Source organism: Paenibacillus oryzisoli (genome assembly GCF_050467285.1).
GTDB classification, from domain to species: domain Bacteria; phylum Bacillota; class Bacilli; order Paenibacillales; family NBRC-103111; genus Paenibacillus_E; species Paenibacillus_E oryzisoli_A.
The window spans coordinates 1-230,686 of the sequence record NZ_JBCMUN010000004.1 but is presented as its reverse complement, the minus strand read 5'-3'; the positions used below and the strand labels follow the sequence as shown (position 1 = coordinate 230,686).

Annotated in this window: 221 protein-coding genes, 3 tRNA genes, 2 pseudogenes, 1 riboswitch and 2 other annotated features (1 of these 229 cut by a window edge); of the genes and pseudogenes, 183 read left to right on the top strand and 43 right to left on the bottom strand. The window is 52.9% G+C overall.

From position 1 onward, the window contains the following. The 36 genes and pseudogenes from ABE504_RS05720 to ileS all read left to right on the top strand — a co-directional run. Positions 1–1,376: the 3' portion of a peptide ABC transporter substrate-binding protein gene (locus ABE504_RS05720; protein WP_430085679.1), read on the top strand. The gene continues 307 nt to the left of window position 1, outside the view; the window shows 1,376 of its 1,683 coding nt (coding positions 308–1,683); the start codon falls outside the window, past its left edge; its stop codon occupies positions 1,374–1,376. A 90-nt stretch (positions 1,377–1,466) separates the two neighbouring features. Beyond that, on the top strand, positions 1,467–2,399 hold the full coding sequence (locus tag ABE504_RS05715) for an ABC transporter permease (protein ID WP_430085676.1): 933 nt from the start codon (positions 1,467–1,469) through the stop codon (positions 2,397–2,399). A 2-nt stretch (positions 2,400–2,401) separates the two neighbouring features. Beyond that, positions 2,402–3,331, top strand: coding sequence for an ABC transporter permease (locus ABE504_RS05710; protein WP_430085755.1), 930 nt, complete (start codon positions 2,402–2,404; stop codon positions 3,329–3,331). 16 nt (positions 3,332–3,347) lie between these two features. Beyond that, positions 3,348–4,382 (top strand): ABC transporter ATP-binding protein, encoded by a 1,035-nt coding sequence (locus ABE504_RS05705; RefSeq protein ID WP_430085673.1) that lies wholly within the window; start codon positions 3,348–3,350, stop codon positions 4,380–4,382. Then, entirely contained in the window at positions 4,375–5,337 is a 963-nt protein-coding gene (locus ABE504_RS05700; RefSeq protein WP_430085670.1) for an ABC transporter ATP-binding protein, read from the top strand. The genes ABE504_RS05705 and ABE504_RS05700 overlap by 8 nt, the downstream gene beginning before the upstream one ends. Positions 5,338–5,476: 139 nt before the next feature. Then, positions 5,477–7,111: a bacillithiol biosynthesis cysteine-adding enzyme BshC gene (bshC, locus tag ABE504_RS05695; RefSeq protein ID WP_430085667.1), complete on the top strand. Its 1,635-nt coding sequence runs from the start codon at positions 5,477–5,479 to the stop codon at positions 7,109–7,111. A 12-nt stretch (positions 7,112–7,123) separates the two neighbouring features. Next, positions 7,124–8,386, top strand: coding sequence for an adenosylhomocysteinase (locus ABE504_RS05690; protein ID WP_430085664.1), 1,263 nt, complete (start codon positions 7,124–7,126; stop codon positions 8,384–8,386). Between the two features lie 119 nt (positions 8,387–8,505). Then, positions 8,506–9,167 (top strand): annotated as a pseudogene (locus ABE504_RS05685) (transcriptional regulator). A gap of 578 nt (positions 9,168–9,745) precedes the next feature. Then, positions 9,746–10,843, top strand: a complete 1,098-nt coding sequence (locus ABE504_RS05680; protein ID WP_430085661.1) for a DUF4349 domain-containing protein — start codon at positions 9,746–9,748, stop codon at positions 10,841–10,843. A gap of 123 nt (positions 10,844–10,966) precedes the next feature. Beyond that, on the top strand, positions 10,967–11,404 hold the full coding sequence (gene mraZ, locus ABE504_RS05675) for a division/cell wall cluster transcriptional repressor MraZ (RefSeq protein ID WP_430085658.1): 438 nt from the start codon (positions 10,967–10,969) through the stop codon (positions 11,402–11,404). Positions 11,405–11,433: 29 nt separating this feature from the next. Next, positions 11,434–12,384: a 16S rRNA (cytosine(1402)-N(4))-methyltransferase RsmH gene (gene rsmH, locus ABE504_RS05670; RefSeq protein WP_430085655.1), complete on the top strand. Its 951-nt coding sequence runs from the start codon at positions 11,434–11,436 to the stop codon at positions 12,382–12,384. Positions 12,385–12,405: 21 nt separating this feature from the next. After that, positions 12,406–12,855, top strand: a complete 450-nt coding sequence (gene ftsL / locus ABE504_RS05665; protein WP_430085653.1) for a cell division protein FtsL — start codon at positions 12,406–12,408, stop codon at positions 12,853–12,855. 15 nt (positions 12,856–12,870) lie between these two features. Further along, positions 12,871–15,195 carry a penicillin-binding transpeptidase domain-containing protein gene (locus ABE504_RS05660; protein WP_430085650.1) on the top strand — a complete coding sequence of 775 codons (2,325 nt, stop codon included), beginning with the start codon at positions 12,871–12,873 and terminating at the stop codon, positions 15,193–15,195. Positions 15,196–15,293: 98 nt separating this feature from the next. Then, the gene (locus ABE504_RS05655; RefSeq protein WP_430085647.1) at positions 15,294–17,225 is read left to right on the top strand and encodes a stage V sporulation protein D; all 1,932 of its coding nucleotides are present in this window, start codon (positions 15,294–15,296) and stop codon (positions 17,223–17,225) included. A gap of 111 nt (positions 17,226–17,336) precedes the next feature. Continuing rightward, positions 17,337–18,827 (top strand): UDP-N-acetylmuramoyl-L-alanyl-D-glutamate--2,6-diaminopimelate ligase, encoded by a 1,491-nt coding sequence (locus ABE504_RS05650; RefSeq protein WP_430085644.1) that lies wholly within the window; start codon positions 17,337–17,339, stop codon positions 18,825–18,827. Beyond that, a complete protein-coding gene (locus tag ABE504_RS05645) occupies positions 18,824–20,245 on the top strand; it encodes a UDP-N-acetylmuramoyl-tripeptide--D-alanyl-D-alanine ligase (RefSeq protein WP_430085642.1) in 1,422 nt (473 codons plus the stop codon). Before ABE504_RS05650 ends, ABE504_RS05645 begins: the two co-directional genes overlap by 4 nt. A gap of 75 nt (positions 20,246–20,320) precedes the next feature. Next, a complete protein-coding gene (gene mraY / locus ABE504_RS05640) occupies positions 20,321–21,256 on the top strand; it encodes a phospho-N-acetylmuramoyl-pentapeptide-transferase (RefSeq protein ID WP_430085752.1) in 936 nt (311 codons plus the stop codon). A gap of 3 nt (positions 21,257–21,259) precedes the next feature. Next, positions 21,260–22,645 carry a UDP-N-acetylmuramoyl-L-alanine--D-glutamate ligase gene (murD, locus tag ABE504_RS05635; RefSeq protein ID WP_430085639.1) on the top strand — a complete coding sequence of 462 codons (1,386 nt, stop codon included), beginning with the start codon at positions 21,260–21,262 and terminating at the stop codon, positions 22,643–22,645. A 42-nt stretch (positions 22,646–22,687) separates the two neighbouring features. Continuing rightward, entirely contained in the window at positions 22,688–23,785 is a 1,098-nt protein-coding gene (spoVE, locus tag ABE504_RS05630; RefSeq protein ID WP_430085636.1) for a stage V sporulation protein E, read from the top strand. Positions 23,786–23,792: 7 nt separating this feature from the next. Next, positions 23,793–24,863: an undecaprenyldiphospho-muramoylpentapeptide beta-N-acetylglucosaminyltransferase gene (locus tag ABE504_RS05625; RefSeq protein WP_430085633.1), complete on the top strand. Its 1,071-nt coding sequence runs from the start codon at positions 23,793–23,795 to the stop codon at positions 24,861–24,863. A 209-nt stretch (positions 24,864–25,072) separates the two neighbouring features. After that, entirely contained in the window at positions 25,073–25,978 is a 906-nt protein-coding gene (murB, locus tag ABE504_RS05620; RefSeq protein ID WP_430085631.1) for a UDP-N-acetylmuramate dehydrogenase, read from the top strand. A gap of 15 nt (positions 25,979–25,993) precedes the next feature. Further along, positions 25,994–27,262 carry a UDP-N-acetylglucosamine 1-carboxyvinyltransferase gene (murA, locus tag ABE504_RS05615; protein WP_430085628.1) on the top strand — a complete coding sequence of 423 codons (1,269 nt, stop codon included), beginning with the start codon at positions 25,994–25,996 and terminating at the stop codon, positions 27,260–27,262. A gap of 93 nt (positions 27,263–27,355) precedes the next feature. Continuing rightward, positions 27,356–28,183, top strand: a complete 828-nt coding sequence (locus ABE504_RS05610; protein ID WP_430085626.1) for a cell division protein FtsQ/DivIB — start codon at positions 27,356–27,358, stop codon at positions 28,181–28,183. A 297-nt stretch (positions 28,184–28,480) separates the two neighbouring features. After that, a complete protein-coding gene (gene ftsA / locus ABE504_RS05605) occupies positions 28,481–29,728 on the top strand; it encodes a cell division protein FtsA (protein ID WP_430085623.1) in 1,248 nt (415 codons plus the stop codon). Between the two features lie 30 nt (positions 29,729–29,758). After that, positions 29,759–30,880 carry a cell division protein FtsZ gene (gene ftsZ / locus ABE504_RS05600; RefSeq protein ID WP_430085620.1) on the top strand — a complete coding sequence of 374 codons (1,122 nt, stop codon included), beginning with the start codon at positions 29,759–29,761 and terminating at the stop codon, positions 30,878–30,880. 268 nt (positions 30,881–31,148) lie between these two features. Next, positions 31,149–32,093 (top strand): sigma-E processing peptidase SpoIIGA, encoded by a 945-nt coding sequence (gene spoIIGA / locus ABE504_RS05595; protein ID WP_430085617.1) that lies wholly within the window; start codon positions 31,149–31,151, stop codon positions 32,091–32,093. Positions 32,094–32,129: 36 nt separating this feature from the next. After that, positions 32,130–32,852, top strand: coding sequence for an RNA polymerase sporulation sigma factor SigE (sigE, locus tag ABE504_RS05590; protein WP_126144361.1), 723 nt, complete (start codon positions 32,130–32,132; stop codon positions 32,850–32,852). Positions 32,853–33,012: 160 nt separating this feature from the next. Continuing rightward, on the top strand, positions 33,013–33,795 hold the full coding sequence (gene sigG, locus ABE504_RS05585) for an RNA polymerase sporulation sigma factor SigG (RefSeq protein WP_126144362.1): 783 nt from the start codon (positions 33,013–33,015) through the stop codon (positions 33,793–33,795). 139 nt (positions 33,796–33,934) lie between these two features. Then, positions 33,935–34,237 (top strand): YlmC/YmxH family sporulation protein, encoded by a 303-nt coding sequence (locus ABE504_RS05580; RefSeq protein WP_126144363.1) that lies wholly within the window; start codon positions 33,935–33,937, stop codon positions 34,235–34,237. A gap of 112 nt (positions 34,238–34,349) precedes the next feature. Then, positions 34,350–35,216 (top strand): peptidoglycan editing factor PgeF, encoded by an 867-nt coding sequence (pgeF, locus tag ABE504_RS05575; protein WP_430085612.1) that lies wholly within the window; start codon positions 34,350–34,352, stop codon positions 35,214–35,216. Positions 35,217–35,254: 38 nt separating this feature from the next. Next, positions 35,255–35,944, top strand: a complete 690-nt coding sequence (locus ABE504_RS05570; protein WP_430085609.1) for a YggS family pyridoxal phosphate-dependent enzyme — start codon at positions 35,255–35,257, stop codon at positions 35,942–35,944. A 12-nt stretch (positions 35,945–35,956) separates the two neighbouring features. Next, entirely contained in the window at positions 35,957–36,379 is a 423-nt protein-coding gene (locus ABE504_RS05565) for a cell division protein SepF (protein WP_430080047.1), read from the top strand. 66 nt (positions 36,380–36,445) lie between these two features. Then, positions 36,446–36,685 carry a YggT family protein gene (locus ABE504_RS05560; protein WP_126144369.1) on the top strand — a complete coding sequence of 80 codons (240 nt, stop codon included), beginning with the start codon at positions 36,446–36,448 and terminating at the stop codon, positions 36,683–36,685. Beyond that, positions 36,686–37,471, top strand: coding sequence for an RNA-binding protein (locus ABE504_RS05555; protein WP_430085606.1), 786 nt, complete (start codon positions 36,686–36,688; stop codon positions 37,469–37,471). Between the two features lie 158 nt (positions 37,472–37,629). Continuing rightward, positions 37,630–38,112 (top strand): DivIVA domain-containing protein, encoded by a 483-nt coding sequence (locus tag ABE504_RS05550; RefSeq protein WP_126144368.1) that lies wholly within the window; start codon positions 37,630–37,632, stop codon positions 38,110–38,112. 80 nt (positions 38,113–38,192) lie between these two features. Next, positions 38,193–38,439 (top strand) — a binding site (T-box leader). A gap of 70 nt (positions 38,440–38,509) precedes the next feature. Next, complete coding sequence (gene ileS / locus ABE504_RS05545) at positions 38,510–41,278, top strand: isoleucine--tRNA ligase (protein WP_430085603.1); 2,769 nt, start codon at positions 38,510–38,512, stop codon at positions 41,276–41,278. Between the two features lie 61 nt (positions 41,279–41,339). On the opposite strand, the gene ABE504_RS05540 is transcribed toward ileS, so the two are convergent. After that, on the bottom strand, positions 41,340–42,074 hold the full coding sequence (locus ABE504_RS05540; RefSeq protein WP_430085600.1) for a TraR/DksA C4-type zinc finger protein: 735 nt from the start codon (positions 42,072–42,074) through the stop codon (positions 41,340–41,342). Between the two features lie 123 nt (positions 42,075–42,197). Between ABE504_RS05540 and lspA the strand changes: the two genes are divergently transcribed. From lspA to ABE504_RS05515, 5 genes are all read left to right on the top strand, one after another. Beyond that, positions 42,198–42,728 (top strand): signal peptidase II, encoded by a 531-nt coding sequence (lspA, locus tag ABE504_RS05535; RefSeq protein WP_430085597.1) that lies wholly within the window; start codon positions 42,198–42,200, stop codon positions 42,726–42,728. Beyond that, positions 42,703–43,653 (top strand): RluA family pseudouridine synthase, encoded by a 951-nt coding sequence (locus ABE504_RS05530; protein WP_430085594.1) that lies wholly within the window; start codon positions 42,703–42,705, stop codon positions 43,651–43,653. The genes lspA and ABE504_RS05530 overlap by 26 nt, the downstream gene beginning before the upstream one ends. Positions 43,654–43,685: 32 nt before the next feature. Next, a complete protein-coding gene (locus tag ABE504_RS05525; RefSeq protein ID WP_430085592.1) occupies positions 43,686–44,843 on the top strand; it encodes an aminotransferase A in 1,158 nt (385 codons plus the stop codon). A gap of 150 nt (positions 44,844–44,993) precedes the next feature. Beyond that, the gene (locus ABE504_RS05520) at positions 44,994–45,440 is read left to right on the top strand and encodes a MarR family winged helix-turn-helix transcriptional regulator (protein ID WP_430085590.1); all 447 of its coding nucleotides are present in this window, start codon (positions 44,994–44,996) and stop codon (positions 45,438–45,440) included. A gap of 26 nt (positions 45,441–45,466) precedes the next feature. Beyond that, the gene (locus ABE504_RS05515; protein ID WP_430085587.1) at positions 45,467–46,687 is read left to right on the top strand and encodes an MFS transporter; all 1,221 of its coding nucleotides are present in this window, start codon (positions 45,467–45,469) and stop codon (positions 46,685–46,687) included. Here ABE504_RS05515 and ABE504_RS05510 read toward each other — a convergent pair. Beyond that, positions 46,671–47,543 (bottom strand): LysR family transcriptional regulator, encoded by an 873-nt coding sequence (locus ABE504_RS05510; RefSeq protein ID WP_430085584.1) that lies wholly within the window; start codon positions 47,541–47,543, stop codon positions 46,671–46,673. The two genes, ABE504_RS05515 and ABE504_RS05510, sit on opposite strands and share 17 nt — an antisense overlap. A 134-nt stretch (positions 47,544–47,677) precedes the next feature. Here ABE504_RS05510 and ABE504_RS05505 point away from each other — a divergent pair, with 134 nt between their 5' ends. Continuing rightward, a complete protein-coding gene (locus tag ABE504_RS05505; protein WP_430085581.1) occupies positions 47,678–48,592 on the top strand; it encodes a DMT family transporter in 915 nt (304 codons plus the stop codon). Positions 48,593–48,649: 57 nt separating this feature from the next. Here ABE504_RS05505 and ABE504_RS05500 read toward each other — a convergent pair whose 3' ends face one another. The 4 genes from ABE504_RS05500 to ABE504_RS05485 all read right to left on the bottom strand — a co-directional run bounded on the left by ABE504_RS05500 (position 48,650) and on the right by ABE504_RS05485 (position 54,179). Continuing rightward, positions 48,650–49,771, bottom strand: a complete 1,122-nt coding sequence (locus ABE504_RS05500; RefSeq protein WP_430085579.1) for an N-acetyldiaminopimelate deacetylase — start codon at positions 49,769–49,771, stop codon at positions 48,650–48,652. 21 nt (positions 49,772–49,792) lie between these two features. Beyond that, positions 49,793–50,503: a 2,3,4,5-tetrahydropyridine-2,6-dicarboxylate N-acetyltransferase gene (gene dapD / locus ABE504_RS05495; RefSeq protein ID WP_126144415.1), complete on the bottom strand. Its 711-nt coding sequence runs from the start codon at positions 50,501–50,503 to the stop codon at positions 49,793–49,795. A gap of 71 nt (positions 50,504–50,574) precedes the next feature. Then, entirely contained in the window at positions 50,575–52,458 is a 1,884-nt protein-coding gene (locus ABE504_RS05490) for an ABC transporter ATP-binding protein (RefSeq protein WP_430085576.1), read from the bottom strand. After that, the gene (locus ABE504_RS05485) at positions 52,455–54,179 is read right to left on the bottom strand and encodes an ABC transporter ATP-binding protein (protein ID WP_430085573.1); all 1,725 of its coding nucleotides are present in this window, start codon (positions 54,177–54,179) and stop codon (positions 52,455–52,457) included. Before ABE504_RS05485 ends, ABE504_RS05490 begins: the two co-directional genes overlap by 4 nt. Before the next feature lie 361 nt (positions 54,180–54,540). On the opposite strand from ABE504_RS05485, the gene pyrR reads away from it, so the two are divergent. The 8 genes from pyrR (at position 54,541) to ABE504_RS05445 (ending at position 63,653) form a co-directional block, all read left to right on the top strand. After that, complete coding sequence (gene pyrR, locus ABE504_RS05480) at positions 54,541–55,098, top strand: bifunctional pyr operon transcriptional regulator/uracil phosphoribosyltransferase PyrR (protein WP_430085570.1); 558 nt, start codon at positions 54,541–54,543, stop codon at positions 55,096–55,098. 5 nt (positions 55,099–55,103) lie between these two features. Then, positions 55,104–56,003 carry an aspartate carbamoyltransferase catalytic subunit gene (locus ABE504_RS05475; RefSeq protein ID WP_430085568.1) on the top strand — a complete coding sequence of 300 codons (900 nt, stop codon included), beginning with the start codon at positions 55,104–55,106 and terminating at the stop codon, positions 56,001–56,003. Positions 56,004–56,022: 19 nt separating this feature from the next. Further along, positions 56,023–57,306: a dihydroorotase gene (locus ABE504_RS05470; RefSeq protein WP_430085566.1), complete on the top strand. Its 1,284-nt coding sequence runs from the start codon at positions 56,023–56,025 to the stop codon at positions 57,304–57,306. A 185-nt stretch (positions 57,307–57,491) separates the two neighbouring features. After that, the gene (carA, locus tag ABE504_RS05465; RefSeq protein WP_430085563.1) at positions 57,492–58,670 is read left to right on the top strand and encodes a glutamine-hydrolyzing carbamoyl-phosphate synthase small subunit; all 1,179 of its coding nucleotides are present in this window, start codon (positions 57,492–57,494) and stop codon (positions 58,668–58,670) included. After that, positions 58,657–61,866, top strand: a complete 3,210-nt coding sequence (gene carB / locus ABE504_RS05460; RefSeq protein ID WP_430085561.1) for a carbamoyl-phosphate synthase large subunit — start codon at positions 58,657–58,659, stop codon at positions 61,864–61,866. The genes carA and carB overlap by 14 nt, the downstream gene beginning before the upstream one ends. Positions 61,867–61,919: 53 nt before the next feature. Next, entirely contained in the window at positions 61,920–62,609 is a 690-nt protein-coding gene (gene pyrF, locus ABE504_RS05455) for an orotidine-5'-phosphate decarboxylase (protein WP_430085748.1), read from the top strand. A 25-nt stretch (positions 62,610–62,634) separates the two neighbouring features. Further along, on the top strand, positions 62,635–63,288 hold the full coding sequence (gene pyrE, locus ABE504_RS05450; protein ID WP_430085558.1) for an orotate phosphoribosyltransferase: 654 nt from the start codon (positions 62,635–62,637) through the stop codon (positions 63,286–63,288). Between the two features lie 53 nt (positions 63,289–63,341). After that, positions 63,342–63,430: riboswitch (cyclic di-GMP riboswitch) on the top strand. Between the two features lie 19 nt (positions 63,431–63,449). Further along, positions 63,450–63,653 carry a putative motility protein gene (locus tag ABE504_RS05445; RefSeq protein WP_126143419.1) on the top strand — a complete coding sequence of 68 codons (204 nt, stop codon included), beginning with the start codon at positions 63,450–63,452 and terminating at the stop codon, positions 63,651–63,653. Between the two features lie 62 nt (positions 63,654–63,715). Here the strand turns inward: ABE504_RS05445 and ABE504_RS05440 are convergent, their stop codons facing one another. Then, a complete protein-coding gene (locus ABE504_RS05440) occupies positions 63,716–64,600 on the bottom strand; it encodes a LysR family transcriptional regulator (protein WP_430085554.1) in 885 nt (294 codons plus the stop codon). 119 nt (positions 64,601–64,719) lie between these two features. On the opposite strand from ABE504_RS05440, the gene dapA reads away from it, so the two are divergent. Both dapA and ABE504_RS05430 read left to right on the top strand, forming a co-directional pair. Continuing rightward, the gene (gene dapA, locus ABE504_RS05435; protein WP_430085551.1) at positions 64,720–65,598 is read left to right on the top strand and encodes a 4-hydroxy-tetrahydrodipicolinate synthase; all 879 of its coding nucleotides are present in this window, start codon (positions 64,720–64,722) and stop codon (positions 65,596–65,598) included. Between the two features lie 21 nt (positions 65,599–65,619). Continuing rightward, entirely contained in the window at positions 65,620–66,003 is a 384-nt protein-coding gene (locus ABE504_RS05430; RefSeq protein ID WP_430085745.1) for a RidA family protein, read from the top strand. A gap of 334 nt (positions 66,004–66,337) precedes the next feature. Here ABE504_RS05430 and ABE504_RS05425 read toward each other — a convergent pair whose 3' ends face one another. Continuing rightward, positions 66,338–66,844 (bottom strand): N-acetyltransferase family protein, encoded by a 507-nt coding sequence (locus tag ABE504_RS05425; RefSeq protein WP_430085742.1) that lies wholly within the window; start codon positions 66,842–66,844, stop codon positions 66,338–66,340. 4 nt (positions 66,845–66,848) lie between these two features. Further along, positions 66,849–68,240, bottom strand: a complete 1,392-nt coding sequence (locus ABE504_RS05420; RefSeq protein WP_430085549.1) for a dipeptidase — start codon at positions 68,238–68,240, stop codon at positions 66,849–66,851. Between the two features lie 199 nt (positions 68,241–68,439). On the opposite strand from ABE504_RS05420, the gene ABE504_RS05415 reads away from it, so the two are divergent. The 5 genes from ABE504_RS05415 to ABE504_RS05395 all read left to right on the top strand — a co-directional run bounded on the left by ABE504_RS05415 (position 68,440) and on the right by ABE504_RS05395 (position 70,091). Further along, positions 68,440–68,604 (top strand): hypothetical protein, encoded by a 165-nt coding sequence (locus ABE504_RS05415; RefSeq protein ID WP_164716669.1) that lies wholly within the window; start codon positions 68,440–68,442, stop codon positions 68,602–68,604. A gap of 93 nt (positions 68,605–68,697) precedes the next feature. Continuing rightward, positions 68,698–68,774: transfer RNA gene (locus ABE504_RS05410), tRNA-Met, on the top strand. Positions 68,775–68,785: 11 nt separating this feature from the next. Continuing rightward, positions 68,786–68,859: transfer RNA gene (locus tag ABE504_RS05405), tRNA-Ile, on the top strand. A gap of 75 nt (positions 68,860–68,934) precedes the next feature. Beyond that, positions 68,935–69,210 carry a DUF2277 domain-containing protein gene (locus tag ABE504_RS05400; protein ID WP_430085546.1) on the top strand — a complete coding sequence of 92 codons (276 nt, stop codon included), beginning with the start codon at positions 68,935–68,937 and terminating at the stop codon, positions 69,208–69,210. Positions 69,211–69,341: 131 nt separating this feature from the next. After that, on the top strand, positions 69,342–70,091 hold the full coding sequence (locus tag ABE504_RS05395) for a DUF1906 domain-containing protein (protein WP_430085544.1): 750 nt from the start codon (positions 69,342–69,344) through the stop codon (positions 70,089–70,091). 37 nt (positions 70,092–70,128) lie between these two features. Here ABE504_RS05395 and ABE504_RS05390 read toward each other — a convergent pair whose 3' ends face one another. Together ABE504_RS05390 and ABE504_RS05385 are read right to left on the bottom strand one after the other, a co-directional pair. Further along, positions 70,129–71,274 (bottom strand): hypothetical protein, encoded by a 1,146-nt coding sequence (locus ABE504_RS05390; RefSeq protein WP_430085542.1) that lies wholly within the window; start codon positions 71,272–71,274, stop codon positions 70,129–70,131. Between the two features lie 259 nt (positions 71,275–71,533). Next, a tRNA-Val gene (locus tag ABE504_RS05385) sits at positions 71,534–71,606 on the bottom strand. Between the two features lie 364 nt (positions 71,607–71,970). Here ABE504_RS05385 and ABE504_RS05380 point away from each other — a divergent pair. Next, positions 71,971–72,165 carry a hypothetical protein gene (locus tag ABE504_RS05380; RefSeq protein WP_430085539.1) on the top strand — a complete coding sequence of 65 codons (195 nt, stop codon included), beginning with the start codon at positions 71,971–71,973 and terminating at the stop codon, positions 72,163–72,165. Between the two features lie 115 nt (positions 72,166–72,280). On the opposite strand, the gene ABE504_RS05375 is transcribed toward ABE504_RS05380, so the two are convergent. Further along, positions 72,281–72,490 (bottom strand): alpha/beta-type small acid-soluble spore protein, encoded by a 210-nt coding sequence (locus ABE504_RS05375; RefSeq protein WP_126143428.1) that lies wholly within the window; start codon positions 72,488–72,490, stop codon positions 72,281–72,283. Positions 72,491–72,941: 451 nt separating this feature from the next. On the opposite strand from ABE504_RS05375, the gene ABE504_RS05370 reads away from it, so the two are divergent. From ABE504_RS05370 to ABE504_RS05360, 3 genes are all read left to right on the top strand, one after another. Then, positions 72,942–73,268 carry a hypothetical protein gene (locus tag ABE504_RS05370; RefSeq protein ID WP_430085536.1) on the top strand — a complete coding sequence of 109 codons (327 nt, stop codon included), beginning with the start codon at positions 72,942–72,944 and terminating at the stop codon, positions 73,266–73,268. A gap of 112 nt (positions 73,269–73,380) precedes the next feature. After that, the gene (locus ABE504_RS05365; protein WP_430085533.1) at positions 73,381–73,932 is read left to right on the top strand and encodes a superoxide dismutase family protein; all 552 of its coding nucleotides are present in this window, start codon (positions 73,381–73,383) and stop codon (positions 73,930–73,932) included. A gap of 23 nt (positions 73,933–73,955) precedes the next feature. Beyond that, complete coding sequence (locus tag ABE504_RS05360) at positions 73,956–74,651, top strand: hypothetical protein (RefSeq protein WP_430085530.1); 696 nt, start codon at positions 73,956–73,958, stop codon at positions 74,649–74,651. 79 nt (positions 74,652–74,730) lie between these two features. Here ABE504_RS05360 and ABE504_RS05355 read toward each other — a convergent pair whose 3' ends face one another. Beyond that, positions 74,731–75,162, bottom strand: a complete 432-nt coding sequence (locus tag ABE504_RS05355; protein WP_430085527.1) for a CBS domain-containing protein — start codon at positions 75,160–75,162, stop codon at positions 74,731–74,733. Positions 75,163–75,261: 99 nt separating this feature from the next. On the opposite strand from ABE504_RS05355, the gene ABE504_RS05350 reads away from it, so the two are divergent. Next, positions 75,262–75,720: a divergent PAP2 family protein gene (locus ABE504_RS05350; protein WP_430085524.1), complete on the top strand. Its 459-nt coding sequence runs from the start codon at positions 75,262–75,264 to the stop codon at positions 75,718–75,720. 81 nt (positions 75,721–75,801) lie between these two features. After that, positions 75,802–76,239 carry a GNAT family N-acetyltransferase gene (locus ABE504_RS05345; protein WP_430085521.1) on the top strand — a complete coding sequence of 146 codons (438 nt, stop codon included), beginning with the start codon at positions 75,802–75,804 and terminating at the stop codon, positions 76,237–76,239. 5 nt (positions 76,240–76,244) lie between these two features. Here the strand turns inward: ABE504_RS05345 and ABE504_RS05340 are convergent, their stop codons facing one another. Continuing rightward, a complete protein-coding gene (locus ABE504_RS05340) occupies positions 76,245–77,849 on the bottom strand; it encodes an ATP-binding protein (RefSeq protein ID WP_430085739.1) in 1,605 nt (534 codons plus the stop codon). A 174-nt stretch (positions 77,850–78,023) separates the two neighbouring features. Beyond that, complete coding sequence (locus ABE504_RS05335; RefSeq protein ID WP_430085518.1) at positions 78,024–78,773, bottom strand: MBL fold metallo-hydrolase; 750 nt, start codon at positions 78,771–78,773, stop codon at positions 78,024–78,026. A 136-nt stretch (positions 78,774–78,909) separates the two neighbouring features. Here ABE504_RS05335 and ABE504_RS05330 point away from each other — a divergent pair, with 136 nt between their 5' ends. From ABE504_RS05330 to ABE504_RS05320, 3 genes are all read left to right on the top strand, one after another. Then, positions 78,910–79,794 carry an alpha/beta hydrolase gene (locus tag ABE504_RS05330; RefSeq protein ID WP_430085516.1) on the top strand — a complete coding sequence of 295 codons (885 nt, stop codon included), beginning with the start codon at positions 78,910–78,912 and terminating at the stop codon, positions 79,792–79,794. A gap of 79 nt (positions 79,795–79,873) precedes the next feature. Next, positions 79,874–80,488 (top strand): stalk domain-containing protein, encoded by a 615-nt coding sequence (locus ABE504_RS05325; RefSeq protein ID WP_430085513.1) that lies wholly within the window; start codon positions 79,874–79,876, stop codon positions 80,486–80,488. Positions 80,489–80,579: 91 nt separating this feature from the next. Next, positions 80,580–80,891, top strand: coding sequence for a DUF1292 domain-containing protein (locus ABE504_RS05320; protein ID WP_126144431.1), 312 nt, complete (start codon positions 80,580–80,582; stop codon positions 80,889–80,891). Positions 80,892–80,957: 66 nt separating this feature from the next. Here the strand turns inward: ABE504_RS05320 and ABE504_RS05315 are convergent, their stop codons facing one another. Then, positions 80,958–81,377: a DUF1885 family protein gene (locus tag ABE504_RS05315; protein ID WP_430085510.1), complete on the bottom strand. Its 420-nt coding sequence runs from the start codon at positions 81,375–81,377 to the stop codon at positions 80,958–80,960. A 103-nt stretch (positions 81,378–81,480) separates the two neighbouring features. Next, positions 81,481–82,950 (bottom strand): aminotransferase class I/II-fold pyridoxal phosphate-dependent enzyme, encoded by a 1,470-nt coding sequence (locus ABE504_RS05310; RefSeq protein ID WP_430085507.1) that lies wholly within the window; start codon positions 82,948–82,950, stop codon positions 81,481–81,483. Positions 82,951–83,122: 172 nt separating this feature from the next. On the opposite strand from ABE504_RS05310, the gene ABE504_RS05305 reads away from it, so the two are divergent. Together ABE504_RS05305 and ABE504_RS05300 are read left to right on the top strand one after the other, a co-directional pair. Next, on the top strand, positions 83,123–84,364 hold the full coding sequence (locus tag ABE504_RS05305; RefSeq protein ID WP_430085504.1) for an MFS transporter: 1,242 nt from the start codon (positions 83,123–83,125) through the stop codon (positions 84,362–84,364). Positions 84,365–84,397: 33 nt separating this feature from the next. Continuing rightward, entirely contained in the window at positions 84,398–85,570 is a 1,173-nt protein-coding gene (locus tag ABE504_RS05300) for an MFS transporter (protein WP_430085502.1), read from the top strand. A gap of 67 nt (positions 85,571–85,637) precedes the next feature. Here the strand turns inward: ABE504_RS05300 and ABE504_RS05295 are convergent, their stop codons facing one another. The 5 genes from ABE504_RS05295 to ABE504_RS05275 all read right to left on the bottom strand — a co-directional run bounded on the left by ABE504_RS05295 (position 85,638) and on the right by ABE504_RS05275 (position 89,706). After that, the gene (locus tag ABE504_RS05295) at positions 85,638–86,294 is read right to left on the bottom strand and encodes a TetR/AcrR family transcriptional regulator (RefSeq protein ID WP_430085499.1); all 657 of its coding nucleotides are present in this window, start codon (positions 86,292–86,294) and stop codon (positions 85,638–85,640) included. Between the two features lie 39 nt (positions 86,295–86,333). Beyond that, positions 86,334–87,362 (bottom strand): ABC transporter permease, encoded by a 1,029-nt coding sequence (locus tag ABE504_RS05290; RefSeq protein ID WP_430085496.1) that lies wholly within the window; start codon positions 87,360–87,362, stop codon positions 86,334–86,336. Further along, the gene (locus ABE504_RS05285; protein ID WP_430085493.1) at positions 87,359–88,087 is read right to left on the bottom strand and encodes an ABC transporter ATP-binding protein; all 729 of its coding nucleotides are present in this window, start codon (positions 88,085–88,087) and stop codon (positions 87,359–87,361) included. The genes ABE504_RS05290 and ABE504_RS05285 overlap by 4 nt, the downstream gene beginning before the upstream one ends. A 184-nt stretch (positions 88,088–88,271) precedes the next feature. Further along, entirely contained in the window at positions 88,272–88,958 is a 687-nt protein-coding gene (locus tag ABE504_RS05280) for a hypothetical protein (protein WP_430085490.1), read from the bottom strand. A gap of 112 nt (positions 88,959–89,070) precedes the next feature. Further along, positions 89,071–89,706: a YktB family protein gene (locus ABE504_RS05275; protein WP_430085488.1), complete on the bottom strand. Its 636-nt coding sequence runs from the start codon at positions 89,704–89,706 to the stop codon at positions 89,071–89,073. Positions 89,707–89,903: 197 nt separating this feature from the next. Between ABE504_RS05275 and ABE504_RS05270 the strand changes: the two genes are divergently transcribed. The 8 genes from ABE504_RS05270 to gndA all read left to right on the top strand — a co-directional run bounded on the left by ABE504_RS05270 (position 89,904) and on the right by gndA (position 98,125). Then, positions 89,904–90,761 (top strand): stalk domain-containing protein, encoded by an 858-nt coding sequence (locus tag ABE504_RS05270; RefSeq protein WP_430085485.1) that lies wholly within the window; start codon positions 89,904–89,906, stop codon positions 90,759–90,761. 20 nt (positions 90,762–90,781) lie between these two features. Beyond that, positions 90,782–91,027, top strand: a complete 246-nt coding sequence (locus ABE504_RS05265) for a DUF6953 family protein (protein WP_430085482.1) — start codon at positions 90,782–90,784, stop codon at positions 91,025–91,027. 193 nt (positions 91,028–91,220) lie between these two features. Then, positions 91,221–91,817 carry a hypothetical protein gene (locus tag ABE504_RS05260; RefSeq protein ID WP_430085479.1) on the top strand — a complete coding sequence of 199 codons (597 nt, stop codon included), beginning with the start codon at positions 91,221–91,223 and terminating at the stop codon, positions 91,815–91,817. A gap of 172 nt (positions 91,818–91,989) precedes the next feature. Next, positions 91,990–93,015 (top strand): LacI family DNA-binding transcriptional regulator, encoded by a 1,026-nt coding sequence (locus ABE504_RS05255; protein WP_430085476.1) that lies wholly within the window; start codon positions 91,990–91,992, stop codon positions 93,013–93,015. Next, on the top strand, positions 93,012–94,310 hold the full coding sequence (locus ABE504_RS05250; RefSeq protein ID WP_430085473.1) for a lactate racemase domain-containing protein: 1,299 nt from the start codon (positions 93,012–93,014) through the stop codon (positions 94,308–94,310). Before ABE504_RS05255 ends, ABE504_RS05250 begins: the two co-directional genes overlap by 4 nt. Further along, entirely contained in the window at positions 94,279–95,871 is a 1,593-nt protein-coding gene (gene gntK / locus ABE504_RS05245; protein WP_430085470.1) for a gluconokinase, read from the top strand. The genes ABE504_RS05250 and gntK overlap by 32 nt, the downstream gene beginning before the upstream one ends. Before the next feature lie 34 nt (positions 95,872–95,905). Then, positions 95,906–96,673 carry an SDR family oxidoreductase gene (locus tag ABE504_RS05240; RefSeq protein WP_430085467.1) on the top strand — a complete coding sequence of 256 codons (768 nt, stop codon included), beginning with the start codon at positions 95,906–95,908 and terminating at the stop codon, positions 96,671–96,673. 36 nt (positions 96,674–96,709) lie between these two features. Beyond that, positions 96,710–98,125: an NADP-dependent phosphogluconate dehydrogenase gene (gene gndA / locus ABE504_RS05235; protein WP_430085465.1), complete on the top strand. Its 1,416-nt coding sequence runs from the start codon at positions 96,710–96,712 to the stop codon at positions 98,123–98,125. Positions 98,126–98,140: 15 nt separating this feature from the next. Here gndA and ABE504_RS05230 read toward each other — a convergent pair whose 3' ends face one another. Then, on the bottom strand, positions 98,141–98,455 hold the full coding sequence (locus ABE504_RS05230) for a hypothetical protein (protein WP_430085463.1): 315 nt from the start codon (positions 98,453–98,455) through the stop codon (positions 98,141–98,143). Between the two features lie 279 nt (positions 98,456–98,734). Here ABE504_RS05230 and ABE504_RS05225 point away from each other — a divergent pair, with 279 nt between their 5' ends. Next, the gene (locus ABE504_RS05225) at positions 98,735–99,238 is read left to right on the top strand and encodes a shikimate kinase (RefSeq protein ID WP_430085460.1); all 504 of its coding nucleotides are present in this window, start codon (positions 98,735–98,737) and stop codon (positions 99,236–99,238) included. A gap of 127 nt (positions 99,239–99,365) precedes the next feature. Here ABE504_RS05225 and ABE504_RS05220 read toward each other — a convergent pair whose 3' ends face one another. Continuing rightward, positions 99,366–99,656, bottom strand: a complete 291-nt coding sequence (locus ABE504_RS05220; RefSeq protein WP_430085457.1) for a rhodanese-like domain-containing protein — start codon at positions 99,654–99,656, stop codon at positions 99,366–99,368. A 235-nt stretch (positions 99,657–99,891) separates the two neighbouring features. Here ABE504_RS05220 and aroA point away from each other — a divergent pair, with 235 nt between their 5' ends. Genes aroA through ABE504_RS05205 form a run of 3 tightly spaced genes read left to right on the top strand, consistent with a single transcriptional unit; the run spans position 99,892 to position 102,486 of the window. Beyond that, entirely contained in the window at positions 99,892–101,187 is a 1,296-nt protein-coding gene (gene aroA, locus ABE504_RS05215; protein WP_430085454.1) for a 3-phosphoshikimate 1-carboxyvinyltransferase, read from the top strand. Between the two features lie 29 nt (positions 101,188–101,216). After that, positions 101,217–102,044 (top strand): C39 family peptidase, encoded by an 828-nt coding sequence (locus ABE504_RS05210; RefSeq protein WP_430085451.1) that lies wholly within the window; start codon positions 101,217–101,219, stop codon positions 102,042–102,044. A 16-nt stretch (positions 102,045–102,060) separates the two neighbouring features. Next, the gene (locus ABE504_RS05205; protein WP_430085448.1) at positions 102,061–102,486 is read left to right on the top strand and encodes a CoA-binding protein; all 426 of its coding nucleotides are present in this window, start codon (positions 102,061–102,063) and stop codon (positions 102,484–102,486) included. 59 nt (positions 102,487–102,545) lie between these two features. Here the strand turns inward: ABE504_RS05205 and ABE504_RS05200 are convergent, their stop codons facing one another. Further along, entirely contained in the window at positions 102,546–103,112 is a 567-nt protein-coding gene (locus ABE504_RS05200) for an NAD(P)/FAD-dependent oxidoreductase (RefSeq protein WP_430085445.1), read from the bottom strand. 226 nt (positions 103,113–103,338) lie between these two features. On the opposite strand from ABE504_RS05200, the gene ABE504_RS05195 reads away from it, so the two are divergent. The 6 genes from ABE504_RS05195 to ABE504_RS05170 all read left to right on the top strand — a co-directional run bounded on the left by ABE504_RS05195 (position 103,339) and on the right by ABE504_RS05170 (position 110,061). Next, on the top strand, positions 103,339–105,228 hold the full coding sequence (locus ABE504_RS05195) for a glucose PTS transporter subunit IIA (RefSeq protein ID WP_430085442.1): 1,890 nt from the start codon (positions 103,339–103,341) through the stop codon (positions 105,226–105,228). Next, positions 105,225–106,964, top strand: coding sequence for a phosphoenolpyruvate--protein phosphotransferase (gene ptsP, locus ABE504_RS05190; protein ID WP_430085439.1), 1,740 nt, complete (start codon positions 105,225–105,227; stop codon positions 106,962–106,964). Before ABE504_RS05195 ends, ptsP begins: the two co-directional genes overlap by 4 nt. Before the next feature lie 3 nt (positions 106,965–106,967). Further along, positions 106,968–107,501 carry a type 1 glutamine amidotransferase domain-containing protein gene (locus tag ABE504_RS05185; protein WP_430085436.1) on the top strand — a complete coding sequence of 178 codons (534 nt, stop codon included), beginning with the start codon at positions 106,968–106,970 and terminating at the stop codon, positions 107,499–107,501. A gap of 133 nt (positions 107,502–107,634) precedes the next feature. Beyond that, positions 107,635–108,042, top strand: coding sequence for a hypothetical protein (locus ABE504_RS05180; RefSeq protein ID WP_430085433.1), 408 nt, complete (start codon positions 107,635–107,637; stop codon positions 108,040–108,042). A 212-nt stretch (positions 108,043–108,254) separates the two neighbouring features. After that, positions 108,255–109,262, top strand: a complete 1,008-nt coding sequence (gene ccpA / locus ABE504_RS05175; protein WP_430085430.1) for a catabolite control protein A — start codon at positions 108,255–108,257, stop codon at positions 109,260–109,262. Positions 109,263–109,359: 97 nt separating this feature from the next. Beyond that, on the top strand, positions 109,360–110,061 hold the full coding sequence (locus tag ABE504_RS05170) for a 5'-methylthioadenosine/adenosylhomocysteine nucleosidase (protein WP_430085427.1): 702 nt from the start codon (positions 109,360–109,362) through the stop codon (positions 110,059–110,061). A gap of 755 nt (positions 110,062–110,816) precedes the next feature. Here the strand turns inward: ABE504_RS05170 and ABE504_RS05165 are convergent. Then, entirely contained in the window at positions 110,817–112,001 is a 1,185-nt protein-coding gene (locus tag ABE504_RS05165) for an acetoin utilization protein AcuC (protein ID WP_430085424.1), read from the bottom strand. Between the two features lie 42 nt (positions 112,002–112,043). Then, positions 112,044–112,682, bottom strand: coding sequence for a GNAT family N-acetyltransferase (locus ABE504_RS05160; protein ID WP_430085421.1), 639 nt, complete (start codon positions 112,680–112,682; stop codon positions 112,044–112,046). Between the two features lie 224 nt (positions 112,683–112,906). On the opposite strand from ABE504_RS05160, the gene acsA reads away from it, so the two are divergent. Continuing rightward, complete coding sequence (gene acsA, locus ABE504_RS05155) at positions 112,907–114,631, top strand: acetate--CoA ligase (RefSeq protein WP_430085418.1); 1,725 nt, start codon at positions 112,907–112,909, stop codon at positions 114,629–114,631. Positions 114,632–114,754: 123 nt separating this feature from the next. Here the strand turns inward: acsA and ABE504_RS05150 are convergent, their stop codons facing one another. Beyond that, positions 114,755–117,913, bottom strand: coding sequence for a transglycosylase domain-containing protein (locus tag ABE504_RS05150; RefSeq protein WP_430085415.1), 3,159 nt, complete (start codon positions 117,911–117,913; stop codon positions 114,755–114,757). A 128-nt stretch (positions 117,914–118,041) separates the two neighbouring features. Beyond that, positions 118,042–118,317, top strand: a binding site (T-box leader). A gap of 48 nt (positions 118,318–118,365) precedes the next feature. On the opposite strand from ABE504_RS05150, the gene tyrS reads away from it, so the two are divergent. Beyond that, on the top strand, positions 118,366–119,625 hold the full coding sequence (gene tyrS, locus ABE504_RS05145; protein WP_430085412.1) for a tyrosine--tRNA ligase: 1,260 nt from the start codon (positions 118,366–118,368) through the stop codon (positions 119,623–119,625). Between the two features lie 108 nt (positions 119,626–119,733). On the opposite strand, the gene rpsD is transcribed toward tyrS, so the two are convergent. Beyond that, positions 119,734–120,333: a 30S ribosomal protein S4 gene (gene rpsD, locus ABE504_RS05140; protein ID WP_430085409.1), complete on the bottom strand. Its 600-nt coding sequence runs from the start codon at positions 120,331–120,333 to the stop codon at positions 119,734–119,736. Positions 120,334–120,672: 339 nt separating this feature from the next. Between rpsD and ABE504_RS05135 the strand changes: the two genes are divergently transcribed. From ABE504_RS05135 to ABE504_RS05120, 4 genes are all read left to right on the top strand, one after another. Continuing rightward, the gene (locus tag ABE504_RS05135; RefSeq protein ID WP_430085405.1) at positions 120,673–122,640 is read left to right on the top strand and encodes a sensor domain-containing diguanylate cyclase; all 1,968 of its coding nucleotides are present in this window, start codon (positions 120,673–120,675) and stop codon (positions 122,638–122,640) included. A gap of 144 nt (positions 122,641–122,784) precedes the next feature. After that, positions 122,785–123,468, top strand: coding sequence for a TVP38/TMEM64 family protein (locus tag ABE504_RS05130; RefSeq protein ID WP_430085402.1), 684 nt, complete (start codon positions 122,785–122,787; stop codon positions 123,466–123,468). Positions 123,469–123,586: 118 nt separating this feature from the next. After that, positions 123,587–123,835: an HPr family phosphocarrier protein gene (locus tag ABE504_RS05125; protein ID WP_126144468.1), complete on the top strand. Its 249-nt coding sequence runs from the start codon at positions 123,587–123,589 to the stop codon at positions 123,833–123,835. 123 nt (positions 123,836–123,958) lie between these two features. Further along, a complete protein-coding gene (locus ABE504_RS05120; protein ID WP_126144469.1) occupies positions 123,959–124,252 on the top strand; it encodes a YlaN family protein in 294 nt (97 codons plus the stop codon). Positions 124,253–124,270: 18 nt separating this feature from the next. Here the strand turns inward: ABE504_RS05120 and cax are convergent, their stop codons facing one another. Next, positions 124,271–125,317, bottom strand: coding sequence for a calcium/proton exchanger (cax, locus tag ABE504_RS05115; protein WP_430085398.1), 1,047 nt, complete (start codon positions 125,315–125,317; stop codon positions 124,271–124,273). A gap of 175 nt (positions 125,318–125,492) precedes the next feature. On the opposite strand from cax, the gene ABE504_RS05110 reads away from it, so the two are divergent. Beyond that, positions 125,493–125,873: an Asp23/Gls24 family envelope stress response protein gene (locus ABE504_RS05110; RefSeq protein WP_430085395.1), complete on the top strand. Its 381-nt coding sequence runs from the start codon at positions 125,493–125,495 to the stop codon at positions 125,871–125,873. A 13-nt stretch (positions 125,874–125,886) separates the two neighbouring features. Here the strand turns inward: ABE504_RS05110 and ftsW are convergent, their stop codons facing one another. Both ftsW and ABE504_RS05100 read right to left on the bottom strand, forming a co-directional pair. Then, positions 125,887–127,053: a putative lipid II flippase FtsW gene (ftsW, locus tag ABE504_RS05105; RefSeq protein ID WP_430085391.1), complete on the bottom strand. Its 1,167-nt coding sequence runs from the start codon at positions 127,051–127,053 to the stop codon at positions 125,887–125,889. Between the two features lie 14 nt (positions 127,054–127,067). Then, on the bottom strand, positions 127,068–127,415 hold the full coding sequence (locus ABE504_RS05100) for a YugN family protein (protein ID WP_126144473.1): 348 nt from the start codon (positions 127,413–127,415) through the stop codon (positions 127,068–127,070). A 205-nt stretch (positions 127,416–127,620) separates the two neighbouring features. Here ABE504_RS05100 and ABE504_RS05095 point away from each other — a divergent pair, with 205 nt between their 5' ends. From ABE504_RS05095 to ABE504_RS05080, 4 genes are all read left to right on the top strand, one after another. After that, entirely contained in the window at positions 127,621–128,799 is a 1,179-nt protein-coding gene (locus ABE504_RS05095) for an amidohydrolase (protein ID WP_430085388.1), read from the top strand. A gap of 175 nt (positions 128,800–128,974) precedes the next feature. Then, a complete protein-coding gene (locus ABE504_RS05090; RefSeq protein ID WP_430085385.1) occupies positions 128,975–130,750 on the top strand; it encodes a PAS domain S-box protein in 1,776 nt (591 codons plus the stop codon). Positions 130,751–130,843: 93 nt separating this feature from the next. Then, entirely contained in the window at positions 130,844–132,013 is a 1,170-nt protein-coding gene (locus tag ABE504_RS05085; RefSeq protein WP_430085382.1) for a Gfo/Idh/MocA family protein, read from the top strand. Positions 132,014–132,052: 39 nt separating this feature from the next. Then, positions 132,053–133,126, top strand: coding sequence for a Gfo/Idh/MocA family protein (locus ABE504_RS05080; RefSeq protein ID WP_430085379.1), 1,074 nt, complete (start codon positions 132,053–132,055; stop codon positions 133,124–133,126). Here the strand turns inward: ABE504_RS05080 and ABE504_RS05075 are convergent. Continuing rightward, complete coding sequence (locus ABE504_RS05075; RefSeq protein ID WP_430085376.1) at positions 133,104–133,997, bottom strand: LysR family transcriptional regulator; 894 nt, start codon at positions 133,995–133,997, stop codon at positions 133,104–133,106. The two genes, ABE504_RS05080 and ABE504_RS05075, sit on opposite strands and share 23 nt — an antisense overlap. Positions 133,998–134,113: 116 nt before the next feature. On the opposite strand from ABE504_RS05075, the gene ABE504_RS05070 reads away from it, so the two are divergent. After that, positions 134,114–134,305, top strand: coding sequence for a hypothetical protein (locus tag ABE504_RS05070; protein WP_430085373.1), 192 nt, complete (start codon positions 134,114–134,116; stop codon positions 134,303–134,305). Here ABE504_RS05070 and ABE504_RS05065 read toward each other — a convergent pair. Further along, positions 134,275–134,787 carry a thermonuclease family protein gene (locus ABE504_RS05065; RefSeq protein WP_430085371.1) on the bottom strand — a complete coding sequence of 171 codons (513 nt, stop codon included), beginning with the start codon at positions 134,785–134,787 and terminating at the stop codon, positions 134,275–134,277. The genes ABE504_RS05070 and ABE504_RS05065 overlap by 31 nt on opposite strands. A gap of 94 nt (positions 134,788–134,881) precedes the next feature. Between ABE504_RS05065 and ABE504_RS05060 the strand changes: the two genes are divergently transcribed. The 3 genes from ABE504_RS05060 to ABE504_RS05050 are packed head-to-tail and all read left to right on the top strand — an operon-like array spanning position 134,882 to position 139,111. Beyond that, positions 134,882–136,600, top strand: coding sequence for a DNA repair helicase XPB (locus ABE504_RS05060; RefSeq protein WP_430085736.1), 1,719 nt, complete (start codon positions 134,882–134,884; stop codon positions 136,598–136,600). Continuing rightward, positions 136,557–138,611 carry a helicase-associated domain-containing protein gene (locus ABE504_RS05055; RefSeq protein WP_430085369.1) on the top strand — a complete coding sequence of 685 codons (2,055 nt, stop codon included), beginning with the start codon at positions 136,557–136,559 and terminating at the stop codon, positions 138,609–138,611. The genes ABE504_RS05060 and ABE504_RS05055 overlap by 44 nt, the downstream gene beginning before the upstream one ends. 50 nt (positions 138,612–138,661) lie before the next feature. Further along, entirely contained in the window at positions 138,662–139,111 is a 450-nt protein-coding gene (locus ABE504_RS05050) for a YlbF family regulator (RefSeq protein ID WP_430085366.1), read from the top strand. Positions 139,112–139,206: 95 nt separating this feature from the next. On the opposite strand, the gene ABE504_RS05045 is transcribed toward ABE504_RS05050, so the two are convergent. Further along, complete coding sequence (locus tag ABE504_RS05045; protein ID WP_430085364.1) at positions 139,207–140,214, bottom strand: asparaginase; 1,008 nt, start codon at positions 140,212–140,214, stop codon at positions 139,207–139,209. A gap of 48 nt (positions 140,215–140,262) precedes the next feature. Between ABE504_RS05045 and ABE504_RS05040 the strand changes: the two genes are divergently transcribed. The 17 genes from ABE504_RS05040 to ABE504_RS04960 all read left to right on the top strand — a co-directional run bounded on the left by ABE504_RS05040 (position 140,263) and on the right by ABE504_RS04960 (position 159,407). Further along, entirely contained in the window at positions 140,263–140,526 is a 264-nt protein-coding gene (locus tag ABE504_RS05040; protein ID WP_430085362.1) for a YlbG family protein, read from the top strand. A 244-nt stretch (positions 140,527–140,770) separates the two neighbouring features. Then, positions 140,771–141,208 (top strand): hypothetical protein, encoded by a 438-nt coding sequence (locus tag ABE504_RS05035; RefSeq protein WP_430085359.1) that lies wholly within the window; start codon positions 140,771–140,773, stop codon positions 141,206–141,208. A 115-nt stretch (positions 141,209–141,323) separates the two neighbouring features. Continuing rightward, positions 141,324–142,235: a selenium metabolism-associated LysR family transcriptional regulator gene (locus tag ABE504_RS05030; protein ID WP_430085356.1), complete on the top strand. Its 912-nt coding sequence runs from the start codon at positions 141,324–141,326 to the stop codon at positions 142,233–142,235. Between the two features lie 83 nt (positions 142,236–142,318). Further along, positions 142,319–143,176: a PHP domain-containing protein gene (locus ABE504_RS05025; RefSeq protein ID WP_430085352.1), complete on the top strand. Its 858-nt coding sequence runs from the start codon at positions 142,319–142,321 to the stop codon at positions 143,174–143,176. Further along, the gene (galU, locus tag ABE504_RS05020; protein ID WP_430085349.1) at positions 143,173–144,048 is read left to right on the top strand and encodes a UTP--glucose-1-phosphate uridylyltransferase GalU; all 876 of its coding nucleotides are present in this window, start codon (positions 143,173–143,175) and stop codon (positions 144,046–144,048) included. Before ABE504_RS05025 ends, galU begins: the two co-directional genes overlap by 4 nt. Positions 144,049–144,086: 38 nt before the next feature. After that, positions 144,087–145,430, top strand: a complete 1,344-nt coding sequence (locus ABE504_RS05015; RefSeq protein WP_430085346.1) for a UDP-glucose dehydrogenase family protein — start codon at positions 144,087–144,089, stop codon at positions 145,428–145,430. A gap of 113 nt (positions 145,431–145,543) precedes the next feature. Then, on the top strand, positions 145,544–147,769 hold the full coding sequence (locus ABE504_RS05010; protein ID WP_430085343.1) for a sensor histidine kinase: 2,226 nt from the start codon (positions 145,544–145,546) through the stop codon (positions 147,767–147,769). A gap of 1 nt (position 147,770) precedes the next feature. Next, a complete protein-coding gene (locus tag ABE504_RS05005) occupies positions 147,771–148,493 on the top strand; it encodes a response regulator transcription factor (RefSeq protein WP_430085340.1) in 723 nt (240 codons plus the stop codon). Positions 148,494–148,750: 257 nt separating this feature from the next. Beyond that, positions 148,751–148,987 carry a hypothetical protein gene (locus ABE504_RS05000; RefSeq protein ID WP_430085337.1) on the top strand — a complete coding sequence of 79 codons (237 nt, stop codon included), beginning with the start codon at positions 148,751–148,753 and terminating at the stop codon, positions 148,985–148,987. Positions 148,988–149,371: 384 nt separating this feature from the next. Then, complete coding sequence (locus tag ABE504_RS04995) at positions 149,372–151,330, top strand: carbohydrate-binding protein (RefSeq protein WP_430085335.1); 1,959 nt, start codon at positions 149,372–149,374, stop codon at positions 151,328–151,330. Positions 151,331–152,033: 703 nt separating this feature from the next. Continuing rightward, positions 152,034–153,857, top strand: coding sequence for a sensor histidine kinase (locus tag ABE504_RS04990; RefSeq protein WP_430085332.1), 1,824 nt, complete (start codon positions 152,034–152,036; stop codon positions 153,855–153,857). Further along, positions 153,841–155,463 carry a response regulator gene (locus tag ABE504_RS04985; RefSeq protein ID WP_430085329.1) on the top strand — a complete coding sequence of 541 codons (1,623 nt, stop codon included), beginning with the start codon at positions 153,841–153,843 and terminating at the stop codon, positions 155,461–155,463. The genes ABE504_RS04990 and ABE504_RS04985 overlap by 17 nt, the downstream gene beginning before the upstream one ends. 140 nt (positions 155,464–155,603) lie before the next feature. Next, on the top strand, positions 155,604–156,998 hold the full coding sequence (locus ABE504_RS04980; RefSeq protein WP_430085326.1) for an ABC transporter substrate-binding protein: 1,395 nt from the start codon (positions 155,604–155,606) through the stop codon (positions 156,996–156,998). Positions 156,999–157,109: 111 nt separating this feature from the next. Then, complete coding sequence (locus ABE504_RS04975; protein ID WP_430085323.1) at positions 157,110–158,006, top strand: carbohydrate ABC transporter permease; 897 nt, start codon at positions 157,110–157,112, stop codon at positions 158,004–158,006. Positions 158,007–158,024: 18 nt separating this feature from the next. Further along, positions 158,025–158,915 carry a carbohydrate ABC transporter permease gene (locus ABE504_RS04970; protein WP_430085320.1) on the top strand — a complete coding sequence of 297 codons (891 nt, stop codon included), beginning with the start codon at positions 158,025–158,027 and terminating at the stop codon, positions 158,913–158,915. Between the two features lie 14 nt (positions 158,916–158,929). Then, a complete protein-coding gene (locus tag ABE504_RS04965) occupies positions 158,930–159,130 on the top strand; it encodes a hypothetical protein (protein ID WP_430085317.1) in 201 nt (66 codons plus the stop codon). After that, positions 159,087–159,407, top strand: a complete 321-nt coding sequence (locus ABE504_RS04960; RefSeq protein ID WP_430085314.1) for a hypothetical protein — start codon at positions 159,087–159,089, stop codon at positions 159,405–159,407. Before ABE504_RS04965 ends, ABE504_RS04960 begins: the two co-directional genes overlap by 44 nt. On the opposite strand, the gene ABE504_RS04955 is transcribed toward ABE504_RS04960, so the two are convergent. From ABE504_RS04955 to ABE504_RS04945, 3 genes are all read right to left on the bottom strand, one after another. Beyond that, complete coding sequence (locus ABE504_RS04955) at positions 159,363–159,989, bottom strand: YncE family protein (protein WP_430085312.1); 627 nt, start codon at positions 159,987–159,989, stop codon at positions 159,363–159,365. The two genes, ABE504_RS04960 and ABE504_RS04955, sit on opposite strands and share 45 nt — an antisense overlap. Positions 159,990–160,141: 152 nt before the next feature. Next, positions 160,142–161,611, bottom strand: a complete 1,470-nt coding sequence (locus tag ABE504_RS04950) for an S-layer homology domain-containing protein (protein ID WP_430085309.1) — start codon at positions 161,609–161,611, stop codon at positions 160,142–160,144. A 171-nt stretch (positions 161,612–161,782) separates the two neighbouring features. Continuing rightward, on the bottom strand, positions 161,783–163,519 hold the full coding sequence (locus tag ABE504_RS04945) for an Rqc2 family fibronectin-binding protein (protein ID WP_430085306.1): 1,737 nt from the start codon (positions 163,517–163,519) through the stop codon (positions 161,783–161,785). A gap of 182 nt (positions 163,520–163,701) precedes the next feature. On the opposite strand from ABE504_RS04945, the gene ABE504_RS04940 reads away from it, so the two are divergent. The 19 genes from ABE504_RS04940 (at position 163,702) to spoVM (ending at position 185,371) form a co-directional block, all read left to right on the top strand. Then, positions 163,702–166,512, top strand: a complete 2,811-nt coding sequence (locus tag ABE504_RS04940) for a calcium-translocating P-type ATPase, SERCA-type (protein WP_430085303.1) — start codon at positions 163,702–163,704, stop codon at positions 166,510–166,512. A 203-nt stretch (positions 166,513–166,715) separates the two neighbouring features. After that, a complete protein-coding gene (dapF, locus tag ABE504_RS04935; RefSeq protein ID WP_430085301.1) occupies positions 166,716–167,558 on the top strand; it encodes a diaminopimelate epimerase in 843 nt (280 codons plus the stop codon). Between the two features lie 82 nt (positions 167,559–167,640). Further along, positions 167,641–169,518, top strand: a complete 1,878-nt coding sequence (locus ABE504_RS04930) for a bifunctional homocysteine S-methyltransferase/methylenetetrahydrofolate reductase (RefSeq protein WP_430085299.1) — start codon at positions 167,641–167,643, stop codon at positions 169,516–169,518. 29 nt (positions 169,519–169,547) lie between these two features. Then, entirely contained in the window at positions 169,548–170,432 is an 885-nt protein-coding gene (locus ABE504_RS04925) for a YicC/YloC family endoribonuclease (RefSeq protein WP_430085734.1), read from the top strand. 34 nt (positions 170,433–170,466) lie between these two features. After that, the gene (gene remA, locus ABE504_RS04920) at positions 170,467–170,727 is read left to right on the top strand and encodes an extracellular matrix/biofilm regulator RemA (RefSeq protein WP_009672664.1); all 261 of its coding nucleotides are present in this window, start codon (positions 170,467–170,469) and stop codon (positions 170,725–170,727) included. Next, the gene (gene gmk, locus ABE504_RS04915; protein ID WP_430085296.1) at positions 170,717–171,355 is read left to right on the top strand and encodes a guanylate kinase; all 639 of its coding nucleotides are present in this window, start codon (positions 170,717–170,719) and stop codon (positions 171,353–171,355) included. The genes remA and gmk overlap by 11 nt, the downstream gene beginning before the upstream one ends. Continuing rightward, a complete protein-coding gene (gene rpoZ, locus ABE504_RS04910; protein ID WP_430085293.1) occupies positions 171,356–171,574 on the top strand; it encodes a DNA-directed RNA polymerase subunit omega in 219 nt (72 codons plus the stop codon). It abuts the gene before it with no gap. Between the two features lie 76 nt (positions 171,575–171,650). After that, positions 171,651–172,871 (top strand): bifunctional phosphopantothenoylcysteine decarboxylase/phosphopantothenate--cysteine ligase CoaBC, encoded by a 1,221-nt coding sequence (coaBC, locus tag ABE504_RS04905; RefSeq protein ID WP_430085290.1) that lies wholly within the window; start codon positions 171,651–171,653, stop codon positions 172,869–172,871. Further along, on the top strand, positions 172,871–175,384 hold the full coding sequence (gene priA, locus ABE504_RS04900) for a primosomal protein N' (RefSeq protein WP_430085287.1): 2,514 nt from the start codon (positions 172,871–172,873) through the stop codon (positions 175,382–175,384). Before coaBC ends, priA begins: the two co-directional genes overlap by 1 nt. A 225-nt stretch (positions 175,385–175,609) precedes the next feature. Then, positions 175,610–176,089 (top strand): peptide deformylase, encoded by a 480-nt coding sequence (def, locus tag ABE504_RS04895; protein WP_430085284.1) that lies wholly within the window; start codon positions 175,610–175,612, stop codon positions 176,087–176,089. Next, positions 176,089–177,036 carry a methionyl-tRNA formyltransferase gene (gene fmt, locus ABE504_RS04890; RefSeq protein ID WP_430085281.1) on the top strand — a complete coding sequence of 316 codons (948 nt, stop codon included), beginning with the start codon at positions 176,089–176,091 and terminating at the stop codon, positions 177,034–177,036. The genes def and fmt overlap by 1 nt, the downstream gene beginning before the upstream one ends. 289 nt (positions 177,037–177,325) lie before the next feature. After that, positions 177,326–178,783 (top strand): 16S rRNA (cytosine(967)-C(5))-methyltransferase RsmB, encoded by a 1,458-nt coding sequence (gene rsmB, locus ABE504_RS04885; RefSeq protein WP_430085278.1) that lies wholly within the window; start codon positions 177,326–177,328, stop codon positions 178,781–178,783. 468 nt (positions 178,784–179,251) lie between these two features. Then, on the top strand, positions 179,252–180,322 hold the full coding sequence (gene rlmN, locus ABE504_RS04880) for a 23S rRNA (adenine(2503)-C(2))-methyltransferase RlmN (protein ID WP_430085275.1): 1,071 nt from the start codon (positions 179,252–179,254) through the stop codon (positions 180,320–180,322). Between the two features lie 12 nt (positions 180,323–180,334). Then, on the top strand, positions 180,335–181,099 hold the full coding sequence (locus tag ABE504_RS04875) for a Stp1/IreP family PP2C-type Ser/Thr phosphatase (RefSeq protein ID WP_430085272.1): 765 nt from the start codon (positions 180,335–180,337) through the stop codon (positions 181,097–181,099). Continuing rightward, the gene (gene pknB / locus ABE504_RS04870; protein ID WP_430085269.1) at positions 181,096–183,213 is read left to right on the top strand and encodes a Stk1 family PASTA domain-containing Ser/Thr kinase; all 2,118 of its coding nucleotides are present in this window, start codon (positions 181,096–181,098) and stop codon (positions 183,211–183,213) included. The genes ABE504_RS04875 and pknB overlap by 4 nt, the downstream gene beginning before the upstream one ends. Then, the gene (gene rsgA, locus ABE504_RS04865; protein WP_430085266.1) at positions 183,213–184,142 is read left to right on the top strand and encodes a ribosome small subunit-dependent GTPase A; all 930 of its coding nucleotides are present in this window, start codon (positions 183,213–183,215) and stop codon (positions 184,140–184,142) included. The genes pknB and rsgA overlap by 1 nt, the downstream gene beginning before the upstream one ends. Before the next feature lie 4 nt (positions 184,143–184,146). Next, entirely contained in the window at positions 184,147–184,797 is a 651-nt protein-coding gene (gene rpe, locus ABE504_RS04860; RefSeq protein ID WP_430085263.1) for a ribulose-phosphate 3-epimerase, read from the top strand. Between the two features lie 15 nt (positions 184,798–184,812). Further along, positions 184,813–185,070: a hypothetical protein gene (locus ABE504_RS04855; protein ID WP_430085260.1), complete on the top strand. Its 258-nt coding sequence runs from the start codon at positions 184,813–184,815 to the stop codon at positions 185,068–185,070. Between the two features lie 220 nt (positions 185,071–185,290). After that, on the top strand, positions 185,291–185,371 hold the full coding sequence (gene spoVM, locus ABE504_RS04850) for a stage V sporulation protein SpoVM (protein WP_014652194.1): 81 nt from the start codon (positions 185,291–185,293) through the stop codon (positions 185,369–185,371). A 99-nt stretch (positions 185,372–185,470) separates the two neighbouring features. Here spoVM and rpmB read toward each other — a convergent pair whose 3' ends face one another. Continuing rightward, positions 185,471–185,659, bottom strand: a complete 189-nt coding sequence (gene rpmB, locus ABE504_RS04845; protein WP_126142322.1) for a 50S ribosomal protein L28 — start codon at positions 185,657–185,659, stop codon at positions 185,471–185,473. 244 nt (positions 185,660–185,903) lie between these two features. Between rpmB and ABE504_RS04840 the strand changes: the two genes are divergently transcribed. The 14 genes from ABE504_RS04840 to ABE504_RS04775 all read left to right on the top strand — a co-directional run bounded on the left by ABE504_RS04840 (position 185,904) and on the right by ABE504_RS04775 (position 198,234). Continuing rightward, positions 185,904–186,263 (top strand): Asp23/Gls24 family envelope stress response protein, encoded by a 360-nt coding sequence (locus ABE504_RS04840; RefSeq protein ID WP_430085257.1) that lies wholly within the window; start codon positions 185,904–185,906, stop codon positions 186,261–186,263. A gap of 29 nt (positions 186,264–186,292) precedes the next feature. Next, positions 186,293–188,035 (top strand): DAK2 domain-containing protein, encoded by a 1,743-nt coding sequence (locus ABE504_RS04835; protein WP_430085254.1) that lies wholly within the window; start codon positions 186,293–186,295, stop codon positions 188,033–188,035. 54 nt (positions 188,036–188,089) lie between these two features. Then, positions 188,090–188,950, top strand: a complete 861-nt coding sequence (locus tag ABE504_RS04830) for a DegV family protein (RefSeq protein ID WP_430085251.1) — start codon at positions 188,090–188,092, stop codon at positions 188,948–188,950. A 3-nt stretch (positions 188,951–188,953) separates the two neighbouring features. Beyond that, positions 188,954–190,999, top strand: a complete 2,046-nt coding sequence (gene recG / locus ABE504_RS04825) for an ATP-dependent DNA helicase RecG (protein WP_430085248.1) — start codon at positions 188,954–188,956, stop codon at positions 190,997–190,999. A gap of 127 nt (positions 191,000–191,126) precedes the next feature. Then, on the top strand, positions 191,127–191,393 hold the full coding sequence (locus ABE504_RS04820) for a DUF1294 domain-containing protein (RefSeq protein WP_430085245.1): 267 nt from the start codon (positions 191,127–191,129) through the stop codon (positions 191,391–191,393). 72 nt (positions 191,394–191,465) lie between these two features. Then, positions 191,466–191,753 (top strand): stage VI sporulation protein F, encoded by a 288-nt coding sequence (locus ABE504_RS04815; RefSeq protein ID WP_126142316.1) that lies wholly within the window; start codon positions 191,466–191,468, stop codon positions 191,751–191,753. A 208-nt stretch (positions 191,754–191,961) separates the two neighbouring features. After that, positions 191,962–192,330, top strand: a complete 369-nt coding sequence (locus ABE504_RS04810) for a hypothetical protein (protein WP_430085242.1) — start codon at positions 191,962–191,964, stop codon at positions 192,328–192,330. Between the two features lie 2 nt (positions 192,331–192,332). After that, entirely contained in the window at positions 192,333–193,598 is a 1,266-nt protein-coding gene (locus tag ABE504_RS04805; protein WP_430085731.1) for a DNA polymerase IV, read from the top strand. Next, positions 193,595–194,077: a hypothetical protein gene (locus tag ABE504_RS04800; protein WP_430085239.1), complete on the top strand. Its 483-nt coding sequence runs from the start codon at positions 193,595–193,597 to the stop codon at positions 194,075–194,077. Before ABE504_RS04805 ends, ABE504_RS04800 begins: the two co-directional genes overlap by 4 nt. 126 nt (positions 194,078–194,203) lie before the next feature. Continuing rightward, the gene (locus ABE504_RS04795) at positions 194,204–194,884 is read left to right on the top strand and encodes an SOS response-associated peptidase (RefSeq protein ID WP_430085236.1); all 681 of its coding nucleotides are present in this window, start codon (positions 194,204–194,206) and stop codon (positions 194,882–194,884) included. A gap of 37 nt (positions 194,885–194,921) precedes the next feature. Next, positions 194,922–196,124, top strand: a complete 1,203-nt coding sequence (locus ABE504_RS04790; RefSeq protein ID WP_430085233.1) for a metallophosphoesterase — start codon at positions 194,922–194,924, stop codon at positions 196,122–196,124. Next, complete coding sequence (locus ABE504_RS04785; RefSeq protein WP_430085230.1) at positions 196,087–196,644, top strand: hypothetical protein; 558 nt, start codon at positions 196,087–196,089, stop codon at positions 196,642–196,644. The genes ABE504_RS04790 and ABE504_RS04785 overlap by 38 nt, the downstream gene beginning before the upstream one ends. 54 nt (positions 196,645–196,698) lie before the next feature. After that, complete coding sequence (locus tag ABE504_RS04780; protein WP_430085227.1) at positions 196,699–197,709, top strand: CobW family GTP-binding protein; 1,011 nt, start codon at positions 196,699–196,701, stop codon at positions 197,707–197,709. A gap of 66 nt (positions 197,710–197,775) precedes the next feature. After that, on the top strand, positions 197,776–198,234 hold the full coding sequence (locus ABE504_RS04775) for a Fur family transcriptional regulator (RefSeq protein WP_430085728.1): 459 nt from the start codon (positions 197,776–197,778) through the stop codon (positions 198,232–198,234). 57 nt (positions 198,235–198,291) lie between these two features. On the opposite strand, the gene ABE504_RS04770 is transcribed toward ABE504_RS04775, so the two are convergent. Beyond that, positions 198,292–199,338 carry a polysaccharide deacetylase family protein gene (locus ABE504_RS04770; protein ID WP_430085224.1) on the bottom strand — a complete coding sequence of 349 codons (1,047 nt, stop codon included), beginning with the start codon at positions 199,336–199,338 and terminating at the stop codon, positions 198,292–198,294. Between the two features lie 237 nt (positions 199,339–199,575). On the opposite strand from ABE504_RS04770, the gene ABE504_RS04765 reads away from it, so the two are divergent. Further along, positions 199,576–199,854 (top strand): hypothetical protein, encoded by a 279-nt coding sequence (locus tag ABE504_RS04765; protein WP_430085222.1) that lies wholly within the window; start codon positions 199,576–199,578, stop codon positions 199,852–199,854. Positions 199,855–199,915: 61 nt separating this feature from the next. Here the strand turns inward: ABE504_RS04765 and ABE504_RS04760 are convergent, their stop codons facing one another. Further along, positions 199,916–200,092 carry a hypothetical protein gene (locus tag ABE504_RS04760; RefSeq protein WP_430085219.1) on the bottom strand — a complete coding sequence of 59 codons (177 nt, stop codon included), beginning with the start codon at positions 200,090–200,092 and terminating at the stop codon, positions 199,916–199,918. A 213-nt stretch (positions 200,093–200,305) separates the two neighbouring features. On the opposite strand from ABE504_RS04760, the gene ABE504_RS04755 reads away from it, so the two are divergent. Both ABE504_RS04755 and ABE504_RS04750 read left to right on the top strand, forming a co-directional pair. Beyond that, complete coding sequence (locus ABE504_RS04755) at positions 200,306–200,596, top strand: hypothetical protein (RefSeq protein WP_126142308.1); 291 nt, start codon at positions 200,306–200,308, stop codon at positions 200,594–200,596. An 80-nt stretch (positions 200,597–200,676) separates the two neighbouring features. Beyond that, entirely contained in the window at positions 200,677–202,383 is a 1,707-nt protein-coding gene (locus tag ABE504_RS04750) for an AAA family ATPase (protein ID WP_430085216.1), read from the top strand. Between the two features lie 33 nt (positions 202,384–202,416). Here the strand turns inward: ABE504_RS04750 and ABE504_RS04745 are convergent, their stop codons facing one another. Continuing rightward, positions 202,417–202,935, bottom strand: a complete 519-nt coding sequence (locus ABE504_RS04745; protein WP_430085213.1) for a CBO0543 family protein — start codon at positions 202,933–202,935, stop codon at positions 202,417–202,419. A gap of 287 nt (positions 202,936–203,222) precedes the next feature. Between ABE504_RS04745 and ABE504_RS04740 the strand changes: the two genes are divergently transcribed. The 5 genes from ABE504_RS04740 to coaD all read left to right on the top strand — a co-directional run bounded on the left by ABE504_RS04740 (position 203,223) and on the right by coaD (position 207,990). Further along, a complete protein-coding gene (locus ABE504_RS04740) occupies positions 203,223–204,824 on the top strand; it encodes a copper amine oxidase N-terminal domain-containing protein (protein ID WP_430085211.1) in 1,602 nt (533 codons plus the stop codon). Positions 204,825–204,991: 167 nt separating this feature from the next. Continuing rightward, entirely contained in the window at positions 204,992–206,107 is a 1,116-nt protein-coding gene (locus ABE504_RS04735) for a hypothetical protein (RefSeq protein ID WP_430085208.1), read from the top strand. Between the two features lie 57 nt (positions 206,108–206,164). Next, positions 206,165–206,623, top strand: coding sequence for a YbjN domain-containing protein (locus ABE504_RS04730; RefSeq protein ID WP_430085205.1), 459 nt, complete (start codon positions 206,165–206,167; stop codon positions 206,621–206,623). 285 nt (positions 206,624–206,908) lie between these two features. Continuing rightward, positions 206,909–207,472: a 16S rRNA (guanine(966)-N(2))-methyltransferase RsmD gene (rsmD, locus tag ABE504_RS04725; protein ID WP_430085202.1), complete on the top strand. Its 564-nt coding sequence runs from the start codon at positions 206,909–206,911 to the stop codon at positions 207,470–207,472. A 5-nt stretch (positions 207,473–207,477) separates the two neighbouring features. Then, positions 207,478–207,990 carry a pantetheine-phosphate adenylyltransferase gene (gene coaD, locus ABE504_RS04720; RefSeq protein ID WP_430085198.1) on the top strand — a complete coding sequence of 171 codons (513 nt, stop codon included), beginning with the start codon at positions 207,478–207,480 and terminating at the stop codon, positions 207,988–207,990. 17 nt (positions 207,991–208,007) lie between these two features. Here the strand turns inward: coaD and ABE504_RS04715 are convergent, their stop codons facing one another. Further along, positions 208,008–209,255 (bottom strand): nucleoside recognition domain-containing protein, encoded by a 1,248-nt coding sequence (locus tag ABE504_RS04715; RefSeq protein WP_430085195.1) that lies wholly within the window; start codon positions 209,253–209,255, stop codon positions 208,008–208,010. 94 nt (positions 209,256–209,349) lie between these two features. On the opposite strand from ABE504_RS04715, the gene ABE504_RS04710 reads away from it, so the two are divergent. The 24 genes and pseudogenes from ABE504_RS04710 to ABE504_RS04595 all read left to right on the top strand — a co-directional run. After that, entirely contained in the window at positions 209,350–210,492 is a 1,143-nt protein-coding gene (locus ABE504_RS04710) for a SepM family pheromone-processing serine protease (RefSeq protein ID WP_430085192.1), read from the top strand. A 71-nt stretch (positions 210,493–210,563) separates the two neighbouring features. Next, complete coding sequence (locus ABE504_RS04705) at positions 210,564–211,073, top strand: YceD family protein (protein WP_430085189.1); 510 nt, start codon at positions 210,564–210,566, stop codon at positions 211,071–211,073. A gap of 43 nt (positions 211,074–211,116) precedes the next feature. After that, positions 211,117–211,290, top strand: a complete 174-nt coding sequence (gene rpmF, locus ABE504_RS04700) for a 50S ribosomal protein L32 (protein WP_126142291.1) — start codon at positions 211,117–211,119, stop codon at positions 211,288–211,290. Positions 211,291–211,407: 117 nt separating this feature from the next. Continuing rightward, positions 211,408–212,019 carry a transcription factor FapR gene (gene fapR, locus ABE504_RS04695; protein ID WP_430085185.1) on the top strand — a complete coding sequence of 204 codons (612 nt, stop codon included), beginning with the start codon at positions 211,408–211,410 and terminating at the stop codon, positions 212,017–212,019. Next, positions 212,003–213,007, top strand: coding sequence for a phosphate acyltransferase PlsX (gene plsX / locus ABE504_RS04690; RefSeq protein ID WP_430085183.1), 1,005 nt, complete (start codon positions 212,003–212,005; stop codon positions 213,005–213,007). Before fapR ends, plsX begins: the two co-directional genes overlap by 17 nt. Continuing rightward, positions 213,004–213,990, top strand: coding sequence for a beta-ketoacyl-ACP synthase III (locus ABE504_RS04685; protein WP_430085180.1), 987 nt, complete (start codon positions 213,004–213,006; stop codon positions 213,988–213,990). The genes plsX and ABE504_RS04685 overlap by 4 nt, the downstream gene beginning before the upstream one ends. Before the next feature lie 48 nt (positions 213,991–214,038). Then, the gene (gene fabD / locus ABE504_RS04680; protein ID WP_430085177.1) at positions 214,039–214,986 is read left to right on the top strand and encodes an ACP S-malonyltransferase; all 948 of its coding nucleotides are present in this window, start codon (positions 214,039–214,041) and stop codon (positions 214,984–214,986) included. Continuing rightward, positions 214,973–215,713 carry a 3-oxoacyl-[acyl-carrier-protein] reductase gene (gene fabG / locus ABE504_RS04675; RefSeq protein WP_430085174.1) on the top strand — a complete coding sequence of 247 codons (741 nt, stop codon included), beginning with the start codon at positions 214,973–214,975 and terminating at the stop codon, positions 215,711–215,713. Before fabD ends, fabG begins: the two co-directional genes overlap by 14 nt. Positions 215,714–215,797: 84 nt before the next feature. Beyond that, positions 215,798–216,031: an acyl carrier protein gene (gene acpP, locus ABE504_RS04670; protein ID WP_126142285.1), complete on the top strand. Its 234-nt coding sequence runs from the start codon at positions 215,798–215,800 to the stop codon at positions 216,029–216,031. 95 nt (positions 216,032–216,126) lie between these two features. Beyond that, positions 216,127–217,362, top strand: coding sequence for a beta-ketoacyl-ACP synthase II (gene fabF / locus ABE504_RS04665; protein ID WP_430085171.1), 1,236 nt, complete (start codon positions 216,127–216,129; stop codon positions 217,360–217,362). Positions 217,363–217,423: 61 nt separating this feature from the next. Beyond that, positions 217,424–218,125, top strand: a complete 702-nt coding sequence (gene rnc / locus ABE504_RS04660) for a ribonuclease III (protein ID WP_126142283.1) — start codon at positions 217,424–217,426, stop codon at positions 218,123–218,125. Positions 218,126–218,227: 102 nt separating this feature from the next. Next, a complete protein-coding gene (smc, locus tag ABE504_RS04655) occupies positions 218,228–221,803 on the top strand; it encodes a chromosome segregation protein SMC (RefSeq protein ID WP_430085168.1) in 3,576 nt (1,191 codons plus the stop codon). A 33-nt stretch (positions 221,804–221,836) separates the two neighbouring features. After that, the gene (gene ftsY / locus ABE504_RS04650) at positions 221,837–222,826 is read left to right on the top strand and encodes a signal recognition particle-docking protein FtsY (RefSeq protein WP_430085165.1); all 990 of its coding nucleotides are present in this window, start codon (positions 221,837–221,839) and stop codon (positions 222,824–222,826) included. A gap of 81 nt (positions 222,827–222,907) precedes the next feature. Further along, positions 222,908–223,258: a putative DNA-binding protein gene (locus ABE504_RS04645; protein ID WP_430085162.1), complete on the top strand. Its 351-nt coding sequence runs from the start codon at positions 222,908–222,910 to the stop codon at positions 223,256–223,258. 30 nt (positions 223,259–223,288) lie between these two features. Then, entirely contained in the window at positions 223,289–224,653 is a 1,365-nt protein-coding gene (ffh, locus tag ABE504_RS04640) for a signal recognition particle protein (RefSeq protein ID WP_430085159.1), read from the top strand. Between the two features lie 49 nt (positions 224,654–224,702). Beyond that, a complete protein-coding gene (gene rpsP / locus ABE504_RS04635; protein ID WP_126142278.1) occupies positions 224,703–224,975 on the top strand; it encodes a 30S ribosomal protein S16 in 273 nt (90 codons plus the stop codon). 26 nt (positions 224,976–225,001) lie between these two features. Beyond that, the gene (locus ABE504_RS04630; protein ID WP_126142277.1) at positions 225,002–225,232 is read left to right on the top strand and encodes a KH domain-containing protein; all 231 of its coding nucleotides are present in this window, start codon (positions 225,002–225,004) and stop codon (positions 225,230–225,232) included. 79 nt (positions 225,233–225,311) lie between these two features. Continuing rightward, complete coding sequence (gene rimM / locus ABE504_RS04625; protein WP_430085155.1) at positions 225,312–225,827, top strand: ribosome maturation factor RimM; 516 nt, start codon at positions 225,312–225,314, stop codon at positions 225,825–225,827. Continuing rightward, positions 225,824–226,597 (top strand): tRNA (guanosine(37)-N1)-methyltransferase TrmD, encoded by a 774-nt coding sequence (gene trmD / locus ABE504_RS04620; RefSeq protein WP_430085153.1) that lies wholly within the window; start codon positions 225,824–225,826, stop codon positions 226,595–226,597. The genes rimM and trmD overlap by 4 nt, the downstream gene beginning before the upstream one ends. A 168-nt stretch (positions 226,598–226,765) precedes the next feature. Continuing rightward, positions 226,766–227,107, top strand: a complete 342-nt coding sequence (gene rplS, locus ABE504_RS04615) for a 50S ribosomal protein L19 (protein WP_126142274.1) — start codon at positions 226,766–226,768, stop codon at positions 227,105–227,107. A gap of 136 nt (positions 227,108–227,243) precedes the next feature. Then, a complete protein-coding gene (gene lepB, locus ABE504_RS04610; protein WP_430085150.1) occupies positions 227,244–227,858 on the top strand; it encodes a signal peptidase I in 615 nt (204 codons plus the stop codon). A 12-nt stretch (positions 227,859–227,870) separates the two neighbouring features. Then, complete coding sequence (gene ylqF, locus ABE504_RS04605) at positions 227,871–228,731, top strand: ribosome biogenesis GTPase YlqF (RefSeq protein ID WP_430085147.1); 861 nt, start codon at positions 227,871–227,873, stop codon at positions 228,729–228,731. Between the two features lie 212 nt (positions 228,732–228,943). Then, entirely contained in the window at positions 228,944–229,597 is a 654-nt protein-coding gene (locus ABE504_RS04600) for a ribonuclease HII (protein WP_430085144.1), read from the top strand. A gap of 57 nt (positions 229,598–229,654) precedes the next feature. Continuing rightward, positions 229,655–230,686 (top strand): annotated as a pseudogene (locus ABE504_RS04595) (hypothetical protein); the annotation flags it as partial.

The window sequence follows — 230,686 nt, the reverse complement described above, 5'->3', positions numbered from 1 at the left end:
AAATTTCAGCTGACGGTTTGACATATACCATCGACATTCGCGACAACGCAAACTGGTCCGATGGACAACCTGTTAAAGCACAAGACTTCATATACTCTTTCAAACGTACGTTGGATCCGGCAACGAAAGCGCAATACAGCTTCGTAGTTGCATGGATCAAAGGCGGGGAAGCCGTAACGAAAGCGAAAACGCCTGAAGAAGTGAAAAAAGCTCAAGACGCGCTTGCTGTTAAAGCAATCAGCGACAAACAGCTTGAAATTACCCTTGAAAAGCCAGTTGCCTTCTTTACCCAAATGCTCGCTTTCGGCGCTTTCTTGCCGCAACGTGAAGATTTTGTAACGAAAGCCGGCGACAAATACGGTGCTGAAGCTGACAAAGTTATCGGTGCAGGTCCGTTCCTTTTGAGCAAATGGGATCACGGTCAAACGCTTGAACTTGTTAAAAACGACAAGTACTGGGATGCAGCGAACGTTAAAATTACAAAAGCTACAATCAACATCGTAAAAGACCCTAACACAGGTCTGAACTTGTACGAAACGGATGCAGCGGATTTGACAGAAATCAACCGCGACCAGTTGACATTGTACAAAGGCAAACCGGACAATATGCCAAAACCGGAGCTGACCAACTCCTACCTGATGTACCAAACGAAAAAGCAACCTGCGCTTGCGAACAAAAAAATTCGCCAAGCTCTAGGAATGGCGATTGATCGTCAAGCTTATGTCGACACTGTGCTCGCGAACGGCTCCGTTCCATCCACAGGCCTGGTTCCTGGCGGTACTGCTGACGGTGCAGGCGGCGAATTCCGTAAAACAGCGGGCGACACGCAGCCTCCATTCGACGCGGCGAAAGCTAAGCAATTGCTAGCTGAAGGTTTGAAAGAAGTAGGGCTATCTGCTCTGCCAAAAATGAAAATCAATGCGGATGACACGGAAACTGCGAAGAAATCCCTTGAGTTCATTCTTGCACAGTGGAAGCAAAACCTTGGCTACGAAGCCGAAGCGAACCCAGTTCCGCATGCGCTCCGCATCGAGCTTTCTTCCAAGCATGACTTCGACATCGCACTTTCCCTATGGGGCGCTGACTACAACGATCCAATGACATTCCTGGATATGTGGATAACTGGCGGCGAGTTCGACGAAGGCGACTACAGCAATCCGCAATACGATGCACTGGTTAAACAAGCTCAAACGGAAGTTGATACAACCAAACGTGCGAAAGCATTGGTTGAAGCTGAGAAAATCCTGATGGATGATCAAGGTGTATCCCCGCTTTACTTCCGTACTCGCGCTTACTTAAAGAAACCGAATGTTGAAGGCTTGATCCTTCCTTCCTTTGGACAAGAGTGGGAATTGAAATGGGCTTCCATTAAATAAGAAGAAGCAGACAAAGAAGGGGCCGTTCGCACCTCATGGGCGCGGCCTCTTCTAAATGTCTCACCTGTACATTAACAAAGGAGGAGCATTATGGTTAAGTTCATTCTTCGCCGTTTCCTATATGCGCTTATTACGCTATGGCTGATTGCATCATTCACATTTGTCTTGATGAAAAACCTTCCGGGTAATCCGCTCGGGGAAGGTGCGGAAAAAATCCCTAAAGCCACAAGAGATATGTTAATGAAGCAATACGGTTTGGATAAGCCATTGTGGCAGCAGTACTTGACGTTCCTTAACAACATCATCCACGGCGATCTAGGAGCTTCCTTTCAATTTCCTGCTCACAAAGTTACCGACATTATCAAGCAAGCTTTCCCTGCATCACTTGAGCTAGGTTTAATTGCGATTGTGATTGCAATTGTTGTCGGACTGGTACTCGGGATTATTGCAGCGCTGAATCACAATAAAGCCGGCGATTACACGGCTATGTTCATTGCGATTGTTGGCGTATCGATTCCATCCTTCGTTCTGGGTCCGCTGCTTTCATACTATGTTGGCGTTAAATGGGGCATTTTGCCTGCTGGATTATGGAAAGGCCCAAGTTATAAAGTGCTTCCGGCCATTGCGCTTTCGTTCGGTACGATTGCCATTCTTGCGCGTTTGATGCGTACGTCGATGCTGGATGTGCTCAATCAGGATTATATTAAAACAGCGAAGTCGAAAGGTTTATCCAGCCTTACGGTTGTCGTCAAGCATACGATTCGTAATGCGATATTGCCGGTTATTACGATCATTGGTCCAATATTTGTAAACGTCATCACAGGCACACTCGTTGTTGAACAAATTTTCGGTGTTCCAGGCCTTGGGAAACACTTCGTATCTTCCGTGTATTCGAATGACTATACCATGATTTCGGGTTTGACGATTTTTTACTCGGTCATTTTGATTGTCGTCATTTTCATTACGGACATCGTTTATGGTTTTGTAGATCCTAGAATTCGTCTTGGGAAAGGCGGGAAATAATGATGCAAACTCCGCAGGATGCAGCTAACAACTACAAGTTTGCTCCCGTATCCGATAAGAGCTTGGCGAGTGAGGTTATCGTTCGACCATCGCTGAATTATTGGCAGGACGCTTGGAGACGACTTAAGAAAAATAGACTGGCTATGGCCGGCTTGATTATATTGGTTCTTTTAATCATTCTCGCGATCGTTGTGCCTTTTGTTTCTAATTATGACTATCAAACGCAAAATTTAAAAATAAAAAATATCGGACCTTCCGCAGAGCATTGGTTCGGGACCGACGACTTCGGCCGCGATCTCTGGACACGTGTCTGGTGGGGAACGCGCATTTCCTTGTTCATCGGGATTGTCGCGGCATTGATTGACTTGGTAATCGGCGTGATTTATGGCGGTATCTCCGCTTATTACGGCGGGAAAGTCGATGAGATCATGCAGCGCTCCATTGAAATCGTTTATGCGATTCCGTTCCTCTTGATTGCGATCTTGTTGATCATGGTCATTGGATCCGGGATTTCGTCCATCATTATTGCTTACAGTATTACCGGCTGGGTACCGATGGCGCGTCTTGTCCGCGGGCAAATGCTTACGCTGAAAGAGCAGGAGTTCGTCCTGGCTTCCCGCACACTCGGGGCATCGCCGATGCGCATCATTATGCGCAGCCTGATTCCGAACGCGTTGGGCATTATTATCGTACAAATTACGTTCGTTGTCCCTTCGGCGATTTTTACAGAAGCGTTCCTGAGCTTTATTGGTCTCGGCGTAAAGCCGCCGTTGGCTTCGCTCGGTAACTTGCTGTCGGACGGCGCGAACTATATCCGTCTGTTCCCGCATCGCCTGATTTTCCCGACGATTATTTTCAGCTTGATTCTCCTGAGCTTCAATCTGCTCGGCGATGGGCTTCGTGATGCGCTTGATCCGAAAATGCGCAAGTAAGAAGGGGTGAATGTTGATGAGCACCAATAACAATTTGCTGGAAGTAAAAGATTTGCGTGTTTCCTTCCGTACGTATGCGGGGGAAGTACAAGCCGTGCGCGGCGTATCGTTTTCTTTGAAAAAAGGTGAAGTATTGGCGATCGTAGGGGAATCCGGATGCGGAAAATCCGTTACCGCGCAAACGCTGATGCGTTTGGTCCCTACGCCTCCTAGCTATATAAAAAGCGGCTCGATTATTTTTGATGGCAAGGTCGACATTACCAAGCTGTCCAACCGTCAAATGGAGAAAATTCGCGGCTCCGAAATGGGAATGATTTTCCAGGATCCGATGACTTCTCTCAATCCAACGATGAAAATCGGGGATCAAATTACCGAGGGCTTGATGAAGCACCAAGGTCTTAGCAAGAAAGTGGCTCGCGAGAAAGCGATAGAAATTCTTAAGTTGGTCGGTATTAACTCGCCGGAAGGTCGGATTCATCAATATCCGCACGAGCTTTCCGGCGGTATGCGCCAGCGAGTCATGATCGCCATCGCGCTCGCGTGCTCTCCGAAACTGCTGATTGCGGACGAGCCGACAACGGCCCTCGACGTGACGATTCAAGCTCAAATTATTGAGCTGATGAAGAGCATTTCCGAGAAAACGGAATCATCCATCATTATCATTACGCATGACCTGGGCGTTGTTGCGGAAATGGCGCAGCGCGTCGTGGTGATGTATGCAGGTAAAATTATCGAGCAGGGCACCGTAGATGAAATTTTCTACGAGCCGCAGCATCCGTATACATGGGGCTTGCTCCGTTCCGTACCGCGTTTGGATACGAATAGTGACGAAGAGCTTGTACCGATTCCGGGCACGCCGCCGGATCTATTCGCACCTCCGAAAGGCTGTGCGTTCGCGGCGAGATGTCCTTACGCCATGAATCACTGCTTGGAAGAGGATCCGGAGCATACAATTATTTCCGAGACGCACACGGCGGCTTGCTGGTTGCAGCACCCGGATGCGCCGAAGGTTGAACGCCCTGCCGGAGTGGGAGGTAGACAACATGTCTAAGTCTGAGCAACCGATTTTGCAGATCCGCGATATGAAAAAGCACTTTAATCTCGGCAACGGCAAGATTTTGAAAGCTGTTGACAATTTTTCGATCGAGATTAAGCGCGGTGAAACGTTTGGTCTTGTCGGCGAGTCCGGCTGCGGGAAATCCACAGCTGGCCGTACGATCATTAACTTATATAAAGCGACTTCCGGCGAAGTGCTGTTCGAAGGCGAGAACGTGCACGAGCTGAAAGGGAAAAAGTTGAAGGATTTCAACCGGAATATGCAAATGGTATTCCAGGATCCGTACGCATCTCTGAATCCGCGGATGACGGTGGGCAATATTATCGCCGAGGGGATCGATATTCACGGCCTGTATTCCGGCGCGAAACGCAAAGAACGCGTGATGGAACTGCTGCGCGCCGTCGGTCTCAACGACGAGCATGCAAGCCGTTTCCCACATGAATTCTCCGGCGGTCAGCGTCAGCGGATCGGGATTGCCCGCGCTTTGGCGATTGAGCCGAAGTTCATTATCGCGGATGAGCCGATTTCAGCCTTGGACGTATCCGTCCAAGCGCAAGTCGTCAATCTTTTTAAACGTCTGCAAAAAGAAATGGGTTTAACGTATCTGTTCATCGCCCATGACCTTGCCATGGTGAAGCATATTTCTGACCGTATCGGCGTGATGTACCTGGGTAACCTGGTTGAAGTCACGACGTCGGAAAATTTGTATGCGAAGCCGCTGCATCCGTACACGCAATCGCTGCTGTCCGCAATTCCGATTCCGGATCCGGAAGTCGAGCGTACGCGTCAGCGGATCATTCTGGAAGGCGATGTGCCGAGTCCGCTCAATCCGCCCAGCGGCTGCCCGTTCCGTACGCGCTGCCCGCACGCAATGGAAAAATGCGCGGGGTCCATGCCGCCTAGCATCGAAGTGGAACCGAACCATTTTGTCGCTTGCCATTTATATTAATTGTCCGAGCCGTCCCAAAAGGGGCGGTTTTTTGGATGTGAATTGTAATTAATTCAAATACAGTTTTGACGATTGAGAACCTAACGTGTACAATCAAAGGATGAGAGTTGAATTGGGATGAAGAGGAGACAGATGTCGCATGCAAATAGATTCATTTCATTGGAAGAAATCCCAACCGCTGGCGGAGGATTACGTTGCGGGTTCGGAGGCTGTGCGGACGCTTTATCCGCATCATTTTGCGAGTGCTGAGAGTTGGGATGCGCGGGTCAATTGGCTGGATGAGGCTGTAGGGAGACCGCAAGCCGACCGCGAGCAGCTCGTGCAGGTTTTGCGCACTTATAATGAAAGGATCGGCAACCACGATCAGGCTTTCGCTTCGATTGCGGCGCTGCATGATGCGAAGACACTGGCGATTGTCGGCGGGCAGCAGGCGGGGCTATTCGGCGGGCAATTGCTAGTGCTGTATAAAGCCATTACGCTTATTCAAGCTGCGCGTGAGTGGAGCGGGAAGCTGGGGCGAAGCGTGGTGCCGATTTTCTGGATTGCGGGCGAGGATCACGATTTCGACGAAGTGAATCATCTGTTTGCTCTGACGCAGGCGCAGCAGATTGAGAAAATCAAAATTGAGCATCCGACCGGACAGCGCACGTCGGTCAGCCGGCTTCCGATATCGCCGGAAGCTTGGGAAGAAGCTCTTACAGCGCTGGATCACACACTGATGGATACGGAATTCAAGGAAGCGCTGCTTGTGAAGCTACGCGCTTCGGTGGAGCAGGGGGCGACGCTTAGCGAGGCGTTTGCACGCTGGATGGCGATGCTGTTCGGCGAGTACGGCCTTGTGCTAATCGACTCCGATGAGCCGGCGCTGCGCAAGCTGGAAGCGGGTATGTTCGAGCAGCTTGTCGTACGCAATGAAGAACTGGCACAAGCGCTGGTCGCGAGCAAGGAAGCGGTTGTGGAGGCCGGTTACGGAGCGCAGGCCGACATTCAGGAGAATGGCGCGAATCTGTTTGTTTTTGCACATGGCCAGCGGCTGCTGCTTCATCGGGAAGACGGCGTGTATGCGGATCGGAAAGGCACGGTTCGGTTTACGTCCGAGGAACTGCGTGAGAAAGCGCTGCGGGAACCGGAAACGCTCAGCAACAATGTTATGACTCGGCCGCTGATGCAGGATTACTTGTTTCCAGTGCTGGCGACGGTGCTTGGGCCGGGGGAAATTGCTTACTGGTCGCTGACGAAAGAAGCGTTTGAGCGATTCGGCCTGCAAATGCCGATTGTGCTGCCGCGGATGGAGTTTACGCTGATTGAAGGTACGATCAAAAAGCAGATGGATAAGTATGATTTTTCTTTGAATGATGTGATTGAACGCTACGAAGAGAAAAAGCAGGCTTGGCTGGCTGAGCAGGATACGCTGCAGCTGCCGGAGCGGTTTGAGCAGGTGAAGGCGGTTTTCCGTGACAGCTATCAGCCGTTGGTCGAATCTCTCGGGTCGATTAATCCCGGTGTGAAGAAACTCGGGGATACGAACATGGCGAAAATTTTGGAGCAGATCGATTACTTGCAGTACAAAGCGTCCGAAGCGCATCAAACGCAGTTCGACAGCGCCATTCGGCAGCTTGAGCGCGTTCGTTTGACGATTATTCCGTTCGCCAAGCCGCAAGAAAGAGTGTATAATGGTTGTGCTTATCTGAATCGCTATGGGGACGGCTGGCTGCATGCCTTGCTGGATACGCCGATTCCTGTAGACGGCGTGCATCGCGTATTTTATTTGTAGGAGGAACTGGGAATGTCCACATTGGAGAAAAGCATCGTAACGGACATGGCGCTTGCGCCGGATGGCCATTTGAAAATTGATTGGGTGCAGGCGCACATGCCTGTATTGAACCGTATTCGCGAACAATTTGAGAAGGAACAGCCGTTCAAGGGGTTGAAAGTGACGATTTCCCTTCATCTTGAGGCAAAAACGGCCTATTTGGCGAAAGTCGTCAAAGCCGGCGGCGCCGAAGTGACGATTACGGGCAGTAATCCGCTCTCCACGCAGGATGATGTGTGCGCGGCGCTGGTGGAAGACGGCATTACGGTGTTTGCGAAATACAATCCTTCTCCGGAAGAGTACAAAGAGCTGCTGATTAAATCACTCGAATCCAAGCCGGATTTGATTATTGACGACGGCGGCGATCTCGTGTCCATTCTTCATTCCGAGCGTACGGACTTGGCTGTCAATGTGCGCGGCGGCGCGGAAGAAACGACGACAGGCATTCTGCGACTGAAAGCGATGGAAAAGGAAGGCAAGCTGGCGTTCCCGATGGTCGCGGTGAATGACGCGTTCTGTAAGTACTTGTTCGACAACCGCTATGGCACGGGGCAATCGGTTTGGGATGGGATTAACCGGACGACGAACCTGGTTGTGGCCGGGAAAACCGTTGTCGTTGTCGGCTACGGCTGGTGCGGCAAAGGTGTGGCGATGCGTGCCAAAGGGCTTGGCGCGAACGTCATCGTAACGGAAATTGACGCGATCAAAGGCGTCGAGGCATATATGGATGGCTTTGCCGTTATGCCGATGAAGGAAGCGGCGAAGCGGGGCGATTTCTTCGTGACGGTCACAGGCAATCGCGACGTGATCCGCGGCGAGCACTACGAAGTGATGAAGGATGGCGCAATTCTGTCGAATGCCGGACATTTCGATGTGGAAGTGAACAAGCCGGAGTTGGCGGCTTTGTCGACGTCGATCCGGACGGTGCGCCGCAACATTGAGGAGTACCAATTGAAAGACGGCCGCAAGCTGTATGTGCTCGCGGAAGGCCGTCTTGTGAACCTGGCAGCCGGCGACGGCCACCCTGCGGAAATTATGGATATGACGTTCGCGCTGCAAGCGATGTCGCTAAAGCATGTGAACGAGCAGTATCAAGCGCTCGGCCAAACGGTCGTGAACGTGCCGTACGTGCTCGACGAGCAAGTGGCGCGTTACAAGCTGGAGTCGCTGGGCACCTCCATCGACAGCTTGTCGGATGAACAGAAGCTGTATCTGGACAGCTGGGCGGAGCATTAAGATTATACGTTTGATGTAACGGTGTGAAGCACATGCCGCTTTGATATGTGGTGTTCGAGAGAACATTGGCGTATCGAGGCGGCTTTTTATTTTGAATAAAATGGGCAGGGGATGAATGGATGAGCAGTTTTGATGAGATTTATCCACAGTGGTTGGAGGGGCAGATTGCTAATGAGGGCAGCCCAAGGCGGCGAGAATTGCTGCAAAAGGGGCTGAGCCGAGGTTCAATGGATTTCCTGAGGTTGATCTGGTTCCCTGTGTTCGGGAATCTGGATTACTTATTCCCTGAATATGAGGTCAGGGATTTTAACAATGGCTATCGTTACCTAGACTTAGCTTATATGCCGGGAATTCCAGGGGCTGCATCGAAGTGCAGGATTATCGCAGCCATGCGCGGGATATAGAAGTCAGTCGCTTCAAAGACCTGTGCATGAAGCAGGCGCTGCTCGTGTTGGATGATTGGCATTTTCTGCCGATTGCGTACTTGTCCATTCGCGATGATCCGGGAGTGTGCAAGCAGCTTGTGTTGTCTTTTGTTGGAAAATTTCTTGCTGGATCTCCTGCCTCGGGACTGAACTGGGCGGAAGCGGAAACGTTGCGTCTAGGACGCCGCTTGCTGCGGCCGTTTACACCGGGTGAGTTGGGCGAGCATTTGTGTCTCTCCGAGAATCGGACGAGAACCATCCTCCGCAGTTTGGTTGATAAGCGATTGCTTGAGACGGCTAGCGGCACAATGCGGTACCGCACGTATCGGCTGAAGGAGAGCGGGGGAATGGATTGAGCGAGGAGAGGAAGCAATTTAATGGTCAGTTGGCGTAAGGGTTGTCATAGAGCTTATTTCGCCTAAATCATCCCTTTTCGGCAGCTAACGGTTGCAGTGGAGGCTATTTCGTCTGTGAAGCAAGCAATTCATGAGAAATCGGGCGAATAAGCCTTGGGGCAACCGTTACAGTTTGAAACGGGGCAAATTGAGGTAAATAAGCCCTGTGGTGAGACTGTCGATTAATTGTTTATACTTTGGGAATCTGCGAGAGAACACAAAATGTATACGAAAAATCATATATAATGTGCTGCATTCACATAAAATCAANNGATTTTGAATATGTATTCGAAAAATCATACACATTCTCTACACGTGTCCGTTCACGGATAAAACTGTCCACAATTAATCGACAGTCTCGTGGTGACCGCTAGAATCGGCTGCGTCTCCTTCGAGATTCGCTGCGATGCAAGCTGCCCCGCTTGGTTGCGGCAAGCGGAGGCACAGTGTAAAAACATTCGTGCATGCCATGCAACATTGGAGCGCCTTCTTACGTTAAGAGGGTGTCATGCCAAATATTAACAGAGGGGGCGCGTCAAATGTTCGCAGCACATAAGGGGAAATGGTGGCTTGCAGGGGTGTTTATCGCTCTGCTGCTGCTCGCCGGGTGCGGCTCTGCCCAGGATTCAGGCAGTTCGGCAGCTTCAAGCGCGCAAGAAATGAAAGCGGTTCAGCCAGTAAAGGCGGAGGGAGCCACGACGGCAATGGCAGACCGTGCAGTCGCATCGGGCCAAGCTGGTCAATCCGGCGTGACGTCCCAGTCGCAGCCTGTAGCGCAAGCCAATACGGCCAGCGCGTCGTCAACGGCGGGCCAACCTGCGCCGAGCCTGGTTGTGACGCCGACAGGGACCGATGGCGTGGACGGTTTTAACCGGAAGCTGATCTATAAGGCTAACTTGGTCATGCCGGTGGAGGACTACGCCAAGGCGCAGACGGCGCTGCGCGATCTTGTGGCACTGAGCGGGGGCTACATTTTGCAGTTTTCGGAGAACACAACCACCGGTGAACGAGGTGGGACGTACACGATCAAGATAGCGGCAGACGGTTTCGTCTCGCTGCTCGACGGGCTGGAGAAAATCTCGCCGACGCTGCAGCGGAATGTGCAGGGGCAGGATGTCACGGAAGAATACGTTGACCTCACATCTCGACTTAAGGCGAAGCAAGTGCTCGAGGAGCGATTGCTGAGCTTTATGGAGAAGGCGACGAAGACGGACGATCTGCTTGCTTTTTCGAATGAGCTGTCCAAGGTCCAGGAGGCGATTGAGCAGATCAAAGGGCGCATGCGCTACTTGGATCAGAACGTCACGTATTCCACAGTCGAGCTGCGCATGTACCAGGCAACGGGCAAGAAGCCGTTGCTCTCCGATCCGAATGAGTTGACCTTGAAGGATCGCGTGCAAAAGGCATGGCAGTCCAGCCTCAATGTGCTGGTCGCTTGCCTGCAGGGCATTCTCGTATTTCTGGCGGCTGCGTTCCCGGTGCTGGTCATTTTGCTGCTGCTTGGCATCCCGTTCTGGGTGTACAGAAGCAAACGACGCAGCAAGTTGGAAGCCATTCGCGCTGCGCTCCAAAGGGACAATGCCGTGAATGTGGAACAGCCTGTGAGTGAAACGGAGACGAAAGACGTACAATCCTAGTAAAAAAATGAAAATTATTTTGAAAATCCTGCTGCCGAAGCAGGATTTTTCTTATTTTTAGCGAATATTGATTCAAATGTGGTGGAAAGTGGTACAAAGTGGAGGAAAAGGGGGCCGGGTGCTGTGTTCATGGGTGAATATCAACATAGCATCGACGAAAAGGGGCGCATGATCATTCCCGCCAAATTTCGGGAAGCCCTCGGCGAATCTTTTGTTATCACTCGTGGACTGGACCAGTGCTTGTTCGTCTATCCGCAGTCGGAATGGCTGATCCTCGAAGGCAAGCTGAAAGCTCTGCCGCTGATGAAGTCGGACGCGCGTGCGTTCACCCGGTTTTTCTTCTCGGGCGCAGCGGAATGTGAGCTGGACAAGCAGGGCCGGGCCAACATTCCGGGCAACTTGGTCGAGCATGCAAAACTGGAAAAGGATTGCGTCGTGATCGGCGTTTCCAACCGCGTTGAGATTTGGAGTAAGCAAATTTGGGAAAGCTATGCCAATGAGTCTGAACAGTCTTTCAATGAAATTGCGGAGAAGCTGGTCGATTTTAATTTTGATTTATAGAAAAGGCAATAGTTGTAGGAGGACATCCAGTGTTTCATCATGTGACCGTACTTAAAGAAGAATCGGTAGAAGGACTACATATAAAGTCAGACGGCGTTTATGTCGATTGCACAATGGGAGGGGCAGGGCACAGCTCGCTGATCGCGTCTAAGCTTGGACCGAACGGCCTGCTGATTGCGCTGGACCAAGACGACGTTGCGCTCGCGAATGCGCAGACGGTGCTTGCTCCTTACGGAGATCGCGTCTCCATCGTCAAGAGCAATTTCCGCGAATTGGAAATGGTGCTGCGTAGCGAGCCCAGAGCGATGAAGGAGGGCAAGCCGCAGGTGGACGGCATTTTGTTCGATCTTGGCGTATCGTCCCCGCAGCTCGACGAAGGCGAACGAGGGTTCAGCTATCATCAAGATGCGGAGCTCGACATGAGAATGGATCGATCGACGGAACTAACCGCCAAAATCATCGTAAATGAGTGGCCCGCTGACCAAATCGCGCGAATTTTGTATGAATATGGCGAAGAGAAGTTCTCGCGGCGCATCGCCGCCGTCATTGTAGAAGCTCGCAGCAAGAAGCCGATTGAAACGACCGGCGAGCTCGTCGAGCTGATTAAGGAAGGGATTCCCGCTGCGGCAAGACGCACGGGAGGTCATCCTGCGAAGCGGAGCTTTCAGGCGCTGCGGATTGCAGTGAACGATGAGCTTGGCGCTTTTGAAGAGGCGCTCGAACAGTCCATACGCTGCCTCGCACCGCAAGGGCGCATTGCCGTCATCACGTTCCACTCGCTCGAGGACCGCATCTGTAAGCAGTTTTTTACCAGCCAATTAGAAAAATGTACATGTCCGCCGGATTTTCCGATGTGCGTCTGCACCAAATCCGGCACGCTTAAGTTAGTAACCCGCAAACCTATCGTAGCCAGTCAAGAAGAACTGGACGTCAACCAACGAGCACGATCAGCGAAGCTTCGCATTGCAGAGAGGCTTTGATCCAAGGGAGGAAAATAAACGATGCCAGGATACATTCAGGGCAATCTCGCCCTCGACCCCAAACGCAAGCCGGCGGCACCTCAACGCGTAAAAATCAAAGAGACGACGAAGGTGATGTACCGTAAGTCCGCCCTTCCTGCACAGGAAAAGCTGCTGTATCTGTTTACCGTGGTGTTGTGCATTATCGTAGCTGGCGTCATTGTGTGGCGCTATGCAGCAATCTACCAAATGAATGCGGATATTAAAGTGATGCAGGAGCAGATTAAGGAAATTGAAGCGCAGAACAGCGCGCTCAAGCAGGAAGTGTATAAGCTGCAAAGTCCGGAGCGATTGAAGGAGGAAGCGGCACGGTTAGGATTTAATGTCACCGACGAGAAGCAGAGCGCCGTTGCGACGACTTCCGGAACGAAAGCGAAATCGACGACGGTTGCCACGAACAGCAAATCCAGCAAAACGTCTTCTAAACCGTAACAGGCAGGTATTCCTATGACAAAAAAAATTAAGCTGCGCTCTTTACTGATCGGAGGGTTTTTTACCCTTCTTTTTGTTGTCCTCATTGCGAAAGTCTATTGGATTCAAGTCGTAGAAGCCTCTTGGCTGCTAGAAAAAGCTGAGAAGCGTTGGGAGACGGACAAAATCATTGCCCCTGTACGGGGGAGTATCATGGATCGAAACGACAAGCCGCTCGCGCTTGAGGCGACGGCTTATACGATCGCACTCGATCCCGAGGTGTTGAACAACTATCAAATTGTCGAGGATGTCTCTCAAGGGTTGGCTGATATTTTGAAAGATCCTGACGGGGATCGTGCCGTTCTTGTGAACAAGATTCGGGATAGGGCGACCAGGAAAAACTTGGATGGAACGAAGCTGGCCCGAAATGTCGAGATTCGCAACGAGGGTTGGAAGATCGATAAGGATAAAGCGGATCAGGTTCGCGCGCTGATTACGAATTTGCAAAACAAGCTGAATACGAATTCGCAAGGCAAGCTGAAGCTAAGCTCGAAATCAAATATTGGCATTTATATTTTAGAAGACAAGAAACGCTACTATCCGAACGAGACGCTGGCGGCGCACATTCTCGGGTACACGAACAAAGAAGGCGAACCGTCGCTGGGGCTTGAGCTTAAGATGAACGACGTGCTCAAAGGCGTGCCGGGCAGTATGAGCTATGAAAAGGACGGAAAGGGCGTCGAGTTGCCGGAAGGGAAAGTCGATTTTAAACCGGCGGAGGACGGCAGCGACGTGCGTCTGACTATCGACAAGAACATTCAGTACTATCTGGAAAGCGCGTTGGCAAAAGTAAATGACCAGTGGCATCCGAAGAGCCTTACAGCGATTGCGGTCGATCCGAAGACGATGGAAATTTTGGGCATGGCGAATACGCCGACATTTAATCCAAATACGTACGGCTCCACGAAAGATCAATCGGCGTTCATTAACCGGGCGGTGTCATCGCGTTACGAGCCGGGTTCTACGTTCAAGCTTGTCACGCTGGCCGGCGCGGTGGCGGAAGGCGTATTTAACCCGAATGAAATGTACCAATCCGGGGAAATCCGGATTTCGGACCGTATTCTCCATGACCACAACAATGTAGGCTGGGGTAAAATTTCATTCCTGGATGGGTTGAAGCGCTCAAGTAACGTTGCGTTTGTGAAGCTGGGGATCGAGAAGTTGACGACGCCGAAATTCCAAGATTACATAGAGAAATTCGGTTTTAATACGAAAACGAATGTCGATTTGCCAAACGAAGTGTCAGGACTTATTGATATGCAATATCCGTCGGAATTCGCGACTGCGACGTACGGACAAGGAAAGGTCGTCGTCACGGCCATTCAGCAGACAGCGGCCTATGCGGCGATTGCCAACGGCGGCAAGCTTATGTGGCCGCACATCGTAAAGGCGATTGTCGATCCGAAAACCGGCAAAACCATCTCCGAAGTGCAGCCGCAGGTGATCCGGCAGATTGTCAGCCCGGAAGTCGCCTCCCAAGTAAGCGGCTATCTGGAGCAGGTCGTCTCCGACCAGGAGATTGGCACGGGCAAGCTGGCGTATATGGACGATTATCGTGTCGCGGGAAAAACGGGAACGGCGAATATCGTATTACCAGGGGATAAAACGTACTCCCCGAATACATGGGTGATTTCGTTTATCGGCTATGCGCCGGTTGAAGATCCACGCATCCTGATCACCCTCATCGCCGACCAGCCGGAACTAGGCGGAAACTACCACCTTGGCGGTCAAGTGCTGGCGCCGGCGTTCAAAGAAATTGCAGGCGAATCGCTGCAATATATGGGGGTTCCCTCCAGTAAGAAGCCGGCGAAGGTGATCAAGAAAGAAACGAGCCGGCTGACGATGCCGAACTTTGCCGACATGTCGCAGGACAATGCGAAAAGTACGGCGAAGGATACTGGCTTGACGCTCGAGGTTTTCGGGCGCGGAGACAAGGTCGTTAACCAGTTCCCGAAAGCGGGTACGGAAATTTTATCCACGCAGCATATCTATGCTGCGATGCAGGACGTCATCGGCATGCCGCTGCCGAACCTGATCGGCAAATCGCTGCGCGACGCGCTGGAGGTGTGCTCCTTCTTCGGTACGGAATGTCAGACGACTGGTGAAGGATACGTCACCGAACAGACTACAGCGGATAGCGGCCAGCCGGTCAAGCTGACCTTGCGGCCACTCGGCGTGAGTGAAGAGGAGACAACCGCACCGCCGGTTTCGGACGGTGACGCAGCGGGTACACCGCCGCCGTCCCCGACGCCGCCACCAGGCACGGCTGCCAAGACGCAAAACAAATCGAAAACGCCTTAAACCGGAAGCTCGCATGAGAGCTTGTTCTAACCCCTGTTTGTCCCGAATATTCATGTTAGGAATAGTCCTGACAGGTTGGGAAGGGAGACTGAACGTTCATGCGAGCTTCTAACGTTACGCTGCGCCGCCGATTGTTTATGGCGTTAATTATCGGTACGGTTATTTTTACAGCGCTGATCATCCGGTTGGCCTATGTGCAGCTGTGGATTGGACAAGAGTTGGCGGACAAAGCCGATGACAGTTGGCGAAGAGAAATTTATTACATGCCGAAACGGGGCGAAATTCAGGACCGAAACGGCGTTGCCCTCACGTACAGTATAACGACGCCGACGATTGTTGCCATTCCCGTACAGGTCAAAGATCCGCAGAGCACGGCGCAGAAGCTGGCCGAGGTGCTGGAAGGCAATGTCGATGATATTTACAAGCAGATCACGAAGAAAGCGTCGCAAAATTACATCCGCCCATCAGGCCGCAAGATTACGCTGGAAAAGGCGGAGGAAGTCCGCAAGTTGAATCTGCCCGGCATCGTAGTGGCAGAAGACAATAAACGCTACTACCCGTTCGGCTCGCTCGCTGCGCATATTCTCGGGTTTGCCGGCATCGATAAAGGGCTTACGGGCATTGAAGCCAAATACAATGAGCAATTAACCGGCCTTAGAGGCAGCATCGCTTATATGACGGATGCGGCAGGCCGCACCTTGGAAGGCACGACAGAGACGTACACGCCGCCGAAAGACGGTCTCAACGTCAAGCTGACGATTGACAGCCATCTGCAGTCCGTAATGGAGCGCGAGCTCGATCAGGCGATGGTGCAGTACCAGGCGCAGAACGTTGTCGCGATTATGATGGACCCAAATAACGGCGAGATTTTGGCGATGGGTTCACGCCCGACGTACGATCCGGCGAAATATCAGGAGTATCCGGCGGAGACGTATAACCGTAACCTGCCGATCTGGAAAACGTATGAGCCTGGTTCCACGTTCAAGATCATTACGCTGGCGGCGGCGCTCGAAGAGAAGAAGGTCGATCTCAAAAACGAGCAGTTTTTCGATCCTGGCGCCATCGAAGTCGGCGGCGCGCGCTTGCGCTGCTGGAAGCGCGGGGGCCACGGCAGCGAGACGATGCTGCAGGTCGTGCAGAACTCGTGCAACCCTGGCTTCGTCGTGATGGGACAGCGGCTTGGCAAAGAGAAGCTCTTCGATTATATTAATAACTTCGGCTTCGGGAAGAAAACAGGCATTGACCTCGCCGGCGAAGAGAACGGCATTCTGTTCAAACCGTCGCAAGTCGGACCGGTCGAGCTTGCAACAACCGCGTTCGGGCAAGGTGTATCCGTGACGCCGATTCAGCAAATTACGGCGGTATCGGCGGCGATCAACGGCGGCAAGCTGTTCAAGCCGTTTCTGGCGAAGTCGTTCTCGAACCCGGACACGGGCGAGGTCGTCGACGTCGTCGAGCCGCAGCTCGTGCGCAACGTGATCTCGGAGAACACGTCCCAACAAGTCCGCGAAGCGCTGGAAAGCGTCGTGGCCAAAGGAACGGGGCGCAACGCGTTCATCGACGGCTACAGGGTCGGCGGCAAAACGGGTACGGCGCAGAAGGTCATCAACGGCCGGTATTCACCGGATGAGCATATCGTGTCCTTTATCGGTTTCGCGCCGGCGGATAATCCGAAGGTGATTGTCTATGCCGCAGTGGACGATCCCCAAGGTATTCAGTTCGGGGGGCTGATCGCAGCGCCGCTCGTCAAAAACATCATGGCCGACGCCTTGCGTTACATGAAGGTGGAACCGGACAAAAATCAGCTTGACAAAGATTACCGCTACGGCGAAACGCCGATTGTGGAAGTGCCGGACTTGGTTGGCGCATCAGTTGATGATATATTAGAAGATCTGAACATGAATTTTAAGCTGGCGAAATCCGGTAACGGGAAATATGTCATTTCCCAGGCGCCGAAAGCGGGGACGCGTGTCGATCAAGGCTCAACGATCCGGATTTTCCTTTCCAATGTAGAGCCGCCTCAGCAATAACGGAACGCTTGCCCAAAAAGATTTTGCGAATAAGACATGTTTCACTTTTCTACTTGCATAAAATTGTCCATAATAAGATAGTGAAATTAGGGAAGGAAGAGAGGGTTGCTCATGAAATTGATCGAGCTTGCTTCCGCACTGCTCATCACCCGCATCATCGGAGACGCTGACACAGACATCACAGGGATTGAGGCAGACTCTCGTAAAATAAAGCCGGGGGATCTCTTCCTCTGTATTCCGGGACTCACCGTAGACGGCCATGACTACGCCCCAAAAGCGCTTGCGCTTGGGGCTTCTGCGCTTGTCACTGAGCGTGAACTGGATCTGCCGGTTCCTCAGCTCGTTGTGAAAGACGCTCGCTACGCTATGGCGGCGTTAGCCGCGCGTTTCTACAGCTATCCGAGTGAAGCGATGAAGATAATCGGCATTACAGGAACGAACGGGAAGACGACGACAACGTATTTATTGGAAAAAATATTGGCGGATCAGGGCTTTACGACGGGCCTGATGGGCAACATTCATATTAAGATTGGCAATGAATACCACGAGAACAAGGCGACGAACACGCAGGAGGCGCTGGAGCTGCAGCGCATTTTGCGGCAGATGGCGGATGCCGGCACGGAGTACTGCGTCATGGAGGTGTCCTCGCACGGTCTCGCCATGGGGCGAGTCAAGGGCGTATCGTTCCGGACGGGGATTTTTACGAATTTGACACAGGATCATCTCGATTATCATAAAACGATGGAAGCTTACGCGGAGGCAAAAGGCTTGCTGTTCGCACGACTCGGCAACAGCTTCGACGGGGAGCCTGCTAGTCGCAAGTATGCCGTCTTGAATGCGGACGACGCCGCTTCTGAGCGGTTCGAAGAGCTGACGGCGGCGCAAGTAATTACGTACGGTATTGATCAGCCGTGCGATGTGCAGGCGACCGACATCCGAATGACGTCGCAGGGCACGGCGTTCGAAGTGCGTACGTTTGCCGGAAACCGGAGCCTCCAGCTGCGCTTGGTCGGCAAATTTAACGTTTACAACACGCTTGCGGCGATTTCCGCAGCGCTTGCCGAAGGCATCTCGCTTGACGCGATCTGCGCCAGCCTGGAAGCTGTTCAAGTCGTGGAAGGCCGCATGGAAGTGGTCGATGAAGGCCAGCCGTATCTCGTACTGGTGGATTATGCGCATACGCCGGACGGCTTGGAAAATGCGCTGTCGACCGTTTGCGAATTTGCCGAGGGCCGGGTCATTACCGTGTTCGGCTGCGGCGGTGACCGCGACCGGACGAAGCGGCCGGTGATGGGCAAAGTCGCGGCTTCGTACAGCGACTATGTGTACGTGACGTCGGACAATCCGCGGACGGAGGATCCAGAGGCCATTTTGCGGGATATTGTGCCTGGCCTAGAGGAGCTGCATTATCCAGAGGATCAGATCACACTCATTGCGGATCGCCGAAAAGCGATACAGATGGCTATTGAAGGGGCAGGCTCCAAGGATGTAGTATTGATAGCGGGTAAAGGCCACGAAACGTATCAGGACATTATGGGAGTTAAGCACGATTTTGACGATCGCTTGATCGCCAGGGCAGCTATTAGGGGGAGAAACCAGTGATTCAACGAACGTTAGCGCACATTGCGGCGATGATTCATAGCGAAGTGTCCGGGACGGCGCAGGAAGTGCGGATTACCGGCGTTTCGACGGATACACGATCCATCCAGGCTGGGAGTTTGTTCATCCCGCTGATCGGGGAGCGGTTTGACGCGCACGATTATGTGGCAGAAGCTTGTGACAAAGGGGCTGCGGCTGTACTCTGGCAAGCGGACCACGGCGCAGGACCTGCGGACATTCCGCATATCGTGGTTGCGGATACACTGCTTGCGCTTCAGCAGTTGGCCAAAGCTTACAAGAATGAGCTGACTGTGAAAGTGATCGGCATTACCGGCTCCAATGGCAAAACGACGACGAAGGACCTGGTCGCCGCCGTGCTCGGCAGCACGTATGCGGTGCATAAAACGAAAGGCAACCTGAACAATCACATCGGTCTGCCGCTGACGCTCCTCGCGCTCGAAGAAACGACGCAGTTCGCAGTCGTGGAAATGGGCATGAGCGGGCGCGGTGAAATCGCGCTCCTGTCCCAGCTCGCGGAGCCGGACGCAGCGATCATCACGATGATCGGCGAATCGCATATGATGCAGCTCGGCTCCCGCGAGGAAATCGCCCGGGCGAAGGCCGAGATCGTCACCGGCCTGAAGCCCGGCGGGCTGCTCGTCTACAACGGCGACGAGCCCCTGATTGCGATGGCGCTAACGGAACGCAGCGCCGGCGGCAGTACCGTGACGGCGACCGATGGTCTGCCGGCCAACCTGGAGCGCGTCCGCTTCGGCCGTGAGGCGGACAACGACCGCTACCCGACCGGCATCCGGATGGATGCGGACGGGGCGTACTTCACGATCAATTCCCCAGACTATCCGGAATTGTTCGTGCCTTTGCTCGGCGAGCACAACGTGGTGAACACGCTCGCGGCTATCGCCATCGGCGAGCGCTTCGGCGTCTCGCCGGCGAACGTGTCAGCGGGGCTGAGCTCGCTGCAAATGACCAGCATGCGCATCGAGAAGCTGACGGCAGCCTCCGGGCTGACCGTGCTCAACGATGCGTATAACGCCAGCCCGGCCTCGATGCGGGCAGCGATTTCCTTGACCGAGCAGTTGAGCGGCTTCGGTCGGAAATTCCTCGTGCTCGGCGACATGCTGGAGCTTGGCGAGCACGAAGAGCAGTTCCATCGCGGCATCGGCGCGATGCTGTCGCCGGAACGTGTCGACTACGTCTACACGTTCGGCCGTCTCGGGCGCTTCATCGCCGAGGAAGCGCAGAAGGCGTTCCCGGCGGCGCACGTGCGTGCCTACGACGACAAAGCGCAGCTGGCGGAGGAACTCGCCGCCGAAGCAGCAGCTCAGGATCTGGTGCTGGTGAAAGGCTCACGCGGCATGCGGCTCGAACAAGTCGTGCAGATATTGCTTGAAAAGTATTGAACATGCATTGAATGGACAATAGAGTGACGGAAACGAGCAGGGGGAACCGATGTGGAAAACGAAGTGTTATTTACCATGGGTGTCGCATTTGTGCTGGCCTTGATTATGGGCCCGCTGTGCATTCCGATATTGCGGCGGATGAAATTCGGCCAGCAGATTCGGGAGGAAGGCCCGAAGGCGCATCTCAAAAAGCAGGGCACACCGACAATGGGCGGTATCATCATTTTGCTGGCGCTTTCGCTGGCGACGCTGCGCTTTGCCGAGAAAAATATGGATTTGCTCATATTATTGATCGCTTCACTGGGATATGGACTTGTCGGCTTTTTAGACGATTATATTAAAATTGTGTTCAAACGCTCCTTGGGGCTGACAGCCAAGCAAAAGCTGTTCGGCCAACTGCTGATCTCCGCCATCGTCTGCTATTTGCTAATTGTGCAGGGACACAGCACGGAATTTTACATTCCTTTCGTCTCGTTTCACATCAATGCAGGCTGGCTCTACTTCCCGATTATGGGGATCATTATGCTGGGCGCTTCCAATGCGGTCAATTTCACAGACGGCCTCGACGGCTTGCTCGCAGGGACAAGTGCGATCGCGTTCGGCGCGTATACGATTATCGCGATGAACAACACGCAGCCGGAAGCGGCGATTTTCTCCGCGGCCATGGTAGGCGCTGTGCTGGGCTTCCTCGTGTTTAACGCGCACCCGGCGAAGGTGTTCATGGGCGACACGGGCTCGCTCGGGATCGGAGGGGGGCTAGTGGCCGTTGCGATTTTGACGAAAGCGGAGCTGCTGCTGGCGATTGTCGGCGGTGTGTTCCTGATTGAGATTTTGTCGGTTGTGATCCAGGTGGTATCTTTTAAAACCAGAGGCAAACGCGTATTTAAAATGAGTCCGATTCATCACCATTTTGAATTGGTCGGCTGGTCCGAATGGCGAGTTGTCATCACATTCTGGGTTGTTGGCCTCGTGCTTGCTGCACTCGGACTTTATATGAATGAGGTGTTATAGAACATGAAGCATCCGCGGGAATATCGTGGACTGGAAGTGGTTGTCCTTGGGCTTGCGCGCAGCGGTGTCGCTGCGGCGAAGCTGTTTCACCAAATCGGTGCTGTTGTAACGGTAAATGACAAAAAGGACCGGACTGCATGCCCTGAAGCCGACGAACTGGAGGCTCTGGGTATTTCTGTTGTTTGCGGGTATCATCCGGACTCCCTCGTTCACGAAGGTGTGGCGCTCGTCGTCAAAAACCCGGGCATCCCGTATTCGGTCGAGCCTGTCCGTAAAGCGGAAGCACTCGGAGTTGAAGTTGTCACCGAAGTTGAGGTGGCGTATTTGTTCTGCGAGGCGCCAATTATCGGGATCACCGGCTCCAACGGCAAAACGACGACGACGACGCTCATCGGCCTGATGCTGGACGCAGCGGGGCTTAAGCCTGTCGTGGCGGGCAACATTGGCCGCGCTTTGACAGAGGCGGCGCCGGAAGTAACGGCAGAGAACACGATGGTGGTGGAGCTGAGTTCCTTCCAACTGAAAGGGACGACGTCGTTCCGGCCGGCGATCGGTCTGCTGCTCAACCTCTACGAGACGCATCTGGACTACCACGGCACTATGGAAGACTATATTACTTCAAAAGCCAAATTATTCGCCAATCAGACGCAGGACGATACAGCGATTCTGAACTGGGACGATGCGGTGTGCCGGGCGATTATACCGAACCTCAAGGCGAAAGTGCTTCCGTTCTCCAGGAAGGAGAAGCTGAGCGAAGGCACCTATCTGGATAACGGCATACTGGTTTATGCAGACGGGCAGGGCAGCGTGCAGCCGATAATGCCAGCCAGCGAGATCGGCATCGCCGGCAGTTTCAACGTTGAGAACGCGCTGGCGGCTGCTGCAGCGGCGATTACGGCCGGCGTGCCGCTGGAAGCGATTGCGGACGTACTGCGCAGCTTTGCGGGCGTGGAGCACCGTCTGGAGCTTGTACGCGAACTGAACGGCGTCTCGTTCTACAACAATTCCAAGGCGACGAACGCTGTCGCTACGATCAGTTCGATTGAGGCGCTCGACCAGCCGATCGTGCTGATTGCGGGCGGACTCGACCGCGGCTCGGACTATATGGAGCTGCTGCCAACGTTTCGTGAGCGGATCAAAGGTGTCGTCACGCTGGGCCAGACCCGCGAAAAAATTAATCATATCGCTGCGCTGGCAGGGATTAGCCACGTGCAAACCGTCGATACTGCTAATGCAGCGGACGCGGTTGAACAGGCCGTACAACTGGCTTGGCAGATGAGTGAACCGGGAGACATCGTGCTCCTGTCGCCTGCCTGCGCCAGCTGGGATATGTTTCCATCCTATGAGATCAGGGGGGGCATGTTTAAGGAGTCTGTGCATAACCTTTAAGTAGGGCTTATCCACGCCCAGTACTTACAAAGAGGTGTTTGTATGGGGAAAGCACGTTCCGCTCCTGATATTTGGATCATCATTCCGACTCTGATGCTGTTAACGATCGGCGTTATTATGGTATATAGCGCCAGCAATGTCCTCGCGTATCGCGAATTCGGCGACTCGTTCTATTATTTGAAGCGGCAGCTTATTTTTGCCGTGCTCGGCATCGTAGCGATGTTTTTTACAATGAATGTCGATTATCTGGTATGGAAAAAGTATGCGAAAATCGCCTTGTTCTTGTGCTTCGGACTCCTCGTTATCGTCTTGATTCCCGGCATCGGCGTCGTGCGCGGCGGTGCGCGAAGCTGGTTGGGGATCGGCGCTTTCGGCATTCAGCCGTCGGAGTTCATGAAGATCGGCATGATCCTGTTTCTTTCGAAGCTGTTGTCCGAGCAGCAGTCCAAAATTACGCTTTTCACAAAAGGCTTGCTGCCGCCCCTTGGCATCATGGGGCTTGCTTTCGGACTGATCATGCTGCAGCCGGACCTTGGCACAGGGGTCGTGCTCGTCGGCGCCTCTCTCTTAATCATTTATACGTCAGGCGCTAGATTGCTTCATCTCTCTTATCTCGGTATGATAGGGATTGCGGGTTTCGTTGGCTTGGTCATTGCCGCTCCGTACCGCCTCAAGCGGATTACCGCCTTTCTGGATCCTTGGCAGGACCCGCTGGGCGCCGGCTATCAATCGATTCAATCGCTGTATGCGATCGGGCCGGGCGGCTTGGTCGGACTCGGGCTCGGGATGAGCCGCCAGAAGTTCAGCTACTTGCCGGAACCGCAAACGGATTTTATTTTTTCCATTATTGCAGAAGAACTTGGCTTTATCGGCGGGACGCTCGTGCTGCTGCTCTTTACCATCTTGGTGTGGCGGGGCATGCGGGCGGCCATTACAGCGCCGGACACGTTTGCCAGCTTAATCGCTGTCGGCATCATCGGCATGATCGCCGTGCAGGTTATTATCAACATCGGCGTTGTCATTGGCATGTTCCCGGTTACCGGGATTACATTGCCCTTTATCAGTGCGGGAGGGTCATCCTTGACGCTTATGCTGACGTCTGTCGGCATCCTGCTCAACATATCGCGTTATTCGAGGTGACTGGGGAATGAAAACGATTATTTTTACCGGCGGCGGCTCCGCTGGCCATGTAACGCCCAATTTGGCGCTCATGAGCAAGCTGAAGATGAAGGGCTGGGAAATTTCATATATTGGCTCGGCGACAGGCATTGAAAAAGACATTATCGCCCGGGAGCAGGTGCCGTTCTATCCGATTTCGTCGGGGAAGCTGCGCCGGTATTTCGATCTGAAAAACTTGAAAGATCCGTTTCGCGTGCTGAAAGGTGTTTATGAATCGTATCGATTGCTTAAACGTTTGAAACCCGCCGTTGTGTTCTCCAAGGGCGGGTTCGTTTCCGTTCCGGTCGTCCTTGGCGCGAGAATGAACAATATTCCGGTCATCATCCATGAATCGGATATGACGCCGGGGCTGGCAAACAAGATTTCGATTCCGTTCGCGACGAAAGTGTGCGTGACGTTCCCGGAGTCGATGGCGCATGTCGGCAAAGAAAAAGCGCGGCTGACGGGCCTTCCGATCCGTGAAGGCATCCTGCAGGGCAAAGCGTCCAAAGGCGTCCAATTGTGCGACTTCCATACGCAAAAGCCGGTTATTCTCGTCATGGGCGGCAGCCTTGGCTCGCAGGTGCTGAACGGCGCGCTCAGAGCGAATCTCGACCGCCTGCTGGAACAGTTCCAGATCGTGCATCTGGTCGGTAAAGGCAACGTGGATAGCGAGCTTACCGGCAAACGCGGGTACCGCCAGTTTGAATATTTGAACGAAGAGCTGCCGGACGTGCTCGCGATGTCTTCGCTCGTGATCTCCCGTGCCGGCGCGACCTCGTTATTTGAATTTCTAGGCCTGAAGAAGCCGATGCTCTTGATTCCGCTCTCGCTGCAGGCGAGCCGTGGGGATCAAATCCTCAATGCCGCATCGTTTGAAAAAGCAGGCTACGCCGACGTGCTGCCCGAGGAGCAGCTGACGGCGGAGACGCTCGCAGCGCGCGTAGAAGCGCTGTACACGAATCGCGAGCGGTACATTACTGCGATGAGCGCCCGCCAGGACAGCGACGCTGTGGCGGCGATTGTGAGCCTGATTGAAGCAAGCTCCCTGAAAGCTTGATTTTTGTAAAGCCCATGGGCGATTGTCACACTCTTTCCGATTTTACATAAACTACACTATAACCGTGACAGACACCTAAGGCTCCATAAGCGGGAGGCAGCAAAGAACGGCCATCTTGCGTCAACCTGTCTTATGGATTGAAATGCGCTTAGCGAATCCCTGATTTCTAACTTGCATTTCCGCCTACGTTCTGTGAAGGAGGTTTTCCCATGCAGCAATTCATACTCGACTTAAAAGCGGCTGGTATTGGCGAAATTAAAACGAATGAACGACTGGCCCCGTATACGACGTGGAAAATCGGCGGTCCCGCCGATATTCTAATCGTACCGAACTCCAAGGAGCAGGCGGCAGGGGCCATTCGGTTCCTGCACGAGCGAGGCGTTCCGTGGACGGTGATTGGCCGGGGCTCGAACCTGCTGGTGCGTGACAAAGGAATTCGCGGTGTGGTCATTAAGCTGGGACCGACGCTGGATACGCTTCGTTTCGAAGGCACGACGGTCTATGCAGGCGCTTCGTACTCGTTTATCAAACTGTCCGTACTCGCAGCCAAAGAAGGGTTGACCGGACTGGAGTTTGCCTCAGGCATTCCCGGTTCCGTGGGAGGCGCCGTCTACATGAACGCAGGAGCTCATGGGTCCGATGTGTCACGCATACTCAAGCAGGCTGAAGTCATCCTGGACACAGGGGAATTGGTTGTTATGCAGGCAGAGGATCTCAAGTATGCGTATCGGCATTCGATTCTGCATACGCTGCCCGGCATTGTCACAGAGGCGGTCTTTGAACTACAGGTGGGAGATCGCAACGAAATCGCAGGCGCCATGGCGGCTTATCGCGACCGGCGGCTTCGCACGCAGCCGCTTCAATTAGCTTGCGCCGGGAGCGTATTCCGCAACCCCGAAGGGGGCTATGCTGCCAAACTGATTGAGGAAGCCGGCCTGAAGGGCAGGCGTGTCGGTGGAGCTGAAATCTCAACGCTCCATGCCAATTTCATTGTAAATACGGGAGACGCCTCAGCCGAGGACGTTCTCACCCTGATTGGCGAGGTACAGGAGATTGTGCTGAACAAGTACAATATTCGTCTCGTGCCAGAAGTGCTGGTTATGGGTGAGAGGTAAATCGGAGGTGTAACTTTGGAGAAGCTCGTTATCGAAGGTGGAAAATCCCTCACGGGAGCCATCCAGATACACGGCGCGAAAAACGCCGCACTACCTATTTTAGCTGCCTGCATGCTGGCAAGCGGCACAATTACACTGCACAACGTTCCTAATTTGCTCGACATTGACACGATGCTGCACATTCTGCGTGCGCTCGGCTGTCGTGCCGAGCAGCAAGGGGACACGGTCACCATTACAACCACCTCAGCTCATTCCTCTCACATCCCGGAAGAATTGATGGGGCAAATGCGCTCCTCGATCTTTCTGATGGGCCCGCTCTTAGCAAGATTCGGAGAAGTCACCGTGTATCAGCCCGGCGGGTGCGCGATCGGAGAACGAAAGATCGATCTGCACCTGAAGGGGCTTGAAGCCCTTGGCGCTACAATTGAAGAGTTTTCCAATAAAATCGTTTGTACGGCTGATCCGCTGCAAGGCAATGAAATTTTCCTTGATTTCCCAAGTGTTGGCGCGACTGAAAATATTATGATGGCGGCCGTAAAAGCGGAAGGCGTTACGACCATCTATAATGCGGCCCGCGAACCGGAAATTCAAGATTTGCAAAACTTTTTGAATGCGATGGGTGCTGACATCATCGGAGCCGGTACCGATACGATTACGATTCGCGGTGTGAAGACGCTCACGCCATGCACCTACCGGATCATACCCGACCGAATCGTCGCCGGCACTTTTCTTGTCGCAGCTGCCGCCACACGCGGGAATGTCACGCTCGAGAACGTCAATCCTTCCCATTTAACGTCGGTCATTCATGTCCTAAAGCGTGCAGGTGTTCAAATCATCACGGACGGTGATATAATACATGTAAGCTGTCCGACAAGACCCAAGGCGGTCGAACGCATTGTGACTTCGCCGCATCCATCGTTCCCGACGGATCTGCAATCGCAAGTCATGGTGCTGTTGTCTCTAGCAGACGGCATGAGCATTATGAAAGAAACGATTTTTGAAGGTAGATTCAAGCATGTGGATGAACTGTCCCGCATGGGCGCAGACATCCGCGTAGATATGAGCTCAGCCTTTATCCGCGGCGTTCCGCGCCTGTACGGCGCCACGGTGGAAGCGACTGATTTAAGAGCCGGCGCAGCGCTTGTGATCGCAGGTCTGGCTGCCCATGGCACGACGATCGTCGAGCAGATTCACCATATTGATAGAGGCTATGATAGAATTGAAGTGATGTTGTCGCGGCTCGGTGCGGCGGTTCGCCGTCAAGCGCCAGTTCCCAGTGAGTAAAAGGCTGCTTCTCGAACATCGTGATCCTTGCAGGCAAGAAGCGGGGGCACGATGTTCGTGCGTAGTTACATAATGTCATAGGTGGTGCCCATTTTGTCTGAAGACCGCAAAGTTCCCGCTTTGCCCGTGCCTAAGCCGCGCGCGCGCTCGAATCGGAAAATGCTGATCTTTTTAATTTTATTTTTCATCACGGTTCTCGTGGTGCTGTTCTTTCAGTCTTCGCTAAGCCGCATCAGCCAGATTGAGATTGAAGGCAATGAGCTTATTACGCCGGATGTGATTGAACAAGCCAGTCAGGTTGCGGTAGGAGATCGCTTTTTTGCGGTCAGCTCCTCGGCCATTGCCGCACGGATCGCCAAGCTGCCCATGATTCAGCATGCGGATGTGGACAAGCACTTCCCCGGCCTGCTGAAGATCACGGTGCAGGAATTTCCCAAGGTCGCGTTTCAACTGACGGCCGATGGGAAGAAGCAGGCTGTGCTTGCCGACGGAGCCGTTACGACGCTGCCACCGGGGACGAGTATTCCGCTCGACATGCCGATTTTGACGGGTTGGGAAGACAGCAATCCGAACAAGGCTGCGCTTTGCAAAGCGCTTGGCGAAATTCCGCAGAGCGCGCTTTCGGACGTATCCGAAATCAAACCCGAGCCCAGCGAATCCTACCCGGATAAAATCAAACTCTACACCCGGTCGCAATACGAAGTCATCACGACGATCGCATATTTGCCTGATAAGATTGACAGTTTGCCGGGCTATATCGCCTCTTTGCAGGAGCAGCATATCACCAACGGCGTCATTACGCTGTTAGAAGCTGAGTACCATACGCCGTATGAAACGGCGCCAGACGACACCAAAAGCGATGTGAAATCGACCTCCAAAGCTACACCGAAGAGCACACCGAAGAGTACCCCGAAGCCATAAAGTCCGGGAGGGCTCACGGTTACGGGTTTTTCCTCAAAAAAACGAGGAATAGACTACTCAATCTCTGAAATAAATGTTAAAATAAGTTTTATGGTTAAATAGGAATCTACTATTTCCTTCTAGCTTTTTTTCGTAATTACTAGCCATCATCGTGAAAGTCTACGGCTTTGTCGCTAACTCACAAAAATGCAAAAATAATGTAGAAAAAAGAGGGATAATGGCGGTTGTGTGGAATACGTATAAAAGTCTTGATGTAGGTTTTGCATTAATACCAAGGATACAGGAGGTGCCAGGGGCTTGAGCAACAATGACATCATTGTTAGTTTAGACATCGGTACATCCAAAGTTCGAGCTATTATTGGGGAAGTTGCTAACGGAACCATTAATATAATAGGAGTGGGATCTGCCGAGTCTGAAGGAATTCGTAAAGGCGCTATCGTTGACATTGATCAGACTGTGCATTCGATCCGCAGTGCGGTGGATCATGCTGAACGAATGGTCGGCATACAAATTTCCGAAGTTTATGTTGGAATTTCAGGCAATCATATCGCTCTGCAGTCGAGCCATGGCGTTGTCGCCGTCTCGAACGAGGACCGCGAAATCGGCGAAGAGGATATTGATCGTGTCATTCAAGCGGCCAGAGTTATCGCCTTGCCTCCCGAACGTGAAATAATTGGAGTTGTACCTAAGCAATACCTCGTTGACGGCCAGGAAGGCATCAACGACCCGCGCGGCATGATCGGCGTTCGCCTCGAAGTGGAAGCGACCATCATAACCGGCGCGAAAACGGGCATACATAATTTGACCCGCGTCGTTGAGAAAGCCGAGCTGAAAGTAGCCGGCCTCATTCTCATGTCGCATGCAGCGGGGCAACTGGCCCTGTCCAAAGATGAGAAGTCCGTTGGAACGATTCTTGTGGATATCGGCGCTGGCGCGACCACGATTGCTGTATTTGACCAAGGAAATCTTGTGGCGACGTCCACGATTCAGATCGGCGGGGAATATATCACCAACGACATTTCCATCGGTCTGCATACGCAGCTTGAGATCGCGGAGAAAATTAAACTGAAATACGGCTGTGCTTCTGTTGAGGATTCGGCAGCCGATCAAGTGTTTAAAGTAATGCGAATGGGCAGCAACGTCGAGAAAGAGTTTTCGCAGGTTGATCTTGCGAATATAATCGAGCCTCGCGTGGAAGAGATTTTCCAGCTGATTCGTGGGGAAGTGACCCGGCTTGGCTACAGCCATTTGGTTGGCGGTTACGTACTGACAGGCGGAACGGTTTGTTTGCCGGGCATGTTGGCCGTGGGACAAGCTGTACTGGGAACCTCGGTGCGCATCGCTGTTCCGGATTTTATCGGTGTTCGCGATCCTTCTTATACGAGCGGCGTTGGTATCATTACTTCCGTCTCCAAATCTATGAAAAACCGCGGTCCCGGCTTTACCAAGAAAGCAGTTACCAAAGCAGCAGTAAAAAAATCCTCCGAAAATCACAAGCCCGGCTGGGTTGAACGGTTTAAAAATTTCTTCAGTGAATTCATTTAGAGAATCAAAGTTAGGGGGATATGACTGAGTATGTTTGAATTTGATATCGACTTGGATCAATTAGCGCAAATTAAAGTCATCGGTGTAGGTGGCGGCGGCAGCAACGCAGTCAACCGTATGATCGAGAACGGGGTAAAGGGTGTTGAATTTATCACCGTCAATACGGATGCACAGGCGCTGCACCTCGCAAAAGCTGAGCAAAAGCTGCAAATCGGCGATAAGCTGACGCGCGGGCTTGGCGCGGGTGCGAACCCGGAAGTTGGGAAGAAAGCGGCAGAAGAGTCAAGGGAGGCTATTCTGAACTCGCTTCGCGGCGCCGATATGGTGTTCGTTACAGCCGGCATGGGCGGCGGCACGGGAACAGGTGCTGCGCCGGTTATCGCAGAAATCGCCAAAGAAGTTGGCGCTCTGACGGTTGGCGTAGTCACACGTCCGTTCACCTTTGAAGGTCGCAAACGTTCCCTGCAAGCGGAACAAGGCATTGCGGCACTCAAAGAGAAAGTGGATACGCTGATCATTATTCCGAACGACCGTTTGCTTGAAATCGTCGATAAGAAGACGCCGATGCTGGAAGCGTTCCGCGAAGCGGACAACGTGCTCCGTCAAGGCGTACAGGGCATCTCCGACTTGATCGCAGTGCCAGGTCTCATCAACCTTGACTTCGCCGACGTGAAGACAATCATGACAGAACGTGGATCCGCCCTCATGGGGATTGGCGTGGCAACAGGAGAGAACCGTGCGGCAGAAGCGGCCAAGAAAGCGATCTCCAGCCCGCTGCTCGAAACCTCGATCGAAGGCGCACGCGGTGTTCTGATGAACATTACCGGCGGTGTGAACCTGAGCTTGTACGAAGTCAATGAAGCGGCGGATATTGTGGCTTCTGCCTCCGATATTGAAGTCAACATGATTTTCGGAGCGGTCATCGACGAGAAGCTGAAAGACGAAATTCTCGTAACGGTCATCGCAACCGGTTTTGAGCATAAAGCAATGCCGCAACAGCAGCCTCAAAGACGTCCGAGTCAGGGACAGCAGGAAACGCCTGTCCAAGACAACCGGATGAACAACTTGAAGCCGTTTGGCGCGCAACCGTCGAACGACCAATTGGATATTCCGACGTTCCTCCGCAATCGCGGGCGGAATACCGACAAATAATTACAGTTTCTCGAACCAGAGACCGAAGCCCTACGTCATGTAGAGGCCTCGGTTTTTTTGTTTTATAGGGGATTTATGGGGCGGGGCGAGTCCGCGTTAATTGACAAAAAAAGTATCGCCCATCTAGCACGTTTAGACAGACTTTGAAATTTGAATGGCCTATACTGATTTAGAACCATAAAGTTTCGTCAGAAAAAAGGTAGTTTAAAAAGTCGTCTTTTGAAAACTCGACCTTTTTAAACTCACACTAAAATGGAAATTGAGCAGGATGTTCGGAGGTGAGGAATGTGTGGTCGTCTATGCGGATCTCATTTTCCTGCTGAATTTTCTCATTGATGCGGCCCTGCTGTTGGTTACGGCCAAGACGCGAAAAATCGCGTTTAGCTGGTGGAGAATCGCGCTGTCTGCTGCGCTTGGCGCCTGTTATGTGGTGATGATGTTTTTGCCGATGCCTCCACTGCTATTTACATTTTCTGTGAAATGTATGTGGTGCATCGGTATGATTATGACTGCTTTTGGCTACGGATCTCTTCAAAATTTATTGCGCAACGTCGGTACGTTTCTCGTGGTCAACTTTGTCGTGGCCGGAGGCATGTTCGGGATTCATTACGTTATGGCGTCGTCCTCGGATGTTATGCGAGCCATGGTGTTTACGCAGTCGGGAGCGGCCGTCTTCCAAGTTCAATTAGGGAGCATTGTGTTCGTGCTGCTTCTGCTTGCTCCGCTCATCTGGTGGTTCAGAACAGTGTTTCAAAGCGCCAAACAGCGGGAGGTCGTCGCTTCCTATTTAGCGGAGGTGACGATACATGTCGGTGAGTTTATCGCGACCTGCAAAGGGCTGATTGACACGGGCAATCAGCTGTACGACCCGCTTACGCGCACGCCTGTCATGGTGATGGAGGTGGCGGAGTGGGGAGAGGTGCTGCCGGGGAGCTGGCTGCAACGCATCCGCTCGGCCGATGTGGATCAGATCATTAACGGGCTGGGCGGCGACGATTTTGCCTGGCAGGACCGCTTGCGGCTTGTCCCTTATCGAGGTGTGAACCGGAACACCCAGTTTATGCTCGCGATTAAACCGGATAAGGTGGTGATCACGCATAATCAGACGCAAATGGAGGCAACCAAGGTCCTTATCGGGCTCGACGGCGGCAAGCTGTGCAGTGACGGCACGTATCAAGCCATTATTCATCCAGCCCTGATTTCGGCGGGGTAACGGAAAACTTAGCGAAGGCTTTAGGAGGAAACCAACATGATCTTAAAATGGAAAATGCGTTTTCAACTAGCGTACTATAAGGTATTGATGTGGCTCGGCCTGAAAGGCGAAGAAATCTACTACATTGGGGGCAGTGAAGCACTGCCCCCGCCGCTGACGCGGGAAGAGGAAGAATACTTATTGGAAAAATTACCGTCGGGCGACGCGGCGATCAGAGCGATGCTGATTGAGCGGAACTTGCGACTGGTTGTCTATATAGCAAGAAAGTTTGAGAATACAGGCATCAATATTGAGGATTTGGTTTCCATCGGCGCGATTGGGCTGATCAAAGCGGTCAATACGTTCGATCCGGAGAAGAAAATCAAGCTCGCCACATACGCCTCGCGTTGTATCGAGAACGAGATTTTGATGTACTTGCGCCGGAACAGCAAGATTCGTACAGAAGTGTCCTTTGACGAACCGCTGAACATCGATTGGGACGGCAATGAGCTGCTGTTATCGGATGTGCTCGGCACCGAGAATGATACGATCTACCGCAACATTGAAGAGCAGGTAGACCGCAAGCTTTTACATAAGGCCTTGGATAAGCTGTCGGAGCGGGAACGCATCATTATGGAGCTTCGTTTCGGACTCCAGGACGGCGAAGAGAAGACGCAAAAGGATGTCGCCGATCTCCTCGGCATTTCCCAATCCTACATCTCCCGCCTCGAGAAGCGGATTATCAAAAGACTGCGAAAAGAATTCAACAAGATGGTGTGAAAATTTTTTTATCGAACCGATCGTCAATTTGTGCTACGGACACGGGAGAGAGCGAGTCGCTCACCGTTTGTCAAGTGGGGAAGCCGGGCTTCGGACAGGAATAAATCGACCGCTCACGGGGATAATTAACAGTAATGTTTCTCCTTGGGAGGTAATCACGGTGACCCGAAATAAAGTTGAGATATGTGGAGTTGATACCGCCAAACTGCCTGTTCTGACCAATGCAGAAATGCGTGAGTTATTCACTGATTTGCAAACCAAGCAGGAAAGAACCGCAAGAGAGAAATTGGTCAACGGCAACCTAAGGTTGGTACTAAGTGTCATCCAGCGCTTCAACAATCGCGGAGAGTATGTGGACGATCTCTTCCAGGTTGGCTGCATCGGACTGATGAAAGCAATTGATAACTTTGATTTGAGTCAAAACGTAAAATTCTCAACCTATGCCGTACCGATGATTATAGGTGAGATACGCCGCTACTTACGTGACAACAACCCGATTCGCGTGTCTCGTTCCTTGAGAGATATTGCTTACAAAGCGCTGCAAGTCAGAGACAGCTTGACGAATCAAAATTCACGTGAGCCTTCCATCTACGAGATCTCGGAAGCGCTGAACGTGCCCAAGGAAGACGTCGTCTTCGCCCTCGATGCGATTCAGGACCCGGTTTCCTTATTCGAACCGATTTACCACGACGGCGGCGACCCGATTTATGTCATGGATCAGATCAGCGATGAGCGCAATAAGGACATGTCCTGGATTGAAGGCATCGCGCTGCGGGAAGCCATGCACAGGCTGAACGCCAGGGAGAAAATGATTTTATCGATGCGTTTTTTTGAAGGCAAGACGCAGATGGAAGTGGCCGACGAAATCGGCATTTCCCAGGCGCAGGTGTCCCGGCTCGAGAAATCGGCGATTTCGCAAATGCAGAAACACGTCAAAACTTGACTTGTCCCAAAGACTGAAACGGCTAAGATAGACAAGCTGTGACAGTCTTTTTTTACGCTTCAGGACATTTTACCCATGGGGCACATATACTAATACAAATCTGTTCAAAATCCCTTAGAGATTCGTGGTGAGCTTCCTGATGAAAATTTCTGATTTCCAGACCAAAGATGTCATTAACATCGTCGACGGCAAAAAGCTGGGGCAAATCAGCGATTTGGAGCTTGACCTGCGCCAGGGAAGGATCGAATCGATCGTCGTTCCGAATCAGTCGCGGTTTTTCGGCTTGTTCGGCACAGGCACGGATGTGATCATTCCTTGGAAGCATATCGTCAAAATCGGCGCGGATGTGGTGTTGGTGAAGTTGGAGGATGCCCGCCCGTATCGGCAAACGGATGACAACGAAGGCGGCGTCTACGAGTTCAATCGGCAGTACCGGAATTAAGGCTGGACACGCGAAGCAGCGGCTGCGGAGAAGAGGGCGGCCTGCTTGCCATCGTGTGTCTTTTTATTTTGTGGTACAGTAGAAGGAGTAGAAAGTCGGAGGGGGAAAAGGAATGAACAACGCAGAGCCATTTGTAGAGCCGGCATCGGCACGGACGGAGGATCGGCCATACCTTTTGCATTTGGCGGGCTGGGAGGCGGCGTTTCCGGGCTTGTCGGCGGGGTTCACCTCGCGGTGGGGCGGCGTCAGTGAGACGCCGTTCGGCACGCTGAATTGCGGGCTGCACGTGCGCGATGAAGCTGCCGACGTGGTCAGCAACCGACGCCGCATTGCCGAGGCGCTGGAGCAGCCTTTCGAGGCGTTTACCTATGCGGAGCAGGTGCATAGTGCAGATGTGGCGGTTGTCGGCTCAGCACTGAAGGGAGCCGGCCGGGACGCCAGAGAGACGGCGATTCAGGATCGAGACGGTTTCGTCACGAACGAGAAGGGGATCTTTCTCTGCACGCAGTATGCCGATTGTGTACCGCTCTTCTTCTACGATCCGGAGCATCAGGCCGTCGGCCTTGCGCATGCGGGTTGGAAGGGTACGGTCCTAAATATTGCCATGTCTACGATTTCCTTAATGACACATACTTTTGGTAGCCGGCCGGCGAACATTAGAGCGGCGATCGGTCCTTCCATCGGCCAGTGCTGCTACGAAGTCGATGACACAGTGGCGAGCCGCGTGTATGAAGCGCTGGCATCGATGCAAGCTTCCGAGGAAGCTGTGCAAACCATTATTACCTCGAAGCCGAACGGCAAATACATGCTGAGCCTGCAAGCTCTGAATCAGAAATTCATGGAACAAGCAGGAATTTTGTCGTCTCATATCGAAGTAACTCAGTTATGTACGAGTTGCCGCACAGACCTCTTCTTCTCCCATCGAAAAGAAGGTGGTTCCACGGGACGCATGATCGCCTGGATCGGCATGCACGCCTAAGTGTGTGGCTTTGATGTGAATTGAGGTGTTTGGCAGAAATGAGTTTGACTGACAGAATTGAACATGTAAAAACGCGTATTGCCGACGTATGCCGGCAGACGGGCCGAAGCCCGGAATCCATCCATGTGATTGCCGTCACGAAATACGTGTCGTTGGACACGACACGAGAAGTGCTGGACCTTGGGCTTGTCCATATCGGCGAGAACCGCTGGCAGGATGTGAAGTCGAAGTGGGAGGCGCTCCATGAGCGCGGCACATGGCATTTTCTTGGCCATTTGCAGACGAATAAAGTGAAGGATGTTATCGGCAAGTTCGCCTATATCCATTCCCTCGACAGGATGTCGCTTGCCAAGGAATTGGACAAGCAGGCCGCCCAGCGCGGGATCAAGGTCAATTGCTTTATCCAGGTGAACGTATCCGGAGAAGAGACCAAGTATGGGGTGTCGCCTGCCCAGTTGTTCGAATTTGCAACTGAGGTCAGCCTGCTGCCGAATTTACATATTACCGGGCTTATGACCATGGCGCCATATGAGCTCGAAGCCGAAGAGACGAGACCGGTCTTTCGCGGGCTGCGGGAGCTTCGCGACGAACTGAATGAAAGGCATATATTCCCTTACGAGGTAATGGATCTATCGATGGGCATGTCCGGCGACTTCGAAGTGGCCATTGAGGAGGGCGCGACTTGGGTGCGTCTCGGCACGATTTTGGTAGGCAAAGAATTGAATTAGGAGGTACCAACGATGGGCGTATACAATAAGTTTATGAATTTCCTGGGGCTTCAAGAGGAAGAAGAAGTTGTCGAGCGCGAGAGGATCGTAGAAACACCGGAAGAACCTGAAACCAATCCTTATGAATTACGTAATAAAAATAAAGCGAATGTTGTGAGCATCCACTCTCAGAAGAATGCGCGCGTTGTGCTCAGCGAGCCGCGTACGTATGAGGAAACGCAAGATATTGCGGATCACTTGCGTTCGCGCCGATCTGTGGTCGTCAATTTACAGCGCGTTCGTGGCGACATTGCGCTTCGCATCGTGGATTTTTTAAGCGGAACGGTCTATGCATTGAATGGGTCTATCTCCAAGCTGGGACCGAACATCTTTCTGTGCACGCCGGACACCGTAGACATTCACGGACACATATCCGAGATGGTCGGCGAGGAATAGACGCATACCCTACAACCGAGGTGAAAGACTGACGTGGACACTGTTTATAGCTCTTTATACTACTTGATGGAAATTTATTATTTCATGATTATCGGGTATTTGATTCTCTCCTGGTTTCCGAACGCGCGCGACAGTTTTGTCGGAGGACTGCTTGCGAAGCTGGTTGAACCGTATTTAGCGCCTTTCCGTAAAATCATTCCAAGCATCGGCTTCATCGATCTCTCGCCGATTGTCGCCTTGATTGCGCTGCGCTTTGTCGTGATGGGCATTGCGGCGGTTATCGGGTTTATCGCGGATCTGTTCTAAATGCTGCAGAAAGAACTATACGGGCATTTTCATTCCGACGAGCATCATTTTGTCGATAAAGCGTGGGATTGGGTCGAGCGGGCCGCTAGCAACCATGCGGTGAAATTAACGGATTTTCTTGATCCGAGACAAGCTTTTATTTTGAGTTCGCTGGTCAATCGCCATCCTGACGTACACTGTCGGATGGATGGCGGCTACCCGCAGGCGGAACGACGGCGGGCGCTGATTGCCCCTGACTACCGGGTGCTGGAGGATGAAGACATGGAGATGGCGGTACTGGCCGTGTCTTCCGGCGATGGGAAGTTCCTGACATTAGAACATGGAGATTACATGGGCGCCATTCTTGGACTCGGCATGAAGCGGGACAAGATTGGCGATATTCATGTTATTGAAGGCGGTTGTCACTGCCTCATAACCCGGGATGCCGCGGATTATTTGCATCTGAACTTGTCGCAAGTGCACCGGGTGCATGTGCAGACTGAGCTGCTGCCGGTGGAGAAGCTGGTGCAGGCGAACGTTCAACTCGACGAAATCACGCTGTCGGTGGCTTCCATGCGGATGGACGGCATTGTCAGTGACGTGTTCCGGCTGAGCCGGGCGAAGGTGTTGATTCCTATCCAAGCAGGCCGCTGCCGAGTGAACTGGAAGGTCGAGGAAGATCCGAGCAAGCCGCTCAAGGAAGGCGATCTTATTTCAATGCAGGGTTTTGGCAGATTTAAAGTGCTGGAAGTGGAAGGCGTAACAAAAAAAGGGAGAATTCGCGTGAAAATCGGCAAGTACGCATAATTTGTGGAACATTTATCCACGAACGATGCAGGAATTGCCGAGTTTCTGTCGAATTTAACGGTATCGACAGGGGCTTATTTACGCTGCTCGCTTCGAACAGAGCGGCGGTAAGCTTACGAAGTCAGTTTTGCTGCGCAAAACGCTAAGGAGGGGCACTGATGCCATTAACACCGTTAGACATACATAATAAGGAGTTTACACGTTCTTTTCGCGGCTATGATGAGGATCAGGTCAATGAATTTCTGGACCAAGTCATTAAAGATTATGAAGCGCTGATTCGCGAGAATAAAGATTATCAGAATCAAACTATCGCGCTGCAAGAGCGCCTGGACCACTTCATGAACATCGAGGATTCGCTGAGCAAAACAATCATCGTCGCGCAAGAAGCGGCCGATGAAGTGCGCAATAACGCGAAGAAAGAGGCGCAACTGATTCTTAAGGAAGCCGAGAAGAACGCGGACCGGATCATTAACGAGTCTTTGACGCGTTCCCGCAAGGTCGCGCTGGAGATCGAAGAACTCAAGAAGCAAGCGTCGATTTACCGCACGCGTTTCCGGACGCTGCTTGAAGCGCAGTTGGAACTGCTGAACAACGAAGGTTGGCAGAGTATGCAGTTTGATCAGGAGAAGGTATCGGAGTAAGCAGGCAGCCTTCGGGCGCCTCGCTTATTGACTATGCCGTGTGAATTCGGTATACTCCTGTTAAGTTCAAGTTTCAAAACAACAAAGCTATGACTGGGACGAGTAGGTCGTCATCGCAGTGTCAGCGAATTAGGGTTGTGGTGTGAGCCTAATCACTGCATCGTACCGAATATCCCCCAGGAGCGTCTCTTGAAGTCTAGTAGAGAGAAACGGGTCATGCCGTTACCCATGATCGAGTGAGAAAGCTATCATTCGCTTGTTTCGGCATGGCGGATTAGTGCTTTTTAACGAGGGTGGTACCGCGAGCTAGAGTTTCTCGTCCCTTATGGGGATGGGAGGCTTTTTTTGTTTTCAGCGAAAATCAATTATTGAAGACGTGGAAGTGGAGTGAAATCGTATGGATTATGGTAAAACATTAAACCTGCTGCAAACCGATTTCCCGATGAGAGGGAATCTGCCGCAAGCCGAACCGAAGATGCAAGCGCGCTGGGAAGCGGAAGACATCTACGCGAAAGTGCAAGAGAGCCGCAAAGGCCGCGAGAAGTTCATCCTGCATGACGGGCCTCCGTATGCGAATGGCGACATTCATATCGGGCATGCGCTGAACAAGGTATTGAAAGATATTATCGTTCGTTTCAAAACGCTACAAGGCTACGACGCGCCTTACGTCCCAGGTTGGGATACGCACGGCTTGCCGATCGAGCAAGTGATCACGAACAGCGGCAAAGTCGACCGCAAAAAAATGACCGTGCCGGAGTTCCGGCAGTACTGCGCCGAATATGCGCTGCAATCCGTGGAAAAACAAAAAAGCCAATTTCAGCGCTTAGGCATTCGCGGGGACTTCAAGAACCCGTACATCACCTTGCAGCCGGAATACGAAGCGCAGCAAATCCGCGTGTTCGGCACGATGGTACAGCGCGGTTATATCTATAAAGGCTTGAAGCCGGTCTACTGGTCTCCATCCTCCGAAAGTGCACTCGCCGAAGCGGAAATTGAGTACAAAGAGAAAACGTCCACTTCGATCTACGTGGCTTTCCCTGTCAAAGACGGCAAAGGCAAGCTGCCGCAAGATGCGGCGATCGTCATCTGGACGACGACGCCTTGGACGCTGCCAGCGAACCTTGGCATCTCTGTCCACCCAGACTTTGAGTATGCCGTCGTACAAGTTGAAGGCAAGAAATATGTGCTGGCGCAAGGGCTGCTCGCCGCTGCGGCGAAAGAAATCGGCTGGAGTCAGTACGAAGTGCTCTCGACGGTGAAAGGCAGCGAGCTGGAGTTCGTGACGTGCCAGCATCCATTCTATGACCGCGAGTCGCTTGTGATGGTCGGCGAGCATGTCACGCTTGAAGCAGGGACAGGCTGCGTTCACACGGCGCCCGGTCACGGGGAAGATGACTTCGCGATCGGCCAACGCTATAACCTGGGTGTCCTGTGTCCTGTGGACGATCAAGGTCATTTTACAAGTGAAGCACCTGGCTATGAAGGCCTCTTCTATGAAAAAGGCGGCAAGCTGATTGTCGAGCAGCTGAAAGAAACCGGCTTGCTGCTCAAATCCGGCGAAATCCAGCACCAATACGCGCATGACTGGCGGACGAAAAAGCCGGTGATCTACCGAGCGACGGAGCAATGGTTCGCTTCGATTGATAAGTTCAGACAAGAAATGCTGGAAGAAATCAAAAAAGTGAAATGGACGCCGGAGTGGGGCGAAGTTCGCCTGCATAATATGATCGCGGACCGCGGAGACTGGTGTATTTCCCGTCAGCGCGCGTGGGGCGTGCCGATTCCGATTTTCTATTGCCGCAGCTGTAACGAGCCGCTCGTCAACGAGACGACGATCGAGCATGTTGCGCAGTTGTTCGAGCAAGAAGGCTCCAACGCTTGGTTCATCAAAGACGAGAAAGATTTGCTGCCATCGGGCACAACCTGCGCGAAATGCGGACACCACGAGTTCCGCAAGGAAACGGACATCATGGACGTATGGTTCGATTCCGGCTCCTCCCATGTGGCAGTGCTGGAAACACGCCCTGAGCTGCAATGGCCGGCCGACCTGTACCTGGAAGGCTCCGACCAATACCGCGGCTGGTTCAACTCCTCGCTGATCACAGGCGTAGCGACCCGTGAACAAGCGCCTTACAAAGGCATCCTGAGCCACGGCTTTACTCTTGACGGCGAAGGCCGTAAAATGTCCAAATCGATCGGCAACACCATCGATCCGAATGTCGTGTGCGGCAAGCTGGGCGCGGATATTTTGCGGTTATGGGTATCCTCCGTCGACTATCAGGCCGATCACCGGATTTCGGATAACATCTTGAATCAAACGTCGGAAGTATACCGGAAAATCCGGAACACACTCCGTTTCTTGCTGGGTAATCTCACGTCGTTCGACCCTGCGGCAGACCGCGTAGAAGTGGAGAAACTGTCCGAGCTTGACCGTTACGCGATGATCCGCCTCAATCGCATGATTGAGAAGGTTGTCAAAGCGTACGACACGTACGATTTCCACGTGGTGTACCAAACGATCCACCATTTCTGCGCAGTAGAAATGAGTTCGTTCTACCTGGACATTATCAAAGACCGTCTGTACGCAAACGCAGCGAACGATCCGGCCCGCAAAGCTTCGCAAACGGTGCTGTACGCCGCGCTGAACGCGATCACGAAGCTGATTTCCCCGATTCTGCCGCATACGGCGGACGAGGTATGGCAGTACATTCCGGGTGTAGAGCTTAGCTCTGTGCAAATGGCCGAGCTTCCTGAAGTTGACGCGGGCGCCTATGACGAGAAACTCGAAAGCAAATGGAACTCCTTCCTGGAAGTTCGGGATGAAGTGCTGAAAGCGCTGGAAGAAGCACGCACCCAAAAAGTGATCGGCAATTCGCTTGGCGCGGCGGTGCATCTGTATCCAAACGAAAGCATGGCGGCGTTCCTAGCCGGCTTTGACCAATTGGATCAATTGTTCATCGTGTCCGGTGTTGTCGTGCACCCGGCTGGAACAGCGGCTCCGGAAGGCGCGCATGAGGCGAAGGACGTCGCGGTAGCTGTTAAGGTAGCGGACGGCGAGAAATGCGAACGCTGCTGGATCGTGACGCCGGAAGTCGGGCAAAGTAAAGACCATCCGACGCTTTGCGTACGATGCAACGATGTCGTGACGACTCACTATCACGCGTAAAAAGAAACAAACGAGCTTTCGCAGATAGCGAAGCTCGTTTGTCCTGTTTTTCGGATAGCGGCTAATCATCCAGATCGGCGACAGGTTCCTTTTCAAGGAACGGATCTCCTTCGCCGTTGTCCATATAATCTCGGTACGCGCGGCTGCGAACAATGGTAACATGCTCGCCGTACAAGTCGGTGGCGACGAAGCTTTCGAACGGTTCGACATAGCCTTCAAGCTCGTCGGATTCGATATACATGTCGTCATAGTTTTCCACCTGGTTGGATTCCGCCATGGCTGGAGAATCCGAGTTGCCCCAGCGTTCAACGATTTGCCAGGCGTCTTCGCCGTCAAATTCGGTTTCATCGTTTCGCTCATCAAAGCTGGTTCGACCAAATGGCGGATAGAGCACCTGCTCTTCGACAGGCCGACGGAACGACTGTTCGGGATCAGGCACGTGCTGGATGCAGGTTAAAGCCGTAGGAATCGTCTGCAGCCGTTCAAACGGGATTTGGGCTCCGCAATAGACACAAGCCCCGTAATCGCCGCGATCTATGGCTGCGAGTGCCTCATTGATTTGTTCAAGCTGCTGCTCGGCGTGCTCATTCAGTGAAATATCTTTTTCGCGTTCATACAACTCTGTCCCGGTATCTCCTGGATGATTGTCGTAGGCCGACAAGTCCCCGGTTGTATCGGCGAGAGCGTTGCCGAGGCCGTAATGATCGTTTCGGGCAAAATGTTTTTCTAAACTTACTTTTTCCTCCAATAATTGCACATACAGCGAATGGATTTGTTCATCGGATAAATGGCTCATCAGTCCACAGCTCCCTTCTAACAGCTGATCCATACTGAATAGCATGCCGTGTGAACGCTTGTTTTAGTGAGGTAATTCCTTGTAAAAAAGGAACGTCAAGCTCGAAATTGCAGGAGGATGTCTATGAAAAAAGCTTATTTGTACGCACTTTATGCAGTGATTGTTTTAGCTCTGGACCAAATTTCCAAGTGGATCATCGTGAAAGAGATTCCGATTGGCGAAGAACGTCCAGTAATCGGGGATTTCTTCATGATTACCTCGCATCGGAACAGAGGCGCGGCTTTTGGCATTTTGCAGAATCAGCGTTGGTTCTTCATCGTCATTACGATTCTGATTGTAGCCGGCATTATCTGGTACATGTCGCGGACGATTCGCGAAGGTAAAGCGCTGCTTTCTTTTGCGCTCAGCCTGCTGCTTGGCGGCGCGATCGGGAACTTTGTCAACCGGGCCTTGTTCGGTGAGGTTGTTGACTTCTTGCAGTTTACGTTTGATTTTACACTGTTCGGCAAAGCGATCTACTATGTGTACCCGATTTTCAACATCGCAGATTCCGCGATTGTCGTCGGGGTCATCCTGATTTTCATCGATTCGATCCTGGCGGCACGCAAAGAGAAAAAAGGAGCTACCAATGAACACAAACCAGACCTCACCTGATGAAGCGGCATTCGAACTCCTCGAATGGACGGTGGAAGCCGAATTTGCCGGTGAACGCATCGATAAATTCATTACTGAAGCTGTGGAAGAGGATGTCTCGCGGACGCTCGTTCAGATGTGGGTGAAAGACGGTCACGCCAAAGTGAACGGCAAAGTAGTCAAAGCCAATTATAAGCTGAGCCTGGGAGATGTCATTGGCCTGATCGTGCCGGAACCGCAGGGCGTGGAGCTTGTGGCTGAGCCGATTCCCATTGAAGTCGTCTACGAGGACAGCGATGTGATCGTGATTAACAAGCAGCGCGGCCTTGTCGTCCATCCGGCGCCAGGGCATTATTCGGGCACGCTGGTGAATGCGCTGATGCATCACTGCAAGGATCTTTCCGGCATCAACGGCGAGCTGCGCCCAGGCATCGTACACCGCATCGACAAGGACACGTCAGGCCTCATTATGGCGGCTAAAAACGATAAAGCGCACGCCAGCCTCGCTGAGCAGCTCAAAGCACATACGGTAAATCGCAAATACATCGCCCTGGTACATGGCAATCTGCAGCACGACAACGGCACCATTGACGCGCCAATCGGCCGAGATTCGCATGACCGCAAAATGTATACGGTCACCGACAAGAACAGCAAGCACGCGGTCACGCATTTTGTCGTGCTGGAGCGTTTCGGCGATTATACGCTGGTTGAGCTTAAGCTGGAAACCGGACGGACGCATCAGATCCGCGTTCACATGAAATTTATCGGCCATCCGCTGGTCGGCGACCCGATGTACGGCAAAAGTAAGGGCATGCTAATGGACGGTCAAGCGCTTCACGCGGCGGTCCTCGGCTTCAAGCATCCGCGCACAGCGGAATGGCTGCAATTCGAAGCGCCGATTCCGGCAGATATGGAGCAATTGATTCAAACGATTCGCACGAAGTAGACGAGCATTCTGCATGAAGGGAGAACGGATCCGTGCTTGAGCATCTCATTAATCCGGAAGTGAAGGATATTCAAATTTCCGGTATTCGCAAAATTTCCAACCTTGTCAGCACCATTCCGGGTGCTTTGACGTTGACCATTGGCCAGCCGGATTTTCCGACGCCGCGCCACATTATCGAAGCGGGACAGCGGGCGCTGGATCAAAATAAAACCGTGTATACGCCAAATCCCGGCTTGCCGGAATTGCGTGAGGCGGTCTCTCATTTTGTGAACGTCAAATATGGACAGCAGTACCGCGCGGCGGATGAAATCATCGTCACCGCAGGCGCCAGTGAAGCGGTTGATATTACGCTGCGGACGATTTTGACACCGGGGGCGGAGGTCATCCTGCCCGCCCCGATTTACCCCGGCTATGAGCCGCTGATCCGGCTCGCCGGTGCGGTTCCGGTCTATGTGGACACGAGACCGAACGGCCTTAAGCTTACGGCGGAACTGCTTGAGCCGCATCTTACAGACAAGACGCGCTGCGTCATCTTGTGTTATCCGTCCAACCCGACGGGGCAAGTGCTCAGCGAACAGGAGCTGGCGGATTTGGCGGCGTTGCTCGCCGATCGGGAGCTGTTTATTTTATCCGACGAGATTTACAGCGAGTTGGTTTACAGCGTGCAGCATCGCTCGATCGCGACGATTGGCAATCTGCGTGAGAAAACAATCGTGATTAACGGCTTGTCCAAGTCTCATGCGATGACAGGCTGGCGGATCGGCTTCACGATGGCGCCGGCATATTTGACGGCCCATATGGTGAAGGTGCACCAGTATAACGTGACCTGCGCGAGCTCGATCAGCCAGTACGCCGCATTAGAGGCGTTGACCGTCGGCATCGACGATGCGCTGCCAATGCGCGAGGCTTATGTGCAGCGCCGCGACTATGTGTATGACCGGCTAATTGCGATGGGCTTTGAGCTGGATAAGCCGGATGGCGCGTTTTATTTGTTCCCGTCGATCGCCAAGTTCGGCCTGAGCTCGCAGGAATTCGCCATGCGGCTGCTCCAGGAGGAGCATGTCGCGGTCGTGCCGGGCGATGCATTTACCGCCTACGGCGAGGGCTACATTCGTATTTCCTATGCGTACGCGCAGGAAGTATTGGAAACTGCTTTGGAGCGCTTAGCACGATTCGTTCAGAAGCTATAAGGGAAAGGGACCGTAGGCTGTGAAAAAGCCGCGGTTCTTTTTCATTTTGCAGGAACAAGGTTGAATCTCGCTTGCTTTTCAGGTAAGATTAGAACATATTATTCATATAGTTGTCGTGACAACTAATTTGATAGGGGAGGCCGCTGTTTCATGGCTGATGACAATGCACTAGATCTTTCAATCGGGTTTCAAATGGGGGTAACGTATCGGAAGCTGTCCAATTATTTGCTGTTCCGGTTGAAAGAACACGAGATTACGCCGGAGCAATGGTCTGTGCTGTATCAAGTCGACCGCGAGGACGGCCTGATGCAAAAAGAAATTGCCGAGCGTTCGGGCAAGGACCGTCCGACGATTACACGCATTTTGGACCATTTGGAAAATAAGGGCTATGTGCTGAAAAAAACGGGAGATAACGATCGCCGCTCGTTTCTGGTTTTTATGACGGAGAAGGGGAAGGCGTTGATTGCGGAGACGCTGCCAATTGAACAGAACGTCATTCAGGAGATAAAGGGCTGCATGAGTGACGAGGAATACGCCCAGTTGATGAAGCTGCTTCATCGGATCAATCACCATGTGAATGAAATAATGCCACGGTAATCTGCCGTAACCAAGGAGGATACATCATGACCATCTCCGAAGAAAGGTCCCGCTTATGGACGACATCCTTCGTTTGTTTGACGATTGCTTCGTTTTTATTGTTTTTGAATTTGCAGGAACTGCTGTCTTCCTTTCCGGCGTATGCGAAAGAAACGTTCGCTGCCGGTGATGTGGCGGTCAGTCTCCTCACCAGTTTATTTGCGCTGTCTGCGATTGCCACGCGGTTTGCTACGGCCGCGCTGATGCGGAAGGTGCATCGCAATGTGCTGCTGTTCATCGGCTTGGGCGTGGCCGTGCTGATTACGCTCAGCTACATGTGGGCAGGCTCGCTGGGCTCCTTGCTGCTGATGCGCATTGGCTATGGCATCGGCTTCGGGATGGCGTCGACGATCATCCCGACGCTGGTATCGCAAATTATTCCGGCTTCACGCATTGGAGAGGGGATCGGCTATTTCGGCCTTTCAACTTCGTTGGCCATGTCCATCGGCCCGATGATAGGGCTGAACTTGATGAAGCATGCCGGCTGGCAGACGTTGACGATCACCGGCGCGGTGACGGCATTCGCGATCTTTCCGCTGCTGCTGCTTTCGCGCGCGATTCCGGCGAAACCGCAGGCGGTGGCGCCGGGCGAGGCCGCCAAGGCATCAGCCGCCGAGGAGGCAGCATCTTTCCGTAAAAACAGGCTGCTTTACCCGGCGCTGCTCAATGTCCTGCTGTCGATTACGTACAGCGGGCTGCTGAGCTTCATCGCTTTGTTCGGGCAAGCGGTCCACCTGGAGCAGGTCGGTTTGTTCTTCCTGTTCAACGCGATCACGATTGTCTTGATCCGTCCGATTTCCGGGAAACTGTTTGACCGCAGAGGCCCCGCAGCGGTGCTTATTCCCGCGGCTGCGAGCGTCGTCGCCAGCATGCTGCTGCTGTCGTTCACAACAACAACGCCGCTCCTGATCGCGTCTGCGCTGCTTTACGGGCTCGGTTTCGGGGCGATTCAGCCGACGATTCAAGCCTGGATGCTTCGCATGACGCCGAAAGCGCAGCATAGCATGGCGAACAGCCTTTTTTATAATTCTACGGATCTGGGCGTCGCAATTGGGGCATTCTTGCTCGGCTCGATTGCGGCAGTTACAGGGTACGCAACGATGTACAGATATTCCGCGGGCTTCATGCTCTTATTTTTGATTCTATTTATCGGGAGACTTCTGTTTGGAAGAAATCGGTCATCTGCGGTTATCAGTCTGCCTCAATAGCGGACGGTTCCTGCAGCAGACGAATCAGTTCGCGCAGCGCGCTGCTGTTAAAGGCGTCTTTTCGCGTGATGAATTCGGTGTTGATATAACGATAAGGGGAGGGAACGGTGTGCGTGCGCATCGTTCCCTCTTTGACGTATTTGTTCGCGACGGTTTTCGGGACCAAGGAAATACCCAGGCCAGCAGCCACACCGCCCAGAATCGCCTCCAAAGTGCCAAATTCCATCATGGGCGGCTGGGAAGGGCCGAGTGTGGCGAGCCATGCCTGTAAAATTTCCCGGTACGAGCAACCGGTTGAAAAGACGAGAACCGGCTTGCTCACGGCCTCTTCCAAGGCTGTGACAGCGGGCGTGGAAACGATGACCAGCTCCTCGGGGAAAGCGATGACTGAGGTGAGCTCGGGATGTTCGAAGCTGCCGCCGATAAAGGCGCCGTCGAGCTCGTAGTGGAGCATGCGGTCGATGAGATCGGCCGTATGTCCAGTGGTGAGAGACAGCTGAACGCCCGGAAACTGCTGATAGTATTTTGTCAGCAGCGCAGGCAGGCGCACCGCGGCACAAGTTTGCGTCGAACCGATGGCGAGCATGCCGTATGGTTTGTTCCGATCGGTGAGAGCCAGCTTGGCTTCATCCAGCAGTCCGATAATTTTATCGGCATAGGTCAGAAGCAGCTTGCCGCTGGATGTCAGCGACATGCCGCGTGGATGGCGATTGAACAAAGGTGAGCCGATTTCGGATTCAAGCGATTGGATGCGCGCTGTGACATTCGACTGCACATAACCTAACTGCTGAGCGGCCTTCGTGATGGTGCCTTCTCGCGCCACCATTTGAAACATGCGTAGCTCTGAGCTTTCCATGGTTGTGATTGCTCCCTTCTATTAGGTATCAGATATTGTGATGGATCTTATCAAATACAATCATTATACATAATAGGCAACCTCTACTACAATAACGGTAAACCAATAACAGATTGGAATCGGAGGTTGTGTGGATGGAGAGACAGACAAGATTGGCACCTTGGAAATTTGCTGTGCTGCTTATTTTAACGACGTTTGTGATGGGCATCGCATTCCCTATTGGCAAAATGGGACTTGCGTATGCGCCGCCTTTCTTCTTGATGGGGATTCGCTACGTGCTGGCAGGTGGATTGCTGGCGATATTGGCCGCACGGAGGCCACGGCCGAAGGGGAGAACGTCATGGCTGCAGGTGGCTGTGATCGGTTTATGCCAAACCGCGGGGGTTATGGGATTTTGCTACTACAGCATGCACTGGATTACGGCCAGCGAGTCGTCGATCATTACGTTTATGAGCCCATTGCTAGTCGTGGTGCTGGGAGCACTTCTGTTGAGAGCGGTATACAGCTTGCGTCAATGGCTGGGGGTAGTGGTCGGATTCGTCGGCGTTATCTCCACCCTCGGGTTCCAACTGCGGCTTCAGGGCGGCATCGTGCTCGGTCTTGCAGGGGCGTTGTGCTTCGCGGCGGCTACCCTGCTGATTAAGAGATGGGGAGCGGAGATCGATGCCATTGTCCTTGCTGCCTATCAAATGCTGTTCGGTGGAGTGATTTTGCTGCTGTTGAGCGTTGGGACTGAGCATCCGGCGATGGTGTTGACGCCTTCCTCCATCGGTATTCTGTTAGTTCTTGTTATTCTCTGCTCGATTGTGCAGTTTTCCGTTTGGTTTTATTTGCTTGGGCAAGGCGATCCGGCTAAGACGAGTTCCTTTCTGTTCTTGGTTCCGTTCTTCGGCGTATTGTCCAGTTGGCTGCTCTTAGGTGAGCAGATCCGTTGGTATGTCGGCGTCGGCGGTGCGCTGATTGGCGTTGGCATCTATATGGTGAATGGCGGAGGGCAGCGTGTGAAATCGAAGCAGACGGGGAGAGTGCGAGACGGTGCCGTTATATAAAAAAGAGGAGCAAGGTACCTGAGTAGGTATCTTGCTCCTTTTTGTTCACAGGTGAGATTAGACGGATTTGTACTCCAAATACGCCGTAATCGTAGTAATCGCCAAATCAATCGCATCCTCGTCGGGATTCAGCTTCGCATGATGCAGGCCATGCGGTGTATCGACGCCAAGCCAGAACATGAAGCCCGGAATCTGCTCCAGGAAGTAACCGAAATCTTCCCCAGTCATCGCCTCGGTGCACTCCACAAGCGTAACATTGTCCCGCCCTTTCAGCCAGTCCATGAACTCCCTGGTCACATCAGGCGTATTAAACACCTGCATGTAGTTCGAACCGTAGTCGATCTTCGCTTCGCATTCGAAGGAAGCCTCGATGCCCGCAGTGATCGCTTCGATCCGGCGCTTTACTTGCCGCATGGAATCGGCGGATAAGGTGCGAATTGTACCTTCCAGCCGCGCGTTCTCGGCGATGATGTTCTGCTTCGTGCCGGCCTCCAACTTGCCGATCGTAACGACGGCGGCGTCCAGCGGATTCACGTTCCGCGAGACGATCGTCTGCAACTGGCCGACCATTTGCGCCGCTGCGATAATCATATCGTTGGCGCGGTGCGGATATGCCGCATGGCCGCCTGTGCCGTGCAGGTCGATGAACAGCTCGGACGTGTTCGCGAACAAAATTTCAGGCCGCGTCGCAATCGTGCCGACCGGATATTCCGGCGCGATGTGCAGCGCCAGCATTTGATCCGGTTTCCAGTCCTGGAACTCTTCCGCGCCCAGCATCGGCAGTGCACCGCCAGGACCTTCCTCCGCGGGCTGGAACAACACAACGAGATCATCTTTCATGGGATGATGCACGAAGTGCGTGACGACACCCATGCCGATCGACATGTGGAAGTCGTGCCCGCAGGCGTGCATATAGCCGGGATGCTCGGAAGGGAACGGCAGTCCCGTATCCTCGGGAATCGGCAGCCCGTCCATATCGGCGCGATAGCCGAAACGCTTTGCAGGATTCAAACCGCGGATATAAACAAGAATGCCGGTACGCCAAGTGCGTATCGACATTCGGTGTTGAGGCAGCTTGCTGAGTTCGTCCAGCAGCAGCATCTGCGTTTTGAATTCCTGAAAGCCGGGCTCCGGGATTTGATGCAGCTTGCGCCGCAGTTCAACAAAGGGGCTCAGCATATCAGTATCCTCCGGTACGGCTTACAGCTTGCGAAGATCCGCAAGAATTTCCGTTTTGGATTTGGTTTTGTCGTCAACTTTCTTGATCACGCGAGCAGGAGCGCCTGCAACGACAGTGAACGGCTCAACATCTTGCGTTACGACCGCGCCAGCAGCAACAACGGAACCTTGTCCAATGCGCACGCCTTCGAGGATAACTGCGTTTGCGCCGATCAGCACGTCGTCTTCAACGACGCAAGGTTGAGCGGAAGGAGGCTCGATTACACCGGCTACAACCGCGCCTGCGCCGATGTGGCACATTTTACCGATTTGCGCACGGCCGCCAAGCACTGCATTCATGTCGATCATCGTGCCGTCACCGACGGATGCGCCGATGTTGATGAGCGCGCCCATCATGATGACGGCATTGTCGCCAATGTGCACTTTGTCGCGGATAACCGCGCCTGGCTCGATACGAGCGTTGATCGGTTTCAGATCCAGCGTAGGGATAGCGGAGTTGCGGCGGTCGGATTCAACAACATAATCCACGACTTTATCTTTATTGGCTTCCAGGACAGGCGCGATTTCGCTCCACTCGCCGAAAACGACGCCGCTTCCGCCGGAGATAAACGCTTGGCTGCCTTCGCCAAATTCAAGGCCGTCCAGGTTTCCTTTTACGTATACTTTGACAGGGGTTTTCTTTTTGCTGTCGCGGATAAATTGGATAATTTCCAGTGTGTTCATTTCAGACATGGTGACATCTCCTTCAAAAATATGATTGACTCTCCTATCTTAGCAGAAAGCCGACAGGAGAGCCAATATTTCTACACAGCTTTTGTCGCAAATTGGCTGTTGTACAGATCAGCGTAGAAGCCGTGCTGTGCGAGCAGCTCCAGATGCGTGCCTTGCTCAATGACCGTACCGTGGTTCATAACCAGGATCAAATCAGCTTCCCGGATGGTCGACAACCGATGCGCAATCACGAAAGACGTGCGATCCGCCATCAGATGATTCATGGCCCGTTGAATCGCCATCTCGGTCCGCGTATCAACGCTGCTCGTCGCCTCATCGAGAATCAGAATCGCCGGATCGGCCAGAATGGCGCGGGCGATGGTCAAGAGCTGCTTTTGCCCGTGGGACAGGTTGGACGCTTCTTCATTTAAAATCGTATCATACCCGTCCGGCAGCGTCCGGATAAAATGATCCGCGTTCGCTGCAATGGCTGCCTGCACGACATCGTGCTCGGTGGCATCCTTGCGGCCGTACGCGATGTTGTCGCGGATCGTGCCGTTGAACAGCCACGTATCCTGCAGCACCATGCCGAACATTTCACGCAGATGGCTGCGGGACATGTCGCGCGTATCGACGCCGTCAATGGCGATTCGTCCGCCGTTTAATTCGTAAAACCGCATGAGCAGGTTGACGATCGTGGTTTTGCCTGCGCCGGTAGGACCGACAATAGCGACCGTCTGGCCGGGCTTTACGTTGATGTTCATGCTTTCGATGAGCGGCTGATCCTCTTTGTAGGAGAAGGCTACGTTATCAAACTGAACATGGCCTTGTACGTGGGAGACCGTTTTCGCCACTGAAGCTTCCGCCACTTCCTCTTTTTCATCCAGCAATTCAAAAACCCGCTCAGCCGCCGCAATCGTCGACTGAATAACGTTCGCGATATTCGCCACTTGCGTAATCGGCATGCCGAACTGATTCGAATATTGAATGAAGGCGAGAATGTCCCCGATTTTAATCGCGCCGTGAGTAACCATGATGCCGCCGATGACGCTGACGAGCACATAGCCGATGTTGCCGATGAACGACATGAGCGGGAAAATCAGCCCGGAAATAAACTGCGCTTTCCAGCCCGTGTGGTAGAGCCGATCGTTGATCTCGTTGAATTTATTCACGGAGTCCTGCTCACGTCCGTATGCTTTTACAATCGAATGCCCGGTAAACATTTCCTCAACGTGCCCGTTGAGCTCGCCGATCGTCCGCTGCTGGCCGATGAAATATTTTTGCGAGCGGGAGGCGATCATCTTCGTGCCCCAAATGCTCAGCGGCAAGGTGATAATCGTCGCCAATGTCAGCAGCGGGGAGATCGTCAGCATCATGATGATGACCCCGAGAAGCGTCACAATCGACGTAATGAGCTGCGTCAAGCTTTGCTGCATTGTCGACGAGATCGTATCGATGTCATTCGTCGCGCGGCTCATCGTATCTCCGTGGCTGCGGGAATCGAAGAAAGAGAGTGGTACACGCGTCAGCTTCTCACTGATATCGCGGCGCAAGTTGAAGACGACGCGCTGAGCGACGTTGACCATGACGCGCTGCTGCACGTACGTAAGCGCTGCACTGAGCACATACAGGACGGCGAGAATCAGAATAATGTGCAGAATGCCGTCAAAATCGATTTTGGCTCCTGCGACACCTTTCATCTTCGCCATCGCGCCTTCGAACAGCTTGGTGGTGGCATTCCCCATCAGTTTCGGGGAGACGATGCCGAAGAGGGTGCTAAGGATCGCCGCTACGAGCACAATGGAGATGGAGACCCGGAACGGTTTTAAATAAGAAAGCAGCCGTTTCAGCGTGCCTTTGAAATCTTTGGCTTTTTGAACCGGACGTCCCATGCCGCCGGCGCCTCCCCGGCCAAAATGCCCCGGGTTTACGCCAGGGGGAGGGGAGGAACGGTGATCTTTCCCTTTGTCGCTCATGCGCTTTCCTCCTCCGATAGCTGGGAAGCTACGATTTCCTGATAAACGTCGCAGGTTCGCATCAGTTCGCTATGCGTACCGATTCCGGCGATGCGTCCTTCGTCCAGGACGACAATTTTGTTAGCGTCCATAATCGTGCTGACGCGCTGCGCGACGATAAGCATGGTTGCTTGCTCGGTTTCCGCTTTCAGCGCTGCGCGGAGCTTGGCATCGGTTTTAAAGTCGAGCGCGGAGAAGCTGTCGTCGAATACATAAATCGAAGGCTTTCGCGCAAGCGCACGGGCAATGGAGAGGCGCTGCTTCTGACCACCGGACAGATTCGTGCCGCCTTGGGCCAACAGGGAACTGTAGCCGTCTTTCATTTCTTCTATAAAATCTCTTGCCTGCGCCGTCGCGGCGGCATGCCTCATCTCTTCTTCCGAAGCGTCTTCGTTGCCGAAGAGCACGTTGGATGCCACAGAACCGGAGAAAAGAACCGCTTTCTGCGGCACATAGCCGATTTGCCCGCGCAAACTCTCCAGTGACAGCGCGCGGATCCCCGTACCATTCAGCGCGATTTCACCGCTGTCCGCGTCGTAGAAGCGAAGCAGCAGGTTCATCAGCGTCGTTTTGCCTGAACCTGTACCGCCGATAATGGCCGTCACTTCACCGGGCTCCGCCGTAAACGAAATGTCGTGCAGCGCTGGTTGCTCGGCGCCGGGATAGGAGAATGTCACGTCACGGAATTCGACTCTGGTTTCACGGCCTTTCAGCACTGCAGGCGCAGACGCATCATGAATCGTAGACTCAATCGCAAGCACTTCATTAATACGAGCCGCGGAAGCGGTTGCGCGCGGGATCATCATGAAGATCATCGTCATCATGAACATGCTGAACATAATTTGCATTGCGTACTGAATGAATGCCATCAGATCGCCGATTTCCATATGATTGTTATCGATCCGAATACCGCCGTACCAGAGAATAACGACCATGCCCATGTTAAAAATCAGCATCATCAGCGGCATCATCGTGACCATAATGGAGTTCACGCGAATCGCCGTTTGCGTAAATTCCTGGTTTGCCGTTTCAAATTTTTTCTTTTCGTGCTCGGAGCGGTTAAACGCTCGAATGACGCGAATGCCGGTCAAATGTTCGCGCAGGACGAGGTTGATGCCGTCGATTTTCACTTGCAGCGCTTTGAAAAGCGGCATGCCGGTACGCATAATGCCGACGATGACCAAGGCGAGGATCGGAATTACGGCTACTAATACAAGCGCCAAATGAGCATCTTTATAAGTAGCCATAATAACGCCGCCGATCAGCATCGTTGGTGCGCCGATGAACATCCGCATCATCACAATCACTTGCTGCACTTGAGAAATATCGTTCGTCGTGCGCGTAATGATGGAGGACGTGCCGATTTTATCAAATTCCCCCAGAGAAAAGCTTTCGACATGCGCGAACAGCTTGCGCCGCAAGTCTCTGCCGAAGCCGGTCGCCGTGCGGGCAAGCAGATAGCTCGCCACCATGACACAAGCCATTGCGCCCATAGCCACGAGGAGCATGTAGGCGCCGAATCGGAGAATGTATCCGACATCGCCTTTGACGACCCCGGTATCCACGATGTCCGATAAGAGGGTCGGCAAGTAGAGCTGCGCCAGCGACTGAAGGAGCATCAAAATAATGATGGCCGCAACTGATGCTTGGTACGGTCGTAACAACCGAAAAAGTTTAAACATAGGTTCCTCCTTCATCCTCGACAACTCGATAATTAGCATGGTAATTATATCATATCCGATCTTTATTACTCTAATTTGAGGAAAGAAAAAAATATTGACTTACGGTGTCGAAAATGGGATAATTCTTTCAATTACATAAGTACCTTTAAAGACAGTCCAGAGAGGCTGGCAAGGTGAACGATTGAAAGTCGGGATGGTCGAACTGCGGTTCGACTGTACCAGCTCGGATGCGCTGTATCCAGCTGACCCGCTCTGTCTCGTTGTGCGTTCGGAACTCCTTGCCGCAAATTGGCAAGGAGTTTTTTGGTTTCCGAACCCGAACCGGCTAATGGCTGAATCAGACGTTAAGGAGGCGAGAACGATGAGTGAGACGGCGGAACATACCGTCATTATGGACGAAATGGGTATTCGCAGAGCGTTGACGCGGATTGCGCACGAGATCCTGGAAAAGAATAAAGGGGTAGAGAACTGTACCCTGATCGGCATTCGTACCCGCGGCATTTATTTGGCCAAGCGTGTGGCGGAACGCATTTTGGATATTGAAGGCGTCCCGATGCCCGTGGGCGAAATCGACATCACGTCCTACCGGGATGACCGCGTCAAAGTTCGCTCCGTGGAAAACGCGCAGGAAGGCGGCAAGCTGCAAATCCAGGATCGCAAAATCATATTGTTCGACGACGTGCTCTTTACCGGTAGAACCGTTCGGGCGGCGATGGACGCCTTGATTGATCTCGGCCGACCGCAAATGATTCAGCTCGCTGTGCTGGTGGACAGGGGACATCGCGAACTGCCGATTCGTCCCGACTATGTGGGCAAGAACGTGCCGACATCCAAAAGCGAAAGCATCGAAGTGATGCTGACGGAGAAAGACGATAAAGATGAAGTCATCATTCGATGGTTGAGGGGGAAACAGGAGTGAGTATCGTGAGCACACAGCAAACAAAGCATTTCTTGGGTCTGAAAGGCGTAAGCGCCGCGGAGATCACAAGCCTTCTGGATCGCGCAGCATACTGGGAGCAGCATCCATCCAAAGTGACGAATACCCTGCAAGGCAAATTCGTATCGAATCTATTCTTTGAAAATAGCACAAGAACACGCTTCTCGTTTGAACTCGCTCAGAAGCGCCTCGGCGCGGGCGTGCTGAACTTCTCGGCAGCGGAATCGAGCGTGCAAAAAGGCGAGTCCATCTACGACACGGTGCGGACCTTGGAGTCTATGGGCATCGATGCCGGCGTGATCCGCCTCAAGCCAACGGGCGTGCTGCAAGAGCTCGCCGAGAAAATCAAAGTCCCGCTCATCAACGCGGGCGACGGTAACAACGAGCATCCGACGCAGGCGCTGCTCGACTTCTACACGATGCGCAAGCATTTCGGCGCCATCAAAGGATTGACCGTCTCCATCGTCGGAGACATCCTGCACAGCCGCGTCGCGCGCTCCAACCTGTGGGGACTGCTGGAGCTGGGGGCAAAAGTGAAGTTTTGCGCGCCGCCTAGCATGCAAGCGCCGGAGCTAGCACAGTTCGCGCCTTACGTAAGCTTCGAGGAAGCTTTGCAATCCGACGTCGTGATGATGCTGCGCGTGCAGCTGGAGCGCCACGACCATGGGCTGCTGCGCTCCACGGAAGAATACCGTGAGCAGTACGGCATGACGATAGAGCGGGCAAGCCGCATGGCGCCTCATGCGATTATCATGCATCCAGCTCCGGTGAACCGGAATGTAGAGATCGACGACGAATTGGTCGAGCACGAGAAGTCCAAAATTTTTACGCAAATTGCCCACGGCGTGCCGATTCGGATGGCCGTCATCGAGCGAGCGTTAACATAACCGAGGAGGCTACAAGAGCATGGGGATTTGGATTCTGAACGGATTAACCGTTGATGTCAATAATGAAACAGCGAAGAAACACATTTTGGTCGAAAATGACGTGATTACACAGGTGCTGGACGCCTCCGCAGGCGAGGCGCCGCAAACGGCAGGACACGAAGTGATCGACGCAGCAGGCAAGCTGGTAACGCCAGGCTTCATCGACATGCACGTGCATCTTCGCGAACCGGGATTCGAGCATAAAGAGAACATTGCGACAGGCACACGCTCTGCGGCGAGAGGCGGTTTTACAACGATCGCCTGCATGCCGAACACAAGACCGGTTATCGATACGGTCGACACGGTGAACTACATATATGATAAGGCGGCGACGGAAGGTGTGATTCGCGTCCTGCCTTACGGGACGATCACCAAGAACCAGCTCGGCCGCGAATTGACGGATTTTGCCGCACTCAAAGAAGCGGGCGTTATCGGCTACACGGATGACGGCGTCGGCGTTCAGAGCGCGCAAATGATGAAGGATGCAATGGCTTTGGCCGCTTCGATGGATATGCCGATCATCGCGCACTGTGAGGACGACACGCTGGTTGTCGGAGCAGCCGTAACGGAAGGTTCGTTCTCGAAGAAACACGGGCTCAAAGGCATCCCGAACGAATCCGAAGCGATTCACGTTGGCCGCGACGTGCTGCTGGCAGAAGCGACAGGTGTTCACTACCACGTGTGCCACGTATCCACCGAGCAATCGGTTCGCCTGATTCGCCAAGCGAAAAAATTCGGCGTCAACGTAACCGCAGAAGTGTGCCCGCATCATCTGGTGCTCTCCGACGAAGACATTCCGGGGCTTGACGCTAACTGGAAAATGAACCCACCCCTGCGCACACCGCGCGACGTGGAAGCGGTGATCGAAGCGTTGGAAGACGGCACGATTGACATCATCGTAACCGACCACGCGCCGCACGCAGAAGAAGAGAAAGCCAAAGGCATGATGATGGCACCATTCGGTATTCTCGGGTTTGAGACAGCGTTCCCGCTGCTCTACACGAAGTTCGTCGAGACAGGGAAATGGACGCTGGGCTTCCTGGTTGACCGCATGACGAAGAAGCCGGCTGACGTGTTCGGACTGCCATACGGCACCTTGAGCGTCGGAACCAAAGCGGACATCACCATCGTCGATTTGGACACGCCGCGTGACGTCAAGAAAGAAGAAATCGTCTCCCGCAGCAAAAACACCCCGTTCATTGGTTGGGAACTCAAAGGCTGGCCGGTTGTAACGATTGCATCGGGCAAAGTCGTCTGGTCATAAAAAGTTCGAAAAAGGCTCATTAAAGTGAAGCGAATTGCCCGGAAAGCCCTATACGGTTGGTCAAAAATCGTGTATATTTATACAAACAGATTGATTTTTATGCAAGTCCTTGCGGGAAGCAAGGCGAAAGGGATACGGCGGTTCGCAAGGGGAGTCGCCTGACAAATGCGAAGGAGTTGAACTACATGCAGGCAAGATTGTTGCTGGAAGACGGCACGCTTTTTACAGGTAAATCGTTCGGTAGTGAAGGTGAATCCGTCGGCGAGGTCGTTTTTAATACAGGTATGACAGGTTATCAAGAGGTGCTTTCCGATCCATCCTACTGCGGGCAAATCGTCACGATGACTTATCCGCTGATCGGTAACTACGGCGTGATCCGCGACGACTTCGAATCCGTGCGTCCATTCATCCACGGCTTCGTTGTGCGCGAGCACGAAGACATTCCAAGCAACTGGAGAGCGCAATACACACTCGGCTCCCTGCTTAAAGAGTACGGCATCGTTGGCATCTCCGGTATCGATACGCGTATGCTGACGCGTAAAATCCGCCACTACGGGGTCATGAAAAGCATCATTACCACTTCCGACAAATCCGTTGAGGAACTGATGGAAGTGATGAAGAATACAACACTGATGACGGACCAAGTTTCCCGCGTGTCCACGAAGAGCGTATTCGGTGCGCCTGGTCACAAAGAGCGCGTTGTTGTGGTAGACTTCGGCGCGAAAAGCGGCATTATCCGCGATCTGAGCAAGCGCGACTGCGACGTTGTCGTCGTACCACAAGACGCAACGGCTGAGCAAATTCGCCGCCTTGCACCGGACGGCGTGCTGCTGTCCAACGGCCCTGGGGATCCGAAAGATGTTCCACACGCGGTCGAAATGATCAAAGGCATTCTGGGCGATATTCCGCTGTTCGGCATTTGCTTGGGTCACCAATTGTTCGCACTCGCTTGCGGCGCCGATACAGATAAACTGAAATTCGGACACCGCGGCGGCAACCATCCGGTGAAAGACTTGATCTCCGGACGCTGCTACATCACATCCCAGAACCACGGCTACACGGTGAAAGAAGAATCCGTTCAAGGCACGGATCTGGAAGTTACGCACATCAACAACAATGACCGTACAATCGAAGGTCTGCGTCATAAAAACTATCCGGCATTCTCGGTGCAATATCATCCGGAAGCGGCTCCGGGGCCATTCGACTCCAGCTACCTTTTCGATGATTTCATCCAGATGATTCGCGACTATAAAACGAACAACCCTGAGCAGCCGCGCCAAGCGCAAATGCTGGCTCAGTGGAAAGCGTCCGCGCAAGCTAGCTCGGCAGCTGTCAAGGAGGAACTTCAATATGCCCAAAAATAATACACTCAAAAAGATTCTCGTGATCGGCTCCGGCCCGATCGTCATCGGTCAAGCGGCCGAGTTTGACTACGCCGGCACGCAAGCTTGCCAAGCACTCAAAGAAGAAGGCATGGAAGTTATCCTGATCAACTCCAACCCGGCGACGATCATGACGGACACAAACATGGCCGACAAAGTATATATCGAGCCAATTACGCTCGAATTTGTTACACAAATTATCCGTCAAGAACGTCCTGACGGCTTGCTTCCGACACTCGGCGGCCAAACAGGCCTGAACATGGCGGTTGAACTGGCCCGTGCAGGCGTTCTCGAGAGCGAGAACGTGAAACTGCTAGGTACGCAGCTGACAGCGATCGAGAAAGCGGAAGACCGCGATTTGTTCCGCGACTTGATGAGAGAGCTTGAGCAGCCGGTACCGGACAGCGTCATCGTGACGTCCGTTGCCCAAGCGGTTGATTTTGCCAACGAAATCGGCTTCCCGATCATCATTCGTCCTGCGTACACGCTCGGTGGTACAGGCGGCGGGATCTGTAACACAATGGAAGAACTGACGGACATCGTCGCTTCCGGTCTGCGTTACAGCCCAATCGGCCAATGTCTCGTTGAACGCAGCATCGCCGGCATGAAAGAAGTCGAGTACGAAGTCATGCGCGACGCGAACGACAACTGTATCGTTGTGTGTAACATGGAAAACTTTGACCCGGTTGGTGTACATACAGGCGACTCCATCGTCGTAGCGCCAAGCCAAACGCTGTCGGACCGAGAGTATCAAATGCTTCGCTCCGCATCCCTGAAAATCATCCGCGCCTTGAACATCGAAGGCGGCTGTAACGTACAATACGCGCTGGACCCACACAGCTTCCAATACTATGTCATCGAGGTTAACCCTCGGGTGAGCCGTTCCTCCGCGCTCGCTTCCAAAGCAACGGGCTATCCGATTGCCAAAATGGCGGCGAAAATCGCGATTGGCTACACACTGGACGAAATCGTCAACCCGGTAACGGGCCAAACGTATGCATGCTTCGAGCCTGCGCTGGACTACATCGTCTCCAAAATCCCGCGCTGGCCGTTCGATAAATTCACAGCGGCTAACCGCAAACTCGGTACGCAAATGAAAGCAACCGGCGAAGTTATGGCGATCGGGCGTACGTTCGAAGAGTCCATTCACAAAGCGGTTCGTTCCTTGGAAATCGGCGTACACCGCCTGTTCCTGAAAGAAACGGATCTGCTCGACAAAGAGACGCTGGAGTTCCGTCTGCAAAAGCCGGACGACGAGCGCCTGTTCTTACTCGCTGAAGCTTTCCGCAGAGGTTATACGATTGATCAACTGCAAGACATTACGAAAATCGACTGGTGGTTCCTGAGCAAGCTGAGCGGCATGATCACATTCGAGCAGGAGATCGCGGCTGCCGAGCTTACGCCAGAACTCATCCTAGACATTAAACGCAAAGGCTTCACAGACCGCGCGGTTGCGGAAATCCGCACACTTGCCGGCTGCGCGACTTACACGAAAGAGGCGGACGTTCGCGCTTACCGTCTGCAGCATGGCGTCAAACCAGTTTACAAAATGGTAGACACTTGCGCGGCGGAGTTCGAAGCTTCGACACCGTACTACTACTCGACTTATGAGCAGGAAGACGAAGTGACGGAAACAGAGAAACAGAAAGTCGTTGTTCTCGGCTCCGGTCCAATCCGTATCGGTCAAGGTATCGAATTCGACTACTCCACAGTTCACGCGGTGTGGGCAATCCAAGCTGCGGGCTATGAAGCGGTTATCATTAACAACAACCCAGAGACGGTATCGACGGACTTCAACACATCCGACCGTTTGTACTTCGAGCCATTGTTCTTCGAGGATGTCATGAACGTGATCGAGCGCGAGCAGCCAATCGGCGTTATCGTCCAATTCGGCGGTCAAACGGCGATCAACCTGGCAGCTCCGCTGCACAAAGCAGGCGTACGCATCCTTGGCTCCGATCTGGAAAGCATCGATACTGCTGAAGATCGCAAGAAATTCGAAGCTCTGCTGAAAAAGCTGGCGATTGCGCAGCCTCCTGGCGGTACAGTAACGTCCGTAGATCAAGCGGTAGGTACAGCGGCACAGTTCGGTTATCCGGTTATCGTACGTCCTTCCTACGTACTGGGCGGTCGTGCGATGGAGATCGTGTACTCCGACCAAGAGCTTTTGAATTACATGGACTATGCGGTTAAAATCAACCCTGAACATCCGGTTCTGATCGACCGTTACATGCTGGGCAAAGAAGTTGAAGTTGACGCGATCTGCGACGGCGAAACGGTTCTGATTCCGGGCATCATGGAACACATCGAGCGCGCAGGGGTTCACTCCGGTGACTCCATAGCGGTTTATCCGCCGCAGTCGCTCTCGGACAGCATCAAAGCGCAAATCGTCGATATCACGACGAAAATCGGTCTGGAACTGAAAGTGTTCGGTCTGGTGAACATCCAGTTCGTTATCCACAACGACCAAGTGTATGTGATCGAGGTTAACCCGCGTTCTTCCAGAACGGTGCCGTTCCTGAGCAAAGTAACGAACATTCCGATGGCGAACGTGGCAACACGCGTTATCATGGGGCAAAAGCTGACCGATATGGGCTACCAAAGCGGTCTGTGGCCTGAAGATGCGTATGTCTCCGTCAAAGTGCCGGTGTTCTCCTTTGCGAAACTGCGCCGTGTTGACACGACGCTCGGACCTGAAATGAAATCCACTGGCGAGGTTATGGGCCGCGACATCAACTTCGCGAAAGCTCTGTACAAAGGCCTCATCGGTGCAGGCATGAAAATCCCGGCTGCCGGCTCGGTTGTCGTGACGGTAGCGGACAAAGATAAAGAAGAAGCGATCGAAATTCTGAAAGGCTTCTACCGCCTGGGCTACAAGATCATCGCAACTGGCGGTACGGCAACGGCGATTGAGCAAGCGGGTCTGCCTGTAACGACCGTTAACAAACTAAGCGAAGGTTCACCAAATATCCTGGATCTGATTCGCAGCGGGGACGCGCAATTCGTGGTCAACACGCTCACCAAAGGCAAAGAGCCTGAGCGCGACGGCTTCCGCATCCGCCGTGAAGCGGTGGAGAACGGCGTCGTGTGTATGACATCCCTAGATACCGTAAGAGCGCTTGTGAACATGTTGGAGGCTATTAACTTCTCCTCCCGTTCCATGCCGGTCTACGCATAAGGAGGATCAACGACTTGACGACGTTAACCCGAGCTGAATTGACAGGCCGAATCATGGTCGCTTTGGATTACGCAAACGCGGAGAGTGCGGAAAAGCTGCTGACGCAGCTTGACGGCATTCCCTGCTTCGTCAAGGTTGGGATGCAGCTGTTTTATGCTGCAGGCCCAGCCTTTGTCGCGAATTTGAAGGATCGCGGCTACAAAGTGTTTCTCGATGTGAAGATGCACGACATTCCGAACACGGTCAAGGGCGGCGCGGAGAGCGTGACGCGCCTTGGGGTCGATGTGTTCAATGTGCATGCCGCCGGAGGCAAGCAAATGTTGGAGGCCGCCTTGGAGGGGGTCGACAAGGCGCTTGCAGGTGGGGGCGATCGACCGCAGGTCATCGCCGTCACGCAGTTAACCAGCACGAGCCAAGCCGTGCTGAATGAGGAGATCGGCCTCGCCGGTTCCATGGAAGAGGCCGTGCTGCGCTATGCGCGCCTGACGCGTGCGGCGGGCCTTGCCGGTGTTGTCGCGTCGCCGCACGAAGTGACGGCGATTAAAGCCGCATGCGGCGCCGACTTCGTCACGGTGACGCCGGGCATTCGCCCTGCGGGCGCCGACGTGGGCGATCAGTCACGCATCATGACGCCGCAGCAGGCGTTTGCGCAAGGCACGGACTACGTTGTGATCGGGCGCCCGATCACCGGCGCGGCGGATCCGCGCGCGGCGATCGAAGCGATCATCGATTCTGTAAACTAAACGATGGAAGGAACGGGGAATGAACATGAGTCAATTAGAAACGATTGCGCAGCATATTGCCGCATCTTTGCTGGAGATTGGGGCGGTAGCGCTCCGTCCGCAGCAGCCTTTTACATGGACATCCGGTCTGAAATCGCCGATTTATTGCGATAATCGCCTCACAATGTCCTACCCGGCGATCCGTGAAGCAATTGCCGACGGTTTTGCGGCGCTGATCAAAGAGAAATTCCCGCAAGCCGAAGTTGTGGCGGGAACAGCGACAGCGGGCATCCCGCACGCGGCTTGGGTCGCGCAAAAGCTCGGCCTGCCGATGATCTACATTCGCGATAAAGCGAAAGGGCACGGCAAAGAGAACCTGATCGAAGGTACTGTGAAGCCTGGTCAAAAGGTCATCGTCATCGAGGACCTCATCTCGACGGGCGGCAGCTCGCTGAAAGCGGCGCTCGCCGTGAATGACGCAGGCGCCGAGTCACTTGGCGTGCTGGCGATTTTCTCCTACCAGCTGGACAAGGCAACAGAAGCGTTCAAGGCGGCGAATATGCCGCTGGAAACGCTGTCCAACTACTCTGCGCTACTGGAGGTTGCGCTTGAAAAAGGCGCGATCCAAGCATCCGATATGGAGCTGCTGCGCTCCTGGCGTGCGAATCCTGCCGCTTATGGCGTGACCGTCGGAAATTGACGGATTTTGGCAGCGGCTTTATACTAGAGAAGTGTTAGGTTGTCGTTAACCTTTCACGATAAAGGCAAATGACGCGAAAGCGGCAGACGCAAAGCTACAGGGGCTAACCGGCGGGAACGCCGCATGCCTGCCAGCTACCGCATGGAGAGGAGAAACGAATTTTGAACATTTCCCCTATGTTGTCCGCGATCAATAGCGGCGACGGACTCAAGCAAGCGATCGGCATTCAACTGTTGAGCAAATCAAGCGATATGCAAGCCGGCTTGACCGGCACGATGCTGCAGGATTTTGCCCAAGCACAGGCGAAGGTCACCGCTGCATCCGTCACACCGCATCTGGGCGCGAATCTCGACATTCGCGTTTAACAAAAGAAGCTCTACCTTCTCGAGAAGGAGAGCTTCTTTTGCGTTAGAGGGCAACCGTTGTGCTACAGAGGAGCTTCTCCCTTCAAAATCTGCATAAACGCCTGCAGCGGCTGGGACATCCACTTTTTAGGATGAAGCAGTACTTGCAGGTCCATGGCTAGATGTGCATGTGGAAAAGGCAGCTGCACAAGTGTTCCCTGACTGAGCTCCACATCCGCCGCAATGCGGGGCAGCAGTGCGATGCCCAGCCCGTTCATGACGCAGCGCTTAATCGCCTCCAGGTTGCCCAGCTCAAAACCAATCCGGAGCGCGACATCGTGCTCTTTGAGCAATCGCTCAAACATGCCGCGGTACAGGCAGCCGTCTTCCGTTACGATGACTTCTGTACTTCGGAAGTCGGCGTAGGCAAGCCCTTCGCCGCGCTCCGCAAGCGGATGATGGGGAGGGGCGATGAAGACGAGCGGCTCTTCGCGAACCAGGGTGCAGGCGAGCGTTGGGTCCGCCGGAAAATGATCCAACAGGAGGCCGACGTCATAGTCGCCTTCGCGCACCTTGGTAAGGATGGAAGACTCGCTGTCGGGCACGAGCTGTATGTTCAGGCCGGGATAGGCCATTTTCAGCGTATGCAGATGGGAAGGTAAATAATAGGCGGCGAGCGAATGGATTGTACCGATCGTCAGCGTGCCGGTCAGTTGATTGGCGACGATTTCTTTGGACTGGTCATAGAGCTCCAGCATCTGAACGACGATCCCTAGCAGTGTTTCACCCGGAGCGGTCAGTCGCAGCTGGCGGCCGTAGCGCTCGAATAGCGGGACTCCGTATTCGCGCTCAAGCTTTTGAATTTGCATCGTGACGCTGGATTGCGCGTAGCCAAGCTCCTCCGCAGCCCGGGTAAAGCTGGCTCTTCGAGCGACTTGTCGAAACGTTCGCAAGTAGGTCAGGTCCATCTTGCCCCTCCTTTTCATCAATATTTTTGATGACCTTCATCATTTATTATAGCTAACTGTGATGGAATGTTCCATGCTAAAGTAAATGTACAAATTCTTTTTGCCAAGGAGTGGGAGCCGTGCTGCAGGAAAAAGACTTAAAAGGCATCTTCGTGCCGATCATTACCCCGTTTGACGAGGCGTTCGGCCTGGATGCCGGATCCTTTTACAATCATGCGTTGCAGTTGTTTCAGGACGAGATTCACGGGCTTGTCGTGGGTGGGACAACAGGAGAGTCGCCGACCTTGACCTCGGAAGAAGTGCGTGTGCTGGTTGCGACAGCGCAGGCTGCGAGGGAAGCGGCGCAATCCGCTGCACCGATCGTGGTCGGAACAGGGACGAACGATACGGCAGCTAGCGTGAGGAAGACCGAGCAAGCCGGCAACCTGGGCGCGGATGCCGCACTCGTCGTCGTACCTTACTATAGCCGGCCGAGCCAGCAGGGGATTATTGCGCATTTTAAGCGGATCGCCGAAGTGGGGGTGCCTGTGATTCTGTATGAGATTCCGCAGCGCACCGGGGTTAAGCTGGAACTGGATACGGTGAGAGCGATTCTGGAGCTGGACGGTGTCATCGGCATGAAGGACAGCACATCGGATACGACGTTGGTGACGGAGCTGTCGCGTCTCGGTTCCAAGCCAGTATTATGCGGAGACGATGCCTTGTTATACCGTGCGCTGGAGGCGGGTGCTGCCGGAGGGATGACGGCGTCGGCTAATGTGGAGACGAAACGTTTTGGCAAGGTATTCCGTCAGTTTAGCGAGGGTGAGCGCGAGCAGGGATGTAAAGCGTTTGAGGAGCTGCTGCCGCTCGTCCGCCTGCTGTTCCAAGAGCCGAACCCGGCGCCGCTCAAGTGGCTGCTCGCTGAGGCTGGTGTGATTGCTTCCGAGGCGCTGCGTTTGCCGAATGTGCCGATTACGGAGAGGCTGCAGGCGAAGCTGCGGGAATTTCAAGTGTGAAGGGAGACGCTGAATATGAGGATGGAGCGGAAAAAAGTGTTTACAGGTTCACCTTGGGAGCCGCAAGTCGGCTACTGCCGGGCGATTCGCGTCGGTGACCGGATTGAGGTCGCCGGCACGACAGCGATGAAAGACGGCGAAGTCGTGGGAGAAGGTGATGCGTATGCGCAGACGCGGTGCATTTTGACCACGATTCAGGAGGCGCTTCGTGAGCTGGGGGCAGAGCTGTCGGATGTCGTGCGTACTCGTATGTTCGTCACAGATATTTCGCAGTGGGAGGCGTATGGGCGTGCGCACGGGGAGTTTTTCTGTGATATTCAACCTGTGGCTACGATGGTGGAAGTACAAGCGCTCATCGATCCGAGGCTGATGATTGAGATTGAGGTCGAGGCTGTGGTGGGATGATTCAGGGGCAACCAGGGGTACAAGAAAAAGTGACCTCGTTAATGGAAGTCCAGTTGAACAAGAGCGCGTCTACAGGCTGATTTTCAGGACTGGGATGCATTCGGAGTGGGCATCAAGTCTGCAATAAAGCAGGAATTTTCCTTTTTCCCTTCCGGATTCGATGACATGCCTGCAGAATCGCAGGCATTTTGCGAAAAAGGTCATTTTTGTGGAAAAAGCCTGCCCATTTGCAGGAAATCGTCTGTCCTCCTAGCCGGATGCCCAAGCCATTACAGCACAAAGCCTCAAACAACGCGGCATGCGCAGTTTGAGGCTTTTAATGTAGGCGGGCAAATTACCCAACCCGCTTCCCCACAATAATCAAATCCCGCTCCAATCCGTCGAGCTCCGCAACTTGCGGGAGATGCGCCCAATCGGCGAAGCCGAATTTGCGGAAGAGCTGAAGACTCGGCTCGTTATGGCCGAAAATAAAGCCCAGCACCGTCTTGACCCCAATTCTGGGGCAAGCGGCGAGTGCCTGCTCCATCAGGTGCCGTCCGATGCCCTGTCCGCGATAAGTTTCGTCGACGTAGATGGAGATCTCGGCGGTAGCGTTGTAAGCGGGTCGGCCATAAAAAGACTGGAAGCTCAGCCAGCCGCAAAGCCCGCCACGCGCGTCCTCCAGCACCCACAACGGGCGAAAATCCGCCGAGTGCTCATAAAACCAGCGCTCCCGGCTGGCTGCGGTGACAGGCTCTGTATCGGCCGTGACCATGCGACCGGGGATTGTGGAATTGTAGATCCGAACGATGGCCTCCAAATCGGCGAGTTCAGCATCGCGGAGGCGGTAAGGCAATCCCATCACGTTACACCTTCTCTCCAAACGAAATCGCCGACAGCTTGTCCCAATAACGCGCGATCGTCGCCGTACCGTTATCCCAGTTTTCCAAATGGAAGTGCTCGTTCGGCGCGTGTAAATTTTCGCCCGGTACGCCAAAGCCCATCAGCACGACCGGCGCGTTCAGTACACGGCCCAACACCTCGATGATCGGGATGGAGCCACCGCTGCGTGTATACACGGGCCATACCCCAAATGTGGCCTCATACGCCTCTGCAGCCGCTACCATGACGGGTTCGTCGATCGGCGTGATAAAAGGATTGCCATACAGCTGGCGATCCAATTGGATCGTGACGCCTGGGAATGCCTGTGCATGGATATGCGCTTCAACCGCATCCATGATTTCTTCGGGCTGCTGTGCGGCGACAAGACGGCAGGCGATTTTGGCGCTCGCCCTGTTCGGAATGATCGGCTTAATGCCTTCGCCCTGGAAACCACCGCTGACGGAGGTAATCTCAAGGGTAGGACGGGACGTTGTCTGCTCGTAGAACGAGTAGCCTTGTTCCCCGTACAGCTCGGAGACCTGTAGATCCGTGCGAACTTTATTTTCATCCGGCGCGACCTGTTTGAAGGACTCCCGCTCTTTGTCAGAAAGCGCAATAACACGATCATAAAAACCTTTAACCGCCACACGTCCTTCTTCATCGTGAAAAGAGCTGAGCAGCTTGGTCAGCGCATGAATCGGATTCTGCACGGCGCCGCCGAACAGTCCGGAATGCAAGTCGCTATTTGCACCGTCGACGGTGATTTCAAATCCCGCCAAGCCGCGCAGTCCGTACATTAAGGCCGGTTTGCCCAGGCTTTGCATTTGTGTATCCGAGAGGACGATGGTGTCCGCTTGCAGGCGTTCTTGGTGTTTCTCAATGAAAGCAGGCAGATGCTTGCTGGCAATTTCCTCTTCACCCTCGATGCAAAATTTCACATTGACGGGGAGCGATCCGGCCGTTTTCAAGAACGCCTCAACCACTTTGACATAGAGAAGAACCTGGCCTTTGTCGTCCGTGCTGCCACGCGCATACAGCTTATTATCTTTAATGACCGGCTCAAAAGGGGGCGTTTCCCACAGCTCCACAGGATCTGCGGGCTGCACATCATAATGCCCGTAGACAAGAACGGTCGGTTTACCCGGCGCATGCAGCCAGTCGGCATAGACAACGGGATGGCCGCCGTCTGTGGGCAGAATGTCCACATGTTCGAGCCCGGCTTTGCTCAGGGAAGCGGCAATCCAATCGGCGCAGCGCGCCATATCCGGCGCATGCTGAGCTACGGCGCTAACGCTCGGGATTCGTAAAAACTGCTTGAGCTCTTCTATGTGTGCATTTTTGTGGGCTTGCAAATGCGTCAACACTGATTCTAACATAGGTCAATTCCTTCTTTCATGGACATGAATAAGTACCTTTACCATCATTTCTTTAACTTCCCCAAACAAGATGAAAATCCTTCTAATTTTACAATGAAAATATAGCAGAGTCTAATGCTGCAGCGCCCGGCTCATAACTGTGCCCTAAATTGGTTACATTAATAATAGAGAGCGAATCCAAATATGGGGTGAGTTTTTTATGAAATGGGTGTACTGGGCAAAACTCTACGATACCAAGTTCCAAGCGGGCTGTCTGGCTAAGCGCATGGAAGAGGACTGGTGGATCTACGGCTATGAATGCCCGCAGGAAGTTGAGGTCTATAAATCTAAAAAAGGCCGTTTCGGCGTACGCTACAATACGTAATCGCCTGTCGGCAGCTGGAAAAATAACGCTTGACTTCACTTTCCGAGGTAGTGTATATTTGTTTTTGTCGCACATGCGACATGAAGACTATATCGCGGGGTGGAGCAGCTCGGTAGCTCGTCGGGCTCATAACCCGAAGGCCGCAGGTTCAAATCCTGCCCCCGCAACCAAATTTTTATTTGGGCCTATAGCTCAGTTGGTTAGAGCGGTCGGCTCATAACCGATTGGTCGGGGGTTCGAGTCCCTCTGGGCCCATAGCACGGAAACCCTTGATTTGTAAGGGTTTTTTATTGTTTTTACAGGAAAAATGAACTTCGGGAGGATGTCCGTATGTGCCGTAATATTAAACCGTTATTCAATTTTGAACCGGTCGCAACGGAAGAAGAGATTCGTGCTGCCGCTTTGCAATTTGTTCGTAAAATTTCGGGATTTACTGCGCCATCAAAGGCGAATGAGGCTGCATTTGAAGAAGCGGTGCAGGGCATTACAGAAGTCGCTCAGAAACTTATGGACTCTCTCGTCACCCAGGCCGAACCTCGCAATCGCGAAATAGAGGCGCAGCGCGCACGGGAACGAAATGCGATTCGATTCGGGACAAAATCATAAGAAAAGGGCGGTTTCCTGGACTTCGGAAAGCGCCCTTTTTTGTTGTTTTGGCGACGTTGTCTATCAATCTGCGGAACGCCCCTGATCACTTCGCATAGTATAGAGTAGACGAAGAGAAAGGGTGACAACTCATGGCGAAAGGGTTTGATTGCGCAACGCGTTTAACGGAAGCAACGGCTGCTGCTTTTGCCCGGGACGGTTATGAATTTGCAGCCCGTTATCTTGTGCCGAGCGGCGCGAAGGCGCTGACGAAAGCGGAGGCGGATACGATCTCTAAGGCTGGGATTTCGATTATTTCTTGTTTTGAGACGACGGCGGATCGCGCATTAGGCGGCAGAGCAGCCGGGCTTGCGGATGGCAAGGCGGCGCTGCAAGTAGCTGCCAGCCTTGGTCAGCCATTTGGCAGCTGCATTTATTTCGCTGTCGATTTCGACGCTACCGCGGCGCAAATGCCGACCGTGATTGCGTATATTCAGGCGGCAAGCGAAGCGACTCCGAATTATACGACCGGCGTATATGGTTCTTATGCGGTAATTGAGGCTGTGTATGCGGCCGGCGCCTGCTCCCACTTCTGGCAAACGTACGCCTGGAGCGGCGGAAAAAAATCAACCCACATGCAGCTCTATCAGTATAAAAATGACGTGGTCGTGGGCGGCATTCCCATTGATTACGACGAATCTTATGGCAATGAAGGCTGGTGGCAGACGGATGCCGCACCGCAGCCAGGTCCTGATCCCGTCACCCTGGCGGCCAAAGACGCGAATGCGATCATCCCGTTCCTGTCAGCCGGATATATGGCGACAACGTCGGCCGCGGCGCGCGGGGAGTTCCACCGCTTGGCGAATGAGCTGCGCAAAGCCTCCGGCCAAGCGCCGCAATAGCAGAAGCCCGATCGCAGGACGATCGGGCTTTTCTGCGCTAGCGCATCTCGGCGCTGCGGATGTACCAGCGCTCCTCGAGCGACGCCCGCTCGAGGTGAAAATGAATCCGCCGATGCTTCACGGCGGAGGCGCCTTCCGGCGTCGTCGAGACGTCGACGTCGGTGTCGTACTGAAGGAGCCGGGAGACATCCGGCTCCTTCGCCTTGGACAGGCGGCGCATGCTGCGTACATGCACCGCCTGTTCTTCCCCTGTGGCGGCCTGCAGCAGCTGCAGGTCGCCTTGGTGGGCGGCGCTGATCCAGACGTCGATCAGCGCCAAAGGCGGGAGCTTGCTGACGTAGTCGTTCAGCAAGCCGGCGGCCCGGTGCACCATGACCTGGTGCGCCGGGTCCATGGAGCGGGAGCGGTGGGTCACGCTCCCGAGAAAATGGATGCAGAAATGACCGTTGAAGTCATTTCCGGGAATCCCGTCGCCGCCGTGCGGCATGCCGTGCATCGAGGCCGCGAGCGTGCGGCCCTCGTACTTGATGAGCACGGCGCGGCGGTTCCAGCTCCAGCTGCCGCCGTAGATCGATTTCAGCGTCGCGGAGTCCTCCTTCGTCAGCGGCTGCACATCCGCGTGGCTGGAGCCTGCGCGGCGCTGCCCTTCGAAGCTCAAGCCGCTCTCGACGTCCACGATGGTGAACGAGCTGAATTTGGGGATAATGCGATTCGCATCCTTCCAGGGGAGCAGTTCGCCGTAATGTTTTTGGCGCAGGGACTGTACTTGCATTTTTAATGTGTTTTGAGCCTCTGAATCAAGGACATTGAAATGGTGTCCGACAGGGTCGACCACTTGTCCCGTTGGTGTCACATAGACGCGCTGTTCTTGGCCTTTTTGCCTAAAAGTCAGGGCTGTATCTGGAAGGAGCGGCTCCGAATAGGCAGTGCCGGGCGTTCGTTCTTCCAGGGCGTGGAGCACTGCTTTATCCGTGAAAGTGGCTTCCGATTGATACTGCGCGCTCGGTGAGGCTTTGACCACGAGTCGGATCGTGCTGTCAGCTCCGGCGGCTTGAGGCGATGACGGTGGTTCTTCGAGAACAGCAGCGCTGCCGGACATCCATACACCTGAGCTCAACAGGAGGACGAGCAGTCCGGAAAGCAGGTATTGGGATCTTATGCGGAGCGCACAACGTACAAACATGGGACAGTTCCTCCTTGATTAATTGGCATAGATGGCTGTATTAAGTTTTTGCCAGTTTGGCTGTTTTTATCAAGGGAGAATTGGGCTTTAGGGGAAGAAATGAATCATGCATTTACAAGTGGAATGTTATAGACATGACAGAGCTTTCCGGGAAGAAGTCATAGCTTTAATGCAAGAGCATTAGTATTCAAACAGACATATGCCTAAAACTATCCCAGAGACAGCAAAAAACCCTTGATTCCTCAAGGGTTTTTTCGTATGACCTGTAGTGGGCTCGAACCACTGACCCCTACCCTGTCAAGATAGTGCTCTCCCAGCTGAGCTAACAAGTCTTAGAAATATAGCGACAAATAGTAATATACCAACTATAACTGATATTGTCAAGCGTTTAGCACTTATCGTTTAGCCCAAAAGAGAAAAAGTTTCAACAGGCGAGAACCTGTTCTCCGCGATTTTTTGGATCTTGGCAGATAGGGCGCATTGCCAGCCGTAGTTGGAACGCGATCGGTTTCAGGAGCAAGCAGCAGAGAAAGTTCCTCGTGGGTCAAGCCTTGCGTTGACATGATTCTTCATCAATCCTTCTGTGGTAGCATTGACGTTAATGTATCATATTTGCCTAACAATGCCTATAGGACTTTCATCTTATCTCAATTTGTGGTAACTTGATGTCATTAGAGTTTGGGAGGAACAGAGGAAATGACGAAACAACAGCATCGATGGAATTTGCGCTTGAAAAGCAGCAATATGTATTTGGGGACGGTCTACTTAAGCGAGCCGCTGCCGGAAGTCGAAGATGTGATTATGATCGGGGATAAAAAGTATTCGATTCTCGAAATGGGTTCTACGCGGGATGCCAGTGACGTTTTTGTGGAAGAAGTCAAAAAGAAGTAGGGGACAAGGGCCTTGTACGAGGTCCTTTTTTCATCCATACAAAATGGAAAAGACTGATTCACTCTAAGGAGGATCGAGTGATTCAGTCTTTTGAGCTTGCGCCTACATCAAAGGATTAGCGTTTGTAGCCGCCAAGGGATTGCTCGGCGATTTGCACTAATCTTTTTGTGATGTTGCCGCCGATGGAACCGGCATCACGTGTTGCCAAATTACCGTTGTAACCAGAAGGGGAGAGAGGGACACCTAGTTCTTGAGCGACTTCGTACTTCAGTTGATCCAGTGCTGCTTTTGCTTGTTGTACGACTAAAGTGTTTGATCTAGCCATTCAAAATCATCTCCTTTTTTATGGTACACCAGTATTATTTGAATGTTCAGATTATTTATGCATGACTTACTAAAAATTTTTTGAACATGTAAAAGCCCGCAGATTCAGGTCCGCGGGCTTACGTTGTTGTCTTATTAGGCGATGGCGCTGTCTGGCATGCTAGTTTTCTTCTTCACCGTTATCTTCCGTACCTTCTTCTTCGTTCTGATATACGATTACTTCGTCCAGCAACATGCGCTTCACCTCCTAGCCCTATATAAGCTCAATTATAAAATGGTTTGGTAACGCTTTCAATGGGGCAAGCCCTTTCATTCGAAATTTGATGAGATCTTAATGTTGTTGTCGAACGATGTCTATTTTCACCCCAATGCATGTTTTTCTATTCGATGAATATAGATGAGGCAAGACAGCAAATTTTCTTGAAGTTGTCAAGGGGATGGGAGGGGTCCGAATGAAACGGTCGGATGTGATTTTGGAATTGCAGCTTGTTCCAGAACTGCTCAAGCAGGCGGAAGCGATCTACACGGATGCGATTTCTGAGCTGAACTGGGCCAAGCATGCCTTGCTCTCGAAGGAGTGCGAGGTGATTGGCGAAGGTATGGTTACGGGCAAAAACGAGCTTCAGCGGCAAGCGGAGATGTGGCCGCATACGAAGGAGCTACAGGCCCAGGTATTGCGTAAGGAAGAGCTGGTCGAGCATACAAAGGTGGAGTTTCATTTCTATAAAAGGAAACTGGAAAATTTGCAGATTATTGCGAAGCTGATGACCATTTTATAAGAAAATATAAGAAAAATTGAAATTTTCGACGCAACTTGCGATTACCTTCCCGAGCAGTTGAGCATCCTAAGGGTAGATTTTGTCAAAGTTCAGTCTCGGGAGGACATACACAATGAATAGAGCTTCGCTTCTAATGACAGCTGGTATTGGCGTAATGATGCTGGCTGGCTGCAATCAAGTTCAATCGGTTTCCGGTGTCGAGGCGCCGGCCGCGCCAACGCCCATTCAAGTCAAGTTAATCGGCGCAAACGGGCAAAATGTAGGCAGTGCACAGCTATCGGCAGCACCGGAGGGCGTGCTGGTTCAATTGGAGGTCAGCGGTCTTCCTCCAGGCGAACATGGTCTGCATATTCATGAGAAAGGCGTTTGTACCGCTCCTAAATTTGAATCGGCTGGCAGTCACTTCAACCCTACAATGAAGGAGCATGGCTTCCTCAATCCGAAAGGCGTTCATGCCGGCGATCTGCCGAATTTGGAGGTGGACAGCCAGGGTAAAGGCGTGTTTAAAGCGGTAAGTCAGGCTGTCAGTCTAACCCCTGGCGCTTCGAACTCTCTGCTTAAGGCGGGGGGCACCAGCATCGTTATTCATGAGAAACCGGACGACCTGAAGACAGATCCATCTGGCAACTCCGGCAGCCGCATTGCATGCGGTGTTGTGAAGTAAGGGAAGGAGCGGTATAAAGTCTCATGATAAAAACACAGGATCTCAAACTTCAAATGGACGAGCTAACCAAACAGAATGATCTGGTGTTAATTGAATTGGAGCAGGTGAAACGCATGCTGCTGTCAGGCGGTCAAGGAGGTTCAGAAGGGCAAGGACAAGGGCAAGGCTCAGGTCAAAATCAAGCCCAAAGCCAAGTTCAAGCCCAAGGTCCGGGGCAGAACCCGGGTCAAAGACAAAACGATTACGGGCAGAGCCAATCGTATTCATCAGGCGGAAGCGGAGGCGGCAATGGCGGTGGCTCATCCGACGCAGACCGAAATGCAAATGGCCAGGGCGGTCAAGGTTTCAGCAATCAGCAGGATCAACAAAATCAATTCCGCTCGATTGGGCAGCAGCAGGATCAACAGCAAGGCGCGAATCAAAGCGGCGGCAGCAATAATGCCTACAATCAGAGCCAATCGGGTCAAGCCAATTCTAATGGACAGAGCCAAGGCCAAAGCATGACGAAAGTATCGGATCTTGCAAATGAATTGCTGAAAATCAAAGAGCTTGTTCTGCAGCTCGAAATAAAGACTTCACAATATGTCAGCAGCCAATCGAACGGTAGTCTGACGGAGAAGGATGCCGTTAACCTTATTCTGACCCTCATGAACGGCATGGTAGATTGGGCCAGCGAGTTTGTCTCTTCCAAAGCGGCATCGAGCGGTCAATTGCAATAGAATGTTTCGGCATAATAAAAAGACAAGGCGTCTGCACTTGTCTTTTTTGCTTGAATATGAAAATGATGGCGGATGGGAGTTACCGTTCATGAGAGACGGGAGCCGCTTTAAAGTTGAGCTGTTTGGCACAATACTCAATGATCTCGCTTCTTCGTACAATCCCAATGAACTTATCGGAATCGTCCACGACCGGCACAAAGTTTTGAACTTTGGCAAGATCGATAAGATCGACCATTTCGGCGTGAATGTGGACAGGCTTGTTATTAACGCGAAGCGGGACTTCCGACAGCACGTGACGATGGGCGTTATCGAAGCTGACCGTCTCCGAGTTTTTCAGAAACCAGAGCAGATCGCCTTCTGTAATCGTTCCCATATAATGGCCGTCATCAGAAATGATCGGTACTGCCGTATAACGATGAAACTCCATACGTTCAAGCGTTTGCCGCAGCGTCGCCTGAGGCGTGGCGGTGATGACTTCGGATTTGGGTAAAAGAAAAAAAGCAATATTCATGAGTGCACACTCCTAAAGCTGAGAATCGTACGTTTAGTATAGCAGACTTTGCGTATAGAATCTAAATCTGTGATGGATGATAGAAGTGAGGTGATCGCGATGAATCGAGCGTTAACAACGGCTTTAGTGGGAATTGGCGCGGCTCAGTTATTGAAAATTCCCATCCATTACCTGCAATTCCGCAAGTGGGATATTAGCCAAGCAGTGCAAACTGGCGGAATGCCAAGCTCGCATTCCGCCGGCGTATCGGCACTCGCATCTTATATCGGACTCAAAAAAGGATTTGCGGCTTCCGATTTTGCGATGAGTGCAATTTTTGGAGCCGTGGTCATGTACGATGCAATGGGCATTCGGAGAGCGGCTGGCGAGATTGCCGTGGAGGTCAACGATCTCGATGTGCAAGTGGAAAAACTGTCGAAACGCCATCCCGGCATATATCATATTCGCAGGCGCAAAGCGCTGAAAGAGCGGCTCGGTCATTTACCGCGGGAAGTGCTGGCAGGCTCGTTGTTTGGGCTTGCGATTGGCGCATGCAGCTATTGGATGGAGAAGAAGTAGAAAGATGACTCGCGATCCTGTGGACAACAGTTCGGGAATGGGATAAGATCAATAAACGATCTTAGAGAGGAAGTTGACCACATGGATACGATTCGCGTTACAACACGAGAACATCTAGAACAATGCTTTGCCGTCCGCATGGATGTATTTGTCCGGGAACAGCAAGTACCTGAGCATTTGGAAATGGATGAGAAGGACGCTTCGCCGGAAGCCTGCCATCATTTTCTAATCCTAAATGGCCAGGAGCCGGTAGCTGCCTCGCGCTGGTACGAATACCAGCCTCACATGGCCAAACTGCAGCGGGTTGCCGTATTGAAAGCGTATCGCGGCCGTTCGCTGGGCAAACAGCTTATTCTGGCGATGGAGCAGCAAGCCAAGGAACTCGGCTGCACCTCATCCATTCTCGATGCGCAGTGTCAAGCAGAGGGCTTCTATGCGCAGCTTGGCTACCAAGTGATCTCCGAGGAGCCGTTCTATGACGCAGGCATCCTTCACGTGCGAATGAAAAAGGTGTTGTAACCGGATCAGCTTGCGGCATTGTCTTTTAGCGTATCTCCTCTATCGGCCACAGGGAAGGTCAGAATAAAGCGGGTGCCTTTATCAAGCTCGCTCTCCACTTCCAGGGTCCCATGGTGATCCTGCACGATTTTATAGCAAATGGATAGCCCGAGACCGGTTCCCGTCTCCTTCGTCGTGAAAAACGGATGGAAAATCTGCTCCAGGTATTCGCTCGGAATGCCAGGGCCATTATCGGCAATAATCAAAGTCGCGTTCTTCGGATCGCGGCTTACTTGTATGTGGATGCAACCGTTTGTTTCCATCGCTTCGCATGCGTTTTTGATAATGTTCAGCAAGAGCTGCGTCATCTTGTCCTGATCCATGAGCATGAATATTTCGTCCGCCGCCATATCCTGAAAGTGAATCACATGGCCGGAGCTTGTAGCCTCCGATTCCATGAGGGAGATGACCTTGAGAATGCAATCATGCAAGGAATCCGTGCGGAAATCAGTACGATGCGGCTTGGAAAACTGCAGAAATTCCCCCGTTAAATCACTCATTCGGTCCACTTCATCCATAATCAGGTTGTACCACGTTTCAATGTTGTAACCGCTTGCTTTTGCCAATTGTAGAAAGCCTCTGACCGTCGTCAAGGGATTTCGGATTTCATGCGCCATACCTGACGCAAGCTCCCCGACGACTCGTAACTTCTCAGAGCGCTGCATATGCTCTTCCTGCTTCAGCAGCGAGTCGCGCTTCTTCATAAATAGATTATGCTCGGCGTGTAAAATAAGATCATCTTTTGTTTGCGCATCGCTTGGATATGTCGCGATACCGTATGTATTCTGGATGCCCGTCAGCTTGGGCAGCTCGGAATCGAGCTTGAGCTGGATGGAGGCGTTTTTCAGCGTGATATGGTCGAGCGGCATGACGACCGCGAATTCGTCACCACCGTATCGCGCGATGAAGTGCGCGTCTTTGAACAGGATTTGCAGCAAATCGGCCATTTGCTTGAGAATGAAGTTACCGGCCTGAAAGCCGCCGGACGTATTCATCGCCTTGAGATCGTTGCAATCGATAAGAATGAAAACGAGCGACTGTTTATTTAGAATTAATTGCTCCAGCCGTCGATGAGCTTCTTCAAAATTATAGAGACCTGTCAGCGAATCCTTCTGAGCGATAACCAGGGGCTCGCTGTGCAGACGTTCTTTTTTTAGAAACTGGGCGCTCGCCGTATTGCAGAGCAGTGCAACGGCCGAGAAATCCAGCAAGCAGTTCAGTCCGTACAGCCATGTCTTGGCTTCGGAATGAACAAAGATATTCATGATCAGAAGATAAGCAGCGGCATAAACAAAGGTGCCGGTCCAAAGCTTCTTTTTATCCGGCGTGATGAATGAAAAACGGGCGAGGGCTAAAACGTAGAGTGGATAGCATAGATTAGAGTGACCTGCCGCATGCAGCAGACAGATGCTCAGCAGATGAAGCCAAGGGATGATACGGTGGCTTTTTTGCAAGCGATACGTCAATAAACAAAGGATGAGTCCGGTCAACATCAACGGGATGCTGACGGCAGTGTCTTGATACAAGGCGAAAGCTGAATATAAGCAAGCATAGACATAATAAATCCACATCGTAACCACACAACGACCTCCTAGCAGATTGGCACCGTGCAAACACTTTTGTGTGACAATTTCTCTGTTTATCAGAAAATCCCTTCTCCGGACAGGAAACTTAATGTAAACTTAAGCAGAATTGGACAAAAAAAACCTTTAGACGCAAAAGTCCAAGGTTTTTGTCGAAAAAAACTATGTCAGGTCGATGATTTGATGCTGCAGGGCAAAGGTCATTTGGCCGGTCCGACCGATATAATCCTGCATCGAATCGTCGTAATGCATCAAGTAGATCCGCTGCTGGACCTCTTCCGGCAGTGTCAACAGTTCTTCTAATGTCGTGTGTACGAAGCCTTGACCGCTTAATTGACAATCATGGAAAATGGTGTGACAATTTCGTTGTTGAATCACTTCACCAAACAGCAGCTCGGGATTAAACCGGATGTCTGCACTGTAAAAGGTACGGTCATTAATGAAAAGCGAATAGCTAGGTTTCAGCTGGATATGCTCCGTCTGAATGATCTCTACGGTTAAACCCGGAAACAATTCGACGGGCGTACGCTCAGGCAGCAGGACGACATCGAAGTAATCTTCAAGGGTAAGGAAGTTTTCCGAAGGACTGTACAATCCGCCCTTGAGCGTGTTCTCCCAAAGAGGAACAGCCAGCGACTCCGCTATAAACAGTTTGGTGCGTTTGCGGCTAAATTCGTAGAGAAGACGGAAAGCCATTTCTTCCAGTCCGCCTACGTGGTCTGCATGGATATGGGTAATCAGGATACCATCGATCCGATCCGGCTGGATCTGAAGCTCATGCAGGGAGCGTGGGACCGATGAGCCGCAATCGATCATAACCTGCTTGTCCTGCGTGCGAAGCAAAGCACTATTATTATAGTGTTTCTTAGCAAACGCACTGCCGGTTCCCAACATCTGAATGTGCAAACTCATGAATCCGCCTCCGATTTTCGACAAAAATCCATCTTTTTCTAATGTAGCATGTGCGCTGGGAGACTTCAACCTTTATTCTTGACGAGACCGTGAAAAGGGATATTCAAATTGATTTCATTAAAAGGTGTTGATCTGCATGATTTGGTTAATCGCAGGGAGTATTGTGATCGTTGTAATCGCTTTGATCGTCGGCGTTTCCATCTTCGTGGGATGGCGGCTGACGCATCCGAAACGAAAGCCGTTGGAAGAAGGGCCAGCCGACTACGGACTCGCGCCTAGGCAGATCGTCTTTCCAAGCCGATTGGGGGATGTCAGTCTCGACGGCTGGTTTTTTGAAGCTGTACATGAGCCGCAAGACATGACAATTATCATGTCGCACGGCTATGCCGGCAATCGGCTGGAGATGGGGCTGCCTGCGCTATCGCTTACGCAACAGCTGGTGGAGGCCGGCTATCATGTGCTTATGTTTGATTTTCGCAACTCCGGGCTGTCGGAAGGAACGACGACCACCATCGGCTATCTGGAACAGCAGGACGTGCTCGGCGCGATTGATTGGGTGAAATCGCATATCGCTTCGCGCATCGTGCTGCTTGGCTTTTCCATGGGCGGCAGCGCCTCACTGCTGGCCGCAGCTGAGGAGGAAGCTGTCCTTGGGGTGATCACCGACAGCGCGTTCAGCCAGCTTCATCCTTATTTAGTGGAAAATTTGCCGGTGTGGTCAGGGCTGCCGCGGATCCCATTTACCCCGCTGATCTTGACGTTTTTGCCCCGGTTGGTCGGTATAAATCCGCACGCTGTGGACGGCCTGACGGCTGTCGACCGGATTGCCCCGAGGCCGGTTCTATTCATTCACAGCCATGACGACCCGGCCATTCCCAGCTCGAACAGCGTCCAGATGTATGACCGTCATCCGGCGCATTTTGAGCTGTGGACGACGACCGGCGCGGGACATGTTGGGAGCTACCGATTGTATGCTGAAGCGTACGTCAAGCGTTTGTTGAATTTTTTATCAAAATTTTAGAATTGACGCAACTCTTCCTCCTGGCCGGAGTATAAAGATGCAGACAGACAGATGACTAACGAGGCTGGAGGGCTAGAGAATGAAAGTTCAACGGATTTTTGCGTTGATGGTTGTGTTGTTTACATTGAGTACAGCCGTAGTGGTAGGCTCATCGATTTGGGGGGAGTATAAAGGATACAGTATTGCCCGTCTTGTTGTGAACGGGAATACCAAAGAGTTTGCCGATTCGGACGTCCCGCCGCTCATCATTGACGGGAAGACCGTTCTTCCGCTGCGCGCGGTGACGAATTCGCTGCAAGGTCTCGTCACTTGGGATGATGCCAGCAAAACCGCTTATTTGTATAAACCGAATGTGCATATGTTCTTTACAACGGAAGTGAAGAAAGATTCGGCCATTGTGCCGTTTGGTGTTGTGGAGCGGGGCAAGTCCGCGGACTTTATCGTCTTTGCGCAAGTGGATAATTTGAAAACGAGCATTAACTCGGTCAGAGTTTCCGTGATTTCCCCAAGCGGCAAAAGCGTTATCACGCCGGTCGAGAAATCCATTACCGAATCCAAGGAGTCGTTTTGGTTAAAAGTGCCGCTTTATGGCGTATCTTTCGATGAGTATGGCACCTATGTGGTCAGCTTTGAAATGCAGAGCGGAAGCAGCGACTACGCCGTCGTATCCGAGAAGCAAATTCAATCCGAATAGCATATTCCCTCACGCGAACTGGTTTGACCTCTATCTGCGAAAATGATAGGATATTGAGGTAACTATTATTTGATGAAATGAGGTTCTGCCTGTGAGCGATGAGAAGCATGATCATGTACACGGCCCGGACTGTGACCACGATCACGACCATGGGGAAGATGTTTTTATCGTAACGGACGAGAACGGGAAAGAGCATGAGATGGTGATGGTCTATACCTTCCAATCTCAAGATCAAGCTTACGCGGTATTGCTTGATCGCAACGATCCGGACGCTGATGGCGTCATTTTCCGTGTTGAAGAAGAAGACGAAGAGGCTTATTTGGTCAACATTGAAGATGAGCAAGAATGGGAGCGCGTCGTAACGATTTACAATGAAATCGTAGCCCAAGAAGGCGACGAATAAGCGCAATTCGTACATAAGCGATAAAGAAGACCCCCTAGCGATCTGTTAGGGGGTTTTAATTTTGCTTTATTTGCGAGGATTAAAATACATGGTCCGGCCATTGAATAAATGAAGTTCCGCTTTCAATAATTTGCTGAGATATTTGCAATATTCGTTGCCCTTGCTCTTGTCCCCATGGGTTGCGTTGTCGGGCAGGACGAACTGCACGTAATGGCGTTGCTCATCCGGGCTTCCTTCCGAGCCGACACCAATGACGATGTTGCGGTACAGCGCATTCGTCCCTTTCAGATAAAACCATTTGCCTTCGCCTTCCGGCTTCGTCTCGATGGTATACGGAAAACCGGCCTCGTCATATTCCCAGCCAAGCTGCTTGGCGGTTTGACCGAGCTGATCACGGTAATGCAACAGCTTTTCCTTGATTTCATCCAAGGTAAGAGCGGAGACGGCGGATCCAGATACGAATTTAATATAAGCGCTTTGAGCCATTCCTTGATCACCTCATTCGCTAAACATCTTCCCTATCATAGCATCCTGAAAACGGTTTTACAATATATCCCTGCAGGGAGCCGGTGGGCTAGGGACAACGAAGCTAGAAGATCGCTTGCGTCTCGACAATGACTTTGACGTTCTGAACGCTGCGATCTTCGGGACCTTTGACAGGCAGCCCTACTTCTACATGGTCGACGATGTAGTCGATCAGCTCTTGGGTAATAACCTCGCCTGGCAGCAAAATCGGAATGCCTGGCGGGTACACGTAGATGAATTCCGCAATGATCCGGTCGGCGGATTCTTTGAACGGGATGACTTCCGTTTCGCCATAGAACGCGTCGCGTGGCGTTAGCGTCAATTGCGGGATGGCCGGCACTTCAATGACCACTTCTTTGACTTCGGCCACGTCATCGTTAATGTGGGAAAGCTCGCGCAACGCCGTCAGCAGCGTCTCGACGTCCTCGCGGGTATCGCCAGGCGTGATCAGGCACAGAATGTTATACATGTCGCTCATTTCAACTTCGATGTTGTAATGCTCACGCAGCCAGTTCTCGACTTCAAAACCGGTAATGCCGAGCTTGCGCACGTGAACGCACACTTTGGTCGGGTCGTAAGTGAAAGTTGCTTCCTCGCCCAAAATCTCATCTCCGAAGCAGTACAGATTCGGGATTTCGTTAATGGCACATCGTGCATGCTGAGCAAGCTCGATCGTACGCTCCGCCATGGCACGGCCGTTCAAGGCCAAGTGGCGGCGGGATGCATCCAGTGATGCGAGCAAAATGTAAGACGTCGACGTTGTCGTCAGCATCGACATAATCGTTTGAATGCGCTTCGGATTAACGCGCGGCCCTTGTACATTCAGCACGGAGCTTTGCGTCATGGAGCCGCCGAGCTTATGTACGGAGGTGGCCGCCATGTCGGCGCCGGCTTCCATTGCGGACATCGGCAGCTTGTCATGGAAATGCGTCAGCACGCCGTGCGCCTCATCGACGAGCACCGGAATATTGTAAGTGTGGACAAGCTCCACGATTTCTTTCAAATTTGTACAGACGCCGTAATACGTCGGGTTAATGACGAGCACGGCTTTGGCATCGGGATGCTTCTCAAGCGCGCGGCGAACCGAGCGGACAGGAATGCCATGGTCGATACCGAGGTTTTTGTCGCGCAGCGGCTGAATGAAGACAGGCTTAGCGCCGACGAAAATAATCGCCGCCAGAATCGATTTATGCACGTTGCGCGGCACGATGATTTTATCGCCTTCGGAGCAGACAGACATGATCATCGTCATGATCGCTCCGCTCGTACCTTGGACGGAGAAGAACGTATGGTCGGCGCCGAACGCATCCGCAGCCAGCTTCTGCGCTTCCTCAATGACGCCCATCGGCTGGTGAAGGTCATCGAGCGGTGCTATATTAATGAGGTCGATGGACAGGGCATTGTCGCCGATAAAAGCGCGAAACTCCGGGTCCATGCCAACCCCTTTTTTGTGGCCAGGAATGTGAAACTGAATTGGATTTTTCTCTGCATGCTGAAGCAGTGCACTGAACAGGGGAGTAAGGGTATGATCCACCTGAATATCGCTTCCCTTCTATCGTAGATTGCTTGTCGAATAATGAACAAACTTAATTGAGTATAACAAAATGGGCCGCGCATGCAAGCTAATTTTTTGAAAATAGTTTGTACGATTTTAGGCGAAACTAACAGTCATCCTGCCAAATTCGTGAAGTAAAGGAGAAACCCGGATGGAAACCGTGACAAATAGGGCTAAAGCGGGGAAATTTTCCCCCTTTGTCATTGAATTATTAATCATTATGTTCATCGTTGAATTTGTAAAAGGGGCCTTGCTGATCACGATCCTGCCTGTGTATCTGAAAACGTCGCTCGGCGCCTCGGCCTTTATGATCGGCTGGGCGCTGGCGGCGCAGTATATCGGCGATAATGCGCTGAGAACGCCTGTAGGCTGGTTAATCGATCATTTAGGCTATCGGACGATTATGCTGTCAGGCGTCTTGTGCACGTTCATTTCCGTCATCCTGATGGCCATCATGATGAGCCCCGCCTGGATCGTGCTGGCGTGTGTGCTGCTCGGCGCTGGCACAGCACCGCTGTGGCCGTGCGTCATCACAGGCGCGACTGAGGTGGCCGGTGAAAACGGCAAAGCGACGGTGCTGAGCGTCGTTTATATGGCATGGCTGTCCGGCGTGGGGCTCGGGCCGGTTGTGATTAACTTCTTTATCCATGGCAGTGCATATGGACCTTCGTTTCGACTGCTGCTCGGCTGCATGACGATCGTAGTCGTGACGGCGCTGCTGCTGCCGAGGAAGAAAAGGGCGGAAACCCGGGAGCGACAGGTGGAGGTAGAAGGGACCAAACTGCCGCTCGGCGTGCGAGTTCGGCAGTATTTGCAGGAAGTTCGCCGCTCCATGACCGTCAGCCCGCTCATGTTTCCATTGATGTTCGCCCAGACGTTCGCGCTCGGCATTCTGACGCCGATATTGACGCTCTACGCCAAGGATGTGCTGAAGCTGTCTTCGCTTCAATATAGTATGTTTCTGATCGCAGGAGGCGCGATCACCGTCGTCTTCCTGCTTCCGATGGGCAAAATTGTTGATAAGACCGGCATTCGTCCATACCTGATCGCGGGCTTCTCCTGCGCTGCTGCAGCGCTTCTGCTGTTTACGTATGTGACGTCCATGACCTCACTCTACGTGCTTGTGGGACTGCTTGGCATCGGGTATGCGTTTATTATACCTTCGTGGAATGCACTGATTGCTTCGGCGATTCCGCCGGAGAAGCGGGGGGCGGTGTGGGGCTTCTTTCTAACAATAGAGGGCCTTGGCATGATTATTGGGCCGATTGTCTCCGGCAAGTTGTGGGACGTGTATGGCTACCACGCACCGTTTGTGATGAGCGGCTGCGTGCTCGTGGTGCTGCTTGTTCTTCAAATGTTCATTTCCATCCCCAAAAAAGGTATGGTACGATAATAAGAAAATGATAGGTTGGAGGCATTAGGCATCATGGGCAAACAGATTGGAGTCATCATGCTGCTGTTGATGACGATTTTCGTCGGCTTCGGAATCATTATTCCGATTATGCCGGAAGTGGTAAACGGCGCGGGCGCGCAGTACCATAATGCGCTGCTACTGTCGGTTTACTCGGCGGTGTCTTTTTTTATGTCGCCGTTTTGGGGCGGATTGTCGGACAGGATCGGGCGTAGACCCATTATTTTGATTGGACTCTTAGGATTTAGTGTCAGTTTCGTCATTTTTGGCGTGGCCAATGATCATCTGTGGATTATGTACGTGTCGCGGATTCTGGGCGGACTGTTCTCCGGTGCGGCAACGGCATGTGCCGTTGCGTACGTCGCAGACATTACAACCGTCGAGAATCGGACGAAAGGCATGGGGATGGTCGGGATGTCGATCGGTCTCGGCTTTATTTTTGGTCCGGCGATCGGCGGGATCGTCAGCAAGTGGGGAACGTATACGCCGTTTTTCGTGGCGGCTGCGATTTCCTTGGCTTCGTTCGTCCTTGCATTTACGGTGTTGAAGGAATCGCTTACACCGGACAAGCGCCGTTCTGTGAAAGAGAAAGCGCCTTCCCGTTGGACCGCTTTCTCCGGCTCGTCGAAGTATTTGTTCGTACTGTCGTTCTTCGTCACGTTCACGCTGGCAGGTCTGGAAGCAACGCTCCAGTACTACCAGATGGATAAAATCGGCGCAACGCCGTTCGACATCGGCATGATGTTCCTTGCCAGCGGCGTGGTCGGCGCGCTCATTCAAGGCGGCGTTGTGCGCCGCCTGGTGAAGCAAGGCTCCGAGCCGTTCGTGATCGGCGTCGGGCTCGTGTTGTCGGCGGCTGGCTTCTTCCTGCTGCTGTATTCCAGCAGCGTGGCGACGGCCGCGATCTACTTATCTGTGTTCGGCGCAGGCAACGCGCTCATTCGTCCATGCGTGACGTCGCTGATTACCCAGCGGACGACGGTAGGGCAGGGCGTCGCTTCGGGCCTGAGCTCCTCGATGGACAGCCTCGGCCGCATCATGGGGCCGCTGCTCGGCGGCGCCGTGTTCGCCATCGCGCACGAGCTGCCGTTCATCATCGGCGGCGTGCTGTGCCTCGCCGCACTGCTCTTGCTGCAGCGGTTCATCCTGACGGATCGCCGCAAGGTAAGAGCGCAGCAGGCTGTCTAGCTGCTCGCAAAAAAGCTGCACATCGCAACTCCGGTAAGCGGAGAGCGGTGTGCAGCTTTTTTTGTCTTTACCGAGGCGTCAAGCCATGTAAAATAAATTGAATCGTCCGTTCCAGCTCCAGCTCATCGTCCCAGTCATTCTCAGGCAGCAGCAGGAAGCGGAAAATGACGAAGCCGATCATGGTCGTGGCCACCATTCGCATGGTGGCAGGAGGCGGCAGCTCGATGAGCTGGCCTTGCGCCTGAAAGTGGCGAATGGCTTTATACGCCTTTTCCAACACGAGCGGAGCGACTGTGTCCTTGAACTGCTCGCGCAGCTCAGCATGGAAAGGAATCTCGTGCAAAAAGATTTTCAGCACATGAACATGCTTGCGGGCAAATTCAAACCGGTTCCGCAGCACAGCGCGTAAAAACTGCTCGACGTCCGGGTAATCAGCCTCGAGGACCTTGGTAAAATCTTTGACAGCAAATGGCGCGACAAGCTTTGCCATGATCGGCGCCACGATCGAGAGCAGCAGTTCTTTTTTCGTTTTATAGTGGCGGAAAATGGTTCCCTCGGCTACGCCAGCTTTCTGCGCAATCTCGCTGGTGGAGGAGCCGGCAAACCCTTTTTCCGAGAAAATCTCGACAGCGGCTTGCACGATCTTGATCTGTTTATCCGTCATTTTCTCTTCTTCATCGTTCAGGCGCAGCAGCTCCGCCAGCCACGGCTCTATGTCAGACATTGCCCTTACCTCGCTTCATAAACTTTCGACATCGCTCTATTATATCTTACGATGTTTCTTGAGCGCCACTATATTCAGTCCCATGAAGACGATGGTGAACAGCGCAAGCACCAGGACATCGAACCAGATGCGGTCCCAGCCAGCGCCGCGTATCATGATGTTCCTAAGTGCGTCAGCACCGTATTTGAGCGGCATGATCGTGCCAATCCAGCGCAAATAGACGGACATCGTATCTAGGCTGAACAAGCCGGAGAAGAACACTTGCGGGACGATAATGAGCGGGATGAACTGAATCATCTGGAACTCGTTATTGGCAAAGGCCGAAATCAGCGTGCCCAAGGACAACGCGGTTAACGCCAGCAGCAGCGTAATGAGCAGCACGTACCAGAAGGAGCCGACCAGCATCAGGCCTAGCACGCTTGTGGCAAACCAGGCGATGAGCGCCGACTGCAGCGTCGTAAAAATGCCGAAGCCGAGAATGTACCCGACGACGATTTCCCATCTGCGCAGCGGGGTGGCAAGCAGTCGCTCCAGCGTGCCGCCGGTTCGTTCCCGCAGGAAGGCGACGCCGGACAGCAGGAAGACGAAGAAGAACACGAAGAAGCCGATGAGCACAGGACCGAAATTGTCAAAAGCCGCCATATCGGCGGAGCCGTGCAGATACGTAATGGTCGGCATGGCGGCAGCGGCGCTTGCTGGGACAGCATTTTGCACGGCCTTCTGCAGCAGGAACAGGATGGCTCTATTCTTGCTCGGATCGCTGCCTTCCAGCTGGACTTGCGGCGCTGCGCCGTTCATGGTGATGACCGCATCCAGCCGGTTGTGGTCGAGCTCGGTTTGAGCATCTTCGGACGAATAGGCGATGACTTCCGTGTTCAAGTCCTGAAGCTTGTGTACAAACGGAGCGGGCACGTTCACAGCACCAATCTTAGGCACGTACGTATCGCCGTTAAAGACGAGCGACATCATAAACAGAATGAGCATCGGGGCGACGAGCATCATCATGAGGGTACGTTTATCATGGAAAAATTGTCGTAAAATCCGAATCACAATGGCCCGTATTCTCATGCGCGTGCACCTCCGTAAGACAGGAACGCTTCTTCAATGGTTGCAGATCCCGTTGCCTGTTTTAGCTCAGTTGGCGTACCGACAGCGGTAAGGCGTCCGTCGCGAATCATGCCGAGCACGTCGCATTTCTCCGCTTCGTCCATGACGTGCGTCGTCACGACGATAGCGGTGCCTTGCTTGCTGAGGTGCGTGAGCTCCTCCCAGATCGATTTGCGCAGCACGGGGTCGATGCCTACGGTCGGCTCGTCGAGAATAAGCAGCTGCGGTTCGTGCAATAGCGAAATGGCGAGGGAGAGGCGTCGCTTCATGCCGCCGGAGAAATGGTGGATCTGCTTTTTCACGTGCGCGCTCAGATCGACGAGTTCCATGACGTCCTGAATCCGCTGCTTGCGCTTGACACCGCCCAGCCCATACAACGAGGCGAAAAACTCCAAATTCTCCTGCGCGGTCAACTCGGCGTAGAGCGCATCCGATTGCGCCATATAGCCGATGCGCGAGAGCATGGCGAGCTGCGGCATCCGCTGGCCCAGCACATCGACGGAGCCGGAGGTCGGGGCATCGATGCCTGCGATCATTCGGACGAGTGTCGTTTTGCCGGAGCCAGAAGGTCCCAGCAGACCGAAAATTTGCGCACTCGGGAGCGTTAAGGTGATATGCTCGAGCACGACCTTGTCGCCAAACTGCTTGGAGACGTCCTGGACTTGAATCAAGGGCGGGGTTGGCAAAGTGAAGCACCTCTTCCATTAAAAGTGAGTAATCACTCATTTTTGTATTGCCTCCATCATACGCGATTTACTGAATTTTGTGAAGTGAGTAATCACTCATTTTTATAAAAGTATAAAAAATGCCTCTGCCGGAAACACACTTCTTAAAGTGTATTCCGCGTCAGAGGCATTACGACCAGACGCGCTACGATTTCTCGTTAGCTTTCGGTACGCGCTTATGGTCCACCCATTTCTCGATGGATGGCGTCAACTGCTCTTTGATATTCGCGACGAGCTTGTCCTTGGACACGCCTTTCGCTTGGGCGATTTCGGCGAGCGATTTGCCCGAGCGGAGCTGCGCGCGCAGCTCGTCTTTGGTCAAACCAAGCGACTTCGCCAGCTTGTCCGTATCCGGACGCAACCCGAACTTGTGATGCTTGCCATGGCCGCTGTGCCGATCAAGCAGATTCTTTTCGTTCAGGATGAACTTCAAATGCTGCCCGAGGCCCTGCTTCATATGCTCGCCTTGATCGGCGGTCAGCTTGCCGTCCTTGACGGCAGTCTCAATCTTACTTGTCCGCATCGCCATCAGCTTCGCGGTCAGATCCGCTTCGGAGATGCCTTTCTCGGCCGCAGCCTCGACGATGCTTTTGCCGCCTTTCAGCGTCTTGAACAAGGCTTCCTTATCCACACCAATGACGGTCGCGGCTTCTTCAATAATTGGCCATTTGCGCTTGTGCTGGCCGCCGCCTTTCTCATCCGCTTGTTTCGCGGAAACAGAGGACTGATTGGTGGATGCCGGCTCCTGTGCGCCCGCCTGCAGCGCGCCGCCCAGCAAGAACGCCAGTGCGACGGAGCTGACGAGGAGCTTTTTCATCGGTAAAGCTTTCATTGCGAAAGCCTCCTTTCCTGTGAAATGGAAGTACAGGACATAGTCTGCACAGGAGGCTTTCTTTTTAGTTTAAAGGAACCTTAGGCTAATATAAATTTTTCATGAAAAAGAATTAATTGGCAGCGGCGTCTACCGCCAGATGGTATAAAGGCATGAGCGTATGGAAAGTCTCCGCAATGAAAGCTTCCAGCTTGTCTGGCTGCACAAGCAGCGGATCGGTGGCTGGCAAGTTGCGGCCCAGCAGCAATTCGGCTTTTTTCACGTCGCGGAACCGTTCGAGCGCAGACATCCAGCCGGCATGGTCCAATTCGGCCAGCGGAGTAACGTCTTTTTTCATATGATCGAACGAAAGGACGAAATCGGCAGGCAGCTTTGCCACGGTGTCCAGATGGTTCATGTAGCTGGTAGCGATCTGGCTTTTGCTCGGAAGCTCATAGATCAGGGCGAGCCAAATAAAGACGCGATCGTCAAACAAGCCGACCTGAAAATGCGGCACCTGCTTATATCCGCGTTTGTTCGGACAGATTGCGAGCCAGGTGTCGACAGGGGGATTGATTTTGCGGCGAAGGTGCTTGGCGATGTGCAGGAACATTTCGCTGCCGGCGTGCATTGAGAGATCGGCGGTCAGCGCGTCGCCCAGCGTCTTGAATTTAGGCTGAATACGCTCGCGGATCGCTTCCATGCGGCCGTCAAGCCCCTCAATTGAAAAGGTATCAAAATCGTGCGAAGTAAACCCGGTAAAACTCATAAGGCATAGCCCTCTTTTCCAAATAGCATGTTTTCAATTATTTTAAAGGATAAGCCCTTTTCTCGCAATCGGATCGTGCTACCGGCAATCAGAACTAGGCCAATAGTTCGATTTTTGTCGAAAAAAGCAGGGAAATTCAGCCATTTGCCGAAATAAATGGAGATGGCACTCGTGCACGAAGAGGAGGAAATACCGAGATGAAGCTTTCGAGAATGTCCAAAATTGGGATCGCCGGCGCTGTGATGGGCACCTGTTTTACCGCAGGCGTGTATGCGCAGGATGTGCTGCAGCGAGTCGATGCTTATTTGCGGCCGGACTTTAAAGTCGTTGTAAACGGTCAAAATATCCAGTTGGCGAACCCGCCGCTGATTTATAATAATGCGAGCTATTTGCCGGTGAAGGAACTGGGCGGGTATTTGAACGCCGTCGTCAACTGGCAGGAGAGCACGAAAACGATTTACGTGAATCCGCGCATTAATGAGAACCAGCCTGCCCAGGGCAATGAGACGAACTATACGGAAATCGTGCTCCAGTCTCCCTATGCATATTATATGGATTATCGGGGCGGCACCTATCCTGTGCTCATGAACATGACGGTGGATCAGAATTATTACCGGCTCTCGGACATTACCCGCATGGGCGTGGATACGAGCGGGCTTCGCAAGGCAAAAGAGAAATATACGCAGGAGCTGTACGTCGGGGAATCGGAGCTAAACAAAGTCTGGGGGAACCAGCCGCCGCAGCCTTCGATGACCACTTTCGAACCAATCGTTATCAGCGGAGAGAATGATCCGATCAAGCTCAAAACACTCAGGGAATACGTAGAAAGCTTCCGTTACTACCAAATTAACCAGACGGCATATTATTCAACTCCGCTCATTATCGATAAGCTGCCGGAAGAGAATACATACAGCTACCTGCTGAATGAGAATAATCATTATTACAAGACGACGCTCAAGCTGACGCAGACTCTGATCATTGGGGACAACACGCCGAATTATGTAGTTGGCAGCTCAAGCAAAGAGGACATCGAAGTGACTCCGGTCAATCCATAAAGGGTGTCAAAGATAAGGGGATGAGTACAATAAGCGCAGCGGCAACAGAAGTGGCGGAATGGATGCTGGCCGAACTGAAAAATGCCGGCATCTTGCATCAGGATAAGGCTGTGGACTATATAATGGAGAACTTTGGGGAATCCTTTATTTACATCAACGAGAACGGCAATCGTTCCATCGATAAGGAAGTTAAAAAAATCTTTAAAAAGCTGCACGGCGGAAGAGCTGCCTGGGAGCGCGACGGTTTCTTTTGGGGGTGGCACTAGCCTAGCATTCTAGGCTAGTAATCCGGCTTGTACAGGTCGATTAAGACGTCATATTTTTTGTGCGGTTTCTTTTTAAAAAATATCCATAATCCAAGTTGCTAAAACATAGAATTCATAATAAGATAACATTAAGCAGATAAGTTGTCTGAATATTTCAACAAAATATATGCGCACCATTATGGAGGGGATTGCCGTGAGTAAGAGTCATGAAGTGGAGTACTGCAACCTAGAGTTACGATTTGATCGCCGGCTAATCCGGAACTTCATTAAATCGCTCATTCAGGAAGGATATTCTCTGTATTGGAACGAAAGTGAACTGCAATTTATTATCTCGATACGCACTGGACGCAAGCTGATTAAATTGAAGTTCGAGCGCATTGGCGAGAAGTACAAAATTGTCGGCAACTACTCCTTCAAGGACGAGAAGCTAGCCGAAATGATGGAGAAGTTGATCGGGGATACACGCGGACACGCGGTCGTCAAACGCTTCAAGGACCGGCAAATTCTCATCGAGAATATTATGTTTGGTGAGATTATCCGCATGGTTGAGATCAGCGGCATCGAGCATAAAGTGCTGTATCAGAAGGAGCCAGCCGTGACCGTAGAAGAAGTGATGCAGGCACTGCGATCGAAACGGACCGACGAGCGCATTCCGGTGCTGCGGATGGAGCTGGATTATGAGCTGGCAACACTGCAGGATGCGATCGCCGCGGGGGATTTGAAGGCTGTGATGGACAGCAAAGTGAAATTGCTTGAATTGAGACAAGAAATGTTACTATTGGAGATGTGAGAATGAAGCGTGAGATGGGATAGAAGAGAGCCTGTGTGGATACATACGGGACTCTCTTTTTGTGTTTTATAGGGACCTGATCTGCGGATGGAGCGGGAGCGGGCTTTATTTTTGTTTTCAACTATTGTTAACGTGTGCATTCCTGTGGTAAGCTAAGAAACGAGGTGATGGCATGAGCGTTACCATTAAAGATATTGCCAAGCTTGCGGGTGTCTCGCATACGACCGTATCACGGGCGCTCAACAACTCTCCGCTCATTCAGGAGGAGACGAAGGAGCGCATTCGCGCGCTGGCTGAGCAGCTTGATTATACGCCGAATTACAATGCTAAGAGTCTGGTGTTGGACCGTTCGTATAACTTGGGGCTGTTTTTTACAACACTAAGCCAGGGAACGTCTGCCGGATTTTTCTACGAGGCGATCCGGGGCGTGAATTCCATCATCCAAGACCGCTACCAGCTGATTGTCAAAGGGATCGACGACTACACGAGCTTTCATTCGATTACGAAGAAAAGCTTCGACGGCATCATTGTCGTTTCCCAAAGCGACAACGATCAGCCGATGATCGAGCATATTGCCGGCAAAGGCATTCCGCTCGTCGTGCTGAACCGTCCTGTGGACACGGCAGGTGTGCTGAACGTGCTGTCCGATGAGGAGCAGGGCGCCTACCACGCCGGCTGCTACTTGATTGAGCAGGGGCATCGCCGCATTGCTTTGATAGAAGGACGCAAGGGCTTCCGTTCCGCGAAGCACAGGCAGGCGGGTTTTGAACGCGCCATGGCCGAGCACGGAATAGCCACGCCCGCGGCGTATCGCCAGCCCGGTTTATATGATCTGGAGAGCGGACATTTGGCGATGCAGAAGTTTCTTGCACTGCCTGAGCCGCCGACGGCTGTGTTTTGCTGCAACGACGAGATGGCGCTGGGCGCGATGAAAGCGGCGTACGAGGCCGGCCTTAACGTACCTATAGATATATCTGTCATGGGCTTCGACGATACGGTGTTTGCGGGGTATGTCACACCTGCGCTCACCACAGTGCGAAGACCGATTGAACAAATTAGTAAAGAAGGCGCTATGCGGCTTCTTGCCAATATAGAAAACAAGCTTCATACGACAGAGCGGGTGCTTCTCCATACGGAGCTGATCGTTCGTGAGTCGGTGCAAGCGCTACAAGCAGAAGAAAGTGGGAGAGACGCATGAGCGTATTGAGAGAGCTGTTAAAGGATATTCCAATTCCGCAAATGGTAAAAATCCGCCAAAAATTCGATCGCGCGATCATCGAAAATCCGGAGGAAGCGCTCGCGAAAGAACTTAGCGCTTCCGGTGTGATGGAAACGATTCAGCCCGGCCAGCAGGTGGCGGTCGCCGTTGGCAGCCGCGGCATCGCAAACATCGCGGGCTTTACGAAGACCACGCTCGACGCGATCAAAGCGCGCGGCGCGCATCCGTTCATCGTGCCATGCATGGGCAGCCATGGCGGCGCGACGGCCGAAGGCCAGACCGAGGTGCTGGAGCATCTCGGCATTACCGAGGCATCCATGGGCGCGCCGATCCGCTCGTCCATGGACGTGGTCGAGATCGACAAGCTGCCGAACGGGCTGCCGGTGTATGTCGACCGCATCGCCTCCGAGGCGGATGCGATTGTCGTGATCAACCGCGTGAAGCCGCACACGGCGTTCCGCGGGCGCATCGAGAGCGGCATCATGAAGATGATCGCGATCGGACTTGGCAAGCAAAAGGGCGCGGAAGCGTGCCACCAGCTCGGCTTCAAGTACATGGCGGAGAACGTGCCGGCCATGGCCAACATCATGATCGACAAGCTGCCGATCGTGTTCGGTGTTGCGCTCGTCGAGAACGCGTACGACGAGACGTGCCGCATTGAAGTGCTGCCGGCTGCGGACATTGAGGCGCGCGAGGAGGAGCTTTTGGTTGAGGCGAAATCTCGTCTGCCGAAAATCCTGTTCGATCAAGTCGATGTACTCGTCATTGACTACATCGGGAAAAACATTTCCGGCGACGGCATGGACCCGAACGTCACGGGCCGCTATCCAACGCCTTACGCGCACGGCGGACCGGACGTGTCCAAGATGGTCGTGCTTGACCTGACACCGGAGACGAAAGGCAACGCCAATGGCGTCGGCACCGCGGACTTTACGACGCAGCGCCTCGTGGACAAGACGAACCTCACGTTCACGTACGCGAACGGTCTGACATCCACGGTATGTGCGCCAACGAAGATTGCGACAACGCTGGAGAATGACTTCTATGCGATCAAAGCCGCTGTAAAAACGTGCAACATTTTGGACTACACGACGTGCCGTCTTGTGCGCATTCAAGATACGCTGCACCTCGGCGAGATCGAAATTTCCGTGAATTTGCTGGAAGAAGCGCGCCAGCACCCGGACATTGAAATTTTGTCCGAACCGTACGAGCTACAATTCGATGCAGAGGGGAACATTGTCCATGACGGAAAAGCCAGCTCCTCTCACCACTAATTCCGGAGCAGGAGACCAACCTTATGTCGTTGCCGCCGACATCGGCACGACGAGCACCAAGACGCTGATTATCGATCGGAACGGGAAGGTGCTTGCTTCCCACTCCATCGAGTATCCGTTGTTTACCCCGGCGCCGGGCCGCGCTGAGCAGGATCCGGAACAAATCTTTAACGCGGTTGTAGACGGGATCGGGGAAGTCGTGCGGAAGCTTAGTTTGACGCCGGAGCGGATCCTGTGCGTCTCCTTCTCCTCCGCGATGCACAGCCTGATCGCAGTCGATGAGCGGCTCACCCCGCTCACGCAATGCATCACCTGGGCGGATAACCGTGCAGCGCAATACGCGGAAGAGCTGCGGCGCAGCGGGCTAGGCCAACAGATTTATGCGCGCACGGGCACGCCGATTCACCCGATGTCGCCGCTGACGAAGCTCATGTGGTTCAAGGACCACGAGCCTGAGCTGACGCAAAAGACGTTCAAGTTCATCGGCATCAAGGACTACGTGTTTGCCAAATTGTTCGGCGAGTACGTCATCGACTACTCGCTGGCGAGCGCCACCGGCCTCTTCAATCTCGAGAAGCTCGATTGGGACGAGGAGGCGCTTCAGCTGGCCGGCGTGACGCCGAAGCAGCTGTCCACGCTGGTGCCGACGACGCACCGCGTCCAGGGGATGAGCGCCGAGTACGCAGCGCGGACGGGCCTTGCCGTCGACACGCCGTTCATCGTCGGCGCGTCGGACGGCGTGCTCGCCAACCTTGGCGTCGGCGCGTTTGAGCCAGGCGTCGTCGCCGTCACGATCGGCACGAGCGGCGCGGTTCGCGCCGTGGTGAACAAGCCGCAGACCGACCCGGAAGGCAAGCTGTTCTGCTACGCATTGACCGAGGATTTCTGGGTCGTCGGCGGCCCGATCAACAACGGCGGCATCGTGTTCCGCTGGGTGCGGGACCAAATCGCCACCGCCGAAGCCGAAGAGGCGCGCCGTATGGGCCTCGACCCGTACGATTATCTGACAGCGATCGCGTCGGAAGTCAGCGCCGGCTCGGACGGCCTGCTGTTCCTGCCGCTGCTGTCGGGGGAACGCGCGCCGTATTGGAATGCGAACGCGCGCGGGGTGTATTTTGGCCTCAGCTTAAGTCACGAGAAGAAGCACATGATTCGCGCAGCACTGGAGGGCGTAATGTTCTCGATTCAAGCGGTAGCGAATTCGCTGGAGCGCGTGATGGGGCCGGCGAAAGTGATTCGCGCCTCGGGCGGTTTTGCCCGTTCCGAGTTTTGGCGGCAAATGATGACCGACATGCTGGGCACGCCTGTCATCGTGCCAGACTCGATCGAAAGCTCGGGGATTGGCGCTGCTTTACTCGGCTTGCTCGCGATGGGCGAGATCGAGGATCTTTCGCTTGCCCATGAATGGATTGGGGTAGGGAAGGCACATGAAGTAAATGAAAGCGATTATCGCACATATCGACAATTGACATCTATTTACACGAACGTATATCATCAGTTAAAAGATCAATTCGACGCGATAACCGCCTTTCAAAGTCAGCAACGGAATCCGCAATCTTAAATTACGCATAATGAACTGAGAGGATGGACGACACATGAACTTATTTGATCTTTCGGGAAAAACAGCCGTTATTATCGGCGGCAACAGCACGCTTGGCGGCTCTATGGCACTTGCTTTGGCCGGTCACGGCGCAAAGGTGGCAGTCGTAGGACGAAATCAGGAAAAATGTGAAGAGGTACGGGGAAGCATCGAAGCAATCGGCGGCACAGCGAAATCGTTTGAAGCCGATGCAACGAAGCGCGCGGATCTGGAGCGCATTTTGAGTGAGGTCATCGCTTGGAGCGGCAGCGCAGACATTCTAATGAATTGTCCTGGCAAAAACAGCGCAACGCCTTTCTTTGACATTTCGGAAGAAGAATGGGATTCTATTATGGAAGTCAATTTGAAAAGCGTCGTCCTGGCCTGCCAAGTGTTCGGCAAGTACATGGTTGAGCGCGGAGAAGGCGGAAGCATTATCAACATCTCATCCGTTTCTTCCGATCCGCCGCTTTCCCGTGTGTTCACCTACTCCGCTTCGAAAGCAGCTGTGAACAACATCACACTGAACCTTGCGCGTGAATTTGCGCCGAGCCGTGTGCGTGTGAATGCCATTATTCCTGGCTTTTTCCCGGCAGAGCAGAATCGCAAGATTTTGTCGCCTGAGCGGATCGAGTCCATTATGCGCCATACGCCAATGAATCGTTTTGGCGAAGCGGCGGAGCTTCAAGGGGCTGCTGTCTATCTGGCTTCCGAGAAAGCATCCTCCTTTGTGACGGGCACGGTGCTTAGAGTGGATGGCGGCTTTGGCTCGATGACGATTTAATACTATATTTTTATATCGGAAGGGTGTATGAGAGACATGTCGAAGCAACAAATTGGTGTCGTAGGTTTGGCGGTAATGGGTAAAAACTTGGCTCTGAACATTGAAAGCAGAGGGTTTACTGTTTCTGTTTTCAACCGCTCGGCTGAGAAAACAAAAGAGCTTCTTGCTGAAGCCCCTGGTAAAAACTTGGTAGGTACATACAGCGTGGAAGAGTTCGTACAATCGCTCGAAGTGCCTCGCAAAATTTTGATCATGGTTAAAGCGGGCGGCCCTACGGACGACACCATTAACCAACTGCTGCCTCACCTCGAGAAAGGCGACATCCTGATTGACGGAGGCAACGCGTTCTTCCCGGATACGCAGCGCCGCAACAAAGAACTGGAAGCGCACGGCATCCGTTTCGTTGGAACAGGTGTTTCCGGTGGCGAAGAAGGCGCGCTGAAAGGGCCTGCGATTATGCCAGGCGGTCAAGAAAGTGCCTACAAATTGGTTGAGCCCATTTTGACAGCAATCTCGGCAAAAGTCGGCGACGACGCTTGCTGCACATACATCGGACCGGACGGTGCGGGTCACTACGTGAAAATGGTGCACAACGGCATTGAGTACGGTGACATGCAGCTCATCTGCGAAGCGTACCAATTGCTGAAAGACGTGCTGAACGTGTCTACAGAAGAGCTGCATGAAATTTTCACAGAGTGGAATAACGGAGAGCTGGACAGCTACCTCATCGAGATTACCCGTGACATTTTCACGAAATACGATGCAGAAACAGGCAAACCGATGGTTGACGTCATCCTGGACTCCGCAGGTCAAAAAGGAACAGGAAAATGGACCAGCCAAAGTGCACTGGACCTGGGCGTGCCGCTATCGATTATCACAGAATCCGTATTCGCTCGTTTCATCTCTGCGATGAAAGAAGAGCGCGTTGCGGCTAGCAAAGTGTTGAAAGGGCCTGAGGCTCCTGCATTTACTGGCGATCGCAAAGCGTTCATCGAGGCTGTTCGCCAAGCGCTGTACGCATCCAAAATTTGCTCCTATGCACAAGGCTTCGCGCAAATGAGAGCCGCTTCCGACGAATACCAATGGGATCTGAAATACGGCAACATCGCGATGATTTTCCGCGGCGGCTGCATCATCCGCGCAAGATTCCTGCAAAACATCAAGGATGCGTACGATCGCAACCCTGAACTGAAAAACTTGCTGCTGGATTCCTACTTCCAAGGCGTCGTTGATACTTATCAACAATCGTGGAGACAAGTTGTGGCAGAAGCGGTTACGCGCGGTATCGCGGTACCTTCCTTCGCATCCGCACTTGCATACTACGACAGCTACCGTACGGAAAGACTGCCAGCGAACCTGCTGCAAGCGCAGCGCGACTACTTCGGCGCGCACACGTTCCAACGTGTGGACAAAGAAGGCACATTCCACTACAACTGGATGGCCAGCGAGTAATCGGATCGGAAGGGGCTATGCCTCTTCCTGCAAGCCGTATGCGGCTTCCTTCAGCCACATTTTCAGCCGTTCGGTTTCGGTATCGAAGCCGTTATGCTGGTGAATGAGCATGAGGGAAACCTCGGCAAAATAACGAAAGTTTCGTAATAATCGTGGTTGAGCAAGGCCCTGCATTTGAGGGTCTTCTTCAGCCACTTTTTTCTTAATGTATTCGAGAATCCAGACAACATCTTCCCGGCAGAGGGCATAGCTTGGGTGCAAAATTTGCTCTAGCTTGCGTTGTGTGCGGTTCGTAAAGGCTGTGGATTGTTTCAGAACAGTCGGGTTCAAAGCGCCATCTCTCCTTCATTCAGGTGGTCTTTTTCCAAGCTTAACTGTTTCTGCTAGCGTTTATTCAGCGTATCGGAAAGTATTTCCTCGAAGTGGCTCTACGCCATCAGTAAACGCTCTCGTCCATGGAAGGACGGTGGAGACGTTTATCTTTTGTCCTACTTATATGATTTTGGATAGAAATGTATTCATGCATGTACCGCTATGGTATGATGTTGGGAAAGTTTGAAGTGACTGCTGTAGTCGCGCTTGAAGAGCGTGTGGAAAAGGGGAATTCAGGTGACCGTCCGCAATCTGGTGTTGGTAGGTTTTATGGGAACAGGTAAGTCGACGATTGGGAAAAAGTTGGCGGAGCGCCTCCATTGGCGCTTTATTGATGCAGATGAGGCCGTTGAGGCGAATCAAGGAACGAGCATTCCTGAATTATTTCGGCTTCAAGGGGAAGCTTATTTTCGCAAGGTCGAATCGCAAGTGTTGGCCGGCATTTTGACGGGCGCTTGCCAGGTCGTAGCGACCGGAGGCGGCGCTGTGCTGGCGCAGGAGAACCGGGACTGCATGCTGGCGAATAGCTTCGTTGTGGGGCTCAAAGCTTCGGCGGAAGCGATCATCGACCGTGTGAGTCAAGATACGAACCGGCCACTGCTGCAAGGCAACTTGGAAGAGCGGGTACATACGCTGCTGGAGTCGCGTAAAACGGCGTACGATTTTGCGCACGTCACGATTGACACGACGGCGTTGACGGTGGAACAGATCGTCGAGGAGATTGTCGGTCGGATGAGCTAGAGGGAGAGGAAGACAAGCTGAATCAGCTAGGCGACTTTCCGAAATCATGTACCGCCAAGTTTCAGGCAAATCGCCGTGGGCCCCGGAGACTTTGTCTGAAACTTGGCGGTAATTTCGGAAAGCGCCCTTAGTCTTCCCACTCCAGCATGCCGCCGGTCATGTTTTTGAGTCCGCTGACGCCTTGCGCTTCCAAGAACGCAAGTGCGCGCCCGCTGCGATTGCCGCTGCGGCAGACGAGGATGACTTCCTCGGCTTTAGGGAAGTCGTTCATCCGTTCAGGCAACTGCCCGAGCGGGATATGTACGGCGCCGGGAATCATGCCTTGGGCAACTTCTTCATCTTCGCGCACATCGACGATGATCAGTTTTTCGCCGCTTGCGAGGCGCGTCTTGACTTCGGATGGCAGAATGGTATCCATCGTGTGACCTCCTTCTCTTGCTCGGGGCTATGCCCCTCATCTCCGTATGATAGAAACAAAAACACGAGATGTCAAACGCACCGGCGGCTTTCGGCTAAAAGCTGGAAAAGGAGCGCCAAGGTTCCCAAGTTCTATTTCGTATGGTACACTGGCAATATAACATTAGGAAGCTAGGTTTCTGTTCAACGCGGAAACTGTACATAATTATTTATTTGTGAAGGAGCCGTCCATTTACATGAAAGCCATCGTTCATCCTACGAGTCATCTCCAAGGGGAAATTAACGCCCTTTCCTCCAAAAACTATACGACCCGCTACCTTCTGATCGGCGCGCTCGCCGAAGGGACAAGCACGATTTACTATCCTGCGCACAGCGAAGACAGCGATGCGATGCGCCGCTGCGTGCGCGACTTGGGCGCGATTATCGAAGAGGACGATGAGAAAATCGTGATTACCGGCTTCGGCAAAAATCCGAAGCATGTGTCCGAACTGAACGTCGGAAACGCCGGCGCCGTGCTTCGCTTCCTGATGTCGATTGCGGCATTTTGTCCTGATCTTACGTTCGTTAATACATATCCGGAATCGCTGGGCAAGCGCCCGCATGACGATCTGATCGATACGCTGCAGCAAATGGGCGTGGAAGTCGAGCATAACAACGGTCGCCTGCCGATTACGATCAAGGGCGGCAAGCCGCGCGGAGGCAAACTGACAGTTTCCGGCAACGTGAGCTCGCAGTTCCTCAGCTCCTTGCTTTTTATGACGCCGCTGCTTGAAGAAGACACGGAAATTGAAGTGCTTCACGATTTGAAATCGAAAATTATCGTTGGCCAAACGCTTGAGGTTATGCAGCAAGCCGGCATTATTGTGGAAGCTAGTGAAGATTTAATGCATTATCGCATCCCAGGAGGACAATCCTATCAAGCAAAGGAGTATGTCATCCAAGGCGATTACCCTGGTTCAGCAGCAATTCTGGCGGCTGCAGCCGTAACGAATTCAGACGTTCGCGTACTGCGTCTGGAAGAGAACAGCAAGCAGGGCGAGAAAGCGTGCGTAGACGTGCTTCGCGCGATGGGTGTGAACTTGACGCACGATAACGGTGTCGTCCATGTCCGCGGCAATCAGCAGTTGGTAGCTGGCGAATTCGACGGCGACCATTTCACGGATGCAGTGCTGGCGATGGTAGCGGCGGCCGTATTCGCGAAAGGCACTTCGCGTTTCTATAATGTAGAGAACCTGCGCTACAAGGAATGCGACCGTATCACCGATTATTTGAATGAGCTTCGCAAAGCCGGTGCAGACGTGGAAGAGCGTCAAGCCGAAATTATCGTTCATGGCAAGCCGGAAGGCGTCACGGGCGGCGTTGAAATCAATGCACATTTCGACCATCGCGTCATCATGGCGCTTACCGTTGTCGGCCTTCGCTCGGAGAAAGGCTTGATCATTCGCGATGCGCATCATGTAGCAAAGTCGTATCCGCAATATTTCGATCATTTGCGTTCCATCGGCGCGAAAGTCGAGCTTGTTGAGGAGTAATAAGATTATGGGCAAGTAGGTGAGTCAGCATGAGAATTCTTTGGCAGGGCCTGAAGGTGACATTCGGATTGTTTCTCGTTGCAGGACTGGTGTTTGCCAGCTCCGTGCTCGTTGTCCTGCTGTATGCCAAAGCGACCGACCAGGCACCGCTGCTGTTTGCGTCTTCGACGGTAGCGCTGGCGGCAGGAGAGCCGCCTGAGCCGTCTCCGTCGCCGACAACGATGGCGTCGCCAACGCCTTCGCCAGCCAGCCAAGTGAAATTATCAGCGATGATTGATGTCCCCGCGGTATCTCAGTTCCCTGAGCTGCCGGCAGGCTGTGAAATTACGAGCTTAACGATGCTCCTGCAGCATTACGGCGTCGCGAAATCCAAGATGGAGCTCGCCCAAGAAATGCCGCGCGACACCACGCAGGCGAAACTGAATGCTGACGGGAGCATCGCGTATTGGGGCAACCCGAACGTCGGCTTCGTCGGCGATGTATTCCGCAAGCAGCGCGGCTTCGGCATTTATCATGCAGGTCTGTTCCCGCTGTTGAAACAGTACGTACCGCAGGCCATCGATGTGACGGGCAAGCCCTTTGAAACGTACGAGCAGCAGATTGCCAAGGGAATTCCCGTTATCGTGTGGACGACGATCGACTATCAACTGCCTTACAAATGGGTGACGTGGGATACGTCGCTCGGCCCGATTCAAACGACGTATTCGGAGCACGCTGTCGTGCTCGTCGGCTACGATGAAACGAATGTGTACTTGAACGATCCGTATAACGGCGGGAAGCAAGTTCAAGTGAACAAAAAGCAGTTTACGGACAGCTGGGAAGCCATGGGGAAACAAGGTCTTACTTATTACAAATAAGAAGGAGTGCGTGTACATGGGGTTTGATAATCCGTCCAGAGACCGTATCAAGGAAATTCTGGCAGGAGCCGGCAACATTGCCGTTGTCGGTCTGTCTGATAAACCGGATCGGACGTCGTATATGGTCGCGGAAGCGATGCAAAAGAGGGGATACCGGATCATTCCGGTCAATCCAAACGCCGAGAACATCTTAGGCGAGAAGTGCTACTCGACGCTCTCCGATATTCCGGAGCCGGTCGACATCGTCAACGTCTTCCGCCGCGCGGATCAGGTTGTACCGGTCGCTGAAGAGGCAGTCAAGATCAAAGCGAAGGTGTTCTGGCTGCAGCTTGGCATCGTGAACGAGGAAGCGGGCGCAATCGCTCAGGACGCCGGTCTTGAAGTCATTATGGACCGCTGCATCAAAGTCGAGGACGCGATTCTTCATCCGCGTCAGCCATAGTGCGCAAAAAACCGCTAACAGCTCCCGTGAGGGACGTCGTTAGCGGTTTTTATATGAAACTAAGCTTTTAAAACATCATGATCGACATAACGAGCGCCGTTCAGCTCGCTGATCACGTTAATCGCCACTTTGGCGCCGTCGCCTGCTGTAATGATCGTGTGCATACTGACGCCGGCAACTGTGCCTGCCGCCCAGACGCCTTGGACATTCGTTTTGCCTTGGCTGTCTACGCCGACGATCGATTTAATGCGCGGCTCCGTGCCCGGTTTGATTTCGATGCCGGAAGCCTCTGCGAGATCTACGGACAACCCAGTGGCCAAAATTACGTGTTTTGCTGTGTATGTAGCGTCTTCCGTCGACACTTGAAGCCCTTCAGCGGACGACTCCAGTTTAACGGCTTTGCCTTGTTTAAATTCGGTACCAAACTTGGCGGCTTGCTTCTTCCCGATCTCAACGAGATCCGGACCGGTGATGCCGTCCACGCCGTAATGATTCTCGATCCAGGCTCTTTTCGTCACACTTTGATCGCTATCGATCACAAGCGTGGATTTACCTGCTTTGGACGTGAAAAGCGCTGCGCTCGCGCCTGTTGGACCTGCGCCGATAACAATAACATCATAAGACATGTGCATAAAACCTCCCTGAGAATGGTAATGGTACAAGAATAGTATGCCAGATACGCGGTTACTTAGTCAATTTATGTGTTTAGAATGTAGCTGAAAAGAATTACCAGAACGAATGACGGACCCTTATTTTGTTTTGACAAACGCACGCACAAGCTATACGATTTGAGAAGGGCCTATTCGCGTTCACGTTGGAAAGGTTCGACTATGCGAAGGAGGTAGCATCCGTTTGAACTGGATGGGGAACTTACAACAGCTTGGCCGCTCCTTAATGCTGCCTACCATTGCGCTTCCTATTTCTGCGATACTGCTCAGGTTAGGGGATTTGCCTTGGGATGCTGTACATGCCGCGGGCTTTGGAGATATGCTGATGCTCGCCGGGCGAACCGTCTTTGATTATATACCGATTATTTTTGCGGTTGGCGTTGCGCTCGGGTTAACGGAAAGCGCGGGCATCGCCGGCCTGTCGGCCATGCTCGGTTACTTTATGTTTACGCGGCTGGTTGAACATGAGCTGGGCTCGCAATTTCAACTAGGGGTGTCAGGCGGCATCCTGATCGGGCTTTTGTCCGCTATTATTTATCATCGCTTTAAAGATGTAAAGCTGCCGGAGTACATTCAATTTTTTGGCGGGCCAAGGATCGTACCGCTAATTATGGGCTTCGCTACCTTAATTGTCTCGTATATTATGATCGGCATCGGACCTTATTTGGAAATGGGGATGGGCAAGCTGTCCTCATTTCTACTCGGATTAGGGGGCTTCGGCGCCTTTCTGTACGGTATCGGCCACCGTTTGCTCGTGCCTTCGGGACTGCATCATATTCTGAACAACTTCTTCTGGTTTCAGGTGGGCGCATACAAAGAGCCTTCAGGCCAGTATGCCTATGGTGATCTGCCGCGATTCTTCGCGGGCGATCCTACGGCGGGCATTTACATGGCGGGCTTATACCCGATCATGATGTTTGCGCTGCCGGCCATCGCCTTTGCCATTATCGGAGAAGCACGAGAAGATTTGAAACCCAAAATCAGGGCGACGTTTCTCACCGCTGCGTTGGCCTCCTTCTTAACCGGGGTGACCGAGCCGATTGAATTCGCGTTTCTTTTTGTGGCGCCGTATCTGTTTGTCGTTCATGCGATTCTATCGGGGGCTGCGATGTGGATTGCGTACGAGCTGAATATTCATCACGGATTCTCCTACTCGGCCGGAGCGATCGACTATATTATCAACCTGCACCTCGCGCATAACGGACTGCTGCTGATTCCGATCGGCATCGTCTACGGGCTCTTATATTACTTCTTGTTCCGCTGGGCAATTCAGCGTTTTCGGATTCCGACGCCGGGACGGGAAGAAGGCTCGCCTCTGGAAGAATGGGCAGGGGATATCCCGTACCGGTCTCCGCTCATTTTACAGGCGCTTGGCGGGAAAGAAAATATTAAGAAGATTGAAGCCTGCATTACAAGATTGCGACTTACACTTGTCAACGATCGTCTGATGGACATCACGGCACTTAAACACTTGGGAGCAGCAGGCGTCATTCGTCTTGGAGGGGGCAATGTACAAGTCGTGTTTGGGACATTTTCAGAACTCATTCGAGAAGAAATCATGAAAGTGCTGCGCAAAGATATTCATGTCGTACTCTTTACAGCGCCGATGCAGGGACGCATGATTCCGATTGAAGAGGTGCCGGATAAAATTTTCGCTTCGCGCCTCGTCGGCAACGGCGTCGCCTTCATCCCGGAGAAAGGGGAACTGTTCTCTCCGGTCGCGGGTACGATCATGCACATTTACCCCACGATGCACGCGCTGGGGATTGTCACGGAAGAAGGGCTTGAAGTGCTGCTGCACATCGGTATCGACACTTCCAGCCTTCCAGGTAAATGCTTTAACGCCGTCGTGAAGGAGGGCGATCACGTCGAGCCGGGCCAGCTTTTGGTCAAATTCAATTACAATAAAGTGAAAAAGCTTGCCTCTTCGCTGGCGACACCGATGATTATCACCAATCCGGACATCGTCAAATCATGGAGCTTTGCGCCGTACAAGTCGGTTAAAAAAGGCCAGGCCTCCGTGATGTCTGTGGTTCTGAAGCCAACTAAGTCCGAAGGGGGGACAAACGGATGATTAGAGGGATAGGAGCTTCTTCGGGCATTGCAATGGGCAAAGCCTTCGTGATTCCAACCTGGGAGTGGGATTTTCCGGAAAAAATGATTGACGTCACCGACCTCGCTTATGAGTTCGAGCGTTTATATGACGGCATCCGCTCCTCCAAGGATGAACTCGAGCTCATCAAGCAGGAGATCAAAGAAGTGGTCGGCCAGGATCAGGCCTATATTTTCGATGCGCATCTGGCAATTCTGGAAGATCCGATTTTTATGAACGAGATTCAGGGTATTATCGAGCTTCAGTACAAAGCAGCGGAAGTCGCGGTTAAAGAAGTGATTGATAAGTTCGTCGATATGTTTAATCTGATCGATGACGAATACATGAAAGAGCGGGCGCTCGACATTAAAGATGTCGGTAATCGTCTGCTCAAGCACCTGCTGGGAGATACGAACCAGACGGTGCCGCCGAGCGATCATCCGTATATTTTGGTGGCGAAGGAGCTCACGCCGTCTCAGCTGGCGCATCTCGATCCGTCGAAAGTGCTCGGGCTGCTGACGATTCTCGGAGGCACGCATTCCCATGTGTCGATCATGGCGCGCGCGATGTCCGTTCCATACGTGCTCGGTCTGGAGGGCAAACTGCTCCGGCCGATCCAGAACGGCGACTTCCTGATCATTGACGGCCAAGAAGGGACGCTGTACATCAATCCGGATAAAATCACCATCGAACGCTATCAGATGCGGCAAAAAAATTGGCTTGATTTTAAAGAAAGCTTGCAGGAAATTGCCGATGTTGCGCCGGTGACGCTGGACCAAAGCCTGGTAAACCTGCATGCGAATATTAATTCCGTCATGGAGATTGATCAGGTGATCCGCAACGGTGCATCCGGCGTCGGTTTGTTCCGGACGGAGTATCTGTACATGGACCGCGACTCCTTGCCGACGGAAGACGAGCAATTTGAAGTGTACCGTCACGCGGCGATTCAGCTCAAAGGGCGTCCGATTGTGGTGCGCACGCTGGATATTGGCGGCGATAAGAAGCTGGACTATTTGCCGCTCGCGAAAGAAGACAATCCGTTCCTTGGCTATCGAGCGATTCGAATTTCCCTTGACCGCAGCGAGCTGTTTCTAGCGCAGCTCAGGGCGATTTTGCGGGCCAGCCATTACGGAAACGTGAAAATCATGTACCCGATGATTACGTCGCTGGATGAGGTAAGGCAGGCTAAAGCGCTGCTGGAGCGGGCCAAAGCCGATCTCACTGAGCGAGGTGTGCCGTTTAATCCAGACATTGAGGTTGGCCTGACAATTGAAGTGCCCGCTGCCGCGCTGATTGCCGACGTGCTGGCGACGGAAGTGAATTTTATGAGCATCGGTACCAATGATCTCGTCCAGTATGTACTGGCCGTTGATCGCATGAATGAAACGATCGCGCACTTATACAATCCTTATCATCCTGCGGTCATTCGCATGCTCAAGCTTGTGATTGACGCAGGCAAAAGGGCGGGCATTCCCGTCGGCGTCTGCGGAGAAATGGCGGGCGATATTCGTGCGCTCCCGATCTGGTTGGGGCTTGGCATCGAAGAGCTGAGCATTTCGGTGCAGACGCTGCTGCAAGTGAAGCACAGGCTGCTTACGAGCGATTCGGCGGCATGCAAAGCGCTGGTCGACCGCATCCTCGTATGCCGAACGAGCGATGAAATTATCGAATTGCTCGCCGAAACGGAACACAAAGAATCGATAGCAGGAGGGGCATAGCGCATGTCATTAACAGGACTGAAAGTATTGGCTTTTGTAGATGAAGAATTCGAAGATTTGGAGATGTGGTACCCGGTTCTCCGCTTGCGAGAAGCTGGCGCTACTGTGGACATCGTCGGACCGAAGGCGGGAACCGTGTATCACGGTAAATATGGCGTACCGATCACGACGGACTACGCCTTTGACGAGGTCATATCGCAAGATTACATCGGGCTGTATGTGCCGGGCGGCTGGGCGCCGGATAAACTGCGCCGCTATCCCGACGTCCTCCGCCTGACGAAGGAGTTCCATGCGGATGTCAAGCCGATCGCACAAATTTGTCATGCCGGTTGGGTGCTGATCTCCGCCAAAATTGTGAACGGCTATACGATGACGTCAACGCCGGGCATCCGCGATGATCTGGAAAATGCAGGCGCAACGTGGGTGGATGAAGAGGTGGTCGTTGATCGCAACATCGTCTCCGGCCGCAGACCGCCGGATCTGCCGGCGTTCTCCAAGCGTTTTGTGGATGAGCTTATCCAATTTAGCGGGCGATAGGCAAATCTGCCTACTCCTTTCCACTGGTGGGAAAAACTACTACGTATTCCTCGGAAGGAAATTCAGAGGGATCGTAGAATACCTTAGTACAAGCAACTAGGGACTTTCCGCCTGTCAGTGAAGGAGTGTTAGAATGCAAAAGATTTGTAAGTGCGGACGCACGATGAACCTTCGTCTGCGTACGGTAATTTATCAAAACAAAGTGGATATTGAAAACGTTCCGATTTATTCTTGCGAAACTTGCGCTCGCAGCGAGGTTGTTGCCCATGTGAAGCCTGAGCTTACCGGGCTCATTGCTAAACTGGGGAGCAAGCCGGAGAAACAGCAGCTTTTCTTTCATGAGATTTCGGAAGTGGCGTTCCTTCTCTTGAAAGTGACAGAGAAAGAGCATATCAATGACTCGATGGAAAAAATCGTGGAAGATCGCATCAATGAGCTTTTGGACATTATGCTGCTAGCACAATCACTTGGGGACGAGCCTTGGGCGGAGGAAACTCGGAAACGATTGTCGCAAATTACACAGAGCGCCATTTCCACTTAATCTTCTCAGGGGGCTGTCCCATATGGTCATTATTGGACCTTGGGCACCCTCTTTTTGCTATCAAAGCCCTCCGTTCCCGTCTTATTATGAAAAATATTTGAAATAAGTTTCAAAGCATTTTCATTTTACATTGCAAGATGGATTAATTTGTCGTATCATTACCTTCATATACTAGGTTCGCAGAATACTTTGTGAAAATGGAGAGAGTAACCGTGACCGTAACCATTTATGATGTGGCAAGAGAAGCAGGCGTATCCATGGCAACTGTGTCTCGGGTTGTGAATAACAATCCAAATGTGAAACCGCAAACACGCAAGAAGGTTTTTGAAGCGATCGAGCGTTTGGGTTATCGCCCGAATGCCGTAGCAAGAGGCCTGGCCAGCAAGAAAACGACGACAGTCGGTGTCGTCATTCCCGATATTTCCAACTCAATTTTCGCGGAAGTGGCGCGCGGTATCGAAGATATTGCGAACATGTACCACTACAACATCATTTTGTGTAATGCGGATAAAAAGAAGGAAAAAGAAATTCGCGTTATCAACACGCTGCTGGAGAAGCAAGTCGACGGCCTGCTGTTCATGGGCGGCGTCGTGACGGACGAACACATTCAAGCGTTCCGCACGTCTTCCGTACCGGTTGTGCTATGCGGTACGAAGGATGAGAACCACACGATGCCTTCCGTCGACATCGATCATGAGAAGGCCGCATTTGACGCTGTGACGGTTTTGATTGAGAACGGACATCGCGACATTGCGATGATCTCCGGCACGCTGCAGGACCCGGCTAACGGCTTTGCACGCTATCAGGGTTACAAGCGCGCGCTGGAAACAGCGGGTATTCCGGTTCGCGACGAATACGTGCGCATAGGGAACTACCGTTACGAGTCCAGCGTGGAAGCTGTGAACTACTTCCTCGAGCTGTCGCCAAGACCGACGGCGATCTTCTCGGCAACGGATGAAATGGCCATTGGCGCCATCCACACGATTCAGGACAACGGTTTGCGCGTGCCCCAAGACATCGCCGTGATCTCCGTCGACAACATTCGCATGGCGTCGATGGTGCGCCCGATGCTGACGACTGTGGCGCAGCCGATGTACGATATTGGCGCCGTTTCCATGCGCTTGCTCACCAAATTGATGAACAAGGAATCCACGGACAACATGCAGGTTATTTTGCCGCATGAATTGATTAACCGGAATTCGGTTGCAGCGAAGTCGTAAGATACACGGACAAGCCTCTATCCGAGTCGTTCCTGCCGGGATGACAATGGGATAGGGGTTTTCTTGTGCAAACTATTAGGTAGAGGGAGAAAAAAGAATGACACAGAAAATTGCGCTCATCGGTGCGATGAACGAAGAAATCGAACTGTTGGTTGCCCACATGACAGACATTCGGGAAACCGTCAAAGCAGGCATTACCTTCCGGGAAGGCCGCTTTTATGACAAAGACGTCGTCGTCTGCCGCACAGGCGTCGGCAAAGTGAATGCGGCAGTAACAACACAAATTTTGATTGATCAATTTGGCGCGAGCGCCGTTATTTTTACCGGCGTAGCAGGGGCGGTCGCTCCGGAACTGCAAATCGGGGACATCGTGATTTCCAGCGAATGCATGCAGCATGATATGGACGTGACGGCGCTCGGTTTTGCGCGCGGCATCATCCCGTATGAAGGGACATCCGTCTTTCAAGCGGATTCGCAGCTTGTGGAGTTGGCGGAGGCGTCCGGCGCTCGCTTATTCCCGGGCCGCGTGAAAAAGGGGAGAGTGCTCTCCGGCGACCAGTTCATCGCAAGCCGTGAAATCGTGGCTGGCCTGCATCAAGAGCTTGAAGGCGTTTGTGTGGAAATGGAAGGCGCCGCCGTTGCGCAAGTGTGCTCGATGAACGCGATTCCGTACGTCGTGCTACGCTCCATGTCCGACAAAGCCGATGGCTCGGCGCACGTGAATTTTGCGGAGTTTACGGTGCAAGCTTCTGAGAATTCGTATAAAATGGTCGAGGATATTGTGAAGCATTTGGCGTAATTAGGTGCCGTCCGGCGGAAGTTTGCCGGGCGGCTTTTTGGTTTTTGCTGGGTCTTTTCGGAGCTATCTCCTGACCCTCCTGGACTCATCCGGATCTTTCCGGACTCTTCCAGCCCTTTCGCCCCTAAGGGCCCTTTTCCTGCAAGATATGCAGTAAATTCCCTGGAAACGGTCCAAAATGGTGAAAGACCTGTAAAACCTACATTAAAATTTCGCTGTCCGGCGCTTTTTCCTCGAATATGACGCTGGTAGCAATGATTTACCTGTATGAAATACAGGACTGTTCGCGAAATCTGCTGATTTATCTGGGAATTACTGTACTAAATACAAGATCTCGCCGAATTGTCGCGATGAATTGCGCATAGTTTAGGGAATCACTATGGGAATCCTGCGTAGGCAGAAGAAAAAGCTCAAAACCCCGTTGCTGACCGGCGGAGGTTTTGAGCTTTCTTCATCAGGATGGTTGCTGCTTTATGACCGAAGAGGAACGAGACGACTCTATCTTGCGGATTTTCCTCGATTTGTACCAACAGGCGGAGCGAGGAGGCGCTATTCGGGCGTTCACCTCTCCCAAAAGGGTGAAACGGTACAAATAAGGACCTTTCCACTCCCTTTGAAGTACAAAATCAGCTAGTTTTGCTTAAATAGCTTATCGACGTTCCCTATGGAGGTGGTTAGGCTGCGTACTGCAAACGTCTTAAACGAACCCTCTGGCCGAAGTCTCGCTCCGGTTGCAGCTCAACCTTTGGCTGATCTCATTTCAAGTACATCATCGCGATCTCTTTCGTTTGCCGGTTCTTCTCGGCAATCGCCTGTCGCCGGGGAATCGGCGACCAGGCGTCCACCGGGTCCAGCCAGGTGTCCACCAGCTGGACCGGGCTTTTGCCCTGCCAGGCGTCCAGCCACGCCTGGGGCAGCCTCAGCTGGGGCTCCGCTTCCAGCTGACCCAGCAGCGCCTGCTCGCTCATCACGAGCCAGAGCAGGCTCCAAGCCCGCGGTACGACGCGCCAGATGTCGTACCCGCCGCCCCCGAGCGCGACCCACCGCCCTGCGCACCACTGGTGCGCAAGGCGATGGATAAGCTCGGGCATGGCTTTGTACACGTGCATGGAGCAATGCACGTGCGCGAGCGGGTCGAACGCATGGGCGTCGCACCCATGCTGGGAAATGATCAAATCCGGCTGGAAGCGGGCGATCAGCTCGCCGAGTACCTCGCTGAAACACTCCAGCCACGATTCGTCCTCGGTGTACGGCTCCACCGGGACGTTCACCTTCGTGCCGAACGCTTCGCCTTCGCCGCGTTCGTTCACGGCCCCGGTGCCCGGGAATAAGTATTTCCCGGTCTCGTGAATCGACAGCGTCGCCACCTGCGGGTCGGTGTAAAAGCTCCACTGCACGCCATCGCCGTGATGCACGTCCGTGTCGATGTAGAGCACCTTGGCGCCGTACTTCTCCTTGGCGTAGGCGATGGCGGCGGAGGCGTCGTTGTAGACACAGAAGCCCGCGCCCTTGCTCTGCATCGCATGGTGCAGCCCGCCGCCTAAGTGAAGGGCATGCGGCGCCTCGCCGCTCATCACGAGGTCGACGGCATGCATCGAGCCGCCGACCACATTCGCGGTAATCTCATGCATGCCCGGAAAATACGGCGTATCGTCCGTATCCAGCCCGAAGCGGCCGGCTTCTTTGATCCAGCGCTCCTCCGGGTGCGGGCTGCTCAGCGCTTTGACCGCCTCGATATAGGCGGGCGTGTGTACACGCAGCAGGTCCTGCTCCGTTGCCGCTTGTGCGGTGACGATCGCGCTGTCCGGCAGCGCGCCTGCTTGTCGCAGCAAATCGACGGTCATCGTCAGTCGAAGCTGGTTAAATGGATGGTCGTCATTGAACTTGTATTGGGTTTCCCGTTCGTCATAGATAAAGACGGGCTGCTTATGATTCGTCATGTTCCATATTCCCCCGAATGGACTGCTTGTCATGTGAAGCGGCTAATACATGAAGCGCTGTTGAAAGCGAACGCGGTCAAACTGCTCGACAGAGGCGAGAGGGACATTTTTGCCGATTCTCACCATAAGGCAGTTGGCCGGGTGTGAGCAGATTTCCGGGTCATCGGTCGCAAACCAGACCATGTCGACGCTCTTCATGAGCTTTTCCATCATCTGCCGGTATTCCCACACGGAGAGCTTGCTGTTCTCAAGATCCCAGTGCCAATAATATTCCGTCGTAAACGTAATCACGTTTTCCATTTGATCTTCTTCAAAAGCGAGCTTGATCAATTTCTTGCCAAGCCCAAGAGAGCGGTAATCGTCGGCCACTTCAATCGCGCCAAGTTCGATGAGATCGGGCATGTTGCCTTGCGACCAACGCTCAATCTCGTCCGGATAGTGAAAGGTGACGTAGCCGACAATCGTGGAACCGTCTCTGGCTAATATAATGCGGCCTTCCGGCAGCTCGGCAATTTCGATCAGCGCCTCAAGCTGCTCTTTCGGCCTGCGAAAGGCGTCTAGCTTGGGATGCATGGTGAGCTCGCGGAGATGCCCTGGGGCAACCGGGCCTTCAATGATGATTTCTGGATGATGGGGAGCTGCAAGTAAGCGGTGTGCGTGATAAATTTTGATATGCTCCATAATCTTGGCTCTCCTTTTAAAAAACAGCATAATAAGCAAATTTCCTTTACCAATCGGTCCTACTACTTATATACCAAACTTCCCTTGGAAATCATAGCTAAACTTACCCGTAGGCGAATATTTCTTCTTGTGTTATAATAGAATGTGTCAAAAATCGCTCACATTTTGCGCGAATTCTTCACTAAAATGAAAGCGGTTTTATCTCGTGAGGAGGGTTTGTATTTATGGAAGGTATGAAAGAGGAAATCATTCAAGCGGTATCTTCGAATCCGAATATGGACAATTATGAACAAACTCATGCCAATTTTGATTGGAAAGACATCGAGAAAAACTTTTCCTGGTATGAAACAGGCAAAGTGAACATGGCTTATGAAGCGATTGACCGTCATGCGGAAGGCGGCAAGAAAGACAAAATTGCGCTCTATTACAGTGACGCGACAAGAGACGAGGCTATCACATTCGGACAAATGCGGGACAAGTCCAATCAATTCGGCAACGTGCTCCGCGGTTTGGGAATTGGTAAAGGTGAACGCGTTTTCATTTTCATGCCGCGCACGCCGGAATTGTACTATTCACTTCTGGGCTGCCTCAAAGTCGGCGCTGTGGTAGGTCCGTTGTTCGAAGCGTTCATGGAAACGGCGGTTAAGGACCGTCTGGCGGACAGCGAAGCGGTAGCGATCATTACAACGCCTAGCCAGCTTTCCCGTGTTCCACAAAGCGAGCTGCCGTACTTGAAACACGTTATTCTCGTTGGCGAGAATCTTGAGTTGGGTGAGGGGCATGTTGATTTTCATAAAGAAATGGCGAATGCATCGACAGAACTGGATATCGAATGGCTGGGCCGCGAGGACGGCTTGATCATTCACTACACATCGGGCTCCACCGGTAAGCCGAAAGGCGTGTTCCATGTTCAGAACGCGATGCTGCAGCACTACTATACAGGCAAAATCGTACTCGATCTCAAAGAGGACGACATCTACTGGTGTACGGCCGACCCGGGTTGGGTAACGGGTACATCTTACGGGATTTTCGCACCGTGGCTGAACGGTGTTACGAACGTCATCCGCGGCGGACGTTTCTCTCCGCAGGATTGGTACAACACGCTGCAACGTTACAAAGTTACCGTCTGGTACAGTGCGCCTACCGCGTTCCGTATGCTGATGGGAGCAGGCGACGACGTGTCTGCGGCTTATGACTTGTCCGCGCTGCGTCACGTGCTGAGCGTCGGCGAACCGCTTAATCCGGAAGTCGTGCGTTGGGGCATGAAAGTATACAACCAACGCATTCATGATACTTGGTGGATGACGGAAACAGGCGGCCAGTTAATTTGTAACTATCCGTCCATGGCGATCAAGCCAGGCTCGATGGGCCGTCCGATCCCAGGGGTGGAAGCGGCGATCATCGACGATGCAGGCAACGTACTGCCTCCGAACCGCATGGGCAACCTGGCTATCAAAACGCCTTGGCCGTCCATGATGCGCAAGATCTGGAACAACCCTGCGAAATACGAAGAGTACTTCCGCTTGGCGGGTTGGTACGTATCCGGCGACTCCGCTTACATGGATGAAGACGGCTACTTCTGGTTCCAAGGACGCGTCGATGACGTTATCAACACGGCCGGCGAACGCGTAGGTCCGTTCGAAGTCGAAAGCAAGCTGGTCGAGCATCCAGCAGTTGCTGAAGCCGGGGTTATCGGTAAGCCGGATCCAATGCGCGGCGAAATTATCAAAGCGTTCATCGCGCTGCGCGAAGGCTTTACGCCGTCTGACGAGCTGAAAGCGGACATCGCGAAGTTTGTGAAAGAGGGCTTATCCGCACACGCGGCGCCTCGTGAAATTGAATTCAAAGATAAGCTGCCGAAAACACGCAGCGGTAAAATCATGCGCCGCGTTCTCAAAGCGTGGGAACTGAATTTGCCGACTGGCGACTTGTCAACGATCGAAGACTAGGCAAATGGCTAAATAGCCTTCTCTACACCTTGTATGAGGTGTAGGGGAGGCTGTTTTTATACAAAAAAAGGGCTGCTCCCCGCGGCGTCATTCGCCTTGAGGAGCAGCCCTTTTTGGTTCGTGTTATTGATTATACGCAATGACTGCGGAGAATTTAGACTCTCCCGCATCGTTCACGGCGGTTACTTTGTAGTAGCCGTTGTATACGGCCGCATAATAACGGAATTCCGTCCCGCTGTCTACGGCGCCAAGCTTCGTATAGGTTCCTTTTTCCTTGTCGCTGTAGTACACGTTGTAATGCTTCACTTTATCCTTCGCCGCATTCGCTTTCCAAGAGATGACCAGCGACGGACCGTCCGTTTTCGTTTTCAGGCCGGTAGGGGCGGTAGGGACGTCTTTCGCGTTCGGCTTGTTGCTATTTGTGCTGTCACCGTTCGCGTCGGTATTACCGCTGCCGTTCTCCTGCCCTGGTGTCCCCGGTGTCGGGGAAGGGCCGGCGCCGTTAGGTCCGAGCCCGCTGCCTTCCAGACCCGGGACGAAGAGGGAATCGAGCGTGCTGCCATCCGTATATGCGGCTCGGCTCGGGGTGGATTCCTTACCGGCCACATCCACTGCCGTTACATAATAGCCGGCCACGCCGCCTGCAGGCGGTTGATCGGTAAATTTCGCTTCCCCTCCGGCCATGACGACCTTGCCGCCAAGCAGCTGGAATTTGCCATGGTTGTCAGAACGGTAGATGCGATAACCGACAAGATCTGCTTCTGCACCAGGTTGGAACGTAATCGAGGCGCTATCGCCCGATTTGACCGCCGTGACGTTCGCAGGAGGCTGCGGCGCCTTGCCGTCATCGACACGCGGATCGGTTTCCGATGGTGCATCGACATCGTAATCTTCCGGTTTGTAGAAGTCTAGCGGCTTTCTATTTTTCTCTGGCAGCTTGCTCATGGCAGCTTCGATTTCCTTGAGCAGTTGGGTAATGGATTTTTGCCGTTTGATAACGGTTTTCTCCTGAACGAAATCGGCTGGCGTAGATTCTTGCGCAATATAGTTCAGTCCGCCGAAGGAGCTAACCTTCATTTTGACCATAACGTTATCCGTCTCGGTCGGTAAATATTTCTTGTTGAAAATATCCGTGACTTGCAGATTCGAAGCCGTCGTGAGCTCGCTAGGCAGCATGCCCGACAAGCTGGACACGGTTGCGGATACGATGCCGTCCGGTTTCGCGAACGTTTTGTTCGGGAATAACTCCGGCTTTTGTTCAATCGTTTTGTTCATAATCAAAGCCCAAACGTCTTTGGCGTGATACGTTTGCAGTGTTTTGGAGGACAGCTTGTTGACTGGCTGATCGTAGCCAATCCAGACACCGACCGTAATATCCGGCGTGAAGCCCATGAACCAGGCGTCCGCGTCGTCCTGTGTCGAGCCTGTTTTCCCCGAAATCTCGATCTTGCCGTACGATTTGTATTTCTTCATCAAATCTGTCGCTGTACCTTGGGAGATGACCGTTTTCATCATATCCGTAATCAGATAAGCGGTTTGCGGCGAGTACACCTGCTCCGGTTTCAGCTCATGCTGATAAATCACTTTGCCATTCGAATCCTTGATCTCGCGAATCATGAACGTCTCATTGAAGGTTCCTTTGTTCGGGATCGACGCGTAGGCGCCGGTGAGCTCTTTCACAGAAGTTCCTTTGCTGAGCCCTCCAATTACGCCCGTTTGCGCATAATAGTCATCCTTGGTGATGGATGTGATGCCTAGTTTCTTCGCGAAGTCCCAAGCATTATCGATGCCAACCTTATTCAGAAACACGTCGATGGCCGGAATGTTGTACGATTGGTTCAAAGCTTTTCTCGCTGTCATCAGACCGTGGAACTTATGATCCCAGTTTTCTGGAAGATGGAAGCCTTTTTCACCGTCTTTCAGAATGAGCGGGATATCGTCCAGAATGCTGGCCGGCTGTAAAACACCTTTTTCCAGCGCCGGTATGTAAGCGGCAATCGGCTTCATGGTGGACCCCGGCTGTCTGTAAGCCTGTGTGGCATGATTGAGCTGCTCTTCAAAAAAGTCGCGGCCCTCTATCATTCCTTTAATCGCGCCGGTTTTTGAGTCGATCATGATTGCGCCGACTTGCTCAGGACCTTTTTTCTCGTCGGTCGGAGCGTAGTTTTTCTCGTTGCTGGCAATCTCCTGCATCGAGTCGTAAATCGTTTTGTCGATCGTCGTGTAAATCTGATAGCCGCCGCGCAGCATTTGCGCGTGGACGTTTTTGAGCGCTTCATTGTAAGCCGCTTGATTTTTGACGGGGTCGAGATTTGGCTGCTGCACTTTCAGCAAGATTTTGGCCGCTTCCTGTTCCGTCTCAATCATTAAGTACGGGTACGTCGTGTAAGCCTTTTGCGAAGGTTGCGGCATCGACGATTTGATATCGAACTTCAACGCATCCTGGTACTGTTCATTCGTAATTTTGCTCTCTTCCAGCATCCGTTTAAGAACGAGCTGCTGCCGCGTGATGGCTTTCTTGAAGCCGTCCTCATCGAACGACGGTTTGCTGGTGAACGCCGAGTATTGCGAGGGCGATTGCGGCAGGCCGGCCAAATAGGCGGCTTGTGCGATGTTCAGCTTGTTCAAATCGTCGATGTTGAACAGCCCTTTGGCTGCGGCCTTGATCCCGTACAAGTTGTACCCGGTGGATCCGTTGCCGTAAGGAATTTTGTTCAGATAGGCTAGCAAAATCTCATCCTTGGACATGATCCGCTCCATGCGGAGGGCGAGAAGCAGCTCACGGGCTTTCCGTCCGTCGTCCTTATCCAAGGTTAGGAAGACGCGGCGGGCCAGCTGCTGTGTAATCGTACTGCCGCCGGTCTGAACGTCCTCGTTCAGCAGCTTTTGCGTGACAGCACGGTACAATCCGCGGAAATCAATGCCTCGATGGCTGTAAAAATCAGTATCCTCGATGGAGAGGACAGCATCTAGCAAAATCTGTGGAATGTCGCTGAGCTGCGCCATCCGGCGGTCTTCTTCCGTCCGGAGCTGGCCGATGACGGTGTCATCGTTGAAGTACGCGAAGCCAGTGATGGCATTGTCTTGCATTTGTTGGCGAATCGCCTCTTCACTGCGAACCGGATCGTTTTTGACGAGCGCGCTGACATAGCCGAAAGCAGCGAAGCCGCCAAGCAAGCCGGCCAAGAAGGCGAAAATGATGGCCCATTTTAAGGTAATCCCGGTAACTTTCAACGTCGTTCGTACCCATGGGCGATTCAATTTGGCGAAAAAATTACGCATAAGTTCCAATTTCCTCCTTACATGAACGTTACTAGTATACCACAGTTGCCCAATTTTTGCGTTAAAGAACGGCGAAGGAATAGGGTGATTGGTGTTTGACAACCTGCGGCGGGTATGTTATAACTTTTACAAATGCGAGGACAGATCAGCAGTAGGTAGCTTGCGGATGCTTCCAGAGAGCCGGTGGATGGTGCGAACCGGTACCTGCAGGTTAGTGAATTACGGTCTCGAGCAGCCAGTGGGAACGTGCCGGATTCGCCGAGCATCAGTAGCATGGGCCGATTAAACCCCGTTACCGGTTGTCGAGTGAAAACAGCTTTGCCTATACGAGTGCATAACATAGCCTTCGTAAGCAGTTGTTTTAATTAGGGTGGTACCGCGAGCTAAGTCTTCTCGTCCCTTTGTGGATAAGAAGGCTTTTTTTATTTTTTTAGAAAAAGGAGAGGCTGCAGATGGATGTACTAAAGGATCTGGAATTGCGCGGTTTGCTGAATCAAGTCACAGACCGGGAAGGCTTGGACAAAAAGTTAAAAGAGGAACGCGTTGTTTTGTACTGCGGCTTCGATCCGACGGCGGACAGCTTGCATATCGGCAACTTGCTTATGATCTTGACGCTGCGCCGTTTCCAATTGGCCGGGCACATTCCTTTAGCGCTTGTTGGCGGGGGAACGGGGCTGATCGGTGATCCAAGCGGTAAAGCGAATGAACGCACGCTGAATGGGCCGGAGATTGTCCAAGAATGGTCGCAAAAAATTAAAAACCAACTTTCGCAGTTTCTCGATTTTTCAACAGAGATTGAGAATCCTGCGCAGCTCGTCAATAACTACGACTGGTTAGGCTCGATCAATATCATTGAGTTTTTGCGCGATGTAGGTAAAAACTTTACCGTCAACTACATGCTGGCGAAGGATTCCGTCGACTCCCGGATTGGAAGCGGCATTTCGTTTACAGAGTTCAGCTACATGATTCTTCAAGGGTATGACTTCCTGAAATTGACCGAGCTGAAAAACTGCTCGCTGCAAATCGGCGGAAGCGACCAATGGGGCAATATTACGGCTGGCCTTGAGCTGATCGGCAAAACGGGAGATTTCCGCGCGTTCGGCGCTACGCTCAAGCTGGTGACGAAGAGTGACGGTACGAAGTTTGGGAAGAGCGAAAGCGGCGCGATCTGGCTGGACGGTACCAAAACATCGCCGTACCAGTTCTACCAGTTCTGGCTCGGCACAGCAGATAACGATGTTGTTCGTTTCCTGAAATACTTCACGTTCCTGTCCCTCGAAGAAATTGATCGATTGGAACAGGAAGTGCTCACACAGCCTGAGAAACGCGAAGCGCAAAAAGTGTTGGCTGCAGAAGTCACGAAGCTGGTACACGGCTCGGAAGCGCTGGAGAGCGCAATGAACATCACGGCTGCGCTGTTTAGCGGCAATATCGGTGAGCTGTCCCGCCCTGAAGTTGAGGAAGCGTTCAAGGACGTACCTTCCACGACGCTGGAAAGCGACGATGTCTTGCTGATCGATTTGCTTGTTGCGGTGGGTGCTGCGCCTTCGAAGCGTCAAGCACGTACGGACATTGAAAGCGGGGCCGTTACGGTGAACGGTGCGAAGGTGACGAGCCTGGAGGCCAACGCGGGCGAGCTTGGCCGCATCGGGGATGCGTACCTGGTCATTCGCCGCGGTAAAAAGAATTACTTCCTTGTGCAATTTGCGTAAACGTGCAACAAGGATTAAAAAAAGAACTGGGACTTGGACTTCCCAGTTCTTTTTTGCGTCCAAACAAAAAACAAACCCCTTAGGAAAGTCCCTAAGGGGTTGATTTTATTAACGGCTGTAGAACTCGACGATTTGTTTTTCGTCAATTTCTTGAGGAAGCTCAGCGCGCTCAGGAAGACGAACGTATTTGCCTTCAACAGCAGCTTCGTTGAATTCCAGGTAAGCAGGCACGTGAACGCGGTTAGCAATCGCTTCTTTCACGGAGGAAAGACCTCTGCTTCTTTCACGCAAGGAGATCACGTCGCCAGTGGAAACGATGTAAGAAGCGATGTCCACTTTTTTGCCGTTAACTGTTATGTGACCGTGAGCAACCAGTTGGCGCGCACCAGCACGGGAGTTAGCAAGACCAAGACGGTAAACGAGGTTGTCCAAACGGCTCTCGAGCAAGATCATGAAGTTCTCACCAGCGATACCTTTAAGTTTGGAAGCTTTGTCGAACAGGTTGCGGAATTGTTTTTCGTTCAAACCGTACATGTGACGCAGCTTTTGTTTTTCATTTAATTGAACGCCGTAGCCGCTCACTTTTTTACGTTGTCCTGGGCCGTGTTGACCTGGAGGGAATGGGCGTTTCAAGTCTTTTCCGTTGCCGCTCAAGGAAATACCTACGCGACGGCTAAGTTTAAATTTAGGGCCTGTATAACGTGACATTTAGGAAAAACTCCTTCTCTTGACAATTGGTTTTTGTACTGGCATCTAGATGTCAGGGTGAAGTCAAGTGCCTGATTTTGCTTGCGAATCGATAGATAGGATTCCCTGTCAAGAGTAGTTCAGCCGCTGTCTTGGCAGGAGCAAAAGCAGTGAGGGTGATCACAAATGGCATTCACCGAAATCATGGTGGTACTCGACTTCTTATTTTATTAAAAAGCAGAAGCAGTGTCAAGTAGTTAAGCTTGAAATTCGCTTGAAAATATCGTGTACAACGGCATGTGAAAAATAGTATGATAGAAGCAGTAAATAGGACTATAGTTGTGTAGAGAGGAGAACCTTATGAGTGAGCCACTTCGCAGTCTAATGATACAAGGTCGCGCGGAACACTTTGAAGTGTTTCTCCGGCAAGGCTTAACTCTTTCTCGCAACTGCTCCTGCGAGGAATCTCGTTGGAACGTCGTACTGGCGGGAGCGGTCGGCCAGTGGAAATTGCTGTTCGAAACCACGATGCTTCCCGAACAAACCGCGTTGTTATGCACCGACGGTCAATTGAACGTAGTTGCTTCCTGTTCGTTGGGTCTTCCTTTTCTGGAGCCAATGCTGTTTCCAGGAACAAGCTGGAAGGCATCTGAGAGAGGGGATAATCCGATTGCCCGCTGCACGGCTTCTCCAGGTCTTCACGCCATTGCTGCAGGAAATTACCCGGACAATACGCTGAATGGCTTGATGGGAGCGGCGGTCCCTGTTTACGATGCAGAAGGCAACTTTATTTGTTGTTTGGGACTATTTTCCCAATCTTTTTCTGGAATGGATGAACTTGTGCATTTCTTTTACCAGCTTACTAGCTCGTTTCATAGCTGTATGCTCGCTGCGGTGGAACGAAGTAAATATAAAGATTTAAATTTGCGCTACAAAGAGCGGGAGGCCGAATCGAAAAAGCGCGATATTTTATTCGAAGCTTCGAAAAAGCTGCATGCTCAAATCGACGTTCATTCCGTCTTAACGGAAGTGACGGATTGTATGAACCGCGTTTATCCGAAAAAGCGTGTGGATATTTTGTTGTCCCAAGACAACGACTCGACGAACTTGGCGGTGAAGCCGCTTCATTTTCAACGGTCGGAATCGGATATTCGCACACGCGCTTTCATGGAAGGCCGCGTGATCGTCGATGATGCGACAGGCCATATCGCGGCGCCGCTGAACGGCAAGCAAGGGGTCTATGGTATTCTTTATATGGAATCCGATGGAAATGAGATCCTGCCTTCCGATGTGCAGTTCCTGTCTCAGCTGGCGGATTCCGCGGGTACGGCCTTCGAGAATGCGAAGCTGTACGAGCAGTCGAATTTGATGATCAACGAGCTGCGGCTGATTAACGAGATTACGAAGCAGTTAAATCAAAGCTTGCGCTTGAATGAAATTTTTAATGCGGCTTCCAGTGAAATTTTAAGCATCTTTGGAGCCGATTACAGCTGCCTCCTTCAGAGAGTCAAGGACAGCGAGCGCCTTGTCGTTCAGGCAACGAATTTGCCTGCCATGTTCCATGAGACTTTTACGCTGGATCACGGTTTCTCCGGGCTGATTTATTCTTCCAGGGAACCTGTGATTATTTCCGACTACTGGACAAATAATAAAATTGAATCGAGCCTAATGATGCGTACGAAAGCGCGTTCGTTGATCGGGTCGCCGATCATTGTGAACGGTCAAGTCGAAGGGGTTATCCTCATTGTGCATCACGAGCCGAATTTCTTCTCCTACGACAATTACAAGCTCCTGCAGGTGCTGTCCAGCCATATCGGTCTTGCGATGTCGAACGCATCCTTGCACGCGGAAGTCAAGCGTATGGTCGTTACCGACAATCTGACGGGTCTGTATGCGCGGCATTACCTCGACGAGCAAGCGAACGCCATGCAGAAGAAAGATTTTTGCGGTTCGCTGATTGTTGTCGATATTGACAACTTCAAACGGGTCAACGATACGTACGGGCATCAGGTCGGCGATAAAATTTTGATTCAGGTGAGCCAGATCATCAAATCCAGCATCCGCGACAGTGATATTGCTGCGAGATGGGGTGGGGAGGAGCTGGCGATCTACTTGCCGCAGGTGACGAAGGATCAGACCGTGCGGATTGCCGAACGGATCCGGACGAGAGTGCTGCAGGAGACGCAGCCGCAAGTGACGGTTTCCTGCGGCGTATCGGACTGGAACTGGGACGAGGAGAAAATCAGCGTCGAGTCGCTTTTCTACAGGGCGGATATGGCGCTATATCAAGCGAAGAACAATGGGCGCAACCAAATCCAAATCGGCTGAATATAACGATGTGCCTGCCCGAGCGGCAGGTGCATTTTCTTTTTTTGAACATCCTGCATACAAGGGGAAAGCGAAGAAGAAGCCTCTTCCTGAACGTCTCGCAACATGTTACAATGATTGGGTCAAGGGGAGGTTGGTCGAATTTTGTCGGCAGCTAATAAAAAGCGTACAGGATTGATTCTCATCGTCACGATTGTGGCGGTTGGGCTGATTTACTTTTTCTTTTTCACTCATCTGGGGACGAAGCTGGCTCACAGTAATATGCGTCAGCTAGCCGGACATTTGAGGGAAATTGGATGGCCGGGTAAAATTATCGGGATGTTATTGATTTTTTTTCAAACCTTCTTTCCTTTTATTCCGTTTGTTGTCGTCGCAGGCACGAATGTTGCCATCTTTGGCATCAAAACAGGATTTCTCGTGAATTATGTGATGTCGGTTCTGGGAGCCGTGGCCTCGTTTTATTTTGCGCGGTATTATGGACATGCTTGGGTGGAGAGAAAACTGGAGCGTTTTCCGCTCGTCACGCAGTTCAGCAAACGGATGGAGCGGCAAGGCTTTATCTATGTGCTCATCGGCCGTTTAATCCCGATTCTGCCGTCCTCCGCTATTAACTTTTCGGCAGGCCTTACACGCATGAAGTTCAGCCATTTTCTGTGGGCGACAGTGATCGGCAAGCTTCCGATGATTTTGTTGGAATCGATGATTGCGCACGATCTGTTTCATTTTAAAGAATTCAAAGGAAGATTGCTGCTTTTACTAGGAATTCTGGTGGTGCTGCTGGTCATTGGGAACAGTGCGAAGAGAGCGCTTGCACCGAAAACGAAGTAAAGGCTTTCATACAGGAGAATGCAGGAAATTTTATAGTTGCTTCCCATGCTTTTCCACGCTATCATAGAGAGAGCAAGCCGAACAATTCATTCTTAGTGAGTAAATGGAGGAGTTTCCTATGCCAAGTGCTAACAATGCAGCAATCGTAGAGATTTCACAAACAGCGAATAAATTCAGATCGTCCATCGTACTTCAATACGACAATAAGTATATTGATGTTAAGAGTATTCTGGGCCTGTTCACTACATTGATCAGCTCCAGCAAATATGACTTGCACGTGCACGGACCGGATGCAGACGAAGCGAAAGCCGCAATGGCGGAAGTTTTTGCAAAGCACAACCTTGAAATTAACGTTGTTGAAGAATAGGCTTTGTGAAAAAAGAAGGTATTCTCAGAATCTCTGAGGGTACCTTCTCTTGTATATTGCGTCAATTTCGCTTAATATAGATCATATAAGGACGGATGACTATACGTATAGGGGGAAGTTGGAATGTCTTCATCTGATCTATTGCTCGACATGAATCAAAAGGCGCTAAATCTTCTCCAAGAAGATGCAGATAAAATCGAAAAGCTGATCGAAGTGCAGATGGGGAATTTGACAACACGTCAATGTCCATTATACGAAGAGGTTTTAGATACGCAGATGTACGGACTTTCGCGAGAAATTGATTTTGCGATTCGCGCCGGGCTGATTTCTGAAGCCCCTGGCAAGCAAATTCTCAGCAAGCTGGAGCGCAATCTTGCTCAGCTGTATGAAGCGTTGAACAAAAAAAGTAACCCGTAGCGGGTTACTTTTTTTTGTCTAGACGAGGAAGAACACAACGCCTAAGATGATGTAGACGATCAGCAGGAGCATGCCTTCGTACCAGTTGGTAGAGCCGTCCTGCGTAATTGATTTGGTGATGAAAACGGCCACGCCGATCGCCGCAATCTCATAGGTCGAGAAGACGATGTTCATCGGTGTGCCGCTGACGAAAAAGCTGAGCAGAATAAGCACTGGCGCGACGAACAGCGCGATCTGGAGCGAACTGCCGATGGCGATTTCGACGGCTGCGCCCATTTTGTTCTTGAGCGCCATCATGACCGCTGCGCTGTGCTCCGCCGCATTGCCAATAATGGCGATGAGGAACGCCCCGACGAACAGTTCGGACAAACCGAACTTATGGGTGACTTCTTCCAGCGTGCCGACCAGCCATTCGCTCGTGAAGGCGACCATAACGGTGGCAACGAAGAGAAACAGGATAGACATGCCTTTGGACCAGGCGGCTTCTCCGTGTTCGATCGCTTCGTCGGAGAGCAGGCTCTTATGCGTCACCATGGAGAAGAACAGCCAGAGCAGATAAGCAGCGATGAGCAGAATGGCGACGATCATGCTCATGTTTGACGTTTCTTTCGTCGTCAACCCGCCGGTGAAAATCGCTGGAATGAACAGCGCGACGACAGCCAGAATCATCAGCGACGAGTTGTGCGAGGCCAGATTGACGTTGAACTTCTGTTCTTTAAATTTGAGGCCCCCGGTGAAAATACTGAGGCCAAGCACTAGCAGCAGGTTCCCGATGATGGCACCGGTCAAGCTGGCTTTGACAACGTCGTAGAGTCCATCCTTCACAAGGAAGAACGCAATGATGAGCTCGGCTGCGTTGCCGAAGGTGGCATTGAGAAAGCCGCCCATCCGCTCGCCGGCATAGTGCGCCACGCTTTCCGTCGCTTTGCCCAGAAAGCCGGCTACGAAAATGATCGCGATACACGCGATGATGAATTGCAGCGTCGTGTTCATATGCGCATAATGAGCGATCCCTGCGAAAATGAAGAAGACGAGCAGGCCTGCATAAAACAGTTTCCCTTTCACCGATAACCCTCCGAATCCTGATTCGTAACTCTCTGCAATTGGAATGATTTAACTGTCTTCTACTATACCTACTTTGCTTAGGAATGTAAATTCACTGAGGGCAAAAAGGCAGTTCTTGCTTTCGGCTCATGATCTCATTACAATAGATTTATACCAAGTTTAGGGAGTGATCCGTATGTCCGAAGACAATCAAACCGGTTTAATTCGTATTTCAGATGACGTAGTATCGACTATTGCAGGGCTGGCTGCTCTGGAAACTCCAGGCATAGCCGGCATGTCAGGGGGCATCTCGGAAGGTCTCGCTAAGCGTCTCAGCGGTAAGAACGTACAGCGCGGCGTTTCGGTCGAGGTCGGTCAAGTCGAAGCGGCGATTGATTTACGGGTCATTGTCAAGTACGGCTCCCGCATTCAGGACGTGTGCAGAGATTTGCAAGAAAATGTACGTGAAGCTGTTGAAAATATGACTGGACTGAATGTCGTGGAAGTCAACGTGAAAGTGGAAGGCGTCGCGTTTAAAGAAGAAGAGACGCCGGAAGATCCGCTTCGCGTAAAATAAGAAAAGACCTTGATTAGCCTTTTACGGCGGTCAAGGTCTTTTTTGATGACGTGGGCGCTTCTTTCATCGACTGCTCCCGCGAAATGCCAAGAATGATGCCCATGGAGATGAGCGAGACCATCATGGAGGAGCCGCCCGCGGAAATGAACGGAAGCGTAACCCCGGTCAGCGGGATTGTGCCGGTCACACCGCCGATGTTAATAAACGCTTGAAAAGCGAACATGACCATAATGCCGACACCGGTCAGCATGCCGAACATGTCCGGACACCGCACCGCGATGAGCAGCCCACGCCAAATGAAGATGAGGTAGGCGAGGATGAACACCGCGCTGCCGATAAAACCGAGCTCTTCGCCGATAATGGCAAAGATGAAGTCGTTGTGCGCTTCAGGCAAATAGTGAAGCTTCTGAATGCCTTGTCCGAAACCGGCGCCGGTAAGGCCTCCGTGGCCAAACGCATACAGGGACTGCACGACTTGCAAACCATCGCCCTGCGGATCAGCAAACGGGTCCATGAAGGAGGTCAGCCGACCGATCCGGTAACTGGAACTTGCATCTCCAAAGATAAAGTACAGGCAGAGGGCAAATGCCGCAATGACCGCGACCGTCACGCCAAGGAAGAAAATATGCTTGAGATTCGCGCCGCCGACTACGATGACAATTGCGGCACAAGCCAGCAAAATCATGCACGAGCCAAAATCCGGCTGCAGAATGATCAGGCCGCAGACAAACCCTACGACGAGGAGGGCGGGCAGGAGCCCTTTTTTGAAGCTGCGGAACTTCTCTTCCTTGTTGGAGATCAGTGAGGCCAGGTACATAATGACGATCAGCTTGGCAAATTCCGTCGGTTGAATGCCGTAACGGCCTAGCGTATACCAGGAACTAGCACCGTTCGCTTTGCCTGTGAAGACAACGAAAACAAGCGCGATGACAATCATGACAAAAATCGGAATGACCAGCTTTTTAATCTTGGTGTAATGGATATTCATGCAGAACAACATACCGACGACACCGATGCCGACCGCGAACAGCTGCTTTCTCGTAAACAGCCAGGGATCGTCCCAGCGGTAAGCGCTTGTCATTGAGCTGGCACTGAATACCATGGCAAGGCCGAAACAAACGAAAACGAAGGTTAAAAATAGCAGCAGAAAATCCGGCGTTCCTCTGCGAGGTGGATTCATGCTGACCCCCCTGTCTATTCAGCCAGTTCGTTTCTCAGCTGATCGAGCTTTTGTTTGGAAAGCTTCAGGATGTTCTCAGGAATGGGGGAGTTGTAGTCCAGTCCGTGAGGGAATGTTTCTCTTCCGATGTATGTATCTTCTACATAAAGAACGGCATAAGGGGACTCCAGCTTGCCGGATTCCACGCGCGTGTTGACACGCAAGAAGTACACGCTTTTGCTCGCTTTATCTTCCATTTTGAAATCATAAGTCGCGCGTGTGTATTCCCACTGCCAGCGTACGAATCCAAGTTTGGTCGTAACTTCATCCAGGTGAGCCAAATCGCTTTTCAGGCCTTTCAAGCCAGGTGCTTCAATAATCAAAATTAACGCCTCCATCTTGTACGTATGCATTCTTTATTCATGATAGTATGTTTCACATGGTTCTGCAAGTCGCTAAGGTTTCTTAAATTCTAATATTTGATGGCACTTTAGAGATGAAACGGATGCGGGAATTTGATAGAATAGATGGAAAGACTTGAATCTGATCGTAAGTAAAGGTTGTTCATGAAGGAGATGGGAGTTCCTAATGCATATATTTGAAGCCGATTTGCAAGCTGTCTATGAAGAGATGGTCGAATGGAGACGCTATTTGCATCGTCATCCAGAGCTGTCCTATCAGGAGGTTGAAACCGCCAAGTTTGTGGCGAACCACCTACGCAACTGGGGCATTGAAGTGCGCACGGGCGTAGGCGGCAACGGCGTTGTCGGCTTGCTGCGCGGTGGAAGCGCGGGACCGACGGTCGCCCTTCGCGCGGACATGGATGCGCTGCCGATCCAAGATGAGAAGACAGGCTGCGCGTATGGCTCCACGCGAGCCGGCATTATGCATGCCTGCGGCCACGATGCGCATACCTCGACGCTGCTGGCTATTGCGAAAGTGACGCGCGCGCGCCGCGAGGAAATAAAGGGGAATCTCGTATTCCTGTTCCAGCATGCGGAAGAGATTTCCCCTGGCGGCGCCAATTCGATGATTGAAGCCGGCGCGCTGGAGGGCGTAGATGCTGTGTACGGCGTGCATCTGTGGACACCGTTCCCTGTGGGTCACGTGTATACGCGTCCCGGAGCGTTTATGGCCGCACCGGACGAGTTCGCGATCCGCATTCAAGGGAAGGGTGGGCACGGGGGGCTGCCGCACCAGACGATCGACAGCGTCTATATCGCGTCCCAACTCGTTGTGAACCTGCAAGGGATCGTGAGCCGCCAAGTCGATCCGATTGAATCCTGCGTCGTGAGCGTAGGCGCGATCCACGGCGGGACGAGCTTCAATGTGATCGCGGAGTCTTGTGCGCTGAGCGGCACAGTGCGGACCTTTAACCCTGCGCTGCGCGAGGAGGTCCGAGCGCGTATCGAACGCATTACGCACGCGACGTGCGAGATGTCGCAGGCCTCGTACGAGCTGGATTACAAGCTCGGCTATCCGACAGTTGTGAACGATGCGCAGGAAGCGCAGCGGTTTACGAAGGTCGGCGCCGCTTTGTTCGGCGAAGATCGCGTGCATGAATCTCCTCCTATTATGGCCGGCGAGGACTTTTCCTATTATTTGCAGCATAAACCGGGCTGCTTCATGTTCGTAGGCGCCGGGAACGTGGAGCGCGGCATTGTGCATCCGCACCATCACCCGAAATTCGATATTGACGAAGCTTCGATGCTGAATGCGGCGAATTTGCTGATCGGCATGGCGCTTGATTATATGGCGAACAACTGAGAAGAAGGCATTCACCTGACAAGGTGGATGCCTTTCGTGCGTTCAGCAGCAGGCATTTTGCCTCTCTTCGAGGGGATGGCACGGCGCTCTTTTACCGCTGCAAAAATTTCTGCTTTACACAAAATCCCAATGGATCCATAATACATGCGTGAAGAAAAGGGGGATCTACTTACTGATGAAGACGAGAACAGACAGCCCTCCCATCGGATTTATCATTTTGGATGCGGCTTGGAACTTCAAATATGTGAACGATTTTGGCGCACAAGTATTGAACCGGAAGCCCGCCGATCTGATCGGCAAGCATGTGTGGACAGAGTTTCCTAAAGCAGTCCGGCATGCGGTGTATCACCTTTTAATGCAAGTAAGAACAACTGAGGAAGAAGTGCAATTTGAAGAGTTTGTAAAGCCGTCGGGCATGTGGGTCCATGTAAATGCATATTGTGTAAGCGATTGCATACATGTGGTGATTCGGCAGATTCAGATGATTGAGCGGGAAGCTACGCTGCAAAGTGAATTTTTTTATAAGTATACAGCCCATGTACAAGATTTAATTATGCTGACGACGGATGACGGCATGATTCGCTACGTCTCTCCTTCCATTGACCGGTTGCTGGGCTACGAGGATGTTGATGTCATAGGTACGAATGTGCTTGATTACTGTTATGAAGGAGATCTGAACGCGCTGCAGGGCAGCTATCTGGCCGAATTTGATGAAGCGAACAGGGGCAAGGGCACAGTGACGTGCAGGTTTTTACATAAGCAGGGCGGGGCTGTGTGGTTCGAAAACAATTTTAACTGGTTGGTCAATGAGGAAGGCGAGCGGAGTGAAAAGCTGGGGATTTGGCGGGATGTGACTGAGCGGAAACATATTGAAGAGGAGCTGACCAAGAGCAAAGCAAATCTGGAGATGGCGCACGAAATCGCCGGTTTAGGTCATTATGATTGGGATATCCTAAACAACGTTGTGTACGCTTCGCAAAGCCTGCTTGCGATTTTCGGCTTGGAGTCGGATACGCTGCAGCTGCCGGTTGAAGCCTTTTTCGAGCGCATTCATCCCCAGGATGTGAAGCTGTTGCAGGAAGACATTGAGAAAGCGTTTCAAACGGGCTCGATGAATTCCTCGTACCGTATTATGCTGGATGGCGGGCAGAAGCGGCGCATTTTTCACACGCTGGCGAGAACGACCTATGACGAGGCCGGCAGGCCGGTTCGATTTTTCGGAACCTCGCAGGACATCACGCTGCAAAAGCAAACGGAGGAGCTTCTCCGCAAGGCGGAAAAGCTGAACGTCGCCGGGCAGCTGGCGGCCGGGATCGCGCATGAAATCCGCAACCCGCTGACGTCGCTGAAAGGCTTTGCCAAGCTGATGTGCCATGCGGGAGAGGACAACAAGCAGCGCTACTATACGATTATGCAGGACGAGTTTAACCGGATCGAACTGATTCTTGGCGAGCTTCTGATATTGGCGAAGCCCCAGGTAGTTCAGTATTTGCCGTACGCGCCGCTCACGATTCTGGAAGATGTCATCGCGCTCCTTAATACGGAGGCGGTGCTCAAGAACGTCCAGATTGAATGGACGTACGAACCGGATTTGCCGCTGGTGCTGTGCGAGCAGAATCAATTGAAGCAAGTTTTTGTCAATGTGATCAAAAATGCGATTGAAGCGATGAAAGATGGCGGAAGCCTCACGATTCATGTTCGCCGATGCCCGGAAGGCGTATGCCTGACCTTCGTGGATCAGGGGCACGGTATTCCGGAGGACCGGCTGCCTCGCATCGGAGAACCTTTTTACACGACGAAAGAAAAAGGGACGGGCCTCGGCATGATGGTCAGCTTCACCATTATCGAAGAACACCGGGGCTCTATCCGGTACGAAAGTCAGGTGGGCGTCGGGACGACGGTCAGCATCTTTTTGCCCGGTCAGGAAGGGAACTGTCAAAGTTTGCAATAAGGTTGTCAATTCGTGACAAGATGCCGCCCGCCAAATGTGCTAAAGTGAAAACGTGCTCAATGAAACAATCTGACAAAGAAAAGGTGACGAACCGTGGACAAAGTAAGAATTGGTATTATCGGCCTGGGGAATATGGGTACGGGCCATGCCAACTATTTGGTGAAAAACGAAGTCAAAGGTGCGGAGCTCACAGCGATTTGCGAGTTCAGACCGGATCGCCTGGAATGGGCCAAAGAAAACCTTAGCGGCGATATCAAGCTGTTTGACGATCTGGATGCGTTTCTGACATCCGGTTTGATTGACGGCGTACTGATTGCAACGCCTCACTACGATCACCCTTCGATCGCCATTAAAGCGTTCGCAGCAGGTCTGCACGTCCTTTGCGAGAAGCCGGCGGGCGTCTACACGAAGCAAGTTCGTGAAATGAACGAAGCGGCGAAAGCGTCAGGCAAAGTTTTCAGCATGATGTACAACCAGCGTACAAATCCTTTATATAAAAAATTGAAAGACCTCGTAGCCTCCGGCGAGCTTGGCGAAATCCGCAGAACGAACTGGATCATCACGAATTGGTACAGATCCCAGAGCTATTACGATTCCGGCGGCTGGCGCGCAACTTGGGCGGGCGAAGGCGGCGGTGTGCTGATCAACCAGGATCCGCATCAGCTTGACCTGTGGCAGTGGACGATCGACATGATGCCGAAGCGCGTTCGCGCATTCTGCTACTTCGGGAAGCACCGCAATATCGAGGTTGAAGACGATGTAACGGCATTCGTGGAGTATGAAAACGGGGCTACAGGCCTGTTCGTAACAACAACCGGCGAAGCACCGGGAACGAACCGGTTCGAGCTGTCTGGCGACCGCGGCAAAATCGTGATCGAAGACGGCAAGCTGACGTTCTGGCGTCTGCGCGTATCCGAGCGCGAATTCAATGAAACGTACAAAGGCGGTTTCGGCCAACCGGAAGTATGGAAATGTGAGATTCCGGTCGAAGGCAAGGAAACAAGCCACAGCGGTATTACGCAAAACTTTGTCGATGCGATTCTGCACGGCACGCCGCTTGTTGCGCCTGGGGAAGAGGGCATTAAAGGCCTCATGCTGTCCAACGCGATGCTGCTGTCCACATGGACGGACAACTGGGTGGATCTGCCGATTGACGAGGAGCTGTTCTACGAACATCTGCAAGCGCGGATCAAAGAGTCCAAATCGAGCAAAGAAGCGAATTCCTACCAAACGCTGGATGTCAGCGGCACTTCAAAATCTTAAGAGCTCCCTGATTAGGGGCGCTGTCGGAGGATCAGAGCGATGCAAAAAAATGATGGTATGAACTATGCGCCGAAAGGCAAACCGAACCTTGTCGTAGGCAAAGGGGAGTTTACTTTCGCGGCGATGTCGCTCGACCACGGACATATTTACGGCATGTCCAACGGGCTTGTTGAAGCGGGCGCGGAAATTAAATGGGTGTACGATCGAGATCCTGCAAAGGTTGAGGCCTTCCTGCAAAAGTTCCCGCAAGCGAAGGCTGCAGGTTCCGAAGAAGAGATTCTGAGCGATCCTGAGGTGAAGCTCGTAGCTGCCGCAGCGGTCCCTTCCTTGCGCGGCCCGCTTGGCATCCGCGTCATGGAGAGCGGGAAAGACTATTTCACGGACAAAACGCCTTTCACATCGTTGGAGCAATTGGAAGCGGCGAAAGAAGCAGTTGCGCGCACAGGGCGCAAGTACGCGGTCTACTACAGCGAGCGTCTCCACGTGGAGAGCGCGGTATTTGCCGGCCAGCTGATCGAAGAGGGCGCAATCGGCCGTGTTGTTCAAGTGATGGGCCTCGGGCCGCACCGCTTGAACGCGCCAAGTCGCCCGGATTGGTTCTTTGAGAAAGACAAATACGGCGGTATTCTGTGCGACATCGGCTCGCACCAAATCGAGCAGTTCCTGTTCTATGCAGGCTGCAAAGATGCGACGGTCGTCAGCAGCAAGGTGGCCAACTACAATGCGAAGGATTATCCGGAGCTTGAGGATTATGGCGATGCGACGCTTGTCGGTGACAACGGCGCGACGAACTACTTCCGTGTGGATTGGCTGACTCCGAGCGGCCTCGGCACATGGGGGGATGGACGTACGATCATCCTGGGCACCGACGGCTATATCGAAATGCGTAAATACATCGATATTGCCCGCGATCCGCAGGGAGATCAATTGTACCTCGTGAACCAGCAAGGAGAAAAGCACTACAGTCTCCATGGACAAGTAGGCTTTCCTTACTTTGGTCAATTAATTCTGGATTGCATTAACCGTACGGAGAACGCGATGACGCAAGCGCATACGTTCAAAGCGGCGGAACTGTGCTTGCAAGCGCAGGCTAAAGCGGTTCGTGTGGAGTAGTTTTGCACAGGAGCCCCACAAAATTTTTCATCGGAACGGACAATTGCCGTTTGGCATGATAGCATAATTGCACAGTGAGCTTGAAATCAGGGTAGTCTAGCGGCAAAATCGCTAGCTGCCCTGTTTGTATTTCCGACGTAACCGTCGTTCTAGGCAGGAAGGTGACGCCGAGGCCGTGCAAGGCGCATTTCTTGAGCGTTTCAAAGCTGTTGATCTCGTAGGTCAATCTGTATTTGACCCGATACTTGCGCAGCATGTCCTCGAACAGGTTCCGGCATTTGCCGCCGGGGATGGACATCAGAATTTCGCAGCCGTTCAAATCCTGCGGCACGATAGCGTCACGTGAAGCTAGCGGATGGTCCGGGGAAGCGACAACGACGAATTCCTCTTCCTGGATCGTTTCAAAAATAAGGTCGGGATCGTGACGCACCCGATCTACGATGAAGCCGAGATCGCATTCGCCGGCTTTGAGCGCGCGGAACGTATCGTTCTCCAGCAGCTCCGTAATAGCGATGGAAATCTGCGGATAGCACCGCTTGAACGAGCCGAGAAAAGGCGGCAGCATATACGAGCAGAGCGTCGTCTCGTGCGTGCCGATTGTGAAGCTGCCGGTCGTCTGTCCGGCGACGTTGATTTTCGACTCCTCGAACACCCGGATCAGCTTCGCCGCATAGCGCAGCAGGATTTGCCCGGCAGGGGTCGGCATCATTTTTTTATCAAAGCGCTCAAAAATTTCAACCCCGTATTCCATTTCCAGCTTCTGAATCTGGGCCGTCACACTGGATTGGGCGTACCCGAGCTTCTCGGAGGCCTTCGTAAAGTTCTGCCACTTCGCGACTTCGAGCAGGGTTTTATATAAGGAAATATCCACGCTGAGCACCCCTTCAATCATCACATTTTTCGATGGAAACTATCGAATTTTATCGATAACTCCCCCTCCGCCAGGCGTGTTAAAATCATTCCAACCAAAGGATGGGGGGAATTACCATGTGGAATTTGTATGACATAGAGAAAAAATACGAACAGCATGTAAGGGAGCTCGAAGAGCGCGCCAGGAAGGCACATTGGTACGCCAAAGTACCGCAAAAAAGAGCCAAACTTTCTTTCCTCGCAGGAGGCGTCGCCCTGATTGCGGTGCTGGCAGCCGGCTACTTCGCCGTATCGAACGCTTTGTCGTAGTTTTGCCAGATGCCTTTCTTCGCCTTGCGGGCGGATTCCTGGTCTTTCTTGAAATCATTCACGTACTTGACGTTCGGAGGGAATGTCGCCATGCGCGCATAGCCTTCCTGAACCAGGGTGCGGTTGAACAGCTCGTCCCCAATCCATACATAAGCGAGTACGCGGTCATATTGATCTTTCTTGTCCACGTCGTACTCCAGCTCCACGCTTTGCTTCTCCAGCCGTTTCGTCGTAAAGTCGCTGGCTTCCTTGCCATAAAACATAACCGGCGTATTGGCCTTCTTCGTCTCCGGCGTGTCCACGCCGATCAAGCGAATCTTCTCCTTCTTCCCGTTCAGCGTCACCTCCAGCGTATCGCCATCCACGACACGTTCCACCTTGACGGTCTCTTTGCCGGCTTGGCTGGCCTTCTTCGCGCCGCAAGCACAGGCAAGCAGTGCGACCAGAAGCAGACAGCCCCCGGCGATGATCCATTTACGCATAATTCACCTCGAAAATACGTTAGCACGCGCCCAATGTTTAAATCAAGTATTTTCCTTTCATACTAAAGCGTAAAAAGGAGGTGCGCGGATGAGGATGGACACAGCCAAGCCACTGATCGTGCAGAGCGATTTGACAATCCTGGCGGAGACCGGTCATCCCGGGTTTGAAGAGGTGCGAGGCGGGCTCTCTCGGTTTGCGGAGCTGGTCAAAAGCCCAGAGCACCTGCACACGTACCGGATTACGCCGCTTTCGCTATGGAACGCCGCCGCGGCTGGCGTGGATGTGGAAGAAATTGCGGGCTGTCTGCAGGCGCACAGCAAGTTTGGCGTGCCGCCGTCGGTGTTAAGCCTGATTCGCAAGTATACAAGGCGATACGGCGTGCTGCGTCTCGTGCAGGTGGGGGCTGAGGTGTTCCTCGTCAGTGAGGACACGGTCGTGCTCAAAGAAATTCGTGCCCGCGAGACGCTGGTCCCTTATTTGACGGATACCCGCGGCGAGCGGGCGATTGCCGTTGCGCCGGAACATCGTGGCTTACTGAAAATGGAGCTGATTAAGCTCGGCTATCCCGCAGAGGATCTCGCGGGGTACCGCAGCGGAGAATTCGTGGACATTTCGCTGACATCGCACGATCACGCGGGCGAGGAGGCGTTCCGACTCAGGGATTATCAGCGGCAGGCTGTGGCGGCGTTCGGCAAGGAGAACGGCGGAAGCGGCGTGCTTGTATTGCCTTGCGGCGCGGGGAAAACGATCGTCGGCATCGCGGCCATGGCGGAGTGCCGGTGCGCGACACTGATCCTGACGTCCAATGTGACGTCTGTGAAGCAGTGGAAGCGTGAGCTGCTGGGCAAAACCAATCTGACCGACGAGCAAGTGGGCGAATATAGCGGTTCCCAAAAGGAAGTTAGGCCCGTTACGATTGCAACGTATCAGATTTTGACGCATCGCGCCTCCAAAACGGACAGCTTCGCGCATATGAAGCTGTTTCACGAGCGGGAATGGGGCCTCATCATCTACGATGAGGTGCATTTGCTGCCTGCGCCTGTGTTCCGGGCGACGGCCGATATTCAGGCGACGCGCCGGCTCGGTTTGACGGCGACGCTGGTGCGCGAGGACGGCCGGGAGGAAGATGTGTTCTCGCTGGTCGGGCCGAAGAAATATGACATGGCATGGAAGCAGCTCGAGACGATGGGCTGGCTGGCGAAGGTCGCCTGCCGGGAGGTTCGCGTGCCACTCTCCAGTCTGGATCGGGATCGCTACAGCGCGTCCGGGGCGCGGAGCCAGTTCCGCATCGCCGGCGAGAACGCGGCGAAGCTGGGGGTCATCGACTGGCTGCTCCGGCGGCATCCGAATGAGCAAACGCTGATCATCGGCCAGTATTTGGATCAGCTCGAGACGATCGCCGCCCACACCGGCGCGCCGATGATTTCGGGCAGCGTCGATCACGAGCGGCGTGAGGCGCTGTATGCGAAGTTCAAGAGCGGTGCGCTGCCGCTCCTCATCGTGTCCAAGGTCGCCAATTTCGCCGTGGACTTGCCGGACGCGGCCATCGCGATTCAGGTGTCGGGGAGCTTCGGCTCCCGGCAGGAGGAGGCGCAGCGGCTGGGCCGCATTCTTCGGCCGAAGAAGAACGGGCAGAATATCGCCGTCTTCTATTCGCTCGTCAGCACAGATACGAAGGAGCAGGATTTTGCGTTGAAACGTCAGTTGTTTCTGGTTGAGCAGGGCTATGAATATACGATTACGAGTTGGGAACAGGAGGGACAAGCCAATGAAGTACGAGCAGGTCGAGAAGAAAATGCCGCCGGACATTAAGCGGATGATCAAAGAACAGTCGTGGTGGGCGGCCTGGATCCAGGAGGATGACGATTTGGCACCGTTCTTGACCCAGCGTCCCTTGCTGGCCGAGCTGGACAAGCAGCTGACGACGGATGAGCAGCACACGCTTCGGCTGATCGTCTCGGCGTTCGGCTGTTTGCCTTTTACCGGAGAGGCGCTGGAAAAGCAGGCGGCATGGGTGATGTCTGGCGCGCAGATGAGGCTCGGGCTTATCGGGCTTCGCAGGCTTGGTGTGATTGTGACGTTCCGCAAATCGTGGGGCGAGCAGCTGTTCCTGCTCCCTGAGGATGCGTTTGCCATTTGGCAGGAGCTGCTGTTCCCTGTCGTGAAGTTTCCGGGAGGGCGGGAAGAGGCGCCGGGCGAAGAGCTGGAGTGGCATGCGCTTGTCCAGGACGCGGCTGAACAGGCTAAGGCGGCGAATCCGCGCGGCTTGGCGCAGATGATGCTGCATTTTCTGACGGCGTGTGCCCAGCAGCCTACCATGCCGCTCAGTGCGAAAGGTACACTGCATAAAAAGCAGGTGCACAAGCTGGCGGAGCCGCTGCGGCTGCCTCCTGCGATTTTAACGGCAGCGGGGCTGTCGTATGCCTTTCGCGACGTCTACGACGAGCCCGTGGCCTTGCTGCTCGATCTCGCGACCCGCAGCGGCTTCTTCAAGATCAGCGGCTTACATGAGGCGCTGCGCCTTCACGAGCCATCCATTGAGGCGTGGATCCAGGGCGGCTACAAGTGGCAGCAGGAGGCGCTGTACGCGCTTTGGTGCGACATGGTGACGCCAGCCCCGGTTGGGCTACAGCATGCTATCGCATTAATGGAGCGGGCGCGTAGTGGCGCATGGTACGAAGTGGAGCAATTGCTGACGCAAGTGCGCGCTTGCCTGTCTTTTGCCGGCGGCGATGTCGAGGCGGAGCCGCTGGAGGCTGAGCTTGGCACCGCTTGGCTGCAGCCGCTCACGGCGTTTCGATTCATCGACGTGAGTCGGGACACGGAAGGGCGGTTGTGGTTCCGCTGGCTGATTGAGCCGCGGAAGACGTTAAATCTAGACGAGCCGGCAGCCGCCGAGTCGCAGGAGGGGCCGGGCAAGATGTATGTGCAGCCGGATTTCGAGCTGCTGCTTCCGCCTGACGTGGGGCTCAATACGGAATGGGAGGTCGCGTCGTTTGCCGACCTTTTGCAGTCCGATTATGTACGTTCGTATCGAATGACGAAGAGCAGCTTCCGCCGCGCATTGGCCAGTGGAAAGACGGCGGAACAGATCGCTGAGACGCTTGCGGCGCATGCCAGTCACGAGGTGCCGCTGGGCGTGCTGCGGACGCTTACGGAATGGGCGGAGCAGGCGAACAAGCTCGCCCTCGAGGACGTGACGCTGCTTCGCTGCGCGTCGGAAGCGGATGCCGAAGCGTTGCTGCGGAGCAGCCGCTGCGCGCCTTATCTTGCAGACCGCGTGGGGCCGGCTGCCTTTATTATTGCCAAAGCGGACGCCGGACCGCTTGCCAAATGTTTGGAGGCGATGGGCTATGCGCCGCATTTCAAGGCCGCGAAGCGGGCGGAGACGCCGGAGGCGGGCGCCGGGAACCTTTTGCCCGCCGATGTCCCCGTTCAGCCGCTGTGCTATTCCAGGGATACCGCTCGGATCTACGAGATGGAGCCTTCGCTTCCTCGGCAGGAGGAACTGTATCCCGATTTGCAGGACATTCCTCCGAGTTGGATCAAGGAGTTCCGGAATTATCATGCTTCTACGCGCAAAGACATGATTCGCAAAGCGATTGAATGGAAAAGCGTGCTTCAGCTGCGCAAAGAGGGGCAGGATCGGTTCATTATTCCCCGGATGCTGCGTGAGGAGAAAGCGGCGTGGCATGTAGAGGGTCTGGAACAGGAACGGGAAATTAGCGTGCCGGGTGAGGATTGGCAGGAAATGAAATTGATTTTGCCAGGAATCAACGATGCGTTCCAGCGAGAAAAGGAAGAAACTCTTGAGAATCTGTGATATGATAGACATGTTATAGACTTTTCAAGAGGAAGGATGTTGTTGTCGGAATGTTACAGACAATGGAAACTGAAACGCTGGATATGTCGGCCATCCTTATGCAGGCCTATGACATGGGTGACATGATTAATTCTTCCGCGGAAGTGGCGGATTACCTATATTGGAAGCGGGCTGTTGAAGGCAGCCAGGAAGTGAAGGATCTCCAACGGGTGTTTGCGAAAAAGAAGGAGCTGTTCGAGGAATGTGAACGGTTCGGTCACTACCATCCGAGCTATCACGAGGCGCTTGACGCGGTGAACGATGTGCAGGCGCAGCTTCATGCGATTGAAGCGGTTCGTAAGTATAAAGAAGCGGAAGATCGCTTGGACGATCTCCTCTTCACGGTGTCAACGACGATTGCGAACGCGGTGTCGGATTCGATTAAAGTGCCAAGCAACAATCCGCTGCCAACCGGCAAAGGCTGCAGCTCCGGTGGAAGCTGCAGCGGCAACTGCGGCTAAAGGCGCTTTCCGAAATTACCGCGCACTTGTTCAGACAGAGCCTCATGGCGATTGGTCTGAAACTAGCGGTACTTTATTTTGGAAAGTCGCCAAACTCAGCCTTCGAGGAACTGAGGCAGGATGCGTCCGACTTCGGTGCCTTGCCAATTGCGGATGACGGGTTGATGGAAGTCCGCGAGCTTCGCGGCTTCCTCGCTCGTTAGCAAGTTCAACCTGATCAGTGCTTCCATGACAGACGAATAGAGGGCGCGTTGGTTGCCGTCCTCAATTTTGAGGCTGAGCCCGAGGCCCTCATCTGGAATTGTAAGGGCAAACATGCCTTCGGCGCCCATTTTGCCGATGATGCGGCCTCCGGTCGTTTCAATGAGCTGCGTATCGAACCGGTCTTCGCCGGCCAGATAAGCCGGGAACTTGCGCACCGCGGCGACGATGCCGCGGCAAGCGGCCTGGCGGGCAGCAGGCAGCCCTTCCGGCTTTCCAAGCCGGGCGAACGCCAACGCGAGCTTGTCGAGCGGCATGCCGAAGACCGGAACGCCGCAGCCGTCGATACCGAGCTCCATGTCGCGCGGGGCTACGTTCGACATCGCGCTGACCGCTTCCAGCATCGCCTGCTGGACCGGATGCGAGATCGCCATATACGTATCGGGCGATGCGCCGAGCTGTGCGCACAGCGCCAGCATCCCGGAATGCTTGCCCGAGCAATTGTTATGCAGCGTCGTCGGCTTCTCGCCGCGCTCGCGCATGGCATGAGCCGTTGGCGCGTGGTAGGGCTCGTGCGCACCGCATTGCAGGTGCAGCGGATTCAGACCCAGCTTGCCCAGGATGCTTTGGGCGGCGCTTACATGCTCGGCTTCCCCGTTATGGGAAGCGCAGCATAGGGCGATTTCGGCCTCAGTCAGGCCGAAACGTTCCGCCGCGCCGGACTCCAGGACCGGCAGCGCTTGTATAAGCTTCGCCGTCGAGCGGGCGAAGGTGAGCAGCTTCGGATCGCCCGCGCCGGCGAGCAGCGTGCCTTCGGTGTTCACGAGCGCAAAGTGGACGCGATGCATACTTTCGGTGATGTTTCCGCGGGTTGCGCGGACGATGATGTTGGAAAGCTTCATGTCTTGAGATCACTCCATACTAGGATTAGGTGAAAAGAGGTTGCCATCATGATGATTGAACGATGCGGATTAATCGTTTGGGTAAGCGATACGAAAGCGGCCAGAAATCTGGAGCGATTCGGTTCCCTTCATTACATATCCAAAAAAATGAATTATGCCGTCCTTTATATGCATGCCAGCAAGGTTGAAGAAACGACGCGCAGCTTGATGAAGCTGCCTTACGTGAAGAAGGTCGAGAAATCGTACCGGAACGAAATTAAAACCGAATACAGTAGTGATATGCCCGACAAAACTAGATTCTACACGCTTTGAGGCTTGGTTGCAAAATGGAGAGCTTCTGCTTGAAGCTCTTTTTCTTTTTAAATGAAAAAGCGAACAAATGCGCAGTCGATTTCGTCTGAATTTTTAGATAATAAGCATTTTTTGCAGATCTCACAAATAATTATTAATAATTTTATATATTCTTCCATGGAAAAAAAAGTTATGATAAAGTAAATTATAACTTACAAGCCTACATAGGTAGGATGTCCTAGTTCAAAGGAAAGGAGTTGTGATCATGAAAGATAAAATTATGGGGAGATGGAGCACATATGAACCGTTCTTCGTACAGCTAGGCGACAAGAAAGTGGCAGACATCGTGATCACGAATCATGCCAGACAGCGCTGGACGGACCGCATTTCCAAGGACAGTAATTCCATTGAGGACATATGCGCTTTTTTGTGGGAAAAGTTAAAAACGAATCAAATTGTATCTTACTATCGGAATGAAGAAGACGTTTATTTGATTGATGACGACCTTGTCGTGGTCGCGGAATTCGCCCATTTGGAGCATGAAACGGATCTCGTCGGCAATCCGCTGCATAAAATGATTATCGTAACGTTCCTCGGCAAAATGTCCGAAACGATGGAGCTGCGCGACTTGAAATCGTATTACTCGTGGCTGCGTCATTCCCGCAGAATGACCTTAATCAAGAATAGCCGGAAACAGCGATAATATCGCGGTTTCCTTACGTAGAGTATGTCTGGTCCCCAGGCATACTCTTTTTTTGTACAGAATGGACTGGACGGGCCCGATTTCATATAATGGTAACAAAGAGAGGCGGTCTGTTATGGCACTGAATTTTCATCAATTACATATCTTCTACACCGTTGCGGAAAAAGGCAGTTTCTCGCACGCGGCCAGCGCGCTGCATATGACGCAGCCTGCCGTGACGATGCAGGTGCAGTCCCTTGAGGATTATTTCGGGGTCAAACTGTTTCACCGCAGTACGAAAAAAATTGAACTGTCCGAGGCGGGGCGGGCGCTGCTGCCTTTTGCGAAAAGCAGCATCGAATTGATCCGTGATACGGACGTTGCGATGTCCAAATTTACGATGATGATCGAAGGCCGGCTGCAGCTTGGCGCCAGTCTTACGATGGGCGAATATATTCTGCCGCGTCTTCTCGGGCCTTTCCGCAAGGAATATCCCAACATTTCCGTCTCCATGAAAGTGATGAATACGGCGCAAATTCTGGAGGAAGTGCTGAACCATCAGCTCAACTTCGGGCTTGTGGAGGCGCCGATTCATCATCCCGATGTGCATACGGAGGCCATTCTGAGCGACGAATTGAGCTTGATTGTACCTGCCGGGCATCCCTTGGCGGAGCTCGAGGTCGTGCCGCTGGAGGAAATGCTGAAATATCCGTTCGTCCTGCGAGAGCAGGGATCGGGCACGCGTCGCGTCATGGAAGAGGAGTTCGTCAGGTGCGGCATGGACTACTCGGGCATGCGCATTGTGATGGAGCTTGGCAGCACAGGCGCCATCAAGTCTGCGGTGGAAGCGGGGCTCGGCATTTCCATTTTATCCAGTTCATCGGTCAAGCATGAAGTTACGTTAGGGCTGTTTAAGGTGAAAAAAATTGAAAATATTGTGTTCAAACGTAACTTTTACGCCATTTATTTGAGTTCGACGCTGCTGCCGATTTCGGCGGTCAGCTTCATGACCTTCCTGCGGCAGGGGGATTTGGCCCGCTATCTGTAGCGGGAAGGATGAGATTTAACATAAATCTGCAAGTGGTTTTACGCTGCTATGATAATGAACAAGTAAGATGAGGGGGAAGCTGGGTGGCAAAAGTAGAAGGGGATTTACACACGCATACGATCGCTTCGGACGGTTTGCAGTCTCCGGCGGCGAATGTCCGCATGGCGAAGGAAGCCGGGCTTAGCGTGCTGGCGATTACCGATCACGATACGGTTTCAGGCGTTCTTGAGGCGCTTGCGGCAGGCAAAGAGCTGGGCGTAACAGTCATTCCCGGCGTTGAAATTTCAACGGTCGCGGAAGGTCAGGACATTCATGTGCTCGGTTACAATGTCGACATTACGGACGCTGCGTTCTTGGAGCGGCTTGCTTCCTTGCGCGATACGCGCGACGTTCGCAACCAAATGATCATTGCGAAGCTGCAGGAGCTGGGCATGGCGATTACGATGGCCGAGGTTGAGCAGGAAGTGGCTCATATCAAGCGGAAAGGCGACACGGTGGGCCGGCCGCATATTGCGGCGGTGCTGCTTAAGAAAGGCTACGTCGGCACGATGACGGAAGCGTTCGACCGGTATTTGGCGACAGGAGCGGCTGCTTACGCAAATCCACCGCGCATAGCGCCGGAGACGGCGATTACCTGGATTCACGAGGCTGGCGGCCAAGCCGTGCTGGCGCATCCCGGCATTTATGGCAACGATACGTTGGTGGAGGCGATCATGGGGCAGGGGCTTGACGGCATTGAAGCGTACCACTCGGATCATACGCCTGAGCAGGAAGCGAAGTATGCGGCGCTGGCCGAAGGCGCAGGGCTGCTCGTTACGGCGGGCTCCGACTTCCATGGCGTGCGTGATGGCGAAGCTTTTCATGCTGCGATCGGCGCAAGACGCATCGATATGTCCCGCTTACCGTCTATCCTACAGCAAGAGAAGGGAGCTCGCCCATGAAGCCGATACGTAAAGCCATTATTCCCGCTGCGGGACTCGGAACGCGATTTTTGCCGGCAACGAAAGCGCAGCCAAAAGAAATGCTGCCGATCGTGGATAAACCGGCCATTCAGTATATCGTTGAAGAAGCGATTGAATCCGGCATCGAAGACATTATTATCGTGACGGGGCGCAACAAGCGCGCGATCGAAGACCATTTTGACAAGTCGGTTGAACTGGAAATGATGCTGGAGGATAAAGGCAGCACGAAGCTGCTGGAAATCGTGCAAGCCGTCTCCAACCTCGCCGATGTGCATTACATTAGACAGAAGCAGCCGCTTGGCCTCGGCCACGCGATCCTGTGCGCGCGCAAGTTTATTGGCGATGAGCCGTTCGCTGTCCTGCTCGGGGACGATATTTTGCAATCCTCGCCGCCGGGATTGAAGCAGATGATGGATATCTATCAAGAGACGAGCTCGTCCGTCATCGCAGTTCAAGAGGTGCCGTGGGAAGATGTGAGCAAGTACGGCATCGTGTCGCCGGCAGCCAGCTTTCCGAACTATCAGTTGATTGAAGATTTGGTGGAAAAGCCGGATCGGGATCAGGCGCCTTCCAATTTGGCCGTCATCGGGAGGTACATCATTATGCCGGAAATTTTCGGCATTCTGGAGCGTCAGGAGCCGGGGCGCGGCGGTGAAATTCAGCTGACGGACGCGCTGCGCGTGCTCAATCAGCAGCAGCAGATGGCCGCCTATTTGATGCAGGCGAATCGTTATGACGTTGGAGATAAAATGGGGTATATTGAAGCGACCATCGAGCTCGCACTGCAGCGCCCTGATTTGCAGGATCAAGTGAAAGCGTATCTGCTTTCCTTGGTGAAGAGCTGGGGATGAGGCAAGCGCAGCCCGGTGAGTTAACTGGAGGTTAGCGCATGAGGGTTGCAGAACGAATCAGTGTCATTGGCACTGGGTATGTCGGTCTCGTTTCAGGCACTTGCTTTGCAGAGATGGGGCATCGGGTCGTATGTGTAGATCAGGATGCCCGCAAAATCGATGGTTTACTCCGCGGTGAAATTCCGATTTACGAACCCGGGTTACAGGCGCTGGTCGCGGCTAACCTTGAGGCGGGTCGGCTTGATTTTACACGGGACGTGGGGAAGGCGATTCAGCAATCCGACATTATTATGATTGCGGTAGGGACGCCTGCCCAGCCGGACGGCGATGTGGACATGAGTCAAGTGAAGGCGGTACTGCATGCCATTGCCGCCTACGCACTGTCATCCAAAATTATCGTGATGAAAAGTACGGTGCCGGTCGGTACCGGAGAGTGGGCGGAAAACCTGCTGCGTAACCGGGCAATGCCGCATCTGGCGTTTCATGTCGTGTCGAATCCGGAATTTTTACGCGAAGGCTCGGCGATTCAGGATACGTTCCATCCCGATCGGATTGTGATTGGTTCCCAGCAGCGGGAAGCCGGGGAGCGCATTGCCGCGATGCACGCGCCGCTTGGCGCCGAAGTACTGCATACGGATCGGGAAAGTGCGGAACTCATCAAATACGCTTCGAACGCGTTTCTGGCTGCGAAAATTTCGTTTATTAACGAAATGGCCCATGTCTGTGAAAAAGTCGGGGCGAATGTGACGCTCGTCGCCAAAGGCATGGGGATGGACCGGCGGATCGGCCCGCATTTTTTGAATGCCGGCATCGGCTACGGCGGCTCCTGTTTTCCGAAGGACACGCAGGCGCAGCTCAAGCTGGCGCAGAACGTGGACTACGATTTTAAAATGCTGCGCGCGGTCATTGAGGTGAATCAACTGCAGCGCCAGCGCTTCGTGGCGAAGATCGAGGAGGCGGTTGGTCCGCTCGACGGAAAGCGCATCGCGGTCCTCGGGCTTGCATTCAAGCCGAATACGGACGATTTGCGCGATGCGCCGGCGCTTGATATTATCCCTGCGCTTCAGGAACGGGGAGCGGTCGTGCAGGCTTACGATCCTGCGGCGCTGGAGCAGGCGGCTGCACGGCTGCCGGGTGTAAATCTGTGCACGGATCCGTACGCGACCGTTTATGAAGCGGATGCCGTCGTGATTGTCACGGAATGGAGCGAATTTCGCCAAATGAATTGGCGGCTTGCCCGCTGTCTGGTAAACACGCCGCTGATCATCGACGGCCGCAACATGTTCGAGCCTGAAGCGATACGCGAGCTGGGCTTTACGTATGTGTCGGTCGGCAGACAAACGGCGTACGTTGAGGACACGCAACCGATTAGTTCGACCTGACGGGTATAACCTGTCGAGCCTAGAGGGCTCGGCAGGTTTTTTCTTTTTCGGCCGAATGTTACAATACAAGGGATAGGCGTTGCCAGCTGCGCAAGAGAACGGGGGATTTCAGGTTGAAGCATTATGCCATGCGATCGCATCTGACGGTAACGTTTGCGGTCATTGCGTTAATTCCGATTTTGATACTCGGTATTTTTCAGGTATTTCAGATTACGCATATTACGCAGGAAACGAATCAAAATCAGCGGCAAACAACGTACCGTCTGGCCGACGCGGTGGAGGCGTACATGTCGTACCACCGAAATGCGGTGGAGACGCTGGCGGCGACGATTTCCGCTTCCGATGCGGCTTTTCGCACGAGGGAGAGCTTGACGCTGAAGCTGCAATCGCTGCAGGCGAATTTGGCGGGCTTCGCAGGTATTTATGCGGTGAGCCAGCAGGGCAGCATCGTGGCCAGCCATCAGCCGACCATGGCGCTGATCGGCACGGACGTGCAGGAGCGCGACTATACGAAACGTATCCGAGCGGGGCATACGACGATCGTCTCGTCGCTGTTTCAGGGGCCGGAGAGCAGGAATGTGCCGGCGTTGGCGATTGCGGTGCCCGTGTATAAAGGGAATAAGGAAGAGGACGGCTTTGTGCTGGCCGTAATGGAGCTTGCGCCGATCAAGGCGCTCGTCACGAAATATAAATATGGCACGGATGCTTATCCCGTCGTGCTCGACCATGCGGGGAAGCCGATCTATCATCCGACGGCGGAATTGACGGCTTCGATGGCGAACCTTTCGGAGGAGCCCGTCGTCATTGATGCGAGAATGAATTTGCAGGGTGAGGGCACCTATGCGCTCGCGACGGCGGAGCAAAAGGAGTTCATTACCTACAAGCTGATCCCGGATTTGAATATGATCGTCTGGGTGAGCCGTTCCAAAGCTTCCGTCAACGCCGCTTTCAATGAATCGCTGCGGCTTACGCTTGGACTGCTGCTGTTAACGTTGATCGTGACCTTGCTGCTCGGCAGCCTGATCGCCAAACGGCTGAACGGCACGATTCATGCGTTGGTTGGGTACACTCAGCGGCTTGCCGACGGCGCGTATGCGGTACCGGATTCCGTGACCGTGCCTCGCGGTGCGCCGCTGGAACTGCATCAGCTGGCGGAGCATTTTGGGATTATGGCGGAAGAAATTAGGGCGAAACAAACCGATCTCCTGCAGCTAAACAGCGAGCTGGAGCAGCGCGTAGAGGATCGTACGCAGCGGCTGGCCGAGGAGCATGCGACGCTGAATGCAGTGCTGGGGAGTTTGTCGGACGCCGTCGTCCTTATCGATATGGCGCACCGTGTGCGGTATGCCAATCCCCGCATGGCGGAGAGCTTTGGCCTGGAGATGGCTGAGCTTGCCGGGATGCGCGAGGAGGATTTGTTTGCGCGTATCGCGGGATGGCTTCCCGAAGGGGGAGAGGAACAGCTCGCCAAGTTGGCCGATGCTCCCAGCGTACAGCTCGATCTGACTGTGGGGGTGGAAGGCGGCAAACCCCGCTTTCTGCGGGTGTTCGCGTTTGAGGTCGCACGCGAAGGGCGGGTGTTCGGGCGCGGCTATGTCTGGCAGGATCGCACGAAGGAGCATGAGGTGGACGCGCTCAAGAACGATCTGATCTCGCTCGCGTCCCATGAATTTAAAACACCGATTACGAGCATTCGCGGAAACGTCGAAACGTTGCTGCGGCGGGATGCGCAGTGGGAGGACGATTTTAAGCAGGAGCTGTTGGAAGGCATTCATGAGGACATTGGCCGCATTCAGGATTTGATCGACGAGTGGCTGGACATTTCGAAGATTGAGTCGGGCGTGATGGGCATTCATCGGGAGCCGCTTCAGCTTGCCGCCGTTGTAGAGAGCGCTCGGAGTCGCATGCCGGTGCCGGGAGGCGGTCGCGATACGGTGTTTCAAGCGGTATTGCCGGCGTCGCTGCCGCTGATTCATGCGGATAAAAGGCGCATGGAGCAGGTGCTGCTGAATTTGTTTGCCAATGCGGTTCGGTACAATGAGCGGGAGCCGCTCATTCGTCTTACTGCGGATGTGGATGAACAGTTCGTGTACCTGCATGTTGCGGATAACGGCATTGGGATCGCTCCCGAGCATGTGAACAAGCTGTTCGACCGGTTCTATCGCGTCGATGTGTCGTCCAGCCGGCAGACAGGCGGCACGGGGCTCGGGCTGGCCATCTGCAAAGGCATTATGGAGGCGCATGGCGGCAGTATTTCGGTGGCGAGCAAGCCTGGTGCGGGAAGCACCTTTACACTGGCGATTCCGCGGTTCATCGAGGGAGAGAAGGAGGAGGACTAGCATGAGCGGGAAAAGCGGAGTGAGTGGGATGAGCGGGAAAAGAATACTGATTGTCGACGATGAGCCGAAAATTATCCGCTTTATTGCCGCGAACCTGAAGTCGCTGCAGTATGAGACAGCCGCTTGTCAAAGCGGTGCCGAGGCGCTGGAGCAGGTGGATCTGTTCGACCCGGATCTGATTCTGCTCGATCTGATGATGCCGGGGATGGATGGCTTCGAGGTGCTGAGGCGGCTGCGGTCGTTTTCGAGCGTGCCGGTTATTATGCTGACGGCGAGAAGCAACAGCGCCGACAAGGTGCAGGGCTTGAATCTCGGGGCTGACGATTATTTGACGAAGCCGTTCTCGCTTGACGAGCTGTTTGCCCGCGTGAATGCGGTGCTGAGGCGACTCGACGGACGGATGCCAGCGCCTGCGGCAGCTAGCGAGCTTGTCGTAGGGCCGGTGACGGTGCAGCTTGCCCAGCGCAGCGTGAAGGTCGGCGGTACCCTGCTGAAATTGACGGAAACGGAATACAACCTGTTTGTACTGCTGCTGCAAAATGCGGACAAAGTGATGACGCATGAACAGCTGCTAAGCGAGATTTGGGGGAGCGAGTATCGGGATGAAGTGGAATATTTGCGAGTGACGATCGCCCGTATTCGCCAAAAGCTGAAAGCCCACGCCGGCGGGCAGGAGCTCATTGTCACCTATCCGGGCGTGGGCTATATGGCCAAGCAAACGTAACTTTGGCATGTCGGGGCAGATCCTCAGGCGAGATCACGCAGGGGAGGCATGTCCGCAGGGCGGAGGTGGCCACCCTTCACTGTATAAAGCTCCTGCAGAAATCTGCCCTTAAAGTGGGCTTACCCGCCTTATCCGGATGCGCCAATCCGTCTATAATCAGGTTGTAAGCGAATACATCAGGGATATATAAGGGGGAATTACCAATGATGAACTACCAATGATGAACTACCAATGATGAACTACCAATGATGAACCGTATGCTAATAACATCTCTGAGCCTGGTCCTGGCACTTGGCCTGACAGCCTGCGGCAACGGTAACGGCGGCAATGCTGCAGAGGGTAAGGGAGACGGGAAGACAGGCCGGCTCGGGGGACAAGACCAAAATGTGGTGGACCGGAGCTATACCGCCGGAATTATGCTGCTGGATCTGGAGGACCCCCGCAAGGTGATCGGCATGAGCAGGCAGCCGCTGCTGGCATCGGAGCATAGATAAGATTGGAAGCAGGCTGAGGGCGGAAATGCGGAGTAACAGTGGGGCCATGTGCCATGATTGGAGCGGCTTGCGCGGAGATTGTGCATGAAGTGCAACAATGCTAGATCAATAGCAGCGACCGTGGGGAGATTGTGCATAAAATGCAACAATACAGCTCAGTAGTAGCGACCAACGCAGAAATCCTGCACAAGGTGCAACAAAAACCGGGGCTGTACTTTAAAAGGAAACTTTGCTGATGCAGAAAAGGTTAGTATTACTCTGCCATTTCCGAAGCTGAACAGGAATACGTCGACTTTCTGAAAAGAGTAATAAAGCATCACTGTTGAAATCATCATTCGCTGATGATCGAGTGTTTTCAAAAAAATATGAAAGAGGTGTTTATTTATGCTAAAAAAGTTAAGCTTATTAAGTTTAATTGTTTGTATGCTCACCTGTCTGTTAGTTGTCGTTCCTTTGACAGCAAGCGCGGCGGGTACAATTGTAAGCTATCCATTACCGTCGATTTATACCACGACCAGTCAATACACGGTAACAGCAGACTCTACAAATATACCGGTAATCGACACTTCGGCGGTATTTGTAAACTATAATTATTGTAATTTCTCTTTTTCAGGTACGACTACAATCACAATAACAGCAAGCGAGACAATCAATACCTATAATATTTCTCCCAAAGCTTTGGGAATCACTGCAACAAAGAGCGGAAATACACTTACATTTACACTTTCATCACCAACATATCTTATCGTTAAAATCAATAACCTGAAGGATCTGGTTATTGCGGCAGATGCTCTCGAAACCAATGTTCCGGCTTCATCCGGTACAGGTATATACAATGTTAAAACGCAATACGGTGCCGACAGTACCGGTGCCTCTATGGCTACAACTGCAATACAAAACGCCATAAATGCGGCTAACGCAGCAGGTGGCGGTATAGTATACGTTCCAGCCGGAGTTTATAAGTGCGGAAACCTTGTTTTAAAAAGCAATGTTTCGGTTTATCTGGCGGGTGGTTCTGTTATAAGGGGTTCAGGAAATCCGAGCGATTACACTACCCATTTTCATAAGAATTCTCTGGGTAAGGATGGAACATGGTTTATTTATACCGAAACAAATGCAAACAATATTAAAATATACGGCAGGGGGACTATTGACGGCAATGGCCATTATATGAGAAATACAAACAATTATTTGAACAATATTCTTGTGCCCTTGCAGACCAGCAACTTCACGGTTGACGGCATAATAATAAGAGACAGCGGGGGCTGGGCTACGATCGTTACCAGATCTAATAACGTAACCTTCCTGAATACAAAGCACTTCAACAACAATGAACTTGATTATGAAAATGATGCAATAGATATTCAAGAGAGCCAGAATGTACTCATAAAGCATACTGTAGCAGTATCGGAGGATGACACCTACTCATTTAAGACCTGGGATGTAGCAACTACCGATATTGCTGCTAACTGGCCCGGAACTCCTGAGAACCAGTCAAATGTAGTTGTGGATGATGCTTTGGCCTGGAGCAGATGCGGAGCATTCAAGGTTGGAGATGGAGTGAAACAGCTTCAGGATGGCATCGTTGTTAAAAACTCTTTTGTATTCAGGAGCTGGCGTGCTTTAGCCGTAGGTCATCTGTATGGGACTCCAGCGGCACAAAACATTATTTTTGACAATATAGATGTCGAAGGCTTCTGGCCAAGGTCCGGCGTTCACTCCAGATGGTTTGATCTTTCTGCAAAAACCGGTCCGATCAAAAATGTGGTCTTTAATAATATCAATTTACGCGCTTTAGGTGAAGTTTCAATAATGAAGGGTTGGAGTGATACATCTACTGTCTCCGGAGTTACATTAAACAATGTTCGCGTCGGTGGAGTTGCGGCAACTAATTTGACAGATTTGAAAATAACAGATACGAACAGCTACGCGGCAGAACCAAAATTCAACACATTGAAATTTGAAGCGGAAGGCTATAACCTTAGCTCAGGTGTTCTTTCCTATGAATCCAGCACAGATGGCGGGCTGAATGTGGGTGGAGGAAGCAACGGCGACTATATAGCATTTAAAAATGTAGACTTTGGCAGTACAGCTAAAACAAGTATTGATCTGAAGGTTGCATCGGCTAATTCCGGCGGAAGGATCGAATTCCACTTGGATAGCCCTACAGGCACTATGCTGGGTTATTGGACGGCAGAAAGCACAGGCGGATGGCAGACATGGTCAGTCAAGAATATCTCGCTTAATGCCGGGACAGCTGTAGGAACCCATACGGTATATGTTACTTTTGTTAAGTCAGGTTCAAGCACAGTTGCAAATTTAACTTGGTTCCAGTTCAAATAGAATGGAAACGGTTTGATTTAATTGCAATATCAAATGATATGTCCTCTTCATTCAGCTAAAGTTTTTTCCTACGACTGACCAACTAACACAAAAAAACAGCAAGTCTCCTAAGTGAAATAGGGACTTGCTGTTTGAGGTTTCAATTAATTCTTAAAGCTATGAATTGGAGCTGACAGGTTTTCAAAGGACTGTCTTGTGCGTGAAGAGCAAACGTTTGAAAGATTGTTTACGCCGCAGTATGGCTATTTTGAACATCAATCACCACAATATCCCATGCAATTGATGCTTAACCTTTATGAAATTCCTTCGGATGATCATGCTTTACATATAACACAAGTTTATCCCAGTGAGTTTAGTATTGATTACGTGCGTTGTTATCAGGAAAATGGTAAGAATCATTCATTCTGCTACGAATACAGTAGGCTCTGAGGGTAGGATTCACTCTCGGAGCTTTTATTATTTTGGCAGAAGGAACGTTTCACCTTTCTTGCCGGTCTATGACAGCCACTCTTGGAGTGGCTGTTATTTTTTTTGGACCGTTATTCACGCTTTACCAAATATGAAAAGAAGATGCTTCATGTATTGCATATCGAAAAACCTGCCCCACACCTTGAATTTCCCCCCTGCCCGCGGAAAGTGACCTATACTATAATACAATAGATAAAGACTATCTTCGTACAAGGGAAAGGTGCGGGTGTCACCTATGAATAAGCAAGCCTTCTGGTCGTGGCTGCCACGGCTGTTCCATTCCTTTTCGCTCAAACAACGGATTTGGTTTACTTTCGTTATCTTCATTACGGTAGGTTTAGTTGCCACAGGCAGCATTGCTTACCTTATCGCTTCTAAGGAGATTCAGCGGAATGCCATGCAATCCAGTCAGGATACCGTGAATCAATCCGCACAAATCGTGAATGAAAGATTAAAAAATATCGGCACGGCCGTCCGTGCCCTCATGTTCAGCGATGCTTTCAAGCAGTTGATGAAGGATGTCCAGAACAAGGACAGCTCCAGCTACTTTAAGTCATTGACGTCTTTGCAATACGTTTTTTCGCAAGTGAAATTTAATGATTCCATGATTGAAAGCATTCTGATCGCTACTCCCATAGGGGACTTTTACCCGACCTCAAGTGTGCGTAATAACGCCAATTCCTTTTACCAATCGGACATGTTTAAGCAATTTCAGCTGATGAAGCGGGGATTCTGGAGCAAGGGGCATGTGGATCCTTTCTTTACGGGGAATCAGCGGGTCATCTCGCTTGTTGCCGAAGGGGTGAGCGAAGATTCGTACATACGCAATGAGTCGACGAATGTGTATGTGGTCATCAATGTGAAGGAAGATGATATTCGCGATCTATTTATGGAGAACTTAACGGATCCCAATAAGCACTATTATTTCGTGGATTCGCAGGGGGAAGACATTAATTATGCGGATCGCACCCAAGATCGAACGTTTATGCAGCGTCCCGATTTCGTGGAACAATTAAGTGACGATAGCAAGGGATCCTTTTTCTATCGTGATTCCGATCGCAAAGACTATCTCGTGAACTATGCTCGACTAGACGTTAAGGATGACTGGATGATTGTCGGTATTCAAGCCAAGGACAACCTGTTAGCCAAGCTGAACGGCATCAAGCAAGCCACGACGTATGTAACGATCGGCTTTATCGTCGTTTCCCTTTTTATCACGAATAATTTAACGCTCCTCTTGCTCAAGCCGCTGTTCCGATTGCAGAAGTTAATGAAGCGGGTCGAAGATAACGATCTGGATGTGCGTTTCGAAAGTGTGTATCAGGATGAAGTGTCACAGGTGGGTTTTCGTTTCAATCGGATGTTGGATGAGATCAAGCAGCTCATTGCCGATGTGAAGAATCGGGAACGCGATAAGCGGAAAGCGGAGATTAAGGCCCTGTCAGCGCAAATGGATCCACATTTTTTCTATAACACACTCAATACGATCTACTGTAAATCGGTGCTGGGGGAGAACGATGATGTGAATGAAATGATTTTGGCCTTATCGAATATGTTCCAATTGAGTTTAAGCGGAGGCAGGGATCTAATCACGCTTGCAGATGAGGTGGATCATGTTCGACAATATATGGCCATTCAGCAGAGGTCCTATGAGAATTTATTCGTCTTCCAATTGGATGTTGAGCCTGAGCTTCAGGCGTGTCTTGTACCTAAAATCATGATTCAACCACTTATTGAAAATAGTATTTTGCATGGTTTCAAGGACATAAAGACCGGTGGAGAAATCCAGCTCACAGCGCGAGCAGATGGGGATTGGCTGCATATCACGGCGGAAGATAATGGTCACGGACTCGTTCCTGAGCTGTTGCGCCAAAGCCTGCTGCATCCTACAACCTCGAAGCATGGCTACGCACTGCGCAATATTTACACGCGTCTTCAACTGTACTATGGGACTGAGCAGCGGATGGAGATCACGACGAACGAATGGGGCGGCGCCCGTATTGATTTATGGCTGCCACGGTATGAAAAAGAGGAGGATTTCCATGGACCGACTAGTTAAGCTATGCGTAGTGGACGATATTCGAAGTGTTGTGGATATGATTACGAAAAAAATACCGTGGGAAGAACATGGCATCGAAATCGTGGGAAGTGCGACAGATGGCGAGGAAGGTTTTGCGGTGATTCGTGAAACCCGGCCAGACCTGATTCTAACGGACATTCGTATGCCCAAAATGGATGGCTTGGAAATGACCCGCAATATTATGGGGATTATGCCGACGAGTAAAGTCATTATTTTAAGTGCCTATACCGACTTTGATTATGCCCAAAGAGCGATCCAATATGGCGCACTCGACTATGTGAAAAAGCCCTTTTCCATTGATCAAATCGTGAAAGCTGTTCGTAAAGCGAAGGAAGTCTGGGAACAAGAGAACCTGAGCCGTAAGCAGTTGATCGGACTTCAACAGAAGATTAAGGAGAGCATGCCTGCGCTCCGACAGGAGTACTTATCCCTCCTCGTTAATCATATAACGAATGAATCCGAATTAGCGCGCCTATCGGACTTTCTGGATATTAATGAGCTGAAACCGCCATTTGCCGTGATGACGATTCAAATTGATCAATTTACCGATAAATATGGCGAGGTGCCTGTGAAAGAACTGGAGCTTGTCCGTTTTTCCTTGCAAAATATCGTCGAAGAGACGATTGCCTTTTATGGGGCGGCTGTCGTGTTTCGTGAGGGGCTCAATCGTTACATCTGTATTCTCAATGTTGCGAGCCAAGAGCTGCCGATGACGATTGCGGATCACTGCTGCGCGAACATTGCGCGTCATACCAAATTCACGATTTCCATCGGCATCGGGCAATGTGTTGAAACGGTCCAAGAGCTGCCCAAAAGCTATCAGCAGTCGCTTAGCGCGTTATCGTATCATTTTTATACAGGTGGAAATGGTGCTTTCAGCTTCAATACGGATGGATCGGCACTTCCTGTGGAGTGGATTTATACTGAAGATAGCGAGAATGAATTTCTATTCGCTTTCCGCTCAGGCAATCGAGACGCATGCGTTAAGTGGGCGATGAACATTTTCACCGAGATGGGAAAAGTAACCGTTCTCCCGGAACCAAGTGTCGTTGATCGGTTGTTGCAAGGACTTGTGCTGCGGATGTTGCGCGTGTTGATGGAGAAATTCCCTCGTCCTAGCCTGGCAGAATTCGAGGCTAAGACGCTTGAAATTCGAGACAGCGGTGCCGCTATCCAGGAGTACCGCACATGGTTTATCGAGCTGTGCGAAATCGGCTGCCGTCTAATTCATCAGGAACGGGCTAGTGAGTCACAGAAAATTATTCACCGTTCAGCGGATTATATCAAAGCGAATTTGGATCTCGATTTGACGCTGGAGCACTGCGCGAAGCAGGTGAATTTGAGCTGGGGTTACTACTCGAACCTGTTCAAAAAAGTGACAGGGTCGACGTTCCAGCAGTTCGTTACCCATGCGAAAATGGAACGCGCGAAATCGATGTTGATCGAGGATTATCAGGTGCAGGAAATAGCGACACAGTTAGGCTACGAGCACCGTCGTTATTTTAGTGAAGTGTTCAAAAAGCAGACAGGTCTAACGCCGACTGAATTCAAAGAAATGTCTTTGGGCAAGTCCTCCAAGCCGTGAGGGCTTGCCTGTTTCTTAGGCAGAGGAAAGGGCAACATATAGAAATATCTGCCCTCGTTCAAGAGTTGACCTCATTATCAGGACATCGGAATTCTTTTACTATTAGAAGTGTAAACAACAGATTTAAGGGAGGCTTACACATGATGAGAAAATTAGGGACGGTCACATTAGCAGTAGCACTTGCAGGTAGTTTAGCCGCTTGCAGCTCCAACAAAACCGAAACAGCAGCAAGCCCAGCGGCGTCTACGAAAGCATCCGATCAACCGACGAGTGCGGCTCCTGTCAAGGCAAAAACGAAGCTCGCTTATTGGACGAATGATCGTCATGATATGGACTATATCAAATCCGTCGTTCAAAAGTTTAACGAAACGAATAGCGACAATATTGAAGTAGAAATGGTTGTAAAGACGGAAGACTTCAACCAAGCGATTGATCTAGCTTTTGCTTCCGGTCAGGCACCTGATATTATTCGTGTCAAAGAAAATACAATTCAACCTTTTGCCGCAAAAGGTTACCTCAAACCTATCGATTCCTACTTAACGGATGCAATTAAAAAGGAATTCCCTGTCATTGACGATTTTAATCGTATTGGTGGAAAAATGTACAGTCTTCCGAACTATGGCTCGACGATTCGTCTCGTCTATAACAAAGAGCTGTTCGCTAAAGCAGGCATTGCGGCGCCTCCAAAAACAATAAAAGAAATGGTTGAGGATGCGAAGAAAATTACAGCTGTCGGTAAAGCCAATGGCGCCTACGGGTTTGCCTTAAATTTCAAAAGTCCGGAAAGTGCACTAGGTCGTTCAGCAAGGGCTATCGCGGAAGTAAGTGGTTTCGGTGGATTTGGCTTTGATTTCAAGACGGCGAAGTTTGACTTCACAGGATACAAAGATATTATTCAATCGTTTAAGCAAATGGTAGACGATGGCAGTACATTGCCAGGTATGGAATCCTTGGATATTGATCCACTGCGTGCACAATTCGCTGAAGGTAAAATCGGCATGTATATCTCCTACTCCTCGGAGCCAGGTGTATACGCGAATCAGTTCCCAGCTAAGATTGAGTGGGCAGGAGCACCGGTTCCGACAATTGATGGAACGGTCAAAGGAGCAAGTTCATTCTTAGGCGGTCAATGGCTTTCCATCAGCAATACGACCAAAAACGCCGATCAAGCTTGGAAGTTCATGCAGTACATGTACCAAGACGACGTCTTGAAAACGTATCATGAAAAAGGCTTCGGTTTGTCGATGGTACCTTCTGTATCTTCCGTTGCCAAAACACCAGAAATTAAAGGGATTGAAGGGTTCTTGCCAAATGGGAATGACGGCACATGGCCGTTACAACCAACTGTGACAGTTGAAGGTATGAAATACAATGATGCATTCTTCAAATATATGATCAGTGGCGGCAACTTGGATCAACTTATTCAAGATTTGAATAAACGCTATAACGATGCGCTGGATAAAGCTGTGGCCAAAGGCGATGTCAAAGTAGCGCCAAATGCAAGCTTTGATCCAATGAAATTGATGATGAAATAAGAGCCTAATAAGCGCTAATTGAAGAGTTAGGAAGCGAGAGTGGAGCTGAAACTCCACTCTCGCGCTCTTCATAGGGATAAATAATTCTTGGATAACAATGGAGGGAATGGGATGAACAGAACACGCCAGATCGGGTTTTCATATTTGTTTTTGTTTCCAAGCTTTCTACTGACCATGGTGCTGGGCGTCTATCCGATTGCTTGGGCAATTAGATACATGTTCTATGAATACAAAGGCTATGCTGCTCCAACATTTATTGGATTGGATAACTTCAGACGACTCTTTCAGGATACGGAATATTGGCATTCTGTCGAAAATACATTCGTATATGCAGGTGGAAAGCTGATCATCGCACTTCCACTATGCTTAGCACTTGCCGTTATATTAAACTCAAAGCTGCGTGGGCGCAACTGGTTGAGAGCGATCTATTTTATGCCTACCATCATTAGCTCGGCTGTCATGGCTGTTGTCTTTTTTATCATTTTCAACTCGTACAACGGCATTCTCAATCAGTATTTATTAAAGTTTCATATCATCTCTGAAAGAATCGATTGGCTCGGACCCAAGCATGCGATGCTGACAACGATCCTCATTGCGGTATGGGGGGCTGTGGGGAACTACATGCTGTTATTTCTGGCTGGTCTTCAAAATATCCCAAACGATGTGTACGAAAGCTCATCTTTGGACGGCGCAAACAAAATGCAGCAGTTCTGGTATCTAACGATTCCAATGCTAGGTCCTGTGCTGCAGATCGTGATTATGCTGGCGATCATCAACTCCCTCAAAGGGTATGAAAGCATCATGGTCCTAACGGAAGGTGGACCGGTAGGGAAGACGGAAGTGATGTATCTGTATGTCTATAAGCTTTTTTTTCCAACACCATCAGGATCTGTTACGGATCAACAATTTGGTTACGGTAGTGCTGTTGGTTTCGTGACGGCCCTCATTGTCGGCATTATCACGCTTGTCTATCATCTGATGTCGAAGCGCCTAAACAAACTTCAATAGGGAGGAGACTCGGGAATCATGGAAGTGACAAAATCGATATCTGCTGTTCAAATAAAGAAACAAACTCAGTCATTTTCAGTGGGGAAATGGGGCGGAAGAGCGCTGCTCTGGTTGTTTTTACTGATTACCGCTTTGCTCATCGTTTTCCCTGTCATTGTGACTTTTTTAGGCTCCTTTATGTCCAATTTGGAGATTACCAAGGGGGGGAAGATATTCCCGTCTTCCTGGCATTTTGAAAATTATAAGGAAGCTTGGGTACAGGCTAACTTTGCGAGATTTACTTGGAATAGCTTGTTCCTGAGTGGAGCAACGACGATCGGCGTGTTGACCGTAGCTTCTATGGCAGCTTATGTGGTTGATCGCATCAACTTTCCAGGGAAATCGATCTATGTGGCGATTCAAGCGTCCACGATGTTCATCTCCATTGGCGCAGTTGTCATTAGACCTCAGTTCGAGTTGATGGTTAAGCTGAACCTAAACACAAGTTTATGGGGAGTTGTCCTCATTCTCGTCAGCGGACACGCATATATTTTCTTCATTTTACTAAGCTTTTTAAAAGGTATTTCCCGGGATTTAGATGAAGCGGCAAGGATTGACGGCTGTTCCAACGCCGGCATTTTCTGGCGAATTATTTTGCCGCTAATGCGCCCAGGGCTAGGCGTAGGTGCGCTGTTTACCTTTTGCGGAGCGTGGAATGAGTACTTGCGTCCGTTAGTGTTTACAATGACCAACCCGAAGTTACAAACATTGACTGTTGGGCTATCCTACTTGCGATATGGCTCATCAGCAGCGGTTCAAACACATTATATGCTTGCGGGAGCTTGCTTATCGATTCTGCCGTTGTTGGTTGTGTATATGATTGCGAATCGTTCATTCATGCAGATGACGGCTGGTTCATTGAAAGGCTAGGAGGACTTCAGAACATGGACATCAAGAGATTAGAGAAATTGCGGTGGAACGCAAGTAGCTCGGAGTTTCAAACAACGATGGAGCTGCTGCGTCGGGATGCAGAAGAAGCGATGCAAATCACACTCGTCATTGACTCTCAAGAGCAAGGCGAATGGATGAACTATTATTATTGTGATGAAGGTGGGACTCGGCTCACTTTCCAGTGGGGCGCATAGCCAGATCGGTCAAGCCGTGTATCATGTGGCTTTACTCCATGCCCTAGAGCCAGATGAGAAACGACTGCATCTCGTACAATCATATCTCATGGCGTATGCCGATCACTATGAAACGTACGCCATTCACGGAAACATTCCCTATAACGCGCCTGGCAAACTTTTTGCCCAAACGATGGATGAAGCACATTGGATCACGGATTTGGCGCTTGCTTTTGATATGACTCAGGAGCATTTAACGCCTGATGAACTCGCTTATATTATGAGCAGGGCTGCTTGAGCCCTGTGCTCGATTTCTCATTGCGTGGCCGTCCGGTGCCACGACGACATCGAACGGTCGGATGCCCACGGGCACGCGGGCCGTCATGGTGAAGGTGTCGGTGTCGAGAATTTCAAGCTGGCTGGCGCTTGAGCCGCGGTACACACCGACATAGACTTGCTTGCCGTCCGGCGAGACGGCAAGGCCCATTGCGCCGGCCCGATACTCGCCGTAGCGGGGGTTCTGGCCGACGCTGGACAGGTACGGCACCAGCGCAAGCCGTTTGCGCAGCGCCGTGTCGATGACGGCGATGCCTTCCGCCGTCGACACGTAGGCGCGGTGCTGCGGTCCGAGGTCGGCCGCGAACGGAGCGCGGCCGACCACGAGCTTGTCGTACGTTCCGCTCGCCGGATCGAGGAAGGAGAAGTAGTCGCTCTTCGAATGCGTGACGAGCAGTGTCGGTTTCATCGCGGTCGCGGGCGTTGGGGCCGGCGAGGCGGAGGCCGCGGGCGCCAAAGGGTGGCCGCCTCCGCAAGCGGCAAGCAGCAGAAGGAGGGTGAGCGGTGTCAGCAGGCCGCTCACCGGTCTGGAATGGAAGAGCATATACAATCACCTCGATGGATATGTTTGGAAAGCATCACGTTCGAAGCTGAGATGCTGTCTGTCAGTTGGATATTTTCCTGCAGCAGTCGATATAGCAAGAGGGTGCCCCTCAAAAGCCGATCTTTCCGGCTTTCAGAGGCACCCTTTTGCATTTATCGGCTAAGCTGCGCCGTACCCGCAACTGATGCCCAGCCGCCGACTGGCGCTACGGTGTAGGTTGTGCCCGGCACGAGTTCGGCATTGCTCTGCAGAGCGAAGGTGCCCGTCGCGCCCTTGCGGGATGTCAGCGTGTACTCCGCAGTCAGCACTTTCCCGTCCGCAGCCGTTAGCGTGACCCGACGCGATACGAAAATTTCATCCTTTGGATCGGCTGCAAGCGTAATGTTTACGGTTTTGTTGTCTACCGCAGCTGCCGTTCGAATCGTCACCGGCGCGATATCTTTCGCGACGAACGACGCCTCTTTCAGCGTTGCCCAGTCGGCTGAAATGGTGTACTTCACGCCCGGTTTGAACGCTGCGCCGTTTGGCAGGATAAATTTCGGCGCCTGGCGGCCGTCGGTCGCTTGCGTGAACGGCAAGTAGTTCGCTGTCATCGTCTCGCCGCCTTCCGGCGTGATCTGCACCTGACGATTCCGCATGGAGGACAGGATTTGGTACGTCACGCCGTTGTAAGCGTTGTGCTCATCGACGATGAAAGCGCCTGGCCGGCTTTTGCTATACGCGGCAATGACATAGCCATAGTCAGAAACACCGTCTGTCAAATGGGATTCCACTTCAAACAGATCGTTCGCGACTTGCTGCGTGGAGGCGAGTGCAATCTTCTCCGTGCTGGCCGTAAAAGATCCCGCTGCCTTGCCCTTGTACGTCAGCGTGTACGTCGTTCCCGCCTTTTGGGTCGGTACCGGAACGATATAGGTCGACACAGCGCCTGTTTTCAGCCGCGGCACGTTGCTGATCGCCAGCCCGTTATCCAAAACGAAGTTTTTGGAAGCGGGTTCCAATTCCAACTCCGCGGCCGGGATCGGACCGGAGAATGTGACTTGCAGGGTAATGGCATTCAGCACTTCGAGCTTGGTTACGCGAATCGGCGCTTTTTGCTGCGCTTCGTAGATAAGCAGGGCAGCCTGCCCGCGTGTTACGGTGCTTCCCGCCGCGGCAAAGCTCTGCAGCTCGCGAATCACCGCAGCATCGACTTGCAAGGCGCCGGCCAACAGCGCGGCAAGCTCCCCGGATGCTACTGCCGCACCCCCGTCAAATTGCGCAGATGTCAGCACGCCCTCGGCATGCAGCGCGGCGGCATAGCTGTAATACCATTCTTTTCCCGTCAAGTTGGCGAATGGGTTGGCGGCATCACCCGCGGCTTGATCCAGATGCAGGGCCAGCGTCATCATTTTCGCCACCTCTGCACGCGTCACCGCGCGATCCGGTTTAAACGAGTTGTCCTCATAGCCGGACACGACATGCTGCCCGGAGAGCGCTTCAATCGCAGCCTGCACTTGCTGCGCGGCCCCTGCTGTATCCCCGAACGGGCTGGCGGCCAAAGCGTTAAACGGAAGAACCGAGGATAACCCGATGGCGGCGGAAATCGTGAGAACGGCTAAAGCTTTTTTCGTTGTTTTCATATGCATATGCTCCTTTGAAAGTTAGTTGGATTTGCTTGCTAGTTATGTTGCCTACAGGTACTAGCTTACAGGGAGGCGCATTACAATCGCATAAAAAACAGCATGCAAACATTACAATTTCATAAAAAAAGAACCTGCCCAGCTGCAACGCTTAGCAAGTTCCTTCTTTGCTTATTTGATGCTCATCGGCATCCCCTTGATCTGTTCTTCATCCGGCGTGACAAAAAGTGTCTTCTGGTTGACATATATGACAAATCCAGGCTTCGATCCGCTAGGCTTGTGCACATGCCGAATCGTGGTGTAGTCCACTGGGACGCGGCTTGAGTTCTTGGCCTGGGAGAAATAGGCGGCGAGCTGCGCGGCTTCGTGCAGCGTCTTCTCGCTAAAGTTATCTCCACGTACGACGACGTGTGAGCCCGGAATATCCTTCGTATGCAGCCAAGTGTCGGTTGCCGCCGCCAGCCGATTCGTTAAATACTCGTTCTGCGTATTGTTTTTACCCACGTAAATTGGAACGCCCTCGCTCGACGAGTAGCACGCCAGATTGGGCTTGTCTTTTTTCTTCTTTTTCCGCTGTTTCTTGGCACGATCCCGCACATAGCCTTGTTCCATCAGCTCGTCGCGAATTTCCTCAATATCCGAGAGGGAGGCGACGCTGAGCTGCAATTGCAAGGTGGCCAGGTAGTCCAGTTCCTGATGGGTTTGCGCGATTTGCTCGGTGACGATGGCGGTGCTGTTTTTGAGTTTCGTGTACTTTTTAAAATAGCGTTGCGCATTCTCCGAAGGGTTCAGCAGCGGATCCAGCGCAATCGTGATGGACGCTTGCTCCTCATCGTAATAATTGATCGTCTCGACTTCGCGGTCGCCCTTTTTAATGAGATGAAGTGAAGCGGTCAGCAGTTCGCCCAAAATCCGCTGCTTATCCGCCCCCTTGGACTCCTCGATCGTTTCCTGCAATTTTTCCAGTTTCTTAACATTCTTATTGATTTCATTCTGAATAAAACGAAGCAAATCGCTGACACGTTGCTTTACCGTATCCCGCTCGGCTTTATCGCCGTAAAAATGCTCCAGGCACGCGCTCGGAGACGCGTACGTTTTCACTTGACCCGCAATATGCGTTAGCGGCGTAATGCTGAAAAACATTTTACCCGTGTCGGACTGCTCCACGATCACCGGTTCATAGCGCTGCTCGCGCACCTCGGTCAACAGCGCTTGAAACGCTGGCCACAACCCGCCGCCGCTCGCGCTGCGATGCACCAGCTCCTTCGCCACCAGCGGACTCAGGCCGCTGAAGGAAGCGACGAGCTTTTGCTCCAGCTTCAACTCTTGGAATGCGTCATCCTTGCCCTCACCGCCCATGGCTCGCTCGAAGGCATCCTCATCCACGGTTAGCGGATTCAGCTTGTCTTGCTCCGGCGGAGTGACGTAGGTGATCCCCGGCATCACAATCCGATACGAGCTGATCGCCGGTGTGACGTGATGAATACCGTCCAGAATCGTGTCGCTCGCGGGATCGAGCAGGATGATATTGCTGTGGCGCCCCATGATCTCGATGAGGATGACTTTGACGCTCATATCGCCTAGCTCGTCGCGGTGCCGAACCGTCAAGCGCACGACGCGCTCTAGTCCGACTTGTTCCACAGCTTCGATAATGCCGCTCTCGCAATGTTTGCGCAGCAGCATGCAGAACATCGGCGCGTCCAGTGGATTGAGTGTCGCTTGCTCGGTGAGCTGCACCCGCGGATATGTCGGGTTTGCCGACAGCAGCAGCTTCAAATTTTGACCTTGCGCCCTGATTTGCAGCACAACGTCGTTCTCGTTCGGTTGATGAATTTTATTAATGCGGCCTCCGACGCAGCTTTGCAGCTCGTGCACAACGGCGTGAAGGACGAGTCCATCGAGTGACATGATGCAAACAACTCCATTCCAAGTATAAAAAACATAATCCTCTCTATGATGCCATACTTTTCACAAAAACTTAAGTGGGGCAGTGAGCGGAAAGATGATTTCAGGGATATTTTCCCGCTTGTCTGAATACATTGACGTATAAGGTGAGACAAGTACATGTAGATGTGGAGGGAGAAGGGCGGATGAGTCAGGAGAAGTGGTATCAGTTGAACTCGGAGGATGTCTTGCGGTTGCAGCAAGTGAATATGCAGCAAGGCTTGCCCTGGGAAGAAGCGTGGCGGCGGCAGGCAGAGGTAGGGCGCAACGAGCTTTCGGAAGGGCAGCGCATATCCCCGTTATCCCTGCTTTTGAATCAGTTTAAAGATTTTATGGTGCTGGTCTTATTGGGGGCTACCCTCATTTCCGGCCTGCTTGGGGAATATTTGGACGCGATCACGATTGTCATTATTATTGTCATGAATGGCATTTTGGGCTTTACCCAGGAATTTCGGGCAGAAAGGTCGCTGCGCGCGCTCAAAGAGCTCTCGGCGCCGAATGCCAACGTTTGGCGTGAAGGGGCTGTGCATCAAATTCCGGCCCGCGATCTCGTGCCCGGCGATATTATTGCGCTGGAGAGCGGGGATCGGGTGCCGGCGGATGTGCGCTTTTTGGAAACGAACGGTCTGTATGTGGAGGAATCCGCGCTTACCGGGGAATCCATCGCCGTCAGCAAACTAACGGCTGTTATTCCGCATGATGATGTACCGCTCGGCGATCAGCGCAATCTAGGCTTTATGGGCACAATGGTGTCCCGTGGGACGGCCAAGGCGGTTGTCGTACGGACAGGCATGTCAACCGAAATGGGCAAAATCGCCGATCTCATCCAAAACACGGAGTCGATGGAGACGCCGCTGCAGCACAGGCTCGAACAGCTTGGCAAAATCCTCATCATCGTTGCGATTGCGCTCACCGTGCTCGTCGTCGTCGCCGGCATTATGCATGGTCAGCCGCCGTATGCGATGTTCCTGGCCGGCGTCAGCCTGGCGGTCGCAGCAATTCCGGAAGGCCTCCCGGCGATCGTCACGATCGCGCTTGCCCTTGGTGTCCAGCGGATGATTAAGCGCAAAGCGATCGTGCGCAAGCTGCCATCGGTGGAAACGCTCGGCTGCGCCTCGGTCATCTGCTCGGACAAAACCGGCACGCTGACCCAAAACAAAATGACCGTTACCCACCTGTGGATCGGCGGGGACGTGATGGAAGTGACGGGGGACGGCTACACGCCAGTCGGTCAAATCCTTCACAGCGGTCACCAAACCGACCCGCTGAGGCATCCGTCGCTGTCCAAGCTGTTGCATATTTCGGCGCTGTGCAATAATGCGACTTTATTTGAAGAGAAAGCGGAAGCAAAGCGGAAAAAGGGCAAGGAAGGTGGAGACACGCCTGCTTCCGTCTGGAATATTAAAGGCGATCCGACCGAAGGCGCCCTCGTCGTGCTCAGCGCGAAGAGCGGCATCACGCCGGAGTCGCTGCGGGATAAATTCAAGCGCATCGCAGAGTTCCCGTTCGATTCCGAGCGCAAGCGCATGTCGGTGCTGGTCGCCTCGGAGCAAGGCCGCATGGCCTGCACAAAAGGTGCGCCGGACGTGCTCATCCAGCACTGCTCTTATATTCTGTGGGACGGCAAAGTCATTCCGTTCACGTCTACGCTCAAGCAAAAGGTGATTTCCGCCAACGAAGGTATGGCGAAATCGGCGCTGCGCGTGCTTGGCGTCGCGTACAAGGATGTGAAGGTGTCGGATCGCTGCGAAGATCATGAGGATGTGGAAAGCAACCTCGTGTTCGTCGGCCTGACCGGGATGATCGACCCGCCGCGCAAAGAAGTGCGCGAAGCGATCGCCAAATGCCGCAAGGCGGGCATCAAAACCGTCATGATCACCGGCGACCACCAGACGACGGCGGAAGCGATCGCCAAGCAGCTTGGCATGATTCCGGCGAACGGAGTGTCCATGAGCGGCCAGGAGATCGGCCAATTGACCGACGAGGAACTGGATACGAAAGTAGGCGATACCTACGTCTACGCCCGCGTGTCGCCGGAGCATAAGCTGCGCATCGTCAAAGCACTGCAGCGTCAGGGGCACGTCGTCGCGATGACGGGGGATGGCGTTAACGACGCGCCTGCCATTAAAGCGGCGGACATCGGTATTGCGATGGGCATAACGGGTACCGACGTGTCCAAAGAAGCCTCCTCGCTCATTCTCAGCGACGACAACTTCGCCACCATCGTGGCGGCGATTGAGGAAGGTCGCGGCATCTATGAAAATATTCGCAAATTCATCCGTTATTTGCTGGCTTCCAACGTCGGCGAAATTATGACGATGTTCATTGCGATGATGGCGGGGCTGCCGCTGCCGCTCGTGCCGATTCAAATTTTGTGGGTCAACCTTGTCACCGACGGATTGCCGGCCATGGCGCTGGGCGTCGACCAAGCGGAAAAAGATCTCATGCAGCACAAGCCGCGCTCAGCTAAAGAAAATATTTTTGCCCGTCGGCTTGGCTGGAAAATTATTTCCAGAGGCCTGCTGATCGGCGTCTGTACGCTCGGGGCGTTCTGGCTCGTGCTGCACACGAATCCAGGAGACAGCGAGACGCTGCTTAAAGCGCAAAGTGTCGCTTTCGCCACACTCGTCATGGCGCAGCTCATTCACGTGTTCGATTGCCGCAGCTCGCGCTCGATTTTTCACCGCAATCCGCTGCAAAATAAATATCTCGTGCTCGCGGTGCTGTCCTCGCTGATCCTGATGCTGGCGGTTATGTACATCGACTCGCTGCAGCCGATTTTCAAAACTGTGCCGCTCGGCTGGAAGGACTGGATTCTCGTCCTGATTGCGGCCGGCATCCCGACCTTCTTCATGGGCCTCGGCAGCGTGCTCTCGCCGAAGCGCAAGCGGAACAACGACCGCAACAAAGGTGTGCGTGCGTCGGGGTATGGTTCGTCGAAAGCTAGCTTTCGTTAAAATAGGGGCTGCCAACGCCAAGGCAGCTCGCTGCAAAAAGCCGCTGAGAAGCGGCTTTTTGGCGTATAACTTTACCTCCACCGTCGCAGGCACCATTTCAGGCCTCCTTTCCCACCGCCATTCCATCGGCGCAAGGGTCTATGCACACACGCGATTTTACGCTATGATAAGGGCTAAACCGTAGGTGGATGAGGTGCGTTCAGATGAATTTTACGAAAATGCATGGCTTAGGCAACGATTTCATCGTCGTGTACGGTGAGCAAGAGCTGCCGGCTGGGGCGGATCAGCTTGCCATTCGGCTGTGCAACCGCAATTTCAGCATCGGCGCTGACGGCGTCGTCTTTATTTTGCCTTCCGAGAAGGCGGATTTTCAAATGCGCATTATCAACGCGGATGGTTCCGAGGCCGAGCAATGCGGCAATGCGGTGCGCTGCGTTTCCAAATATGTGTACGATCACAAATTGGTAGATTCGACTGACATTACGATTGAAACGATCGGGGCCGGCGTGCAAAAGATCGAAGTACAGGTGAAGGACGGCAAAGTCATGACCGCGCGCGTCGACATGGGCGAGCCGATTTTGCAAGGCTTGCAGGTGCCGACGACGATCGACAGCGACCGGGTCGTGCAGTATCCCATTGAAGTGGATGGCATGACGTTCACGTTCACAGCCGTTTCCATGGGCAACCCGCACTGCGTCATTTATGTGGACGATGCGATCCAATTTGACCTTGCGGCGTGGGGGCCGAAGCTGGAGACGCATCCGATGTTTCCGCGTAGAACGAACGTGGAGTTCGCCACGGTGCAGAACCGGGCGTATACCGATATGCGCGTCTGGGAGCGCGGAGCAGGCCCTACGCTGGCTTGCGGCACCGGCGCTTGCGCAACGCTCGTCGCTTCCGTGCTTAATGGGTACTCCGACCGCGATTCTATCGTATCGCTGAAGGGCGGAGAGCTGTTCATTTCCTGGAACGAAGCGGATAACCGCGTATATATGACTGGACCTGCGGAAGAAGTGTTTACGGGGACGATTCCGGAATTGGCATAAATTTGTAGCGGGACGATGGATGTGCGATGTATATTTTTCGCTAAAGGCAGGTTTAGATGCCGGGGAGATGGAGGATGATAGGATGAAGACGGATCTTCGTTCCGCGCTGCAGCAGGAAATCATTACCGGCGACGGAGCAATGGGGACTTACTTGTACCAAATGGGCTTTCCCGTGGGCATTTCGTATGAGGAGCTGAATTTGCTGCGTCCCGAGACGGTGTCGGAGGTGCATCGCCGGTATTATGAGGCGGGCGCTCGACTGATTGAAACGAATACGTTCTCGGCCAACCGGGAGAAATTGTCGAAATACGGGCTGGAGAGCGATGTGGAAGCGATTAACCGGGCAGGCGTAGAGCTGGCGAGAAAAGCGGTCGGCGACAACGCGTATGTCGTCGGTGCGATCGGCTCGATCCGCGCAGGCAAGCGGAAAAACGTCCGCACGGCGGACGTCGAAGCGGCACTGCGTGAGCAGATCGGCATTTTGCTGGACTCGCCGGTGGACGGGCTGCTGCTTGAGACGTTTTACGATCTGGAAGAGCTGCAGCTCGCGCTGAGCATTATCCGCAGCATGAGCTCGCTGCCGGTCATCTGCCAGTTCGCCAACGAAGGGACAGGCAGCACACAGGACGGCGTGCCGCTGCCGGAGGCGTTCCTTCGCCTGCGCGACGGCGGTGCTGACGTCATCGGCTTCAACTGTCGCGTCGGCCCGAACGGGATTCTCCGCTCGATGGAGAAGCTGCCTAACGATCTCGGCGTGCCGTTCTCGGCGTTCCCGAACGCGGGCTTGCCCGACTATGTCGACGGGCAGTATACGTATGCGGCGACGCCGAAGTACTTCGCCGAGTGCGCACGGCGCTTCGCCGACCTCGGCGCGCGTCTGATCGGCGGCTGCTGCGGCACGACGCCGGAGCATATCGCAGCGGTTGCGAAGGCGCTGCAGGGCTACGTCCCGGCGGCACCCGGGACGACAGAGGGCGCGCCGACCGAAGTCGTGCGCGTAAGCGAACCGGCGCCGGCCCAGCCTGCGCCGCCGGCGGCCCCGACGCTGCTGGACATCGTCAAGCAGCGCAAAACCGTCATTGTCGAGCTGGATCCTCCGAAGGATCTCGACATTAACAAATTTATGCAGGGCTCAAAGGCCCTGCAGGACGCGCACGTCGACGCCATTACGATGGCCGACAACTCACTGGCGGTGACGCGCATGAGCAACCTCGCCCTCGGCTACCTCGTGCAGGACAAGCTGGGCGCGCGTCCGCTCATTCATATCGCGTGCCGCGACCGCAACATGATCGGGACGCAGTCCCACCTCATGGGCTTGCACGCGCTCGGCATCGACCACGTGCTCGCTGTGACCGGCGACCCCGCCAAGTTCGGCGATTTGCCGGGATCCAGCTCTGTGTACGACTTGACCTCTTTCGAGATCATTCGGATGATCAAACAGCTGAACGAAGGCATTGCCTTCTCCGGCAAGCCGCTCAAGCAAAAGTCGAATTTTGTGATCGGCGCAGCATTCAACCCCAATGTGAAACATTTGGATAAAGCCGTGCAGCGATTGGAGCGAAAAATCGAGGCTGGGGCAGATTACATTATGACCCAACCCGTGTACGACGCAAAGCTGATTGAGGAAATCTATGAAACTACGAAGCATTTGAATGTGCCGATTTTCATTGGTTTTATGCCGCTTGCCAGCGAGGGGAATGCTGAGTATCTGCACAATGAGGTCCCGGGAATCCGTTTATCGGATGATGTACGTAAACGCATGAGCGGGCTCAAAGGTCCCGAAGGCCGCGCGATGGGTGTCGAAATTGCGAAGGAACTGCTCGATACGGCGATGCAGTATTTCAACGGCATCTACCTGATGACGCCATTTTTGGCCTATGAAATGTGCGTAGATCTGACGAAGTATGTCTGGGAAAAGTCGAATCGCCATGATTTCCACTTGTACCCACTTTCAAAATGAATTAAAATAGGATAACGGATGTGATTGGAATGATTTGCAGTATGACCGGATTCGGGCAAGCGAATCGTTCTTTTGCGGGATACAACGTGTTTATCGATGTCAAATCGGTCAATCATAGGTATTGTGAAGTGTCAATTCGAATGCCGAAGGAATGGACTGTATTTGAGGACGCGCTGAAGAAAACGGTGCTGCAGGCTGTAAAACGGGGACGAGTCGACATTTTTATTACAGCGGAACGTGAGGCGGCTTCCCCGAAGGGCGTCACCGTGAATATGGAACTGGCAGACGCCTACTTGGAAGCGGCGCAGCAGCTAAAGCAGCGCTATGGGTTCCAGGAGGAGCTTGGCCTGCTGGATTTGATGCGAATTCCCGACTTGCTGCAAGTGAAAGAACTGCGCGAAGAGCCGGATGAGGCGTTGGAACGCGAGCTTTGCGCTTGCTTACGGGAAGCAGGGGATTGCCTTGCAACGATGCGGCAGCGGGAAGGCGCTTTTTTGGCACAGGATATTCGCGACCGGTTACAGGAACTAAGGCGAATCCACGCGGAGTTGGAGCAATTGGCGCCGATGGCCGTCCAGGAATACGCAGCGAGAATGACAAGCCGTATTCAAGCGCTGATGGCGGATGGTTTAAGCGCGGATGAGCAGCGTCTGGCGACGGAAATTGCCATGTTTGCCGATCGGGCGAATGTCGACGAAGAGCTGACGCGGCTGCGAAGCCATTTCGGACAGTGCGACGCTTTGTTGACGGATCCGGAGCCTGTCGGGCGCAAGCTGGATTTCCTGATTCAGGAGATGAACCGTGAAGTCAACACGATCGGTTCCAAATCGAGTCATGCGGAGTTTGCGGCGAAGGTCATCGCGATGAAAGCGGAGCTTGAGAAGATGAGAGAACAAATACAGAATATCGAGTGAGGCTGCTGCAGCGCTTCGCGAGGAGGAAGTCTAGATGGCTATCAAATTAATCAATATTGGGTTCGGCAACATCGTATCGGCGAACCGCATTATCTCGATCGTCAGCCCCGAGTCGGCTCCGATCAAGAGAATCATTCAAGAGGCGCGTGATCGTCACATGCTGATTGACGCTACATATGGTAGAAGAACCCGGGCTGTTATTATCACGGACAGCGATCATGTGATTTTATCGGCCGTACAGCCAGAGACGGTAGCGCATAGACTTTCGAATAAGGACGATGATCATGACGAGTAATACGAACACGCTTGAGCGTGAGAGAGGGATTCTGATTGTGCTCTCCGGTCCTTCTGGGGTCGGGAAAGGAACGGTATGTGCGGCTCTGCGCAAATGCGCGCCGGACATTGTATATTCCGTTTCGGCGACGACGCGCTCTCCGCGCCAGGGTGAAGTCGATGGTGTGAACTATTTTTTCAAAACCCGCGAACAGTTCCAGCAGATGATCGATACCGACGAAGTGCTGGAATGGGCGGAATACGTAGGGAATTTCTACGGGACGCCACGACGTTTCGTTGAAGATACGCTGCGGGCCGGCAAGGACGTCATCCTGGAGATTGAAGTTCAGGGTGCGCTGCAGGTGAAGCAGAAGTTTCCGGAAGGCGTGTTCATCTTCCTGCTGCCTCCTTCGCTCGATGAGTTGGAGAACCGCATTGTGACGCGCGGCACGGAGACGGACGATGTCATTCGCAGCCGGATGTCGGTGGCGCTTGACGAAATTCGTTTAATGGAGCATTATGATTATGCGATTGTGAATGATCACGTCGAGAAGGCTTGTTCGAAGATTCAAGCGATTTTGGCGGCTGAGCATTGCAAGAAAGACCGAATGTTCCCCAAAGTCGTACAATGGATAAACGAGGTGAAATAAATGCTATACCCTTCAATCGATAAACTGCTGGACATTGTGGACAGCAAATATTCCTTGGTGGTTGCGGCTTCCAAGCGTGCTAGATCCCTGCGTGACGGCGCTAAATCCGATTTGAAAGGCCATAAGGCGCACAAACAAGTCGGTTTTGCTCTGGAAGAGCTGTACGGTCGTTACATTGGATACGAGAAAATTGATCCGTCTGAGAGCAATGAGAAATAAACCCATTTTTCCAACAACCCTCGTGGTTGTTATTTTTTTCTCAATTTGATGGATAAAAGTAGAAAGGGGAGTCCCCATGAGTGTTGCTTTGCAAGGCAAAACGATCGTACTCGGCGTATGCGGCGGCATCGCGGCGTATAAGGCGGCTGCACTGACGAGCAAATTGACGCAGGCCGGCGCGGTGGTTCGGGTCATCATGACTGAATCCGCCGTGCAGTTTGTCGCGCCGCTGACGTTCCAGACGCTGTCCCGTCATCACGTGTTCGTCGATACGTTCGATGAAAAGGATCCGTCCGTCGTCTCCCACATTAACTTGGCGGACAGCGCGGATCTTGTACTGATCGCGCCGGCGACGGCGAATATGATTGGCAAGCTGGCGCTGGGGCTCGGCGACGATATGCTGAGCACGACGCTGCTGGCGACGGAAGCGCCGATCTGGGTGGCGCCGGCGATGAATGTGCATATGTACGCCAATCCCGCTGTACAGGCGAATATGCAGACGCTGGCGAGCCGCGGTGTTCGGTTTATCGAGCCTGGCGAGGGTCAGCTCGCCTGCGGGTATGTCGGCAAAGGCCGTCTGGCGGAGCCGGAGGAAATTTTTGCCGCGGTGGAACGGTTTTTTGCAGGCGAGACGAAGCCTCTTGCGGGCAAGCGCGTGTTGGTGACGGCGGGCGGCACGGTCGAGCGCCTGGATCCGGTTCGCTATTTGACCAATGATTCGTCGGGCAAAATGGGCTATGCCATCGCTGAGGAAGCCGTGCGCTTGGGTGCACAGGTGACGCTCGTGTCAGGCCCAACCGCGCTGCCTGCGCCTGCCGGCGTTCAGCTCGTGCGCGTGCAGTCCGCGCTCGATATGCGTGAAGCGGTGCTGTCGCGTCTGGACGCGCAGGACGTGGTCGTGAAAGCGGCGGCGGTGGCGGACTATCGTCCGGCGGAAGCGGCCCTGCAGAAGATCAAGAAAAAGGCGGATACGCTCACGCTCCAGCTTGTGAAGAATCCGGATATTTTGCAGGAGATCGGTACGCTCAAAACACATCAGTTCGTCATCGGCTTTGCCGCTGAGACGGAGAATCTGGACGCGTATGCGATGGACAAGCTGAACCGCAAAAACTGCGATCTCATCGTCGGCAACGACGTGTCGCAAGATGGCGCGGGTTTCGGCACGGATACGAATATCGTCCGCATTTATGACCGGAGCGGTCTCGTTCAGGCGCTGTCCTTGCGCAGCAAATCGGAGGTGGCGCGCGAGCTGCTGCAGCTTGCGGCGCAGCGGCTCACCCCTGTGGGGGATGCTTGATGTACGCAAAAGTGATCGTCGATGTGCCGGCGAAGCAAACGAACCGGGCATTTGACTATGCGGTTCCGAAGGAACTCCGGAGCTGGGTGGAGGTCGGCAGCCGCGTCGGCGTGCCGTTCGGCCCGCGCGTGCTGCAAGGTTTTGTCGTCGGACTGTCGGACGAGACGGATGTCGATCCGAAGCGGCTTAAGCCGATCGGCCACGTGCTGGATTTGGTGCCGCCGCTGACACCGGAGCTTGTGAGCCTGGGGCGGTGGATCGCCCGCATGTATTTGTGCCACGAGGTGACGGCGCTGCAAGCGATGCTGCCTGCCGCCCTCAAGGCGAAGTATGAGCGGGTCATAACAGTTGGTGAGGAAAGTGCCGAGAACCCCTTGCTTCACATGTCCGATGTGCAGGAGATCGTGCAGTTCGTACACAGCAAATCATCGCTTACGATGGAGGGGCTGATGGAGAGGTTTCCGGGGCGCGACGCGTTCCTCAAAGAGCTGCTGCAAGCCGGCGTGCTGGCTGAAGTACAGATGGTGAAAGATCGGATGGCAACGAAAAAGGCGTTAACTGTATTCCCGCCCAAGGACTTAAGCGTGCTGGAAAATGCGCTGCCGGAGCTGCCGGCGAGAGCGAACAAGCAGATAGCCGTGCTGCGCTATCTCATGGAACATCCGCACGCCATCCGGCTGACGGAGCTGATCGAGACGCTGGAGATCTCCGCATCCACGGTAAAAAGCCTCGCCGACCGCGGCTGGATCGAGCTGCGCGAGGTGGAGGTGCTGCGCGATCCGTACGCGGGGCGCTCGTTCAAACGGACCACGCCGCTTACGCTGACGGAAGAGCAAGCGCGCGTGTTTGCGCCGATCAAGGCAGCGGTTGCGGAAGATCGGCACGAAGTGTTTCTGCTGCATGGCGTGACGGGAAGCGGCAAGACGGAGGTTTACTTGCAGTCTATCCAGCAAGCATTAGACATGGGCAAGGAAGCGATCGTGCTCGTGCCCGAAATTTCGTTGACGCCGCAAATGGTGGAGAGGTTCAAGGGCCGCTTCGGCGACCAGGTCGCGGTGCTGCACAGCCGGCTGTCGAACGGTGAAAGGTACGACGAATGGCGCAAAATCACCCGCAAGCAGGTGAAGGTCGTGATCGGCGCGCGTTCGGCGATTTTTGCCCCTTTTACGCAAATCGGTCTTATTATTATTGATGAGGAGCATGAATCGTCCTACAAGCAGGAAGAGAGTCCGAAGTATCACACCCGGGAGGTGGCGGTACAGCGGGCCATAGGGCATAACGCTGCGGTCGTGCTCGGTTCGGCGACGCCGTCCCTCGAAACGCTTGAGCTGACGAGACGCCGGCGAGACCGGGCGAAGCCGCCTTTTACATTGCTGACGATGACAGAACGTGTGGCCAGCAGGCCGATGCCGCCGGTGACGGTCGTGGATATGCGGGAGGAGCTCAAAACCGGCAACCGCTCGATGTTCTCCAGGCCTCTGTATAAAGCGATTGAAGAACGGTTACACAAGAAAGAACAGATTGTTTTGCTGCTCAACCGTCGGGGGTACGCGACGTTCGTCATGTGCCGGACGTGCGGCTACGTCGCCCAGTGTCCGCATTGCGACATTTCGCTGACGTACCACCAAAGCTCGCGCATGCTGCGCTGCCATTATTGCGGCTACGCGGAGCGGGAAGTGACGCAGTGTCCGAGCTGCCAGTCGGAGCATATCCGCCATTTTGGCACGGGAACGCAGCGGGTGGAGGAAGAACTGAGCAAGATTTTTCCGGGCATCCGGGTTATCCGCATGGACGTCGATACAACGTCGGAAAAAGGCTCGCACGAAAAGTGGCTGTCCCTCTTCCGTGACAAGCAGGCGGACGTGCTGCTCGGCACGCAGATGGTGGCCAAAGGGCTTGATTTTCCCGATGTGACCTTGGTCGGGGTGATTGCGGCGGATACGGTGCTGAATATCCCGGATTTTCGTTCGGCGGAGCGGACGTTTCAATTGCTGACGCAGGTGGCGGGCCGGGCTGGACGGCATGAAAAGCAGGGCGAAGTGTTCGTGCAGACATATACACCGGATCATTACAGCATTCAGCATGCGAGCCGCCACGATTACACCGCGTTCGCCAATCAGGAGCTCGATGTGCGCGCAAATCTTGGCTATCCGCCGTATCAGCGGCTCATTCTGGTGACGTTTACTCATGAGCAACTACCCTTGCTGGTGCGGATGGCGGAAGCGTTTGTGACTCGGCTCAAAGAGATTGCGCGCCCGTACATGACCAGGCAGACGGACTTGTTTACACCCGTGGTGACGGATGAGGAATTTTTTCATATGGATGTCCTCGGGCCTGTTGCATCGCCGATTTCCCGAATCAAAGATAGATATCGATTCCAATGCGTGGTAAAATATCGTGGGGATGATGTCGCTTCGGATATTGTCTCGCAGACGGTGGCCTGGTTCGAGGAGCGCTCGGCGAAAGAAAAGCTGACGGTTTCCGTGGACGTGGACCCGCAATATTTGATGTAATTCGGCATGTTCAAGACTTAAAATGCGTGTTCAAAAAGCAGGCTTTTCAGCACCGAGAAGGTTGTGAGAAGCTGAAGAAGGAGGAGCGGAGTGTAGGCAAAACTACATGAGCACCGCACTTCGAAGCTGAACGCAAGATTCGATGCCGAGTCCGCTTCTTGAATTTACTTCGTGATCAAAAGACGGCTTTTTGAACAACTTCTTGAAAGTAGGTGCACATTACTTATGGCAATTCGTATTATTGTAAAAGATCCAGATCCTGTGCTGCGCGAGAAAGCGATCACAGTTACGAAATTTAATTCTAACCTGCACAAGCTGCTTGATGATATGGCAGACACGATGTATGACGCGGAAGGCGTGGGCTTGGCGGCGCCGCAAATCGGCATTTTGAAACGTGTGATCGTGATGGACTGCGGCGAGGAGCACGGCGGCCTGATCGAAATGGTCAATCCGGAAATCGTCACGTCCAGCGGGGAGCAAGTAGGGCCTGAGGGCTGTCTGAGTATCCCTGGGCTGCGCGGCGATGTGCTGCGTCCGCTGAACGTAACGGCTAAGGGGCAAGACCGCAACGGCAACCCGATCGAAGTAACCGGTACGGAGCTGCTGGCGCGCTGCATTTTCCACGAGATCGATCACCTGAACGGCATTCTGTTCACCGATCTTGCGACCAAAACGTACACGGCGGATGAAGAGGAAGAGGAATAGTGAACATTATTTTTATGGGAACGCCGGATTTCGCGGTGCCTTCCTTGCAGACGCTGATTGCGGAAGGCTACAACGTCGTTGCGGTCGTGTCGCAGCCGGATCGGCCGAAAGGGCGCAAGCGCGTTCTGACGCCGACACCGGTGAAGGCGGAAGCGGAGAAGCACGATATTCCGGTGCTGCAGCCTGAGAAGCTGCGGAGCCCGGAATCCGTCGAGAGGCTGCGCGAGCTAAAGCCGGATCTGATTGTGACGGCGGCTTACGGCCAGATTTTGCCGAAAGCTGTACTGGAGCTGCCACAGCATGGCTGCATTAATATTCATGCGTCTCTGCTGCCGAAATATCGCGGCGGGGCGCCGATTCATCATGCCGTCATTCAGGGCGAGAGCGTAACCGGGGTAACGATTATGTATATGGCCGCAGGCCTCGATACCGGCGATATGATCGCCAAGGTGGAGCTGCCGATTCTGGATACGGACACGACCGGCACACTGTTTGAGAAGCTGAGTGTAGCCGGAGCGGATTTGCTGAAACGGACGCTGCCGGATTTACTCGCCGGACGCATTCAGGCGGTGCCGCAGGTGGAAGCGGAAGCGATCTACTCGCCGAACATTTCCCGGGAGGACGAGCTGCTCAATTGGTCGCGCACGTCGCGTGAGCTGTGGAATCATATTCGCGGGCTGAACCCGTTCCCGGGGGCGTATACGTTGTGGAACGCCGACGTGATGAAGGTCTGGGCGGCTATGAAGCCGGAAGGCGGTTCGGGAGCGGCTGGAACTGCTGCGCCCGGGACGGTGCTTTCTTGCAGTGCGCAGGGCCTTGAGGTGGCGACTGGCGACGGCTCGCTGCTGCTGACCGAGATTCAGCCTGCCGGGAAAAAAGCGATGCCTGTCGCGGAGTTCGTGCGCGGCGTGCAGATTCCGAAGGGCACGGTGCTAGGACGTGACTGAATACGCAGAAGGAAGCAGATTTGGCCGAATTTTCGTTCCATGCAAGGAACTTTTGTGAAGGTGTACCAGGGGTACGTCAAGCAAAAGTGACGCAGCAGGTATAATAAACGGCTTACGCCGTCCCCCGAGGGACGAGTGCGTTTATCAAAAATATAAGCCGATTTCGCAAGTGAAACCCATAAATGCTTATATTTGGGCGAAAAGGCGGTGAAAGATGCCCCTGAGCGGGTGTTCAGACACGGCCCAGACACTGTGAACTCCGTAGAACTTTAAAAAAGAGGTATCCCATTTGTCTACACCTAATCGTACACATGGCAAAACACAGAAGGCCGGCAAACCGGCTGCATCTTCACATACTTCTTCCAGCGCTGCAAAAAGCAGCGCTGTTCGGCATTCCGCCCGTGAAGCGGCGCTGGATGTGCTGGTTCGGGTCGAGGAGAACCAGGCCTACAGCAACCTGCTGCTGAACCAGGTGCTGCAAAAGCACGCGCTCCCCAGAGCGGACGCGGGGCTTGCCACAGAGCTCGTGTACGGCACGATCGGCCGGAAAAATACGATCGATTTCTTCCTCGAGCGTTTCGTTAGTAAAGGGCTCGCGAAGCTGGAGCCCTGGGTGCGGTGCTTGCTGCGGCTGAGCTTCTATCAGCTGTATTATTTGGACCGCATCCCCGACCATGCGGTCGTGAGCGAAGCGGTCAATATTGCCAAGCGCCGGGGCCACCAAGGCATCTCGGGCATGGTCAACGGTGTGCTGCGGGCGGTGCTCCGCAGCAAGGCCGAGCTGGCGCTGCCGGCGGCGCTCGGCGACGTCAAGCGCATCGCGCTGGGCCATTCCCATCCGGAATGGCTCGTGCGCCGGTGGATCCGTCAGCTCGGGGCGGAGCTGACGGAACAGATTTGTGCGGCGAACAATGTGCCGCCGCATGTAAGCATTCGCGCGAACGCGAGACGGCTTAGCCGAGCGGAGCTGCTGCGGCAGCTGGAGGCAGCGGATATTCGCGCAGAAGCGTCGCCGCTGGCCCCGGCCGGTGTGCTCGCGCACGGGGCCGGGAACATGGCGTTAGTCCCCGGTTTCGGCCACGGGGACTTCTCGATTCAAGACGAGAGCTCGATGCTCGTCGCCGAAGCTCTGGATCCGCGCCCGGGCATGACCGTGCTGGACTGCTGCGCCGCCCCGGGCGGCAAAACGGCCCATATCGCCGAGAAGATGGGCGATACGGGCAAAATCTGGGCTTGTGATCTCCATGAGCACAAGCGGAAATTGATCGACGACCAGGCGGAACGCCTGGGCCTGTCGTCGATCGAGACGCTCGTGATGGATGCGACCGAGCTCGACCGGCATTTTGCGCCGGCGTCGTTCGACCGCATCCTGCTGGACGCGCCCTGCTCCGGCTTCGGCGTGATCCGGCGGAAGCCGGATCTCAAGTGGGCGAAGCAGGAGGCTGAGATCGCGGCGATTGCGGCGACGCAGCACGCGATTCTCGAGCGGGTGCACCGCCTGCTGAAGCCGGGCGGCGTGCTCGTGTACAGCACGTGCACAATCGAGCACGACGAGAATGCCGGGATGGTCGAGCGGTTTCTCGCCGACCATCCGGAGTTTGAGCTGGCTCCGCTGCCTGCGGAGCCGTTCGGGGCTGTCGATCCGGCGGCGGTGCAAGCCGGTATGGTGCAAATTTTGCCGCAGCAGTTCCATTCGGACGGCTTCTTTATCGCGAGACTCCGCAAGCGCGAGAGTTCTTCTTTATAGAGGGCAGTGCAAAGGGATGAGGGCCGGGAAGCACTCGGGTTGAGCATCAAGCCTGCAAAAAAGCAGGAATTTTCCTCTCTCCCTACCTGATTCGATGAAATGCCTGCAAAAGCGCAGGAATTTTGGGTGAGAGTCCTCTTTTTGAGCGAGTTTGGCCTAAAAAACTGCTTTAACGCAGGCATTTTGCGAAAAACGCCATTTTTGTGAAAAAAGCCTGCTTTTTCGCAGGAATTTCCCTGTCCTCTTCGATAGGGCCTACCTAGTTACCTTTTGCAGGAGTGAAGGCGAGCGAGAACAGCGCGTCGGCATCCGCAAAGAGACGGTACAGCGGCCTATGGCGATTTGTCTGAAACTTAGCGGTGCTTTATTTCTGAAAGTCGCCTAAGGACGTGTGTTCGGCTCGCCTTTGTGTTAAAATACATAAGATTGCCTTGAAAATAGACGAAATAAATACAGGTTGTGATAAATGTGAGTTTGAAGCCTTTTGAGAAAGAGAAACCTTTTGTATACGATCTTAACTGGGATCAGTGGCAGGATTGGGTGAAAGCGAACGGCGAGCCCGGCTTTCGCGCGGGTCAAATCTGGGACTGGCTGTATGTGAAGCGCGTGTTCAATTTCGACGACATGTCGAATTTGTCCAAAACGCTTCGCGACAAGCTGAAGGCGCAGTTCGACTTCGTGACGCTGTCCGAGATTACGAAGTATCAGTCGCAGGATGGTACGGTCAAGTTTCTTTTTGAGCTTGAAGATAAGAATGCGATCGAAACGGTCGTTATGAAGCATAACTACGGCAACAGCATCTGCGTCACGACGCAGGTCGGCTGCCGGGTGGGCTGCACGTTCTGTGCGTCTACGCTGGGTGGTTTGAAGCGGGATTTACGGCCGGGCGAAATCGTCGCGCAGGTCGTGAAAGCGCAGAAGCTGCTCGACGAGACGAATGAGCGCATTTCATCCATCGTCATCATGGGGATTGGCGAGCCGTTCGAGAATTACGAGTCGACGATGAACTTTTTGCGGATCATGATTCACCCGAAAGGGCTGAACATCGGTCAGCGCCATATTACGGTGTCGACGAGCGGCATCGTGCCGAATATTTACAAGTTTGCCGATGAGAATTTGCAGGTAAACCTCGCGATTTCCATTCACGCACCGAACGATGCGCTGCGCTCGAAGCTGATGCCGGTCAACCGCAGATTCCCATTTGTGGATTTGATCGAAGCGTGTAAATATTACATTGCCAAAACCGGCCGCCGGATTACTTTCGAGTATGCCTTGATGGGGGAAGTCAACGATCAGCCGGAGCATGCTGAGGAGCTTGCGCAGGTGCTGAAGGAAATGCCGCTTAGCCATGTCAATCTGATTCCTGTCAACTTTGTTGCTGAGCGTGATTTCAAACGGACGCCGAGGGACGATATCTTTACGTTCCAACGCATTCTGGAGAAGGGCAAAATCAATGCGACCATACGCCGTGAGCAAGGAAGCGACATTGCGGCCGCCTGCGGGCAGCTGCGAGCGAAGCATATGGAGAGCAGTAAATGAGGTGAGAGCCGGATGAAGATGGTAAGTCGAACCGATATTGGTAAAGTCCGTCAAGTCAATGAGGACCGCGCCGCCATCCAGCACGAGCTGAATGGGCTGTCTTTGGCGATTGTCGCCGACGGCATGGGCGGGCATCAGGCTGGCGATATTGCCAGTCAAATGGCGGTGGACCGCATAAGCGCACAGCTGCAGTCCATCCATTGGGGAATGCCGGTGGAGACGTGCAAGCAACTGCTCAAAGAAGCGATTGAGAAAGCCAATGAAGAGATTTATGCGTTTGCTTCCGGACAGGATAAATACCATGGCATGGGTACGACGGTTGTGACGATTATTGCGTCGGAAGAGCTGTTGATTATCGGGCACATCGGCGACAGCCGCGCCTATAAGCTCTCTGGCGAAACGATTACGCAGCTGACGGAAGACCATTCCTTGGTGTATGAGCTGGTGAAGAATGGACAACTGACGCTGGAGGAAGCCGATCATCATCCGCGGCGCAACTGGATTACGCGCGCGCTCGGCACGGAGCCGACCGTAGAAGTGGATTTGTATGAGTACGGCTGGCGCCAGGGCGATACGGTATTGATTTGTACGGACGGCCTGAGCGGGCTTGTGGACGCTGCAGACATTGTACGTATCGTGAATAGCCACGATAAACTGGAGGATGCGGCGGATCAACTGATTGCGCGCGCGCTTCACGAGGGCGGCGACGATAATGTGACGGTCGTGCTGCTGGCTCATGATCAACATTCGGACGACAAAAGGGGTGATGGGCATTGATCGGTAGAAAGCTTGGAGGCCGCTATGAAATATTGGAACGCATTGGCGGAGGCGGCATGGCCTTGGTGTACAAAGGCCACGATTTGCTGCTTAACCGCAAGGTAGCGGTCAAGGTGCTGCGCCAGCAGTACGTGCACGACGAGGAGTTCATTCGCCGCTTCCGCAGGGAAGCGCAAGCTGCCGCGTCGCTGTCCCATCCGAACGTCGTCAGTATTTATGACGTGGGGCAGGAAGACGATGTCCATTACATCGTGATGGAATATATTGAAGGCAAAACGCTGAACGATTTGATTAAAGAAAAAGCGCCGCTGCAAGTCGAGGATGCGGTGCACTACGCTTCGCAAATTGCGGACGCGCTCGATCATGCGCATCACAATGAGATTATTCACCGCGACATCAAGCCGCACAATATTCTCATCGGCAAAAATGGGCGCGTTAAGGTGACGGATTTCGGGATCGCCCGCGCGGCAACGTCTTCGACGATTACACAGACGGGCTCTGTAGTCGGGTCTGTGCATTATTTCTCGCCGGAGCATGCCAAAGGCACGAATACCGGGGAAAAGTCCGACCTGTATTCGCTCGGTATTGTGATGTATCAAATGCTGACCGCGCGGCTGCCGTTTCTCGGCGAAAGCCCGATTTCCGTTGCGCTCAAGCATTTGCAGGAGGATGTGGAGGAGCCGCGCAAGGTGAATCCGCTCATTCCGCAGAGCGTGGAAAACATTATTCTCAAGGCGATGCGCAAAAAGCCGGAGGAACGCTACCAGTCCGCCAAATCGATGATGCTGGACTTGGATACGTGCCTCAATCCGGAACGCCGCAACGAGGCGAAGATCGCGTTCTGGGATTCGGACGGCATGGACGAGGAGCGTACGCTGGTCATGCCGGCGATTCGCGCAGATCAGATCGCGTCCTACACGCCGGACGATGAAGACGAGGAGCCGGAGAAGCCGGTATGGCGGGACGAGCCCGCTCCTGCGAAAAAGAAAGGCTGGATTAAACCGGTCGTCTGGATCGTCATTTTGCTGATCGTACTTGGCTTCATGTGGTACATGGTCGGCGTCGTGAAAAACATGTTCGCGATCGAAACGGTGGAAGTGCCGAACGTTGAGAATAAGCCGCTGACGGAGGCGCAGGCGCAATTAACTGCGGCCCATCTTGGCTATACGGTAGAGTATGACGAAGACAGCAAGCTTGACAAGGACATTGTCATCCAGCAAAATCCGAAAGGTCTGCGGCTCAACGTTGGCACAAAGGTGACGCTGACGGTCAGCAAAGGCGTGAAGAAGATTAAGATGGACAATTACGCAGGGCAATCGCTCAAGGATGTAAAGCTCAAGCTTCAGGCGCTTGGTATCAAAGATGAGCAAATAACGATTACCCAGGAGACGTCCGACAATACGCCGGATATCATTCTCAAGCAGTCCCCGCTTGCGGGCGATGAGTTTGAGCTGGACAAAGCCGCGATTGCCTTTACGGTGAGCAAAGCGAAGGAAACGTTCAAAATGCCGGACTTGACGAACCTGACGGAGGCCGAAGCGAAAGCGCAGATTACGAAGTCGAATCTGAAGCTGGCTGCGAATGGCATTACCCGCGAGAAAAGCTATAAAGTGGCCAAAGGCAAAGTCATTACGCAGTTCCCGTATACGAAGGATCAGGATGTGTCGGCCGGTGCGGAAATTTCGCTGGTGATCAGCGACGGCCTGCCGGACGACGCCGGTCAGATGACGGTCAGTATTCCGGTGAAGCCAACGACAGACGGCAAAGATTCCGAATTTAAAATCATTGTGAGCGATGCGCAATACGATAATTTCGAATACAAAACAGAAAAGGTATCGAAGCCGCAAAATCTTGATGTGAAGGTCATCGTTTCTCCAGAGAAGAAAGCCGTTATTTTGATCAAAGAAGGCGATACGCTGGTGAATTCGATCACACGCACGTACCAGGATTATTTGGATCAGAAGAATGGCAAGGCGACTTCGCCGCCGCCATCCGCCTCATCCACGCCGAAGGGGCAAAATAACGGACCGGCGATTCCCGTGGGCGGAGCTGCCGGCGGGCAAGGTCAGACCGGCGGAACCGCTTCGAAACCGCCTGCTGGAGGAACGAATTAATGCCGCAAGGATCGATTGTAAAAGCGCTCAGCGGTTACTACTATGTGCTGCCGGAGGGCGCCGCGCTTGAAGAAGGGAATACCGTTACCTGCCGGGGAAGAGGCGTGTTCAAGAATAAAAAGATCACGCCCCTCGTCGGGGATCGCGTGATGTATGAAGAAACGGAAAATGGGGAAGGAACCGTTACGGAGATTCTTCCCCGTACTTCCGAACTGATCAGGCCCCCGATTGCAAACGTGAACATTGTCGTGCTCGTCTTCTCCGTGACGGAGCCGGTGCTGAATCTGCAACTGCTCGACAAGTTCCTTGTTCATATCGAGCATACGGGCATTGATGTGGTGCTGTGCTTTACCAAAAGCGATCTGCTGCTGGAGGGCGGTGGAGGTGCGCTCCCGAAAGAGATGACGATGAGCGAACTTGACCGCATTACAGCGCTGTACGAAGCGATCGGGTATCCGGTCGTCAGAACATCGTCGCGGATGGGCGTCGGTGTGGAAGCGATTCTGCATCACCTGGAAGGGACGATCTCCGTGTTCGCCGGTCAATCCGGCGTCGGCAAATCGTCGCTGCTGAATAAAATGATCGCGGGCATCGACCTCGAGACGAACGAGATCTCGCAGCGGCTGGGCCGCGGCAAGCATACGACGCGTCACGTTGAGCTGCTTCCACTGGAAGGCGGCGGGCTTGTGGCGGATACGCCGGGCTTCAGCCAGCTCGATTTCATGGAAGTCGAGGCCGACGGGCTGGGCGCCTGCTTCCGCGAGTTTGCCGACATTGCCGAGGGCTGCCGGTTCCGGGGCTGCCTGCATTTGCACGAACCGGATTGCAAGGTGCGGGATGCTGCGGCGGACGGCACGATTGCGGCTTCGCGGTACGAGCATTATTTATTGTTTTTAGCTGAAATTAAGGATCGGAAGAGGAGGTACTAGACGAATGGTTTATGTGGCACCGTCGATTTTATCGGCCAATTTCGCAAGGCTCGGGGATGAGATTCAAGATGTGGAGCGCGGCGGCGCTGACTGGATTCATGTCGATGTCATGGATGGTCATTTTGTACCGAATATTACGATCGGCCCTCTTGTTCTGGAGGCGATTCGCCCTGTAACGCAGCTTACACTTGACGTACATTTGATGATTGAGGAGCCGGATCGGTACATTCCAGATTTTGCTAAGGCGGGGGCGGATTTGATTTCCGTTCACGTCGAAGCTTGCACGCATTTGCACAGGACACTGGGGCTGATTAAGCAGCAGGGCGTCAAAGCCGGGGTTGTGCTGAATCCGGCAACGCCGATTTCTACACTGGAGCACGTGCTGGACGAGCAGCTGGATCTGGTGCTGATTATGACCGTCAATCCGGGGTTTGGCGGACAAGCCTTCATCCCGGGCATGCTGAACAAAATCCGCGCGCTGCGCGAGCTGGCTAACGCCAAGGGACTCACCGATCTGCACATCGAGGTCGACGGGGGCATTAATGAAGTGACAGCCCGTCAGGTGGTGGAAGCCGGCGCGGATGTTCTCGTTGCGGGCAACGCTATTTATGGGCAATCGGATCGCGCTGACGCGATTCGCCGCATCCGCGGCTAAGAGGAGGAACGACACGTGAGAATCGTCTGGCTGCTGGCATACAGCTTGGCTTGCGCCATCCTGTTAACCTTGTTTTCCAACATTCAGGATATGTTTAAATATGTGTTCTCGCTCGGCGCGCTGTTTCTGGGGATTCGTTTCTTCCGACAGTTCGAGGAGTTGCGTTATCGGATTTGGTTTTTTGTGATTGCGGTCTTTTTCTACTTTGTCTTTAATCTGATCTACGCGCTCTATCGGGCGGGCATATCCGGCGAGTTCACCGCATACCTATAGTTACAAGAGCGAAAAGCTCTTGTAGCTTTTTTTGCTTTCTGGAGCAGTTGAAAGTTGGGAGAAAGTAAAAATAGAAGCACTATTTCTACGCTCCGGGCATACACTGTTGTAATGATGTGGAAGGAGCAGTCCTGGACGCAGGTAGGGCCTTTGCTCACGAAGTCAGCCGCGTTTGCATCGTGCATTGCGGACTGACGATAACTCGAAGGAGGGGTAGAGAATGAAATTCTACACGATCAAGCTGCCGAAGTTTCTGGGAGGTTTCGTGAAAGCCGTACTTAATACGTTCAGTAAAAACTAAGCAAGTACACATACGCGTCATTCTCCCCAGGAATGCAAAAAAAGCACCGGAACGGTGCTTTTTGTCATTTGCATAAGTAAGTTAAGTATCCGCGGCCGATTAAACGCGAGCCACTTTACCGGATTTCAACGCACGAGCACTTACGTAAACCCGTTTTGGTTTACCATCAACGAGGATGCGAACCTTTTGAACGTTAACTCCCCAAGTACGCTTGTTTTTATTGTTAGCGTGGGACACGTGATTACCTGTTTTCGGACTTTTACCTGTAATGAAACATTTGCGGGACATGTTTGACACCTCCTTCGGCAGTATACAAAGAAGCCTGGGTGGCAAGCCTAAGCTTGACATATCAGTATTCTCAACATCGCATACTTTCTTGCATGATCTTTCTATCTGCAAAAACACACTTAAACATAATATCATAGCCAAAGCGGCCTAGTCAACGAAATGCGTGCACTTTTGCCGTTTATTTATAAAGTGTGGTATAGTACAATGAAGTATAGTCTTGGAAATTTGAAGGAGTTGTTACATAATGCCGATTGAACTCACAACCGAGTTGGGAAAAGTATTTATTACCGATGAAGTCGTTTCGACGCTCGCGGGATCGGCTGCGCTGGATTGCTACGGACTTGTTGGCATGGCCACACGCAAGCAATTGAAGGACGGCATCGCCGAGCTGCTCGGCAGAGACAATTTAAGCCGCGGCGTCGAGGTTCGCAGAGAGAACGGACGACTGGAGATTGATCTTTATATTATTGTCAGCTACGGAACGAAAATATCCGTCGTGGCAGGGAATGTCCAGACGAAAGTCAAATATATTCTTAACGAAGTTGTAGGTCTGCAGGTGGACGATGTGAACATTTTTGTTCAAGGCGTTCGCGTAGCTAAATAATAGCCCGATAATTAGGAAGGGGAATCACTTTGAGTAAGCGCTTTATTTCAATAAACGGAAATGACTTCATTGCCATGGTCTTGGCGGGAGCAGACAACCTTCGCAGAAATGTCGACAAGGTGAATGGACTGAACGTATTCCCTGTCCCCGACGGAGATACTGGCACCAACATGAATTTAACACTCACTGCAGGATGTGAGGAACTGAAAAAGAAGCCATCCTCTCATATTGGAAAAGCTGCTGACGCCTTGTCCAAAGGGCTCCTCATGGGCGCAAGAGGCAATTCAGGGGTTATTTTATCCCAACTGTTTCGCGGGTTTGCAAAATACGTGCACGAGTTTGAACAGATTAACAGCCAGCAGTTTGCGGCTGCGCTTCAGCAAGGCGTGGAGACGGCCTACAAGGCGGTTGTGAAGCCGGTGGAGGGCACGATCCTGACGGTCTCCAAAGAAGCGGCGAAGCATGCGACACAGTTCCGCAGAAGCGCGGACGTGCTGGATTTGCTGCGGGAAGTGCTCACGAAAGCGAAGGAAGCGCTCGCCAGAACGCCTGAGCAGCTTGCTGTGCTCAAGCAGGTCGGTGTCGTTGATGCGGGTGGACAAGGCCTGGTCTGCGTCTATGAGGGCTTTGTGACAGGACTCAGCGGCGGAGCGGTGGCGCCGGTGGATGAAGATTTTGCCACGATGGATACGAACTTAGCGGCCGTTTCGGTCGTTCCGGCTTTGAACTTGACGAGGGAAGTGCACGAGCATATGCCTGCGCAAGCGCATCTCGCTACGGAAGATATTGAATTTGGCTACTGTACGGAATTTATGCTCACGATTGAACCCGGCAAGGTAAAGGGGCTTGTATTTAGCGAAAGCCAATTCAGGGAACAGCTCAGCAAGTTGGGCGATTCGCTGCTTGTGGTGGCGGACGACGAGCTTGTGAAGGTGCATATTCATGCCGAATATCCTGGTGAGGTCATGAACCATGCGATGAAATTCGGGGCGCTGAGCCGGATCAAAATCGAAAATATGCGCGACCAGCATACGCATATTCTGGAAGACGCTGCGGCGAATCCGGAATACTCGATTGTGGAGGAACCCGTCGTTGCCGTGACAACGCCTGCGAAGCCGTATGGCTTTGTGGCGGTGGCCATGGGGGCCGGCATCACAGATATATTAACCAGCGTTGGCGTAGACGTTGTGCTGTCCGGCGGACAGACGATGAATCCGAGCACAGAAGACGTTGTCAAGGCCGTGCAAAGCATCGACGCGGAGACGATTTATGTGCTGCCGAACAATTCGAACATTATTCTAGCTGCGCAGCAGGCTGCTGAGCTTGTAGATAACAAAAAGATCGTTGTCATTCCGTCCAAGTCGATTCCGCAAGGATTGGCCGCGATTCTCGCGTTCCAGGAAAAAGCGGATGCCGAGACGAACACGGCTGCGATGCAGGAGTCGCTCCGCCGCGTGAAATCGGGACAAGTGACGTATGCGGTGCGCGATACGAATATGGACGGCATTGCGATTAAAGAGGGGCATTTTATCGGGATTCAGGACGGACGCATTGTGTCATCGGAGACAAGTCTGGTTGGCGCCTGCAAGAAGCTGTTGGAAGACATGATTGATGAAGGCAGCGAGATTGTGACGCTTTTGACAGGGGAAGATGCGAAGGAAGAAGAGACCGAAGAGCTGGAAGCGTTCATTCAAACGCTGTATCCCGAAATCGAAATCGAGCTTCATCCCGGCGGACAGCCGCTGTATGCGTATCTGATTTCAGTCGAGTAGTTCGTGCTTGCCGCGAATGCCCGGTTCACGTGTCAAAATGGAGGAGGGATTCCGTTGACCCATATTCGTATTGTGACGGACAGTACGGCCGACATCCCGTCGGAGATTAGAGAAGCGCTGGGCATCACGATGGTTCCGCTGAAAATCAATTTTGGCGAGGAGCAGTTTCTGGATGCGGTGACGCTGAAATCGGAGGATTTCTACGCCAAGCTGACGACTTCCGCTTACTTCCCGACGACCTCGACACCGTCTCCGGGCGAATTCCTGGCGTTCTATCAGGAGCTGCTGAGCGAGCCGGATACGGAAGTCATTTCGATTCATTTGGCCTCTGTGCTAAGCGGTACGCAGCGTACAGCTGCGCTTGCCGCTTCGATGCTCGAAGGCGATCAAGCGGGAAGAGTTCACGTCGTGGATTCTTGCTCGGCGTCCTACGGGATCGGTGCACTCGTTGTGGCGGCGGCGGAAGGTGCCCGGGAGGGGCAGTCGGTTGATGAGATTTTGAAGCGGATCGAGACGATTCGGGAGAATTATGCGATCTACTTCCTTGTGGATACGTTGGAATTTTTGCAAAAGGGCGGCAGAATCGGCAAAGCTTCGGCACTTCTTGGTTCTTTACTTAATATTAAGCCGATTCTGTCCCTGGATCGTACGGGAGAAGTCATGTCTGTCGATAAAGTGCGCGGTCACAAGAAAGCGATCGCACGCATTCTTGAGCTGTTGGCTGCGGATTTGGGCGACAAGCCGATCCGTACGCTGCATATCGCGCATGCGAATAATGTGGAAGGCGCGGAGGTGCTGCGCGAGGCGATCGTGCAGCGTTTTGCGGTGGCGCAGGTGAACTACATTACGCTTGGACCTGTGATTGGGGCGCATGCCGGCCCGGGGACCATCGCAGCTTTCGTCGGTACGGTGTAGCTAATGGATTTACATCAATGTCAGGTTCGCGAAGTCCATGGTGTTGGCGCTCAAAAAGCAGTTGAGCTCAACAGCATGGGCATTTTTACGGTTATGGATTTACTCGAGTATGTGCCGTTTCGTTATGAAGATTACACGGTGCGCGATCTGGCAAGCGTCAAGGATGGAGATCGGGTAACGGTGCAGGGAACGATTATCGGGGAGCCCGTGCTGCAGCGTTACAGCGGCAAGTCGCGTCTCTCCTGCAAGGTGATGGTCGATTCGTTCTTGCTGACTGCGGTCTGGTTTAACCGTCATTTTCTGAAGGACCGCTTGCGTCCGCAGCAGGAGATCGTGTTGACCGGCAAATGGGATGCGCGGCGTCGGCAGATGAGTGTGTCGGACTCCGAGTTCCCGGGACAAGCGGGGTCGAATACCGGCACGATTCAGCCGGTGTACTCGGTCACCGCCTCGATGACGCAGAAATGGATGCGCAAGGTGATTGCGCAGGCGCTGACGCAGTACAGCGCCATGATCCCGGAGGTGCTGCCTGCGGGCATCACCGGCAAGTATGGGTTTCTGCCGCGGAGCAAGGCGCTTGCGCTCATTCATACGCCGAGCGGCGTGGAGGAAGGCAAGCAGGCGCGCCAGCGGATGGTGTACGAGGAGCTGTTCCTGTTCCAGCTCAAGCTGCAGGCTTACCGCGCTGTGACGCGGAGCAAGGCGGATGGGGTGAAGCAGCAGGTGGACCTGCCTGCCGTCCGCGCGTTCGTGCGCGCCTTGCCCTTCCAGCTGACGGAGTCGCAGAAGAAGGTGGTCAGCGAGATCCTGCACGACATGCAGGAGCCGTACGCCATGAACCGGCTGCTGCAGGGCGATGTCGGCGCAGGGAAGACCGTGGTCGCGGCCATCGGCCTGTACGCGACCGTGAAGGCCGGCTACCAGGGCGCGTTGATGGTGCCGACGGAGATTCTGGCTGAGCAGCATATGCGTTCTCTGAGCCGAATGTTCGAGCCCTATGGGCTGCAGGTGGCGCTGCTGACGGGCAGCTCGACAGACCGCCAGCGCAGGGACTTGCTGGCGTCCTTGCAGATGGGGCTCATCGACGTGCTTGTGGGCACGCATGCGCTCATTCAGGAAGATGTGTACTTCCGCCAATTAGGGTTGGTCGTGACGGATGAGCAGCACCGCTTCGGGGTTAACCAGCGCAGCATTCTGCGGCGCAAAGGGATGAACCCCGACGTGCTGACGATGACGGCGACGCCGATCCCGCGCACGCTGGCGATCACCGCGTTCGGCGATATGGACGTCTCGACGCTGCGCGAGCTGCCGAAGGGCCGCAAGCCGATCAAGACGTACGCGGTGGCGCATGGGCTGCTGGAGCGCGTGCTGGGCTTTATTCAGCGCGAGGTGGCCGCAGGCCGGCAGGCGTATGTCATTTGTCCGCTGATCGAAGAGTCGGAGAAGCTGGATGTGCAGAATGCGATTGACGTGCATATTCAGCTGCAGCAGCATTTTCCGGACATGAAGATCGGCCTGCTGCATGGGCGCATGAGCGCTGCGGAGAAGGATGCGATCATGCATGAATTCAAGGAAGGCCGTATGGCGACGCTCGTGTCCACGACGGTTATTGAGGTCGGCGTCGACGTGCCGAACGCGACGCTAATGGTCATTTATGACGCTGACCGCTTCGGTCTGTCGCAGCTGCATCAATTGCGCGGTCGGGTCGGACGGGGCGAGCACCAGTCCTATTGCGTGCTGATCGCTGATCCGAAGACGGAGGTCGGCAAGGAGCGCATGAAGGCGATGACGGAGACGACCGACGGCTTCGAGATTGCCCGGCGCGACTTGGAGCTGCGGGGGCCGGGCGATTTTTTCGGCACGAAGCAGAGCGGGCTGCCGGAGTTCCGCATCGCCGATATGGTGGCGGATTTCGAGATCATGGAGCAGGCGCGGGACGACGCGGCCGAACTGGTCGGCGACTCGACGTTCTGGACGGGCGCTGCGTACATGCCGCTGCGGGCTTATCTGGAGCGGGCGCATATTTTTGACAGCGAGGTGCTGGATTAGGTGTGTCTGAATGCCCCTGAGCGGGTTTTCAGACACGCCTAGCTTCGGAGACATTGACCGGTGTCCGGTTCCCTTTTAAGATAGAGATAAGGAAAAGCTTGATTATGGGGAACGGAGGTGTGCGGTTGTGACGCTTTTTCTCGTATATCTCTGCATTATGAATATTATAACGTTTGTAGAAATGGGCTATGACAAAGGACAAGCCAAAAAAGGCGAACGCCGTGTGCCGGAGAAGCGGTTGTTCTGGTTTGCGGCCTTGGGCGGCGCGATTGGCGGTTGGCTCGGGATGAAGGTGTTTCGGCATAAGACGAAGCATACGTCTTTTGTCGTGGGGATGCCGCTGCTCGTGGCGTTCAATTGTATTGTGGTAATTGTGATCGCGATGTATATGTAAGCTCTGCGACGCATAAGGCAAGTTTGCGCCCTCTCGCTCATAGGATAGAGCATGACGATGGGAGGTGCAGGCATGAGTTACCAGCAATACGGCATCGATCCTGCGCTCGTAGAGCGTGTGAAGTTTAAGCTAAAAAATCCGGAGATCAAGGAACGCATCAAAATGCTGCTCCAGGGCGTGACGAAGGCCGATTTGCAGAATGCGACGAAGGTGACGCGTCTGGTGGGGCTTGCTGCGGGTATTCTCGGGGAAAAGCTCAGCGGTATGCAGACGAATCAGATTGTCACCTTTATTCTTGCGCAAAAGATTGATCCTGCGAATACGTTTCATTTAATCAAATTGTGGTCGATGTTCCGTTAACGGACGTCGGACTACAGGAAACATGAACATGACACATGAACAAGCGAAAATGCCACGTTCTGCTGCGAGAGCTCAGGGGTGGTGTTTTTTGTTGTTCGCTTTTTGGCATTTTTTACCCTTGTTAAAATTTTAGAAAACCACTTGCATAGCGAATACGTGTTCGGTATATAATAATAACGAATATATGTTCGTATTTGGTGGTGAGAACATGAACGGTTCAAGAATTGAGGCAGAAGAAGATGTTCAAATCATTAAGGAGTACACGTTATTGCCGATTTTACTGGATATGCTGGCGAGGGACATGGAGGAGCTTAATGTTTATAAGGATAAGATCGTATACCATCATCTGCTGTACTACTTGCGTGAGGTCGAGAAATCGATCTATCCGGAGCTGAACAGGCTGAAGAATCGAATGAGGCAGCTGGACATCAGGGTGATTCATACGGAAACGAATGCGTTGGGTATTCATGTGGAGTATAAGGTTCGCGGTTATATCCACCATTTTACGATGCTCCGCAGTCTGGTCAAAGCAGAGTTGATGACGACATTGATGAATATGCGGGGGGGATTGGGGTGAGCATGGGAAAAAGTGGGGAACGCACGATTTTTTTGATCGACGGTCAATCTTTCTATGCTTCCATTGAAAAAGCTGCTCATCCTGAGCTGAAAGAGCTGCCCGTGGCTGTCGGAGATCCGGAACGCAAGTCTGGCATTATTCTTGCAGCTTGCCCAATTGCCAAGTCCCGCGGTGTAACGACAGCCGAACGGATTGGCCAGGCGTTAGCCAAATGCCCTGATTTGCAAGTCATTCGTCCGCGGATGCAAACCTATATTGCGATATCGCTATTTATTACGGAAATCTTTGAATCGTTTACGGATCTTGTTGAGCCATACAGCATCGATGAGCAATTTCTGGATGTGACGGGTTCTCTGGCCTGCTTCGGCACGGCAGAAGACATTGCGCGGCAATTGCAAACGCGCATTCTGTTGTCGACGGGAGTCTGGACTCGTTGCGGCATTGGTCCTACCAAGATTTTGGCGAAGATGGCTACGGATAATTTTTCCAAGGAACGGCCGGATGGCCTATTCAGGTTGAATTTTGACAATATCGAAGATACGTTGTGGCGGCTGCCTGTTCATCGCATGTTCATGGTGGCGTCCAGAATGACGCGTCATTTTACCAGAATGGGCTTGCATACGATTGGTGACATTGGGAAATTGGAGCTGGCTGAATTTAAGCGGCGCATGCGATGGGAAATGGGCAAGCAGAGCGATATTCAGGCTGAATATTACTGGCAGACGGCGCGCGGCATCGATCCCAGTCCTGTTGTGCCTAGTATTCGCAGCAAGTTGAAATCTGTGAGCCACGGCAAAGCGATGCGAAGCAGTCTGTACCGTAAGCGCGAGGATATCGAGGTGGTGCTGCTAGAGTTAGTTGTGGAAGTGTGCCGCCGCAGCAGAAGACATGGTTATATGGGGAACGTTGTGACCGTCGGGGCTGCAGAGACGGATGGCATCAAGTCCACCAGTTTTCACAGACAGATGACGCTTCCGCAGCCAACGTCTCTTTCTCATGAAGTAGCGGCGGCAGCGCTTAGCTTATTTAGGAAGCATTGGAGCGGCCTCGCGGTGAGCCACTTGCACATTTCGCTTACGCAGTTGGTCGATGATGATGCGTATCAACTTACTTTATTCGAGGATCGGGTAAAAGCGTACAGCTTGGAAAAGGCTGCCGATGAAATCAAGGATCGGTTCGGCAGTATTGCAATTATGCGAGCATCTTCTTTACTACCGACCGGGGTAGCGCGAGAACGTTCTGAACAGATCGGAGGACATTACAAATGAGTAAACTTGACGGTAACGAGCGGTGGAAATCGAAGATGCTGCTCACAGAACATCAAGAGCAGTATGAACAACGGCATGATCTGAGAAAGGCGTCTCGCCCTACTTCGGAAGAGCTGAGCATGATTCGAGATTACATCTTGCTGCCGCATATGCTGACGATTGTACAGAAGAGCATGGATGACATTGAACATAGTCATAACGTATTAAGACAGCTTTATTTAGCCATTGGACAGATACTTATGAATCAAATTAGCCAGGACATCTATAACCTTCGGCGAGAATTGACGAGTCGCAGCATTAAACTGGTTAGTGACGAGCAGGCGGATGTCATTGTGTACCACCGGTTTCTATGCCGAGGATATGAGGATCGGTTTGGGATGACGCGTGATGTCATGCGCTCAGAGATCAGCACTCGACTTAAAAGCTATATGAAGAATATTGTCGGGCAAACAGAAACTAGGAAAACGCCGAGTGCTTAGCGGCGACGCTCCAGCCGAAAGACGCGTCTTTCGGCTATTCGAATTGACGCAGGGCTTACTTTTTTTCATAATGGTAAGAGAGTGAGAGGGCGAGACATAACTGAGGTCGAGAAAGGAAGCAAGCGCATGTGCGGACGCTATACGATTATCGTAACGCTGGAGGAACTCATGCTGCGCTATGATGTGGACGGGCTGTATCAGGGCGATTATGGCCCAAGGTACAATATAGCGCCTGGGCAGTCAGTTATGGCCGTCATTCATGATGGAAAGCGCAATCGACTAGGGCAGCTGAAATGGGGGCTGATTCCGGAGTGGGCGTCCGATCCTAAGGTGAGCTATCAGATGGTGAATGCGCGTTCGGAAACGCTTGCGGATAAACCGGCATTTCGAAAGCCGTTTGAACGCAAACGCTGTATTATTCCGGCGGATTCATTCTACGAGTGGCAAGGGGAGGGTAAACACAAGCAGCCCATGCGCATTATGCTGCGGAGCCGAGAGTTATTCAGCATGGCTGGCTTGTATGAAACGTGGACGTCGCCGGACGGCACGCGTATTTCTACTTGTACAGTAATTACTACGGAAGCCAACGAAGTGGTGCAAGGGATTCATGATCGCATGCCCGTTATTTTGCCGCAAGAGGCGGAGGCTGCCTGGCTGGATCGGGGACTAACGGATGTCCGCCAGCTTCGCTCACTGCTTAGGCCGTATCCGTCGGAGCTGATGACGGCATATCCCGTATCCACACGGGTAGGAAATGTACGCAATGATGATGAGCAGTGCATTGAGCAGATCAGCTTCTTGTTGTAGCGTTTAGAATGGAAAGCGGAGAAGGGAACATTCGCTTATGAGAAACAGATTGCCTTTTTTTATCATTGTCATTGCGATTACCATTGGCCTTAATGCTTATATCGGTTGGCATGTGCACGCGCTGCTGTCGTACTGGTTTGGCGAAGACTTCCCTTCGCTCCTGTACTGGATCGTATTCTGGATCGTTGCGCTATCTTATATAATCGCTGCGTTCGGAGGGCGCGTACTGCCGAAGGGAATTACGCAGCCGCTCAAAATAATCGGAGCGTATTGGTTTGCCTTTATGGAATACGGCTTGCTGCTGCTGCTGGTGACGGATGTCGCAATCGGCATCTGCCGGCTTGCTTCCGTTTCGCCGCAGAGCTACATTCCCGTCCTTGGCTGGGTGAATCTTGCGGCTATGGCGCTTATTTTGGCAAGGGGCACCTACAATGCGAGAACACCGGTCGTACGCCGATACGACCTTACGATTCCTAAGGAGGCGGGCGAATGGAAGGAGCTGCGGATTGCCGTCGCCTCCGATCTTCATTTGGGCTTGACGGTTGGGAATCGTCATCTGCGCAAGCTTGTCTCGGGCGTGAACGCGATGAAGCCGGACTTGATTGTACTGCCGGGCGACGTCATTGACGACAGTATTCACCCTTTTATCCGCAACCGGATGGGAGAGACGATGAGGGGGCTGCAAGCGCCGCTTGGCGTGTACGCCGTTCTGGGCAATCACGAGTATATCGGCGGGCATATCCAAGCCTACGTGGAACAAATGGAACAAATCGGCGTCCGCGTTCTGATGGATGAAGTGGTTCATCTGGCGGAGCGGCTGTATCTTGTCGGCCGCAAGGACAAAGCGGCAGAACAGTTCGCTGGGGGGCGCAAGCCGCTTGCTTCATTGATGGCGGATGTCGATTTGACGCAGCCGGTCATTGTCTTGGATCATCAGCCGTATCATCTGGATAAGGCGGCGGAGGCTGGCGCGGATGTCATGCTGTCCGGGCATACCCACCGGGGACAAATGGCGCCGAACCATTTGATTACGAGAAGATTGTTTGAATTGGATTGGGGCTATTTGCGCAAAGGCAATCTCCATGCCATCGTTTCTTCGGGATTCGGCACCTGGGGGCCGCCGATTCGATTTGGCAGTCGTTCAGAATGGATTGCGTTGACCCTGCATTTTACGAATGAGATAGAGAAAGGGAGAGTACTTGATGCAAGAGATGGGCAAGAAGCAAATTACCCCCGTTGAACTGGCTGCGGGCATGATGCAAGCCACGATGCGCAGTATTGAAAATGGGTGGGATACCTTGAAGCCTGTGATGACGGCCTATTTGTCGGAGCCGGTGCTGACGGAAGCCAAGGAAGATGAGCTGATTCGTGAGATTTATCTGGCTGCGTTGGCGCTGGAAATTTATTGTATTCCAACGGCGTTTGAAACGAACATTGCGCAGCAGGTCAGCAAGGGGATGGGGACGGTCATGGCTTCGGAAGCGTTGTCCGCGCATCAGCTATCGGAGCCGATTCGGCTGCATTACTTGCCGCAGTTTGAAGCGGTGCACGAAGAAGGCACAGATCCGGCGGATATGGCGCTCCGGTTAGTCCATGAAGCGGTCAGGATCTTGTACGATCGACTTGCGCTGCCGCTCAAGCCGGTCGATCCCGTGAATAGCTTGCTGTGGGCCAAGTTGTTCCCGTTTGTGGTCAGCGTCGTCGGCAAGTGGCCGATTTTTGCCGCGAAGTTTGAAGTGGCGGAGAGTGGGCAAGAGTAGGAACGGCAGTAGTACTGCCGCACATAATGAATCATCATCGTGGAGGTAAGTGAGTTGACGAACAAGCGAGTTGAGGTTTATGTATTATCCGGGTTCCTAGGGAGCGGGAAAACGACGTTTCTAACACAAGCCATCGATTATTATACGGAAGCGGGGCGTAAGCCAGCCGTGATTATGAACGAGATCGGCGAAGTCAACCTGGACGGTCAGTTGATTAAAAACGAAGTGCCCATGTCGGAGCTACTTGGAGGCTGTATCTGTTGCTCAAGCAGGGGAGACTTGGGACTTGCGCTGAAAGAACTCATTACTGATGAACAGCCTGATCTTATTTTTGTGGAATCAACGGGTATTGCCAATCCGATGGAAATTATCGATGAAGTGACGGATGCTTCCTTGATCTTCCCATTGGCGTTATCAGGCATTATTACAGTCGTGGATGCGCCGCATCTTCTGGAGCTCAGCCGGACAAGCCGCGGCAAAACGTTCCGCCTTATGCAGGAGCAGATCCGCTGCGCAAACCTGCTGCTTCTGAACAAAACCGATCTGCTCGAAACCGCGTCGATGCAGGAGGTTGCTGAACTGGTGCAGACATGGAATCCCCATGCGGACGTGCAAAGCACGGTGTTCTCACGTGTGGATATGGAGCTGCTGGAAGGACTACGGGACGTAGAAGCTGGTGGGCCGACGCGCGCCGAGACCGGTGACCATGCGCATAGCGAGCATCATCACGAGCACAGCCACGAGGCGCATCACCATCATTCACATCGCCATGTGATGGCGTACACGCACTTTTTTGAGCGGGCGGTGGATAGCGAAGCCTTTGAACAATTCGTCAGCCGGCTTCCGCAAGAAGTCTACCGCGCGAAAGGCATTCTGAGCTTTACGGATACGGCGAGTCGTTTTCTCTTCCAGTTCGCCTACCGTGAAATGGATTTTATAAAAATTACCCCCCAGGGCGAAGTGCCGGATGTCGCGGTGTTCATTGGCGAGAATTTCTCGCAGGATGCGGTGCGCGAAGAATTGCTTAAGCTGGAGGCCATGTCGGATAAGCCAGCGGTGAAGTAGTCTCGACTTGACGTGAGAGGCCCATTTGCTGCACTATAAGAAGAGAACAACTTGAAGACAGGGGTAATGCAAGTGGGTACGCATACGCATACGATTGATGAAATGCTGGCAGCCATGTCGAGGCAAGGATGGCGAATTACAGAGCAGCGCAGGAGCTTGGCGACGCTATTTGCGGAATCGGGCGGTTATTTATCGCCGAAAGACGTTTATGAATATATGAAGGCTAAATATCCTGGCGTTAGCTTTGATACGGTTTACCGAAACCTTCGCTTGCTTAGCGAGATGGGGGTTCTAGAGCAGTTTCATTTGGCGGACGGGTTGAAATTTAAGGCGAGCTGCTTGTCGCACCATCACCATCACATGATTTGTGTCAGCTGCGAGAAGACTGTTACGTTTGAATTTTGCCCGATGAAGCTGGTAAAAGACTTGCCGGAGAGCTTTGAAATTCAAAGCCACCGGTTTGAAATTTTTGGCACGTGTGCAGAATGCAAGGCACTGCAAGCGGGTAAACCAACCGAAGCGTGAAAAGTCATGGAACTTTGTTTCCATGACTTTTTTTCATAAAAAGGGCGGCGTGCCGTTTCATTTGCTTTTCTCCACATGTAGCAGCTCAGGTACCGTTACAAAGGTATAACCCGCAGCTTTCAGCTTCGTAATGAGCGGACTCAAGGCTTGAACCGTCCCTGATAAATCCTGTGATTCGGCTCCTCCCGAATGCTGAAGGATGATGGAGCCAGGGCGCGTCTGATGAAGAATGTTCTGCAGCACCTGGGCTGCGCTCAGCGATTTCCAATCCAGTGAATCCACATTCCAGTTCACGATCAAGTAGTGATGGTCCGCAATCCATCGTACTTGATCTTCGTTAATAGCGCCATAAGGAGGCCGTACCAGCTTCGGGGCATAGCCGATTAAGCCTTGCAAAACGTTCTCCGTATGGACGATTTGATTTTGAAATTGATTGACGGACAGCTTCGGCAAATTGGCATGGCTGAAAGAATGATTGCCGATGACGTGGCCTTCATGCGCAATCCGTTTAATCACATCCGGGTGCGTATTTGCGAGGGAACCGAGGACAAAGAACGTCGCTTTGACCTGATGCGATTTCAGCACATCCAACACTTTCGGCGTGAATCGTGTGTCAGGGCCATCATCAAAGGTGAGCGCGATCTTCTTCTCCAGGCCGGAGCCGCGGAGCTTGAATGTATCCGGATATTTAGCGACAAGCTGAGAGAGCGTAAGCTTTTTCTGAATCCGAGCTTGGCCCTGGTTTTTCTGTACGGGCACGGAAGGCCGCTTGGCAGATTCGCCTGCTTGTGCGGTGCGCTTCGTACTGGCCTTCGGCTGCATGCTGACCTTCGGCACAGGCGTCGGCGTTGGGGGAGGCGGTAAAGTTGCTGCCGGTGTTGCCACAGACCGAGGCGCAGGCGTCACCACTTGGGATTGTTGCATAGCTGTGGAAGGTGGGATGTCATCGGCGAGCTTGCTGCGTGTTGACTGAATAACGACATCCTGGACAGGCGGGAATGACGGCTGGGACGATCCCTGGTCTTGAAAAGGTTGTGAACTTGAAACGCCGCAGCCTGACATGAGCAGACAACTGGCGGCAATGAACCAAAGCTGCTTGACCATAGCAATCCCTCCGAGCATTATGAATATGCTCTAGGTTTTGTCAGGAAGAGGGCTCTTATCCAGATCGAAAAGCGGAAATATAAGGTTGTAGGTGTTGGAAGTTATTTTCAAAGAGTAGCCGTAAGCTACAAGAGGATCGATGCCAATTTCAATGGACATCCGCCGCGCTTCCATGTATCTTAATAGATAGTATCTGTAAGAAAAAAAGATTTGCAATATCGGAACAGGGGGAGTCGCATGTCAGGCTATATTCTTGTCATAATTGTTGGCGTCATCGTCCTCGCGGGGCTTACGTACATGAATCTTCGAAAAATTAGCAAATCGACAGCCGATTTGACCCAATTGAAAAAAAGAACGCTGCTATGGAGCGAGATTTCACTCGCGCTTTTTGTCGTACAGTTGTTTTTCCGCGACCGTCAAGGGGGCTTTCTGCTGTTCTTCGGTCTGCTGACCTTGTTTACGGGCGCACACTATTTCGGTGTCCTGTATTATTCCCGGAAGAGAAGAAACGGATAATCTATTGAAAGGAAGGCTTTTCCCGCAGGCAGTCTGCAGGAAGGGCCTTTTTTGAAAGCAGTTAAGAAGGATCCTGCCAGGAGACGGGCTTCGTCTTCGGTGAAGATTTGAACTTGTGATACCATTTCTTCTTTTTCTTCTGTTCCATCAACGTGCGTAATTGCAGCATCAGAAGCTTGGCCCGGTCTTCATCCGCATACTTATCGCGCAAATGCTCAAACACTGGTTTGTCGTTCATGCAGCTACCTTCTTTTCTGACTGATGAGGTTGTGAAATTATGGGAATATATGTTCGTTAAAATCATACCACATCCAAGAAGGAATCTTCAAGCGAACGTTGAAATATGATTTATACGACGAAACCCCTTACATGAATGTAACGCAGTTGTAATCGTTAGGGTCATCACATGTCACTAGGCCTAGCATAGTATGTAGCAAGGTGGTGATGACAAATGGCGGTTACCCTCGCAGATTGGATGCTCTACACGCTTTGGGGAATCTTTGGATTGATGATGGTTGACTTCCTAATCGCTTTTTTCCAATCTTTTTGGAAAGGAGCTTTCGATCTTACGTTCGTGCTCGATTATTTGAAAGATGTCCTCTACTATATCTTGCCGCTGGACATCATTGTATCCTTTGTTCCGGCCGACCCGACGAAATGGACGTTGGTCGTATTCTTCTTTATAGCCGGAATAGCAGTAATTTTTAAGTTTGTTCGAGACATTATCAAAAAATTCAATTAAAATAATATGGCGGCCTTCCTTCATGGAGGGCCGGATGTTTTCATAGAATAAAATAAACTGACTAAAGGAAGTGTGTGGCCATGAGGAGATATCAGTGGATCAAGTGGCGAAAATTCATCCTATGGCTCGTTTTCCTCGCGATCATCGGTGGACTGTTGTGGCAAGGCGGACCAACGGCCTGGAACGTCGCTTTAACGCTTGCCAGTCTAGCGTTGCAACTGCTCTTCGCGATGATGTTCATGATCATTCAGTTCGTCGCGCTGTTCTGGTTCCTGGCCAGAGGACGAACATACTGGATCCTGCCCGGGGAAACCGGGGCTACGTGGGACGATTATCGAGGCAATCCCGAGATTGTTGAGAACGCCAAGCGGATTGTTACGCTGCTTAAAGGCGTGAAGGAATTTAAAGAAATGGGCGGTGAAGCAATCCGCGGCTTACTACTTTGCGGACCTCCGGGTACAGGGAAATCCTACCTAGCACAGGTTATCGCCAACGAAGCGCAAGTCCCGTTCGCTTATGCCTCAGCGCCGAGCTTTCAAAACATGTTTTTTGGCGTAGGGAACATGAAGGTTATGGGGCTGTACCGGAAATCCCGGAAGCTGGCGAAAGTGTACGGGGCGTGTATCATTTTTATCGATGAGATCGATGCGATCGGGATGAGCCGTGCAGGCGGAGGCGGTATGGGCGCAATGGGCGGCATGATGGGGATGGGCGGCGGCACCGGGCTTCTTAACGAGCTGCTGCTGCAGATGGATCCTCCGAATATCGATAATTCCAAAATCGCCAAACTGCTTCGTTCCTTGGGGCTTCGACGCAAAAAAGCGGAACGCCCTGCGGTGTTGACGGTTGCCGCGACCAACCTGCCTGATGTGCTTGATCAAGCTTTGCTCAGACCCGGCCGCTTCGACAGACAGCTCTGGGTGGATACGCCGGATTATGACGGCCGTGTGGACGTCTTCCAATATTATTTGCGCAAAGTGCGGACCGACGCGTCCTTGACAGCTGAAAAAGCCGCGCTTGACACCGTAGGCTACAGTCCTGCGCAAATTAAGCATATTGTGAATGAATCCCTTGTCATTGCGCATCAGCGAGGCGGCCAGGTCGCCAGCTACGAAGACTTCCGCGCGGCGATGGAAACATATGAGTGGGGGCTGAAGCAGCCGCTGCGCTCCATGCGGGATGACGAGAAGCGCAATGTCGCTTATCACGAAGCCGGCCATGCCGTGGCGCAATATTTGCTCAAGCCGCATGACCGCGTATGGAAAGTGACGATTATCCGCCGCGGCGGCGCGCTAGGGCTGGCAGCAACCAAGCCTACGCACGAGCGCTACAACCGAAGCGACAGCGAAATGCTGGCAGAAATTCAAGTATGCCTTGCGGCGCGTGCTGTAGAAGAACTATTTTTAGGGAAAAAATTAAATGGCGTCACCTCCGATCTGCAGCATGCTACCGAAATTGCCGGTGCGTACATCGGGATGGTCGGGATGGGCGACGAGCTGTTCAGTTGGCTTGCCTTCGGCTCCAAATCGGAAGGATTAAAGGCGCTACGTCCTCAAATCAACGAATTGCTCAAGCATCAAATGAGCGAAGTAAAAAAGCTTGTTACGAAGCATTCCGACTTTGTTCACGCGATTGCGGAAGAACTACTTGGTCGCGGTGATTTGACCGGCGAGGAAATCGAGCAAATTTACTTCCGTCTATATAGCCAGAACCGGCCAGAAGCGCGTGAAGTAAAGCCGCCGCAACTATCGGCTGGTAAGGAAGTTTTGGGATTCGGAGACGTATAAGAGTCAAAAAGGGTTGAACAGACGGTGATCTGTTCAGCCCTTTGATTTTTTATGGGGACTCTGCGAGGCATAGCGGCCCGTGGTGACACTGCCATGTTTCGTATACCATAGGTAGAAACGGTGTGAGATGGAGAACGTGATCAGCAGCGTAATCCACGTCCAAAACCAGGACCAGTGAATGTAGTCAATGAGGGCCGTATATTTTTGAATAATGACCTCCAAGATCGTCATCCAAGTCGGGAAAAAGAGGTACCAGCCGATTTTGTGAAGCCGGCTTTTCTCTTCGGGAAAATGGAGTACGAACGCAACACACGTGGCCGGATAAATGAAATATTCGAACGAGAAGCTTGTATTCGTGGCATTCGGAAATTCTCGAACAGGATAAGTGATCAGGCCAAACTGTACAACCAGAATGCCAAATATCCAAGTCATAAGTTGTTTGAATAAAAAAACCAGTATGGCGTCACGGCCTTTGCCTTGCGGTATCGTAAAGCGAAGCAGCAAGATGGCGAAGGTCCAGCAGATCACGAGTACAGTTCGTTCCAAGAGCATGAAAAGCAGCCTCCACATTTAGCGGTGATGATGATAAGGAATGATCACAACGTCCTCATCGATGGACAACTTTGAGACTTCTGTATTAAGTTATACCCCAAAAATCATGGGTTATCCAAAAATAAGCGCTGCATCCGAATAGGTTCTCTCAACTGAAACTTGAGCTTCAATTCCAGTATTTTCAACTTTTTATGGGATTTCCGCATCTTTTTCTCCATTTTCACGTATAATCTATCATGTCTAGTAATATATACTAGTCAATCCATGATTAAGGAGTAGATTCGTAGATGGCAAGAAAGAAAATGACTTGGTGGCTCTCCGCCATGATGGCGGCCATGTTGATGGTGCTCACGGGCTGTCAAACGATTCAAGGCCTCGACATCGTACAGGCGCTATTAAACAATGCGACACTGCAGTCCGCTTCGTCCAAAAGTTCGCTTGAACTGGAGCTTGTTCCTGGCAATACGAGTGGCTTATCCCCAGAAGCTAAGCAAGCCTTCGATACGCTGAATCATGCCAAGCTGGAATTCCGCAGCGTGAACGTGCAGGATAAGCAGCACATGTTCGTTGATGGCGCTCTGACGTACGGTCGAGGCACGATCCCTTTTCAAGTGGCGATGAGCGGTACAAACTTGACGCTGCAAGTGGAGGGAGCTAAGAAGCCGTTTTCATTTGATCTCATGAATAGCGCGGGAGGCGCTGCTGCATTACCTGCTGCCGAGACAACGGCTTTGCAAAAAGAACTCATGAGCAAAATGAATGACCTCATTCCAGTTGTAATGAAATTTATTATTGCCAACCTTCCAAACCCTGAGCATATTTCTGTATCATCTGTGACGGACACTGTAAATAACGAAACGCTTTCGCTGAAGAAAGCGCATATTGAAATCAAGGGAAGCGAGCTTCTTCCGCTGGTTAAAGGCTTTTTGACCAATATGGTGGCAGATGAAAAAGGGTTGAAAGATTTGCTGGGTCAACTTTACGACATTCTGATGCCGGTGATCAAGGAATCGATGAAAGCCGCGTCGAAGGACAGCGAGGCACCTTCCGAATACAACGACCTCATGACGGCTTATATGGATAATAAGAACCTGGCGGTTGAATTCTTGTATACAACGCTTCAGCAACTCGTGAAGACGCAGCTCGACAATTGGGATGAGACGATGGCGAACTCGGTCTCTGCGGTTTCAGAGCCCCAAATGAAAGCTTTGCTAAGTGATCAGACAGTGCTACAAGCAGATTTGTATATGGATCAAGACAAACAGATTCGTAAAATACATGCCGATCTCTCTCTGCCGATTGTGGATGAGAGCTCCGGTGTCAGCGCCGTGAAACTGGCGTATACCAGCGAAATTTGGAATATCAACAAGCCGGTAAAGGCGGAAACGATTGATGTTTCTGGTGGAACCATTGAATTAAAGGACTTGTCGGGCGGCAATGCAACTGGCCTGCTGAGTTCGGTTAAGAAGGATTCGGCGCTGTACAAGCTGTTGCGGAACGATCTTAAAGTTGCGAAGAAGGATATTATGTTGATTCTGAATCAAGAAGGAGAAGTCTACTATCCTTGGGACTCCAGCCATCCTTTCATTGACGACTCTGGCGTGGCGATGGTATCGGCACGATACCTAGCTGAACAACTGGGTGCTGAAGTAGCATGGGATGCAGACGCTAGTCAGATTACGATCAACGACGCGCTGAGCGAGAAGAAAGTTGTGCTGACGTTGGATGCGAGCACGGCAAAGGTAAATGGCGCTGATGTCCGTTTGGACAGCCCGGCGATTTTGAAGAACGGTGTGACGTTCGTGCCGCTTCGCTTCATCGCCGAGCAGTTGGGCGGCAAGGTGGAGTTCGACGAGAGTACCCATAGTGTTCGTGTTACGCGGGAGTAGCGGCTGGCCGTTTTAGGGGCGGTTGCTTGAATAGGGTTGAATGAGAATAGACCGCCAGCCTTTGTGAAAAGGGGCGGTCTGTTTCTTTTAAACTTCCACATTCCTGATTTTTCCTGTAAAATGAAGTCACAAAAACGACTTTCATTTGTTTTGAAACAGGAGGAATAATGTTGCATCGTTCCCATGATCCAAGCCGCCATAAGCCAGGTTCACCGGAGAAAAACACGCAGCCTGCTATACCATCGGCAGACGCAGCTCCTTCCTTATCTCCCTCGGGCGTTTTACAACTTCAGAGAATGTACGGCAACCGCGCGGTGACGCAGCTATTCAGATCTACTTCCACTAGCGGACCTTTAGAAAGCCGCAATATTCCTCAAAGCAGCTCGACCGTCATACAGCGTAAAAATTTGGAACAAGCGGGATTAAACACAAATATGGAAAACAGCGGGACCCGAGCGCTGGTTACGGATGGCCGCGTGGTAAATTTTTATACAACAGAAGCGCCAACTGAGGCCGCAAGCAAAGTGGAAGCGTTGAAAAAATCCGGCGAGATGAATGCGATTGTCGGTAAACGCGTCGATGAACACGCTGCGAATACATGGGGCAAAGACTCTAACAGCAAGTGGACGGAGCCCAGCGAGGAACTGAATAAAGATACCTTAAATAAAGTCGATCCCTTCTTTTATGGCGTTAAAATTCCGTTTAAACACGCAAGCAAAACGGAGACCCTGGAGCTTTCCTTTCAGCACGCCAAAAACTGGACTGGTTATGTCGAAAATATTTACGACAGTACAAATGCCGACACGGCCAGCGTTCCCACCATGTTTGACAGTGGTACCGAGCACGCCGAGGCTACAGGGAAGATGGATGATAAAGGCCATTACCGGAATCTAAAATTCAGCAATGTGCATGATAAAGCAGATAAGGCTAAAATCATTGATCTTACCGCAGGCGGTGCGGAGAAAAATCTGGATGCCTATACGAAGATTGCAGGGGAAGGAGCACGCTGGCAGTGCGTCCGCAATCACGCAGCCAATGTGCAAAACGATTCTTATTTCTTTACCAGGGACACAACAAAGCCTAACAAAGTGAAGGCAGTTTCTTTTAGATCACTGTGGTTAAGCTGGAAAAATGCTTTCCAGAAAAAATATGATATTTCCGATGCCACAGTTATAGCGGCGCTCTCGAGTGGCGCTCTTGGTTCAAAATACCTGAATTTGTCCAAAATGCGGGAAGGAACCGATTACGATTTGGATGCCGGGAAAAGTTTCAGTAGAAGCTAGGACTGCAGCCTTACAACCAATGTGAACGAATGAGACCCGCCCAAAGGAGAATCTAAAATGGAAGAAATGTTAGGCAGCGTATTGGAGTTTTTTCAATCGGAAGATTGGTCTTATTCCCGTTTGGAGGGGCAAACAGTCATTAAACTGGTTTCGACCGCAGCAAACTCCCGGTGGAACTGTTTTGCCCAAACGCGTGAGGAGCAACGGCAATTTATTTTTTATTCGGTTTATCCTGACAACGTACCTGAGGAAAGACTGGCGGCTGTTTCCGAATTTTTAACTCGTGCCAACTTCGGCTTAATCATCGGCAATTTCGAGTTGGACCTGGATGACGGTGAGATCCGTTTTAAAACCAGCATTGATCTCAAGGAAGCGTCCTTAACATCAGGCTTGCTGAAGCAATTGGTTTATCCCAACGTCGTGACGATGGGACGATACATTCCTGCCATTCAAATGGTCATACAAGGTCAGCAATCCCCGCTTGAAGCTATAGAGGCAATTGAATTGCGTTCATAAAAAAGAGGTCCTAATTAAATTAGGACCTTTTAATATTTTAGCAAAAATAATAACGGCGACTGCTTGCGCAGCCGCCTCATGGGAGAGGAGAAACCGGACGAAGAGCTTATGGGGAAACGTAAGCCTTCTCCGCGGTTGTCTACGACATCCTCTGATGTCGATAATGTAAGGATGGCCGATTTGCGGAAGATTTATACATCGGGATTGGAAAAATTTTTGTGTCGGATAGGAGCATGTGGTACGATATAGCGTATGAAAGAATTTGCATAAGGGGATAGGCGCAGGATGAGAGTGATTTCTGGCACGGCCAAGGGCAGGGCCTTGAAAGCTGTGCCCGGCATGAGCACGAGGCCGACAACGGATAAGGTGAAAGAAGCGATCTTCAGCATGATCGGGCCTTATTTTGACGGCGGGCAGGCATTGGACTTGTTTGCGGGCAGCGGCGGGCTGGGTATTGAGGCGTTGAGCCGGGGGATGGCGAAGGCGGTTTTTACCGATATTGAGAAGAAGAGTGTCGACACGGTACAGCACAATTTGCAGGCGACCGGGCTGAAGGAGCAGGCGGAGGTGTACCGGACCGATGCGACCAGGGCGCTCAAAGCGCTGGCCAAGAGAGCGCAGAAGTTCGAGCTCGTCTTTCTGGATCCACCGTATAAGATGAAGGTCATTGCGGAGCTGATACTCGCGATGGAGGAACAGGCGCTGCTGGAAGAGCAGGCGACGATCGTGGTGGAACACGATGCGAAGGATGATCTGGACGAGATGATCGGTCAGTGCCGGATGATGCGCAGAGCCGACTATGGTGATACGGCTGTGACGATTTACAAACGGGAAAGCCCGACGAGCTGAAGGAGATGAGCAACTTGAAAAGGGACGAACACGGCATAACCGTGGCTGTGTATCCGGGCAGTTTTGATCCGGTAACGAACGGCCATTTGGATATTATACATAGAGCGGCAAAAGTATTTGACAAGCTCATCGTGGCGGTGCTGAACAATACGTCCAAAAATCCGTTATTCACGCTGGATGAGCGCATGGAACTGATTCGGAAGGTCACGAAGGATTTGCCGAATGTGGAAGTGGACGGCTTTCGCGACCTGCTGGTGAATTATATGAAGGAACGCAATGTTCATCTTGTCGTCCGCGGACTGCGGGCGGTGTCTGACTTTGAATATGAACTGCAAATGGCTTCGACGAACCATAAATTGAACTCGGATATTGAAACGTTTTTTATGACGTCCAAACCGAAGTTCTCTTATTTGAGTTCTTCGATTGTCAAGGAAGTGGCCAGGTTCCACGGGCCTGTAGAAGACCTGGTGCCGGTTGAGGTGGAAGAAGCGTTGAAGGAAAAGTATCCGAAAGCCTGAGACACATCCTGACGGAATTATCGCTGTTTTCGAAAGAAACGAATAGCGCTCGAAATTAGCAGCATGACGAGCAGCACCAGAACGAATTGGGTCAGCAGCGGCCACCACAAGCTCCACGCAGATTCACCATTTACGGGGAACGGCGGGGAAGCGGGGCTGCCGGGATCAAGCCACAAGAAGCTGGGCTGTGTGTCCCGCAAGAGCAGTTTCAGCGGAGACCAGAGCAGCGCGGTTATGACGAAGGCAAGTACGGCATGCAAGATGCGGGATTGCAGGAAAAAAAGGTAGCGCGCGCCGGACCGGTGCTGCATGCTGGCGACTTGCGCATGGGCGGAGAGGCCGCCCCAGCCGAGAAATGCGCTGATCAGCGCCATTTGGCCAATCAAGGGCAGCTCCGTTTGGCTAAAAGCATACGCGCCAAGATGAATCTCCATGAACCCCTTGATCCAGGCCGGGGCCGTATCGCTATACACATGTAAGGAGCTTAATACGACGTGTGTAACGGGGCGCAGCGCATCCGTTAGATGCGCTATCGTCATCACATTGATGAGCACGGAAAAAATCATCATATAGCCGCCGATCAGCATCATCGTCTGCACGGCGGACGTCGTGGCATCGCCGAGCAGTCTGCCGAACGGGCGGCCGTCGGCCGCGTGCGCTTCGCGCATGGCGAAGAACGCTCGTTTTAAGAGAGGGCCGCTTACGGGTTGAAACACAAGGCGCTCCTCCTCCGCACGTTTGCCGCGGGGCATGAGGATGCCGGTCAGCAGCGCCGACGCGTAATGAATGACAGCCAGAACGATGCCCAGCTTGGCGCTATGGAGAAAGCCGATCCCGACGACCATGACGAGGAAAATCGGGCTGCACAAATGCGAGAGCGCGGTCAAACGTTCCGTTTCCTTGCGGGACAGGAGATTTTTTTCATGCAGCGAAGCGGTAATTTTGGCCCCGGCAGGAAATCCTACAACAAAGCCGGAGGCTAGCGCCCAGCCGCTGACGCCTGGCAGCCGGAAAATGAATCGCATGAGCGGCTCCAGAAGAATGCCTGTTCCATGAATAAGGCCGAAGCCAATTAGCATTTCGGTCATGATCAGGAACGGCATCAAGGCGGGAAAAACTAGCTTCCACCAGACGGTCAGCCCCTCCAGGGAAGACTGGAAGGCCTTGTCCGGAAATAAGACGATCGAGACCACGACAAGACCGGCGAGCGCGCCCAATACGACCGTCGTGGCTCGAGATTTGGTTTTGGTATTGAAAGACTGCATCGCATCCATCACTCCGTCCTTCGAACTTGCTTCATTGTACGCGGGATTAGAGGAGATTAGACCAAGCAGGGAAGCGCAGGAAAGGGGAACCTGTATGGAGCAGGAAGAAGAGAAATCGGTACGCACGTGGTCCAATGAATCCTATCGTCATCCAAGAAGTTCGTCAACTAGGCGGTATTTAGTTTCGGCGCTGGTTGGCGTCGTGATTTTATATGCGCTGTTTTTTGTGCGGCTGCCTTATTTTATTTTTATGCCGGGGACCGCAGAGGAAATAAAGCCGATGGTCACCATTCCGAAGAGTCAAGGCGCGGAGCAAGGCACTCTAATGCTCACAACGGTTCGTGTGGCCGATGCCAACTTGATGAGCTATTTGGTCGGACTGGTGCACCCGTATGAAGAGATAGAGCCCAAGACAAGTGTGCTGCAAAAAGGGGAGTCTGAGCAGGAATATTCTCAGCGGCAGGAATATGTCATGCTGACCTCTCAGGCCAGTGCGATTCAAGCGGCCTATAAAGAGGCGAAAGTGCCTTACCATATTGAGCATGAAGGTGTGATGGTGCTGCAGACGGTAGCCGGCATGTCAGGGGAGAAATCGCTCAAGCCGGGCGACGTACTGCTCAAGGCCGACGCGAAAGACATTAAAGTCTCACAGGACCTCCTGGACGCGTTAAAAGGCAAAAAAGCCGGCGACACGGTGGCCATCTCGTTCAAACGAAACAAAGTGGAACAGCAGACGACGCTGACGCTTGGCACGCTCCCTCAGCAAGCCGGCGAGACCGGGACGCCGCGGGCAGGTATCGGTGTCGTTCCGGCCGACATGCAGTCCGTCAAGGCGGAGTCTGCGGATCAGCAGGTGGAGATTAAAGCCGGGGAGATCGGCGGTCCATCCGCGGGCCTAATGTTCTCACTGGAAATCTACAACCAGCTCATTCCGGACGATATCACGAAAGGCTACCGAATCGCAGGGACCGGTACGATTGAAACAGATGGCACCGTAGGGCCAATCGGCGGTATTCAGCACAAAATTATCGCGGCAGACCGCGAGAAGGCGGATATTTTCTTCGCCCCGAAAAACAGGACTTACCCTGACGGTACGAAAATCAACAATTACGACGATGCCGTCAAACGCGCACAGCAAATCAAGACAAAAATGAAGGTCGTCGAGATCGGCACGATGGAGGAAGCGATCAAATATCTAGCAGATTTGCCTCCCAAATCGGAACAAACTACCAAGTAACCGATATTTTAAATTGACAAAACCTATGTTGAATGGATATAATAATTTTTGTTTGTTTGGGGTGAAAAAATATGCATTTTCGTTTTAAAGAGCTAGCGCTGAAAACGAATCGAAAACAGCTGAGCGAAGTTTTGGACTTGAAGGAGCCTTTTGAAGGCCGCCAGGACATACTGAGCCATGGACCGATTCGGGCCGATCTTCATGCCGAGTATGAAGACGGGCAGGTAAGAGTTAACGGCACGTTAACGTTAGACGCAGAGTTAAGCTGTTCCCGATGCTTATCGCACACGAACCAAACAATCGTACTTCCGTTCGAGGAAGTCTTTATGCAGAAGCCGGAAGAGGAAGATCCCGATCTTGACGAGGATATTCATCTGGTGGTGGGAGATAAAGTAGAGCTTGAGCCTTACGTTGTAGAGAATGTAGTGGTCGGATTGCCTTACATACCACTTTGTGACGAAGCGTGTAAAGGTCTCTGTCCCGTGTGCGGGGGAAACCGCAATCAACACGATTGCGGCTGCAAGGTGGAGAAGATTGATCCCCGGCTTGCAGGTCTCGCGGACTTTTTTAACAAAGAATAGGTAACACGCACACCCGATATTCGATGAAGGAGGTGTTTTGAATATGGCAGTACCTCAAAGAAGAACGTCCAAAACTCGTCGCGACAAGCGCCGTAATCACTTCAGACTGGAAGTTCCAGGCATGGTGAAATGTGAACAATGTGGAGAACTGAAGCTGGCGCACCGCGTGTGCAAGTCTTGCGGATCTTACAAAGGCAGAGAGATCGTAAAAGCATAAGTTTTGACATAGTACTTCATCCTAGTGTGAGGTGCTATTTTTTTTGCTTTCTTTTTGAACTCAAATTTAATATACTACAGTTTAGTATCTGGTAATAAGACGAGATCTCACGAGAAGGTGGTGCTCACCATCGAACGACTTCCGAAACGGCAGAGGCAGCAGCGGCTGCTGCAAGCCATTGAAGCGAATCCTTTTATGACGGATGAGGAGTTGATGCGGACGTTTGGGGTAAGTATCCAGACCGTTCGCTTGGATCGATTAGAGCTTGGCATTCCCGAGCTTCGGGAACGCATGAAGCATATGGCCGTCAAGACGTACGATCATGTGCGCTCGCTGCCGATTGATGAAGTCATTGGCGAAGTCATTGATTTGCAATTGGATCAAAGCGGGATTTCCATTTTTGAAATTAAGGAAGATCATATTTTCTCAAGAACGAAGATCGCCAGAGGACATCACATTTTTTCACAAGCCAATTCGCTTGCGGTAGCCGTGATCAACGATCCCATTGCGCTGACCGCTTCGGCAGATATACGCTTCATCCGCTCCGTCAAGCTGGGAGAAAAGTGCATCGCGAAAGCTTATGTACGTTCCGTTTCCAAAGGGAAGGCTAGAGTTGAGGTGTTCTCGTATGTGGGGGACGAAATGGTGTTCCGAGGCAATTTTGTGATCTTCCATTCCAAGAAAGAGCATCTAGACAGGGAGGACAAGCTGCATGCGGATTGCGATTGATGCAATGGGCGGTGATCATGCGCCTAAGGTCGTCGTGGAGGGTGCTATCGCGGCAGCCAAAGAGTGGAACGACGTACATATTATCCTGGTCGGCAATCAGGCGGCCATCGAGTCGCATATGACGGAAAAACCGGCAAATATCACGATTCGCCACGCCGAGGAAGTCATTGAAGCTGACGATGAACCGGTCAAAGCCGTACGCCGGAAAAAAGACGCATCGATGGTCGTGGCAGGCAAACTGGTTCGCGAGAAAGAAGCCGAGGCGATGATTTCGGCAGGCAATACGGGCGCCTTGATGACGACGGGGCTGCTCGTCGTAGGCCGGATTCCGGGCATTGAGCGGCCGGCGTTAGCGCCGATGCTGCCGACGATGGATGGAAGCGGTGTGCTTGCGCTCGACTTGGGCGCGAACATGGATGCAACGCCGGAGCAATTGCTGCAATACGCGATTATGGGGAGCATTTACCGTGCGAAGGTGCACGGCATCGCGAAGCCACGCGTAGGACTTTTGAACGTAGGCACCGAGGCCGCTAAAGGGAATGAATTGACGAAGGCGGCATATCCTTTAATGGAACAAGCCCCTATCGAATTTGTGGGTAATGTCGAATCTTCGCAGGTCCTGAGGGCGTCATGCGATGTGATTGTCTGCGATGGCTTTGCGGGCAACATTATGCTTAAAACGCTGGAAGGCGCTGCCTCAGCCATCTTCTCGGCGCTGAAGCAGGAGTTTACGAAGACGCTGTTCTCGAAGCTGGCGGCGGCGATTTTGAAACCGGGACTAACAAAGTTCCGTAAAAAGATGGATTACACCGAGCATGGCGCAGCGCCGTTCCTAGGTTTGGACGGACTTGTGCTGAAGAGCCACGGCTCTTCGGACGCCTATGCCATCTATAATGCTGTGCGTCAAGCAAGAATTGCTTTGCAAAAAGATTTGGTCGGCACTATTTCTGCCGAAATCAGCCGCGGGAAGCGAGATATGGAATCATGAGCCTACTACCAGTTGGTGTACTCGGTACCGGCAAATATGTGCCGGACCGCATTTTGACGAATAAAGAACTGGAATCGATGGTCGAGACGAATGACGAGTGGATCGTGACGCGTACGGGCATCCGCGAGAGACGGATCGCAGCCGACAACCAGGCGACGTCTGACTTGTGCTATGAAGCGGCGCTCAAAGCGCTGGACAGCGCAGGCATTACGGCCGATCAGCTCGATCTGATCATCGTAGCGACGATCACACCGGACATGGCGTTCCCGTCGACGGCCTGCATTTTGCAAGAGAAGCTCGGGGCGAAGAAAGCGGCAGCTTTCGATTTGTCCGCGGCGTGCTCGGGCTTTGTCTACGGGCTTGCGAACGCAACAAACTTCATTTCGACCGGCATGTACAAGTATGCGCTGGTTATCGGTGCAGATAGTCTTTCCAAAATCACGGATTATACCGACCGCAATACGTGCATTTTGTTCGGCGACGGCGCAGGCGCCGTTGTGATCGGACAAGTTCCAGAAGGCCGCGGCTTCCAGTCGTTTGAACTGGGGGCTGACGGGACAGGCGGTCCGCTGCTCAAGATCGAAGGGGGCGGATCGCGCAACCCGGCTTCGCACACTTCGGTAGATCAGCGTTTGCATTACATCTACATGGCCGGTGCCGAGGTGTTCAAGTTCGCGGTCCGCATTATGGGGAACGCGGCGGACGAAGCGCTTCGCAAAGCTGGGTGGGACAAGTCGGACATCGACTTGCTTGTGCCGCATCAAGCGAACACGCGAATTATTCAATCTTCCCTGAACCGCTTGGAATTATCGGAAGATAAATGTATGATCAACATTGATAAATATGGCAATATGTCGGCGGCCTCCATCCCGGTGGCGCTGGCCGAGGCTGTCGAACAGGGCAGGCTTCAAGAAGGCGACCGCGTCGTACTGGTTGGCTTTGGCGGCGGCTTGACGTGGGGCGCATCTGCCATCGTGTGGTAGTGTACTGATTACATTAACGACAATCGTGGAAGGGGATCCTTTTCTCGTATGGGTAAAATCGCATTTGTATTTCCTGGACAAGGTTCGCAGTTCGTGGGCATGGGGAAAGATTTGTACGATGCCCAGCCTGCGGCGAAGGCTTACTTTGACCGCGCGGACGAAGCGCTGGGCTTGTCTTTGTCCGAGGTGATTTTTCAGGGGCCTGACGACCAGCTGAAAATCACCTACAACACGCAGCCGGCCCTCCTCACAACAAGCATCGCTTGTTTGGAGGCGTTCAAGGCTGCGGGCATCTCGCCCGACTATGTCGCTGGACATAGTCTGGGCGAATACAGCGCGCTCGTCGCGGCGGGCGCGCTCGGGTTCGAAGACGCGATCCGCACCGTGCGGGCCCGCGGCGAGTTCATGGAACAGGCCGTCCCCGGCGGCCTGGGCGCCATGGCCGCCGTGCTGGGGGCGGAGCGCGAAGCGCTGGCAGCCCTGTGCACGGCGATCACAGCAGGCGGTTCCGTCGTGGAGCTCGCCAACGTGAACTGCCCGGGACAGATCGTTGTCTCGGGCAGCAAGGAAGGCGTGGCAGCGGTCGTCGAGCGCTGCAAAGAAGCGGGCGCGAAACGCGCGATTCCGCTCGAAGTGAGCGGGCCGTTTCATTCGTCCCTCATGAAGCCGGCTTCCGAGCGACTGGCTAGCGTGCTCGCTGCGGTGGACATGCAGCCGGCAGCCGTGCCGGTCGTCGCGAACGTGACGGCGCGCGAGGTGACGCAGCCGGAAGAAATCCGGGGGCTGCTTGTGGAGCAAGTGTATTCCCCTGTATTATGGGAAGACACCATTGCGTACTTGATCGGCGAAGGCGTCGATACGTTTATCGAGCTGGGCTCGGGTGCAGTGCTTGCCGGACTGATCAAGAAGGTCGACAAATCCGTCAAAACGGTCTCGATCGGCAGTCTGGAAGCGTTGAACAAGTATTTGGAGGTGGAGCAGCATGTTAACGGGTAAAGTAGCGTTAGTCACTGGCGCTTCCCGCGGGATTGGCCGTGCCATTGCCCTGCATTTGGCAGAGCATGGGGCGGACGTCGTTGTGAACTACGCAGGCAGCGAAGGAGCCGCCAGCGAGGTGGTTGCCGCGATTGAAGCGATGGGCCGCAAAGCGATCAAGCTGCGCGCCGATGTCAGCTCCTATCAGGAATCCGAAGATTTGGTCAAGCAAACGATAGAAACATTTGGAAAAATCGATATTCTTGTGAATAATGCAGGCATAACGAGAGACAATCTAATCATGCGCATGAAGGAAGAAGAGTTCGATCAAGTGATCGCGACGAATCTGAAAGGCGTCTTTAACTGCGTCAAAGCGGTGACGCGTCCGATGATGAAGCAGCGCTCCGGTCGAATTATCAATATATCTTCTGTAGTCGGCGTGCTCGGCAACCCGGGTCAAGCCAACTATGTAGCAGCCAAAGCAGGCGTCATTGGCCTCACGAAGGCGACGGCGAAGGAACTCGCTTCCCGTGGCATTACCGTGAATGCGGTGGCTCCAGGCTTTATTGAAACAGACATGACTGACAAGCTGTCTCCTGAGCTCAAGGAGCAAATGCTGAAAGGTATTCCACTGGAACGCCTTGGGCAGCCTGAGGAGATTGCGAAGGTCGTCCGCTTCTTGGCTTCCGACGACGCCTCCTATATGACAGGCCAAACATTGCACGTGGATGGCGGTATGTACATGTAAGAGAATGAAAATGAGAATCTGAAAATTTGCCTACTGGCAATCTGTCAAAGATTCTCGTATAATACCAAAGAGGAGGTGAACCGGATGTCCGACGTATTGGATCGTGTTAAACGAATTGTAGTCGATCGTCTAGGGGTTGATGAATCTGAAGTCACCCTCGAAGCATCTTTCAAAGAAGATCTAGGTGCTGATTCTCTCGATGTAGTGGAATTGGTAATGGAATTAGAAGATGAATTCGATTTAGAAATTTCCGATGAAGACGCTGAGAAGATTACGACAGTAGGAGAAGTTACGAATTACATAAAATCTCATACGTAATAGTCTACCGAGTCCCGTTGCTAATCAAGACGGGACTTCTCTCCATTCTCAGCATGAATAATAATAATGTCTCACTACATAGAAGGATGGTACAAATGAACAGAGTTGTCATTACAGGTATGGGCGTTGTGACGGCCCTCGGTCAAGATTTGGATACATTCTGGGGTAATTTGACTTCCGGCAAATCCGGCGTAAGCCGCATTGAGAATTTTGATGTCAGCGAATACCCGACGCAAATTGCGGCGGAGATCAAAGATTTTAATATCGAAAATTATGTAGACCGTAAAGAAGCGCGCCGCATGGACCGTTTCGTACAGTTTGCTGTTGCAGGCGCGCTGAACGCCTTAAAAGATGCGAATCTCAATGTTGCGGAAGACGCTGATCCAGAGCGCGTAGGCGTGTCTGTGGGCTCTGGCATCGGTGGTCTGGGCACATGGGAAGAGCAGCACCGCATTTTGCTGGAAAAAGGACCGAAGCGTGTATCGCCGTTCTTTATCCCGATGATGATCGCGAACATGGCATCCGGCCAAGTGTCGATGATCACAGGAGCGAAAGGACCGAACTCGACGGCGGTTACGGCGTGCGCTACCGGTACGCATTCCATTGGCGATTCGTTCAAAATTTTGCAGCGCGGCGATGCCGACGTGATGATCTGCGGCGGTGCGGAAGCGACAATTACGCCGATTGGGGTGGCAGGATTCTGCGCTTTGAGAGCGATGTCAACACGTAACGAAGAGCCGACCAAGGCAAGCCGTCCATTTGACGTCGACCGTGACGGATTCGTCATGGGCGAGGGGGCAGGCATCCTCGTGTTGGAAACATTGGAGCACGCGCAAAAACGCGGCGCACGCATCTATGCGGAAGTGATCGGCTACGGCATGAGCGGTGACGCTTACCACATGACAGATCCGGATCCGGACGGCGCAGCTCGCTGCATGAAGCGGGCGATCAAGGACGCAGGCATCTCGCCAGAAGACGTTACTTACATCAATGCACACGGCACCTCGACGCCTGTCGGTGACAAATCCGAAACGACGGCGATCAAGAAGACGCTGGGCGAGTACGCTTCCAAAGTAGCGGTGTCCTCGACGAAATCGATGACAGGCCATCTGCTCGGCGCTGCCGGCGGTGTAGAAGCGGTCATCTGTGGGCTGTCGATTGCCAACAACACCATCGCGCCGACCATCAACATCGACAATCAAGATCCGGAGTGTGACCTGGATTACGTGCCGAACGTTGCCCGTGAAGCGAATGTGAAGATCGCGATGTCCAACTCCTTTGGCTTCGGCGGTCACAACGCAACGATCGTGCTCAAAAAGTTTGAAGCATAATTTACCTTCCTGCGAAGAAAGATAACCCAATATCAGTCTCTCGGGGTGGTGATTCAAAGCAATGAACCGTGATATTAGAGAGCTGCAGAAAGCGATTCGCATTACTTTTCGGAGGTCGGATCTGCTAAGGCAGGCATTTACCCATTCATCTTACGTCAACGAGCATCGCATCGCGGGACATAAAGACAACGAGCGATTGGAATTTCTGGGAGACGCCGTGCTGGAGTTGACGGTTTCGGAATTTTTATATGATTCATACCCGGGGCGTACAGAAGGCGAATTAACGAAGCTGAGGGCTTCCATTGTGTGCGAGCCTTCGCTCGTGACGTTTGCGGAAGATTTAGATTTTGGCGCTTACGTGCTGCTGGGCAAAGGAGAAGAACTGACAGGCGGCCGCTCGAGACCGGCGCTGCTCGCGGACGTATTCGAATCGTTCGTCGGTGCGCTGTACCTCGATCAAGGGCTGGATGTGGTCAAATCGTTTCTGAAAACGCATGTATTCAGCAAACTGTCCACGGAAGGCAAACTGCTCGTCATCGATTATAAAACGCAATTGCAAGAGTACGTACAGCATCACAGCATGGGGACACTGGAATATCGCATTGTCAATGAGCGCGGACCTGCGCATGAGCGCGAATTCGTCGCCGAGGTGCATATGGACAGCGAACTGCTGGGTACGGGAGCGGGTCGCTCCAAGAAAGAAGCGGAACAGCAGGCAGCGGCTGGCGCCCTGTCGAAGCTGAACGTGACAGTACAGAGATAGTGCGAGAAAGGGGCGGCTGCGGCCGCTTCTTTTATTTTTTTTCGCGCCTGCGGCTCTCTGCTTTTGCCAAGGGTTATGGTACAATACGGTTGAGGTGAGACCATGTTTTTGAAACGGATCGAGTTATCCGGGTTTAAATCTTTCGCAGACCGGACGGAGCTGGAATTTGTTCGCGGGATTACCGCTGTTGTAGGTCCGAATGGAAGTGGAAAAAGCAATATCTCGGACGGGATCCGTTGGGTGCTCGGGGAGCAAAGCGCGAAGTCGCTGCGCGGCGGTAAAATGGAAGACGTCATCTTTGCCGGGAGCGATGCTAGGCGCGCCGTGAACTACGGGGAAGTGTCGTTGACGCTTGATAATGCCTCCCAATCGCTGCCGCTGGACTTCTCGGAAGTGACGGTCACCCGGCGGGTGCATCGCAGCGGAGAGAGCGAGTATTTGATCAACAAGCAGCCTTGCCGTCTCAAAGATATTACCGAGCTGTTCATGGATACGGGCATCGGGAAAGAGGCGTATTCCATTATCGGACAGGGCCGGATTGAAGAGATTTTGAGTACGAAGTCTGAAGATCGCCGGGGCATTTTTGAGGAAGCATCCGGTATTGTCAAGTATAAATCGCGCAAGCGCGAAGCGGAAAAGAAACTGAACGACACCGAGCAGAATCTGCTGCGGATTCACGATTTGGTTTCAGAGCTCGAGGATCAGCTTGAACCTTTGCGGGATCAGGCGGAGAAGGCGACGCGGTATAAAGCGCTGCGTGAAACGCTGAAGAGTAATGAGATTTCGATGTATGTTCACCAAATCGAGCAGATTTATGCTTCGTGGAACGAAGCGAAAGCGCTTTTGGACAAGCTGACGCAGGAACAGCTGGAGTTGTCGACGATTGTAAGCACGCACGATGCTCAGCTGGAGAAGCACCGTATGGAGTCCCGCAGGCTGGAGGAAGAGCTGGAGACGCTGCAGGAAAGCCTGCTTACGCTGAGTGAAGAGTTCGAGAAGTGCGAAGGACACGGCGAGGTGCTCAAAGAGCGGAAAAAGAACTACGCCGCGAATCATCAACAATTAAGCAGCACGATTGCCCTGCAAGAGCAGCGGAAGCTGGATAAAGAATCTGAGCTGAACAAGCATCGGGAGAAAATCATTAGCATCGGCGCACAGCTGTTTGAATTCCAGGCGAAGCTGACGGCGGAAGAGCAGAGGTTGCAAGGCGTCAGCGGCGGGATTAACGCGTCACCGGAAGAGCAGTTGAAGGGCGAACTGTTGGAGACGCTGAACAAAATGGCGCAGTCCCGCAACGAGATTCGCTATGCGGAGCAGCAGATGGAATCGATCTCCCGGCGGCTGGAGCGGCTGGACGATGAGCGGCAGAAGTGGGCAGGTCAGAGGGAGCAGATCGTGCTTCGCAGACAGGAGCTGACAGGTAAGCTCGAAGCGACTGTCCACGAGATTGAAGAAGCGCGCCTGCAGTACGTCGCCATTACGCAAGCGCTCAAAACGAAGCAGGGCCTCTTGGACGATGCCCTCGGCATGGTGCGCAAGTGGGAGCAGAAGCTGGACAGCCTGATCTCCCGCCGCGATACGATGAAGGAAATGGCGAACGACTACGATGGCTTTATGCAAGGGGTCAAAGAGGTGCTCAAGGCCAAAGCCCGCGGCGATCTGCGAGGCATTCGCGGCGCGGTTGCCGAACTCGTGAAGGTGCCTCAGCACGTGGAGATTGCGATTGAGACGGCGCTCGGCGCAGCGCTCCAGAACATCGTCGTCGAAACAGAAGCCGACGGGCGGGAAGCGATTGCTTTCCTGAAGCGCCGGCAAATGGGACGGGCGACGTTCCTGCCGATGAATGTCATTCGCGGCCGCTCCATTTCGGAGCATGAGATTGGCACGCTCAAGGCGGCGCGCGGCTTCGTAGGCATTGCTGTGAATCTGGTTGAATTTGATAACAAGTATCACAATATTTTCTCCAGTTTGCTCGGCAATGTCGTGGTGGCGCAGACGTTGGAGGATGCGAACCATATTGCGGCGAAAGCGCAGTACCGCTACCGTGTCGTGACGCTCGAGGGTGACGTTGTTAATCCCGGCGGTTCGATGACTGGGGGAAGCTTACAGAAGAAAACGGCGAACCTCCTGGGACGTCAGCGCCAAGTCGAAGAGTTGGACACGGAGATCAAGAGCTCTGAAACGCAGCTCAGCGGCTTGCGCGGCCAAACCGGCCAGCTCAAGCGGGAAATCGCGGAAGAGATGATGAAGGTGGAGCAGCTTCGTCAGCAAGGCGAGCAGCAGCGTATCACCGAGCAGCAGATCCGCGCCGAGTTGAACCCACTCGAATCCGAGAGCCGTACTGTGGAAGAGCAACTGTCGCTGGACAGCCAGGACCGGAACGCGCTGATCGAGGAGCAGAAGGATTTTGCCCGGAAGAAGGAGGAAGCGGAAGCGGCGCTGGCGGAATTGCAGCAGGAAGAAGCTTCGCTCCAACAGGCGATTCGTGATGCCGAAAGCTCGCGGAAAGCCAGCGAGTCGGCCAAAGAAGAGTTGCAAGGCCAGCTCACGGATTTGAAAGTAAAAGTGGCGTCGATCACACAGGAGAAGCATTCCTTGCAGGATCAGCAGCGTCGTTTGCAAACGGACTTGTCCGAAGCGGAACGGGAAATCGAAGTGAACCGCGGCCTCATGCAGCAGCTGGAAGATGATATGGCGGCGCTGGAGCTGGAAACCGTCGCGCAGATCGAGCTTTTGAACGACTTGAAGCTGCGGAAGCAGCAATGCTCGGAAAGCATCGATTTCAAGCGAGCGGAACGCGCGGACTGGCTGCTCAAGCTGGAGCAGGGCGAGAATGAGACCCGGACGCAGCGGACGCAGCTGAAACAGGTCGAAGAGAGCCTTCGCCAGACCGAAGTGCGGGTAACACGCCTCGATGTGGAGCTCGAGAACTTGCTCAAAAAGCTCGGCGAAGAATATGAATTGAGCTACGAGCTCGCGAAGCTGCGCTACCCAGTGCCGGAAGACATTATCGGTACGCAAAATAAAGTGCGCGAGCTGAAGCGCGAAATCGCGTCGCTCGGCGAGGTGAACCTTGGTGCGATCGACGAGTTCGCCCGGGTGTCGGAACGTTATGAGTTCCTCGCTGCCCAGAAGGACGATCTGATTGAAGCGAAGACGACGTTGTATCAGGTCATTCGCGAGATCGACCAAGAGATGTCCAAGCGGTTCAAAACGACGTTTGACGAGATTCGCTCGCATTTCGGCGTCGTATTCGCCAAACTGTTCGGCGGCGGTCGGGCGGACCTGATCTTATCGGAGCCGGACAACTTGTTGGACACCGGCATTGAAATCGTGGCGCAGCCACCAGGCAAAAAGCTGCAAAACTTGCAGCTGCTCTCCGGGGGCGAACGCGCTTTGACGGCGATTGCGCTGCTCTTCTCGATCATCCGCGTGAAGCCGGTGCCGTTCTGCGTGCTGGACGAGGTCGAGGCGGCATTGGACGAAGCGAACGTGTCCCGTTTTGCGGAATACTTACGTGAATTCTCGGAAATGACGCAGTTTATCGTCGTCACGCACCGGAAAGGTACGATGGAGGAAGCGGATGTGTTGTACGGCGTCACGATGCAAGAAGGCGGCGTATCCAAGCTGGTTTCGGTGCGCCTGGAAGATGAAGAAGCGGAAATGACCGCATCATAGGAGATTATTACGGGGATGGAAGCAGGAGGAGCTATGAGTTTTTTTAAAAGATTAAAGGAAAGCATCGCCGGGAAGGCGGAAGCCGTTACCAATAAGTTTAAAGACGGTTTGGCAAAGACGCGGGATGCATTTGTTGATCGGGTGGATGATCTGTTCTCCCGCCGCAAAAAAATCGACGAGGATTTCTATGAAGAACTGGAAGAAATTTTGATCGGTGCCGATGTTGGTGTGAATACGGTGCTTGAGCTGATTGACCAGCTGCGCGCGGAAGTGAAGAAGCGCAAGATCGAGGATCCGTCCGAGCTGCAGCCAATTCTTTCTGAGAAGCTGATTGAACTTCTCAAAGGAGATCAGGATGCCGGGTTGAATCTGAACCCTAACGGCTTGACCGTCATCCTGTTCGTCGGTGTGAATGGTGTCGGTAAGACGACAACGATTGGCAAAATGGCACACATGTTCAAGTCTCAAGGCAAAAAGGTGCTTATGGCCGCGGGCGATACGTTTCGTGCCGGGGCGATCGAGCAGCTTGAGACGTGGGGCACGCGCGTGGGCGTCGACGTCATCAAACAGCAGTCGGGTGCTGACCCGGCAGCGGTCATGTATGACGCGGTACAAGCGGCAAAGACGCGCGGCGTCGATATTTTGCTGTGCGATACCGCAGGACGCTTGCAGAACAAAGTCAATCTCATGGAAGAACTGAACAAAATTTACCGCGTTATTCAACGTGAAATTCCGGAAGCGCCGCATGAGGTCATTCTAGTGCTGGACGCGACGACGGGTCAGAACGCGCTGAGCCAAGCGAAGATCTTCGGGGAAAAAGCAGGTCTGACGGGTCTTGTGCTGTCCAAGCTGGACGGTACGGCTAAAGGCGGCATCGTCGTGGCGATTCGCCAAGAGCTGAGCCTTCCGGTCAAATTCGTCGGTCTCGGCGAGAAAATGGATGACTTACAAGCGTTTGATTCGGAGCAATTTGTGCATGCGTTATTCGGCAAATGGATGGGAGATTCTGCTGACAAGGTATAATGCTTGACATTCATTCTGGAATTCAGTATGATAGGTTCTGTTGTGCTGGTGTCAAGTGTGCAACCTTTACGGAGGTGGATCATGACGATCGATCAAATGCTTGAGAAAACGAATCGCGTCAACCTGCTGTTTGATTTTTACGAACCGCTCTTGACCGAGAAACAGCGCACGTTTCTACAACTGTATTTTCATGATGATTACTCCCTTGGCGAAATTGCAGAGAATTTTGCGATCTCTCGCCAGGCGGTTTACGAGCATATTAAACGCGCTGAGACGACGCTGCTGGACTATGAGCGGAAGCTGCAGCTGCTACATAAGCATGAACAGCGAATGAAGCTTCGCGAGACGCTGACCGAGGTGCTCGGCGACTGTGAGCCCGGGCTGCAGAGGAAAGCGGCGGAGCTTTTTGATACAATTGTTGGCATCGGTTAAATCCGTACTCATGGTCAGGAGGTGAAGCGCATGGCATTTGAAGGATTAGCGAACCGGCTTCAGAATGTTTTCGGTAAACTGCGAAGCAAAGGGAAGCTGACGGAAGAGGATGTAGGCGAAGCGCTTCGCGAAGTAAGGCTGGCACTGCTTGAAGCGGACGTTAACTTTAAAGTAGTGAAAGACTTTATTGCGAAAGTGAAAGAACAGGCGATCGGGCAAGAAGTGATGAAGTCTTTCACACCGGGCATGGTCGTCATCGATATTGTGAACAAGGAGCTTACCGCACTGATGGGCGGCTCCCAAAGCAAGCTGGCGCGCTCCAACCGTCCGCCGACAGTCATTATGATGGCGGGTTTGCAAGGGGCCGGTAAGACGACAACGTCAGGCAAACTGGCGAAAATGCTGCAGAAGCAAAATCACCGTCCGCTGATGGTGGCGTGTGATATCTACCGCCCGGCAGCGATCAAGCAACTTCAGGTGCTCGGCGAGCAGTTGAAAGTGCCGGTGTTCTCACTCGGCGATCAGGTGAACCCTGTTGAGATTGCGAAAGCAGGCATTGAGCACGCAAAAGCGAACGGCCACGATTATGTGATTATCGATACCGCGGGACGCCTGCACATCGACGAGCCCTTAATGGACGAGCTCAAAAACGTGCGAGCAGCGACGAATCCGGATGAAATCTTATTCGTTGTGGACGCGATGACTGGGCAAGACGCGGTCAATGTTGCGGAAAGCTTTCATCAGCAGTTGGAGCTGACCGGTGTCGTGCTGACCAAGCTCGACAACGATACGCGCGGCGGCGCCGCACTGTCTGTTAAAGCGGTCACCGGATGCCCGATTAAGTTCGTGGCAAGCGGCGAGAAGATGGATGCACTGGAGCCGTTTTTCCCGGATCGGATGGCATCGCGGATTCTCGGCATGGGCGACATGCTGACGTTGATTGAGAAGGCGCAGGCTGGCATCGACATGGAGAAGGCGAAAGAGATGGAACGCAAAATGCGGACCGCCGAATTTACCTTTGAAGACTTCCTTGACCAGATGGAGCAAGTGAAGAAGATGGGGCCGTTGGATCAGATTCTGGAAATGCTCCCGGGTGCCAACAAGATCAAAGGCATGAAGGACATGAAGGTTGACGATAAGCAGATGGCACGCGTCGAAGCGATTGTGAAATCGATGACGACGGACGAGAAACGCAAGCCTGAGCTGCTCAATCCTTCCCGCCGCAAACGGATCGCCCTCGGCAGCGGCAACTCCGTACAGGAAGTGAACCGGTTCATCAAGCAATTCGAAGATATGCGCAAAATGATGAAGCAGTTCTCCGGCATGATGGGGCCGAAAGGCGCCAAAAACTTGAAAAAGCTTGGCAAAGGGAAAGGCTTTAAATTTCCTTTTTAATAAAAGTCGAAAGACGACTTTGAATTCTATGTAGGAGGTGAATTTTACAATGGCAGTACGTATTCGTCTTAAACGTGTTGGTGCTCACAAAGCGCCTTTCTACCGTGTGGTGGTTTCGGATTCCCGTTCCCCGCGTGACGGTCGTTTTATCGAAGAAATCGGAACTTATAACCCAATTGCTCAACCAGCAGCTGTAGTTCTTGATGAGGAGAAAGCGCTGAAATGGCTTCAAACTGGCGCTCAACCGTCCGATACAGTTCGCAGCCTGTTCTCCAAAGCAGGTTTGATGACTAAATTTCACGAGCTGAAATTGCAGAAGTAATCTGTTATCTTTCGGAGGGTGGTTTCATGAAGGATCTTATCACCGTAATTGCTAAGGCTCTTGTTGATCATCCGGAAGAAGTACGTGTCACGGCCGTGGAGAAGGACGACAAGATCGAATACCGGCTTTCGGTTCATCCCGACGATGTCGGGAAAGTCATCGGCAAGCAAGGGAAGATTGCGAAGTCGCTCCGCACTGTGGTCACGTCAGCAGCAGTGAAAGAAACGAAACGGGTTTCCGTTGAGATTGTGTCATAAGAAGTAAGGTTAGGATCTCGCTCCTAGCCTTTTTCTTATATGGTCGCAAGGAATTTATAGTGGAGGTTGGGCAGGGGTCATGACGGAATCACTTAAAACGGTAGGCAAAATCGTAAACAGCCACGGCATCCGCGGCGAACTGAAGGTCGTGCCGGAGACGGATTTTCCGGAGCGATTTGATAAAGGCAGCGAATTGATTATTGTCGATGCGAAAAATGTGCAAACGCCGGTGACGGTGAAAACGTCCCGCTTACATAAAAATGTGTTTATCGTGCAGTTTGAACAGTTTTCCAACATCAACGATGTGGAGAAGTTTAAAGGCGCTCTGCTCAAAATCGAGGGCAAGCATCAGCAGCCGCTTGAAGAAGGCGAATATTATTACCACGAAATCATCGGCTGCAAAGTAGTGACCGAAGAAGGCCGTGAGCTTGGGGAAATTTCAGAGATCTTGACGCCTGGCGCAAACGATGTGTGGGTGGTGTCCTTAGGGAAAGGCAAAGAACTGTTGCTTCCGGTCATTGATGATGTGGTGCTCGACGTGGATGTGCCGAATAAGACGATTCGGATTCATCTGATGGAAGGATTAATGGAATGAAAATCGATGTATTGACGCTGTTTCCCGAAATGTTTGATGGTGTATTCTCGTCCAGCATTTTGGGGAAAGCGCGCGATAAAGGCATTGTTGAACTGAACACGGTGAATTTTCGCAATTACGCGAACAATAAACACAATACGGTTGACGATTACCCATATGGCGGCGGGGGTGGCATGGTGCTGAAGCCGGAGCCGATTTTTGGTGCGGTCGAAGATTTGCCGTTTGTAGCGGATGCCGAAGGTGCGCCTATCAAGCCGCGTGTAATTCTCTTATGTCCGCAAGGTGAAACGTTTACGCAGAAAAAGGCGGAGGAGCTGTCGTCTGAGCAGCATCTCGTATTTATTTGCGGTCACTACGAGGGCTACGACGAGCGCATACGGCAGTATCTGGTGACGGACGAGCTATCCGTTGGGGATTACGTGCTTACTGGCGGAGAACTGCCTGCCATGGTGGTTATCGACAGCGTCGTCCGGCTGCTGCCGGGCGTGCTCGGCAACGAAATGTCGGCGGTGACGGATTCCTTTTCGACGGGACTGCTGGAATATCCGCATTATACGCGTCCAGCGAAGTTCAGGGACTGGGAAGTGCCTGACATGCTGCTTTCCGGCCATCATGAGAATGTGCGAAAGTGGCGGGCTCGGGAGTCGCTGATCCGCACCTTGGAGCGCAGGCCGGACTTGCTTGCTGGCAGGGAGTTTTCAAAGCAGGAGAAGGCGTGGCTTGCAGAATGGGAAAAAGAGAAAGCAGCCAAGGCTGAGCAAGCGGAATAAATCTATTCAAAGATTTTCTATTGCTATTATGATTCGCCTATGATATTATATATTTTGTTGTGGATTTTTCCACAATGTTTGAGTCCGGTGGTCCTCTACGCATCGCAACTATGACTATACATGATGAATTGGCGGAATGAACACCTGTGTGGAAGGAGGGAGTCAACTATGAATCTTATTCAAGAGATTACTAAAGAGCAGCTTCGTTCGGATATTCCAAGTTTCCGTCCAGGCGACACTCTGAAAGTACACGTAAAAGTAATCGAGGGTTCCCGTGAGCGTATCCAGTTGTTCGAGGGCGTTGTTATCAAACGTCACGGCGGTGGAATTAGCGAAACGTTTACCGTTCGTAAAATTTCTTACGGTGTAGGTGTGGAAAGAACTTTCCCACTGCATTCTCCAAGACTTGAGAAAATCGAAGTGGCTCGCCGTGGTAAAGTTCGTCGTGCGAAACTTTATTACCTGCGCGGTCTTCGCGGTAAAGCAGCTAGAATCAAAGAAATTCGATAAGACAAATGGGGGGCTTGTTCGCAAGTCTCCTTTTCATTTTTAGGGTCTTTGACAGGGAAGCCTAAGGTCCTTGTTGTACATACTAGCAGTAATGTGAACGCAACTATCACCTTATCTGGAAGCGAGGCAGTCCGTAATGGAACAAAATGAGCATTTGCAGCAAACGAACCAGCCGGCAGCCGCGGGCGAAGCGAAACCGGCGGCAGCCAAGAACGAGACGTGGGAATGGATTAAAGCGTTAATCATTGCAGGTGTGCTGGTTATTATTATTCGTTGGTTGTTGTTTTCGCCATTTATTGTGGACGGGGATTCCATGCATCCGAATTTCTTTACCGGCGAGCGGCTGATCGTCAACAAAATTTTGTATGATGTGCGCGATCCGAAGCGCGGAGAAGTAATTGTTTTCCATGCGCCGGAAGGCAAAGATTATATCAAACGCGTCATTGCACTCCCTGGCGAGACGGTGAAGGTAGCGGGAGATAAGGTGTACATTAACGGCGAAGAGTTGGCACAGCCATATATTCAAGCCGCTATCGATCAGGCAGTGAAGGAAGGACATCCTTACAATACGCTGAAAGATTTCCCGGAAACGAAGGTGCCAGAGGGGGAACTTTTTGCGATGGGGGACAACCGTCCGAATTCGAAAGACAGCCGGACAAGCAGTGTTGGCTTCGTGCCGTTCAAGAAGATTGTCGGCCGGGCCGAAGTGATTTTCTGGCCGCTGAATAAAATTAGTTGGATACATTTTTGAGGTGAATAACGAATGACCATTCAATGGTTTCCGGGACATATGACCAAGGCTCGCCGACAAATCGAGGAAAAGCTTAAGCTGATCGATGTCGTGATCGAGCTCTTGGACGCCCGCATTCCGCTGTCCAGTCGGAACCCGATGGTGGATGAGATTCTGCACGGCAAGCCAAGGCTAGTGCTGCTGAATAAAACGGATTTGGCCGATCCGAAGGTGACGGCGGAGTGGGTGAACTACTTTGCGGATCAAGGCCATCCGGCGCTGCCGATTGATGCGGCTTCGGGCACGAACGTGAAAGAGATTTTGCCGCGGGTAAAACAGCTGTGGGCGCACAAAATTGAGAGCCAGCTTCGCAAAGGCATCAATCCCCGCGCGGTTCGCGCTTTGATCGTCGGCATTCCGAACGTCGGCAAATCGACGCTGATCAATCAGCTCGCAGGCAAAAAGATCGCCGCAACCGGAGACAAGCCGGGTGTGACGAAAGGCCAGCAGTGGATTAAAGTGGGAACGGAGATGGATCTGCTCGATACGCCGGGGATTTTGTGGCCGAAGTTTGAGGATCAAATGGTAGGCAAACGGCTTGCGGCCACCGGCGCGATCAAGGAAGAGCTGCTGCATTTGGATGAAATTGCGCTTTTCGTGATCACCTATATGGTGGAGCATTACAGTGCGGGCTTACAAGAACGCTTCGGGGGGATCGAGCTTCCTGAGGACATGGAAGATGTGCAAGAGATGGTCAAAGTGATGGAAGCGATCGGACGCAAACGCGGCGCGATTGTCTCCGGTGGTCGGGTCGATCTCGACAAAGCTTCGTTGATCATTATTCGGGATTTGCGCGCAGGCAAGCTGGGGCGGATTTCGCTGGAAAAGCCATAGTAAGATGTAGGGGAAGGACCCAAGGCTGAGGCTTTGGGTTCTTTGTTTTTTAGCATATCAGCAAAGTATATCCTCGAAGTGGTTCTATGCCATAAGTAAACCTCACGTCCTTGAAAGTACGGCGAAGTCGTTTATCTTTGATTACATAAAAATGGTATGGCTTGCTTTGGCACTCATCCTATATAATGGGGAAACGGAAAGGGGAGAGACCGGTGCTGGACTATGAAAAAGGCGTGTGGTCACAAGGATTCCACATGGTTGCAGGCATTGACGAAGTCGGCCGAGGCTGCTTGTTCGGAGATGTTGTGGCTGCGGCTGTGATTTTGCCGAAGGGGCATGTGTTGGAGGGCGTGAATGATTCCAAGAAGCTGTCCGAGAAAAAGCGAGAAGCTTTGTATGCGCAGATTATGGAGGAGGCACTCGCGGTCGGTGTCGGCGTTGTCAGTGTGGAAGGCATCGAGACCTTAAATATAAAGCAGGCGGCGCGCCTTGCAATGAAGCTAGCGGTGGAACAGATGGGGCTGAAGCCGGACTATTTATTGGTCGATGCGGAGAAGGTCGATCTGGAGCTGCCGCAGACAGCGATTACGCATGGAGATGCGTTAAGCCAATCGATTGCCGCTGCTTCCATTATCGCGAAGGTGACGAGGGATCGCATGTGCGCTTCGTGGGACGAGATGTATCCCGAATACGGCATTGCTATACATAAAGGCTACGGCACGAAACACCATAGGGAGATGCTGCTGCGCTATGGGCCGACGCCGCTGCACCGAAAGCTGTTTATCCGCAATATTATGGCGGAAGCGGAGAAGCAAACGGAGAAAGCCGGGGAACAGCTCGAATTCGATATATTTGAAGTGTTATAACGAAATGCGAGGCGCTTGCCGATAACATACATAAGTGGACAAGTCGAGGTGAGCAGTATGAATATCAGTGGATTGATCCGCAGCTTGGTCGGCGATTTAACGGCAGCGGATTCCAAAACTTTGGAGCTCAAGGTCGGGCAAATTGTCAAAGGGGTTGTCCTCCAATTGCTGAGCGATCAGGAGGCGATGCTGAATATCGGCGGCGTCCAGGTGCGGGCGAAGCTTGAGACGCCTTTGAAACAAGGCGATGTCACGATGCTGCAAGTTCAGCCTGAATCAAACGGTGGTCAAATTTTATTGAAGCCGCTTATGAACTCTAACGTGCAAATTTCTGAGGATTCGCTAGGGGATTTGCTGCAGGATTTTGAAGTGAAAGACAGTCTGACGACGCGAAACATGGTGCAGACGATGCAAAAGGAATCAGTGCCTGTGACGAAGGAGAATGTCCGGGCTTTCGAGCAGGTGATGCAGGCCGTTCCGGAAGGCGAGTCCAAAGAAGCTTGGCTGGAAGCGGCTGTGCTGGCCGCGAAGAAAAATTTGCCGGTCACGCCGGCGACGGTTGCTGCGCTCAAGCAGGTCATCAGCGGGCCGCCGGCGGGGCAGGTGTTGGACCAGCTTGAGCAGCAGGCCAACGCGCTGATTGAGGCGCAGCCGGACCATCCTGCCGCGGAGACCGCGAAGCAGGTGGTCGCGGTGCTCAAGGAGCTGCGGACGGCTTCCGCAGCGGTGGAGGGCGTGGCGCCGCGCGGTCATGGAGGCGCCGCTGAGGGGGTTGTGACGCCTCCTGCTGCGCAGGAGGCGGCGGATGGTCTGGCCCCGCTGCTGCGCACGCGGGGCTCGGTTGAAGCGGCGCCTGTGCCACAGGCGCCGCCTGGCAGCAGCGCCCCTGCGGGCGGCGCTGCGGTTTTGACGCCCGCGGCTTCGCCGGTGGGCGAGGCTGTGCCTGCGGCTGCGTCGCCGCCGCAGGAGGACGCCCCCGCCGCCATGGCGAAGCCGGCGGCAGAATCGCAGGCCGCCACCGCGCAGCGGGCGGCCGCGCCCGAGCCGGCTCCGGCGCGCAGTGCGGAGCCGCAGGCGCAGGGCGAACCC

Coding starts and splice junctions, on each gene's coding strand:
- ABE504_RS05715 (WP_430085676.1), top strand. CDS start 1,467: ATGGTTAAGTTCATTCTTCGCCGTTTCCTATATGCGCTTATTACGCTA.
- ABE504_RS05710 (WP_430085755.1), top strand. CDS start 2,402: ATGCAAACTCCGCAGGATGCAGCTAACAACTACAAGTTTGCTCCCGTA.
- ABE504_RS05705 (WP_430085673.1), top strand. CDS start 3,348: ATGAGCACCAATAACAATTTGCTGGAAGTAAAAGATTTGCGTGTTTCC.
- ABE504_RS05700 (WP_430085670.1), top strand. CDS start 4,375: ATGTCTAAGTCTGAGCAACCGATTTTGCAGATCCGCGATATGAAAAAG.
- bshC (WP_430085667.1), top strand. CDS start 5,477: ATGCAAATAGATTCATTTCATTGGAAGAAATCCCAACCGCTGGCGGAG.
- ABE504_RS05690 (WP_430085664.1), top strand. CDS start 7,124: ATGTCCACATTGGAGAAAAGCATCGTAACGGACATGGCGCTTGCGCCG.
- ABE504_RS05680 (WP_430085661.1), top strand. CDS start 9,746: ATGTTCGCAGCACATAAGGGGAAATGGTGGCTTGCAGGGGTGTTTATC.
- ftsL (WP_430085653.1), top strand. CDS start 12,406: ATGCCAGGATACATTCAGGGCAATCTCGCCCTCGACCCCAAACGCAAG.
- ABE504_RS05660 (WP_430085650.1), top strand. CDS start 12,871: ATGACAAAAAAAATTAAGCTGCGCTCTTTACTGATCGGAGGGTTTTTT.
- ABE504_RS05655 (WP_430085647.1), top strand. CDS start 15,294: ATGCGAGCTTCTAACGTTACGCTGCGCCGCCGATTGTTTATGGCGTTA.
- ABE504_RS05650 (WP_430085644.1), top strand. CDS start 17,337: ATGAAATTGATCGAGCTTGCTTCCGCACTGCTCATCACCCGCATCATC.
- mraY (WP_430085752.1), top strand. CDS start 20,321: ATGGGTGTCGCATTTGTGCTGGCCTTGATTATGGGCCCGCTGTGCATT.
- murD (WP_430085639.1), top strand. CDS start 21,260: ATGAAGCATCCGCGGGAATATCGTGGACTGGAAGTGGTTGTCCTTGGG.
- spoVE (WP_430085636.1), top strand. CDS start 22,688: ATGGGGAAAGCACGTTCCGCTCCTGATATTTGGATCATCATTCCGACT.
- ABE504_RS05625 (WP_430085633.1), top strand. CDS start 23,793: ATGAAAACGATTATTTTTACCGGCGGCGGCTCCGCTGGCCATGTAACG.
- murB (WP_430085631.1), top strand. CDS start 25,073: ATGCAGCAATTCATACTCGACTTAAAAGCGGCTGGTATTGGCGAAATT.
- ftsZ (WP_430085620.1), top strand. CDS start 29,759: ATGTTTGAATTTGATATCGACTTGGATCAATTAGCGCAAATTAAAGTC.
- spoIIGA (WP_430085617.1), top strand. CDS start 31,149: ATGTTCGGAGGTGAGGAATGTGTGGTCGTCTATGCGGATCTCATTTTC.
- sigE (WP_126144361.1), top strand. CDS start 32,130: ATGATCTTAAAATGGAAAATGCGTTTTCAACTAGCGTACTATAAGGTA.
- ABE504_RS05580 (WP_126144363.1), top strand. CDS start 33,935: ATGAAAATTTCTGATTTCCAGACCAAAGATGTCATTAACATCGTCGAC.
- pgeF (WP_430085612.1), top strand. CDS start 34,350: ATGAACAACGCAGAGCCATTTGTAGAGCCGGCATCGGCACGGACGGAG.
- ABE504_RS05570 (WP_430085609.1), top strand. CDS start 35,255: ATGAGTTTGACTGACAGAATTGAACATGTAAAAACGCGTATTGCCGAC.
- ABE504_RS05565 (WP_430080047.1), top strand. CDS start 35,957: ATGGGCGTATACAATAAGTTTATGAATTTCCTGGGGCTTCAAGAGGAA.
- ABE504_RS05560 (WP_126144369.1), top strand. CDS start 36,446: ATGGAAATTTATTATTTCATGATTATCGGGTATTTGATTCTCTCCTGG.
- ABE504_RS05555 (WP_430085606.1), top strand. CDS start 36,686: ATGCTGCAGAAAGAACTATACGGGCATTTTCATTCCGACGAGCATCAT.
- ABE504_RS05550 (WP_126144368.1), top strand. CDS start 37,630: ATGCCATTAACACCGTTAGACATACATAATAAGGAGTTTACACGTTCT.
- ileS (WP_430085603.1), top strand. CDS start 38,510: ATGGATTATGGTAAAACATTAAACCTGCTGCAAACCGATTTCCCGATG.
- ABE504_RS05540 (WP_430085600.1), bottom strand. CDS start 42,074: ATGAGCCATTTATCCGATGAACAAATCCATTCGCTGTATGTGCAATTA.
- lspA (WP_430085597.1), top strand. CDS start 42,198: ATGAAAAAAGCTTATTTGTACGCACTTTATGCAGTGATTGTTTTAGCT.
- ABE504_RS05530 (WP_430085594.1), top strand. CDS start 42,703: ATGAACACAAACCAGACCTCACCTGATGAAGCGGCATTCGAACTCCTC.
- ABE504_RS05520 (WP_430085590.1), top strand. CDS start 44,994: ATGGCTGATGACAATGCACTAGATCTTTCAATCGGGTTTCAAATGGGG.
- ABE504_RS05515 (WP_430085587.1), top strand. CDS start 45,467: ATGACCATCTCCGAAGAAAGGTCCCGCTTATGGACGACATCCTTCGTT.
- ABE504_RS05510 (WP_430085584.1), bottom strand. CDS start 47,543: ATGGAAAGCTCAGAGCTACGCATGTTTCAAATGGTGGCGCGAGAAGGC.
- ABE504_RS05505 (WP_430085581.1), top strand. CDS start 47,678: ATGGAGAGACAGACAAGATTGGCACCTTGGAAATTTGCTGTGCTGCTT.
- ABE504_RS05500 (WP_430085579.1), bottom strand. CDS start 49,771: ATGCTGAGCCCCTTTGTTGAACTGCGGCGCAAGCTGCATCAAATCCCG.
- dapD (WP_126144415.1), bottom strand. CDS start 50,503: ATGTCTGAAATGAACACACTGGAAATTATCCAATTTATCCGCGACAGC.
- ABE504_RS05490 (WP_430085576.1), bottom strand. CDS start 52,458: ATGAGCGACAAAGGGAAAGATCACCGTTCCTCCCCTCCCCCTGGCGTA.
- ABE504_RS05485 (WP_430085573.1), bottom strand. CDS start 54,179: ATGTTTAAACTTTTTCGGTTGTTACGACCGTACCAAGCATCAGTTGCG.
- pyrR (WP_430085570.1), top strand. CDS start 54,541: ATGAGTGAGACGGCGGAACATACCGTCATTATGGACGAAATGGGTATT.
- ABE504_RS05470 (WP_430085566.1), top strand. CDS start 56,023: ATGGGGATTTGGATTCTGAACGGATTAACCGTTGATGTCAATAATGAA.
- carA (WP_430085563.1), top strand. CDS start 57,492: ATGCAGGCAAGATTGTTGCTGGAAGACGGCACGCTTTTTACAGGTAAA.
- carB (WP_430085561.1), top strand. CDS start 58,657: ATGCCCAAAAATAATACACTCAAAAAGATTCTCGTGATCGGCTCCGGC.
- pyrF (WP_430085748.1), top strand. CDS start 61,920: ATGGTCGCTTTGGATTACGCAAACGCGGAGAGTGCGGAAAAGCTGCTG.
- pyrE (WP_430085558.1), top strand. CDS start 62,635: ATGAGTCAATTAGAAACGATTGCGCAGCATATTGCCGCATCTTTGCTG.
- ABE504_RS05440 (WP_430085554.1), bottom strand. CDS start 64,600: ATGGACCTGACCTACTTGCGAACGTTTCGACAAGTCGCTCGAAGAGCC.
- ABE504_RS05430 (WP_430085745.1), top strand. CDS start 65,620: ATGGAGCGGAAAAAAGTGTTTACAGGTTCACCTTGGGAGCCGCAAGTC.
- ABE504_RS05425 (WP_430085742.1), bottom strand. CDS start 66,844: ATGGGATTGCCTTACCGCCTCCGCGATGCTGAACTCGCCGATTTGGAG.
- ABE504_RS05420 (WP_430085549.1), bottom strand. CDS start 68,240: ATGTTAGAATCAGTGTTGACGCATTTGCAAGCCCACAAAAATGCACAC.
- ABE504_RS05415 (WP_164716669.1), top strand. CDS start 68,440: ATGAAATGGGTGTACTGGGCAAAACTCTACGATACCAAGTTCCAAGCG.
- ABE504_RS05400 (WP_430085546.1), top strand. CDS start 68,935: ATGTGCCGTAATATTAAACCGTTATTCAATTTTGAACCGGTCGCAACG.
- ABE504_RS05395 (WP_430085544.1), top strand. CDS start 69,342: ATGGCGAAAGGGTTTGATTGCGCAACGCGTTTAACGGAAGCAACGGCT.
- ABE504_RS05390 (WP_430085542.1), bottom strand. CDS start 71,274: ATGTTTGTACGTTGTGCGCTCCGCATAAGATCCCAATACCTGCTTTCC.
- ABE504_RS05380 (WP_430085539.1), top strand. CDS start 71,971: ATGACGAAACAACAGCATCGATGGAATTTGCGCTTGAAAAGCAGCAAT.
- ABE504_RS05375 (WP_126143428.1), bottom strand. CDS start 72,490: ATGGCTAGATCAAACACTTTAGTCGTACAACAAGCAAAAGCAGCACTG.
- ABE504_RS05370 (WP_430085536.1), top strand. CDS start 72,942: ATGAAACGGTCGGATGTGATTTTGGAATTGCAGCTTGTTCCAGAACTG.
- ABE504_RS05365 (WP_430085533.1), top strand. CDS start 73,381: ATGAATAGAGCTTCGCTTCTAATGACAGCTGGTATTGGCGTAATGATG.
- ABE504_RS05360 (WP_430085530.1), top strand. CDS start 73,956: ATGATAAAAACACAGGATCTCAAACTTCAAATGGACGAGCTAACCAAA.
- ABE504_RS05355 (WP_430085527.1), bottom strand. CDS start 75,162: ATGAATATTGCTTTTTTTCTTTTACCCAAATCCGAAGTCATCACCGCC.
- ABE504_RS05350 (WP_430085524.1), top strand. CDS start 75,262: ATGAATCGAGCGTTAACAACGGCTTTAGTGGGAATTGGCGCGGCTCAG.
- ABE504_RS05345 (WP_430085521.1), top strand. CDS start 75,802: ATGGATACGATTCGCGTTACAACACGAGAACATCTAGAACAATGCTTT.
- ABE504_RS05340 (WP_430085739.1), bottom strand. CDS start 77,849: ATGTGGATTTATTATGTCTATGCTTGCTTATATTCAGCTTTCGCCTTG.
- ABE504_RS05335 (WP_430085518.1), bottom strand. CDS start 78,773: ATGAGTTTGCACATTCAGATGTTGGGAACCGGCAGTGCGTTTGCTAAG.
- ABE504_RS05330 (WP_430085516.1), top strand. CDS start 78,910: ATGATTTGGTTAATCGCAGGGAGTATTGTGATCGTTGTAATCGCTTTG.
- ABE504_RS05325 (WP_430085513.1), top strand. CDS start 79,874: ATGAAAGTTCAACGGATTTTTGCGTTGATGGTTGTGTTGTTTACATTG.
- ABE504_RS05315 (WP_430085510.1), bottom strand. CDS start 81,377: ATGGCTCAAAGCGCTTATATTAAATTCGTATCTGGATCCGCCGTCTCC.
- ABE504_RS05305 (WP_430085504.1), top strand. CDS start 83,123: ATGGAAACCGTGACAAATAGGGCTAAAGCGGGGAAATTTTCCCCCTTT.
- ABE504_RS05300 (WP_430085502.1), top strand. CDS start 84,398: ATGGGCAAACAGATTGGAGTCATCATGCTGCTGTTGATGACGATTTTC.
- ABE504_RS05295 (WP_430085499.1), bottom strand. CDS start 86,294: ATGTCTGACATAGAGCCGTGGCTGGCGGAGCTGCTGCGCCTGAACGAT.
- ABE504_RS05290 (WP_430085496.1), bottom strand. CDS start 87,362: ATGAGAATACGGGCCATTGTGATTCGGATTTTACGACAATTTTTCCAT.
- ABE504_RS05280 (WP_430085490.1), bottom strand. CDS start 88,958: ATGAAAGCTTTACCGATGAAAAAGCTCCTCGTCAGCTCCGTCGCACTG.
- ABE504_RS05275 (WP_430085488.1), bottom strand. CDS start 89,706: ATGAGTTTTACCGGGTTTACTTCGCACGATTTTGATACCTTTTCAATT.
- ABE504_RS05270 (WP_430085485.1), top strand. CDS start 89,904: ATGAAGCTTTCGAGAATGTCCAAAATTGGGATCGCCGGCGCTGTGATG.
- ABE504_RS05265 (WP_430085482.1), top strand. CDS start 90,782: ATGAGTACAATAAGCGCAGCGGCAACAGAAGTGGCGGAATGGATGCTG.
- ABE504_RS05255 (WP_430085476.1), top strand. CDS start 91,990: ATGAGCGTTACCATTAAAGATATTGCCAAGCTTGCGGGTGTCTCGCAT.
- ABE504_RS05250 (WP_430085473.1), top strand. CDS start 93,012: ATGAGCGTATTGAGAGAGCTGTTAAAGGATATTCCAATTCCGCAAATG.
- gntK (WP_430085470.1), top strand. CDS start 94,279: ATGACGGAAAAGCCAGCTCCTCTCACCACTAATTCCGGAGCAGGAGAC.
- ABE504_RS05240 (WP_430085467.1), top strand. CDS start 95,906: ATGAACTTATTTGATCTTTCGGGAAAAACAGCCGTTATTATCGGCGGC.
- gndA (WP_430085465.1), top strand. CDS start 96,710: ATGTCGAAGCAACAAATTGGTGTCGTAGGTTTGGCGGTAATGGGTAAA.
- ABE504_RS05220 (WP_430085457.1), bottom strand. CDS start 99,656: ATGGATACCATTCTGCCATCCGAAGTCAAGACGCGCCTCGCAAGCGGC.
- aroA (WP_430085454.1), top strand. CDS start 99,892: ATGAAAGCCATCGTTCATCCTACGAGTCATCTCCAAGGGGAAATTAAC.
- ABE504_RS05210 (WP_430085451.1), top strand. CDS start 101,217: ATGAGAATTCTTTGGCAGGGCCTGAAGGTGACATTCGGATTGTTTCTC.
- ABE504_RS05205 (WP_430085448.1), top strand. CDS start 102,061: ATGGGGTTTGATAATCCGTCCAGAGACCGTATCAAGGAAATTCTGGCA.
- ABE504_RS05200 (WP_430085445.1), bottom strand. CDS start 103,112: ATGTCTTATGATGTTATTGTTATCGGCGCAGGTCCAACAGGCGCGAGC.
- ptsP (WP_430085439.1), top strand. CDS start 105,225: ATGATTAGAGGGATAGGAGCTTCTTCGGGCATTGCAATGGGCAAAGCC.
- ABE504_RS05185 (WP_430085436.1), top strand. CDS start 106,968: ATGTCATTAACAGGACTGAAAGTATTGGCTTTTGTAGATGAAGAATTC.
- ABE504_RS05180 (WP_430085433.1), top strand. CDS start 107,635: ATGCAAAAGATTTGTAAGTGCGGACGCACGATGAACCTTCGTCTGCGT.
- ABE504_RS05170 (WP_430085427.1), top strand. CDS start 109,360: ATGACACAGAAAATTGCGCTCATCGGTGCGATGAACGAAGAAATCGAA.
- ABE504_RS05165 (WP_430085424.1), bottom strand. CDS start 112,001: ATGACGAATCATAAGCAGCCCGTCTTTATCTATGACGAACGGGAAACC.
- ABE504_RS05160 (WP_430085421.1), bottom strand. CDS start 112,682: ATGGAGCATATCAAAATTTATCACGCACACCGCTTACTTGCAGCTCCC.
- acsA (WP_430085418.1), top strand. CDS start 112,907: ATGGAAGGTATGAAAGAGGAAATCATTCAAGCGGTATCTTCGAATCCG.
- ABE504_RS05150 (WP_430085415.1), bottom strand. CDS start 117,913: ATGCGTAATTTTTTCGCCAAATTGAATCGCCCATGGGTACGAACGACG.
- tyrS (WP_430085412.1), top strand. CDS start 118,366: ATGGATGTACTAAAGGATCTGGAATTGCGCGGTTTGCTGAATCAAGTC.
- rpsD (WP_430085409.1), bottom strand. CDS start 120,333: ATGTCACGTTATACAGGCCCTAAATTTAAACTTAGCCGTCGCGTAGGT.
- ABE504_RS05135 (WP_430085405.1), top strand. CDS start 120,673: ATGAGTGAGCCACTTCGCAGTCTAATGATACAAGGTCGCGCGGAACAC.
- ABE504_RS05125 (WP_126144468.1), top strand. CDS start 123,587: ATGCCAAGTGCTAACAATGCAGCAATCGTAGAGATTTCACAAACAGCG.
- ABE504_RS05120 (WP_126144469.1), top strand. CDS start 123,959: ATGTCTTCATCTGATCTATTGCTCGACATGAATCAAAAGGCGCTAAAT.
- ABE504_RS05110 (WP_430085395.1), top strand. CDS start 125,493: ATGTCCGAAGACAATCAAACCGGTTTAATTCGTATTTCAGATGACGTA.
- ftsW (WP_430085391.1), bottom strand. CDS start 127,053: ATGAATCCACCTCGCAGAGGAACGCCGGATTTTCTGCTGCTATTTTTA.
- ABE504_RS05095 (WP_430085388.1), top strand. CDS start 127,621: ATGCATATATTTGAAGCCGATTTGCAAGCTGTCTATGAAGAGATGGTC.
- ABE504_RS05090 (WP_430085385.1), top strand. CDS start 128,975: ATGAAGACGAGAACAGACAGCCCTCCCATCGGATTTATCATTTTGGAT.
- ABE504_RS05080 (WP_430085379.1), top strand. CDS start 132,053: ATGCAAAAAAATGATGGTATGAACTATGCGCCGAAAGGCAAACCGAAC.
- ABE504_RS05070 (WP_430085373.1), top strand. CDS start 134,114: ATGTGGAATTTGTATGACATAGAGAAAAAATACGAACAGCATGTAAGG.
- ABE504_RS05065 (WP_430085371.1), bottom strand. CDS start 134,787: ATGCGTAAATGGATCATCGCCGGGGGCTGTCTGCTTCTGGTCGCACTG.
- ABE504_RS05060 (WP_430085736.1), top strand. CDS start 134,882: ATGGACACAGCCAAGCCACTGATCGTGCAGAGCGATTTGACAATCCTG.
- ABE504_RS05055 (WP_430085369.1), top strand. CDS start 136,557: ATGAAGTACGAGCAGGTCGAGAAGAAAATGCCGCCGGACATTAAGCGG.
- ABE504_RS05050 (WP_430085366.1), top strand. CDS start 138,662: ATGTTACAGACAATGGAAACTGAAACGCTGGATATGTCGGCCATCCTT.
- ABE504_RS05045 (WP_430085364.1), bottom strand. CDS start 140,214: ATGAAGCTTTCCAACATCATCGTCCGCGCAACCCGCGGAAACATCACC.
- ABE504_RS05040 (WP_430085362.1), top strand. CDS start 140,263: ATGATGATTGAACGATGCGGATTAATCGTTTGGGTAAGCGATACGAAA.
- ABE504_RS05035 (WP_430085359.1), top strand. CDS start 140,771: ATGAAAGATAAAATTATGGGGAGATGGAGCACATATGAACCGTTCTTC.
- ABE504_RS05030 (WP_430085356.1), top strand. CDS start 141,324: ATGGCACTGAATTTTCATCAATTACATATCTTCTACACCGTTGCGGAA.
- galU (WP_430085349.1), top strand. CDS start 143,173: ATGAAGCCGATACGTAAAGCCATTATTCCCGCTGCGGGACTCGGAACG.
- ABE504_RS05015 (WP_430085346.1), top strand. CDS start 144,087: ATGAGGGTTGCAGAACGAATCAGTGTCATTGGCACTGGGTATGTCGGT.
- ABE504_RS05005 (WP_430085340.1), top strand. CDS start 147,771: ATGAGCGGGAAAAGCGGAGTGAGTGGGATGAGCGGGAAAAGAATACTG.
- ABE504_RS05000 (WP_430085337.1), top strand. CDS start 148,751: ATGCTAATAACATCTCTGAGCCTGGTCCTGGCACTTGGCCTGACAGCC.
- ABE504_RS04995 (WP_430085335.1), top strand. CDS start 149,372: ATGCTAAAAAAGTTAAGCTTATTAAGTTTAATTGTTTGTATGCTCACC.
- ABE504_RS04990 (WP_430085332.1), top strand. CDS start 152,034: ATGAATAAGCAAGCCTTCTGGTCGTGGCTGCCACGGCTGTTCCATTCC.
- ABE504_RS04985 (WP_430085329.1), top strand. CDS start 153,841: ATGGACCGACTAGTTAAGCTATGCGTAGTGGACGATATTCGAAGTGTT.
- ABE504_RS04980 (WP_430085326.1), top strand. CDS start 155,604: ATGATGAGAAAATTAGGGACGGTCACATTAGCAGTAGCACTTGCAGGT.
- ABE504_RS04975 (WP_430085323.1), top strand. CDS start 157,110: ATGAACAGAACACGCCAGATCGGGTTTTCATATTTGTTTTTGTTTCCA.
- ABE504_RS04970 (WP_430085320.1), top strand. CDS start 158,025: ATGGAAGTGACAAAATCGATATCTGCTGTTCAAATAAAGAAACAAACT.
- ABE504_RS04965 (WP_430085317.1), top strand. CDS start 158,930: ATGGACATCAAGAGATTAGAGAAATTGCGGTGGAACGCAAGTAGCTCG.
- ABE504_RS04955 (WP_430085312.1), bottom strand. CDS start 159,989: ATGCTCTTCCATTCCAGACCGGTGAGCGGCCTGCTGACACCGCTCACC.
- ABE504_RS04950 (WP_430085309.1), bottom strand. CDS start 161,611: ATGAAAACAACGAAAAAAGCTTTAGCCGTTCTCACGATTTCCGCCGCC.
- ABE504_RS04945 (WP_430085306.1), bottom strand. CDS start 163,519: ATGTCACTCGATGGACTCGTCCTTCACGCCGTTGTGCACGAGCTGCAA.
- ABE504_RS04940 (WP_430085303.1), top strand. CDS start 163,702: ATGAGTCAGGAGAAGTGGTATCAGTTGAACTCGGAGGATGTCTTGCGG.
- dapF (WP_430085301.1), top strand. CDS start 166,716: ATGAATTTTACGAAAATGCATGGCTTAGGCAACGATTTCATCGTCGTG.
- ABE504_RS04930 (WP_430085299.1), top strand. CDS start 167,641: ATGAAGACGGATCTTCGTTCCGCGCTGCAGCAGGAAATCATTACCGGC.
- ABE504_RS04925 (WP_430085734.1), top strand. CDS start 169,548: ATGATTTGCAGTATGACCGGATTCGGGCAAGCGAATCGTTCTTTTGCG.
- remA (WP_009672664.1), top strand. CDS start 170,467: ATGGCTATCAAATTAATCAATATTGGGTTCGGCAACATCGTATCGGCG.
- gmk (WP_430085296.1), top strand. CDS start 170,717: ATGACGAGTAATACGAACACGCTTGAGCGTGAGAGAGGGATTCTGATT.
- rpoZ (WP_430085293.1), top strand. CDS start 171,356: ATGCTATACCCTTCAATCGATAAACTGCTGGACATTGTGGACAGCAAA.
- coaBC (WP_430085290.1), top strand. CDS start 171,651: ATGAGTGTTGCTTTGCAAGGCAAAACGATCGTACTCGGCGTATGCGGC.
- priA (WP_430085287.1), top strand. CDS start 172,871: ATGTACGCAAAAGTGATCGTCGATGTGCCGGCGAAGCAAACGAACCGG.
- def (WP_430085284.1), top strand. CDS start 175,610: ATGGCAATTCGTATTATTGTAAAAGATCCAGATCCTGTGCTGCGCGAG.
- ABE504_RS04875 (WP_430085272.1), top strand. CDS start 180,335: ATGAAGATGGTAAGTCGAACCGATATTGGTAAAGTCCGTCAAGTCAAT.
- rsgA (WP_430085266.1), top strand. CDS start 183,213: ATGCCGCAAGGATCGATTGTAAAAGCGCTCAGCGGTTACTACTATGTG.
- rpe (WP_430085263.1), top strand. CDS start 184,147: ATGGTTTATGTGGCACCGTCGATTTTATCGGCCAATTTCGCAAGGCTC.
- spoVM (WP_014652194.1), top strand. CDS start 185,291: ATGAAATTCTACACGATCAAGCTGCCGAAGTTTCTGGGAGGTTTCGTG.
- rpmB (WP_126142322.1), bottom strand. CDS start 185,659: ATGTCCCGCAAATGTTTCATTACAGGTAAAAGTCCGAAAACAGGTAAT.
- ABE504_RS04840 (WP_430085257.1), top strand. CDS start 185,904: ATGCCGATTGAACTCACAACCGAGTTGGGAAAAGTATTTATTACCGAT.
- recG (WP_430085248.1), top strand. CDS start 188,954: ATGGATTTACATCAATGTCAGGTTCGCGAAGTCCATGGTGTTGGCGCT.
- ABE504_RS04815 (WP_126142316.1), top strand. CDS start 191,466: ATGAGTTACCAGCAATACGGCATCGATCCTGCGCTCGTAGAGCGTGTG.
- ABE504_RS04810 (WP_430085242.1), top strand. CDS start 191,962: ATGAACGGTTCAAGAATTGAGGCAGAAGAAGATGTTCAAATCATTAAG.
- ABE504_RS04805 (WP_430085731.1), top strand. CDS start 192,333: ATGGGAAAAAGTGGGGAACGCACGATTTTTTTGATCGACGGTCAATCT.
- ABE504_RS04800 (WP_430085239.1), top strand. CDS start 193,595: ATGAGTAAACTTGACGGTAACGAGCGGTGGAAATCGAAGATGCTGCTC.
- ABE504_RS04795 (WP_430085236.1), top strand. CDS start 194,204: ATGTGCGGACGCTATACGATTATCGTAACGCTGGAGGAACTCATGCTG.
- ABE504_RS04790 (WP_430085233.1), top strand. CDS start 194,922: ATGAGAAACAGATTGCCTTTTTTTATCATTGTCATTGCGATTACCATT.
- ABE504_RS04785 (WP_430085230.1), top strand. CDS start 196,087: ATGCAAGAGATGGGCAAGAAGCAAATTACCCCCGTTGAACTGGCTGCG.
- ABE504_RS04775 (WP_430085728.1), top strand. CDS start 197,776: ATGCAAGTGGGTACGCATACGCATACGATTGATGAAATGCTGGCAGCC.
- ABE504_RS04770 (WP_430085224.1), bottom strand. CDS start 199,338: ATGGTCAAGCAGCTTTGGTTCATTGCCGCCAGTTGTCTGCTCATGTCA.
- ABE504_RS04765 (WP_430085222.1), top strand. CDS start 199,576: ATGTCAGGCTATATTCTTGTCATAATTGTTGGCGTCATCGTCCTCGCG.
- ABE504_RS04760 (WP_430085219.1), bottom strand. CDS start 200,092: ATGAACGACAAACCAGTGTTTGAGCATTTGCGCGATAAGTATGCGGAT.
- ABE504_RS04755 (WP_126142308.1), top strand. CDS start 200,306: ATGGCGGTTACCCTCGCAGATTGGATGCTCTACACGCTTTGGGGAATC.
- ABE504_RS04750 (WP_430085216.1), top strand. CDS start 200,677: ATGAGGAGATATCAGTGGATCAAGTGGCGAAAATTCATCCTATGGCTC.
- ABE504_RS04745 (WP_430085213.1), bottom strand. CDS start 202,935: ATGCTCTTGGAACGAACTGTACTCGTGATCTGCTGGACCTTCGCCATC.
- ABE504_RS04740 (WP_430085211.1), top strand. CDS start 203,223: ATGGCAAGAAAGAAAATGACTTGGTGGCTCTCCGCCATGATGGCGGCC.
- ABE504_RS04735 (WP_430085208.1), top strand. CDS start 204,992: ATGTTGCATCGTTCCCATGATCCAAGCCGCCATAAGCCAGGTTCACCG.
- ABE504_RS04730 (WP_430085205.1), top strand. CDS start 206,165: ATGGAAGAAATGTTAGGCAGCGTATTGGAGTTTTTTCAATCGGAAGAT.
- rsmD (WP_430085202.1), top strand. CDS start 206,909: ATGAGAGTGATTTCTGGCACGGCCAAGGGCAGGGCCTTGAAAGCTGTG.
- coaD (WP_430085198.1), top strand. CDS start 207,478: ATGAGCAACTTGAAAAGGGACGAACACGGCATAACCGTGGCTGTGTAT.
- ABE504_RS04715 (WP_430085195.1), bottom strand. CDS start 209,255: ATGCAGTCTTTCAATACCAAAACCAAATCTCGAGCCACGACGGTCGTA.
- ABE504_RS04710 (WP_430085192.1), top strand. CDS start 209,350: ATGGAGCAGGAAGAAGAGAAATCGGTACGCACGTGGTCCAATGAATCC.
- ABE504_RS04705 (WP_430085189.1), top strand. CDS start 210,564: ATGCATTTTCGTTTTAAAGAGCTAGCGCTGAAAACGAATCGAAAACAG.
- rpmF (WP_126142291.1), top strand. CDS start 211,117: ATGGCAGTACCTCAAAGAAGAACGTCCAAAACTCGTCGCGACAAGCGC.
- plsX (WP_430085183.1), top strand. CDS start 212,003: ATGCGGATTGCGATTGATGCAATGGGCGGTGATCATGCGCCTAAGGTC.
- ABE504_RS04685 (WP_430085180.1), top strand. CDS start 213,004: ATGAGCCTACTACCAGTTGGTGTACTCGGTACCGGCAAATATGTGCCG.
- fabD (WP_430085177.1), top strand. CDS start 214,039: ATGGGTAAAATCGCATTTGTATTTCCTGGACAAGGTTCGCAGTTCGTG.
- fabG (WP_430085174.1), top strand. CDS start 214,973: ATGTTAACGGGTAAAGTAGCGTTAGTCACTGGCGCTTCCCGCGGGATT.
- acpP (WP_126142285.1), top strand. CDS start 215,798: ATGTCCGACGTATTGGATCGTGTTAAACGAATTGTAGTCGATCGTCTA.
- fabF (WP_430085171.1), top strand. CDS start 216,127: ATGAACAGAGTTGTCATTACAGGTATGGGCGTTGTGACGGCCCTCGGT.
- rnc (WP_126142283.1), top strand. CDS start 217,424: ATGAACCGTGATATTAGAGAGCTGCAGAAAGCGATTCGCATTACTTTT.
- smc (WP_430085168.1), top strand. CDS start 218,228: ATGTTTTTGAAACGGATCGAGTTATCCGGGTTTAAATCTTTCGCAGAC.
- ftsY (WP_430085165.1), top strand. CDS start 221,837: ATGAGTTTTTTTAAAAGATTAAAGGAAAGCATCGCCGGGAAGGCGGAA.
- ABE504_RS04645 (WP_430085162.1), top strand. CDS start 222,908: ATGACGATCGATCAAATGCTTGAGAAAACGAATCGCGTCAACCTGCTG.
- ffh (WP_430085159.1), top strand. CDS start 223,289: ATGGCATTTGAAGGATTAGCGAACCGGCTTCAGAATGTTTTCGGTAAA.
- rpsP (WP_126142278.1), top strand. CDS start 224,703: ATGGCAGTACGTATTCGTCTTAAACGTGTTGGTGCTCACAAAGCGCCT.
- ABE504_RS04630 (WP_126142277.1), top strand. CDS start 225,002: ATGAAGGATCTTATCACCGTAATTGCTAAGGCTCTTGTTGATCATCCG.
- rimM (WP_430085155.1), top strand. CDS start 225,312: ATGACGGAATCACTTAAAACGGTAGGCAAAATCGTAAACAGCCACGGC.
- trmD (WP_430085153.1), top strand. CDS start 225,824: ATGAAAATCGATGTATTGACGCTGTTTCCCGAAATGTTTGATGGTGTA.
- rplS (WP_126142274.1), top strand. CDS start 226,766: ATGAATCTTATTCAAGAGATTACTAAAGAGCAGCTTCGTTCGGATATT.
- lepB (WP_430085150.1), top strand. CDS start 227,244: ATGGAACAAAATGAGCATTTGCAGCAAACGAACCAGCCGGCAGCCGCG.
- ylqF (WP_430085147.1), top strand. CDS start 227,871: ATGACCATTCAATGGTTTCCGGGACATATGACCAAGGCTCGCCGACAA.